207 protein-coding genes, 5 tRNA genes and 2 pseudogenes (1 of these 214 running past the window's edge) are annotated in these 230686 nt (G+C 63.1%); 95 read left to right on the forward strand and 119 right to left on the reverse strand.

Features of this window, described 5'->3' with window-relative positions:
* Positions 1-190 precede the first annotated feature (190 nt).
* From BMX61_RS04160 to BMX61_RS04170, 3 genes are all read left to right on the forward strand, one after another.
* Positions 191-793, forward strand: a complete 603-nt coding sequence (locus BMX61_RS04160; RefSeq protein WP_075628987.1) for a CvpA family protein — start codon at positions 191-193, stop codon at positions 791-793.
* Positions 794-1043: 250 nt separating this feature from the next.
* The gene (purF, locus tag BMX61_RS04165) at positions 1044-2534 is read left to right on the forward strand and encodes an amidophosphoribosyltransferase (RefSeq protein WP_075628988.1); all 1491 of its coding nucleotides are present in this window, start codon (positions 1044-1046) and stop codon (positions 2532-2534) included.
* 6 nt (positions 2535-2540) lie between these two features.
* Entirely contained in the window at positions 2541-3281 is a 741-nt protein-coding gene (locus BMX61_RS04170; protein WP_407703737.1) for an SDR family NAD(P)-dependent oxidoreductase, read from the forward strand.
* 37 nt (positions 3282-3318) lie between these two features.
* Here the strand turns inward: BMX61_RS04170 and BMX61_RS04175 are convergent, their stop codons facing one another.
* The 8 genes from BMX61_RS04175 to BMX61_RS04210 form a co-directional block, all read right to left on the reverse strand.
* Complete coding sequence (locus BMX61_RS04175; RefSeq protein ID WP_075628990.1) at positions 3319-3732, reverse strand: type II toxin-antitoxin system VapC family toxin; 414 nt, start codon at positions 3730-3732, stop codon at positions 3319-3321.
* Positions 3729-3977 (reverse strand): type II toxin-antitoxin system VapB family antitoxin, encoded by a 249-nt coding sequence (locus tag BMX61_RS04180; RefSeq protein WP_075629199.1) that lies wholly within the window; start codon positions 3975-3977, stop codon positions 3729-3731. Before BMX61_RS04180 ends, BMX61_RS04175 begins: the two co-directional genes overlap by 4 nt.
* Before the next feature lie 81 nt (positions 3978-4058).
* Positions 4059-4919: a CDP-diacylglycerol--serine O-phosphatidyltransferase gene (gene pssA, locus BMX61_RS04185; protein ID WP_075628991.1), complete on the reverse strand. Its 861-nt coding sequence runs from the start codon at positions 4917-4919 to the stop codon at positions 4059-4061.
* 82 nt (positions 4920-5001) lie between these two features.
* Positions 5002-5700, reverse strand: a complete 699-nt coding sequence (locus tag BMX61_RS04190) for a phosphatidylserine decarboxylase (protein ID WP_075628992.1) — start codon at positions 5698-5700, stop codon at positions 5002-5004.
* 215 nt (positions 5701-5915) lie between these two features.
* Positions 5916-7184: a beta-ketoacyl-ACP synthase II gene (gene fabF / locus BMX61_RS04195; protein WP_075628993.1), complete on the reverse strand. Its 1269-nt coding sequence runs from the start codon at positions 7182-7184 to the stop codon at positions 5916-5918.
* A 72-nt stretch (positions 7185-7256) separates the two neighbouring features.
* Entirely contained in the window at positions 7257-7736 is a 480-nt protein-coding gene (locus tag BMX61_RS04200; RefSeq protein WP_083639565.1) for a MarR family winged helix-turn-helix transcriptional regulator, read from the reverse strand.
* Positions 7733-9619 (reverse strand): ABCB family ABC transporter ATP-binding protein/permease, encoded by a 1887-nt coding sequence (locus tag BMX61_RS04205; RefSeq protein WP_075629201.1) that lies wholly within the window; start codon positions 9617-9619, stop codon positions 7733-7735. Before BMX61_RS04205 ends, BMX61_RS04200 begins: the two co-directional genes overlap by 4 nt.
* Before the next feature lie 353 nt (positions 9620-9972).
* Positions 9973-11895, reverse strand: a complete 1923-nt coding sequence (locus tag BMX61_RS04210) for a LysM peptidoglycan-binding domain-containing protein (protein WP_075628994.1) — start codon at positions 11893-11895, stop codon at positions 9973-9975.
* Between the two features lie 409 nt (positions 11896-12304).
* On the opposite strand from BMX61_RS04210, the gene BMX61_RS04215 reads away from it, so the two are divergent.
* Complete coding sequence (locus BMX61_RS04215) at positions 12305-12925, forward strand: LOG family protein (protein WP_075628995.1); 621 nt, start codon at positions 12305-12307, stop codon at positions 12923-12925.
* 239 nt (positions 12926-13164) lie between these two features.
* Here BMX61_RS04215 and rarD read toward each other — a convergent pair whose 3' ends face one another.
* Complete coding sequence (rarD, locus tag BMX61_RS04220) at positions 13165-14091, reverse strand: EamA family transporter RarD (RefSeq protein ID WP_075628996.1); 927 nt, start codon at positions 14089-14091, stop codon at positions 13165-13167.
* A 312-nt stretch (positions 14092-14403) separates the two neighbouring features.
* Between rarD and BMX61_RS04225 the strand changes: the two genes are divergently transcribed.
* Entirely contained in the window at positions 14404-16395 is a 1992-nt protein-coding gene (locus tag BMX61_RS04225; RefSeq protein ID WP_075629202.1) for a bifunctional 2',3'-cyclic-nucleotide 2'-phosphodiesterase/3'-nucleotidase, read from the forward strand.
* Between the two features lie 114 nt (positions 16396-16509).
* On the opposite strand, the gene cimA is transcribed toward BMX61_RS04225, so the two are convergent.
* The 7 genes from cimA to cysS all read right to left on the reverse strand — a co-directional run bounded on the left by cimA (position 16510) and on the right by cysS (position 22561).
* Positions 16510-18126, reverse strand: a complete 1617-nt coding sequence (gene cimA / locus BMX61_RS04230) for a citramalate synthase (RefSeq protein ID WP_075628997.1) — start codon at positions 18124-18126, stop codon at positions 16510-16512.
* 129 nt (positions 18127-18255) lie between these two features.
* Positions 18256-19212 (reverse strand): prolyl aminopeptidase, encoded by a 957-nt coding sequence (pip, locus tag BMX61_RS04235; protein WP_075628998.1) that lies wholly within the window; start codon positions 19210-19212, stop codon positions 18256-18258.
* Between the two features lie 46 nt (positions 19213-19258).
* Positions 19259-19744: a GFA family protein gene (locus BMX61_RS04240; RefSeq protein ID WP_234794593.1), complete on the reverse strand. Its 486-nt coding sequence runs from the start codon at positions 19742-19744 to the stop codon at positions 19259-19261.
* Positions 19741-20256 (reverse strand): GFA family protein, encoded by a 516-nt coding sequence (locus tag BMX61_RS04245; RefSeq protein WP_075628999.1) that lies wholly within the window; start codon positions 20254-20256, stop codon positions 19741-19743. The genes BMX61_RS04240 and BMX61_RS04245 overlap by 4 nt, the downstream gene beginning before the upstream one ends.
* Before the next feature lie 97 nt (positions 20257-20353).
* Entirely contained in the window at positions 20354-20626 is a 273-nt protein-coding gene (locus BMX61_RS04250; RefSeq protein WP_075629000.1) for a type II toxin-antitoxin system RelE/ParE family toxin, read from the reverse strand.
* Positions 20627-20656: 30 nt separating this feature from the next.
* The gene (locus tag BMX61_RS04255; RefSeq protein ID WP_075629001.1) at positions 20657-20935 is read right to left on the reverse strand and encodes a ribbon-helix-helix domain-containing protein; all 279 of its coding nucleotides are present in this window, start codon (positions 20933-20935) and stop codon (positions 20657-20659) included.
* A gap of 171 nt (positions 20936-21106) precedes the next feature.
* The gene (gene cysS, locus BMX61_RS04260; protein WP_075629002.1) at positions 21107-22561 is read right to left on the reverse strand and encodes a cysteine--tRNA ligase; all 1455 of its coding nucleotides are present in this window, start codon (positions 22559-22561) and stop codon (positions 21107-21109) included.
* Between the two features lie 365 nt (positions 22562-22926).
* Here cysS and BMX61_RS24595 point away from each other — a divergent pair, with 365 nt between their 5' ends.
* Complete coding sequence (locus BMX61_RS24595; protein WP_170854898.1) at positions 22927-23100, forward strand: hypothetical protein; 174 nt, start codon at positions 22927-22929, stop codon at positions 23098-23100.
* 99 nt (positions 23101-23199) lie between these two features.
* Here the strand turns inward: BMX61_RS24595 and BMX61_RS04265 are convergent, their stop codons facing one another.
* Positions 23200-23997: an SOS response-associated peptidase gene (locus tag BMX61_RS04265; protein ID WP_075629003.1), complete on the reverse strand. Its 798-nt coding sequence runs from the start codon at positions 23995-23997 to the stop codon at positions 23200-23202.
* 313 nt (positions 23998-24310) lie between these two features.
* Here BMX61_RS04265 and BMX61_RS04270 point away from each other — a divergent pair, with 313 nt between their 5' ends.
* From BMX61_RS04270 to BMX61_RS04310, 9 genes are all read left to right on the forward strand, one after another.
* The gene (locus BMX61_RS04270) at positions 24311-24733 is read left to right on the forward strand and encodes an NUDIX hydrolase (protein WP_075629205.1); all 423 of its coding nucleotides are present in this window, start codon (positions 24311-24313) and stop codon (positions 24731-24733) included.
* The gene (locus tag BMX61_RS04275; protein ID WP_083639567.1) at positions 24730-25245 is read left to right on the forward strand and encodes a TIGR02301 family protein; all 516 of its coding nucleotides are present in this window, start codon (positions 24730-24732) and stop codon (positions 25243-25245) included. Before BMX61_RS04270 ends, BMX61_RS04275 begins: the two co-directional genes overlap by 4 nt.
* Before the next feature lie 227 nt (positions 25246-25472).
* On the forward strand, positions 25473-25742 hold the full coding sequence (locus BMX61_RS04280) for a hypothetical protein (protein ID WP_092742305.1): 270 nt from the start codon (positions 25473-25475) through the stop codon (positions 25740-25742).
* 156 nt (positions 25743-25898) lie between these two features.
* The gene (locus BMX61_RS04285) at positions 25899-26681 is read left to right on the forward strand and encodes a hypothetical protein (RefSeq protein WP_075629207.1); all 783 of its coding nucleotides are present in this window, start codon (positions 25899-25901) and stop codon (positions 26679-26681) included.
* Positions 26682-26957: 276 nt separating this feature from the next.
* The gene (gene ygfZ, locus BMX61_RS04290) at positions 26958-27806 is read left to right on the forward strand and encodes a CAF17-like 4Fe-4S cluster assembly/insertion protein YgfZ (RefSeq protein ID WP_075629004.1); all 849 of its coding nucleotides are present in this window, start codon (positions 26958-26960) and stop codon (positions 27804-27806) included.
* 228 nt (positions 27807-28034) lie between these two features.
* Complete coding sequence (locus BMX61_RS04295; protein WP_075629005.1) at positions 28035-28682, forward strand: HD domain-containing protein; 648 nt, start codon at positions 28035-28037, stop codon at positions 28680-28682.
* The gene (locus tag BMX61_RS04300; RefSeq protein WP_075629006.1) at positions 28679-29221 is read left to right on the forward strand and encodes a tyrosine phosphatase family protein; all 543 of its coding nucleotides are present in this window, start codon (positions 28679-28681) and stop codon (positions 29219-29221) included. Before BMX61_RS04295 ends, BMX61_RS04300 begins: the two co-directional genes overlap by 4 nt.
* Positions 29218-30183: an NUDIX hydrolase gene (locus BMX61_RS04305; RefSeq protein WP_075629007.1), complete on the forward strand. Its 966-nt coding sequence runs from the start codon at positions 29218-29220 to the stop codon at positions 30181-30183. Before BMX61_RS04300 ends, BMX61_RS04305 begins: the two co-directional genes overlap by 4 nt.
* A gap of 73 nt (positions 30184-30256) precedes the next feature.
* Positions 30257-31063, forward strand: coding sequence for a mechanosensitive ion channel family protein (locus BMX61_RS04310; RefSeq protein ID WP_075629008.1), 807 nt, complete (start codon positions 30257-30259; stop codon positions 31061-31063).
* A gap of 101 nt (positions 31064-31164) precedes the next feature.
* Here the strand turns inward: BMX61_RS04310 and BMX61_RS04315 are convergent, their stop codons facing one another.
* From BMX61_RS04315 to rpoZ, 20 genes and pseudogenes are all read right to left on the reverse strand, one after another.
* Positions 31165-31641, reverse strand: a complete 477-nt coding sequence (locus tag BMX61_RS04315; RefSeq protein ID WP_075629208.1) for a superoxide dismutase family protein — start codon at positions 31639-31641, stop codon at positions 31165-31167.
* Positions 31642-31840: 199 nt separating this feature from the next.
* Positions 31841-32554, reverse strand: coding sequence for a sulfite exporter TauE/SafE family protein (locus BMX61_RS04320; RefSeq protein WP_075629209.1), 714 nt, complete (start codon positions 32552-32554; stop codon positions 31841-31843).
* Positions 32555-32767: 213 nt separating this feature from the next.
* A complete protein-coding gene (gene nadC / locus BMX61_RS04325; RefSeq protein WP_075629009.1) occupies positions 32768-33676 on the reverse strand; it encodes a carboxylating nicotinate-nucleotide diphosphorylase in 909 nt (302 codons plus the stop codon).
* Positions 33677-33759: 83 nt separating this feature from the next.
* Positions 33760-35358 carry an L-aspartate oxidase gene (locus BMX61_RS04330; protein ID WP_075629010.1) on the reverse strand — a complete coding sequence of 533 codons (1599 nt, stop codon included), beginning with the start codon at positions 35356-35358 and terminating at the stop codon, positions 33760-33762.
* A gap of 40 nt (positions 35359-35398) precedes the next feature.
* A complete protein-coding gene (nadA, locus tag BMX61_RS04335) occupies positions 35399-36478 on the reverse strand; it encodes a quinolinate synthase NadA (RefSeq protein ID WP_075629011.1) in 1080 nt (359 codons plus the stop codon).
* Positions 36479-36743: 265 nt separating this feature from the next.
* Positions 36744-37997: an MFS transporter gene (locus tag BMX61_RS04340; protein WP_075629012.1), complete on the reverse strand. Its 1254-nt coding sequence runs from the start codon at positions 37995-37997 to the stop codon at positions 36744-36746.
* Between the two features lie 75 nt (positions 37998-38072).
* Positions 38073-38951, reverse strand: coding sequence for an MOSC domain-containing protein (locus tag BMX61_RS04345; protein ID WP_075629013.1), 879 nt, complete (start codon positions 38949-38951; stop codon positions 38073-38075).
* A gap of 200 nt (positions 38952-39151) precedes the next feature.
* Entirely contained in the window at positions 39152-39904 is a 753-nt protein-coding gene (locus BMX61_RS04350; protein WP_075629014.1) for an HD domain-containing protein, read from the reverse strand.
* Positions 39870-42758, reverse strand: a complete 2889-nt coding sequence (locus BMX61_RS04355) for a DUF2339 domain-containing protein (RefSeq protein ID WP_075629015.1) — start codon at positions 42756-42758, stop codon at positions 39870-39872. The genes BMX61_RS04350 and BMX61_RS04355 overlap by 35 nt, the downstream gene beginning before the upstream one ends.
* 245 nt (positions 42759-43003) lie before the next feature.
* Positions 43004-43723: pseudogene (recO, locus tag BMX61_RS04360) on the reverse strand (DNA repair protein RecO); the annotation flags it as partial.
* A gap of 94 nt (positions 43724-43817) precedes the next feature.
* The gene (locus BMX61_RS04365; protein ID WP_075629016.1) at positions 43818-45074 is read right to left on the reverse strand and encodes an SAM-dependent methyltransferase; all 1257 of its coding nucleotides are present in this window, start codon (positions 45072-45074) and stop codon (positions 43818-43820) included.
* 266 nt (positions 45075-45340) lie between these two features.
* A complete protein-coding gene (locus BMX61_RS04370; RefSeq protein WP_075629017.1) occupies positions 45341-46306 on the reverse strand; it encodes a glutathione S-transferase family protein in 966 nt (321 codons plus the stop codon).
* Between the two features lie 128 nt (positions 46307-46434).
* The gene (gene era, locus BMX61_RS04375; protein ID WP_075629018.1) at positions 46435-47373 is read right to left on the reverse strand and encodes a GTPase Era; all 939 of its coding nucleotides are present in this window, start codon (positions 47371-47373) and stop codon (positions 46435-46437) included.
* Entirely contained in the window at positions 47370-48089 is a 720-nt protein-coding gene (gene rnc, locus BMX61_RS04380) for a ribonuclease III (protein ID WP_075629019.1), read from the reverse strand. Before rnc ends, era begins: the two co-directional genes overlap by 4 nt.
* A 4-nt stretch (positions 48090-48093) precedes the next feature.
* Positions 48094-48837, reverse strand: coding sequence for a signal peptidase I (gene lepB / locus BMX61_RS04385; protein ID WP_075629020.1), 744 nt, complete (start codon positions 48835-48837; stop codon positions 48094-48096).
* A 255-nt stretch (positions 48838-49092) separates the two neighbouring features.
* Complete coding sequence (gene acpS / locus BMX61_RS04390) at positions 49093-49512, reverse strand: holo-ACP synthase (protein ID WP_075629021.1); 420 nt, start codon at positions 49510-49512, stop codon at positions 49093-49095.
* 224 nt (positions 49513-49736) lie between these two features.
* Positions 49737-50285 (reverse strand): DUF2062 domain-containing protein, encoded by a 549-nt coding sequence (locus tag BMX61_RS04395; protein WP_075629022.1) that lies wholly within the window; start codon positions 50283-50285, stop codon positions 49737-49739.
* Positions 50286-50944: 659 nt separating this feature from the next.
* Entirely contained in the window at positions 50945-51097 is a 153-nt protein-coding gene (locus BMX61_RS04400; protein WP_075629023.1) for a DUF3563 domain-containing protein, read from the reverse strand.
* A gap of 268 nt (positions 51098-51365) precedes the next feature.
* Positions 51366-53582 (reverse strand): RelA/SpoT family protein, encoded by a 2217-nt coding sequence (locus BMX61_RS04405; RefSeq protein ID WP_075629024.1) that lies wholly within the window; start codon positions 53580-53582, stop codon positions 51366-51368.
* Positions 53583-53701: 119 nt separating this feature from the next.
* The gene (gene rpoZ / locus BMX61_RS04410) at positions 53702-54103 is read right to left on the reverse strand and encodes a DNA-directed RNA polymerase subunit omega (RefSeq protein WP_075629025.1); all 402 of its coding nucleotides are present in this window, start codon (positions 54101-54103) and stop codon (positions 53702-53704) included.
* A 593-nt stretch (positions 54104-54696) separates the two neighbouring features.
* Between rpoZ and BMX61_RS04420 the strand changes: the two genes are divergently transcribed.
* Positions 54697-55287: a LabA-like NYN domain-containing protein gene (locus tag BMX61_RS04420; protein ID WP_075629027.1), complete on the forward strand. Its 591-nt coding sequence runs from the start codon at positions 54697-54699 to the stop codon at positions 55285-55287.
* A 98-nt stretch (positions 55288-55385) separates the two neighbouring features.
* On the opposite strand, the gene smpB is transcribed toward BMX61_RS04420, so the two are convergent.
* Together smpB and dapA are read right to left on the reverse strand one after the other, a co-directional pair.
* On the reverse strand, positions 55386-55862 hold the full coding sequence (smpB, locus tag BMX61_RS04425) for an SsrA-binding protein SmpB (RefSeq protein ID WP_075629028.1): 477 nt from the start codon (positions 55860-55862) through the stop codon (positions 55386-55388).
* On the reverse strand, positions 55862-56746 hold the full coding sequence (dapA, locus tag BMX61_RS04430; protein ID WP_075629029.1) for a 4-hydroxy-tetrahydrodipicolinate synthase: 885 nt from the start codon (positions 56744-56746) through the stop codon (positions 55862-55864). Before dapA ends, smpB begins: the two co-directional genes overlap by 1 nt.
* A gap of 554 nt (positions 56747-57300) precedes the next feature.
* Between dapA and BMX61_RS04435 the strand changes: the two genes are divergently transcribed.
* Positions 57301-59394 carry a lytic transglycosylase domain-containing protein gene (locus BMX61_RS04435; protein WP_075629210.1) on the forward strand — a complete coding sequence of 698 codons (2094 nt, stop codon included), beginning with the start codon at positions 57301-57303 and terminating at the stop codon, positions 59392-59394.
* A 215-nt stretch (positions 59395-59609) separates the two neighbouring features.
* Positions 59610-60506: an alpha/beta fold hydrolase gene (locus BMX61_RS04440; RefSeq protein WP_234794594.1), complete on the forward strand. Its 897-nt coding sequence runs from the start codon at positions 59610-59612 to the stop codon at positions 60504-60506.
* A gap of 183 nt (positions 60507-60689) precedes the next feature.
* On the opposite strand, the gene BMX61_RS04445 is transcribed toward BMX61_RS04440, so the two are convergent.
* Complete coding sequence (locus BMX61_RS04445; RefSeq protein WP_075629030.1) at positions 60690-61736, reverse strand: porin; 1047 nt, start codon at positions 61734-61736, stop codon at positions 60690-60692.
* 633 nt (positions 61737-62369) lie between these two features.
* Here BMX61_RS04445 and BMX61_RS04450 point away from each other — a divergent pair.
* The gene (locus BMX61_RS04450; RefSeq protein ID WP_075629031.1) at positions 62370-63371 is read left to right on the forward strand and encodes a porin; all 1002 of its coding nucleotides are present in this window, start codon (positions 62370-62372) and stop codon (positions 63369-63371) included.
* 358 nt (positions 63372-63729) lie between these two features.
* A complete protein-coding gene (locus BMX61_RS04455) occupies positions 63730-64650 on the forward strand; it encodes a tyrosine-type recombinase/integrase (protein WP_083639573.1) in 921 nt (306 codons plus the stop codon).
* Positions 64651-65203: 553 nt separating this feature from the next.
* Here the strand turns inward: BMX61_RS04455 and BMX61_RS04460 are convergent.
* Positions 65204-65278 (reverse strand) — tRNA-Asn (locus BMX61_RS04460).
* Positions 65279-65672: 394 nt separating this feature from the next.
* On the opposite strand from BMX61_RS04460, the gene BMX61_RS04465 reads away from it, so the two are divergent.
* From BMX61_RS04465 to lexA, 3 genes are all read left to right on the forward strand, one after another.
* On the forward strand, positions 65673-65963 hold the full coding sequence (locus tag BMX61_RS04465) for a hypothetical protein (protein WP_075629032.1): 291 nt from the start codon (positions 65673-65675) through the stop codon (positions 65961-65963).
* 531 nt (positions 65964-66494) lie between these two features.
* Positions 66495-66713, forward strand: coding sequence for a hypothetical protein (locus tag BMX61_RS04470; protein WP_075629033.1), 219 nt, complete (start codon positions 66495-66497; stop codon positions 66711-66713).
* Positions 66714-66967: 254 nt separating this feature from the next.
* Positions 66968-67687 (forward strand): transcriptional repressor LexA, encoded by a 720-nt coding sequence (gene lexA / locus BMX61_RS04475; RefSeq protein WP_075629034.1) that lies wholly within the window; start codon positions 66968-66970, stop codon positions 67685-67687.
* A 238-nt stretch (positions 67688-67925) separates the two neighbouring features.
* Here lexA and BMX61_RS04480 read toward each other — a convergent pair whose 3' ends face one another.
* The 7 genes from BMX61_RS04480 to BMX61_RS04505 all read right to left on the reverse strand — a co-directional run bounded on the left by BMX61_RS04480 (position 67926) and on the right by BMX61_RS04505 (position 73252).
* On the reverse strand, positions 67926-69692 hold the full coding sequence (locus BMX61_RS04480) for a methyl-accepting chemotaxis protein (protein WP_170854899.1): 1767 nt from the start codon (positions 69690-69692) through the stop codon (positions 67926-67928).
* Between the two features lie 343 nt (positions 69693-70035).
* A complete protein-coding gene (locus BMX61_RS04485; RefSeq protein ID WP_075629213.1) occupies positions 70036-70443 on the reverse strand; it encodes a (R)-mandelonitrile lyase in 408 nt (135 codons plus the stop codon).
* A 195-nt stretch (positions 70444-70638) separates the two neighbouring features.
* A tRNA-Cys gene (locus BMX61_RS04490) sits at positions 70639-70712 on the reverse strand.
* Positions 70713-70855: 143 nt separating this feature from the next.
* Entirely contained in the window at positions 70856-70978 is a 123-nt protein-coding gene (locus BMX61_RS25300; protein WP_267890872.1) for a hypothetical protein, read from the reverse strand.
* A 434-nt stretch (positions 70979-71412) separates the two neighbouring features.
* The gene (locus BMX61_RS04495) at positions 71413-71655 is read right to left on the reverse strand and encodes a hypothetical protein (protein ID WP_075629036.1); all 243 of its coding nucleotides are present in this window, start codon (positions 71653-71655) and stop codon (positions 71413-71415) included.
* Between the two features lie 56 nt (positions 71656-71711).
* A complete protein-coding gene (locus BMX61_RS04500) occupies positions 71712-72128 on the reverse strand; it encodes a response regulator (protein ID WP_075629037.1) in 417 nt (138 codons plus the stop codon).
* Positions 72129-72133: 5 nt separating this feature from the next.
* Complete coding sequence (locus tag BMX61_RS04505) at positions 72134-73252, reverse strand: PAS domain-containing protein (RefSeq protein ID WP_075629038.1); 1119 nt, start codon at positions 73250-73252, stop codon at positions 72134-72136.
* A gap of 222 nt (positions 73253-73474) precedes the next feature.
* Between BMX61_RS04505 and BMX61_RS04510 the strand changes: the two genes are divergently transcribed.
* Positions 73475-75937: a PAS domain-containing hybrid sensor histidine kinase/response regulator gene (locus tag BMX61_RS04510; RefSeq protein WP_075629039.1), complete on the forward strand. Its 2463-nt coding sequence runs from the start codon at positions 73475-73477 to the stop codon at positions 75935-75937.
* Between the two features lie 122 nt (positions 75938-76059).
* Here the strand turns inward: BMX61_RS04510 and BMX61_RS04515 are convergent, their stop codons facing one another.
* The 3 genes from BMX61_RS04515 to BMX61_RS04525 all read right to left on the reverse strand — a co-directional run bounded on the left by BMX61_RS04515 (position 76060) and on the right by BMX61_RS04525 (position 78069).
* A complete protein-coding gene (locus BMX61_RS04515) occupies positions 76060-77016 on the reverse strand; it encodes an HD-GYP domain-containing protein (protein ID WP_075629040.1) in 957 nt (318 codons plus the stop codon).
* A gap of 174 nt (positions 77017-77190) precedes the next feature.
* Positions 77191-77568 carry a PH domain-containing protein gene (locus BMX61_RS04520; RefSeq protein ID WP_075629041.1) on the reverse strand — a complete coding sequence of 126 codons (378 nt, stop codon included), beginning with the start codon at positions 77566-77568 and terminating at the stop codon, positions 77191-77193.
* A 147-nt stretch (positions 77569-77715) separates the two neighbouring features.
* Positions 77716-78069, reverse strand: coding sequence for a hypothetical protein (locus BMX61_RS04525; protein ID WP_083639574.1), 354 nt, complete (start codon positions 78067-78069; stop codon positions 77716-77718).
* A gap of 413 nt (positions 78070-78482) precedes the next feature.
* Here BMX61_RS04525 and BMX61_RS04530 point away from each other — a divergent pair, with 413 nt between their 5' ends.
* Entirely contained in the window at positions 78483-78773 is a 291-nt protein-coding gene (locus tag BMX61_RS04530) for a hypothetical protein (protein ID WP_075629042.1), read from the forward strand.
* A 284-nt stretch (positions 78774-79057) separates the two neighbouring features.
* Positions 79058-79147: transfer RNA gene (locus tag BMX61_RS04535), tRNA-Ser, on the forward strand.
* Between the two features lie 172 nt (positions 79148-79319).
* Here BMX61_RS04535 and BMX61_RS04540 read toward each other — a convergent pair.
* Positions 79320-79394 (reverse strand) — tRNA-Gln (locus tag BMX61_RS04540).
* A gap of 295 nt (positions 79395-79689) precedes the next feature.
* Between BMX61_RS04540 and BMX61_RS04545 the strand changes: the two genes are divergently transcribed.
* Positions 79690-80625 carry an MBL fold metallo-hydrolase gene (locus tag BMX61_RS04545; protein ID WP_075629043.1) on the forward strand — a complete coding sequence of 312 codons (936 nt, stop codon included), beginning with the start codon at positions 79690-79692 and terminating at the stop codon, positions 80623-80625.
* 21 nt (positions 80626-80646) lie between these two features.
* Here the strand turns inward: BMX61_RS04545 and BMX61_RS04550 are convergent, their stop codons facing one another.
* The 6 genes from BMX61_RS04550 to BMX61_RS04575 form a co-directional block, all read right to left on the reverse strand.
* Positions 80647-81549, reverse strand: coding sequence for a DUF1499 domain-containing protein (locus tag BMX61_RS04550; RefSeq protein WP_075629044.1), 903 nt, complete (start codon positions 81547-81549; stop codon positions 80647-80649).
* A gap of 147 nt (positions 81550-81696) precedes the next feature.
* Complete coding sequence (gene ppdK / locus BMX61_RS04555) at positions 81697-84369, reverse strand: pyruvate, phosphate dikinase (RefSeq protein WP_075629215.1); 2673 nt, start codon at positions 84367-84369, stop codon at positions 81697-81699.
* A 277-nt stretch (positions 84370-84646) separates the two neighbouring features.
* Positions 84647-88111, reverse strand: a complete 3465-nt coding sequence (locus BMX61_RS04560; protein WP_075629045.1) for a chromosome segregation SMC family protein — start codon at positions 88109-88111, stop codon at positions 84647-84649.
* A gap of 99 nt (positions 88112-88210) precedes the next feature.
* Positions 88211-89089: a DsbA family protein gene (locus BMX61_RS04565; protein ID WP_075629046.1), complete on the reverse strand. Its 879-nt coding sequence runs from the start codon at positions 89087-89089 to the stop codon at positions 88211-88213.
* Between the two features lie 179 nt (positions 89090-89268).
* Complete coding sequence (locus tag BMX61_RS04570; RefSeq protein WP_075629047.1) at positions 89269-89622, reverse strand: NIPSNAP family protein; 354 nt, start codon at positions 89620-89622, stop codon at positions 89269-89271.
* 68 nt (positions 89623-89690) lie between these two features.
* Complete coding sequence (locus tag BMX61_RS04575; protein WP_075629048.1) at positions 89691-90209, reverse strand: DUF721 domain-containing protein; 519 nt, start codon at positions 90207-90209, stop codon at positions 89691-89693.
* 282 nt (positions 90210-90491) lie between these two features.
* Here BMX61_RS04575 and mutY point away from each other — a divergent pair, with 282 nt between their 5' ends.
* The 4 genes from mutY to BMX61_RS04595 all read left to right on the forward strand — a co-directional run bounded on the left by mutY (position 90492) and on the right by BMX61_RS04595 (position 93931).
* Positions 90492-91625 carry an A/G-specific adenine glycosylase gene (mutY, locus tag BMX61_RS04580; protein WP_075629216.1) on the forward strand — a complete coding sequence of 378 codons (1134 nt, stop codon included), beginning with the start codon at positions 90492-90494 and terminating at the stop codon, positions 91623-91625.
* Between the two features lie 132 nt (positions 91626-91757).
* Entirely contained in the window at positions 91758-92372 is a 615-nt protein-coding gene (locus BMX61_RS04585; RefSeq protein ID WP_075629049.1) for an HAD family hydrolase, read from the forward strand.
* 30 nt (positions 92373-92402) lie between these two features.
* Entirely contained in the window at positions 92403-92765 is a 363-nt protein-coding gene (locus BMX61_RS04590) for a nuclear transport factor 2 family protein (RefSeq protein ID WP_075629050.1), read from the forward strand.
* A gap of 131 nt (positions 92766-92896) precedes the next feature.
* Positions 92897-93931, forward strand: coding sequence for a calcium-binding protein (locus BMX61_RS04595; protein WP_075629051.1), 1035 nt, complete (start codon positions 92897-92899; stop codon positions 93929-93931).
* Between the two features lie 238 nt (positions 93932-94169).
* Here BMX61_RS04595 and BMX61_RS04600 read toward each other — a convergent pair whose 3' ends face one another.
* The gene (locus BMX61_RS04600) at positions 94170-95138 is read right to left on the reverse strand and encodes a flagellin N-terminal helical domain-containing protein (protein WP_075629052.1); all 969 of its coding nucleotides are present in this window, start codon (positions 95136-95138) and stop codon (positions 94170-94172) included.
* A 445-nt stretch (positions 95139-95583) separates the two neighbouring features.
* Between BMX61_RS04600 and BMX61_RS04605 the strand changes: the two genes are divergently transcribed.
* Positions 95584-96210, forward strand: coding sequence for a TerC family protein (locus tag BMX61_RS04605; protein WP_075629053.1), 627 nt, complete (start codon positions 95584-95586; stop codon positions 96208-96210).
* A 368-nt stretch (positions 96211-96578) separates the two neighbouring features.
* On the opposite strand, the gene BMX61_RS04610 is transcribed toward BMX61_RS04605, so the two are convergent.
* Positions 96579-97619 (reverse strand): glutamine synthetase beta-grasp domain-containing protein, encoded by a 1041-nt coding sequence (locus BMX61_RS04610; RefSeq protein ID WP_075629054.1) that lies wholly within the window; start codon positions 97617-97619, stop codon positions 96579-96581.
* A gap of 450 nt (positions 97620-98069) precedes the next feature.
* Here BMX61_RS04610 and BMX61_RS04615 point away from each other — a divergent pair, with 450 nt between their 5' ends.
* Entirely contained in the window at positions 98070-98261 is a 192-nt protein-coding gene (locus tag BMX61_RS04615; protein ID WP_075629055.1) for a DUF2735 domain-containing protein, read from the forward strand.
* Between the two features lie 124 nt (positions 98262-98385).
* On the opposite strand, the gene BMX61_RS04620 is transcribed toward BMX61_RS04615, so the two are convergent.
* Together BMX61_RS04620 and BMX61_RS04625 are read right to left on the reverse strand one after the other, a co-directional pair.
* The gene (locus tag BMX61_RS04620; RefSeq protein ID WP_075629217.1) at positions 98386-99348 is read right to left on the reverse strand and encodes a YihY/virulence factor BrkB family protein; all 963 of its coding nucleotides are present in this window, start codon (positions 99346-99348) and stop codon (positions 98386-98388) included.
* Positions 99349-99597: 249 nt separating this feature from the next.
* On the reverse strand, positions 99598-99936 hold the full coding sequence (locus tag BMX61_RS04625) for a hypothetical protein (protein WP_075629056.1): 339 nt from the start codon (positions 99934-99936) through the stop codon (positions 99598-99600).
* Between the two features lie 263 nt (positions 99937-100199).
* Between BMX61_RS04625 and BMX61_RS04630 the strand changes: the two genes are divergently transcribed.
* Complete coding sequence (locus tag BMX61_RS04630; RefSeq protein ID WP_075629057.1) at positions 100200-100841, forward strand: DUF47 domain-containing protein; 642 nt, start codon at positions 100200-100202, stop codon at positions 100839-100841.
* Positions 100841-101845 carry an inorganic phosphate transporter gene (locus BMX61_RS04635; RefSeq protein WP_075629058.1) on the forward strand — a complete coding sequence of 335 codons (1005 nt, stop codon included), beginning with the start codon at positions 100841-100843 and terminating at the stop codon, positions 101843-101845. Before BMX61_RS04630 ends, BMX61_RS04635 begins: the two co-directional genes overlap by 1 nt.
* Positions 101846-101932: 87 nt before the next feature.
* Here BMX61_RS04635 and BMX61_RS04640 read toward each other — a convergent pair whose 3' ends face one another.
* On the reverse strand, positions 101933-102169 hold the full coding sequence (locus tag BMX61_RS04640; protein ID WP_075629218.1) for a DUF378 domain-containing protein: 237 nt from the start codon (positions 102167-102169) through the stop codon (positions 101933-101935).
* Positions 102170-102424: 255 nt separating this feature from the next.
* On the opposite strand from BMX61_RS04640, the gene BMX61_RS04645 reads away from it, so the two are divergent.
* Together BMX61_RS04645 and BMX61_RS04650 are read left to right on the forward strand one after the other, a co-directional pair.
* Positions 102425-102628 carry a hypothetical protein gene (locus BMX61_RS04645; protein ID WP_075629059.1) on the forward strand — a complete coding sequence of 68 codons (204 nt, stop codon included), beginning with the start codon at positions 102425-102427 and terminating at the stop codon, positions 102626-102628.
* Between the two features lie 228 nt (positions 102629-102856).
* The gene (locus BMX61_RS04650) at positions 102857-103423 is read left to right on the forward strand and encodes a DNA-3-methyladenine glycosylase (RefSeq protein ID WP_075629060.1); all 567 of its coding nucleotides are present in this window, start codon (positions 102857-102859) and stop codon (positions 103421-103423) included.
* On the opposite strand, the gene BMX61_RS24250 is transcribed toward BMX61_RS04650, so the two are convergent.
* Entirely contained in the window at positions 103407-103634 is a 228-nt protein-coding gene (locus tag BMX61_RS24250) for a hypothetical protein (protein WP_139198875.1), read from the reverse strand. The genes BMX61_RS04650 and BMX61_RS24250 overlap by 17 nt on opposite strands.
* Before the next feature lie 67 nt (positions 103635-103701).
* On the opposite strand from BMX61_RS24250, the gene treZ reads away from it, so the two are divergent.
* Together treZ and BMX61_RS04660 are read left to right on the forward strand one after the other, a co-directional pair.
* On the forward strand, positions 103702-105612 hold the full coding sequence (gene treZ, locus BMX61_RS04655) for a malto-oligosyltrehalose trehalohydrolase (protein ID WP_075629219.1): 1911 nt from the start codon (positions 103702-103704) through the stop codon (positions 105610-105612).
* 170 nt (positions 105613-105782) lie between these two features.
* A complete protein-coding gene (locus tag BMX61_RS04660) occupies positions 105783-106382 on the forward strand; it encodes a DedA family protein (RefSeq protein WP_075629061.1) in 600 nt (199 codons plus the stop codon).
* Between the two features lie 149 nt (positions 106383-106531).
* On the opposite strand, the gene BMX61_RS04665 is transcribed toward BMX61_RS04660, so the two are convergent.
* The 3 genes from BMX61_RS04665 to BMX61_RS04675 form a co-directional block, all read right to left on the reverse strand.
* Entirely contained in the window at positions 106532-108571 is a 2040-nt protein-coding gene (locus BMX61_RS04665) for a methyl-accepting chemotaxis protein (RefSeq protein WP_075629062.1), read from the reverse strand.
* Between the two features lie 351 nt (positions 108572-108922).
* The gene (locus BMX61_RS04670; RefSeq protein ID WP_075629063.1) at positions 108923-110455 is read right to left on the reverse strand and encodes an acyl-CoA carboxylase subunit beta; all 1533 of its coding nucleotides are present in this window, start codon (positions 110453-110455) and stop codon (positions 108923-108925) included.
* A gap of 143 nt (positions 110456-110598) precedes the next feature.
* Positions 110599-111951, reverse strand: coding sequence for a dicarboxylate/amino acid:cation symporter (locus tag BMX61_RS04675; protein ID WP_075629064.1), 1353 nt, complete (start codon positions 111949-111951; stop codon positions 110599-110601).
* Positions 111952-112183: 232 nt separating this feature from the next.
* Here BMX61_RS04675 and BMX61_RS04680 point away from each other — a divergent pair, with 232 nt between their 5' ends.
* The 3 genes from BMX61_RS04680 (at position 112184) to BMX61_RS04690 (ending at position 115685) form a co-directional block, all read left to right on the forward strand.
* A complete protein-coding gene (locus tag BMX61_RS04680) occupies positions 112184-114040 on the forward strand; it encodes a sensor histidine kinase (protein WP_075629065.1) in 1857 nt (618 codons plus the stop codon).
* On the forward strand, positions 114037-115404 hold the full coding sequence (locus BMX61_RS04685) for a sigma-54-dependent transcriptional regulator (protein ID WP_075629066.1): 1368 nt from the start codon (positions 114037-114039) through the stop codon (positions 115402-115404). Before BMX61_RS04680 ends, BMX61_RS04685 begins: the two co-directional genes overlap by 4 nt.
* A gap of 65 nt (positions 115405-115469) precedes the next feature.
* On the forward strand, positions 115470-115685 hold the full coding sequence (locus BMX61_RS04690; RefSeq protein ID WP_075629067.1) for a DUF3072 domain-containing protein: 216 nt from the start codon (positions 115470-115472) through the stop codon (positions 115683-115685).
* Positions 115686-115768: 83 nt separating this feature from the next.
* Here BMX61_RS04690 and BMX61_RS04695 read toward each other — a convergent pair whose 3' ends face one another.
* Positions 115769-117298 carry an aldehyde dehydrogenase (NADP(+)) gene (locus BMX61_RS04695; RefSeq protein ID WP_075629068.1) on the reverse strand — a complete coding sequence of 510 codons (1530 nt, stop codon included), beginning with the start codon at positions 117296-117298 and terminating at the stop codon, positions 115769-115771.
* A 439-nt stretch (positions 117299-117737) separates the two neighbouring features.
* Here BMX61_RS04695 and BMX61_RS04700 point away from each other — a divergent pair, with 439 nt between their 5' ends.
* Both BMX61_RS04700 and BMX61_RS04705 read left to right on the forward strand, forming a co-directional pair.
* Positions 117738-118604: a hypothetical protein gene (locus BMX61_RS04700; protein ID WP_139198876.1), complete on the forward strand. Its 867-nt coding sequence runs from the start codon at positions 117738-117740 to the stop codon at positions 118602-118604.
* A 266-nt stretch (positions 118605-118870) separates the two neighbouring features.
* Entirely contained in the window at positions 118871-119413 is a 543-nt protein-coding gene (locus tag BMX61_RS04705) for a hypothetical protein (RefSeq protein WP_139198877.1), read from the forward strand.
* Positions 119414-119659: 246 nt separating this feature from the next.
* On the opposite strand, the gene BMX61_RS04710 is transcribed toward BMX61_RS04705, so the two are convergent.
* From BMX61_RS04710 to BMX61_RS04745, 7 genes are all read right to left on the reverse strand, one after another.
* Positions 119660-119735 (reverse strand) — tRNA-Lys (locus tag BMX61_RS04710).
* 163 nt (positions 119736-119898) lie between these two features.
* Complete coding sequence (locus BMX61_RS04715; RefSeq protein WP_075629071.1) at positions 119899-120813, reverse strand: PhzF family phenazine biosynthesis protein; 915 nt, start codon at positions 120811-120813, stop codon at positions 119899-119901.
* Between the two features lie 201 nt (positions 120814-121014).
* Positions 121015-121758: an NUDIX hydrolase gene (locus BMX61_RS04720; RefSeq protein ID WP_075629072.1), complete on the reverse strand. Its 744-nt coding sequence runs from the start codon at positions 121756-121758 to the stop codon at positions 121015-121017.
* Entirely contained in the window at positions 121755-122858 is a 1104-nt protein-coding gene (locus BMX61_RS04725; RefSeq protein ID WP_075629073.1) for an endonuclease/exonuclease/phosphatase family protein, read from the reverse strand. Before BMX61_RS04725 ends, BMX61_RS04720 begins: the two co-directional genes overlap by 4 nt.
* A 220-nt stretch (positions 122859-123078) precedes the next feature.
* Complete coding sequence (locus tag BMX61_RS04730; RefSeq protein ID WP_075629074.1) at positions 123079-123879, reverse strand: SHOCT domain-containing protein; 801 nt, start codon at positions 123877-123879, stop codon at positions 123079-123081.
* Positions 123880-124073: 194 nt separating this feature from the next.
* Positions 124074-125303 carry an aminotransferase-like domain-containing protein gene (locus BMX61_RS04735; protein WP_075629075.1) on the reverse strand — a complete coding sequence of 410 codons (1230 nt, stop codon included), beginning with the start codon at positions 125301-125303 and terminating at the stop codon, positions 124074-124076.
* 836 nt (positions 125304-126139) lie between these two features.
* Positions 126140-127315, reverse strand: a complete 1176-nt coding sequence (locus tag BMX61_RS04745; RefSeq protein ID WP_075629077.1) for a site-specific DNA-methyltransferase — start codon at positions 127313-127315, stop codon at positions 126140-126142.
* A gap of 253 nt (positions 127316-127568) precedes the next feature.
* Here BMX61_RS04745 and BMX61_RS04750 point away from each other — a divergent pair, with 253 nt between their 5' ends.
* The gene (locus BMX61_RS04750; protein WP_075629078.1) at positions 127569-128264 is read left to right on the forward strand and encodes an HAD family hydrolase; all 696 of its coding nucleotides are present in this window, start codon (positions 127569-127571) and stop codon (positions 128262-128264) included.
* Positions 128265-128336: 72 nt separating this feature from the next.
* Here BMX61_RS04750 and BMX61_RS04755 read toward each other — a convergent pair whose 3' ends face one another.
* Positions 128337-128912, reverse strand: a complete 576-nt coding sequence (locus tag BMX61_RS04755; protein WP_075629079.1) for a hypothetical protein — start codon at positions 128910-128912, stop codon at positions 128337-128339.
* Positions 128913-129282: 370 nt separating this feature from the next.
* Here BMX61_RS04755 and thrC point away from each other — a divergent pair, with 370 nt between their 5' ends.
* The 4 genes from thrC to BMX61_RS04775 all read left to right on the forward strand — a co-directional run bounded on the left by thrC (position 129283) and on the right by BMX61_RS04775 (position 135901).
* Positions 129283-130677, forward strand: coding sequence for a threonine synthase (thrC, locus tag BMX61_RS04760; protein ID WP_075629080.1), 1395 nt, complete (start codon positions 129283-129285; stop codon positions 130675-130677).
* 176 nt (positions 130678-130853) lie between these two features.
* Positions 130854-132149 (forward strand): M16 family metallopeptidase, encoded by a 1296-nt coding sequence (locus BMX61_RS04765; RefSeq protein ID WP_075629081.1) that lies wholly within the window; start codon positions 130854-130856, stop codon positions 132147-132149.
* Between the two features lie 223 nt (positions 132150-132372).
* The gene (locus BMX61_RS04770) at positions 132373-132975 is read left to right on the forward strand and encodes a GNAT family N-acetyltransferase (RefSeq protein ID WP_075629082.1); all 603 of its coding nucleotides are present in this window, start codon (positions 132373-132375) and stop codon (positions 132973-132975) included.
* Positions 132976-133054: 79 nt separating this feature from the next.
* Entirely contained in the window at positions 133055-135901 is a 2847-nt protein-coding gene (locus BMX61_RS04775) for an EAL domain-containing protein (RefSeq protein ID WP_083639592.1), read from the forward strand.
* A gap of 102 nt (positions 135902-136003) precedes the next feature.
* Here BMX61_RS04775 and BMX61_RS04780 read toward each other — a convergent pair whose 3' ends face one another.
* The 3 genes from BMX61_RS04780 to BMX61_RS04790 form a co-directional block, all read right to left on the reverse strand.
* Positions 136004-137140 carry a zinc-binding metallopeptidase family protein gene (locus BMX61_RS04780; protein WP_075629083.1) on the reverse strand — a complete coding sequence of 379 codons (1137 nt, stop codon included), beginning with the start codon at positions 137138-137140 and terminating at the stop codon, positions 136004-136006.
* Positions 137141-137667: 527 nt separating this feature from the next.
* Entirely contained in the window at positions 137668-137859 is a 192-nt protein-coding gene (locus BMX61_RS04785) for a CsbD family protein (protein ID WP_075629084.1), read from the reverse strand.
* Between the two features lie 292 nt (positions 137860-138151).
* Positions 138152-138751, reverse strand: coding sequence for a YqgE/AlgH family protein (locus BMX61_RS04790; RefSeq protein WP_075629221.1), 600 nt, complete (start codon positions 138749-138751; stop codon positions 138152-138154).
* Between the two features lie 247 nt (positions 138752-138998).
* Here BMX61_RS04790 and BMX61_RS04795 point away from each other — a divergent pair, with 247 nt between their 5' ends.
* Complete coding sequence (locus tag BMX61_RS04795) at positions 138999-139826, forward strand: protein-disulfide reductase DsbD domain-containing protein (RefSeq protein ID WP_075629222.1); 828 nt, start codon at positions 138999-139001, stop codon at positions 139824-139826.
* A gap of 77 nt (positions 139827-139903) precedes the next feature.
* A complete protein-coding gene (locus tag BMX61_RS04800) occupies positions 139904-140389 on the forward strand; it encodes a peroxiredoxin (protein WP_075629085.1) in 486 nt (161 codons plus the stop codon).
* Positions 140390-140475: 86 nt separating this feature from the next.
* On the opposite strand, the gene rnhA is transcribed toward BMX61_RS04800, so the two are convergent.
* From rnhA to BMX61_RS04825, 5 genes are all read right to left on the reverse strand, one after another.
* The gene (gene rnhA, locus BMX61_RS04805) at positions 140476-140946 is read right to left on the reverse strand and encodes a ribonuclease HI (protein WP_075629223.1); all 471 of its coding nucleotides are present in this window, start codon (positions 140944-140946) and stop codon (positions 140476-140478) included.
* A 161-nt stretch (positions 140947-141107) separates the two neighbouring features.
* On the reverse strand, positions 141108-142076 hold the full coding sequence (locus BMX61_RS04810; protein WP_075629086.1) for a homoserine kinase: 969 nt from the start codon (positions 142074-142076) through the stop codon (positions 141108-141110).
* A gap of 104 nt (positions 142077-142180) precedes the next feature.
* Positions 142181-143188, reverse strand: coding sequence for a 4-hydroxy-3-methylbut-2-enyl diphosphate reductase (ispH, locus tag BMX61_RS04815; RefSeq protein ID WP_075629087.1), 1008 nt, complete (start codon positions 143186-143188; stop codon positions 142181-142183).
* A gap of 87 nt (positions 143189-143275) precedes the next feature.
* Positions 143276-144013 carry an SURF1 family protein gene (locus BMX61_RS04820; RefSeq protein WP_075629224.1) on the reverse strand — a complete coding sequence of 246 codons (738 nt, stop codon included), beginning with the start codon at positions 144011-144013 and terminating at the stop codon, positions 143276-143278.
* A gap of 52 nt (positions 144014-144065) precedes the next feature.
* Positions 144066-144470 carry a DUF983 domain-containing protein gene (locus BMX61_RS04825; RefSeq protein ID WP_075629088.1) on the reverse strand — a complete coding sequence of 135 codons (405 nt, stop codon included), beginning with the start codon at positions 144468-144470 and terminating at the stop codon, positions 144066-144068.
* Positions 144471-144782: 312 nt separating this feature from the next.
* On the opposite strand from BMX61_RS04825, the pseudogene BMX61_RS04830 reads away from it, so the two are divergent.
* Positions 144783-145471: pseudogene (locus BMX61_RS04830) on the forward strand (chloramphenicol phosphotransferase CPT family protein).
* Here BMX61_RS04830 and BMX61_RS04835 read toward each other — a convergent pair.
* The 6 genes from BMX61_RS04835 to coxB form a co-directional block, all read right to left on the reverse strand.
* Complete coding sequence (locus tag BMX61_RS04835; protein ID WP_075629089.1) at positions 145432-146307, reverse strand: cytochrome c oxidase subunit 3; 876 nt, start codon at positions 146305-146307, stop codon at positions 145432-145434. The pseudogene BMX61_RS04830 and the gene BMX61_RS04835 overlap by 40 nt on opposite strands.
* 334 nt (positions 146308-146641) lie before the next feature.
* Entirely contained in the window at positions 146642-147247 is a 606-nt protein-coding gene (locus BMX61_RS04840; protein WP_075629090.1) for a cytochrome c oxidase assembly protein, read from the reverse strand.
* 83 nt (positions 147248-147330) lie between these two features.
* Positions 147331-147474, reverse strand: a complete 144-nt coding sequence (locus tag BMX61_RS24600; protein ID WP_092742320.1) for a hypothetical protein — start codon at positions 147472-147474, stop codon at positions 147331-147333.
* The gene (locus BMX61_RS04850) at positions 147471-148418 is read right to left on the reverse strand and encodes a heme o synthase (RefSeq protein WP_075629091.1); all 948 of its coding nucleotides are present in this window, start codon (positions 148416-148418) and stop codon (positions 147471-147473) included. The genes BMX61_RS24600 and BMX61_RS04850 overlap by 4 nt, the downstream gene beginning before the upstream one ends.
* A 339-nt stretch (positions 148419-148757) precedes the next feature.
* Complete coding sequence (gene ctaD / locus BMX61_RS04855; RefSeq protein ID WP_075629092.1) at positions 148758-150449, reverse strand: cytochrome c oxidase subunit I; 1692 nt, start codon at positions 150447-150449, stop codon at positions 148758-148760.
* 15 nt (positions 150450-150464) lie between these two features.
* On the reverse strand, positions 150465-151346 hold the full coding sequence (gene coxB / locus BMX61_RS04860; RefSeq protein ID WP_075629093.1) for a cytochrome c oxidase subunit II: 882 nt from the start codon (positions 151344-151346) through the stop codon (positions 150465-150467).
* A 450-nt stretch (positions 151347-151796) separates the two neighbouring features.
* Here coxB and BMX61_RS04865 point away from each other — a divergent pair, with 450 nt between their 5' ends.
* The 4 genes from BMX61_RS04865 (at position 151797) to BMX61_RS04880 (ending at position 155400) form a co-directional block, all read left to right on the forward strand.
* Positions 151797-152402 (forward strand): invasion associated locus B family protein, encoded by a 606-nt coding sequence (locus BMX61_RS04865; RefSeq protein WP_075629225.1) that lies wholly within the window; start codon positions 151797-151799, stop codon positions 152400-152402.
* A 178-nt stretch (positions 152403-152580) separates the two neighbouring features.
* Positions 152581-153996 (forward strand): metalloprotease TldD, encoded by a 1416-nt coding sequence (gene tldD / locus BMX61_RS04870; RefSeq protein WP_075629094.1) that lies wholly within the window; start codon positions 152581-152583, stop codon positions 153994-153996.
* 5 nt (positions 153997-154001) lie between these two features.
* Positions 154002-154490: a GNAT family N-acetyltransferase gene (locus tag BMX61_RS04875; protein WP_075629095.1), complete on the forward strand. Its 489-nt coding sequence runs from the start codon at positions 154002-154004 to the stop codon at positions 154488-154490.
* 118 nt (positions 154491-154608) lie between these two features.
* Entirely contained in the window at positions 154609-155400 is a 792-nt protein-coding gene (locus BMX61_RS04880) for a class I SAM-dependent methyltransferase (protein WP_075629096.1), read from the forward strand.
* Between the two features lie 83 nt (positions 155401-155483).
* Here the strand turns inward: BMX61_RS04880 and BMX61_RS04885 are convergent, their stop codons facing one another.
* Entirely contained in the window at positions 155484-156266 is a 783-nt protein-coding gene (locus BMX61_RS04885; RefSeq protein ID WP_075629097.1) for a calcium-binding protein, read from the reverse strand.
* A gap of 373 nt (positions 156267-156639) precedes the next feature.
* On the opposite strand from BMX61_RS04885, the gene BMX61_RS04890 reads away from it, so the two are divergent.
* Both BMX61_RS04890 and BMX61_RS04895 read left to right on the forward strand, forming a co-directional pair.
* Positions 156640-157545 (forward strand): hypothetical protein, encoded by a 906-nt coding sequence (locus BMX61_RS04890; protein ID WP_075629098.1) that lies wholly within the window; start codon positions 156640-156642, stop codon positions 157543-157545.
* Positions 157546-157800: 255 nt separating this feature from the next.
* The gene (locus BMX61_RS04895; RefSeq protein ID WP_083639593.1) at positions 157801-158754 is read left to right on the forward strand and encodes a polysaccharide deacetylase family protein; all 954 of its coding nucleotides are present in this window, start codon (positions 157801-157803) and stop codon (positions 158752-158754) included.
* 52 nt (positions 158755-158806) lie between these two features.
* On the opposite strand, the gene pdxH is transcribed toward BMX61_RS04895, so the two are convergent.
* Entirely contained in the window at positions 158807-159427 is a 621-nt protein-coding gene (gene pdxH, locus BMX61_RS04900) for a pyridoxamine 5'-phosphate oxidase (RefSeq protein ID WP_075629100.1), read from the reverse strand.
* A gap of 163 nt (positions 159428-159590) precedes the next feature.
* Here pdxH and BMX61_RS04905 point away from each other — a divergent pair, with 163 nt between their 5' ends.
* From BMX61_RS04905 to BMX61_RS04920, 4 genes are all read left to right on the forward strand, one after another.
* Positions 159591-160001, forward strand: coding sequence for an RT0821/Lpp0805 family surface protein (locus BMX61_RS04905; RefSeq protein ID WP_234794596.1), 411 nt, complete (start codon positions 159591-159593; stop codon positions 159999-160001).
* 243 nt (positions 160002-160244) lie between these two features.
* Positions 160245-161399, forward strand: a complete 1155-nt coding sequence (locus BMX61_RS04910; RefSeq protein ID WP_234794597.1) for a DnaJ C-terminal domain-containing protein — start codon at positions 160245-160247, stop codon at positions 161397-161399.
* Positions 161400-161613: 214 nt separating this feature from the next.
* Complete coding sequence (fabI, locus tag BMX61_RS04915; protein ID WP_075629102.1) at positions 161614-162432, forward strand: enoyl-ACP reductase FabI; 819 nt, start codon at positions 161614-161616, stop codon at positions 162430-162432.
* Between the two features lie 216 nt (positions 162433-162648).
* Complete coding sequence (locus BMX61_RS04920) at positions 162649-163260, forward strand: histidine phosphatase family protein (protein ID WP_075629227.1); 612 nt, start codon at positions 162649-162651, stop codon at positions 163258-163260.
* A 24-nt stretch (positions 163261-163284) separates the two neighbouring features.
* Here the strand turns inward: BMX61_RS04920 and BMX61_RS04925 are convergent, their stop codons facing one another.
* Positions 163285-163545, reverse strand: coding sequence for a DUF1344 domain-containing protein (locus tag BMX61_RS04925; protein WP_075629103.1), 261 nt, complete (start codon positions 163543-163545; stop codon positions 163285-163287).
* A 403-nt stretch (positions 163546-163948) separates the two neighbouring features.
* Between BMX61_RS04925 and BMX61_RS04930 the strand changes: the two genes are divergently transcribed.
* Positions 163949-166642, forward strand: a complete 2694-nt coding sequence (locus BMX61_RS04930) for a bifunctional diguanylate cyclase/phosphodiesterase (RefSeq protein WP_075629104.1) — start codon at positions 163949-163951, stop codon at positions 166640-166642.
* 115 nt (positions 166643-166757) lie between these two features.
* Complete coding sequence (aroC, locus tag BMX61_RS04935; protein ID WP_075629105.1) at positions 166758-167861, forward strand: chorismate synthase; 1104 nt, start codon at positions 166758-166760, stop codon at positions 167859-167861.
* Between the two features lie 8 nt (positions 167862-167869).
* Here the strand turns inward: aroC and BMX61_RS04940 are convergent, their stop codons facing one another.
* On the reverse strand, positions 167870-169063 hold the full coding sequence (locus tag BMX61_RS04940; RefSeq protein WP_075629106.1) for a winged helix-turn-helix domain-containing protein: 1194 nt from the start codon (positions 169061-169063) through the stop codon (positions 167870-167872).
* A 238-nt stretch (positions 169064-169301) separates the two neighbouring features.
* Between BMX61_RS04940 and BMX61_RS04945 the strand changes: the two genes are divergently transcribed.
* The 8 genes from BMX61_RS04945 (at position 169302) to dxs (ending at position 176500) form a co-directional block, all read left to right on the forward strand.
* Positions 169302-169979 carry an energy-coupling factor ABC transporter ATP-binding protein gene (locus BMX61_RS04945; protein WP_075629228.1) on the forward strand — a complete coding sequence of 226 codons (678 nt, stop codon included), beginning with the start codon at positions 169302-169304 and terminating at the stop codon, positions 169977-169979.
* Positions 169976-170596, forward strand: coding sequence for an energy-coupling factor transporter transmembrane component T family protein (locus BMX61_RS04950; protein WP_083639577.1), 621 nt, complete (start codon positions 169976-169978; stop codon positions 170594-170596). The genes BMX61_RS04945 and BMX61_RS04950 overlap by 4 nt, the downstream gene beginning before the upstream one ends.
* Before the next feature lie 191 nt (positions 170597-170787).
* Positions 170788-171351, forward strand: coding sequence for a biotin transporter BioY (locus tag BMX61_RS04955; protein WP_075629107.1), 564 nt, complete (start codon positions 170788-170790; stop codon positions 171349-171351).
* Positions 171352-171648: 297 nt separating this feature from the next.
* Positions 171649-171939: a hypothetical protein gene (locus tag BMX61_RS04960; RefSeq protein ID WP_139198878.1), complete on the forward strand. Its 291-nt coding sequence runs from the start codon at positions 171649-171651 to the stop codon at positions 171937-171939.
* 147 nt (positions 171940-172086) lie between these two features.
* Entirely contained in the window at positions 172087-173016 is a 930-nt protein-coding gene (locus BMX61_RS04965) for a histone deacetylase family protein (RefSeq protein ID WP_075629109.1), read from the forward strand.
* A gap of 4 nt (positions 173017-173020) precedes the next feature.
* Positions 173021-173272 carry an exodeoxyribonuclease VII small subunit gene (locus BMX61_RS04970; RefSeq protein ID WP_075629110.1) on the forward strand — a complete coding sequence of 84 codons (252 nt, stop codon included), beginning with the start codon at positions 173021-173023 and terminating at the stop codon, positions 173270-173272.
* Positions 173273-173427: 155 nt separating this feature from the next.
* Entirely contained in the window at positions 173428-174351 is a 924-nt protein-coding gene (locus BMX61_RS04975) for a pirin family protein (RefSeq protein ID WP_075629111.1), read from the forward strand.
* A 217-nt stretch (positions 174352-174568) separates the two neighbouring features.
* Positions 174569-176500, forward strand: a complete 1932-nt coding sequence (gene dxs, locus BMX61_RS04980; RefSeq protein ID WP_075629230.1) for a 1-deoxy-D-xylulose-5-phosphate synthase — start codon at positions 174569-174571, stop codon at positions 176498-176500.
* 69 nt (positions 176501-176569) lie between these two features.
* Here dxs and BMX61_RS04985 read toward each other — a convergent pair whose 3' ends face one another.
* Both BMX61_RS04985 and BMX61_RS04990 read right to left on the reverse strand, forming a co-directional pair.
* Positions 176570-177706: an OpgC family protein gene (locus tag BMX61_RS04985; RefSeq protein WP_075629112.1), complete on the reverse strand. Its 1137-nt coding sequence runs from the start codon at positions 177704-177706 to the stop codon at positions 176570-176572.
* A gap of 161 nt (positions 177707-177867) precedes the next feature.
* Positions 177868-178191: a YnfA family protein gene (locus tag BMX61_RS04990; protein ID WP_075629113.1), complete on the reverse strand. Its 324-nt coding sequence runs from the start codon at positions 178189-178191 to the stop codon at positions 177868-177870.
* Between the two features lie 123 nt (positions 178192-178314).
* On the opposite strand from BMX61_RS04990, the gene BMX61_RS04995 reads away from it, so the two are divergent.
* Positions 178315-178884 (forward strand): nucleoside/nucleotide kinase family protein, encoded by a 570-nt coding sequence (locus BMX61_RS04995; protein ID WP_234794603.1) that lies wholly within the window; start codon positions 178315-178317, stop codon positions 178882-178884.
* A gap of 142 nt (positions 178885-179026) precedes the next feature.
* Here BMX61_RS04995 and BMX61_RS05000 read toward each other — a convergent pair whose 3' ends face one another.
* The 4 genes from BMX61_RS05000 to BMX61_RS05010 all read right to left on the reverse strand — a co-directional run bounded on the left by BMX61_RS05000 (position 179027) and on the right by BMX61_RS05010 (position 181988).
* On the reverse strand, positions 179027-179926 hold the full coding sequence (locus BMX61_RS05000) for an MFS transporter (protein WP_210186264.1): 900 nt from the start codon (positions 179924-179926) through the stop codon (positions 179027-179029).
* The gene (locus BMX61_RS24880; RefSeq protein WP_210186265.1) at positions 179896-180204 is read right to left on the reverse strand and encodes an MFS transporter; all 309 of its coding nucleotides are present in this window, start codon (positions 180202-180204) and stop codon (positions 179896-179898) included. The genes BMX61_RS05000 and BMX61_RS24880 overlap by 31 nt, the downstream gene beginning before the upstream one ends.
* Before the next feature lie 179 nt (positions 180205-180383).
* Positions 180384-180764, reverse strand: a complete 381-nt coding sequence (locus BMX61_RS05005; RefSeq protein ID WP_075629114.1) for an ester cyclase — start codon at positions 180762-180764, stop codon at positions 180384-180386.
* Between the two features lie 255 nt (positions 180765-181019).
* On the reverse strand, positions 181020-181988 hold the full coding sequence (locus BMX61_RS05010; protein WP_075629115.1) for a quinone oxidoreductase family protein: 969 nt from the start codon (positions 181986-181988) through the stop codon (positions 181020-181022).
* A 130-nt stretch (positions 181989-182118) separates the two neighbouring features.
* Between BMX61_RS05010 and BMX61_RS05015 the strand changes: the two genes are divergently transcribed.
* From BMX61_RS05015 to BMX61_RS05025, 3 genes are all read left to right on the forward strand, one after another.
* On the forward strand, positions 182119-182991 hold the full coding sequence (locus tag BMX61_RS05015) for a LysR family transcriptional regulator (protein WP_075629116.1): 873 nt from the start codon (positions 182119-182121) through the stop codon (positions 182989-182991).
* 155 nt (positions 182992-183146) lie between these two features.
* Positions 183147-183917 (forward strand): TlyA family RNA methyltransferase, encoded by a 771-nt coding sequence (locus BMX61_RS05020; protein ID WP_075629117.1) that lies wholly within the window; start codon positions 183147-183149, stop codon positions 183915-183917.
* Positions 183914-185164: a class I SAM-dependent RNA methyltransferase gene (locus tag BMX61_RS05025; RefSeq protein ID WP_075629118.1), complete on the forward strand. Its 1251-nt coding sequence runs from the start codon at positions 183914-183916 to the stop codon at positions 185162-185164. Before BMX61_RS05020 ends, BMX61_RS05025 begins: the two co-directional genes overlap by 4 nt.
* Positions 185165-185223: 59 nt before the next feature.
* Here the strand turns inward: BMX61_RS05025 and BMX61_RS05030 are convergent, their stop codons facing one another.
* Both BMX61_RS05030 and BMX61_RS05035 read right to left on the reverse strand, forming a co-directional pair.
* Positions 185224-186150: an extracellular catalytic domain type 1 short-chain-length polyhydroxyalkanoate depolymerase gene (locus BMX61_RS05030; RefSeq protein ID WP_234794598.1), complete on the reverse strand. Its 927-nt coding sequence runs from the start codon at positions 186148-186150 to the stop codon at positions 185224-185226.
* Between the two features lie 220 nt (positions 186151-186370).
* Positions 186371-187153, reverse strand: a complete 783-nt coding sequence (locus BMX61_RS05035; RefSeq protein ID WP_075629120.1) for a crotonase/enoyl-CoA hydratase family protein — start codon at positions 187151-187153, stop codon at positions 186371-186373.
* A 479-nt stretch (positions 187154-187632) separates the two neighbouring features.
* Between BMX61_RS05035 and BMX61_RS05040 the strand changes: the two genes are divergently transcribed.
* The gene (locus BMX61_RS05040) at positions 187633-188631 is read left to right on the forward strand and encodes a transporter (RefSeq protein WP_075629232.1); all 999 of its coding nucleotides are present in this window, start codon (positions 187633-187635) and stop codon (positions 188629-188631) included.
* A 118-nt stretch (positions 188632-188749) separates the two neighbouring features.
* On the opposite strand, the gene BMX61_RS05045 is transcribed toward BMX61_RS05040, so the two are convergent.
* Together BMX61_RS05045 and BMX61_RS05050 are read right to left on the reverse strand one after the other, a co-directional pair.
* Entirely contained in the window at positions 188750-189133 is a 384-nt protein-coding gene (locus BMX61_RS05045; RefSeq protein WP_075629121.1) for a VOC family protein, read from the reverse strand.
* Between the two features lie 151 nt (positions 189134-189284).
* The gene (locus BMX61_RS05050; RefSeq protein WP_083639579.1) at positions 189285-189749 is read right to left on the reverse strand and encodes a BA14K family protein; all 465 of its coding nucleotides are present in this window, start codon (positions 189747-189749) and stop codon (positions 189285-189287) included.
* A gap of 262 nt (positions 189750-190011) precedes the next feature.
* Here BMX61_RS05050 and BMX61_RS05055 point away from each other — a divergent pair, with 262 nt between their 5' ends.
* Positions 190012-191013, forward strand: a complete 1002-nt coding sequence (locus tag BMX61_RS05055; protein ID WP_075629122.1) for a glycoside hydrolase family 25 protein — start codon at positions 190012-190014, stop codon at positions 191011-191013.
* Between the two features lie 216 nt (positions 191014-191229).
* Positions 191230-192897 (forward strand): calcium-binding protein, encoded by a 1668-nt coding sequence (locus BMX61_RS05060; RefSeq protein ID WP_075629123.1) that lies wholly within the window; start codon positions 191230-191232, stop codon positions 192895-192897.
* Between the two features lie 94 nt (positions 192898-192991).
* On the opposite strand, the gene BMX61_RS05065 is transcribed toward BMX61_RS05060, so the two are convergent.
* Together BMX61_RS05065 and BMX61_RS05070 are read right to left on the reverse strand one after the other, a co-directional pair.
* The gene (locus tag BMX61_RS05065) at positions 192992-194095 is read right to left on the reverse strand and encodes an FAD-binding oxidoreductase (RefSeq protein WP_075629124.1); all 1104 of its coding nucleotides are present in this window, start codon (positions 194093-194095) and stop codon (positions 192992-192994) included.
* Positions 194096-194101: 6 nt separating this feature from the next.
* Positions 194102-195346, reverse strand: coding sequence for an aromatic ring-hydroxylating oxygenase subunit alpha (locus tag BMX61_RS05070; RefSeq protein WP_075629125.1), 1245 nt, complete (start codon positions 195344-195346; stop codon positions 194102-194104).
* A 482-nt stretch (positions 195347-195828) separates the two neighbouring features.
* Between BMX61_RS05070 and BMX61_RS05075 the strand changes: the two genes are divergently transcribed.
* The 3 genes from BMX61_RS05075 to BMX61_RS05085 all read left to right on the forward strand — a co-directional run bounded on the left by BMX61_RS05075 (position 195829) and on the right by BMX61_RS05085 (position 199213).
* On the forward strand, positions 195829-196428 hold the full coding sequence (locus BMX61_RS05075) for a DUF6656 family protein (RefSeq protein WP_075629234.1): 600 nt from the start codon (positions 195829-195831) through the stop codon (positions 196426-196428).
* Between the two features lie 153 nt (positions 196429-196581).
* Complete coding sequence (locus BMX61_RS05080; RefSeq protein ID WP_075629126.1) at positions 196582-197568, forward strand: L-threonylcarbamoyladenylate synthase; 987 nt, start codon at positions 196582-196584, stop codon at positions 197566-197568.
* Between the two features lie 193 nt (positions 197569-197761).
* Entirely contained in the window at positions 197762-199213 is a 1452-nt protein-coding gene (locus tag BMX61_RS05085; RefSeq protein WP_075629127.1) for an FAD-binding oxidoreductase, read from the forward strand.
* 37 nt (positions 199214-199250) lie between these two features.
* Here the strand turns inward: BMX61_RS05085 and BMX61_RS05090 are convergent, their stop codons facing one another.
* Positions 199251-201734 carry a DUF1217 domain-containing protein gene (locus tag BMX61_RS05090; RefSeq protein WP_075629128.1) on the reverse strand — a complete coding sequence of 828 codons (2484 nt, stop codon included), beginning with the start codon at positions 201732-201734 and terminating at the stop codon, positions 199251-199253.
* Between the two features lie 437 nt (positions 201735-202171).
* Here BMX61_RS05090 and BMX61_RS05095 point away from each other — a divergent pair, with 437 nt between their 5' ends.
* Positions 202172-202738 carry a DUF6101 family protein gene (locus BMX61_RS05095; RefSeq protein WP_075629129.1) on the forward strand — a complete coding sequence of 189 codons (567 nt, stop codon included), beginning with the start codon at positions 202172-202174 and terminating at the stop codon, positions 202736-202738.
* A gap of 630 nt (positions 202739-203368) precedes the next feature.
* Here BMX61_RS05095 and ubiA read toward each other — a convergent pair.
* Positions 203369-204328 (reverse strand): 4-hydroxybenzoate octaprenyltransferase, encoded by a 960-nt coding sequence (ubiA, locus tag BMX61_RS05100; RefSeq protein ID WP_075629130.1) that lies wholly within the window; start codon positions 204326-204328, stop codon positions 203369-203371.
* Between the two features lie 288 nt (positions 204329-204616).
* Between ubiA and BMX61_RS05105 the strand changes: the two genes are divergently transcribed.
* From BMX61_RS05105 to BMX61_RS05120, 4 genes are all read left to right on the forward strand, one after another.
* On the forward strand, positions 204617-205657 hold the full coding sequence (locus tag BMX61_RS05105) for a polyamine ABC transporter substrate-binding protein (protein WP_075629131.1): 1041 nt from the start codon (positions 204617-204619) through the stop codon (positions 205655-205657).
* A complete protein-coding gene (locus BMX61_RS05110) occupies positions 205654-208014 on the forward strand; it encodes a putative bifunctional diguanylate cyclase/phosphodiesterase (RefSeq protein WP_075629132.1) in 2361 nt (786 codons plus the stop codon). The genes BMX61_RS05105 and BMX61_RS05110 overlap by 4 nt, the downstream gene beginning before the upstream one ends.
* Before the next feature lie 143 nt (positions 208015-208157).
* The gene (purD, locus tag BMX61_RS05115) at positions 208158-209429 is read left to right on the forward strand and encodes a phosphoribosylamine--glycine ligase (RefSeq protein WP_075629133.1); all 1272 of its coding nucleotides are present in this window, start codon (positions 208158-208160) and stop codon (positions 209427-209429) included.
* A 454-nt stretch (positions 209430-209883) separates the two neighbouring features.
* Entirely contained in the window at positions 209884-210417 is a 534-nt protein-coding gene (locus tag BMX61_RS05120; protein ID WP_075629134.1) for a plant virulence effector HPE1-like domain-containing protein, read from the forward strand.
* A gap of 291 nt (positions 210418-210708) precedes the next feature.
* Here BMX61_RS05120 and BMX61_RS05125 read toward each other — a convergent pair whose 3' ends face one another.
* The 5 genes from BMX61_RS05125 to BMX61_RS05145 form a co-directional block, all read right to left on the reverse strand.
* Positions 210709-211236 (reverse strand): 2-thiouracil desulfurase family protein, encoded by a 528-nt coding sequence (locus tag BMX61_RS05125; RefSeq protein WP_075629135.1) that lies wholly within the window; start codon positions 211234-211236, stop codon positions 210709-210711.
* Between the two features lie 5 nt (positions 211237-211241).
* Entirely contained in the window at positions 211242-213362 is a 2121-nt protein-coding gene (gene glyS / locus BMX61_RS05130) for a glycine--tRNA ligase subunit beta (RefSeq protein WP_075629136.1), read from the reverse strand.
* 186 nt (positions 213363-213548) lie between these two features.
* Positions 213549-215576 (reverse strand): DUF2207 domain-containing protein, encoded by a 2028-nt coding sequence (locus tag BMX61_RS05135; protein WP_075629137.1) that lies wholly within the window; start codon positions 215574-215576, stop codon positions 213549-213551.
* A 129-nt stretch (positions 215577-215705) separates the two neighbouring features.
* Positions 215706-216974, reverse strand: a complete 1269-nt coding sequence (locus BMX61_RS05140) for a 3-phosphoshikimate 1-carboxyvinyltransferase (RefSeq protein WP_075629138.1) — start codon at positions 216972-216974, stop codon at positions 215706-215708.
* 130 nt (positions 216975-217104) lie between these two features.
* The gene (locus tag BMX61_RS05145) at positions 217105-217665 is read right to left on the reverse strand and encodes a LemA family protein (RefSeq protein WP_075629139.1); all 561 of its coding nucleotides are present in this window, start codon (positions 217663-217665) and stop codon (positions 217105-217107) included.
* A 568-nt stretch (positions 217666-218233) separates the two neighbouring features.
* Between BMX61_RS05145 and BMX61_RS24610 the strand changes: the two genes are divergently transcribed.
* Positions 218234-218386, forward strand: a complete 153-nt coding sequence (locus BMX61_RS24610; RefSeq protein WP_170854900.1) for a hypothetical protein — start codon at positions 218234-218236, stop codon at positions 218384-218386.
* A 202-nt stretch (positions 218387-218588) separates the two neighbouring features.
* Here the strand turns inward: BMX61_RS24610 and BMX61_RS05150 are convergent, their stop codons facing one another.
* The 5 genes from BMX61_RS05150 to BMX61_RS05170 form a co-directional block, all read right to left on the reverse strand.
* The gene (locus tag BMX61_RS05150; protein WP_075629235.1) at positions 218589-219545 is read right to left on the reverse strand and encodes a glycine--tRNA ligase subunit alpha; all 957 of its coding nucleotides are present in this window, start codon (positions 219543-219545) and stop codon (positions 218589-218591) included.
* A 339-nt stretch (positions 219546-219884) separates the two neighbouring features.
* Complete coding sequence (locus BMX61_RS05155) at positions 219885-220070, reverse strand: hypothetical protein (RefSeq protein WP_075629140.1); 186 nt, start codon at positions 220068-220070, stop codon at positions 219885-219887.
* A gap of 136 nt (positions 220071-220206) precedes the next feature.
* Positions 220207-221064 (reverse strand): S49 family peptidase, encoded by an 858-nt coding sequence (locus tag BMX61_RS05160; RefSeq protein WP_075629236.1) that lies wholly within the window; start codon positions 221062-221064, stop codon positions 220207-220209.
* A gap of 114 nt (positions 221065-221178) precedes the next feature.
* Positions 221179-222018: a tRNA1(Val) (adenine(37)-N6)-methyltransferase gene (locus BMX61_RS05165; RefSeq protein ID WP_083639582.1), complete on the reverse strand. Its 840-nt coding sequence runs from the start codon at positions 222016-222018 to the stop codon at positions 221179-221181.
* On the reverse strand, positions 222015-222245 hold the full coding sequence (locus tag BMX61_RS05170; RefSeq protein ID WP_075629141.1) for a putative signal transducing protein: 231 nt from the start codon (positions 222243-222245) through the stop codon (positions 222015-222017). The genes BMX61_RS05165 and BMX61_RS05170 overlap by 4 nt, the downstream gene beginning before the upstream one ends.
* 205 nt (positions 222246-222450) lie before the next feature.
* On the opposite strand from BMX61_RS05170, the gene BMX61_RS05175 reads away from it, so the two are divergent.
* From BMX61_RS05175 to moaB, 4 genes are all read left to right on the forward strand, one after another.
* Positions 222451-223467, forward strand: coding sequence for a polyprenyl synthetase family protein (locus BMX61_RS05175; protein ID WP_075629142.1), 1017 nt, complete (start codon positions 222451-222453; stop codon positions 223465-223467).
* A gap of 375 nt (positions 223468-223842) precedes the next feature.
* On the forward strand, positions 223843-225681 hold the full coding sequence (locus tag BMX61_RS05180) for a tetratricopeptide repeat protein (protein WP_075629143.1): 1839 nt from the start codon (positions 223843-223845) through the stop codon (positions 225679-225681).
* 31 nt (positions 225682-225712) lie between these two features.
* A complete protein-coding gene (locus BMX61_RS05185) occupies positions 225713-226672 on the forward strand; it encodes a 4-(cytidine 5'-diphospho)-2-C-methyl-D-erythritol kinase (protein ID WP_083639583.1) in 960 nt (319 codons plus the stop codon).
* Positions 226659-227201, forward strand: a complete 543-nt coding sequence (moaB, locus tag BMX61_RS05190; protein WP_075629144.1) for a molybdenum cofactor biosynthesis protein B — start codon at positions 226659-226661, stop codon at positions 227199-227201. Before BMX61_RS05185 ends, moaB begins: the two co-directional genes overlap by 14 nt.
* A gap of 62 nt (positions 227202-227263) precedes the next feature.
* Here the strand turns inward: moaB and BMX61_RS05195 are convergent, their stop codons facing one another.
* Positions 227264-227776, reverse strand: coding sequence for a glycosyltransferase family protein (locus BMX61_RS05195; RefSeq protein WP_075629145.1), 513 nt, complete (start codon positions 227774-227776; stop codon positions 227264-227266).
* Positions 227777-228048: 272 nt separating this feature from the next.
* Between BMX61_RS05195 and BMX61_RS05200 the strand changes: the two genes are divergently transcribed.
* From BMX61_RS05200 to tal, 3 genes are all read left to right on the forward strand, one after another.
* Positions 228049-229206 (forward strand): PA0069 family radical SAM protein, encoded by a 1158-nt coding sequence (locus tag BMX61_RS05200; protein ID WP_075629146.1) that lies wholly within the window; start codon positions 228049-228051, stop codon positions 229204-229206.
* Positions 229207-229352: 146 nt separating this feature from the next.
* The gene (locus tag BMX61_RS05205; protein WP_075629147.1) at positions 229353-230045 is read left to right on the forward strand and encodes a ribonuclease HII; all 693 of its coding nucleotides are present in this window, start codon (positions 229353-229355) and stop codon (positions 230043-230045) included.
* A gap of 509 nt (positions 230046-230554) precedes the next feature.
* A protein-coding gene (gene tal, locus BMX61_RS05210; RefSeq protein WP_075629148.1) for a transaldolase crosses the window boundary here: on the forward strand, positions 230555-230686 show its start. It continues 834 nt past the right edge of the window; 132 of the gene's 966 nt are visible here — the first part of the coding sequence; its start codon is at positions 230555-230557; its stop codon lies beyond the right edge, outside the window.

Genomic DNA, 230686 nt, shown 5'->3' on the forward strand with positions numbered 1-230686 from the left:
TTTGAACGTGCATGATTAGGGCCGTGGCCGGAATTGTCCGCCGCGGCCTGTTGCGTCTGGCCATGGAGGTCCGCTTCGGACCCGGCCGGATGGGAAAGTGACCGGCGGCCAGGTGGTCTTTCAAAGGCAACCGGAGGCAATGCCGGAATTGCCGGCGCACAAGCCGGAACGGTTCGGAGTAAGGAGCAACATGGCCATCACCATTCTCGACGGCATCGTCCTCGGCGTCGCCCTGTTTTCCGCGGTGCTGGCCATGGTGCGCGGTTTCTCGCGGGAGGTGCTGTCGGTTGCCAGCTGGGTCGTGGCCGCCGCCGCCGCCTATTACCTCCACCCCTATCTCGTGCCCTACGCAAAGAATTACACCGAGAGCGCGACGATCGCGCTGGCAGGCGCAGCCGGCGTCATCTTCCTGGTGGCGCTGATCATCGTGTCGTTCATCACCATGCGCATTGCCGATTTCATCATCGACAGCCGCATCGGCGCACTCGATCGCACGCTGGGCTTCGTCTTCGGCGCGGCGCGCGGCGTGTTGTTGATCGTCGTGGCCATGCTGTTCTTCAACTGGCTGGTCAAGCCGGAACAGCAGCCCGCCTGGATTCTGCAGGCCAAGTCGAAGCCGGTGCTGGACAATCTCGGCGCCAAGCTTGTGGCGCTTCTGCCGGAAAATATTGCCGAAGATGTGCGCCAGCGCCTGACCGGCGCCGGACGTAGCGACGAGAACGATGCGCCGGCGGTGGAACAGCCGCCGCAGGACGATGCACCGACCGCCGAGCCGCGGCCGAACAACGGCTGAGCAAAGCCGATGGTTTGAGGCATGCTGATGCGAGACGGTGACCGTGCTCGCATCAGCATGATAGAATGGGCGGACAAGGCAAGGCCTTGCAAACAGCCCTTGCCGGTACGACATGCGCGCCCTTGGCGCCCTTGCGCGCGGATTTCCGCCGTGACGGGCGCCAACGGCATTTAAGCTCTCCGCCGAAGCCTTTCGCGCGACAAGGCCGGCCACCGCATCGCAGGTTCAGTTCGCGAGAAGGCCCGAAGACATGACCGATCACCACAGTGCATCTTTCAATGAAGATCTCGATGGCGACACTCTGCATGAAGAATGCGGCGTCTTCGGCATTCTCGGTCATAAGGACGCCGCCACGCTGACGGCGCTCGGCCTGCACGCGCTCCAGCATCGCGGCCAGGAGGCGGCCGGCATCGTCACCTTCGACGGGCGGCAATTCTATACCGAAAAGCGCATGGGCCTGGTCGGCGATCACTATACCGACCCCGCAACTCTGGCCAAGCTGCCGGGCTTCATCGGCATGGGCCATACCCGCTACTCGACCACGGGCGAAGTGGCCTTGCGCAATGTGCAGCCTCTCTTTGCCGAACTCGAAGTCGGCGGGATCGCCATTGCCCATAATGGCAACCTGACCAACGGCCTTACCCTGCGGCGACAGCTGATTGCCGATGGCGCCATCTGTCAGTCCACCTCGGATACGGAAGTGGTGCTGCATCTCATCGCCCGCTCCAAGCAAGTCGGTTCGGGCGAACGCTTCATCGACGCGATCGGCCAGATCGAGGGCGGCTATTCCATGCTCGCCATCACCCGCACCAAGCTGATGGCAGCGCGCGATCCGCATGGCATCCGGCCACTGGTGATGGGCGATCTCGATGGCAAGCCGATCTTCTGCTCGGAAACCTGCGCGCTCGACATCATCGGCGCCAAATTCGTGCGCGATGTGGAAAATGGTGAGGTCATCATCTGCGAGATCCAGCCGGATGGCTCGATCTCGATTGAATCGCGAAAAGCGGAAAAGCCCCGGCCGGAGCGGCTCTGCCTGTTCGAATATGTCTATTTCGCCCGCCCGGACTCGGTCGTCGGCGGTCGCAACGTCTATGTCGCGCGCAAGAACATGGGCATCAACCTGGCCCGCGAGAAGCCCGTGGAGGCTGATGTGGTGGTGCCTGTGCCCGACGGAGGCACGCCGGCGGCGATCGGCTATGCGCAGGAGAGCGGCATTCCCTTCGAGCTCGGCATTATCCGCAACCATTATGTCGGGCGCACCTTCATCGAGCCGACGCAGCAGATTCGCGCCTTTGGCGTCAAGCTCAAGCATTCGGCCAACCGGGCGATGATCGAGGGCAAGCGCGTGGTGCTGGTCGACGATTCGATCGTGCGCGGCACCACCTCGGTGAAGATCGTGCAGATGATCCGCGATGCAGGCGCCCGGGAGGTTCATATCCGCGTGGCGAGCCCGATGATCTATCATCCCGATTTCTACGGCATCGATACGCCCGAGGCCGACAAGCTGCTGGCCAATCAGCACGAGGACCTCGCCTCCATGTGCGCCTATATCGGTGCGGATAGCCTGGAATTCCTGTCGATCGACGGGCTCTACCGGGCCGTCGGCGGCGAAGCGCGCAATGCCGAGAGCCCCCAGTTCACCGACCACTATTTCACGGGCGACTACCCGACACGGCTTCTCGATAAAGAAGCCACCAGCAATGTGCGCAAGCTCGCCGTTCTCGCGAGCAATGGGTAAGGTCTGATGATCGATCTCAAAGGCCGTATTGCCCTCGTCACCGGCGCCTCGCGCGGCATCGGCTATTTCACGGCTTTGGCGCTCGGCAAGGCCGGCGCTCATGTCGTGGCCTGCGCCCGCACCATCGGCGGGCTGGAAGAGCTCGACGATGCCATCCGCCAGGCCGGCGGCTCGGGCGCGACGCTCGTGCCGTTCGACCTCTCGGATATGGCGGCGATCGACCGTCTGGGCGCGGCGATCAACGAGCGCTGGGGGCAGCTCGATATTCTTATCGCCAATGCCGGCATTCTCGGCACGATTTCACCGATCGGCCATGTCGAGGCCAAGGTCTTCGAACAGGTGATGACGGTCAACGTAACAGCCACTTGGCGGCTGATCCGCTCGGTCGAGCCTGTCCTCTTGAAATCGGACCAGGGCCGCGCGCTGATTCTCTCATCGGGCGCCGCGCATAAGTGTCGGCCCTTCTGGGGCCCCTACTCCGCTTCGAAGGCCGCCGTGGAAGCGCTCGCCCGCACCTGGGCGGGAGAAACCCAGCGCCTGCCGCTGCGCATTCTCTCGGTCGACCCCGGCGGCACGCGTACCGCCATGCGCGCCCAGGCCATGCCCGGCGAAGACCCGCAGACCGTCCCACACCCCTCCGAAATTGCCGCAGCCCTCCTGCCGCTGTGCGGGCCTGAGCAGATGGAAACAGGCAAGCTTTTTCAGGTGCGCGAGAATCGGATCGTGGACTACCGGATGCCGGAGTGACAGTCGTCCCACGGCATTTGCTGGCGCGCGTGGCGCGCTACCGCTCCCAAGGAGAAATGAGCGTCAGGCCGGTTGTTTTAAAATCGGCTAGATTTCTGGTCGCAAGCACACCACCATTGACGTGAGCGATGGCAGCAATCATGCCATCCGGCGCTGACATGACATGTCCCCGACGTGTAGCGTTTCCCATGATTTCGCCATACATGAGTGCCGCCTCTTCCGCGAAGCCAAAGATGCGCCCTCGTAATCGGCTTCGCCATTCATGCAAGCCTTTTTCGAAACGTACTGCGCGCTGATCGGGTCTGATCTTCTCTATCCCGAAAGCGATTTCGGCAATGGTTACGCTTGGAAGCGCAAGTTCGGAATCATATCGAACAAGCCAATCAATCACCGCTTGGTTCGGTTGCTTTTTCAGGCTCTCGGAAATGACATTTGTATCCAGGAATATCAAAGCTCGACACCGGGATGATGATTTCGACTACCTCGAATGACGGCTTCAAGGTCAATATCCGTACCGAGCTGCGTGGTAAGCCTGGAGTAAAATGCAGCCGCGGGCTCGCGCTCCGCTTCACGGCTCTCATAGGCCTCGAGCGCCCGCTCGACGATCTCCGTGATCGACCGGTTCTCAAGACGGGCAAGTTTACGGGCAAGATCCCTTGCTCTGGCGCTGCGGACAGAAAGTTGTGGTTCAGCCATCGATCCCTCCATGATTGGCAGAATAGGTTCCCCCGGCTGCATCATCAAGATGCCACGGCATCCCGGCATTCTCTGCCAGCGCTAATCGTGCGGCCGCTCGGCCCCCTCGCGGGGCAGCCCCTCTTCCTCCATCTTCGCGGGATGGGGCCACTTGCCGTATTTGCGCTGCCAGGCGCGCATGCCGAAGGGCAGCGTCATCAAATAGCCGACAGCCGTCAGCGCCATGGTTTCCCAGGTAAAGCTCATCAGCGTGGCGACATAGAGCACCACGGCGAGGATGACCGGCAGCACCAGATCGCGACGGACCCGGTTTTCCGACTTGCCGGACCAGACGGGGACGCGGCTCACCAGAAGAAAACCGATCAACACCGTATAGGCGGCAGCGGCCAGCGCGAAAGGCCGGCTGGGCTCCAGGCCCAAGAGGCCGAGATAAACCGGCAGCAGCACCAGCATCGCCCCGGCCGGCGCCGGCACGCCGACGAAATATTCCGACTGCCAGGGTGCCTTGATGTCGCGGTCGGCCATGACGTTGAAGCGGGCAAGCCGAAGGCCGGCGGCGATCACATAGATCAGGGCAGCGATCCAGCCGATCGACGGCGCCTGATCGAGCACGAAGGCGAACAGCACGAAAGCCGGCGCGACGCCGAAGTTGACGATGTCGGCCAGCGAATCCATCTGGACGCCGAATTTCGAGGTGGCCTTGAGAAGGCGCGCCACCCGGCCGTCGATGCCATCGAGAAAGGCAGCGATCAGCACCATGGCAACCGCGACCTCGAACCGGCCGTCGAAAGCCATGCGCACGCCGGTGAGCCCGGCGCAGATCGCCAGGACCGTGATCAGATTGGGCACCAGCATGCGGAAAGGGATCTCGCGCAGACGGGGTCCGCGCGCCTCGTCGTTCGGGCCGTTGGGCTCAAAGGGAGGAAACGGCGTGGTGTCCATCGGCATGTCGCCTTTTTTGAGGTTGCTAAGCTGACGTTGCGGGTGTCGTGCGGCGCGAAATGCGTCGCCGTTCAGGCATGAATCAGCCGCGACGGCTGATGACAGGACCTTTGACGGAGCCGAATTCGGCCAGCACGGTCTCGCCGGCAATGGCCGTCTGGCCAAGGCTGACGCAGGGCCGGGTACCGGCCGGCAGGAAGACATCAAGCCGGGATCCGAAGCGGATGAGGCCGAAGCGCTCGCCGGGCTGCAGCATATCGCCCGCCTGCGACCAGCAGATGATGCGGCGCGCGACCAGGCCGGCGATCTGCACCACGCCGATCTCGCCATGCGCGGTTTCGATCACCAGGCCGTTGCGCTCATTGTCATGGCTGGCCTTGTCGAGCTCGGCATTGACGAATTGCCCCTTGCGATAGGCGATCCGGGCAATGCGCCCGGGCATCGGCGCGCGGTTCACGTGGCAATTGAAAACGTTCATGAAAACGGAGATGCGCAGCATCGGCTCGCTGCCCAGCCCAAGCTCGGCCGGCGGGACGATCTGCGCAATCGAGGAGACGCGGCCATCCGCCGGGCTGATAACGAGATCGTCATCCAGCGGAGTCACGCGTACAGGGTCGCGGAAGAAATAGATGCACCAGAGGGTCAGCACGAAGCCGATCCACATCAGCGGCTGCCAGAGAAGCCCGAGCAGCAGCGAAACCACGAAGAAGATCGCGATGAAGGGATAGCCAGCCTTGTGAATCGGCACCAGCGTGTTGCGAATGGATGTGCTCAGGCTCATTCAGGCGTTTCTCCCAGCGTTTTCTTTCGTCTGACTTAGAGCGAAAGACCGCCGGGAGCAACAGAGGGGCGAAACCGGATCCGCTGATGCAGCCGTGGCTTCACAGACTGAATCCCCCCTAGAGGATTAGACCTGCTTCCGCCTTCATGACGTGAAACGGCATCACATGCGCCCGGCCGAGATCATCACGGTCCATCCAGCGGCTATCGCACCCTCTACCGGTATCGACTGAACACCAGGGCGGCATTGACGCCGCCAAAGCCGAAGGCGTTCGTCAGGGCGTGCTCGACATTGGCCCTGCGTGCGCCCTCTGACAGAAGATCGAACCCTTCCGCTTCCGACATCGGCTGATCGATGTTCAAGCTCGGCGGCAGGATCTGATCCTGGATCGCCAGCACACAGAAGGCCGCCTCCATGGCGCCGGCCGCGCCCAGCATATGGCCTGTGGCCGATTTGGTGGAACTCATGGGAATATGGCCCCGCGCGCCGGCGAAAACCGTTTTCAACGCCGCCAGTTCCGCAGCGTCGCCCACCGGCGTGGATGTGGCATGGGCGTTGATATAGCTGACCTCTTCCGGTCGAAGCGCGGCCATGGACAAGGCCACGTTCATGGCCCGCGCCGCTTCACGACCGTCGGGGCAGCCCGAGGTGACGTGATAGGCATCCGTTGTTGTCCCATAGCCCGAGATGATCGCGAGCGGCTGGGCACCCCGGCGTTCGGCATGCGACAGCCGTTCGATCACCAGCATCGCCGCGCCTTCCGAGAGAACGAAACCATCGTGATCCCGGTCGAAAGGCCGCGATGCCTGCTGCGGGCGATCGTTGAAATTGAAGCTGAGAGCCTTGGCGGCGGTGAAGCCGCCAATGGCCACGGGATCGACGCAGCCTTCCGTGCCTCCGCAAAGGGCGATATCGGCCTCGCCCGATCGGATCAGGCGCATCGCATCGCCAATGGCCTGGGCCGATGCCGCGCAGGCTGTCGTCGGCGCGCCTGCCGGGCCGATATAGCCGAAGCGGATGGCGACCTGGCCAGCGGCAAGATTCGGCAGGAAGGACGGCACCACGAAGGGGGATAGACGGCGCACACCGGACAGGCGGATGGTTTCGGTCGCCGCCGTGATGGCGGGAACGCCGCCCACGCCTGTGCCGATTAGCGTGGCGGTTCGCGCGCATTCTTCAGGGCGTTCCGGATACCAGCCTGCTTGGCTCACCGCCTCCTGGGCCGCCGCCATGGCATAGTGGATGAAGAGATCGGTGCGACGCAGTTCACGCGCATCCATCGCCGCTTCCGGATCGAAGCCATGCGCGTCTTCCTCGATCGAAGGGACGAGGCCGGCAATGCGGCACTTCCAATCCCGCGCATCAAAGCGCGTATTGGCCCGAATGCCGCTTTGGCCAGCCAGAAGCCGGCTCCAGGTCGCTTTCACACCAGACCCGAGCGGGGAGACGGCGCCAAGACCGGTGATGACGATTGGCTCTTGCATATAAGCACCTCCTTGAGACTGATGTGCATATACACATCAAGAGGCAATCGGGCTACGGATTTCTCAAGGATGTCACCTGTCTGCAAAATCCTTCGCGAGGCGGAGATAGGTGTCCGCCTCGTCCTCGGTGAAACCTTGCGAAATTTCGCTTTGGGCCTGCTGCCATACCCGGAGAAGCTGGTCGAGAAGGACACTGCCTTCCTTGGTCAATTCGCAAATGCGGGCATTTCCAACCGCATCTGCGGCTCTTTGGACGAGTCCCTTTCTTTCCAGAAGGTCGAGGTTGCGTGTGAGGCTTGTCCGATCCAGCTGGATTTTTTGCGCAAGGCTCATCACCGGCTCGCCCGGATTGAAGCGGATCGCCGCAAGCAGGGAAAACTGCTGGACCGTAACCCCAAACGGTTTGAACCGTGCATCGCCCTTGCGCACGAGCGTGCGGGCGGCCGCGACCGTGTTCAGCACAAGGCAGTTCGAGAGGGCATCGCGCATCGACATAAAGGAATCCTGCAAAGATTTGTCCGGCAGATCGACGGCATGCGCCGCTGCCTTCATACAGCCGGCTCCTTGCGCACGACGACGCCGAGATCGTCGCTCTCGCGCACCTGGCGCAGGTGCTCTTCCGCCTGGGTCGCTTCGCGCTGGCGGTTCCACATTGAGGCATAAAGGCCGTTTTGCGCAAGCAGCTGCGCATGCGTGCCGCGCTCGGCGATCTCACCGGCCCGCAGCACGATAATCTCATCCGCATTGATGACGGTGGAGAGCCGGTGGGCTATGACCAGGGTCGTGCGATTTTGAGAAACCACGTCCAGGGCCGCTTGAATATCCTGCTCCGTGGCCGTGTCCAGCGCCGACGTCGCCTCGTCCAGGATCAGGATCGGCGGGCTTTTCAGGATCGTGCGGGCAATCGCCACGCGCTGTTTTTCCCCGCCGGAGAGTTTCAGGCCGCGCTCGCCGACCATGGCGGAGAAGCCCTGCGGCAGCGCGCGGATGAAGCCGCCGATCTGGGCGATGTCGGCAGCCTTCTCCACCTCCGCCTCGCTGGCGCCGATACGGCCATAGCGGATGTTGTAGGCAATGGTGTCGTTGAAGAGCACGGTGTCCTGCGGCACCATGCCGATCACCGCGCGCAGGCTCTTCTGCGTGACGTTGCGGACATCCTGCCCGTCAATCGTGATCGAGCCGGACTGGACGTCGTAGAAGCGGTAAAGCAGCCGTGACAGCGTCGACTTACCTGCGCCAGAGGGGCCGACCACGGCGACCGTCTTGCCCGCCGGCACCTCGAAGGAGACGCCTTTGAGGATCTGTCGTTCCGAATCATAGGCGAAGTGGACATTGTCGAAGCGGATCGCGCCGCGCTCGATGACGAGCGCCGACGCGCCGGGACAGTCGACCACTTCCGGCTGGACCTCCAAGAGGTCGAACATCTGCTCGATATCGGTCAGGCCCTGACGGATTTCTCGGTAGACGAAGCCGATGAAGTTCAAGGGGATGGAGAGCTGCATCAGCATCGCATTGATGAAGACGAAATCACCCAGCGTCTGCTCGCCGCGCTGCACCGCGAGCGCTGACATCACCATCATGATCGCCGTGCCCAGGCCGAAGATCACCGCCTGGCCGAAGTTCAGCCAGCCGAGCGAGGTCCAGACCTGCGTTGCGGCCTTCTCGTAACGCGCCATGGATGCATCGAAGCGGCGCGCCTCCATCTCCTCATTGCCGAAATATTTGACCGTCTCGAAATTCAAGAGCGAGTCGATCGCCTTGGTGTTGGCGTCGGTGTCGCTGTCGTTCATCTGGCGGCGAATGCCGATGCGCCAATCGCTGGCCTTCACCGTGAACCAGATATAGAGCCAGACGGTAACGGCGGTGACGAAGAGATAGCTGAAGCCATATCCCCACCAGAAGACGACCGCAGTCAGCAGGAATTCGATCAGCGTCGGGATCGAGTTGAGGATCGTGAAGCGCACGATCGTCTCGATGCCTTTGGTGCCGCGCTCGATGATGCGTGACAGGCCGCCGGTGCGCCGCTCCAGATGGAAGCGCAGCGAGAGCTGGTGCATATGGATGAAGGTGCGCTCCGCCAGCCGGCGCACGGCATGCTGCCCGACGCTGGCAAACAGCGCGTCGCGCAGCTGGTTCAACCCCGCTTGCAGGAGCCGCGCCAGATTATAGGCAACCACCAGCGCCAGAGCGCCGGTGAGAATGCTCGGCACCGGGCCGGACAGATCCGCTCGACCGTTCAGCGCATCCGTCGCCCATTTGAAGAAGTAGGGCACGAGCAGCAGCACGATCTTGGCGATCAGCAGGATCGCGGTCGCCCAGACCACGCGCATTTTCAGATCCGGCCGCTCGCTCGGCCACATATAGGGCCAGAGATTGCGCAGCGTCCCGAGCGGATTGCCGGCATCGGCGGAAACGAGTTTGTCCTGTCGTGCCACGTCATGCGCCTTTCTGACGAAGTTCTGCGATGAGCGATCGCCGCAGGCGCGCGAAACGCCTGACGGTTTTCTGCTTGTGATGTGTTGATAGGGATCGGCAAGCCGGCCTGCCGCGCCGCTACAGCCCGAAGCATCCATAGCGTCATCTTGGCCCGATAAGGCTGATCACCCTGAAGCCACGATGGCGCGCGAACCTCATTTCAAGGGCCACGTGCAGACGACATACAGGCCTCACGCATGAGGGAAATGATGCGTGGCCTGAGGATCCCGACAGCTTCGAACCCGAATCTTCAGTCCATCGTCATGTCCCGCGGCCTCTTGCCCGCCCAAGCGCTCCCGAGTGCTACGTGATCTTATCGATCGCGCAGCTGCTTCATGTGGCGGCGGTGGATCTCCTGCGATTGCGCATCCGGCATCGCGCTGTCGGGCACACCGAAGATCTGGCCGGGCAGGATGCGGTCCGGATCGTTGATCTGGTCCTCATTGGCAACATAGATGGTCGTATAGCGAACCCCGGCGCCATAGACACGCCGCGAAATCTGCCAGAGGGTATCACCCCGGCGAATGATCACGGAATTGCGGCTCTGCTGGAGGGGCGCCTGCTCGACCGTCGGCGGCTCGGTCGCATCCGGTGCGGCTTGAGGCGCCGCGGCAGCCTGTTCGCTCGGTGCTGGCTGTGCTGCGGGCTGTTCGGCCGATGCTTGCGTCTGGGGTGAAGCTGCCGGTCCTTGGGATGCAGCCGACTGCGGCGCTGGCGTCTGAGCCGCCGGTGTCTCGGGTGCCTGGGCAAGAGCCGGTGCGGCGCCGTCGCGCAGCACAGGGCCGAGCGCCTCTTCAAGCTTGCCGAGCACAGCCTTTACGCCAGCCGTGTCGCGCGGCGCGGGCTTCAAGATGGCAAGCCCCTGGGCAGCGGCCGAAGCCGATTGCTGGATGCGCGCGCGGGTGTCTTGCGAGGCAGCCGGCTCAGGCCGCAGGCCGCTCAGTGTGCCGAGGCTGATCTCGGTGGCGGATCGGGCTGCCGCCAACGCATCCGCCTGGGGCACCTGGTCTCCGGCAAACAGGCCCTTCAGCAATGTGAAGGCCTTGCGCACCTGGCCGCGCGCCATGTCCAGAGCCTGGCTATCGGCATCGCCGGCCACACCGTCCGTGGGAGCCTGAGCCACGGCGGCGACCTGCGCGCCGGCCGGCCGCTCGAATGGCACCGAGGCGCGCATGACCACCTTGACCCCGTCCGGACCAATGAGGTCGGCCCGGATGATGTGCGAGCCGACGGACAGATCGATCTGGCCATCGACGACGAAATGCGCGTTCGACCCGGCCTTCGCCTCGCCGACGAAGTTGCTGTCGGCATAGACACGCACCAGCGCAGCGGCAGGCGCCGTGCCGGCGACGAAGAGGCGGCGACCCTCGATCTCCACGGCGGTCACGGCAATGCGCACCGCCGGCAGGGCGGTCGATGGGGCCGTGGGCGATGGCGTGGCGGGCGGCTGGGCTGTCGATGCCGCAGCGGTGGCGTCGGCAGGTTTGCCGTCAGCGGAATTTGCAGGCGGCGCGGAAACGGCCGGCGCGGGCGCGGAATCATCGCCCTGACCGGGCGCGGTGATGATCCGGCTGGCTTCACCGGGCTTGGAGACCATAGCGAGCAGTTCGCCATCCGCCGACTTGGGCACGGACACAGTGGCCACTTCGTCGGAGCGCTTGTCGGTCCCATCCTTGCCGGTGGCGCGTAGCGTGAGCTGATAGTCGCCGGGGGGCAACGGCTGGTCGAGGACCGCCGCGAACTCGCCACCGGGGCTGACCTTGGTCGTGGAAATCACCGTATCGCCGCTGACGATCGACAGATTGCTGTCCGGGGCGGCACGACCGGCAATAACCGTGGACCCGTCCCGCTCGACGCGCAAGACGTCGAAGCTGGGCGCGCCCGTGTCTGGCGCCGGCTGACTTTCCGGGGCAGCACTGTTGCCTGCCGTGCCGGCCTGCGCAGAGGCGGCGGGCGCATCTTGCGTAACGGGGGCTGCGGCCTGCGGCGACGGCTGCGGGGCCGGAGCCGCTGCGCCTGTCGACGGCGCCTTGGCATCGGTCGGCTGATCGTTCGGTTGCGGCAAGGGGCTGGACGGCGTAGACAAGGGCGCCGGCGTTGCTTCGACACCTTTGCCCGGCGCGGTCGCAGCGGTTTCAACGGCCTTGTTGCCGATATTCGGCAAGACCAGAAACACCATCAGCAATGTCGCTGCCGCCAGGACGATCAGCGCCACCAGCCCGGCCTTATTCTTCATCGCACTCAACTCCACACGCCAGCCCGGGACGATCCGCCCATCCGGCAAAAACATCGCTTCGCGCAGCCATCCGCGCAGGGGCCGTGACCGAAGACACGACGGCTTCCCGCAATAAGGGCTCCGTGCATCCCTGGACGCCTTGTCGGCGCATCTGCGCCATCGCGGTCCTTTTTACGCTGCATGCCGCTCGACGACCGTGGCAGGCAGGCTTTGCACGTCCATCGAACGACTTTTGCACAAGACTGCGACGGAAGCACGGCCCTGCGCCAGTTCCCGCTTTCCGAACGGCATTTTACATCAAAAACAGCTAACGATTTCCGCTCTGTTCGACAAGCGTTCCGCCATCACGCATTCACCGTCTCCGTCATTTTCCTTGACGCTCAGAAAGCCCGGATGTCTGCTGCGGGTCATGAGTGACATGACCCTTCCGATTCGATCCGTCTGCGTCTATTGCGGCTCCCAGCCCGGACGCGAAGCCGTTTTCATGGACGCCGCCCGCGCGCTGGGCAAATCCATCGCCGAAAATCACATGCGCCTCGTCTATGGCGGCGGCACGCGGGGGCTGATGGGCGGGGTGGCAAGCGGTGTGCTCGCCCATGGCGGCCGCGTGACAGGCATCATCCCGGAATTCCTGATGGACATGGAGGCCACCCGCCACTCGCTTGGCCAGCTCAGCGAGTTGATCGTGACGGCCGACATGCACGATCGCAAGCACAAGATGTTCGAGCGGGCAGATGCCTTCGTCGCCCTGCCCGGTGGCATCGGTACGCTGGAAGAAATCATCGAGATCATGACCTGGGCCCAGCTCGGCCGTCATCGCAAGCCGATGGTCTTTGCCAATGTCGATGGGTTCTGGGACCCGCTAATGGCCCTGATCCGCCACATGGCCGATGCCGGCTTCATCCACACGGCCCACCAGGTGCAGCCGATGATCGTCGACCGGATTGAGGACATCGTGCCGACGCTGATCCAGCATTGGGCCGGCAAGGTGGACCGCGAAGGCGAGAGCGACATCATCGACAAGCTCTGAGCGAGCTGTCGCAAGGCTTCTGCGAGACGAAGGCGCCGGCCCCAGCATGGGCGGCGCCTTTCTGTTTGGCTCGATCATGCATGCGGATCGCGCCCGCAACTCTTCCACCAAATCCCGCAGGATTGCTCGGCGCTATGGTCAGCTTGCCGGCAGCCTCTCCAAGGCTTCGTTGCGGCATAAACGATTGCGACCTCTGCCAGTCATGTCCAAGATCCGTCAGCGATCTTCGGCATGTGGTCTCAGGCAGCAACCCGCTTCGCCCGCCGCGCGGTCATATACATCGAGCCCGTATAGACGGCGAGCGCGCTCCAGATCAGGGCGAAGGCGATGAGCTTGACCATGCCGAAGGGCTCGCCGAAGGCAAAGACGGCGATGAAGAAGATCATGGTCGGCGCGATATATTGCATGATGCCGATGGTCGAGAGCTTCAGCAATTTGGCGCCATTGGCATAGATCAGCAGCGGCACGGCGGTCACCACACCGCAAGCAATTAACAGGCCCAGATCGACCAGGCCGGTGTCGCCGAAATGGCCACCGCCCGTTGTTTCCAGCCAGACGATATAGACGAGCGCCGGACCGGCGAGCAGCATGACCTCGAGGAAGAAGCCCTGATTGGGGCCGACCGGCAGCGTCTTGCGGAAAAAGGCGTAGAAGGCCCAGCTGAGCGCCAGGCCGATCGAGACCCAGGGCAGGCCGCCGGCCTGCAGGGTGAGGATGGCGACGGCCGCCGCCGCCAGGCCGATGGCCACCATCTGCGCCGGGCTCAGCTTTTCCTTCAGCAGAACCGCGCCGAGCAGAACGGAAATCAGCGGATTGATGTAATAGCCGAGCGCAGCTTCCAGCGCCCTGCCCGCGCCGATCGCCCAGACATAGATGCCCCAATTGACCGTGATCAGCGCCGCCGTCACGCAGGCCATGGCCAGCATGCGCGGGTTGCCAAGTGCGCGCTTGAGATCCGCCGTCCTGCCGAGAAAAATGATATAGCCGCCGACGATCGGCAGCGACCAGATGATGCGGTGGGCGATGACTTCGGGCGCGGGGATATGCGCGACCGCCTTCATGAAAAAAGGCAGAAGCCCCCAGAGAAGATAGGCGATCAAGGCGAGAACGACGCCGCGTGGGCTGTCGCCGCTTTCAGCCGGCCCTGGATATGCGCGCTCCGCCATGGTCTTCCTCCGCATCGACATGTTCTTGTTATATGCGCGCCTTACGCCAATCCCACCGCCCACGCCAATTCATTTGGATGAACGGTCGAGCAGAAATTTTGAGCAGTGCCGGTCTTCGCCGGGCGCGCAGGCGACGGCAGAACGGCCACATTTGACGGGTGCAATGGGCAGGCCGGCATCCTATCCTGCGGCATCCGATGCGGACAGGGCACAGATGCCTCCCTGCGGCCGCGCGATGTCTTCGCACCCAAGCCTCGCTTCGGCGTCACAAGGGCCGGCATCAATGCCGCGAACCGGCAGAAAGGGAAACCCATGACCGTCTCCACCCTCGCCTCTCCCGCTTTCCTGACGCGCCGCACGCTGCTGGCTGGAATGGGGGCCGCGTCCGGCCTGGTGCTTCTTCATCCTTTTGCCGCGCATGCGGCCGCCAATCAGGCGCATCTGCGGATCATGGAGACGACGGATATCCACGTCCACGTCTTCCCCTATGATTATTATGGCGACAAGCCGAACGAGACGCTCGGCCTTGCCCGCACCGCCTCGATCATCGATGCGATCCGCGCGGAGGCCGGCAATTCCTTTCTCGTCGACAATGGCGATATCCTGCAGGGCAATCCGATGGGCGATTACATGGCCTATCAGAAGGGTTTGAAGGACGGCGACGTCCATCCCGTGATCCGCGCGATGAACCTCTTGGGCTATGAGGCCGGCACACTGGGCAATCACGAGTTCAACTACGGCCTGGACTTCATGTTCAAGGCACTTTCCGGCGCCAACTTCCCCTATGTCTGCGCCAACCTGACCAAGGGCCAGCTCGCCAGCGATCCGACCAAGGACGCGCTGTTCTTCAAACCCTTCACCATCGTCGAGAAGACGGTGACGGACGGCTCGGGCGCAACCAGCCCCTTGAAGATCGGCCTGATCGGCTTCGTGCCGCCGCAGATCATGGTTTGGGACGTGAAGAACCTCGAAGGCAAGGCGATGACGCGCGACATCGTCGAGGCTGCCCGCGCCTGGGTTCCGGTGATGAAGGAACAGGGCGCCGACCTGATCGTCGCGCTCTCCCATTCCGGCATCGACGGCACCGGCCAGAGCGACCGCATGGAAAACGCCTCGCTCTATCTCGCCGGTGTCGAGGGTATCGATGCGGTGCTGACAGGCCATCAGCATCTGGTCTTTCCCGGCCCAAAGAGCTTCGACGGCATTGCCGGCGTCGATCCGGTGAAGGGCACGCTGCAGGGCAAGCCGGCTGTCATGGCCGGTTTCTGGGGCTCGCATCTCGGGCTGATCGACCTGCTTTTAGAGCGGGACGGCAAGAGCTGGAAGGTGGTGGATTTCACCACGCAAGCGCGCCCGATCTATCATCGCGAGGACAAGAAGGTGGTGGCCGACGTGGTCGACCGCGCCGATATCCTCACCGCCGCCAAGCCGGAGCATGAGGCAACGCTTGCCTATGTCCGCACGCCGGTCGGCAAGAGCTCCGCGCCGCTCTACTCCTATTTCGCGCTTGTTGCCGACGACCCCTCGGTGCAGATCGTCAGTCAGGCACAGCTTTGGTATATCGGGCAGATGCTGAAGGATACGGACTGGAAGGACCTGCCGGTGCTCTCCGCCGCGGCGCCCTTCAAGGCAGGCGGACGCGGCGGCGCCGATTATTATACCGACGTGCCAGCCGGCGATATCGCCATCAAGAATGTCGCCGACCTCTATCTCTATCCGAACACCGTCCAGGCGGTGAAGATCAACGGCGCTCAGGTGAAGGACTGGCTGGAAATGTCGGCGGGCCTGTTCAACCAGCTGAAGCCGGGCGAGAAGGACCAGCCGCTGATTGCCGCAGGCTTCCCATCCTATAATTTCGACGTGATCGATGGGGTGACCTACGAAATCGACCTGTCGCAGCCGGCCCGTTTCGACAATGACGGCAAGCTCGTCCATCCCGAGGCGCATCGCATCACGGACCTCAAATTCGAGGGCAAGCCGATCGATCCGGCACAGGATTTCGTCGTGGTCACCAACAATTATCGCGCAGGCGGTGGCGGCAAGTTCCCCGGCATCGCCGCCGACAAGGTGATCTTCGCCGCACCCGACACCAATCGCGACGTGATTGTGCGCTACATCCACGATCAGGGCACAATCAACCCGTCCGCCGACGACAACTGGCGCATCAAGGCCCTGCCCGGCACCAGCGCCTTCTTCGAAAGCGGGCCAAAGGCGCGCGGCCTGATCGCCTCGGTCAAGGGGGCGAAGATCGAGGACGCCGGTGAAGGCACCGAGGGCTTCGCCAAGTTCCGGCTGGTGCTGTGAGAAAGAGGGCGGGTCATATAGTGGCGAGCAATCGCTGCGGGAGGTCTCGCCCTGCTTACGATCCGGTCTCGCTGGTCGAAAACCCATTGGCCTTTCAGCGAGACCGGGTAAAGCTCACTCCGCCGCAGCCCGGCCTGCCTCGCCGCGATTCTTCAGAAGCTTGTAAATCACGGAATCCATCAGCGCCTGGAAGGAGGCGTCGATGATGTTGTCGGAGACGCCGACCGTCCACCAGCGCGCGCCGGTGCTATCGGCCGACTCGATCAGCACGCGGGTGATGGCCTCGGTGCCGCCATTGAGGATACGCACCTTATAGTCCACCAATTCGAGATCGGCGATTTCGGACTGATAGCGGCCGAGATCCTTGCGCAGCGCAAGGTCGAGCGCGTTGACGGGGCCATGGCCTTCCGCGACCGACATCATCATCTCGCCCTCGATCGAGAGGCGCACGACGGCTTCCGATACGGTCTTCATCTGGCCGTTGGCGTCATAACGCCGCTCGACCATCACGCGAAAACCCTCGACGCGAAAGAAATCCGGCACGCTCCCGAGGATACGCTGGGCGAGGATCGAGAAGCTCGCGTCGGCGCCTTCATAGGCATAGCCCTGCGCCTCGCGCTCCTTGACCAGCGCGATCAGCCGGTCGAGCTTGGGATCGTCCTTGTCGACGACGATGCCGCGCCGCTTCAAGGCATTGATGAAATTGGCCTTGCCGCCCTGATCCGAGACCATCACCTTGCGCAGATTGCCCACCGTTTCCGGCGGCACATGCTCATAGGTGCGCGGGTCCTTCAACAGCGCGGAGGCGTGGATGCCGGCCTTGGTGGCGAAGGCGGAGGCGCCGACATAGGGCATTTGATGATCGGGCGAACGATTCAACCGCTCGTCGAAGGCGTGCGACAGCGCAGTAAGCCCCTGCAGCCGCTCGCGGTCGATGCCAAGCGTGAAGCGCTCGGCATAAGGCGCCTTCAAGACGAGCGTCGGGATCAGCGTCACCAGATTGGCATTGCCGCAGCGCTCGCCGATGCCGTTCAGCGTGCCCTGGATCTGGCGTACACCGGCTTCGACCGCGGCCAGCGAATTGGCGACCGCCTGCCCTGTATCATTATGGGCATGGATGCCGAGCCGGTCGCCGGGAATGCCGGCCGCAATCACGGCGGCAACGATGTCGCGGATCTCGCTAGGCTGGGTGCCACCATTGGTGTCGCAGAGCACCACCCAGCGGGCGCCGGACTCATAAGCGGCGCAGGCGCAGGCCAGCGCATAGGCGGAATTGGCTTTATAGCCATCGAAGAAATGCTCGCAGTCGATCATCGCCTCGCGGCCGCTCGCCACCACGGCGGCGACGGAGGCCCTGATATTGTCGAGGTTTTCCTCGTTGGAACAGCCAAGCGCGACGGTGACATGATAGTCCCAGCTCTTGGCGACAAGACAGATGGCGTCGCTGTTGGACTGCAGGAGGCTCGCAAGCCCCGGATCGTTGGCGGCGGAAACGCCGGCCCGCTTTGTCATGCCAAAGGCGACGAAGCGGGCATGGCGGGTGCGGCGCTTGGCGAAGAAGGCCGTATCCGTTGGGTTGGCGCCGGGATAGCCGCCCTCGACATAATCGAGACCGAAGGCGTCCAGCATCTCCGCAATCGCAATCTTGTCCTCGACCGAGAAATCGATGCCGGGCGTCTGCTGCCCGTCCCGAAGCGTGGTGTCGAAGATATAGAGGCGATCGCGGGTCATGATGTTCCCTCCCTGGGAACGGTTGGCGCCCCTTCCCAAGAGGAAGAGGCGGCGTTGCCGCCTCTTGTCACCAAGCCTTCACGATCTGTCAATCTTTGCGACAGGCATTGCGACGGTCGGTCGCCCGCTTCAAAGGCCTGCGAATTTGTCCGTGGCATAGATCAGCCGGTCGAGGATGCCGGGTTCCGACGAGGCATGGCCAGCGCCTTCGACCAGGCAGAACTCGGCGCTCGGCCAGGCCTTGTGCAGCGCCCAGGCATAGCGCATCGGGCACGGCATATCGTAGCGGCCGTGAACGATCACGCCGGGGATCTCAGCCAGCTTATGGGCATCGCGCAGCAGCTGTCCTTCCTCCATCCAACCACCATTGACGAAGAAATGGTTCTCGATGCGGGCGAAGGCCAGTGCATAGTGGTCCTCGGCGAAGCTGGTTGAGAACTCGGGATTGGGCAGCAGCGTGATGGTTTCACCTTCCCACAGGCTCCAGGCCTTGGCTGCGGCAATCTGCGCCGCCTTGTCCGCGCCCGTCAGGATCTTGTGATAGGCCTGCATCATCTGCCCGCGCTCGGCCGGCGGAATCGGCGCGACGAAGCGCTCCCATTTGTCGGGGAACATTTCGGAGACGCCGAACTGATAGTACCAGTCAAGCTCTCCTTTGGTCAGCGTGTAGATGCCGCGTACCACCAGTTCCGAGACCCGCTCGGGATGGGTTTCGGCATAGGCGAGCGCCAGCGTCGAGCCCCACGAACCGCCGAAGACGAGCCATTTGTCGACACCCATCAGTTGGCGAAGACGCTCGATATCGGCGACCAGATGCCAGGTGGTGTTGGCCTCCAGCCCGGCATGCGGCGTGGAGCGGCCGCAGCCGCGCTGGTCGAATAGAAGCACGTCATAGGCTTCAGGGTTGAAGAAGCGGCGATAGGTCGGCGTGCAGCCGCCGCCGGGGCCGCCATGCAGGAAAACGGCCGGCTTGGCGCCGGGGGTGCCGACCTTCTCCCAATAGATCACATGGCCATCGCCGACATCGAGATGGCCGGTCTCATAGGGTTCGATCTCGGGATAGAAGCTGCGCAGGGTCTCGCTCATGGGGCTCACATTGATCTTGGAAATGGGACGACGAAGGCTGAGGGCTTTAGAGGCCATCGTCAGGCGGCCAGACTTCGGTGTCGTGGTCGGGATGCTGATAGGGCTCGATGCTGGCGAAGAAAGCGTCGGCTTCGGCGCTGACCAGCACCGGCTTTTCGAACAGCCGGTCGATCCAGGGCAGGCGTTTGTCGTGATTGACCTGGATTTCCGGCTCCAGCTTCTCCGGATGGTCGAAAGCGCCGATCGCCAGTTCGACGCCGCCGGGATGATGATAGGTCAAAGGCGTGCCGCAGCGCTGGCAAAAACCGCGCCGGACCTTGTTGGAAGAACGATAGAGCGAGGGCGCTCCGCGCGTCCATTCCAGATGGGCCGGATCGGCGGTGACGAAGGCCCCGAAGAAACTGCCGAAGTGCTTCTGGCACATGCGGCAATGGCAGATGGAGGGGCGGCCGAGATGGCTGGCGCGGAAGCGCACGGCGCCACACTGGCACCCGCCCGACAGAACCTCGTTTTGATCGCGCTCCACCGTCAAACCCCCTGCTCCTTCGGCCGCCAGTGATCTTCCGCCTCCAGCCGCGGTGTCCAGCCGGGCACCTCATGGTCGGGATGCTGATAGGAAACGATATCGGAAATGAAGGAGGCGGCCGTCGTATCCTCCAGCGTCTCATGTCCCGGCAGATCATGGACCCCATCGACATAAGGCAGCTTGTTCTCCGTGCCCCATTGCACCGTTGGGCGGATATCGCGGGGATCGTCGAAGGCGGCAATCGTCACCGCCATGCCGTCAGGCGCTTCATAGGTCAGCGGCGTGCCGCAATGGGGGCAGAAGGCGCGGCGCACGTGATTGGACGACTGAAAGCGCTTGGGCGTCTCACGCGTCCAGGTGAGCTTCGCCTGACGCACGGAGACCAGCGGCAGATAGAAATTGCCCGACGCCTTCTGGCACATGCGGCAATGGCAGACCGAGGCATCGCCGAGCGGCCCCTCGACCTTGAAGCGCACCGCGCCGCACTGGCAGCCGCCGGTTCTCAACGGTTCGGTCATGGGAGTGTCTCCTTTTGATGCCGTGTTGTGACCTGCCTTGTTGCGCTTCGTCAATGCGAGGCATTGACTTAACAGCGCGACGAGGACGGCCATGCCATCATGGAAAGAGGTCTTGCAGATCGCGTCGTCCATCGACGACACGAACGATTTCGACACGCTCGACATCGTCATCGTCTCGGGAGAAAACAGTCTCGTACAGAATAAGATAGGGCGCCTCGACAAGCATCCGGGCCGTCGGGAAGATGTCCGGCCGGCTTCGTCCGAGCAGCGGATGATCGCGCAGACGTTCTGCCTTGTCGCGAAATCGGCGAAAATAACGCTCGGCGGCTTCCGGCTGGACGCGGCCGATATCCAGATAGATGCGCTTGATATCCGCCCGGGCCTGTGGAGTCCAAAAAGCTTAGCGACCATTGCCGCTACTGGATAAAGCACCCCGCGCTTCATCGAGAAGCGCGTCAAAATCCGCTGGATATGCGTCGCCGCTGGCTTTGCCTTCCGCCCATAGACGTCGTAGCTTCTGAGGGTCAAGGCTTTCAAAGCGCCGTTTTTCGGCCCAGTCTTCCAAAGCCTCACCTATGATCTCGCTGGAATTGGCATAGGCGCCGGTCTCGATTGCATCTTTAATAACCGATGCCTGCTCGACGGTGACAGCAATATTCAAAGTCTTCGTCTTGGCCATGTCGCACCTGAAGGTTCAGTCGAAAGAAAGCGAGAACCTGCTCAATATCGGCTCGTTCAGGCCGATCTTAGCATCGCGAAACCGCCAAGCAAGCAAACAAGCGCCCACAAAAGAACGTCAACCGCGCGAGATTGGACCCGCACGGTTGACCTCCCATTCGGCGGCCTGCCTCTACCGCTTCACCTCCCACGTCGTCACCCGCTCGCCGGTCTGCGGATCCTTGCCGTCCTTCAGCTGGATGCCGCGCGCAGAGAGTTCGTCGCGGATCCGGTCGGCCTCGGCGAAGTTCTTCGCGATCAGCAATTGCCGGCGCGTCTCGATCTTCTCCGCCACATCGGCCCATTCGCCTTCGCCTGACAGAGCGAGGTCGAGATCGGCCGCCGCCTGGGCGTTGCGCTCGATCGTCTCGAAGCCGAGAAGATCGAGCAGGCCGAGAAAGGTGGATGCGGCTTCGCCGTCGCCCTTCAGCGCCTGCCCCGATAGCGTGTTGAGACCCATCAGCGCCGGGTAGAGGTTGAGGTCGTCGAGAACCGGACTGTCCTCGGGCAACGTGAATGCCGCACCGGCCACCTCTGGATGCGCCGCGAGAATGGCGAGCTTGGCATCCGCCCAACGCCGCACCAGCCCTTGCGCCTCCTCCAGCCGCTTGACCGTGAAGTCGATCGGCTGGCGGTAATGCGTCATCAGCATGGCCAGCCGCAGCACGTCGCCGGCCCAGTGCTTGGCCCCGAAGGTCTCGGTGTCGAGGAGATCGGCAATCGTTATGAAATTGCCTTCCGACTTCGACATCTTCCGGCCTTCGACCTGGACGAAGCCATTGTGCATCCAGACATTGGCCATCACCTGGGTGCCGAAGGCGCAGCAGGACTGGGCGATCTCGTTCTCGTGATGCGGGAAGATCAGGTCCAGCCCGCCGCCGTGAATATCGAAAACCTCGCCGAGATAGCGGCTGCTCATGGCCGAGCATTCGATATGCCAGCCCGGCCGGCCGCGGCCCCAGGGGCTTTCCCAGCCCGGCTCGTTGTGGCTCGACAGTTTCCACAGCACGAAGTCCGCCGGATTTTTCTTATGCGCATCGACAGCCACACGTGCACCCGCCTGCTGCTCATCCAGCGGGCGGCGGGAGAGCTGGCCATACGTCGGCATGGAGGCGGTATCGAACAGCACTTCGCCGCCGGCTGAATAGGCATGGCCACGCGCGATCAGCGCCTGGATGATGGCGATCATCTCGGCAATATTGTCGGTGGCCCGCGGCTCATGCGTCGGCGCAAGCGCGCCCAGTGCCGCCGTATCGGCGGCAAAGCGCATTGCCGTCTTCTCGGTCACCGCCCGGATCGCCTCGTTGAGCGGCAGATCGGGATGGTCGCGCAGGGCGCGGGCGTTGATCTTGTCGTCCACGTCGGTGATGTTGCGGGCATAGGTCACGTGATCGGCGCCATAGAGGTGGCGCAGAAGCCGGAAGAGCACGTCGAAGACGATCACGGGACGCGCATTGCCGATATGGGCGAAGTCATAGACCGTCGGACCACAGACGTACATGCGCACATCGCAAGCGTCGATCGGCGCGAAGGGCGCCTTCTCGCGGGTGAGCGTGTTGTACAGCCTCAAGGTCGGCGTGCCGGCCATGGCGGGTCTCCCTGTTCTTTTCCTGTTCTGCGGCTGTCAAGCAACAGCTGACCCGCCACGTCGCCGTCCATAGGACAAAACGGCTGGCGGCGCCATTCTTTCGTCATGATCGCATCGCTTTGAACATGGTTCCGCGAAATGGCCACGAGAGTTCCGAACAAGCGACATCGTTCAGCCTGTTTCGTGCGGAACATTCGGCATGTTCGGTTCGTGCGATGATCTCATCGTCGGGCCGTGCCGGTCTCGGGGAGGAGGCAATGTTTCAACACAGTGACCTTGCGCTCTCCTGCGCGCCGCCTTTCGGCGCGCGTGTCGAAGAATGACGCGTGGACGCAACAGACAGACAGATTAAGGAGTGACCATCAATGTCGGCAGATCACACCAAGACGCAGCAGGCTGAACAGGTCCAGCGTCCCAACCTTCTCGAACGCTATCGCCCGCTCGGCCTGAAGGCCGTTGTCGCGGCCACCACGCCGAAGCGCCCGGAGGCGCCCAAGGCCCGGCGCCCACTGGAAGAAGACCTGCTGCGCTCGGCATAAGCCGACGATATCAGGCGTTTTGTCCGCCGCTTGCGGGAGTGGGCGGACAATTCAGCCCAAGACGGATACGAACGGCTCCGCCTTGCCGGGCCGCTCGGATCAAAAGAGCGAGAGCTGGGCCCTGCCTTTGCCGGCATGGTCCTCGCCGGTTGGGTCAGGTTTTGCAGGCTTGGCGCGCGGCACCTTTTGCGTCAGCGGCTCGACCTCGGCCCGCATCTGCAGCTCAGGCCCATCCTGGCCGGCGGCGTTGACGCGGTCGGAAACGGGAATGGCCTCAAGCGCCTGCTCGTCCAGTGATGCCAGAAGGTCGGCCACGGCACGGGGCTCCTGCGTGCGGCAATCCAGCCAGCGGGCATGATCCTGCGGCTTGATGATCACGGGCATGCGGGCATGGATCGACGACAGCGTATCATTCGCCGCCGTCGTGATGATCGCCGCCGTGTCCACCTCGCTGCCATCGGGCGAGGCCCAGCACTCCATCAGCCCGGCGAAGGCGATCAGGCCGCCATCGCGCGGGCGGATCCAGAAGGGTTGTGCGCGCTCGCTCTTGCCTGCCTTGCGCCATTCGTAGAAGCCATTGGCGGGGATCAGCACCCGGCGGTGCCGAAGGGCAGCGCGAAACGAGGCTTTTTCAAACACGGTTTCGCTGCGGGCATTGATGACGAGCGGAAATTCGCGCGGATCCTTGATGAAGCTCGGAACGAATCCCCATCGCACCAGCATCGCGCGGCGATCAGGGCGGTTGGAGCCGGGCAGGCTTTGCGGCGCCGCGATCACGACAAGGATCGGCTGCGTGGGCGCGATATTGTAGCGCGGCGCGAGGACATCGAGATCGATCGCACCGAAGGCGGCAGCCATCTCCTGGAGATCAGCGGTCAGCGCATAGCGTCCGCACATGGAAGTGTCCTTTCAGCATCAGCGCAAAGCATGCGTTCGGTCGGATCAGGCGGCGCAACGTCGATCGCGGCCCATCGCTGCGCTCCCGTCAGATCAATCCATCCTTCGCGCCGTGCTTGGCGCAATGTCATGCATGCCGCGCCATAACCAGATGCGACAGGCTCTCGGCAGCAAAACCCGATGCTGCCATATCCGATCAAACTTTGCCCGCCTTCCGCGCGCAAGCTCTTTCGACAAGATAAGCAAGGCGCGAGACGATACAATGCGGCCGAATCGTCTTTCCTTCCCGCCGCACGCGGCCGATCCGGATCTCATGGCATCACCTTCTCCTTTCCTGGCCTCCTCGGCCATTCTGGCGCGCGGCGGGCGCTATCTGCTGGTGCGCCGGGCCAAGCCGCCCTCGGCCGCCATGTATGCCTTTCCCGGCGGGCGAGCCGAAGCGGGCGAAACGCCGGCTGAAACGGCTCTGCGCGAATTTTTCGAGGAGACGGCGATTGCCGCCCGTAACCCTCGTCTTTTCGCCACCTATGACCTGCCGCCACTCGAAGCCGATGGGCCGGGGGCACGCCATTTCTTCCTCTCGGTGTTTCTGGTGGAGGCCGATGCGGACGCCGAGGCCATTGCCGGCGACGATGCGGAAAGTCTTGGTTGGTTCACGGCGGCGGAGATCGTCGATCTGCCGGCACCCGACAGCGTGCGTGACTGCATCGCACGCCTTGAGGCCCAGCGCACATGACACTGGGAGGTCTTCGTCTCAATCCGGGGCAGAACGCTCAGGCCATCCTGCTGTGTGCCATTCTGGCAGTCTTGGCGGCGCTGCCGGCACAGGCGCAGTTCACCGAGATCCAGAGCAGGGCCGGTGAAAGCCAGGCGACGGGACCCGGAAAAGGGCCGCCATCGCAAGCCGGCGCGCCTGCGGTCAATAATGCGCCTGAGAGCCAGGACGCCGCCTATGACCCACGCCTTTTGCGCCTGTCGGAGATTCTGGGCTCGGTCGATTATCTGCGGATGCTATGCAAAAGCCCTGATGCGGCCGAGTGGCGCCAGAGCATGGAGGCGCTGATCGCTCAGGAGGCGCGGGGTGAAGAAGCGCGCAGAACGCGCATGACCGCAGCCTTCAACCGCGGCTATCGGGCCTTCGCCTCCGTTTATACGCAGTGCACACCATCGGCCGTGACTGCCGAGCGCCAGTACCGTGCCGAAGGTGCAACACTGGCTGCGGAAATCGTTGCGCGCTTCGGGAATTAACCGGTAATTAACCTCTTTTGCGGGTGCAGCATGCCGTTTCGGGAAAAGGCTGCTAAACTCGTTAAGATCATGGTAAGGAAATGACGGTGTGCGGCTTGCATCGCCTCCTTGTCCGGCGGCTGGGTCTGCTTGCAGGAGCCGCGCAAAGAGACAGGACCTTTGACGGACCCCGGCGGCGGGGCCCCGATGGGCGACAGGCGGCACCAGGCGTGAAGGCGTAAGACAGCATGGAACGGATGATGGAACCCACTCTCAGCGACATCGACGACATGATTGTCCATGAGAAGATGCAGGCCGCCCTCGAACATCAGAACGAAGCCTGGGCCGATGGCATGGCCGATGGAATCGAGCCGGAGATCATTGCCGATGCGGCGATCGCGCTGGCCATGCGCGAGACCATTCGCCTGCGCGGCGAAGACGGCGCGGAAGCCATGCTCGTGGCCGTGCGCGAGCGCATGCTGGCCGGCGAGTTCTCGCCGCCGCGTTCCCTGCAATAGAATTGACGGGGCTGACGCGTCACCTCGTTCGGTGCATGATGGGCTCCCGCAAGAACTGAGAGCGAGCAAAGAGTCGCAAGGTCACGTCACGCTCCCAACCGCTCCCGAAATTTAAGAAGATATGCGATGACCCGCTTCAAGACGCTCCCTCCTCTCATGGGCCGTCTTTTTCCAGACGGCACGCGGCGCCCTTTGCGCGCTGCGGCTCTGCTCATGGGATTGCTTGCCGCAGCCGGCGATGCCGCTTCGCCGGCCTTTGCACTGAGCGATCTTCAGACCATTCCCGGTGATGCGCAGCAGCAGACACCGGCAGGCACGCCCGAAGGCCAGGCACCAGCCGCAGGGCCGACACCCCAGGCACCGGCGGCCCAGGCGCCAGCCAATCCCGGTGGGAGCATTCCCCGGCCGGACCCGCTGGTGGCCAAGCCACCGGCAGCAGCCTCCGGCGCAAAGCCCGCCGAAGCGCAGCCAAAGCCGGTGGAGGTCCTCACCGACATCTCCAAGATCCCCGCGCCGGTCGCCCGCATGCGTCAGCTGATCGTGGAAGCCGCTGCCTCTGGCGATGTCGAGCGCTTGCGCGCCCTGCTCGGCAAAGGTCCGACCCAGACCGTCATCGGCGACAATGAGGAAGAAGATCCGATCGAAGCCATAAAGGGCCTCTCGGGCGATTCCGATGGGCTGGAAATCCTGGCCATCATGCTGGATCTCCTGTCGACCGGCTTTGTGAAGATGGATGCCGGCACCCCTGATGAGGTCTATGTCTGGCCCTATTTCGTCGCCAAGCCGCTTGCCTCGCTCACGCCGCCGGAAAAGGTCGATCTCATGCGCCTCGTCACGGCAGGCGACGTGATGGCAATGCAGGAATTCGGCAGCTATAATTTCTACCGGATCGGCATCAGCCCGGATGGCCAGTGGAAATTCCTGTCCGGCGGCGACTGAGCCCTACTTTTCGGGGCGCGCAGGATTGATCGTGCCGGATAGCTGCGGCAGGCTTCTTCTTATTCTTCGGATCGTGACCTGACGCTTGCAGCCGGCGGCCGGTCGTCCTACCTGTCAGAGACGAGGGACGTTGCCTGTGCTCCAAACAGGGATTGGGTTCATCTCGTGCAGCATCTACAGCGGCTTTGCCATCAAGAGCTGCGTCGGAACAAGGATCCTCAGCGTCCGGGCTGATCGGAAAGATCGCGGCGCGCGCGAGGCTGAAGGAGTGTCGCCATGCCATGGATGCGTCTTGCCGATCGTGCACTGATCCACGCAACCGGAGCGGATGCGGAAAGCCTGCTGCAAGGTCTCGTCACCACCGACCTAGGCCAACTGGTGGTTGGTGAACTGCGGGCCGGCGCGCTCTTGACGCCACAGGGCAAGGTCCTCTTCGATTTCCTGATCAGCCGCTCGGATGGCGGCTTTTGCATCGACATCGCCACCTCTCAGGCGGACGCTTTTTTGAAGCGGCTGACCATGTACAAGCTGCGTGCGGCGGTGAATCTGACGCTGCAACCCGATGCCGCTGCCGCGATCGGCCTTGAGCGCGAGGATGGCGCGTTGAGCGATGTGCGCTTTGAAAAGGCGGGGATGCCGCTCCTCAGGCGCTATGATGCAAGCACGATCGAAGCCGATGGGGCCGAAATCTATCTCTCGGCTCGGCTTGCAGCCGGGATTGCCGAATGCGGGCCGGACTATCCGCCGCAGGACGTCTTCCCTCATGATATTCTTCTCGATCTCAATGGCGGCCTTTCCTTCAAGAAGGGCTGCTATGTGGGGCAGGAGGTGGTTTCCCGCATGCAGCATCGTGGCACCGCGCGGCGGCGTGTCGTGCTGGTGGCGGGTGAAGACGCTCTGCCCGAATCCGGCGCCACGGTGACAGCAGGCGGCAAGCCGATTGGCACGCTTGGAAGCGTAGCCGGCGCGCAAGGGCTTGCCATCGTTCGAATCGACAAGGTGGGCGACGCGCTGGCGCATGGACAGCCGCTGGCGGCTGGGTCCGTTCCGGTTCTGCTCGGCTTGCCTGCCTGGACAGGTCTGTCCTTTCCCGAGGAGCCGGCCGAAGAGGCGCATCAGCTGTAAAGCGTTTCGACTGCCCTATGGGGTTGAGGCCGCTGCCTTGGAGGCAGACGGCCATTGCACGCCGCATGGCGCGATCGTCTTGCGGAGCATCATCCATCTCCCTCAACTCCGCGTGGATTTCTTTCAGCCATGAATCGGCTTAAGGGAAAGGCGCGTCGCGCAGCAAAGCCCATCCCGAAGAGGCCGGGCGCTGTCGCGTGACGATCCAACAGGAGTTTTCCAAGGCCTATGTCCGCCCCTCGCGCCTGGCAGCGCATGCTTTCCGGCCGCAGGCTCGACCTGCTCGACCCCTCGCCGCTCGATATCGAACTGAGCGATATCGCGCATGGCTTGGCGCGCGTTGCCCGCTGGAACGGGCAGACGGCAGGGCCGCATGCCTTTTCGGTGGCGCAGCATTGCGTGGTGGTGGAAGAGATCTTTCAGCGGCTGAACAGGGTCACACCAGCCGAGCGCCAAGTGGCGCTTCTGCACGATGCGCCAGAATATGTGATCGGCGACATGATCTCGCCGTTCAAGGCCGTGGTCGGCGGCGGCTACAAGACCGTGGAAAAGCGCATCGAGGCGGCCATCCATCTGCGTTTTGGCCTGCCGGCGACACCGGCGGCAACGCTGAGTGACAAAATCAAGAAAGCCGACCGCGTTGCCGCCTTTTTCGAAGCGACGCTGCTCGCCGGCTTTTCCTCCGCCGAAGCCGCCACCTTCTTCGGCCGCCCCAGGGCCATTACCGCGGACATGCTGCCGATGACGCCGCTTCCCGCGCCGGAGGCCCAGGCTCTCTTCGCCGAACGTTTCGAGCGGATCGAGGCGGAGCGGAACGAAGGCGCGGATCCCAATCCAGGCAATACCAAGACTGCGCGCGGAGTGCCGCAGCCATGAGCTTCATCGTCGTCTCTCCCTTGGCGCGCATCGCGGAAATGGCGGTGCGCCATCGCTGTGGCGGCATGCTAAGCCTGCTTGGCGCGCAGCAATATTTCCATCGCCCGGCCTGCATTCCCCCGGAGCGGCATCTGACGCTGGCGATGAACGATATCGTCAAGCCCACCGGGCCGCTGATTGCCCCGGATGAGGAGCATATCAAGGCGATCCTCGCCTTTGCGCAAAACTGGGAGAGGACGGCGCCACTGCTCGTGCATTGCTGGATGGGCGTCTCCCGCTCACCGGCCGCCGCGCTTCTGATCGCTCTGGCGCTGGAACCGGACCAGGACGACGATACCCTGGTCGACCGCCTTCGGGCCGCCTCGCGCTTTGCCACGCCGAATATGCGGCTGATCGAGATCGGCGACGCGCTCTTGGATCGCGGCGGCAAGCTTCAATCAGCGGTCGCGCGCATCGGACGCGGCGCCGAGGCGGACGGGAATCACCCGTTCCTGCTGACGCTCAGCGCGGCTGGCAACGAGAACCTGGCGCCGGCATGAGCGTCGAAATCGGGCTCAATGCGGTGGTGGTGGCGCGTGGTGCCCAGGCGCCGATGATCCTGGCGCTGGCCGATGCGGCAGGTGGTGCGCGCGACGCCTTGCCCTTCGGCCCGTTCGATCCGCACCGCCATCGGACTTTCGAGACCAGCCTGCGCGCCCATGTCGAGGCGCAGACGGCGCTGTCGCTCGGCTACATCGAGCAGCTCTACACTTTCGGTGATCGTGGCCGCCATCGGGAGGCGGGCGAGGAAGGCAAGCATCTGGTCTCGGTCGGCTACCTCGCCCTCGCCCGGCCGGACGAAGAAGCCGCCTCGCGGCTGGAAGAAGCCGGCGCGCGCTGGCGCGACTGGTATGCCTATCTGCCGTGGGAAGACTGGCGAGGCGGAAGGCCGGGCCTAATCGACCAAGCCATTCTGCCCGGGCTTTCTGCCTGGGCCGAGACGCCCGAGGCAGACCGCGCTGCCGCCACCCAACGCCGTGCCCGCGTGCGTCTTGCCTTCGGGCTCGATGATGTTCCCTGGGACGAAGAGCGCGTGCTGGAGCGCTACGAGCTGCTGTACGAGGCCGGGCTTGTCTCGGAAGCGTTGGCAGACAGACATGCCGACGGCGCTGGACGACCCGATGCCGCCGCACCGCTCGGCCGAGCCATGCAGCATGATCACCGCCGGATCGTCGCGACGGCGATCGCCCGTCTGAGGGCCAAGATCAAATACCGCCCCGTGGTTTTTGAACTCATGCCCCCGGATTTCACCCTGACGGCGCTTCAGGCCACCGTTGAGGCGATTTCTGGCCGTCATTTGCACAAGCAGAACTTCCGTCGTCTGGTCGAGGGCGCCGAGCTGGTGGAGCCGACCGGCGCCATGACGGCTGGAACAGGCGGACGCCCGGCCGCTCTCTTCCGCTTCCGCCGGCAAATTCTGGAGGAGCGGCCAGCTCCGGGGCTGAAGCTCGGCACGCGCTGAGGCCAACGGCTCCGCTTGACGCCTGCCTGCCTCGCTCCATCTCCGTTGCAACGCAATAGATTTGGAGCTGCCGATGGATAATCAGGTTTCCGGCGTCCTCGTCGCCACGCGCACTGCCTTCACCCAGATCACCGCGCTTGCGATCCAATATTCCTTCTCGATCATCGGCGCCATCATCCTGCTGGTCATTGGCTGGACGCTGGCACGGCTGATCCATAATTGGGCCTACAGCGGGCTGAAGAAGGTTCACGGCATCGATGAGACGCTGGCGCGGTTCTTCGCCAACATCATTCGCTATGCGCTTCTGCTGCTGGTCTTCATCACCGTGCTCGGCCAGTTCGGGGTCCAGACGGCGTCCATCATCGCGGCGCTTGGCGCCGCCGGCCTGGCCATCGGCCTGGCACTACAGGGCACGCTGCAGAATATCGCCGCCGGCATCATGCTTCTCGTGCTGCGTCCTTTTCGCGTCGGCGAAACCATTCAGACACCGCAGGTCTCCGGGACCGTGCGCGAGATCGGGCTGTTCGCCACGGAACTCGTCAATGCGGACGGGGTCTATCTTTTGGCGCCGAATTCCACGCTCTGGAACGTGCCGGTCACGAATTTCAGCCGCGAAGCCACACGTAAGTTCGATCTCAGCGTGACTGTCAGTCGGGCAGACATCGACCGGGCGCTCAAGGTTCTCGACGGACTGGCGGAGGAAAATCAGGACGTGCTGGAAAATCCCGAACCACGGGTCTTCGTCGACAGCTTCTCCGGCGACAATGCCACGCTGATCCTGCGCGCCTGGATCGCCACCCACGACTGGTGGAAGACCTCGCGCGAGCTGACACAGGCCGCACAGCTCCGTCTGGCGCAAAGCGAGATCCCGGTAAAATAGCCAGGCTGCGCCCCTCTTATCGCAAGCCTTGGCAAGGAAAAGGCCCGCTTCGTATCGTCGAAGCGGGCCTTCTGGCTTTTGCGATCGCGACGTTCCAGGCGCTACTGGATGACCGCGCAAGCCAGACGTTCACCGGCATCGCCGGAGGGCTGGCTGCGATTGTCATCCGAGCGCGCATGGATCATCAGGGCACGGCCGCGAATGCCGGTCGTGCTGTCGTCAAGCCGCACCATGCTGTTGAAGACCTGGGCACGCAGCACGCCATCCTGGCCGACATATTGATTGGGCATGTCGCCGGCATGCGGGCCGTTGGCGGCGAGAAAACCGTGCTCGGCCTTGGTCGGATTGAAATGGCCGCCTGCCGATTCATGACCGCCTGCCGGATCGCAGCGACCCGTTTCATGCACATGGAAGGCGACCCATTTGCCGGCGGGCAGGCCGCTGATCTCCATTTCGATCAAGACCCCGTTCTTTCCGGCCGTCAGCATGGCGCGGCCGTTCGACTTTCCATCCTTACCGACGAATTCGGCCATCGCGGTCTGCGACGCCGTCTGCGCCAGAACGGGCGCGCTGGTCATAAGGGCAAGGGCGCCAGCGGCCGTCGCTGTGAGGATCAGCCTGTTCATCGAGATCTCCTTCCTGGTCACGGCCGCCCGGACGCGCGGCCTTAAAAAGCGTTCCCGGAAAAACCTGCCGCGCGGAGCCTTGTTCCGCGACCTCACGCGAACGTCAGACCTCGCCGAAGCCCTGGCTTAAGATCTCGATCAACATATGCGGTCAGAACAGACGGATCGCGGAGGTGGCGATGATGAGAAGCGCCACGGCGATCATCAACGGCCGCACCGGCAGCTTCTTGACCACCAGCGCCCCGATGGGCGCGGCGATGACCCCGCCGATGATGACCCCGAATGCAGAGCCGAGTTCGGACACGCCGAGGGTGACGAGGAAAGTGGCCGAGATGACCAGGGTGACGGCAAACTCGGTCAGGCTGGTGGACCCGATCACCCGTTTGGGATCATGCCCGCGGCCGATCAGCGAGGTGGTGACGATCGGACCCCAGCCGCCGCCACCAGCCGCATCCAGACCGCCTCCGGCAAGCCCGATAAACGGTACCAGCCAATCGCGAACCTCGCGCAGGGCCAAGGGGCGGAATGCCTTGAACAGGATGTAAAGCCCGACAAGAACGAGATAGGCCGAGACATAAGGCTCGATCACTTTGCCATCGATATTGGACAGGACATAGGCCCCGATCGCCCCGCCGATCATGCCGGCCGGTGCAAGGCGGGCGACAAGCCGCCAGTCGATGTTGCGCTGGTAGGTGTGCGAGAGACCGGACGCCGCCGTGGTGAACACCTCGGTCACATGCGTCATGGCGCTTGCGGTGGCGATGGGAACGCCGAGGGTCAGAAGACTGGTGGTGGTGAGCAAGCCAAACGCCATACCAAGCGCCCCATCCACCAGCTGCGCGAAGAAGCCGATAGCGATGAACATCCAGAGATCGCCGTCCAAACCGCATCCTTTCCCCAAGGCCGAAAAAGCCTAGCGCAATCGCTGAACAGCCTTAAAGTTCCCCGGAGCAACGAGCGCTGTTAACCGCTCGTTAAAGTGTTACATGAAGTTGCTGCAAGCTCTCGCGCCGCGCGAATTGCGCGCCTCATCACGTTGAAACAGATTCACTTTTTCAAGGCGCGCAGGTCTGACGGCTCACGCGATTGCCATGTCCAGGCCGATATCGAGCGTTGGCGCAGCCATGGTGATTTTCGAGGTCGAGATGAAGTCGACACCCGCTTCGGCGATGGCCCGAACGGTTGAGAGGGAGACATTGCCAGAGGCTTCGAGCACGGTGCGGCGTTTGGCATGGGCGTAATCGCCGTCGGCGACGAGACCATGATGGGCCGCATTCATCGCCACGGCTTCCGCCAGCCTGTCGGGTGTCATGTTGTCCAGCAGCACCACGTCCGCGCCGGCATCCAGCGCCTCGCTGAACTGGTCGAGGGTATCGACTTCGATCTCGATGCGCATGAGATGTCCGGCATAGGCACGGGCAGCGGCAAGGGCGGGCGCAATGCCGCCGGCCACCGCGATGTGATTGTCCTTGATCAGGATCGCATCATCCAGACCGAAGCGATGGTTGGACCCGCCGCCGAGTTTCACGGCATACTTTTCCAGCGCCCGCAGCCCAGGCAGCGTCTTGCGCGTGCAGGTGATGCGCGCATGAGTATGGGCGATCTCATGGGCATAGCGGGCAGTCAGGCTGGCGACGCCGCTCAGGTGCATGAGATAGTTGAGCGCCACGCGCTCGGCCGATAGAAGGCCTCGTGCCCGGCCGGACACGGTGGCGATGGTGGTGCCGGGAACGAGCGGCGCGCCATCGACAAGCGCCGTCTCGAAGCGGATCGCGGGATCGACCAGGCCGAAGGCCGCGCGTGCGAGGGTCAGCCCGGCAAGCACGCCCGGATCACGCGCGGAGAGCACGGCACTGGCCTGCGCCTCGGGCCCGATGGTGGCAAGCGTCGTGACGTCGCCGGCGCGGCCGAGATCCTCGACCAGCGCGGCGCGTACCTGGGCTTCCACGAGGAGATCGGGCAATTCTGGCGGGTACGAATGTGTCATCAGCTTTCATGCTCCTTGCGGATTGCGCCCAAAGGTGCAGCGCGATGGAAGAGAAATGGCGCGGCCGCCTTGCGTCTTATGGATCAGGCGGCGCGCATGCCGGCAAGCTCCGCCGCCACGCGGTCGGCATCGGCCAGCGTCAGGAAGGTGCGGTGGTGCCAGGAAGCGTCTGTTTCCGGGAAATCAGACCGGAAATGACCGCCCCGGCTCTCCATGCGCTGGAGCGCCGCCACGGTGATCAGCTTGGCGGTGGTGAGAATATTGCCGAAGCGCAAACGACCATTCGCACGTTCGAAAGCGGTAATCTCGGCCAGCGCCTCGCAGAGGCCACCCCGGGTGCGGATCACACCGACTTTGGCGCTCATCAGCTTGCGCAAGGCAGACAGCTGCGGGCTGTCTTCCAGCGTCACCGGGTCGTCGCTCTCCCCGGCATTGTCTTCCCAGGCGGTAATGCGCGCCACCGGCAGCACGCCCTTGATATCCTCGGCAATGCGCGCGGCGAAGACAACGGCTTCCAGCAGCGAATTGGACGCCAGCCGATTGGCGCCGTGAACGCCCGTCGAGGCCACCTCGCCCGCAGCCCAGAGTCCATCGACGGAGGTGCGGCCCTCCGCATCGGTCAGCACGCCGCCCATATGGTAGTGAACGGCCGGCACCACCGGGATCGGGTCGCGGACTGGATCGATGCCGGCCGACATGCAGGAGGTGTAGACCGTAGGGAAAGCCTCGGGGAAGTGCGCGCCGACGGCCTTACGGCAGTCGAGAAAGGCGCCGCGCCCGGCCGTCACCTCTGCAAAGACCCCGCGCGCCACGATATCGCGCGGGGCAAGCTCGGCGTCGGGGTGAAGGTCGGCCATGAACCGATGCCCCTGCTTGTTGATGAGCAAGGCGCCCTCGCCGCGCAGGGCTTCGGTTGCCAGCGGCGCGGGATCGCGACCGAGATCGATCGCCGTCGGGTGATATTGCACGAATTCCGGATCGGCGATGATGGCCCCGACGCGGGCGGCCATGCCGATACCCTGGCCGCAAGCCTCGTGCGGATTGGTGGTGACCGAAAAGAGATGGCCGACGCCGCCGGAGCACAGCACCACGGCACGGGCAGGAAAGGCCACGCGCCGGCGTGATTGGCCGGCATCCGGCCTTGCGATAACGCCGGAGACGAAGCGCCCCTCGCGCACCAGCTCTTCCACCACATAGCCTTCGAGCACGCGGATCGACGGCGTGGCGCGCACGCGGGCGATCAGCGCCTCCATGATCGCCATGCCGGCCATGTCGCCGCGCACCCGCACGATGCGCCGCTCGGAATGCGCGGCCTCGCGCGACAGCAAGAGCCGGCCCTCCAGATCCTTGTCGAAGGGCACACCATAAGAGATGAGATCATGGATGCGTTCTGCGGCTTCGGACGCCATCAGTCGCGCCATCTTCTCATCGACGATGCCGGCACCGGCAACCAGCGTGTCGGCGACGTGCTTATCGACCGTATCGCCCGGGCTCATGGCCGCCGCCACGCCACCCTGCGCCCAGGCGGAGGACGCGCCATGGCCGATCGGGGCAGCGGCGAGAAGGGTCACGGGACGCGGGCTGAGCTTCAGCGCACAGAACAGACCAGCCAGCCCGCCGCCGACGATGACGATATCGTCAATGCCGCTTGGGCCCTGCGGCCGGAAATTGTTGCTCATCATGCCTTACCCCTCCCAGAGCCGGACGCCGCCGGCCCGTTGCTCACGCCTTGAGCGCGATCATCCGCTCTACCGCCAGCCGGGCGCGGTCAGCCACGGCGGGATCGATCGTCACCTCGTCGGTCATGGTCAGCAGGCTGTCGAGGATCTTTGGCAGCGTGATCCGCTTCATGTGCGGGCAGAGATTGCAAGGCTTGACGAAATCCACCTCCGGAACCTCGGCCGCGACATTCGAGGCCATCGAACATTCGGTGACGAGCAGCACCTTGGGCGGACGCTTGTCCTTGACATAATCGATCATGCCGGCCGTAGAGCCTGCGAAATCGCAAACCGCGATCACGTCGGGATGACATTCGGGATGGCCGATAATCTCAAGGCCTGGATAGGCGGCCTTATAGGCGAGCAGTTCTTCGGCGCCGAAGCGCTCATGCACCTCACAATGGCCCTTCCAGGTCAGGATTTTCTTGTTTGTCTGGCGCGCCACGTTCATCGCGAGATATTCGTCGGGAATGCAGAGCACCGTGTCGCTCTGCAGGCTTTCGACAACTTGCAGCACATTGGACGAGGTGCAGCAGATGTCCGTCTCCGCCTTCACATCCGCCGAGGTGTTGACATAGGTGACCACCGGCACACCCGGGTAGCGCTGCTTCAACAGGCGCACATCCGCACCGGTGATCGAATCCGACAGCGAGCAGCCCGCCTTGGAATCGGGGATCAGCACCGTCTTTTCGGGGTTCAGGAGCTTGGAGGTCTCGGCCATGAAATGCACGCCGCACTGGACGATGATCTCGGCATCGACCTTGGTCGCGTCACGGGCGAGCTTCAGCGAATCGCCGACGATATCGGCGACGCAGTGGAAGATATCGGGCGTCTGATAATTATGCGCCAGGATCACGGCATTGCGTTCGCGCTTCAGCCGGTTGATCGCCGCGACGTAGGGTGCATAGACGGGCCATTCGAAGGCGGGGATGAAATCCTTGACCTTCTGGTAGAGCGGCTCGGTCTCGCGCGCGATCTCCGGCGTGAAGGCCAGGTCCGGCTTCGGCAGGACGCCGAAACGCGCGGCGGCAGTCGTCGGATCCGGCACGCGCGCTGCCATCGGCTTAAATTCGCTCTTTTGCATTGCCTGTTCCTTCCCGCCCTGCCGGCGCCCAAGCCCGTCCGGCTACCACGTCGACCCCGTCGCCCCTCTGAACCCTTACCCGGATATGCTCAAAGTGAGCATAAGTCAGGCAGGAAATTCGCCATGAGCAAGATTGCAATTAGAAAGTTTTATGACGCTTTTCAAGCGGCCCACAAAAGAACGGGCCGGATTTTCGCCAGAGGCGCATGCCGCGATGGACCGATGTCCGGTATACGAATGAGTGCGGCCTCTTGCTGAGCGACTCTCAGGCAGACGCGGCAACCGGCCGCTGCACCTGCCGCTCCCGGATGGGCAGATGGACGGCGGCAGCAAACAGGCCCAGCAGCACGCCGATCCACCAGACGGGATCATAGGAGCCGAACCGATCATACAGCACCCCGCCCATCCACACGCCAAGAAACGAACCGATCTGGTGCGACAGGAACACCATGCCGCCCAACAGGCCGAGATGGCGCGTGCCGAACATGATGGCAACAAGTGCATTGGTCGGCGGCACGGTGGACAGCCAGAGCAGCCCCATGACCACGGAAAAGACGATCACCGAGGTCGATGTCTGCGGCAAAAGGAGAAAGGCGGCGACCGCAATCGAACGGCCCAGATAGATCAGCGCCAGAAAATAAGGCTTTGACGCATTCTGGCTAATGATGCCGGCGGCGAGTGAGCCGATGATGTTGAAGAAGCCGATCAGAGCGATCGCGATCACGCCGTAGCGGGCATCGATGCCGATATCGCCGAGATAGGCGGGAAAATGCGCGGTGATGAAGGCCACCTGATAGCCGCAGACGAAGAAGCCGCTGACCAAAAGCAGATAGCTGCGATGGCCGAAGGCCTCCTTCAACGCCTGGCTTGCCGTCTGGGGGAAGAGCTCGCCCCCCTGGCGGCCGGATGCGGCGTTGCCAGCCAAGGGAATGGCGGCAAAGGGAACGATCAGCATCAGCAAGGCGAGAATGACGAGGCTGTCGGACCAGCCATAGGCCTGGATCAAGCCTTGGGACAGCGGCGCGAACAGAAACATGCCGGCCGAGCCCGCCGCCGTGCCGATGCCATAGGCCATGGAGCGCTGGGCTGGCGTCACATGCCGGGCGAAAGCCGACAGCACCGTGCCGAAGGAGCCGGCACCGACGCCAAGGCCGACAAGGACGCCGCCGCCGACATGAAGCCAGAGCGGTGCGCCAGCATGCGCCATGATGAAAAGTCCCGTGGCATAGACGAGCCCTGCCAGCGCGAGAATGCGCCACGTGCCGAAGCGATCGGCGAGACCGCCGAAAATCGGCTGGCTCAGGCCCCAGCTCAAATTCTGCAGCGCCATGGCCAGTGCGAAGGTCGATCGGTCCCAGCCGCGGTCGTTCAGGATCGGCAGCTGAAAAAATCCCATGGCGGAGCGCGGGCCAAAGGTCAGCATGGCGACGATCGACCCCGCCAGGATGATCAGCCAGGGAAACGGCCGGCCCGCCTGCATAGCGGAAGAGGATGGCGATGCGGTCGAGGCAGAGGTCATGGCCGAAGCTCCAGAAGAAGACAGGCTCTTCTTAGGAGTCCTTCGCCAAGAGGAAAAGACAATTGATTTGAGCGATCATTGAGTGGAATTGATCGTGGAACGTTCGCCCCTGTCGCGCTGCTTCATCGGCCAAGTCTCGCCGCGGCGGGAAATGACCGTCACGGCATCGCCCATCGAGACGATCCCAGTGCCGCGCGGCACCAGATTCCAGCCGAACAGAACGCCGCGCACACGCGGATCGCCCGACATCCGTTTGACCGCCAAGCCCTGGATCGGGTTTCCGCCGGTTCGTTCGCCCGTCGTCTGGTCCTGCGTCGTCATGATGCAGCGCTCGCAGGGCTTGACCAGGTCGAACCGAATGCCGCCGATCTCGATCGCCTCCCAGGCATCCTCGTCCCATGGCACATCGCATTCCACCACCAGATTGGGCCGGAAACGGTCCATTCCCACAGCTTCCTGGCGCTGGAACGCCATGGTGGTGTTGAGATCGTCGAGCGAAGCGGTTGTGGTCAGCAGCAGGGGATAGCCATCCGCGAAGCTGACCGGAACAGGCTCGCCGGCCCAGGCAGCACCGACCCGACGCTCCGCCTGCGCGTCCTGAAATGCCAGGCGCAGCGTCTGGCCGAACCAGCGCGACAGTGCCGCATTGGTTTCGGCATCGGCCAGTGCTGCATCGATCAGGCTGGTCCAGATCTTGACCTGTGCGCGCTGGGCTGGATCGAGGCGAACATGAATATGCTCACCGCCTTTTTCCAGATGCAGCCCGTCCTCGGTCATCGTGGCGTTGACCTGCGCCAAGGCTTGAAGATCACGCTGGCTTACCAGATGTCCGGCGCTGTCGATCACCATGAAGCGACGATCATGCAACAACCCGGCCGGCTCGACATGAGCTTGGCTGGTTGCAAACGCCCGCGCGCTTTTCAGCGGATAGACGAACAAGCCGGAGACATGCATGCGCGACCCCTTCAAGAACGAGAACAAGCCCAGAGCGACAACCTTGAATTAAGTGGGCCTTAATAAGCCGATCGTTACCATTGTCAATCAGGGACGATTCGCCTGCGCCTGGCGATCCCCAAAATCAGGGATCTGCGATATCCGCCTCGGCTCTGTTGACCTTTTCCGCCAAGCAACATCGTCACGGAAACCTGCCGGCTTCACGCGATCTCCACCGGCTCTGGGAACCCGCGATCGATGAAGGTGGTTCCCTGAATTTCGGCAAGCAGCCCGTCCCGAAAGCGTCGCAGCGCCTCCGTCCGCGCCGTTGCGATCATGCGCCCTGAAGCCGTCTGAAACGTGTCCGCCAGGCGCAGGAGCTTGGTTTCGAAATGATCGAGCGCGAAGGCTTTGTCATCGAGCGGCCGGTGCTCAGCCAGGGGATCGAGCGTGTCGAACAGGGCGCTGCCCATGCGGCCGGCGATGGAGAAGCAACGGGCGACGCCGACCAGGCCGATTGCATCGAGACGGTCGGCATCCTGCAGAATGGCCGCCTCCAGGCTTTCCACCGGCACGCGCGCCGAATAGCTGTGCGCATGCACGGCATGGGCGACGGCCTGCGCATCCTCCGCCGACCAGCCATCCGCCGTAAGAAGCTCGTGCGCCTTGTCGGCGGCAAGCTTCGAGGCTTGGCCGCGCAGGGGCGAGTTCTTTTCCACCGCCACGCAATCGTGCAGCAGCACGGCGGCGGCGAGGATCGGCAGGCGCCCGCCCTCTTGCGCCTGGATTGTCAAGGCATTGCGCCAGACCCGGAGAATATGCCCGGTATCATGCGCCCCGTCATTGCCCGACGGGACCGAGAACGGCAGAAGCCGTGCCGCCAGATTCTCGAAAGGCGCGAAGTGTCCAGCCAGGCCATCCCGGTCGGACGGCTTCGGCTCAAGGCTGTGAAGGGCGCTCTGGATCAGTGTCATCGGCGGACTCAGGTTCCGGTCGGTTTTCGGATGGCGCGGAGGTGGCAGAGCGCAAGGCCTCCGGCAAGGCCGGCAGCGCCACGCCGCTCAGGATTTTCTGGTAGAAGAGTCCGATGCCGATCAGCACCGCACCAAGGCCGATGAAGGACAGGGCCCGCAGCACGCCTTCCAGATTGGACATATCGACCAGAAAGACCTTGAGCACGGCGATCAGCACCAGCGCCGCCGAGGCAAGGCGGAGGGCGGCAGCGTGGCGCCGCGCGCCGGCAATCAGCAGGATGACGCCCAACGCCAGCCAGACGGCGGAATAGGCATAGGTTTCCGCCGGCATGAAGCCTTTCCAGTCGGCAATCCCCTCACCATGCCAGGCGCGGCGCACGCATAGAGTCGCCCACGCAAAGATCATGACGCCTGAGGCAATGCCGATCAGCGTCACATAGGCCTTCGGACGGCGCTTGGCCGACAGCACGGCCAGCCCAGCAAAGGCAAGACCTGGGAGGAGATAGCCAAGACCCAGGAGATCGAGGATCGGCAGGGGGCCGAGCGGCTCTCCCGTCCAGTAGGGATTAAGCGCCAGAAGATGGACGGCCAGCACCAATCCGACAGACATGACCGAGAGCGCCATGCTGCCATAGCGGAAGAAGCGGCTCGGGCTTCGCCCGTCGAGTCCCGTCAAAATTCCGGCCGCGCCGATCATCAACAGCGTGTAGATCGCCTGCTCGCCGAGCGAGGGGGCAGAGGCGTCGATAACGCCGCCATGCAGGCCATGGCGCACCAACATGCCCAGCGTCAGCAGCGCAAACAGGCAGCCAAGCGCCTGCAGCAGCTCACGCGGGCGCGCGGATGGCCAGGCGCGCAGGTGCCACGCCGCCAAAATCATCGCAAGCGCCGGCAGGCCATAGCCCGGCAGCAGCGCGTTGAACACCGGCATGCGACCGAGTGCCTCCGGCGGAACGACCGTCGGCTCATAGGCAAAGCGCAGCAGCAGGATGGCAGCAGCCAGCACGCTGATCCACGGCAGCGCCGGGAAGGCACGCCAACGTGTCGCTAAACTGAAGCCGAGGCCAGCCGCCGCGATGACGACCACGGCGGCAAGTCCGCTACCGGTCGCCTGCCCGGCCACGGCCACAAGACCCATGGCGCCCGCCATCAGCCAGCCGCGCGCGACGTCTGCCCGAGGAGATTGAGGCCCCGGCCAACGCGCGCTCGCTTCGGTGAGAACAAGCAGCAGCAAGGCCAGACCAAGCGACAAGGCCAGATGGCCGAAATCATGCCCGAACGTGCCGACCATCAGGAAGGAGACCAGAACGAGCCCGACCGGAGACAGGCCTGCGACGGCGGCTGACAGAGCACCTGTCGGATGCAGGCCCTGGGCCTGGTCGGCAGCAAGCCTGCGCTTCAGGCCCGGCCATCCGAGCAGAATCAGCAGGACCGAAAGACCGCCGGCAAAGGCGGTGACGGACCAGTTGGGTGGCAGGGCACCCAGCGTCGCCGTGGAGGGCGTGAGCAGATCGGCAAAGAGATAGACCGTGCCGATGGCGCCAAAGCCCGTGGCGAGAGCCGGGTAGACCATGCCGCGTCGCAATGCCGCCAGCAAGGCAAGCCCTGTCAGCACGGCGCTCGCCTGCAGGATGCCATCGAGAGGGCGATCGAGCGACAGCGTCGCCAACGCCAGAACCGACAGGAAGACCGCGAGCGACAGCGTCAGCGTGATGCCGAAGAACGGCACGGCGACCCGAGACCAGACACGACGCAGGAAGCCAAGGCGCCTCGGCGGAGCGGTAACGGGCGTAGCGTCGGCCTCGTCAGCCGCCTCGTCTCTTATGACAGGCACCGTCTCGCGGCCAAGCGCGCCGGCCGGCCAGATCAAGCCGGTGCCGGCGATCATCACCAGAAGCACGGTGACGATGGGCAGCTCGTCGGTCATTTCCGAGCCCAGCAGCGCCAGCAGGATCCAGGCGAGCACGCCGAGATTGGCAAGCGCGGGAACGGTGCGCCAAGCCTTCAGCCGCGCTGCAAGCGCTGTGCCGGCCCAGGCGATCGCGAGGAAGATAAACAGCGCCCAGAAATTCGGATCGTCAGACGAGATCAGCGCCGGCGTGATCAGCGAGCCGGCAAGCCCGAGGCCGGCCAACGCCTGGCCATAACGCAGCGACAGCGCAACGACACCAAGCGAAACCACCGAGAGCAGGATGTAGGCCAGAGCAGGGCCGATGAAGCCGTACAGCGCATGGGCGGCATAAAGCGCGCCAAACAGGGTGGCGGCGCCAGCTGCCGTCAACACACCGGGAATCAGGGCGTTGGAAAAACGAGCCGATAGCGCCGGCATGGCCCGGCGGCGGATGATTTCGCCCGCGCCGATCAGGCCGAGACCGAAGACGAGCGCCAGCGCGATGCGGATGCCCGGCCCGACCAGCCCGGCCTCGATGGAGTAGCGAACGAGGAAAACACCGCCGAGCGCGAGCGCCAGGCCGCCGGTCCACACGGCCCAGCGTGCGCCGAGCCGGCTTTCCAGGCTTTCCAGTCGCGGTGGCGGGGCGGCATCGACAGGCCTGGTGTTTGGAGAGGCGGGTTCCTCCCGAGCCACCATCACAGGTTCTCCGCGCGCCGCCCGCTCCACCGCCTCGCCGGTTTCGGCCGGTGCGCGCGGCCAGATCTCCGCCACCGGCGTTTCCGCCTGCGCCAGTGCCGGCTGAGAGACTTCGCTTTCCGCTGCTGCGGGGCCCGCTGCGCGCAAGGCGGCGATCTCGGCCCGCAGCGCTTTCACGTCGCTATCAAGGCGCGCCTCGGTGCGCCGCGCGCGCGCGAAAGCCAGCACGGCCAGAAGGAAGGCGCCGAGCATCAAAAGGTCCATCAGCGGGGCTCCGGGTCGTTGATATCAAGGCCAGCGCCGTCAGACGCGGCAGGAGAGTGAGACATACGCGGGTCTGGCGGGCAAGAAGCGGCGGTTGCCGCATCTGCCGGCTCCGACGAGCGGCTAGTGGCCGTCTCGCGCAGAAGAGGAGGCTGACGCAGCCGTGCGTCGGCCAGACCATCCTTCTGCGCCGATGACGACAATGCGGATGCGGGACGCTCCGGCAAGGCCGTCTCCCCCGTTTTCAGACGCTTCAGAGCCGCCTGCACGAAGCCGTCGCGCGCAGCTGAGGCTTCCAGGCCGCGTGGTTCGTAGACGTGGCGGTGAAGGAAATAGCCGGTCATGCGGAATGCTTCGGCCAGTGCAGAAAAATCGGCACCGCCCCCGGTCCTGGTTAGGAAGGGTGGCAAGGCGAAAAGCTTGTCGGCATAAGGTTCACCGGCGCTGCGCGACACCGCGCGACCGGTCTTGGGCGAGACATAGGCAAGATCGTCATTGCCGCCCGTCGCGGCGCACTGGCTCAGGTCCAAGCCGAAGCCGAGATCATTGAGCACGGCGATCTCGAAGCGGATGAAAAGCTCGCCTGCCTCGGCCGGGTCTTCCATATGGTCGAGAATCACATCCAGCGCCTCGAAGAGATGCGGATGCGGATCCCGCTCCGGCAGAAGCCTGAGCAGCACGGCTAGCGCCTGCACCCCATAGACCGAGGTGGCGGCCTCCATCAGCTTCGCGGCGCGCAGTCTGATCGGCTCGATGCGAAACTCGCCCAGATGCTCGTCAAGGCGCGCACGCCAGGTAAGCTCGACCAGATTGCCGGGCTGCAGCACCGGCTGCATCGCACGTGAGCGCCCGCCCCTGACGATGCCGAGATGGCGGCCATGGGCCCGGCTCATGACCTCGGCGACGACGGAGGCTTCGCCCAGGCGCTTGATGCCGAGCACCACGGCTTGATCGGTCCATTGCATGACAGGGTTCTACAAGGCGCGCGCCTTGCGGACAAGCGTGCGGGCGGCCAACGCGCACCCTCCCCCATCTCATCGCCCTCTCTACTTTCGTTCGTCAGAAGACGATCGGCTCGAGCGGCGGCCGGTTGGCGTCGAACACCTTCAGTACAGCCTCGCGTTCGGCAAGATAGTCGCGATGGAACGGCACGGAGGCGAGCTGGCGCGAAAGCTGGAGCTGGAAGATGAAATGTCCGTCATGGGTGAAGGCCGTCTCCGATCCCGCCAGATAAAATTCCCACATGCGGAAGAAGCGCTCATCATAGAGCCGAACAACCTCGTCGCGCCGCGCGAGGAAGCGCTGGCGCCAGGCCCGCAGCGTATGGGCGTAGTGCATCGGCAGGATCTCGATGTCGCGCACGAAGAAACCGGCACGCTCCACAGCCGGCAGCACCTCCGACAGCGCCGGAATATAGCCGCCGGGGAAGATATATTTCTCGATCCAGGGATTGGTGGCCCAAGGCTTGACCACCTGCCCGATCGAATGCAGCACCATGACGCCATCCGGGCGCAGCAGGTCATGCATCTTTCTGAAGAACCCCGGATAGTTGCCGATCCCGACATGCTCGAACATGCCGACGGAGACGATCCGGTCGAATGGCCGCGCCGTCATCGTGCGATAATCCTGCAGCTCGAAACGCACGTGGTCCACCAGGCCACGCGCCTGCACCCGCGCGCGCGAGACCTTCAGCTGTTCCTCGCTCAGCGTGATTCCGGTGACGTCAACGCCGGAGCTTTCAGCCAGCGTCATCGCCATGCCACCCCAGCCGGAGCCAACCTCCAGCACACGTTGGCCGGGCTCCAGAAGCAGCTTGGCGGCGATATGGCGCTTCTTGGCGCGCTGCGCTTCGTCGAGGTCGAGACCATCGGGATGGAAATAGGCGCAGGAATATTGCCAGTCCTCGTCGAGAAACAGGCTGAACAGCTGGCCGCTCAGATCATAGTGGTGGGCCACATTGTGCCTGTTACGATTGACCGGCATGCGCGAGCGCAGCTGTTGGCGGGCGACATGGTAGAGCGCCATGCCGATATTCTGCCAGTTGGCGCCGCGTTCCAGGCCGTTGTCCTTGGCAAGCGCCAGAAAGTCATAGAGGTCGCCCTGTTCCAGGATCACGCGGCCATCCATGTACATTTCGCCAAAGGCGAGCCCGGGATCGCGGCCGATGGCGGCTTCTGCCGCGCTGTCCATAATGCGCAGGATTATGGGTGGACCGGCGCCATCGCCTAGGGTTTCCGTTTCGCCCGACGGATAGGTGACGGTCAGATTGCCTTTGTGAACGAGCCTGCGAAGCGAGGCACGGAGCGCGGAAACCATGCAGAACCTCCACCGATTCGGCTTTCGCCGCCGACGAGAGGCCGCGGCGAGAGCACGAGGCATGATGACAGGGTCACGCTCGGAGGGAGGGCGGCGTGTCTGCCAGCGAATCCTGTCTTGGCAGGATCCGCGGTCACGGGGACAACCGGCGAGCGCGTTTGCGCGTCACGCAGCCGTGAGCGCCCCGGGACTGTAGCGCCATCGATGGCAATCGCAAGCGCCCTTTGTGAGAGGGCCAGATTTCGCCACCGCCCGTAAACTATTGCTTACGTTGATCTTTGCCAGATTCCCTGTCCCCGGAGATGGTCACGTGCGTGCGCTGCCGCGAGATCCTGGATCGGCCCTGCCGGCACGATGCGTGTCGGATTCAAATGGGCGATGGAGTAATAGCCGCGCTTGATGTGATCGACGCGCACTGTCTCGGCGATGCCGGGCCATTGATAGATCTCACGCAGATAGGCCTGGAGATTGGCGTAGTCCGAGAGACGGCGCAGGTTACACTTGAAGGCACCGTGATAAGCGGCATCGAACCGGATCAGCGTGACGAAAAGACGGATATCGGCCTCGGTAAAATAAACGCCGGCGAGATAGCGATGATCCGCCAGATGCGCTTCCAGCCGGTCGAGCGTCGCGAAGACCGCCGCAACCGCCTCTTCATAAGCGGCTTGGCTCTTGGCGAAGCCGGCGCGGTAGACGCCGTTGTTGAGGCTGTCATAGATCAGCGCGTTCCAGCGGTCGATCTCGCCGCGCATGGGTTCGGGATAGAAATCCTGCCGGTCCCCGGTCAGACCGTCGAATGCCTGATTGAGGATGCGCAGAATGTCGGCCGACTCGTTGTTGACGATCCGCCCGAGCTGACGGTCCCAGAGAACGGGGACGGAGACCTTGCCGGTATAATGCGGATCGGATCCGGTGTAGAGTTCGTGCTGGAAGCGAACGGGCGCAATCCGGTCCCCGGCGTCTATGGGCGGCGAAAAGCGCCAGCCATCTTCGCCCAGTTCCGGCTCGGCGATCGCCACGGGCAAAAGCAGGTCCAGACCTTTAAGCTTGCGCATCATCAGCGTGCGCGAGGCCCAGGGGCAGATATAGGCGACGAAGAGCTGATAGCGGCCCGGCTCGGCCGCGATGGTCTGATCGCGAAATCGCGTTGGCTCCCGATGAAAGGCGCCGTTCTTCATCTCGCTGGCGGCGACATCGTCCTTGACCCATTGGCCGTCGACAAGCTGCGGCATGCGCCCTCTCCTTCCATCCTGTTGCCGGCAACAGGTGGCAGGCGCGTGCAAGGACGGCAAGATGGCGATGCGGCAACGCACTGTGCACCGGATCGGCGACGATGCATTGCCTTGCCCCGCGTCCTTCTTCAGCCCTTGGGGAAGTCCAGCCCCATTTCACGGAAGCGAGCGGGATCGTCGCCCCAGTTCTCGCGCACCTTGACGAACAGGAAGAGATGCACCGGCTGTTCGAGGATTTCGGAAATTTCCTTGCGCGCGGCCGTGGAGATCGCCTTGATCGCCTCACCCTGCTTGCCAAGCGCGATCTTCTTCTGGCTCTCGCGCTCGACATAGATCACCTGCTCGATGCGCACCGAACCGTCCTTGCGCTCTTCCCATTTCTCGGTTTCGACATGGGAGGCATAGGGCAGTTCCTGGTGCAGGCGCAGGAACAGCTTCTCGCGGGTGATTTCGGCGGCGAGCTGGCGCATCGGCAGATCGGAGATCTGGTCCTCGGGGTAATACCAGGGACCTTCCGGCAGGGTCGCAGCCAGATAGTCGAGAAAATCATCGCAGCCCGAACCGGTCGTGGCCGACAGCATGAAAGTCCGCTCGAAGGCAACGACCTCATTGGCACTGGCTGCCAGCTTCAGCAGGTCTTCCGGGCGAACGCGGTCGATCTTGTTGAGCACGAGGATCTTTGGCTGATGAACATCCTTCAGACCCTGCAGGATCGCGTCGGTATCGCCGCGCAGTCCGCGCTCGCTGTCCACCAGCAGCACGACCAGATCGGCATCCTTGGCGCCGCCCCAGGCCGTCGTCACCATGGCGCGGTCCAGCCGGCGGCGCGGCTTGAAGATGCCGGGCGTGTCCATAAAGACGATCTGGGCGCGGTCGTGAATGGCGATGCCGCGCACGATCGCGCGCGTCGTCTGTACCTTGTGGCTGACGATCGTCACCTTGGCGCCGACCAGGCGGTTGACCAGCGTCGACTTGCCGGCATTGGTCGCGCCGATCAAGGCCACGAAACCGGAATGCGTCGGCCTGTCGTCCGCAGCGTCGGTGGAAGGGGAGATCTCGTCCGTCATTCTGTGTCCTTGCCCGCGCCCGTCTTCTTCCAGACGCCTTCGCGCTCGAGAATTTTCGTGGCGGCCACCTGTTCGGCCGCGCGTTTGGATCGATCGACACCGGTTTCAGGCGCAACCCCGGCGATTTCCACCGTCACCGTGAAGCGGGGATCGTGGTCCGGTCCGGAGCGGTCGTCAACGCGGTAATGCGGCGTGACCGCAAAGCGGGCATGGGCCCATTCCTGCAGCTCGGTCTTGGCGTCGCGCCGGGCGCCCTCGGCCTTCACCGCGCGATCCTCCCAATGGGCGAGCACGAAGCCGCGCGCGGCTTCCAGCCCGCCATCGAGATAGATCGCGGCGATCAGCGCCTCGACCACATCCGCCCGGATATTGAGCACGTGCTTGCCGGTGAGCTTGCGCACATCGGCACCGGTGCGGATAAACCGTTCGAGCTTCAGCCCATCGGCGATCGCCGCGCAGCTCTCGGCGCTGACCAGTTGGTTGAGCCGCACGGAGAGTTCGCCCTCATTGGCGTCGCGAAAGGTCTTGAAAAGAAGCTCGGCCACGCACAGACCCAGCACCCGGTCGCCCAGGAATTCCAGCCGCTCGTAATCGGACCCTTTGACACGCCGTGCGCTCGAATGGGTCAAGGCGCGGTCGAGCCGCGCCTTGTCTTGAAAACGATAGCCGAGCGCGGTTTCCAGCGCCGCGCGATCATCAGGCGTCAGCTGGCGCATCGGCTCAGTGCACCGCCTTGAAGATGCGGTCGTAGCGCAGATTGGCCGGCCATTTCCAGATCTCGCGGAAGGACGTGTCGTGACCGAGGGAGAAGAAGATCAGGCTCGCGCGTCCGACGAGGTTTTCTGCCGGCACATAACCGACGTCGAAGCGGCTGTCGGCCGAATTGTCCCGATTGTCGCCCATCATGAAATAATGGCCCGGCGGCACCACGAATTCCTGCGTGTTATCGCCGCGTGAATTGGGGAACTGGTCCAGCGTGTCGAAATTCACGCCATTGTCCAGCGTCTCGCGATAAACGGGCACATCGGCGCCGGTGTCATATTGATCATCGGCGCGGAAGGTGCCGTCGGCCACGCGCGGAACCGGCTGATCATTGACGTAGAGGACACTGTCGCGCACCTGCACCTTATCGCCCGGCAGACCAATCACGCGCTTGATATAGTCGATGTCGGGATTGGGCGGAAAGCGGAAAACCACGACATCGCCGCGCTTCGGCTCGGAGGCCAGGATGCGGCCGGAAAAGATATCGGGCGACAGCGGCAGCGAATATTTGGAATAGCCGTAGGCGAACTTGTTGACGAAAATGTAGTCGCCGACCAGCAGCGTCGGCATCATCGAGCCCGAAGGGATGGTGAAGGGCTGAAAAAGGACCGTGCGGATCACCAGGGCGAGCAGAAGCGCCTGAATGATGATCTTGACGTTCTCCCAGAGCCCGCCTTCCTTTTTCTCGATCTTCTCAACCACGTTGCGTGTTCCTTCAAGATTGGCCGCCGCCAGCGCTCAAACAGCGCGCGCATTGCGGGATAGGCTTAAGGCCTCTCCGGCAGATCCAGCTATCAGCGCCGATGCGCTAAGCCGTCCGCGGATCTTGGCCTTCAAGAGCTTTCGGAGCAGTCCCGCGGCAGCCGCCGAGGCGTCGCTGAGGCTGAAACTCCGGTGAAATCATTGTGCGAGCGCTTGAATAAGCCGGCCCCGCAGCCGCGCACCCGTCAGCATGCTCTACCTGCTTCCGACAATCTCGGCAACGGGCAGCGCTTCGATTATGACGAAAGCCTGAGCAAGCGGAAAATCGTCGGTAATGGTCAGATGCACGAACGCCTCATGGCCTGCGGGCGTGATGGCGGACAGACGCTCCGCTGCCCCGTTGGTCAGCACCATGGTCGGCTTGCCGCCCGGCAGGTTGACCACACCCATATCCTTCCAGAAGACGCCCTGCGCCAGGCCGGTGCCCAGCGCCTTGGAACAGGCCTCCTTGGCGGCAAAGCGCTTGGCATAAGAGGCGGCACGGTTGGCGCGCCGTTCGGATTTGGCGATCTCGACATCGGTGAAGCAGCGCGCGACGAAGCGTTCGCCAAACCGGTCAAGCGACTTTTCGATGCGACGAATATCGATGAGATCGCTGCCGATGCCGATGATCATGAGCTGTCCTTCCTGCTTGCATGCGGCCTGGACGGCGCTGACCCCAGCCTACGCAATCCGGTTTGTCCGCGCATATATGCCTTGGCAGCGGGCGCGCCAAGACAAGCTCCGCGCACACGTCCCTCTTTGCCATCTGCGGCGCAGAGACTATGGCCATTTGCCTGCTCGCAAGGCGCGCCATCCGACTGCCTTCAAGCGCCGTCCATGGTCGTCTCGGAAACGTTTTAACCGAACCTGGCCTGGCGCCGCGCCGTACGCCGCGCATTGAACAGGCGCACCGCGTTGAAGGTCACGCCATAGGCGAGCACGCCCATGCCGGCGGCGAGCGGCACCATGCCGACCAGCAGCGGCTTGAGCACGGGCCCCCAGAGTTCGTCGAGATTGAGATGGCTCAGGCCGGCGAGAATATCGGCGCCCGACGCCGGAGGAGCATCGTCGAGACCGAGAAGGGCGGCGCCAATCTCATAGGTCACGAACAGGATCAGCGGAATGGTCAGCGGATTGGCAAGGGCCGTTGCGATGGCCGCGGAGACGAGGCTGGCCGAACAGAGATAGGCCACGGCGAGCGCGATCAGCACATGCAGGCCGACGAAAGGCGTCATGGCCGACGCCGTGCCGGCCGCGGCGCCGAGCGCGATCTTGTGCGGCGAGGAAGACAGGCGCAGCACGCGCAAGGACAGGTAGCGCCAGCCCCGCAATGCACCCTTGCGCGGCCATAGGACCTGGCGAAGCCTCTCGCGCCGGGGAGCCGGCTGTCTGCGTCTGAACACCATAAGCCTTCATAGACGATCAGGCCGCGCTGTCCAATGCCCCGACCTCGCCCTGTTGTCCGGCTCCATCACATCAGGTCGGACAACAAGATCGAACGCGACCATCCGCTTCGGATCGAAAGGCGGCACGCTGGAAAGGGACGGTCAGCATGAGCACCAAACCCGCGAGAGCCGCGGGCGACAAACCCCGTCCATGCCGGCCAGCGGCACAATCGCGAATGGATGCTCATGGATAAGCGGGTCATGCCTCATGCAACACCCGCACATCGGTCACGCGTCATGCATGACCCCGACGCCTCCGCGCCCAATGTCCCGGCGCGGAAACAAAGAGCCGATCGGGAAAGGCATGGAACACCTTCCGCCTGGAACGGCCATATAGACTGTGATGCACAAGCCCTTGAAGGCTTTGCGAGATAGGCCTGCTTACGGCAAAGGATGGCAAGCGCGATCGCGTCGCGAGGGGCTGGCAACAAGCCTTAGCCCCATAAGCAACGTGCCTTGTCCTCTCAGGCCCACGCCCGAAAGATCATAGCAAGCAAACGCGGCCAGTCTGCGCTCGATACCTGCGGCATGCCAAAACAGCTGCGCGGTCTTGTGGACTTACGACACGCGCCGATTGACCGGCGCGCCATGTCGAAGCGGATCCGGAGGATCGCGACGGCTTAGAAGGTCCGGCGGAAGAGACCGCGATCGATCTGGCGCTGGCGATGCTCGAGGTCGATACGGTCGACGGCACCGTTGAGATAGTGCGATTCACGATCCTCGATCGAGGGAACGCGCAGAGCACGGCTGATCTTCTTCAGGTGGTTAAACATGGTAAACTCCTTTCGTTTACCTCCCGAGACAGTAGATAGCCGCGTTGGTCTTTCGAAACCAGCGCTGGCCACGCGCGGCAGCCATGCAGATTCGCAGGATCGACCGCCAATAGACTTCAACGCATGCGAAAGCTGCATGGCCTTGCGCGACAATGCTTATGGACACGCGGCGGATAGAGCCGGAAGTGATAAGGGTCACGCCAAACCAGCCCGTTGCCGTGCGCCTGTCTGGGCGCATGGCATCCGAGCATTGGCCTGATCGAACTCCTCAGGAGAACAGCCGCGTCACCGTCGAGACCACCGGAAGCTCACGCAGCTGGACCAGCATGTGATTGAGCTGGCGCAGGTCCCACACCTCGATCTCCAGCTGGATCTCGCTGAAGTCGGCGGCCATCGGTCCCATGGTGATGGTGCGGATATTGATGTCACCGCCGGCAATGAGCTGGGCAATGGAGGCCAGCGTGCCCGGCTCGTTGATCGCCGTAATCTGGATGCGCGCCTTGAAGCGGGTGTTGTTGGCTTGATCGAGATCCCAGCGCACATCGATCCAACGCTCGGACTGGTCGTCGAACTTCTGCAGGCTCGGCGACTGGATCGGATAGATGGTGATGGTCTTGTCTTTTTCGAGGATCCCGACGATGCGGTCTCCCGGCACAGCGCCCGCATCGCTGAAGCTTACGCGCACCTCGCTCGACAGGCCACGGATCGGCAGAGCGGCCGTCCCGATTGCATTGACGGTTTCGCGGCCCTGCTCCGGCAGACGGAAGAGCATGCCATCGGCACTGCGCACATTGAACCAGCCTTCGTCGGCCTGCGGCTTGACGGTGACGCGCTCGTCCTGATGATCGGGATGCACGGCACGCAGCACGTCCAGCGACGAGAGTTCTCCACGCCCGACTGAGGCGATCGTGTCCTCCACATCCTTCTGGCCGAGGCGTGCCAGAGCCGGCTTCAGCGCCTCGCGGGAAAAGCTCTTGCCGGCGCGCTCGAAGGTGCGCTCCAGAATGCGGAAGCCGAGGCCGGAATATTGCTTGCGGATCGCCGCCCGCGTGGCCCGGCGGATGGCCGCGCGCGCCTTGCCGGTGACGACGATCTCTTCCCAGGCTGGCGGCGGCACCTGGATGCCCGAGCGGATGATCTCCACCTCGTCGCCGTTCGCCAGCCGTGTGACGAGCGGCATCATCCGGCCGTTGATCTTGGCGCCCACACAGGTGTCGCCGATGTTGGTATGAACCGCATAGGCGAAATCGATCGGCGTCGCGCCCCGCGGCAGCGCGATCAGCTGACCCTTCGGCGTAAAGCAGAAAACCTGGTCCTGGAACAGTTCGAGCTTGGTGTGCTCCAGGAATTCTTCGGGATTGTCGCCTTCCGCCAGGCTCTCGATCGTCCGGCGCAGCCAGGAATAAGCGTTCGAGGTCGGCGAGAGCCTGACATCGCCTGGCGTCTCCGCGCCATCCTTGTAGAGCGTATGGGCGGCGATGCCGTATTCGGCGATTTCATGCATGCGCCGGGTGCGGATCTGCAGCTCGATGCGCTGGCGTGACGGACCGACGATGGTGGTGTGGATCGACTGATAGTCGTTCTGCTTCGGCGTGGAGATATAGTCCTTGAACCGCCCGGGCACCACGCGCCAGCGGGTGTGGACGATGCCGAGCGCGCGGTAGCAGTCCGGCACATCCTCGACGAGAATGCGAAAGCCCCAGACGTCGGACAGCTGCTCGAAGGAGAGGGATTTGGACTGCATCTTGCGAAAGACGGAATAGGGCTTCTTCTGCCGTCCCTTGACGTTGGCGCCGACAAGGCCCTTGGCAGACAGCAGCTCGCGCAACTCGTCCTCGATCTTCTTGATCAGCCCCTGGTTTTGCGCGGAGAGCTCGTCGAGCCGCTTTGTCACGGTCTCGAAGGCATCCGGATTCATGTGGCGGAACGAAAGATTCTCCAGTTCCTCGCGCATGTCGTGCATGCCCATGCGCCCGGCCAGCGGCGCATAGATCTCCATGGTTTCCTCGGAGATGCGGGCGCGCTTTTCCGCCGACATATGATCGAGCGTGCGCATATTGTGCAGCCGGTCGGCCAGCTTGACCAAGAGCACCCGCACATCGTCGGAAATCGCCAGCAGCAGCTTGCGCAGATTTTCCGCCTGCTTGGCCTTCTTGGTCACGAGATCGAGCTTCTTGATCTTGGTCAGGCCCTCGACCAAGGCGCCAATATCCTCGCCGAAGAGATTGTCGATCTCGGCGCGCGTTGCGGTCGTATCCTCGATCGTGTCGTGCAGCAGCGCCACCGCGATGGTCGATTCGTCGAGATGCATTTCGGTGAGAATCGCCGCCACTTCGAGCGGATGGGAAATATAGGGATCGCCGCTGGCCCGCTTCTGCTGCCCATGCTTCTGCATCGCATAGACATAGGCCTTGTTCAAAAGGGCCTCGTTGACGTCAGGCTTGTATTTCTGAACCCGCTCAACGAGTTCGTATTGACGCATCATGCTGCGGGGATCCGTGCAAAAAAGAGAGCGCCGAGAATAGGCCCGGCGCTCTGTTTTTAAAAGCATCAATGAAGGCTGAAACGCGGCGCCGGCTGGAAAAATCCGGCACAGGGCAAAGCTTAGTAATCTTCGCTCTTTTCCGGCGGAACGAGGCCTTCGATGCCGGCGAGAAGTTCCTCTTCCGACATGCGGTCGAAGGTCACCACGTCAGCCTGGTCGTCGTCGTCAGCCGTCTCGGAGAAGACCGCATCGCCGGAGAGCAGCGTGGCGGGATCGGCTTCCGGCTCATCCACCTCGACGTGCTTCTGCAGCGAATGGATCAGATCTTCCTTGAGGTCGTCGGGCGACAGCGTCTCGTCAGCGATCTCCCGCAGAGCCACGACCGGATTCTTATCGTTGTCCCGGTCGATGGTGATGGCGGCGCCCTGCGAAATCAGGCGGGCGCGATGGCTGGCGAGAAGAACCAGCTCGAAACGGTTGTCCACCTTGTCGATGCAGTCTTCTACGGTCACGCGGGCCATATCTTATCCTTCCGGTTCCAAAGAGATGTTCTGGCGCTCGGCTGCATTTGCCGTCGCCTGGGCGGTCGGCCACGCTTCTAAACGGCGGCCTGCGACCAAGAGCGCCATGATGACACATCACGTGCGGATTTTGTTGATCACGCGCCCGATACTACCATTGGGGAAGAAATTCAAGCTTTTCCTGAAAGCGCCCCGGCGTGCCTCATAACCGTTACAATTCGCTATATTTATTGGTTAAGACGTGCGATATTTATTTCAACACCAGAAACTTGCCTTGATTTGCACAACCACCGATCGGTCTATCCGAGACATTCTTGAAGTTCACCAGAACCGCGCTTGATTAAATAGTTTCAACGAGACCTGTTTTGCATTGCAGCAAGAGCTAAGCAGGCAAGAAAAACTTGGATCATTTGGAAAACGAGAAAAGCCAGGGGAAGATTTTTGAGACTGCACTGATCAGCGACAGCATAATCCACAAGTCAAACATCCGGGGTCAGCGGTAAAAAAAGCAATCTTATGCACCGCTCCCTTTGCGCGAAGCCCGAAAAGCCTATTTCCGCCATCGGGCCAGCGAATAAAGAAAGATTACCTACATGTTCGATCCGCGTGAAAAAATTGCCCTTTTCATTGACGGGGCCAATCTCTATGCCGCCTCGAAAAGTCTCGGTTTCGATATCGATTATCGCAAGCTTCTGAAGGCCTTCCAGAAGCGCGGCTATCTGTTACGCGCCTATTATTACACCGCGCTGATCGAGGACCAGGAATATTCATCCATTCGGCCGTTGATCGACTGGCTGGACTATAACGGCTATAAGGTGGTGACCAAGCCGGCCAAGGAGTTCACCGACTCGCTGGGCCGCCGGAAGATCAAAGGCAACATGGATCTCGAACTGGCCATCGATGCGATGGAGCAGGCGGAGACGGTGGATCATCTGGTGCTGTTTTCAGGCGATGGCGACTTCACGACCCTCGTGGAGGCGATCCAGCGCAAGGGCCGCAAGATCTCCGTGGTCTCGACCATGTCGACCCAGCCGCCGATGATCGCCGACGATCTTCGCCGCCAGGCCGATCATTTCATCGACCTGCAGACGTTGAAGGCGGAAATCGGCCGCGATCCGAGTGAACGGCCCGTGCGCAGCGTCGACACCATGCCCGCCGACCGCTCGGGGAACGTGCAGGCCTGAAGCTCAAGCTTGCCGTCACATCGCGTTCAATTGAAAGAAAAAGGCCCGGCGCCAGATGGCGGCCGGGCCTTTTGTTCGACGGGCTATTGGGTCAGTGATCAGTGATCTTTCAAGAGCCGGCTCTTCTGCCGGTTCCAGTCGCGTTCCTTTTCGCTTTCCCGCTTGTCGTGCAGCTTCTTGCCCTTGCCAAGCGCCAGCTCGAGCTTGGCGCGGCCGCGTTCGTTGAAGTAGATCTTCAACGGGATCAGCGACATGCCCTCACGGTTTACGGCGCCCTGCAGCTTGTTGATCTCCCGCTTGGAGAGCAGAAGCTTGCGGCGGCGGCGCGGCGTGTGGTTGAAGCGGTTGGCCTGCAGATATTCCGGCAGATAGGCGTTGATCAGCCAGAGCTCGCCGTCCTCGTCTGTGGCATAGGATTCGGCGATGTTCGCCTTGCCCTCGCGCAGCGACTTGACCTCCGTGCCGGTCAGAACCAGGCCGGCCTCGTAGGTATCGATGATTTCATAATTGAACCGGGCCTTGCGGTTTTCCGCCACCACCTTGGAGACGACCCGGCTGCTTCCCTTGGGTGCCATCAGTTGATCAGTCCGGCATGAATGAGCGCGGCGTCGAGCGCCGCTTCGGTTGCGGGTTCGAGGCCCGAGATCAGCGGCGAGCGCACGGTGCGGCTCATACCCCGCACGCGTGAAAGCGCATATTTTGCGCCGCAGACGCCGGGTTCCATGAAGATCGCCTTGTGCAGCGGCATCAACTTGTCCTGCAAGGCCAGGGCCGTCTTGAAATCGCCAGCAAGCGTTGCCTCTTGGAACTGCGCACAGAGGCGCGGCGCCACATTGGCCGTCACAGAGATACAGCCCACGCCGCCATGGGCATTGAAGCCGAGCGCAGTCGCATCCTCGCCTGAAAGCTGGACGAAATCGGCGCCGCAGGCCATGCGCTGCTCGGAGACACGCTCGATCTTGCCGGTGGCATCCTTGACGCCGATGATCGTCGCAAACGCCTTGTGCAGCGCGGCCATGGTGTCCACGCTCATATCGACCACCGACCGGCCGGGAATATTGTAGATGACGATCGGCAGCGAAACGGCTTCGGCGATTGCCGCATAATGCGCATGCAGACCCTTCTGGGTCGGCTTGTTATAATAAGGTGTCACGACGAGCACGGCGTCTGCGCCCGCCTTTTCAGCATGCTGGGCAAGCTCGATCGCTTCCAGCGTGTTGTTGGAGCCGGCACCGGCGATGACGGGCACTCTACCCTTGGCCTGTTCGATACAGACCTCGACCACGCGTTTGTGTTCGGCATGCGTCAATGTTGGCGATTCACCTGTCGTGCCCACGGGCACGAGCCCATGGCTGCCTTCGGCGATCTGCCAATCGACATGGGCGCTGAAGGCCTCGAAGTCGACCGCGCCCGATGCCGTGAAGGGGGTGACGAGAGCGGGAATGGACCCCTTGAACATGCAGAACTCCTGAAACGCGTGCGGCCGTCCGCTGACGCGTAGAATGACTATGACATTTGCGCTCAAGGGTGCGGCACATGAGGACATCCGGCTACCCGCACGCCACCTGGATCGTCTGGTGGGCTGTCATGAAACCGCCGCACCATAATCACCCTGCTTGCCAGCGGCAAGCGTTGCCGGTGCAACGAAGCTGGCTGCGGACGGTTCCAACCGCAGTTTTTTGGCGTTCCAGCTCTATGGCCTTAATAAGGACGAGAAAATGGCCGAAAGCACACCTGGGGCGCATCGGTAGGGTAGCAAGCTCGATGCCGTGCCGAGATCCTGGCAGAATGTCGGACGCGACGGCCTTTTGCCGGCCGGGGAAAGACGTTAAGCTTTCATTTAAATTTGGACCGCCAAATGGGGTTCGATGTAATCTGGGTCGAGCCGGGCCGGATGCGCCGTCATGTCCTGCGCAAACAGGTTTGAGCAGGTGGCGCGGCGATGGATGGGCCCTGCGGCGGACGACGCCGTTCTTGCTGAGCGACCGACGGGGAGACTGCATGGGAGAGACGATTCGCCGGTCCTGGGCGGTCTGTGTGACCGCCGCGATGGGTGCCGTGATCGTGATGACCGAGCTGGCCTCTGCGGCTGGCGGCGGCAGCCTGCCGGTGCCAGCGCGCCGGCCCTCCTCCGTATCGGATGCTGTCACCGCCCAGGTGGATTTTCCCGCGTCGACCTCGTCTGAAACCACCGGCGCCATTCCCGCACGCACTGTCATTGCGCAATCCATGCTGAAGGATGGGCTGGACGCCATCAGCGCCCGCAATCCCACCCGGGCCCTGGCCGTGCGCGATTCTTTGCCGAAAGGCAGCCTTGATCGTCATATCCTGACCTGGGCCCTGGCGCGCTCCGGGCTTGACGGCATCCCATCCTACGAGATTGCCGGTGCCCAGCGTGAGCTTGCGGGCTGGCCGGGGCTGGCGAGCCTGCGGTCCCTGTCCGAGCGCGCGCTTTATCGGGAGAATCCGCCGGCCGCCGATGTGCTCGCCGCCTTTGGCCGCTCCGTGCCGGAAACGCCGGAAGGGACCCTCATCCTGGCGCGGGCGCTGGTCGCCAGCGGCCAGAAGGCCGCCGCGCAGGCCCAGCTGAAACGGATCTGGACCCGAGAAACGCTGGACGCGGCGACTGAAAATAAGGTCCTCTCCGAATTTTCGCCGCTCCTGACGGTGCTTGACCACAAGCGGCGGATGGAACTGCTGATGTATCGCGGCAAGCAGACGCAGGCGGCCCGGTTTGCCGATCTCGGCAAGGCGCAGTCGCTCTATCGCGCGTGGGTGGCGATGGCGCGCAATGCCGCCAATGCCGACCAGCTGATCGCCGCCGTCGATCGCTCCTGGGCAAAGGACCCGGCGTACCTCTTCGTGCGCATCGAACGCGCGCGCCGCAAGGACGATTATGACACCGCCGCAGCGCTGCTCGCAGACCTGCCGCGCGAGCCCGACGCGCTGGTCGATGCCGGCGAATGGTGGGTGGAGCAGCGCATTATCAGTCGCGGCCTTCTTGATGCGGGCAAACCCCGCGCAGCCTACCGCGTCGCGGCCCAGCACGTGGCCAGCGAGCCGACCGATGTGGTCGATGCCGAATTTCATGCTGGCTGGTACGCCTTGCGCGGCCTGAAGGACGGCGCCACCGCCGCGCGCCATTTCGAGCGGATTCTCAAGGCATCCAACCGGCCCGTATCCGTGTCACGTGCCTATTACTGGCTCGGCCGTGCCGCCGAGGCGGGCGGACCGGGAACGGCGTCCGCCTATTATCAAAAGGCCGCAGCCCTGCCCGGCACCTTCTATGGCCAGCTGGCCGCGCAAAAGCTCGGTCGCGGGCGGATCGATGTCGCCTATCCCTCGCCATCGGCCGACGACCGCATGCGCTTCGAAACGCGCGAAGCGGTGCGCGCCATCGATCGGCTGGAAAGCGCCGGCCATGGCTGGCGCGCCGATTCGCTTTACCGCGCGCTCGGCGAGAGCCTCGACAGCGCCGGCGAGCTGGCGATCCTGTGCGCACGGGCCGAGAAGACCCGCAGCCATGCGCTTTCGCTTCAAATCGGCAAGAGCGCCTTCACGCGCGGGATCGATGTGGCAGCCCTGGCCTTTCCGCTGGGCGCCATTCCCGCCAGTGCCAATATCGATGCATCCGGCAAGGCTCTCGCCTATGCGATTGCCCGCCAGGAAAGCGGTTTCAATCCGGCCGCGGTGTCGCCCGCCGATGCGCGCGGGCTGCTGCAGATCATGCCCGGCACGGCGCGCGGTGTCGCGGGCCGGCATGGCCTGGCCTACAATGCCGCACGGCTGACCACCGATCCCGCTTATAATGCCACGCTTGGTGCCCATTATCTCGGCGAGCAAATCGCGGATTTCGGCGGGTCCTATATCCTCACCTTCGTCGCCTATAATGCCGGCCCGCGCCGTGTGCCTGAATGGATCGGCCGATATGGCGACCCGCGCGGCGCGCCGCTCGACGAGGTTGTCGACTGGATCGAGCGTATCCCTTTCGCCGAAACGCGCAATTACGTGCAGCGCGTGATGGAAAACTACCAGGTCTACAAAGCGCGTCTCGGCCAGCCCGTCGATATCGCACGCGACCTGCGCGTCGGGCGCACTGGTTCCTGAGTTTGACACAGCAGCCGGCCTGGGTGACTTGAGGATCGGCAGGCTTGAAAGCCCGGAAAGCGCTGAAGAGCGCGCACGCTCAAGAGAATGAAGCGACCGCGCCTGTGGACCCGCCGCGTCGCCCGGAGCTGAAGAGATTGCCGAGGAGGCTTTCTCGCCGCTTGCTCCCGCTCGCCGGCTGCTGCATGCTGAAGCGCATAGGCAGGAGGGCGGTCGTGACGATCGAGGATTTTTCCGAAGGCAATCGATCGCTGTGGATCGACCGCCCCAGGGGCATTCGCCTTCATCTGCGCGACTATGCAGGGCCAGACACACAGGCACCCGTGCTCTTTTGTCTGGCAGGCCTGACCCGCAACAGCCGAGATTTCCATCGCCTTGCGTTGAAGGCCAGAAGCTCGGCCCGCATTGTCGCACTCGACAGCCGCGGCCGGGGTCTGTCTACCGACGATTCCGATCCCAGCCACTATAATGTCGAGGTGGAAACCGGCGACGTCATCGCCGTGATGGAAGCGCTGGGGCTTGAGCGGGCTGTCTTCATCGGCACATCCCGCGGCGGATTGATCCTCCACCGCCTCATTGCATTGAGACCTGACCTGATCGCCGCCGTCGTGCTCAACGATATCGGTCCTGTCATTCCGACGTCGGCGCTGGTGTCCCTGGTGAATGGGCTGAAGGCGCGCAACAGCGAAAGCACGTTCGAGGCGGCAGCGGCGGCTTTACGCGGAGCGCAGGCAGCCGCTTTTCCGGCACTGAATGAGGACGATTGGGCTTTGATGGCGCAGGCGCTTTATCGTCCGTCCGGCCAAGGCGTCGAGCCCGCCTATGATCGCGCCCTGCTGCAAGCCTTCGAAGGCTTGACGGAGGCGATCGTGCTGCCGGATCTCTGGCAGGCCTTCGCGCTGTTTGCCCCCCTCCCCTTGATGGTGATCCGAGGCGAACACAGCGACATCCTTCCCGTCGAGGTGTTCGACGAGATGCAGCGCCGGCATCCCGGTCTCGCTGCACTGACCGCGCCGGGGCAAGGTCATGCCCCGCTTTTGGACAAGGAGCCGGTCTTTTCCCGCCTGATGGCGTGGCTCGACGCCAGCCGGGCGCGCGACGTGGACAGATAGGCCGCAATCTTCGTGTACCGACGCCCGGCATAAAGCCAAGCCAGGCGAACCATCCCGCTTAGGATCAATCATCCAGGCGCGTAGAACTATTGTGCGTATTGATGCTCTGAGCGCACATGCAAACGGGGCCCGACCTTTCGGTCGAGCCCCGCCATTAAGATCAGGCTTGGCCTGACGCGACGATTAGAAGTCGCGCTGCAGACGCAGGAAGCCGGTCCACTTGCTGTCGTCGATGTTCGACGGAGCGTTGTCGAACTTGACGTAGTTGACGGTTGCGAGCGTCTTCAGACCTTCGGTGATCTGGTAGCCAGCCGTCAGACCAACCTTCCAGGCATCGCTCGAAGAGAACGCGCCGCGAGCGGACGGGTTCGTGTCGATGAAGCCGAGGGTGCCAGCGCGGTAACGGGTGTTGACGTTGCCGAAGTACTGAGCAGCCGGGGTGATGGTGATCTTGTCGGTTGCCTTGATGGCGTATTCAGCAGCAACGGTCCACTCGGCAGCCGAGTAGTAGGCGTTCGGGTCGGTGGCGTAGATGCCAGCGAGGCCGAAGGTGCCCGGGCCGATGTCAGCGAACATCATGCCGCGGAAGGCAGCTTCTTCAGCGTCGAAGTCGTAGGAAGCGATAACGTCAGCCTTAACGCCACCAACGGTGAAGCCGAGCTTGCCGGATACGCCGATGTTGTCGTTCCACTTGGCGTTCACACCGTTGTCGAGTTCTTCGACAGCGACGCCGGCCAGGAAGGTGCCGCCGTCATAGGTGTAACGGATGGCGTTGAACAGGTTGGAACCCAGTTCGTCGGTTTCGCCAGAGAGACCATCGTCCCACCAGTTGTAGAAGTAACCGACGTCGAAGCCAGCAACGTTGATCCAGGCGCCGTCAACGAAGGCAGAACCTTCGGTGTCAGCCTGAATGTTGATGTAGGACGAGACAACGCCGAGTTCGGTGTCGTTCTTTGCAGCGAAGGTCAGGTAACCACGGCTGTAGGCGTCGATGTCGCCGCCGTTGGTGTACTCGTTTTCGCGATAACGGAACTCGGTACGGACGTAGCCGTAAACGCGCAGGCAGGTTTCGGTGCCGGGGATGTAGAAGTAGCCCTTACCGAAGGCGTCGCAAACGCGGACGTATTCCATGGGTTCCGGCTCGGCAGCGACGATTGCGTCAGCAGCCTGGGCGCCGGAAACGACTGCCATGGCAGCCGCGGAGCCGAGAAGAAGGCTCTTGATGTTCATTTCTGACCTCCAGTCAAAAGTTTCAACGGGTCTGGGTTTTTGCTGAAGGACAGCGTTCCCTGCCCCATCCCCAACATTTAAGAAGTCGGACGATCAACCGCCCTTGCTTCCGAGGTTGAAAATACCCGACCCGCCCCACGGTGCAATCACCAACTTCCTCCCACAGCCCTTCGGCCACCCCCTTCCGGCAATCCTGTTGCTCAAACGACACAAAATCGCCCCACCCAAGGCACGGCTTTAAGAAAGCCTTAAGAAAATCCTTTGTCTTTCAGCACTTAATGAGGGTCGCGAAGCTGGATCGAGGCTGGATAATGTGGCAGCCGACACCGATTCTCGCATCATTTCGAGAAAAAGCGATTCCGTTTTGGATCGCGCACGCCCGGCCGAACCCTGCTCTTTGACGGAATCAGACCGGTGCGCGGAGTTTTACCCGGGGATGATTCCCTCGGCCGATTCCGGCTCGGCGCCGATCCAGCTTTAGACCTGGAGCGGAGCGACAAGCGGGCTAACCGTCACTACGCTTAAGCAGGAGGTAGCCAGACCTTGAAGACCGGTTTGCACCAGATCGCTTGATTTCACTGGAAAATCGGCAAATTCGCCATTCGTGACCTCATTTCTGACTGGAGGTCAGAAATGAACATCAAGAGCCTTCTTCTCGGCTCCGCGGCTGCCATGGCAGTCGTTTCCGGCGCTCAGGCTGCTGACGCAATCGTCGCTGCCGAGCCGGAAGCCCTGGAATATGTCCGCGTTTGCGATGCTTTCGGTAAGGGCTACTTCTACATTCCGGGCACCGAAACCTGCCTGAAGATCGGCGGCTACGTCCGTACGCAGCTGACCGTGAAGGAAAATGCATTCGGCCGTGACGGTAAGGGCGACTATGATGCCCAGTCGAAGGGCTATCTGACCTTCGCTGCCAAGAACGACACCGAACTCGGCGTTGTCTCGGGCTACATCAACCTTGAAGCCGATGATAACGGCGTCAAGAACGACGGTTCGTGGATCAACGTCGCTGGTTTCGATGTCGGTTATTTCTACGACTGGTTCGACGACGGCATCAACGGCGAAACAGACGAACTCGGCTCGCCAAAGACGCTGCAGAACTCTGTCCGCTATACCTATGATGGCGGTGCATTCACGGCTGGCGTCTCGGTTGACGAGCTGACGGGTGGTTACACGCTGAAGTCCAATGACGATATCGGCGTTGGTGGCAAGCTTGGCTTCACGGCTGGCTCGGTCAGCGGCTGGGTGATCGGCAACTACGACTTCGACGCTGATGAGGCTGCTTTCAAGGCTCTTCTGGCAGCAGGTTTCGGTCCTGGTACGCTTCAGGTCGCTGGCGTTTACGCCACCAACCCGAGCTACTACTGGAACGCATCCAAGTGGACGGTCGCTGCCTCCTACGAGCTGAAGGCCACGGAAAAGTTCACCATCACGCCTGCTGCCCAGTACTGGGGTGACTACGGCATCAGCGAATTCGGCAACTTCAAGGGTCCGGATGCTTGGAAGGTCGGCGTAACCGCCGGTTACCAGATCACCGATGGCCTTCGTTCGCTCGCAACTGTCAACTACAAGAAGGTTGACGATAACGGCGGCGACCAGTGGACCGGCTTCCTGCGTCTGCAGCGCGACTTCTAAGTCACGCTCAAGCTGACTTCGGCCCTCGCCTCAATGGCGAGGGCATCTCTTGATGGCGGCCGCCTGTGGTTCGTAGAACTTCAGGTTGGGTCGCCATCATCTGTTTTGGAACAAATCATGAACTTTCTAATTTAGTCACGGAATCTTCACAGAGCCGTGATCATGGTCGCGCTCGCTGGTGGCGGGGCTTCGGTTTCACAGCCAGTCTCCGCCGACGCCCTCTCGACAGACGGGCATCGGCTTCATGATCATTTCAGCCGGTCTACCCGCCGTCGATCGACGTTTTGCGGGATGGAAAGGCACGTCCTCGCCGCAGGCTGCCGGAATGGCACCTGTTGAGTCGTGAAGGGAGCATTCGATGCAGGTCAACTCCGCAGAGGCGTCGTCCTTTGGTCATCTGGGCTTTTCCGGCCTGTCCTATCGCCTGACGGCGGATCGGCGGTCATCCTCAACTCATACGCTGATCACCCTGCTCGATCGCTATGGCGACACGCTTTGGGAGGCCGGGAAACATCGCAACAATGTCACCGGCTTCATCCACGATCTCTACGCCATGATGCCACAAAAGGAATTTGCGAGCTTCGGCCAGGAGATGCTGGACGAGCTGGTCAACAATCTCCGCCGGCGCGGCAACAGCAATGCAACGATCAACCGCAAGATCTCGGCGCTGTCGAAACTGCTGCGCAAGGCGAGCAAGATGGGCGATATCGGTCCGCTTCCTGATTTCAGCCGCCAGAAGGAAAAGGCCGGACGCATTCGCTTCCTGGAAAGCAATGAGGAAGAGCGCCTGTTCGGGGCGCTGCGCGAGACATCCGATCTCTATTATCGCTTGTGCATCTTCCTCGTGGATACCGGCGCGCGTCTCGGCGAGGCGCTCGGCCTGCGCTGGAACGATCTGCAAGGACAGATGGCGACGTTCTGGATCACCAAGTCCGGCCGCAGCCGATCCGTGCCGATGACGCGGCGCGCGCAGGAGGCCATCGCCGCATCGCGCGGTCGGGGTCTTGGGCCCTTCTACGGGATCGACCAGCAGCAGTTCCGCGCTGCTTGGAAAAAGGCCAAGCGACAGGTGGGTCTCGCCCATGATGAAGAGCTGGTGCCGCACGTGCTGCGCCACACCTGCGCGTCACGCTTGGTGCGCGGCGGCATCGACATCCGCCGTGTCCAGATGTGGCTGGGCCATCAGACGCTGCAGATGACCATGCGCTATGCGCATCTCGCTTCGCAGGATCTGGCCGTCTGCCTCCCGGTTCTGGAGCGCCAGGGCGCACCCGCCTGATCGAAACGCCGAGCCCGACCATCGGGCCGAAAGCGGAAAACCAGCTTTCGGGTCACCCGATGCCACATTGAAAGCCAAAAACATCCGGCTGCTTTGGATTATGAGCAGGATGGCTCACCAGAAAGCCTGATCAGCAGGGCTCTGGCGCATCACGCTGCACCAACCAATCCACGATCATGCTGCCATTCGGCAAGGCGGCACGTCTCGCTCCTGCAAGACCTCTTGCGCCGTAAGAGAAGGTGCGAGCTGTAAAAAGGAAAGCATTCCTGCAGGCGTCACATGGGAGCGCCCAGCCGATCTGCACCAGGCCTTGATTCCACCTGCCAATACGGACCATCGCTCAGTCGATACGACGGCCTTTGGCACCTGATCAGCCAAAACGCTCGTACGTCAATGCGTCCTTCGAGAAGACGACGATGATAAACATAAGAGAGGATGGAAAAGATCAGAGCGCCATGAAAACGATGGCAAATCGCCGTTCAAGGAGGCGACGGCATCCATCTTCAGCGAATGCACGCCGATTTCCAACATCGGCTTTGCAACAAAAAGAAGATGGCTCCCCGGGCCGGATTCGAACCGGCGACCTGTCGATTAACAGTCGAATGCTCTACCGCTGAGCTACCAGGGAATGTCTGCGGCGCGGCGTTTGCCGCTGCAGAAGTGATGCTGCTATTACAAAGGCGTGCCCGCTTTGCCAAGAGGGTTTTTGAAAAAAAGTGCATTCTCTTGAGAAACACGCCCCGGAGCGCCATCTGCCTGGGGATAAGTCTCTGCGGGCCATGCGAAAGCCTAGCCGGCAGAGTGCATCAGGCGGCCTGGCGCTGGGTCTTTCAAGCGATGCCAGCGGGTGAATTGCAGCCTGTACAAGAGCGAAAACAATAGTGTGGCAAGCATTTAGCCTGATCGCTCGATGACAGCGCTGTTTAAAGGCCGCGCTTTGGCACAGATCAGAACAAGCGGCTTTTGCCGAAGTTCCGCGCAGGCCTGCCGCATGGACGAGTGAAGGAAGGAACACCCACGGAATGGCACAGCGCGCCACCAGACGCTTCGGCATCGACCCCGCCACCAACCGCCTGATCATGGGCCGCCTGTCCATGCCTCTGCCGCGCACGCGCGCCCCGAGGATTGCGCTGGGAACGGGGCTGGTCTTTGGCGGCTGCCTGGGCTTTCTGCCCATTCTGGGCTTTTGGATGGTGCCGGTCGGCCTTGTCGTGTTGTCCCAGGATATTGCCTATGTCCGCCGCCGCCGCCGCCGCGTGACGGTCTGGTGGGCGCGGCGCCAACGCGCAAAACAGATGGGCAAGACGAACTGACCTCTGAAACCGCGCGGACTGCGCCGCGCTTGGCCACGCGCTCGCCTGCCCTAGCGCTCGCTCCTACATCGATGACTTCCTCGACTCCTCACGGATAATCACGAGAGGATGATCGCATCCAACCGCATTTGGTGATAGAATCACGTCACCAGCATCTATGTGACCGCAACGCTCAGGCGGAGCGGAGGGCAAGCCCTTGGCCTGCCCCGTGACGTTCGACAAACCGCTCGCTGCAGCATGTCTACGCAACGAGCACCGCGTGCTGCGTTTTAGGGACGGAGCTGTGGCCTTGCGCCCCGCTGTTTCATCAGACTGCCGAATGCATGAGGACGCATTCGGGTACTTGCGGAGCACCGACAAGGGCTGCGCATAGCCGTTTCAGGGGATAAGCGGCAGGACCCCGCTAAGCGCAGGCATGGGAGCGCCTGCGCAACATCGCGGATCTGTGACAAAACCGTGTGCCATTATCAAGCATCACCGAGGCTTCGGCTGGAGGAGCTGGCCTGCCTCACCTAAAGGGAGGATCTTCGTATGCAATACCGTGTTCAGCTGTTTTCATGGACGCCGCGCCAGGGCGTCCAGCAGGTCGGCCGCGTGATCGATACCAACGCGCCCTCGGCAAAGCTCGCCGTTCTGGCGCTTCTCAATCTGCCGCTGGACGAAGCCGGCGCACCGAAGAACCTTGCGGCGCGCGTCTGGCAGCCCGATGGCGACGAGAAGGCCGATTGCGCCTGCTTCTATTACCACTGACAGCCCATGGCGGCCGGCTTGAGGCGCACGTCCTGATCTGGATGGAGGCCACGCCTCAAGCAGTGCCGTTGGCATGCGTCGCAAGCGCCACCGTCCCCATTGCCTTGCAGCAGATCCTGATGCCGTGGACGAAGGGGCGGCCCGATGTCTTATTGCAACGGGCGGCTTGTTGATGATGCGAATTCTCTTGCAGAACACATAACGAACAGATAGTTTTTGTTCGTGATTTGTTTTCCCCATTCGGAGCGAGAGAGATGCTGACGCGCAAGCAACAGGAACTGCTGCTGTTCATCCATGAGCGGATGAAAGAGTCCGGCGTTCCGCCCTCTTTCGATGAAATGAAGGACGCCCTGTCGCTTGCCTCGAAATCTGGCATTCACCGGCTGATCACCGCGCTGGAGGAGCGTGGCTTCATTCGCAGATTGCCCAATCGCGCCAGAGCGCTGGAGGTGATCAAGCTTCCAGAGGTCTATGCTGCGCCTGCCGCTGCCAAGCGCGGCTTTACGCCCAGCGTCATCCAGGGCAGCCGAGACCAGGCCCAGGCGCGCGAAACGGCCCGTCCTGCCGCTGCGCGTCCAGTGGATAGCGCGTCTCTCTCCGTGCCGGTCATGGGCCGGATCGCCGCTGGCGTGCCGATATCCGCGATCCAGAACAACACGCATGACATTGCCGTTCCGGCCGACATGGTGGGCAGCGGCATGCATTATGCGCTTGAAGTGCGTGGCGACTCGATGATCGAGGCCGGCATTCTCGATGGCGATCTCGTGATCATCCGCGATGGCAGCACGGCAACGCCCGGCGATATCGTCGTGGCACTGGTGGATGAGGAAGAGGCAACGCTGAAGCGTTTTCGCCGAAAGGGCGACTCCATCGCGCTGGAAGCGGCCAATCCCGCCTATGAAACCCGCATCTTCGGGCCGGATCGCGTGAAGATTCAGGGCAAGCTCGTCGGTCTGATCCGGCAATATCACTGATCGATATCGTTAGCGCGTGCGCGTCTCTCTGCCCAATCGCCTTGCGGGCAGAAGGCGCTGCTCGCGAGGCACAAACGAACATCAAGACCTGAAGCGTGTCGCGATCTTTAGATTAGGCTCCCGACGCTTTGAACCCTTGTTTTGCCGCATGTCGTTATCACGAAGCCGCTGCACAGTTTTCCGCGACATGCCTTAAAGTCGACTCCGGTTGCGCGCCTTCAGTGCGCAAAGGCACTTTTCAGCCGGCTGCGCGCATCATGGGCGCCGGACGGCGCTGACCCGGCGCCGCCATGGTGCCAGACATGCCATCGGTCTTGAACTGTGAAAGCAGAGCACCGAGCGCATCGATCTCCTGCATCAGGCTATGGCTGGCTGCCGTGGTTTGTTCGACCATCGCCGCGTTCTGCTGCGTGTTCTGATCGATCTCGTTCACAGCCGTGTTGATTTCCTGAAGACCGGTGGCCTGTTCGCGGGCCGACTCGACGATTGCGCGGACGTTCTGGTCGATCTGTTCAACATCGGACACGATCTGCTGAAGCGAATCGCCGGTTCGGCCCACAAGGTTCACACCGCTTTGCACCTGGGCGCCCGAAGTCGAGATCAGCGCCTTGATCTCTTTGGCCGCCTGCGCGGAGCGCTGGGCAAGCTCCCGCACCTCCTGAGCCACGACGGCAAAGCCCTTGCCGGCCTCGCCTGCCCTCGCCGCCTCGACGCCGGCATTGAGCGCCAGGAGATTGGTCTGGAAGGCAATTTCGTCGATCACGCCGATGATGTTGGAAATTTCGGTCGAGGATTTCTCGATCTGGACCATGGCGGCCACGGCTTGCCCCATCACCTCGCCAGAGCGCTGGGCGCCGTTGCGTGCGCGCGAAACGAGCTTGCCAGCCTCCTCGGCGCGCAAGGCTGCGTCCCTCACCGTGGTGGTGATCTGTTCGAGCGCCGCCGCGGTTTCCTCGACGGACGCCGCCTGCTGCTCGGTCCGCTTGGACAGGTCGTTGGCGGCCGAGCGGATTTCCTGCGCACCGGCGCCAATCCCACGCGTGCTGCTGGCCACGCCATCCATCGTCTCTCGCAGCGTCGTCATCGCCCTGTTGAAATCCTGACGCAAGCGATCGAGCTCCCCCGCGAATTGCTGATCGAGGCGATAGTGGAGTTCGCCGGTCGACAAGGCGGCCAAGCCCGACGCCAGACCCTCGACGGCAAAGCGGATCTCCTCGGCCTCCCGTGCTTTCAGCGCCTCACCTTGCGCGCGCTCCTGTTCGGCCCGCTGCCGGCCGCTTTCCGTGTCCTGCTCCAGCCGCCGCTTCGCCAAAGCCGCATCCCGGAATGTGGCCACGGCCCCCGCCATGGCGCCCAGCTCGTCTTTTCGGTCCATGCCCGGGATCGGGCTTTCGACATCGCCCTCTGCAAGACGGATCATGCGTGCGCGCAAAGCCTGAACCGGCGCGCTGATGCCAAATTTCGACACCAGGATCGAGACGACCAAGCCAAGCAGGAAGACGGCAAAGAGGCTGCCGAGCGTGGCCATGATCGTGAACCAGGTGGCATCGGATATCGCGTTGGACTGCGCCATGACGGCACTGATATGATTATCGTTCCAGGTGCGCATATCGGTCGTGAACGAGGCGATCTGCGGGTCGGCCTGGCTGAGCAGCACCTTTGCCTGCTCATCATTGTTGCGCGCGCCCTCGATAATTGCCGCGTCCATGAGAGCGACGATGCCATCGAACCGCTTGGCGAAAGCCGCGAACGTGTCGGCTTCCGCCGGCAGAAGCGTCGGCAATTTGGCCATCAGCTCCTTCACCGCCTGTCTATGCAACTGGTAGGCTTTGGCTACCGTTTGAGCCTCAGCGGAGCTGCCATCATAGACCAGTTCCTGATAGGCATTATAGCTCATCGCGAAGATGCGCTGACCCACGCGCGCCGCAAGCACCGAAGCTGTTGCATCCTGCGCAAGGAAGTCCGAGTAACGCTCGTCGGTTTCATAGAAACGCGTCGCAATCATCACCGACCCAAGACAACCGACAATGCACAAGACGGCGATAACCGAGGTGATTTTCGTTTGTATGCGCAGATTCGCCAGCAGGTTCATGGCTTCGCTTCCGATAGGACGATGAGACGCCAATCCGGCAGGATTGACTGTTGATCATGTCGTTCAGAAGAAAGCAGCCGGGCAAATCTCCGGTTAACAGCGCAGCTTTCGCCGCTCATGAATTCTAGCGATAGTTTAGACAAAGCCGGTTTTTACTGAAAATTCAAACCCGCCAGAGGAGATGATTGACTTTTATATTAGTCAAAATCCATAAATAAGTTGAATAGGCAGATCTATTGGCTCTTGGCGTCGCCGGTCATCGCTCAACCGCAGCGCCATAGTCTTCGTCGCGCACGGGCTCCAGCCATTCGACTGCTTTGCCGTCAAGCGCCTCTTGAACGGCAATGTGGGTCATGGCCGTCGTCGGCGCGGCGCCGTGCCAATGTTTTTCGCCGGGCTCGAACCAGACGACATCGCCTGGGCAGATTTCCTCGATCGGCCCTCCCGCGCGCTGAACGCGGCCGCAGCCGGCTGTGACGATCAGAACCTGCCCAAGCGGATGGGTGTGCCAAGCGGTGCGCGCCCCGGGCTCGAACGTGACCGCGTTGCCGGCCGCCCTTGCCGGCGAGATAGCCGCAAAGAGAGGATCGATGCGCACCGTTCCAGTGAACCAATCAGAGGGCCCGACACCGGAAGCCTGCGTACCTGCGCGCTTGATCTGCATGCTCTGCTCCCAGCTTTGAAAGAGTCCACGGCCGTTACGGCCGATCAGCAGAAAAACATAGCGCGCCACTGCCGCGCGTCACACGAAAAAAAGTGCTGGATGTTCAGGGAGGCTTCGCGTTGGGAGAAAACGCCCTGTGGATCATCCGGCAGAGGCCGAACGTGGTGGATCGTCACAGGAAATGGATAGAATTTTTGGAGGCCTCGCCCGGAATTGAACCGGGGTACAAGGATTTGCAGTCCTCTGCGTCACCACTCCGCCACGAGGCCTCACGAGCCTGATTTCTCAAGCAGTGGCGGTCGTTTAGAATCGTTCGAGGGAAAGCGCAAGGCCCTTCCGCTTCGTTTCGTTCATTTTCCCGCCTGAAACACTGCGGCCTATGTCCGCAGCCGCATCGGCCCAAAATCCTGTCTTACATGCTGGCCGCCGTGGCCGGCGTCGCCAGGGGAACGCCCTGCCCCAGATCGTTATTGGCAAACTTGACGGCGAGGATGCTGAGCACCGAGGCCAGCATGACGGCAAAAATAATACGCATGATCTTTTCCTTCTCTGCGTGCCGCAGCGCCCTGCCTTACAGGTTCGCATGCGGCGGCGCCTGATCTTCGAGGTCAGCCTTGACATGCCGACGCCGGCAAAGAATTCACAGAATGTTAACAAGTTCCGTCGCAGGCGCCGGATGGTCGCGCTTGGCGCAACAACGGGCTTTTGCGGCACGCCGACGGTTTCTCCAGCCTGGCCAGTCTCATGTGGGATGTCGGCGCGGAAATGTCATCCCCTGATGGCGGAAGAATGGCCGTCATCAAAAGCCGTCTGCGCCCAAGGCAAACGAACCCTTATCGCTCCCGCGCAAAAGCCACGACGGCTTCAACGAGGCGGAACGGGCTCGATCTCCGACCGTGATCCAGCCCGTCTATCTCGTCATCTTAAAGAGGCTTGAAGGACGCATGGCAGTCAAGCGTCTGGAAGCAATCAGGCGAAGTCGCCGAGGCGCCCGGCCTGGAACAGGATCTCGATCGGGCCGGTCTCCCCGATCGCGGCGCGCACGGGACGTCTGATCGCCGCGACACCGGCATGATCGGCTTTGAGCCTTGTGGCAAGCGCAAGGGCCGCGTCCTCACTATCCACCTGCAGCGGCGCGCCCGTTGCCACGGGATGACCCCGGTGATCCAGCGCAAAGGTCAGAACTTCATAGACGGCATTGAGGCCGGGCATGTCTTGATCTCCTTCAGATCCCGTCCCGCGCAACGCATATTGCGAAACGCGAGGGATCAGCAGGCAAAGGCAGGCGCAACGACGAGGCTTGGCGGCGCGCTCGATATCGGCACGTTCTCCGCCGTCACCAGCGTTTCGAGGAAGGTCACGGCGTTTTGCAGGCCGCTCATCGTATAGGGCTTCTCGATCGCGCCGATCGCCCCGGCGAAATCCTCTGGGATGCGCTTCAGATTGCCGGTGACGAAGACATAGGGGATTGCGAGCTCGTGGAGATGCCGGCCGACGTCGATGCCGCTGGGACCATCCAGAAGGTGAATATCGACGAAGGCGAAATCGGGCATGGTTTGCGCCGCCAGGTTCATGGCGTCCTTGCTTGCCATGGCATGGCCCACCACCTGATGGCCGGCGCTTTGAAGCTCGCTTTCCAGCTCCAGCGCCAGAAGTGCCTCGTCCTCGACAATCATGATCCTCAAAATGCCTATTCCTCTTCGCCGGCAACCATCAGGGTCACCTCGACCCTGTTGATATCGCCTTCCATACTCCGCTCGATGCGCGCCCGCAGCTGCTTGGCGCAGGTCTCCAGCACGAGACGCCCGAATTCCTGCTGTTCGCGATCGAAATCCACCGTCTCCACAGTGTCGTCCACGCGGATCAGGAAATGGCCGTTCAAACGCTTGACGGTCACATCTATTCGCCCGCCGCCATCTTTCAAGCCACGCCGAACGGCATCGCCCACCAACTCGTTGACGATCAGCGACAGCGGCGAGGCTTTAACGGCCGGCACCAGCACCGGCGACAGATCGAGCGTCACGACGATATCATCGCGCTTGAGCGCGCCGACCACGTTCACCACGAGTTCCCTGGTGAACTCCGCGACATCGAACCGGGCGACATCCTCGCTCGTGAACAGCTTGCGCTGGACGATGCTGAGCGCCTCCACGCGGTCGAGGACCGAATGCAGGGTTCCGGCAACGGTCATGTCGGTCGTCAGCCGCGCCTGCAGTTTCAAAAGCGAGGCGATCGTCAGCAGGTTGTTCTTGACGCGGTGGTCGACCTCGTGGACCAGCAGCGTCTTGGCATCGAGCGCGGCCTTGAGATCGCGTGTGCGCTCGTCCACCAGCTTTTCCGCCATGCGCCGGGCTTCGGCCAGCTCTTTTTCCTTGTTCTTGACGTTGGTGACATCGAGCTGCGAGGCGAAGAAGTAGATCACCTCGTTCTGAATGTTGCGCACCGGACTGATATACAAGGCATTCCAGAAGGTGCTGCCGTCCTTGCGGTAGTTCAAAATGTCGATGGAAATATTTTCCTGCGCCGCGATGGCCGAGCGGATGCGGTTGATTTTCTCGGGATCGCTGCCCGGCCCCTGCAGGAGCCGGCAGTTGCGGCCGATCAGTTCATCGATCGAATAGCCCGTGAGATCGGCAAAGGCGCGATTGGTGAAGATGATCGGATTGTCGGGCTGGCGCGGGTCGGTGATGATCATCGGCATGCGCGTGGCCTTGAAGGCAGCGGCGAACGGGTCTTCCGACACCCGGGACTCGACCAGCCGCTGGCCTGCATCGCGGGCGTCCTGCTTGGATTGACTGTCTTGGCTCATGACACCGCGGGTGCTCGAATGGTTGTTCGTGATCGCACCCTACAGCCATTGACCCTTTCCCGCCCGCAAGGCAGGCCTCGCGTGGCGAAGTCTTCGAGGATCTTCAGAAATCCTTGAGGAGAAAGCGGTCGTATCCGTGAAAATAGGGCCCTTGGAGAAAGCTTCTATCGTCTTTGGCAAGCGGCTGCTATGCGTCTTGCGAATAAATAGGCGCCGCGTTGGATGTTCAAGAACACAGACTTAGCTGATATCGATCTGGCGCACCTGTTCGAGGCTGCGCCGAACCCATATGTGATCGTCGACCGCAACCTCGACATCGTTGGCCTGAACGCAGCCTATTGCGCGGTGACCATGCGCCGGCGCGAAGAGCTGATCGGCCAAAACATCTTCGATGCTTTTCCCAGCGATCCCACGTCCGTTCCCGGGCGGCTGCTGCGCAACTCCTTCGACACGGTGCTGCGCACCGGCGAGATCGACCATCTGCCGCTGATCCCCTATCCGATCGCGCGGCCGGATGGCTCGCTGGAAGAGCGGTACTGGAGCGCAACGCATACACCGATCCCCGATCGTGAGGGCAAGGTCGGCCTGATCCTTCAGCATACGGTCGACGTGACGGAACTACACAGGCTGCGCCGCTCCGCCGCAACGCTCGGCGTGGAAAGCGACATTCTGGCGCGGGCGGACGCGGTTGCGGACGCCAATCTCTCTCTGGGCGAAGAGCGCAGCTATCTGCGCGGCTTGTTCGAGCAGGCGCCTGGCTTCACCGCCGTGCTCTCCGGGCCGGATCACGTCTTCGACCTGGCAAATGCCGCCTATATAGCGCTCGTCGGCGGGCGCGACATTTTGGGCAAGCCGGTTCTGGAGGCTCTGCCCGAGATCCGCAATCAAGGCTTTTCCGAGCTGCTCGACAATGTCCGTGACAGCGGCCGTCCCTTTATCGCCCACGGGGCGGAAGTGCAGCTCGATCGCGGCGCCGGCATTGAGCGGCGCTATCTGGATTTCGTCTACCAGCCGATTCGCAATGCCGAAGGTGCGGTTTCCGGCATCTTCGTGCAGGGCTATGACGTCACCGAGATCAAGCTGGCGCAGCAGGTCGCGCGCGAAAGCGAAGTGCGGTTTCGCCAGTTGGCCCAGTCCATCCCCAACCATGCCTGGGCAGCAAGCCCGGACGGGGAGCTGGAATGGTGCAACAGCCGGGTTTACGAATATTCCGGCCTCAACGAGGGAGCGCTCATCGGCCGTTCGCTGGGCGGCACCGTTCATGCCGAGGATCGCGCGCCTGTGATGGCGGCCTGGGAAAAGGCACGCTATGACGGCGCGCCCTTTCATGCCGAGGTTCGCCTCCGCCGGATCGATGGCCAATATCGCTGGCACCTGTCACGCGCCCTGCCCTTGCGCGACGCGGCAGGCGCCATCGAGCGTTGGATCGGCACCAATACCGATATCCACGACCAGAAGGCGACGGAGGCACAGCTGGAAGAGCTGGCCGCCACGCTCGAAAGCCGGATCGAGGAACGCTCACGCGAGCTGGAAGCGACGCAAAGGGCGCTGCGTCAGAGCCAGAAGATGGAGGCGATTGGCAATCTGGCCGGCGGCATCGCCCATGACTTCAACAATCTTCTCCAGGTCGTCACCGGCAGCCTGGAGCTTCTGTCCAAGCAATATGGCCAGGATGAGCGTGCCAAGCGGCGCATCGACAACGCGCTGGCCGCCACGCAGCGGGGCGCGCGGCTGGCATCGCAGCTCCTGGCCTTCGGCCGCCGACAGCCTCTGGCGCCGCGTGTCGTCAATCTGGCCCGGCTGGTGCGCGATACGGATCAGTTGATCCGCCGCGCGATTGGCGAAGCAATCGACATCGAAACCATCGTCGGCGGCGGCCTCTGGAACACGATGGCCGATCCGACCAATGTGGAGACAGCGCTGCTCAACCTGGCGATCAATGCCCGCGATGCCATGGGCGGCAGCGGCAAGCTGACGATCGAACTCGCCAATGCCGAGCTGACATCCCATTATGCCCGCAGCGACAGCGAGATCGTGCCGGGTCAATATGTGTTGCTGGCCGTGACGGATACGGGCACCGGCATTCCGGCCGAGATCATCGACAAGGTGTTCGACCCCTTTTTCTCCACCAAGCCCGAAGGTAAGGGAACAGGGCTTGGCCTGTCCATGGTCTATGGCTTCGTCAAGCAATCCGGCGGCCATATCCGGATCTACAGCGAAGTCGATGCCGGGACATCGGTGAAGATCTACCTGCCGCGCGCAGCCGCCGAGGAGGAAGACCTCAACGAGCCCGAAATCGAGCCAGCCGGGGGACATGAGACCATTCTGGTCGTGGAAGATGATGACGGCGTGCGCGACACCACGGTCGCCCTTCTGCAGACGCTTGGCTATCGGGTCCTGAAAGCGCGTGACGCCGCATCCGCCGCGGCCCTGATCGAAAGCGGCATCACCGTCGACCTGCTTTTTACCGATGTCGTGATGCCTGGCCCAATGAAGAGCACGGAACTGGCGGAGCGCGCCAAGCAGCAGATGCCCGGGGTCAAAGTCCTGTTCACGTCGGGCTATACCGAGAATTCGATCGTTCACGGTGGCCGGCTGAAACCGGATGTCGAATTCCTGGGCAAGCCCTATAGCGAGGAGCAGCTTGCCCGAAAGCTGCGTCAGGTGCTTTCACAGAAGGGCTGAGCGGGTCTGCCACGTCGCGTCAGACATGGCGCGCACATAGTCGTGCTTGCGGAAACCGGACTGATGCTGGAAGCACGGCAAGAGGCGGCCCTGCTCAGGCCTTCTAAAGGACGACGCCTGATTCAGAGCGACATGCCCTGGGTCAGCGCCGGGTCGAGGCTGAGGACAAAGCGCATCAGCAGCTGCCGGTCGAAATGCCCAGTTTGCTCCGACATCCAGGTCAAGGCACGCTGGGAGGACCAGGGCGTTCGATAGGGCCGCAGCGAGGTGATCGCCTCGTAGACATCGACAATGGCGGCCATGCGCACGGGCACGCTCAATTTCTCCGCAGTCAATCGATCCGGATAGCCGCGCCCGTCCATGCGCTCATGGTGGTATCGACAGATATCCAGCACCACAGCAGGCATGTCGCTGGCCTTCAGCAGGTCAAAGCCGAAAACGGGATGCTGCATGATCACCTGGCGCTCCTCGCTGGTGAGCGAGCCCGGCTTTTGCAGCACCTCTTTAGGAATGATCAGCTTACCGATATCGTGCAGAAGACCGGCAACGCCCAGCACGCGCACCATCTCGCTGTCAAACGACATGGAGCGGGCGAAGTGCATCAACAGGGCAGACACCGCCAGCGAATGCAGGAATGTGGCCTTATCCTTGCTTTTCAGCCTGGTCATATCCAGGAGAATAGTCGGGCTCTGCTCGATCGAGGCGGCGAGATTGTCCGCCAGTCGATTGACATGGTCAATGGCAATGGCATTCCCCAAGGTCACATCATCGAAAAGCGCTTCGAGCCGCTGGCTGGTCTCGGAGATGACCTTGGCGGAGGCTTGCCGCGCCTTGTCGTTTGCAGGCGATGGCGGCGCCTGAACCTTCATCCTGGCTGGAGCCGGCCGTCCGGAAACATCCAGGCCCAAGGCCGTATTGATGAAGACACCGGTGATACGGCTCCCCTTCAAGATCTCCACGGACTCATCGTCTTCCAACAGGAAGCGGCGATAGGGAAAGGGATTGTCTTGCCATGCGCCTTCAAGCGCTTCGACGAACATGCCTCTTCGGACCTGCTCCTTGTCGATCCGCTTGACCATAATCCACGACACCCATGACGAAATTTACCGGTTCGTTTTTTAAGTTAGCATCGCAAAACTTAAAATAGCGAGAAGGAAGGAGAAGATCGAACAGACGACAATTATACAAGGTTGTTCAAAGTATAAAATTGCTACATAAGGTTGAAGAAAGACTATCGGCAGGGCGCCTGGGCTTTATCGCAAAATGCCAGATGCCAATGCGCGCTGGATACCTCTGATATCCGAGCCCTTGTTCAAGGTTTTCTCGATCGGGTTCATGTGCCCCGAAATCCAGATCTTCAGCTCGGAGTCGAGATCGAACGTGCCGGCTGTTTCCACGGAAAACCGCGTGATGGATCGATAGGGGATCGAATCATAATCGACCCGGCTTCCGGTCATGCCCTGGATATTGACCAGGATCAGGCGCCATTGCGTGAAGACGAAAAAGTCGCGGATCAGCTTGAACGCCAGACGCGGCTCCTCCCCATCGATCAGCACGCCATCCAGACGCCGCTCCAGTTCAGCCGGATCGACCGATGCGCCATGCCCTAGAAATCCGCTCAATAAACCCATCGCTCTCTCCCTTCTGAGGCAGGAGCAGCACCGCGCGTCTTGCTCCGTCCTTATTTAGAAAGGGAATAGAGAGCGGCTGCGCAGCATTTCAAGGCAAGACGACCCAACCACCGTTCCCAAACTCGACCTAGGCGGAAGCCTGCTTTGTCATGTGCCGCGGAAATCAACGCGGATAAGGCGGCTGAGAAAGGCCTGAGGCAACAGCGTGTTGAAGCGCACCCCCAGATTGACGCCGGTGCGCAGAATGGCATTGCAGCCAAGCTCCTCCTCGAAGCCATCAATCTGCAGGAAGAACTGTGTCGGCAGCGGAATGGCAGGCGACATGTCGAGCATGGCGCCGCACAGCGAAATGTGGCGCAGAACCGCGCGGTAGAAGGTGCGCGCACTCAAGTGATCGGTGATGATGAGAATTCGGCACGGGCGCTCTATGAAATAATGCTTGTAGACCACCGCGGCTTCGCCGCTATGCGTCTGGGCGCGGTGCATGATGAAGCTTTTCATGGCTGCTTTATCTCGCGAAAATCCAGGTGCACAAAGGGCCGAGTGCAGGCATTTTCTTACCAAACCGATCGTCCATCCTTTGCAAATCTTGCGTTGTTAGGCAATGACGCGGAGCCTCAGGCAAAGCGCGGCGAAGGCACCGATCGAGAAGTAAGCAAACACTTTCTGAATGCGGCGTGTGCTGGAAATGGCCTGCCTGCAGATAACATAGCCCTGATGACGCATGGGAACCTGCATCGCGATGAAAGGTTTAGAGAGCGCATGTGTTGGTCTCTCGGCGTGCGGGAGATGCGGTTCAACGCGCACGGCGTGCGCGCCGTCCGGCCATGACACATCATTGATTCCTATAGCAGCGCCCTTCAGGCTTGCCTGTCTGTCACACCTGTTCCTGTTTTTCTCGATGAGGTTCCGCCATGCGCTCCACCCTCTCCCTTTGCCTTGCAGCCGTCATCGCCTTGCCGATGCTTTCTGCCTGCACAACGGGCGGCGATCCCGGTGTAAGGCCGATTCCCGGGAGCATCACCTATGGTGGACAGCCACGCAGCCGACTGACCAAGGCGCCCGCCGGCAGCACCTTCACCCATCTCCTGACCGATGAATATGGCCGGCAGGCCGAGGAAACCTACCGGATCGAGCCTGATCGCTCGCTGACCCTGCTGTCCCGTCGCCGCATCGAAATCGACGACGGGACCGGGATCTTCTGAACGTCACATCCAGATGCCTCGGCGTCTTTTTGAGATGCGCGTCAGTGCCCCTCGCCTCTGCTTCCGGCAGAGAGCGTTGGGGCCGACACACCACTCACGCTCTGAACAAGCAGCTGCCGGCCTCAATTCCCCAAGCCAGCACCTGCTTGGCGGAGCTAGGCGTGTTCCGAGTCCGCCGCGCTTGTTCGAGACTGACCAGCAACCGACGCAAACACCAGTTGACGGCAGAAAAGCCGAAAAACCGCTTGATCCTCAAAACGAATGGCCCTATCAGGGCCTTGACCGGAGAGGTGGCCGAGTGGTCGAAGGCGCTCCCCTGCTAAGGGAGTATACCCGGAAGGGTATCGTGGGTTCGAATCCCATCTTCTCCGCCATTTTCCCTTGAGAAACAAGATATTACACTTGCGGCTCGATCGTCCTTGACGGTCGATTGTCCGGAGTATGGCCGATAGCCGGCGCGACGACGCACCATTCCGCAATCGCTTTATGCATCATAGGACGCTGCACCTGGCAGGTGCACATCATCGATCATCACATCGGGAAATATGGCTGGGGCGCCTGGATTCGAACCAGGGGATGGCGGTACCAAAAACCGCTGCCTTACCGCTTGGCTACGCCCCATCAAGGCCGCGCGAGGCACGTGGCGTGCTGTCTCGCGCGAGGTGGCTTGCTCTAGCAAAGCTTGCCCGGCGCCTCAACGGATAAGTTGTCTCACGGCGAAAATTTCCTTGGTGACGCCCGCCTGGCCTGTTTGCGGATCGGTCCTGCGGGCTCGTGCGACCGTTGGAGCTATCGCCTCGGCCCTGAACCGCGAGTTATCGCTAGGATGCTTTTCGCTGCCTCTTACGATAGACAGGGCTGCATCAGCGGGTGGCGCCTTCGTTGCGCGGCACGCCTGGACATCAAGGGAGCCGGCATGACCTTATCCGAAGCGGCCGAAACTGGCCCGATCTTCGACCTGACTTTCGAGCCTGCGCATGGGCAGGCGGTGGAGGTAGCACCCGGCGTCCAGCGGATTACAGCGAACAATGCCTCTCCCTTCACCTTTCACGGCACCAACAGCTATATTGTCGGCAGGCAGAACGTCGCCGTCATCGATCCCGGCCCAGAGGATGAGGCGCATTTTGCCGCGTTGATGCGTGCGCTTGAAGGGCGGCGGGTCAGCCATATCCTTGTCAGCCACACCCACCGCGATCATTCGCCGCTTGCCCGTCGTCTCCAGGCTGCCACCGGCGCGCCGGTTCTGGCCGAAGGGCCGCACCGGCCGTCGCGCCCGCTTTTTGCCGGAGAGGAAAATCCCTTTGCGGAAAGCAGCGACAGCGACTTCGTGCCCGATATGGCGCTTGGCGACGGCGCGGTGATCGAAGGGGCGGACTGGCGGATCACCGCCATTCATACGCCCGGCCATACCGCCAACCATCTGGCCTTTGCGCTGGATGAAGCCGGCATTCTCTTTTCCGGCGATCATGTCATGGCATGGGCCACGACCATCGTCGCGCCGCCGGATGGCGCCATGCGCGATTACATGGCCTCGCTCGACAAGCTGCTGGCACGCGAGGGGGACCGGATCTATTTTCCCGGCCATGGAGGGCCAGTGGCCGCGCCCAAGCCTTTCCTGCGCGCCCTGAAGACTCATCGCCGGCTGCGCGAGCGCGCGATCATCGACAGGCTGAAGGCCGGAGACACGACCATCGACGCGATGGTCCGCGTCATCTATGCCACCACCGATCCCCGGCTACATGGCGCTGCAGCGCTGTCCGTACTCGCGCAGCTGGAGGATCTGGTCGATCGAGGTCTTGTTTCGAGCGAAGGCGGGCCGCCCGCGCTGGGGCGGCTCTATACCCTCGCATAAGCCTTTTGCATCAGGCTGGCATCACCCGCCGGCAATGCCCAAAAGCTCTGCATCGAGCGCGCGCAGGAAATGCTCGGCAAAGGCTGCGGCAAAGCCGAGATCGTGCGGGCCGTATCGAACCGACACACGAATATCGACAAAGGTGGTTTCGGCCTCCTCACGCAGCCGTATGGCCACGTCGAAGGGGATCGCGGCCATGAAACTGCGCCATTCTCCCTGAAGAAGAATGTCGCTCGCTCTCTGCCCCGGCATCAGGGTTTGGGCCAGAGGTTCCGGCCGCGCGGAGGGAATGGGCACATTGCCGATGTCGGCATCGGCGGGAGGTCCGGCTTGCGGCTGTGCCGGTGCATCCTCTAGATCGGATTCGGCATTTTCCGTGCCGCGCTCGGCGGTGATTGCCAGCCCTGAGGCCGCCGCCACCGTCTTCACGCCGGCGAAGACACGGTCGAGCGCGCCATCATAACGTCGGCCGGTCAGCGCGGGATAGGCCTCGGCCTGGCGCGCGGCCTGATCGGGCACAGGCGCATGAGGCAGCCAGCCCTGGCGGGCGGCCGGCGGCGCGATCCAGGGCGGCGGCTCGGTCGCATCGGTCGTCACCTCGATCAAGGCCGGCCGATCCATGAAGCGAAACAGGCCGTAGCCGACAACCGACAGCGGGATCAGCGCATAGACAAGGCCAACAAATGCTGCCACGCCACCGACCGCGGCCACCTGCCAGAGCCGCACGAAGCCGGTGAGCGCGAGAATGGCTGCCAGCGCGGCAAGGCCGGCTGAGAGCAGTGCCAGCGCGATCATCTCAGGCGTTTCGACCGCATGCGCCCAATGGGCAAGGCCGGTGACGAGCAACAGGCCGGCGGAAAAGCGCCCGATCCGCCGCGCCCAAAGGGCGGCAAGCGAGACAGGACGCTCATAGACGATTTTCATGGGCGGGCGAATCCGTGGCGGGCTACCGATCCCTTAGAGCATAATCCAGCCGGGGTGAAACGAGGATCGAGCAGATCATGGATCAAACAGAAGGGTATCCTGCAGCCCTCATTCACATCAAGGGTTCGTCGATGAGGGTCCGAAACGTCACGCCACCTTCGGCACCGTGATGGCGGCCTGCGCGGCGGCGAGCCTGGCAATGGGCACGCGGAAGGGCGAACAGGAGACGTAATCCAGGCCACGCTCCTCACAGAAACGGATCGAGGTCGGATCGCCGCCATGCTCGCCGCAAATGCCGAGCTTCAGCGCATTCTTGGTCCGCCGGCCACGCTCGGCGGCGATCTGGATCAGTTCGCCGACCCCGTCATAGTCGATCTGAACGAAGGGATCCTTCTCGATGATGCCCTTGCGTAGATAGGTTTCCAGAAACTGGGCCGCATCGTCGCGGGAAATGCCGAAGGTCGTCTGCGTCAGGTCGTTGGTGCCGAAGGAAAAGAAATCCGCCGACTCGGCGATGACATGCGCCCGCAAGGCCGCGCGCGGCAGTTCGATCATCGTGCCCACGAGATAGTCAATCGACAGGCCCGCCGCGCCGATGATCTCGCGCGCCACGGCATCGATGCAGGCTTTGACATAATCGAGTTCGGCCTTGAGGCCGACCAGCGGCACCATGATCTCGGGCACCACGGCGGCGCCCGTCTGGCGCGCCGCCTCCACCGCCGCCTCGAAAATGGCGCGGGCCTGCATTTCACAGATTTCGGGATAGGAGATCGCCAACCGGCAGCCGCGATGGCCGAGCATGGGATTGAACTCGTGCAGCGCGTCGATCCGCTCGGAAAGCTCGCGCGGGGACAGACCCATGGCCGCAGCCACCTCCGCGATCTCGTCCTCGGCCTTGGGCAGGAATTCGTGCAGCGGCGGGTCGAGCAGGCGGATCGTCACCGGCAGGCCGTGCATGATCGAGAACAGTTCGACGAAATCCGAACGCTGCATCGGCAGGAGCTTGCCGAGAGCGGCCCGTCTACCCGCTTCGTCGGACGCGAGAATCATCTCGCGCATGACATTGATGCGCTCGCCCTCGAAGAACATGTGCTCGGTGCGGCAGAGGCCGATCCCCTCCGCACCGAAGGCGCGGGCGGTGCGGGCATCAGCCGGCGTATCGGCATTGGTGCGCACGCGCATGCGCCGCGCCGCATCAGCCCATTCCATGATCTGGGCGAAATCGCCGGAGAGTTCGGGCTTCAGCATCGGCACTGCGCCCTTGATCGCCTGGCCGGAGGATCCATCGATGGTGATGATCTCGCCAGCCTTCAGCGAGAGACCGCCGCCGATCAGCAGGCCGTTGCGCAGGTCGACGCGGAGGTTTCCCGCGCCCGTGACGCAGGGAAGGCCCATGCCACGGGCGACAACGGCGGCATGGCTGGTCATGCCGCCGCGCGTCGTCAGAATGCCGACGGCCGCCGACATGCCATGAATATCCTCCGGGCTGGTCTCCACCCGCACGAGGATGACGTCACGGCCTTCCTTCTGGGCGCGTACGGCATCTTCGGAGGAAAAGACGATCTCGCCGGTCGCAGCTCCCGGCGAGGCCGGCAGGCCGGAGCCGATCACCGTTCGGCGGGCCTGGGGATCGATGGTCGTGTGCAGAACCTGGTCGAGCGAGGCGGGATCGATGCGGGCCACGGCATCGTCGCGCGAAATCAGCCGCTCCTGCGCCATGTCCACCGCGATCTTCAGCGCTGCCTTGGCCGTGCGCTTGCCAGTGCGGGTCTGCAGCATCCAGAGCCGGCCGCGCTCGATGGTGAACTCGATGTCCTGCATGTCGCGATAATGCGCTTCCAGCCGGTGGCAGATGGCGGAAAGCTCGGCAAAGGCCTCCGGCATCAGCTTTTCCAGCGAGGGCTTTTCCGAACCGGAGGCAATGCGCTGGGCCTCGGTGATGTTCTGCGGCGTGCGGATGCCGGCGACCACGTCCTCGCCCTGCGCATTGACGAGGAATTCGCCGAAAAGGCGGTTCTCGCCGGTGGAGGGATTGCGGGTAAAGGCCACGCCTGTCGCCGAGCTATTGCCGAGATTGCCGAAGACCATGGCCTGAACGTTCACAGCCGTTCCCCAGGCTTCCGAAATCGTGTGGAGCATGCGGTAAGTGGCCGCGCGCGGATTGAGCCAGCTGGAAAAGACGGCGCCGATCGCACCCCAAAGCTGGATATCCGGCGCCTGCGGAAAGGGCGCGCCGGTCTCTTCCTCGATAACATCCTTGTAGCGGGCCACGACGGAGCGCCATTCGGCAGCCGTCATCTCCGGCTCCTGCTCGCGGCCGAAGCGGGCCTTCTCATCCTCGAGAATCTCTTCGAACAAATCATGACCAAGGCCCATGACCACATCACCGTACATCTGGATGAAGCGACGGTAACTGTCCCAGGCAAAGCGCTCGTCGCCGGCATCTTGCGCGAGGCCCATGACCGTCTCGTCATTGAGGCCAAGGTTCAAGACCGTATCCATCATGCCCGGCATGGAGGCGCGCGCGCCGGAGCGGATCGACAGAAGCAACGGCCGGTCGTTGGAGCCGAAGCGGCGCTCGGTCAGCGCCTCGATGCGGGCAATGCCGGCCATCACCTCGGCCTTGAGCGCATCGTTCAGGCATCGCCCGGCCTTGAGAAATTCGCCACAGGCCTGGGCAACGATGGTGAGACCCGGCGGCACCGGCAGGCCCAGCGTGCACATCTCGGCGAGGTTGGCGCCCTTGCCGCCAAGAATCTCAATGTCCAATGCGCGGCCCTCGGCAGCACCGCCGCCGAAACCATAGACCCACTTCGTCATGCCCGTCTCCACCCTGGAAGGCCTCTGGCGCCTGCGTTCGGCGCCGTGGGCCCCCTGCCCGCCGCTCATGATGCGGCTGGCAACCCTGCCTGCAGCCGACCCTGACGAGCCGGCGGCCTGCCTCTCTCCCGAACGGGACGCTAACCCATTCCGTCCTGAATGAAAATCGCAGCGCCGAAGGAATTATGTTGCAACGCAGCAGAAAGGGCAAGACTGGCGCGAGGGGCGATGCGTATCGGTCGCAGACATGAGGCAGAAGCGGGCGGCAGCGAAGCGCTCAGCCGGCATCCCGCAGCGCCTCGGCGGTCTGCAGATCCACGGAGACGAGCTGTGAGACGCCTTGCTCGGCCATGGTCACGCCGAACAGCCGGTTCATGCGCGCCATGGTGATGGGATTGTGGGTGATGATGACGAAGCGCGTTTCGGTCAGGCCCGCCATCTCCTCCATCAAGTTGCAGTAGCGCTCGACATTATGGTCGTCGAGCGGCGCATCCACCTCGTCCAGCACGCAGATCGGCGCGGGATTGGTGAGGAACACGGCAAAGATCAGGGCAAGCGCCGTCAGCGCCTGCTCACCGCCCGACAGCAGCGTCATCGTCTGCGGCTTCTTTCCCGGCGGCCGAGCGAGGATTTCGAGGCCTGCATCCAGCGGATCGTCGCTCTCGATCAGTTGCAGCTCGGCCGTGCCGCCGCCGAAGAGATGGGTAAACAGCCGCTGAAACTGGGTGTTGACGACCTCGAAGGCCGTCATCAGCCGTTCGCGCCCCTCTCGGTTGAGGCTCTGGATTGCCGAACGCAATTTGCGCACGGCATCGATGACGTCCTCGCGCTCCTTGAGCAGCGTTGCCAATCGCTCCGAAAGCTCTGCCTGCTCCTCTTCCGCGCGCAGATTGACACCACCCAACCGCTCGCGCTCGCTTTTCAGACGATCCAGCTCGCGCTCCACCTGCCGCATCTCCGGCAAGGGCCGGCCTTCGACATGGCCGGCAAAGCGCGCGATCTCGTGGGCGGGGCAGTCGAAGGCCGTGCTGATTGCATCCTCGATCTCGGCCCGGCGCGTGCGGGCAGAGAGCAGACGCTCTTCGCCACGGCCGCGCTTCTCGCGCGCCTCGGCCAGCGCGGCCAGCGCGTCGGTCGCTGCCCGATCGGCCTGGCGCTGGCGTTCCTCGGCCAGGGCCAAACGCTCGGCGGCCTCCCGGCACGCCGTTTCCAGCCCTGCGATCTCGGCAATTGCCGCGCGCCGACGCATCTCGAAAGCGTCCGGCGCCTCGGCCAGGCCGGCCAGCTCCTCTTCAGTCTCACGTCGCCGGCGGGCAAGCTCATCGCCATGCCGGCCGGCGCTTTCTACCCGTGCACGCCAGGTAGCACGCTCCTGCGACAGCGCAGAGAGCCGCTGGTGGCTTCCGGCGGTCTTGCGTGCCTGGTCGTCATAGGCGGCGCGGGCCAGCAAGGCGCGTTGACGCGCCTCTCCAACATTGGCGGACTGGCGCTCGAGCGCGGCCAGCAGTTCGGTAAGATCCGGCTGGTCGGCACGGGCGGCCAAGATCGCAGCCTCCTGTGCGGCCGCATCGCCATCCTGGGCGGCAAGCTGGGCGCGGCTCTCGGCCAGAACGGCGCGGCGGCGTAATGCCTCCCCCGCCTCGCGTTCGGCCTTGCCAAGCAGATCCTGCATGGATGAAAGCGTGCGAACAGCCTCCCGCTCAGCCTCGCGCGCCGCGCGGGCCTCGGCAGTTGCAGCGGCGCGGGCCGTGCTCGCAGCGCTCAGCGCCTCTTCCGCCGTCTGGCGCGCGGTCTTGATGTCCGCCAATTGCGCCTCGACCTCCGCCAGCCGACCCTTCTGCGCCAGGCGCAACGCGGCCGGCCCGGCAACATCGGCGCCCGTCACATGGCCATCCCAGCGCCAGACGGCGCCTTCGCGCGTGACGAGAACCTGGCCGGAGCGCAGCAAGGGCTGCAGCCGTTCAGCGGTCTGGGCATCCGCCACCACGCCAATTTGCCGAAGCCGTCGGCTGAGCGCTTCCGGTGCGTCGACATGATCCGACAGCGGCGCGGCGGGCGGCGGCAAGGCCGGATCGTCCGCCGGGTCGCCCGGCAGACGCCAATGGGCGGGCGCTGCGCGGTCCAGCGGCGATTCCAGGTCCTCACCAAGTGCGGCGCCAAGGGCCGTTTCAAAACCGCGCGCGGCCACGATGGAATCGAGAACCGGGGCGATGCCTTCCGGCGGGGCGCCAGCAGCCAGCATGGCGCGGATGGTGCGCGCCTCGGCATCCAGCGCGCCCAGGGTCTGGCGCAGCCCGTCGAGCGGCAGCTTGCAGGCGCTTTCCGCCTGCTCCGCCTCGGCCAATGCCGCCTCGGCAGCGCCTGTCAGCGCAGAGGCAGCCTCCAGCCCCTCGGTTGCTTCGGCCACACGCTCGCGGAACCGTTCAGGGTCCGGCCGGGCCGCCAGCGTGCGGTCCAGCCGCTCGATGTCGCCTTCGACGCGGGCCATTTGGTCAGCGAGCTTCTGGCGGCGATGGTCAAGATCGCGGGCGCTGCGGTCGAGTTCGGCGCGCGCCGCATCCGCCGCCGCGCGTGTGGCCATCAGCCGGCTGAGCTCCGCCTCTGCTGTTGCAAGCTCTGTTGCAGCCTCATCCCGCAGCTCTCGGGCCGTGTCATCTCGAAGATCGGCATCTGCGAGACTCTCGTGGAGCAGACGTTCCTCATCTTCCAGTCTGGCAAGAGCGGCATCATTGTCGGCGATCAGTCGCGCTTCATGCGCAAGATCGCCCTCGATCTGGGCCAGCCGGTGCTGCAACTCGTCACGCCGGCGCATGAGCCGGGCAAAATCCTCTTCCATCTGCGTGCGGGCCATCTGCGCGCGCTGGAGACGGGCTGCGATCTCGGCTTCCTCCTCGCGCAGCGCCGGCAGCTTGAGCCCGGCGACCGCCTGCTCCTTTGCCGCATCCATCTGCGCCTGGGCGCGTTCGGCCACTACCACCGTCTCGGTCTTGACGAGGTCGTCGGCCTCCCGCTCGGCAGCACGCACCTCACTCCAGCGAATGAGGAGCAGCATGGCCTCGGCGCGGCGGATGTCGGAGGAGAGCGTCTTGAAGCGGCCGGCCTGACGAGCCTGTCGCTTCAGCGCCTCGATGCGCGCTTCCAGCTCGCCCAGCACATCGTCCATCCGCTCGAGATTGCCTTCGGCGGCGCGCAGCCGGATCTCCGCCTCGTGGCGGCGCGAATGCAGCCCGGAAATGCCGGCCGCTTCTTCGAGAAGCTGACGGCGCGCCTGCGGCTTGGCATTGATCAGTTCGCCGACACGCCCCTGGCCGACCATGGAGGGAGAGCGCGCGCCGGTGGAGGCATCGGCAAACAGCAGTTGCACGTCCCGCGCCCGCGCCTCGCGGCCATTGATGCGGTAGACGGAGCCGTTCTGCCGCTCGATCCGCCTGGTCACCTGGATTTCGTCGGAATCGTTGAAGCCGGCCGGTGCGGTGCGGTCGCTATTGTCGAGGAAGAGGCCGACCTCGGCCATGTTGCGCGCGGGGCGGCTACCCGAGCCGGAGAAGATGACGTCGTCCATGCCGGAGGCGCGCATGTTCTTGTAGGAGCTCTCGCCCATGACCCAGCGCAGAGCCTCGACCAGATTGGATTTGCCGCAGCCATTCGGCCCGACGACGCCGGTCAGGCCACGCTCGATGACGAATTCGGAGGGCTCCACGAAGGACTTGAAGCCGACGAGCCGCAATTTGGTGAACCTCATGCGACCTCGCTTCCGCTTGGGCACGCCGTCCGGCTAAGGGCAAGAACGAAAACGGGCGCGAAAACGCGCCCGTCGCATGCCTCTTTCGGATCGGACAGGTCAGAGCAGCGGATCGACGAGAGCCGAGATGGTCTCAAGCGACATGTCTCCGGAGTAGCGCTTGCCGTTGATGAAGAAGGTGGGCGTGGCGTTGACGCCGAATTCCTTGGCACCCTTCTGCATGACGGCGTTCACATCGTCCAGAAGCTTCTGGTCCGTCAAGCACTTCTCGAAGCTTTCCTGTGTAAAGCCGGCAAGCTTGGACATCTGCAGCAGGGCCTCGCGGCCGTTTTCGGCGGCAGCCCATTGCGTCTGCTGGCGAAACAGCATGGAGACCATCGGGAAATACTGGCCCTCAGGCGCGCAGCGCGCGAGCATGAAGGCAGCTGCCGCACGCGGATCGAAGGGGAATTCGCGCAGAATGAAGCGAACCTTGCCGGTTTCGACATATTTCTGCTTCACCGCGTCAAAGGTGGTGTTGTGGAAATGGGCGCAGTGCGGGCAGGTCATCGACATATATTCGACGATCGTCACGGGTGCATCCGCCTTGCCGACAGCCATTTCCGGCAGAGGACCCGGCGCCATCAGCTTGGCGATATCGACCTCGCCATCGGGCTTGGGCACATCGACCGCGGCGGCAGGGGTCGAAGGCGCCTGCGCCGTTGCTGCCGGAGCGGGGGCCGGCGTGGAGGCGGCGGGGGCCGCGGTGGATGCATTGCTCGAGGCAGTGGGTGCGGCCGGGGTCGCAGGCGCTGCGCCCGGGGTCGCAGGCGTTGCGGCCGGCGTGGCGTCGCTGGTGGCGGCAGCCGGGCTGGCCGGGGCCGGGCTCGCCTGCTCTTCCTTCTTCTCGTCGCTGCAGGAGGCCAGCACGAGCATCGCCGCGCAGAGCGCGACGCCGGCGCTCAGGCGCTTGGAAGAACGGACGGCGGAAAGAAACATCGGGTTCACCTGTTTCGGAACAAAAGGGGCTGGCCTTGCGATATAGCGCCTTTCAAGACCTCACAAGAGGCCCGCGCAGCGCAAGGCTCAAAGATTCGTGACTCATGGCTGCGGCGAAAGGAAGGCTTCCGCACTGCTTTGCGGCGGCCTTTTGCGCATCGCAGGCGCTAAGCGTTCGATCAGCCAATGGCGGCAGAGGCGCCCTGGCAGCGCAAGGCCTCGATCGCGGCATGGCTGACCGACAGGACGAGCTTCGCGCTTGTGTCAATCCGCGCGATGATCGCCTCACGCGGACCAGCCCGCCATGCCTCGCTGGCATAGAAGACCGCTTGCTGTGCTTCCAGCGTGTCCAGATCGGCAAAGGCACGGATCAGTCCATAGCCGTCCTCGTGGTCGAGAGACCGGCCATGCCAAACAACGTCGATACCCTGCCCCTGATGCAGCGGAACGCTCACCGTGCTCATGATCTCAAAGAAATCCTGGCCTGTGCCGGGCTTCAGCCGATAGGAAAGGATCTCGATAACTCTGCTCATATGCGCCTCCGCTGATGCGCGTCTGTGCGGCAATCTGCCGGGCTTGGCAAGTGTAGACGATATTGCCTTTAGCGCTTTGCCAGCACACCGCGCCCGAGCCGTCGGAGGGCATCCCTGAGCTTGCCCTCCTCGACGCCGGAGACCATGTCTTCGAGCTCCGCCTTGGAGGCGGGGTCGAGCACGCGCAGTCGCCGGGTCGGCCGCGTGTTGAGCGCAACGGGCTTTTGCACGATGCGCACCTGGGCGATGGCAGGAAAGCCGAAGAAGCTGTTGATCCGCTCGATCATCTCGCCCTTGGCATGGCCGAGAAACAAAGCCTGCGCACCTTCGCAGGCAACCACCAGCGTGCCCGGCCGCTGCCTCTCCCGGCCTGATGCGTCACGCTCGCGCGGGGGCCAGGCGATCTTCTCCGGCCGGCTGGACCGGGCGAATTCATCGCCGACGATCTCGTCCCATGCACCGAGAAGAAAGGTATTGATGCCGGCGCGCCGCGCCAGAACCGGATCGATGATCCCGTTGGCGATCTCGCTGATCTGCGCGACCCCGCGCTGTGGGCTCTTTGTCGTCACATCGTCTCCAAGGCCCATTCTCAACCGAGCCGTTTCGCAAACCGGGCTGTTTGCACACGCCTGCCTTCTCGGACCGCCAGCCCCTTCAAGCGGGCGCCTTGTCCGGTCCGCCTTGCACTTCCAGAGACGGGTCCACCACCTGTCGAGAGAATGCTTCGGCCTGCCGACGGTTTCCCGGCAGGGCCATGCTTTTGTCAGAACCTACTTGCCTGCCGATGGCGCATTCCGCTCTTTGCGATCGATTCCGCGCGCCATGGCTTGAACCGTCGCGCGCTCTCCGCCAAGTATAGGCGCGAAACCATGCGCACGCCACCCGACCTCTCCCCGCCCCCGTCTGCCTCTTGTCCGAATCCGACCATTCCGGAAACGGCGGCGGTCGCGCCGCTGTTGCTCGCCTGGTATGACCGCCATCATCGAAGCTTTCCCTGGCGCATTTCGCCGGCTGAGGGGCAGCAAGGCCGCCGTGCCGATCCCTATCACGTATGGCTGTCGGAGGTCATGCTGCAGCAGACCACGGTGCAGGCCGTCATCCCCTATTTCCAGCGTTTCCTGGCGCTGTGGCCGCGCGTCGAGGATCTGGCCGAGGCAGAGACGGATGCGGTGATGAAGGCCTGGGCGGGGCTCGGCTACTATGCCCGCGCCCGCAATCTCAAGAAATGCGCCGAAGCTGTCGCACGCGATCACGCCGGCCGCTTTCCCGATACGGAAGATGGCCTGCGTGCCCTGCCCGGGGTCGGAGATTATACGGCCGCAGCCGTAGCGGCGATCGCCTTCGATCGGCCGAGTGCCGTGGTCGACGGCAATGTCGAGCGGGTCGTCTCCCGTCTCTTTCTGGTGGAGGACAGCCTGCCGGCAGCCAAACGCCTTTTTCGCGCGCTGACCGCCAGCATCACGCCTCAACAGCGGCCGGGCGATTTCGCCCAGGCGATGATGGATCTCGGCAGCACCATCTGCACGCCTCGCCGCCCTGTCTGCGCGCTCTGTCCGCTGAACGACCACTGTCTTGCCTTCCGCTCGGGCGCAGCCGTAGAAAGCTATCCACGCAAGGCGGCCAAGAAGGACAAGCCGGTGCGCAAGGGGGCGGCCTTCGTAGCGCGCGATCAAGCCGGCGCGATCTTCCTGCGCAAGCGCGCCGAGAGCGGGCTGCTCGGCGGCATGAGCGAAGTGCCGAACAGTGCCTGGACCTCGCGGGTCGATGGCGAAACCGGCCTCAGTGCCGCACCCTTTTCCGCCGATTGGCAGGCCTGCGGCACCGTCACCCATGTCTTCACCCATTTCGAGCTGCAGCTAAGCGTCTACAGCGCGCGCGATCTCGCCGCGCTCAGGCGCAATGATGGCTGGTGGGAGCCCGCCGCGAGCCTTTCCGGCGCCGCCTTGCCGACGGTGATGAAAAAGGCGATCGCACTGGCCTTTCCCGACGCGCTGAGCCCCTGATTTCCGATCATCGGATCCGCGAGCGACAGGAGGCCTCAGGCAAAGTCGCCGCCCTTGCACCTGCGCTCTTTCGCCCGCGGCAGAAGTCGGTAAAACCGCGCTTGATCGTCTTCTCGACTCGCAGGAAGGACCATGATGACCGAGATCCGCCACATCGTTTTCGATATCGGCAAGGTGCTGATCCATTACGATCCAAACCTACCGTTCCAGCGGATCATTCCGGATGCGCAGGAGCGCGCCTGGTTCTTCGCCAATATCTGCACCCACGACTGGAACCTGGAGCAGGACCGCGGCCGCAGCTGGCGCGAGGCGGAAGACCTACTTGTGGCGCGCCATCCGGAGCGCGAAGCCGAGATCCGTGCCTTTCGCGCCCATTGGCCGGAGATGGTGCCGCATGCCTATGATGGCAGCGTCGCCATTCTCAAGGCCCTGATCGACCAGGGCCATGACGTGACCCTGCTGACCAATTTCGCCGCCGACACGTTTCAGGAAGCACTTGCGCTGTTTCCCTTTCTGAGGCTGGCGCGTGGGGTGACTGTATCTGGCGAAATCCGCCTGATTAAGCCGGATGCCGCGATTTACGAAACACATGCCAAGGCTTTCGATCTCGACCCTGCCGCCACCTTGTTCATTGACGATGCCCTCGCCAATGTCGAAGGCGCGCGTGCCGCCGGCTGGCAGGCGGTGCATTTCATCGATGCGCCGACGCTGCGCGCCGATCTCGCACGATACGGTTTTGCCGTCTGATCCATCGATCTAAAGCCTGGAGACCTCTTGATGCTTGACCCCGTGCAACGCCTGATCGACTTTCACGCCGCGATCAACGCGCTCGACTTTGCGGCCATAGAAGCCGCCTTTGCCGAAGAGGCCGTCTATTCCTCCGGCAAGGTCGGCGGTCTACAGGGCAAGGCGGCGATCATGGCGGCCTTTCGCCGCTATTTCGCGCAATATCCGGATCAGGTGGCTGAGGACAGTCTGGTGGAGGCGGTCTCGCCCTTCGCGGCCCGCTCCGTCTGGCGCCTGCGGGCGACCGACGCCGTCACCGGCGCTCCCCTAGAGCGGGAGGGCGAGGAAACCATCACCTTCGACGCAGAAGGCCGGATCGTCGGCGTGGCGGTGACGGACTACCTCGCCTTGTAAGCCAAAGTTAACGTGGCAGCCTGTTTGCGTTAACGAACTATCACTGAAAAGCCATATTTAATTCAGTTTCAGTTCAGGAGATGCGACGCATTCTGGCGCCATCGAAACAAACTGCTCAAGGAGGATCAACCATGGCGACGATCGAAGGAACCGACTTCGACGACACAATCTATCAGAGCGATGCAAATCTCGCCGCCGTGACGATCTACGGCTATGGCGGCCGCGACACGATCACGCTGGATATCACCGACCGCGACGGCGGGTTCAACACTGTCTTCGCCGGCACCGGCAATGACAAGGTGATCAACAATTTCGAAGGCGGCAACTATATCGAGCTCGGCTCCGGCGATGACTACTATCTCGCCGACATCAAGGCCTATGCCTCCAAGAGCTTTGACAAGGTCTATGGCGGCGCTGGCGACGACGTCTTCGAAGTCAACGGCCAAGTTAGCGACTATTTCGGCGGCGACGGCAACGACACCTTCTATTCCGTCGGCTTCAAGAACTACTTCGACGGCGGCAATGGCAACGATACGATCAGCTACGAGATCCAGGACGAATACAGCTCCGCCGGCCTCGGCGTGACCGTCGATCTCGCCAAGGGCAAGGCGACGATCACCAAGGGTCGCGTCGAAATCCTCAAGAACATCGAAAACGCGACCGGCACGGCCTCGGCAGATGATCTCTTCGGCAACAACAAGGCCAATGTCCTGAAGGGTCTCGGCGGCGACGACATTCTCAAGGGCTTCGGTGGCGACGACGACCTGTTCGGCGGATCGGGCGATGACGATCTGTTCGGCGGCGCGGGACGGGACATTCTCGTTGGCGGGCGCGGCAGCGACTATCTCAAGGGCGAAGCCGGCGCCGATACCTTCGAGTTCGACTCGATCGACGATTCCGTTGTCGGCAAGAACCGCGACGTGATCCTCGACTTCAAGGCCAAGCAGGGCGACCTGATCGACCTGAAGTCGATCGATGCCGACATCTATTCGAGTGGCGACCAGTCCTTCAGCTTCATCGGCGCCAAGAGCTTCTCGGGCGAAGCAGGCGAACTGCGCTTCTCCAAGGGCATCTTGTCTGGCGACGTCGATGGCGATGGCCGCGCCGATTTCGAAATCGCGGTCAAAGGCGTGACCAAGATGTATGTGGACGACTTCGTTCTCTGAAGACGAGGTCTGATCGGGGTGAACTGCGCTCTTTGAATATCCCGGCCCAGTTGGCCCGTCATCCCGCCCTATCGCCCGCTGCCGGCAGAGCCTTCGCGCTGTGCAGGCAGCGGGCTTTATTGTGCGGCCATGAGGCCAACGGCCTGTGTGAGGCAGGCCTGTCTTGCGAAGCGCACAAAAAAATCGGGCCGCGCCCCTTGCGGAGCGCGGCCTGGCCTCAGGATCTATCCGCTGGAGATTAGCGGAAGAGAGAAAGTACGCTGTCGGAGCTCGAATTCGCGATCGAAAGCGCCTGGATACCCAGCTGCTGCTGAGTCTGCAGCGCCTTCAGCTTCGTCGATTCCTCGTTCATGTCTGCATCGACCAGTCGACCGACGCCCTTGGTGATCGTGTCACGCAGGTCGTTGATGAAGGTGTTCTGCAGATCGATACGCGCATTGGCCGCACCGAGGTTGGCCGCCGCATTGGTGAGGCTCCCCAGCATCGTGTCTACGGCACTCAGCATCTGCTCGATCTGGGCATCGGTCGTCAGCGAAGAGATCGAGACGAGCGAGCCTGCGGCCGAGGTCGTGCTGTTGGCATTGACCAGGAAGTATGTGCCAGTGGTGGTTGCGGCACCGTTGACATAGGTGCCGGTACCGGTCACTGCCTTGGTCAGCTGACCATTGGCAGCGCTGACCGTATCGATCAGCGTCGACGTCGAGGTGTCGAAGCCGATCGTCCCGACGGAAACGTTGCCCGACGCGCTTCGCGTGAACGACGCAACCATGGTCTTCGTGGTCGGAGCCGTGCTCGAGGTGTTATAGAGCCAGTTCTCTCCCGAGAAAGATGCCGATTGCGCCGTCGAAAGCAGCTGATTGCGCAGTTCGGTCAGTTCCTTTTCGATCTTGGCCTTGTCGACGCCGGGCTCGCGCGCGGCGACCAACTTTGCCTTGATCTGCGTAACCACATCGACCGCGGTGTTGAGGCCGGTATAGGCGGTATCGGTCTTGGCGGCAGCCAGACCGAGAGCGTCTGCAACAGCGCTGAGCGCTTTGTTGTCCGACTTCATCGTTGTCGCGATCGACCAGTAGGCGGCGTTATCCGACGCCGACTGAACCCGCAAGCCGGAAGAAATATGACCCTGTGTCGTTTCCATATTGGAGCTGATCGTACGCAGGGTCGAAAGAGCGGCAATTGCGGCTGAGTTGGTGATGATGCTTGTCATAACATTGTCCCTCAAAGATACCAGAAACACGGGGGGACATACCGGACTACATTACTTACCGGTCACGACGATATGGCTTCATGCCCCTTCGATGCTCAGCAGATCTCCGCTTTAGCTGGCCCGAACCCGTCCTGTGAGATGGAATATCGCAGCGATTTCTTGAAAGATGGTTAAGGCGATCTTTCTGATGTCGATTTCCGGTAATATTTAGTTTAGCATGTTCTGAATTATACACATATCTAAATGAAACTATACTTGTTTTAGGCATATCGAATTTACGCTCTCAGAAGCGTGTGCGGCCTTGCCCTGAGGGTGTTTATCAGCCATGGCATGTTCCTGCGGTTGCTCTCGCGTGGCGATACATATCGACGCGCGCCGATCGATCCTTCCGATAGATTCCCGGATGCGGCCCTCCACGGCCACTGGATGCGCAAGGCTCTTTTCCATGGATTTCCTGACCCCTGAAGGGATCACCGCCCTTCTCCAAGTCATCGCCATCGATCTCGTTCTGGCCGGCGACAATGCCATCGTCATCGGCCTGGCCGCGGCCGGCCTTCCGACGGAGCAGCGCAAGAAGGCGATCCTCGTCGGTATCGGCGCGGCCACCGTGCTGCGGATTGCCTTTGCGGCCGTCACGGTCGAGCTTCTGAGCCTTGTCGGCCTTCAGCTTCTCGGCGGCGTTCTTCTGCTCTGGGTCTGCTGGAAGATGTGGAGCGAACTGCGCTCAGCCGACGACCACGCGTCGATGTCGGACCTGGAGCAGCAAGGCACCCATGTGAAGAAGACCTTTCTTCAGGCGGCGACCCAGATCGTCATTGCCGACGTGTCGATGTCGCTCGACAATGTGCTTGCGGTCGCCGGTGCCGCCAAGGAACATCCGACCGTACTCGTGATCGGGCTTGTGATCTCGATCGCGCTGATGGGCCTTGCCGCCAACCTCGTGGCATCCCTGCTGCATCGCCACCGCTGGATCGCCTATGTCGGCCTCGCCGTCATTCTCTATGTCGCGGTGACCATGTGCTATCACGGTGCGGTGGAAGTGCTGCCCTATCTGAAAGGGCTGACTGCCTGATCATCCTACCGGGCTGGCAAAGGCCGTCTGTGCGTCTGCGCTTTCGGCCTTGTTTCCATGCGGCGCATTCTTTGCGGCCGCATGCTGCGATCCTCACGCGATAACATGATCTTGCGCGGCATCTTCAAGATGGCGGAGGCGGCGTGAAAATCGCGCTTGGAAAATCCGTCCTCAGCCACGGCCGACACAGCCCGTCAAAAGCGGCAGCGTCATCGCATGTGGCGATATCGACGAGGAAACGGTGCACGAGGAGTAGGAGGTCGAGATCGTCGATAAGCCCCGGGCGCGCGGCATGAGGCGCAATCAAAGCGCAGACGATCGACAGAAAGACAGATGGCGCCGGCAAAACCGGCGCCATCTCGGGAGGATCAGGCTGCGGCCGAAGCGTAATCGGCGGTCGGAACTTCCGAAATCGTCTTCAGAACGACCGAAGCGATCTGGTAGGGGTCGCCCTGGGAGTTCGGACGGCGGTCTTCCAGATAGCCCTTATAGCCATTGTTGACGAAGGAATGCGGCACGCGGATCGAGGCGCCACGGTCAGCCACGCCGTAGGAGAACTTGTTCCACGGAGCGGTCTCGTGCTTGCCGGTCAGGCGGAGATGGTTGTCCGGACCGTAGACATCGATGTGCTCTTTCCAGTTCTTTGCGAAAGCAGCCATCAGAGCTTCGAAATACTCCTTGCCGCCGGTTTCGCGCATGAACTTGGTCGAGAAGTTGCAATGCATGCCCGAGCCGTTCCAGTCGGTATCGCCGAGCGGCTTGCAGTGGAATTCGACGTCGATGCCGTAGGTCTCGCAAAGACGGAGCAGCAGGTAGCGTGCGATCCAGATCTGGTCGGCAGCGCGCTTGGAGCCCTTGCCGAACACCTGGAATTCCCACTGGCCCTTGGCCACTTCGGCATTGATGCCTTCGTGGTTGATGCCGGCAGCGAGGCAAAGGTCGAGGTGCTCTTCAACGATCTCGCGGGCGACGGAGCCGACATTCTTGAAGCCGACGCCGGTGTAGTACGGGCCCTGCGGAGCCGGATAGCCCTGCTCGGGGAAGCCGAGCGGGCGGCCGTCCTGATAGAAGAAATATTCCTGTTCAAAGCCGAACCAGGCGTCTTCGTCATCCAGGATGGTGGCGCGGCTGTTGGAGCTGTGCGGCGTGACGCCATCGGGCATCATGACTTCGCACATGACCAGCGCGCCATTGGCACGGGCCGGATCGGGATAGATGGCGACGGGCTTCAGCACGCAATCGGAGCTGTGGCCTTCGGCCTGCTGCGTGGACGAGCCGTCAAAGCCCCAGAGCGGCAGCTGCTCGAGCGTCGGAAACGCATCGAATTCCTTGATCTGCGTTTTCCCGCGGAGGTTCGGGACCGGCTTGTAGCCGTCGAGCCAGATGTACTCGAGCTTATACTTTGTCATGGTCTATCTCTCATCACGTGTGGTGCTGCAAACTGCACATTCAGAAAGGGCGTGCCGCGCGAACGGCCGCCACCGCTTCCACAAACAAGAGAATGCATTTTGCGTGCCAGACCGCGTTGCCGACACGATTTTTCCAGCCGCCGATCCGTCATTCCTTCTTTACCGAAGAATCCGCGCCAAGGGCTGTCGGCCGTGTTTCACAAGAGATGGCGCCCCATCTCCTTGATCGAATAAAGAAATCCTTAAACCCGACGGCCGAGCCGAATGGCTGTGCACTTGAGCACGGTTTTGGCAGGAACTCTGGCGCCGCTTTGGGCGTTTTGTCTTCCTAGACTCTTCTGGCCCCACCCACTGTCAAAAAACCTTCAAATAGGACAGGGATGCTGATTGATTTTTAGTCAATCGGCGCAAATATTGGGCACATGAGGAGTGGGAAGTGTGAGGAGCCCCATGAAAACAGTTGAGCACATGCCCGGCATATCGGCCGGCGCTACCGTTATCCCATTTCCGGTCAAAGGCATTCGCCGCGAACGCGGCGTACAGCCTCCTGCGTCCCGCATGACGGTGGCCAAGGAGATTGCGCCGTTCATCGACCATTGCTGGTATCACGAAGACGCTATGCGCGAGACCGACAAGCATTGACGGCAAGATCAATCATGCTTCTGCGGCAGCTTTGCGTTTGAATGGATTTGCAAGATGCCTGGGAGGAGACCGAAAACCCGGTGTCGGCTTGAATGCCGTCGCCGGGTTTTCGGTTTTTTAGCCGTTACTCGCTCGCTTTCCCCACCGTGTCGGCAACATAAGCGCCACGCTGACCCAGCGGGCGGGCCTGGCCCGTCGTGGTGTCGCGCGCCGTCTGATGCTCCAGCTCCGCATTGATCTCTGCTCCGACGATCAGGATGATGACCGAAATCCAGGTCCAGATCATAAAGCCGATCAGGGCGCCAAGCGTGCCATAGGTGGCATTATAGTCGGCGAAATTGTCGATGTAATAGGAATAGCCGAGCGAGGCGATCAGCCAGGACAGGGTGGTAAAGGCGGCACCCCAGCTGATCCAGGGCAGCTTTGCCTGCTCCCGGCTTGGGCCATAGCGATAGACCATGACGACAGCGGCGGAGACCATGACCAGGAGGAACGGCCAGCGCAGCATGCGCGCCAGGAGTTCTGTCCAGCGGTCGAGCCAAAGATAGGAAAGTACGGCCGGCATGACGCCAATCAGCGCCACTACGGCCATGGCGATCACCAGAAAGCCGAGCGTGAAGGCGAAAGACATCAGCGTCAGCTTCACGAAGCCGCGCTTCTCCTTTTCGTTATAGGCGACATTCATCGCATCGAAGAGCGCGAGCGTACCATTATGCGCGCTCCACAGGGCGACGGCGAGACCGACCAGGAAGCCGACGCTGAGCGCAGACGTCTTCTGCGCGGTCAGGGCGCTGAGCTGGTTGAGGATGATATCGAGGGTTCCGGCAGGCAGAACGCTGGAGAGGAAGCCGATCGAAGAGCCGATCGACTGCGGATCTGCCACGATCCCATAAAGAGAGACCAAAGCGCCCAGTGCTGGAAACAGGGCCAGCAGCATATAGAAGGTGACACCTGCAGCAATCAGCGTGACACGGTCGTCCGAAACCTCATGAAAGACGCGCCAGAACACATCCTTCAGGCCACGCATCGGAATGTCGTGGGGACGGTCGGCCTGCCGCCCGCGTCCCACATCCTGTGCCAAGGTCATTTCATGAGCGACATCGATGTGAACGTCCTTGTCGCTGGGCACTAAGCCGGTTTTTGCCATGTCCTCACCCTCTCGCCAGATGCCGATACATCCTTTGGCACGCCCGCTTTCGCCTCTTCGGCCGCGCCACACATACTCGTGGTCAAATCCTGGACCTGTCACGCCCGAGGTCAGAACCAGGCTGACACGGACAACCCTTGTTTCGCGCATTGCGCTTTCGCGCAGGGGCAGCGCCGACAGAAGACGTGCCTAGCCCGGGCTGGCGCCTGATGGCGTGTTCGAAGGAAGTTGTCCCGGCTTGATGACAGGCGTTTCGCCCGCATTCGGCGCGGGCGCCACAAGGCCGCCATCACCCGTGGCGGGTGGAGCCAGGACACCGTTACAATTGTCCAACCGTTCGGTCAGAGACGCGCTGCCATGGTTTGGATTGGCGCCGGTTCCGGTCGAAGACGGCGCGCCTGTGCAATTGTCGCCACCCGCCGGCGCTGTTGTCGCCTGTGCTATCGCCTCGGTTGCCGCAAGCGCCATGACCACGAAGGCGACGGCCGCGAGAACGCGGCGGGATCGGACATGTGAATGGCTGGTCATGACGGCGCTCCCTGCTGTGGCAAGTGCAACGCGAAAACCGACCAACCAGTTCCGTGAATGCGTCATATCTGGGGCAGCGATCAGCAGGATGGCCAAGCTGGTCTCGCGCAATAGAGCGGAAGAAGACCGATCTGTGGACAACCCAGCCAAGGCGTCCCTGTCGATCTTTGCGGCTTGCGCCTCGACCTGACCTGTTTATGACATAATTATGACAATTCGCGGCCCTGGCCATCATGCGGGGATGCCCGACAAAGGAGAGCCCGATGCTTGGCTGGTTCCGAAAACTGCTTCCTCGCGAAGATCGCTTCTTCGATCTTTTTGCGGCTCATATCGAGCGCGTGGTCGGCGCAGCCGATGCGCTGAACGATCTTCTGCAAGGCCATGAGATCGAAATCAACTGCGCCCGGATCGTCAAGCTCGAACATGAGGCCGACGATCTGACGCGGGACGTGCTGCAGGCCGTGCGCCGATCCTTCATCACGCCGTTCGACCGCAGCGATATCAAGGATCTCATCCAGTCGATGGATGATGCCATCGACATGATGCACAAGACGGTCAAGACCATCCGCCTGTTCGAGCAGACGGAGTTCGAGCCGGGCATGCAGGAAATGGGGCGCGTGGTCGTGGAGGCAGCCCGGCTGGTGGCCGAGGCCGTGCCCCTCCTCAAGGACGTCAACCGCAACGCTGCCAAGCTGACACAGCTCGCCGAAGAGGTGACGCGCGTCGAGGGCCGGTCCGACGAGCTGCATGACGAGGGGCTGAAACAGCTCTTCCGCCGCTATGGCAAGGACAATGCGATGGCCTTCCTGATCGGCAGCGAGATCTATGGCGAACTTGAGAAAGTCGTCGACCGCTTTGAGGATGTCGCCGACGAGATCAGCGGCATCGTGATCGAGAATGTCTGATGGATGCCACCCTCGCCCTTCCGCTTCTCATCTGCCTCATCGCCGTCGCGCTGTTCTTCGATTTTCTGAACGGCCTGCATGATGCGGCCAATTCCATCGCTACTATCGTGTCTACCCGGGTGCTGCGTCCGCAATATGCGGTGGGCTGGGCGGCCTTCTTCAATTTCATTGCCTTTCTCTTTTTCGGGCTGCATGTGGCCGAAACGCTTGGCACCGGCATTATCGATCCGGCAATCGTCACACCCAGGCTGATCTTTTCCGCTCTCACCGGGGCCATCGCCTGGAATATCGTCACCTGGGTCTTCGGCATTCCGTCCAGCTCGTCCCATGCGCTGGTCGGCGGCCTTGTGGGCGCCGGGGTCGCGAGTGCGGGAACGAACGCCGTGGTCTGGGCCGGGCTGACGAAGACCGCTTCCGCCATCGTGCTGTCGCCGGCTGTCGGTTTCTTCCTGGCCTTGCTCCTGGTGCTGATCGTGTCCTGGCTCTGCGTTCGCCAGACGCCCTTTGCCGTCGACCGCACCTTTCGCATCCTGCAATTCATTTCGGCCTCGCTCTATTCGCTCGGCCATGGCGGCAACGACGCGCAGAAAACCATGGGCATCATCGCCGTCCTGCTTTATTCGCAGGGCCTCCTAGGAGAGAGCTTTTATGTACCGCTCTGGGTCGTGCTCTCCTGCCAGTCGGCCATGGCGCTGGGCACGCTGTGCGGCGGCTGGCGGATCGTTCACACCATGGGCTCCAAGCTAACGCGGCTTAACCCGATGCAGGGCTTCTGTGCTGAAACAGGCGGCGCGCTCACTTTGTTCGGTGCAACCTTCCTCGGCATCCCCGTCTCGACCACGCACACGATCACCGGCGCGATCGTCGGTGTCGGCGCAGCCCGCAGGGTCACGGCCGTCCGCTGGGGCCTTGCCGGCAATATCGTCGTGGCCTGGGTGGTGACGATGCCGGCCGCCGGCCTGATCTCGGCCGCCAGCTACTGGATTGCCGGCCTCTTCGCCTGACATCCTTCGACGCGAAAAACGCCGCCCCGTCTTTTTGACGGAGCGGCGTTTGCATGTCGCTTTGCCCCTGGCAGGGCTCAGCCATTTTTAGCGATGGGTCAGATTGGCCTCGGCGCGGGTTTCGCCGACCGAAAGGGACTTGGCGAAGGGGACAAGCTGCCAGATCGCCGACAGACCGACCAGCGTGTAGACGATCGTCGCCAGAACGCTGTCCTGACCGCCGAACAGGGTGGCGACTAGGTCGAAATCAGCCAGGCCGACCAGCAGCCAGTTCAGGCCGCCGACAATGATCAGAAGAAGCGTGATAATGTTGAGCGCTCGCATGATGAACTCCATGTTCAGTTTTGGCATTGATCGATGTTTGGCAATCACGCAAGAAGAACATTTGTTAGGTTTTTTTGTTCCTTCCTCTGCATATCACGAAAACATGCACGTGATAGTCCATACGAAATCGGGAACTTTTGCAAATTTCGTCGCTTATGATTCAAGTCGACAGGATCTTCATCTTCTTGTCGACGAAATCAATACAGAAGAAGAAACATATCTTACTTAAAATAATCTGATAGACAGGATGAGGGTATGACGAAAATCAGCCAGGAGCAGAACGCCATTCGGCCGGACCCGCTCGAAACCCGCGCCGACCCGGACAAAGCCGGCCCCGAAGCCACGATGAAGCCAAAGACGGCGTCCGACCCGCATCCGGGTTCGATCTCTGATGGTACGGAGCCGCAGGCCCGGGAAGGCTCGACACCGATCGCAGACCGCAAGGGCGCAAGCCGCTAAGCGGTGGTCTGCTAACAGGCCGCTTGTGCCCTCCCTTCTCTGTCGACCATCGCAAAGCCCCTTCGGCTCGGCGTCTTGCCAGGACGCATCGGGTCGAAAGGGGTCGCTTGCGCGATGGACGACAGAGCGCCGTGAACGATAGAATGAGACGCGCGGGAGCACGCAAGGCGTTAGGGATCGCATCCATGGCAGGCGCACTCCGGAAGCAGGAACGATGAGATGTGACAGATGATCTTGGATGCCAGCACCGAGCCGGGTGTTGACTTTTTCGACCGCGACGTTCTGCTGGTCGCGCCCTCGCTGATCGGCGCCGTCTTCAGCCTGGACGGAACGGGCGGCATCATCGTGGAGACGGAGGCCTACCGCGCCGATGATCCGGCATCGCATAGCTATAGCGGGCCAACAGAGCGAAACCGCGCTATGTTCGGCTTGCCTGGCACGGCCTATGTCTACCGCTCCTACGGCATTCACTGGTGCTTCAACATCGTGTGCCAGCCCGGCAGCGCTGTGCTTGTGCGCGCCCTGTCGCCGAGCCTCGGTCTGGAGCGCATGGCCGAACGGCGGGGGCGTGGCGAAAAAAAGCTTTTGTGCGCCGGTCCCGGACGCCTCTGTCAGGCCTTGGGCATCGACATCAGCCACAATGGTCTGGCGGTGGATCAGCCACCGTTCATGCTGACCTTGCCCGCCGAGCCTCAGAATGTCGATGTCGGCACCCGCATCGGCATCACCAAGGCGGCCGAACAGCCCTGGCGCTTCGGCTTGAGAGGGTCGCCCTTCGTCAGCCGGCGATTTTAAAATGCTCATCTACCCGCGCTTCAAGCCAGCCAGACTGCGTTGTGGGCTCCTCAGACACATCAAAGGTTGATCGACGCTCGCCGATGAAACCTTCTGCAAGCTTTGTCGTTTTGCTGCGCTGGCAGGTGGCGTTTGAAGGCAAATGCGGCCGGCTGGTCGCGCCGTGATCGAGACGGCTTGTTTCCTTCCGCCGAAAGGACCCGATCCCCATGAGCGCTCCGCCGCCTTACCCTGCCGACGATGCCGGCAGAGTCTTATCTCACCCCTCCGATCGCACGATGCCTTTAGGCGCCCGACCCGTCGAGGGCGGCGTTGCCTTTCGCCTCTGGGCCCCGGCGCGGCGCATGGTGCATATCGTCAGCGATGGACAGAGGCATGCGCTTACCACTGACGGTCACGGATATTTCGAGGGTGTCGTCGCAGGCATGCAGCCCGGCAGCCTCTACCAGCTGCAGCTGGACGAGGAGGCGCGGCTCTATGCCGATCCGGCCTCCCGCTTTCAGCCTGAAGGGCCGGAAGGGCCATCGGAAGTCATGGATGCCTCGGCCTATCGATGGACCGACGATGACTGGCGCGGGATCGAGCCGGCAGGACAGGTGATCTATGAGATGCACATCGGCACCTTCACACCGGAGGGAACCTATCGGGCTGCTGCTGAAAAGCTGGCCTTCCTGAAGGAGATCGGCGTGACGCTGATCGAGATGATGCCGGTGAACGAGTTTTTCGGTGCATTCGGCTGGGGCTATGATGGCGTCCTGCCGTTTGCGCCGACCCGACTCTATGGCCGTCCCGATGATCTGCGCGCCTTCATCGACCAGGCGCATGGTCTCGGCATCGGCGTGATCCTCGATGTCGTCTACAATCACTTCGGACTCGGCGAATGTTTCGAGGCCTTCAGCCCAGATTATTTCACCGACGCCTATGCCAATGAATGGGGACGGTCGATCAATTTCGATGGCCGCAATGCCGAGGGAACACGCGCCTTTTTCGCCGCCAATGCCGCCGCTTGGGTCGAAGACTATCACTTCGACGGGTTGAGGCTCGATGCCACGCAGGCCTTGTTCGACAAGAGCGACGATCACATCATCGCTGAGATCGCCCGCGCCGCCAGGGCTGCGGCGGGTCAGCGGCGTATCTATATCGTCGGGGAAAACGAGCCGCAGGCCGCGCGGCTGATCCGCCCGGCACGCGAAGGTGGCTATGGCCTCGAAGCGCTGTGGAACGATGATTTTCATCATTCGGCGACGGCGGTGCTGACGGGGCGCAACGAGGCCTATTATCACGATCACCGAGGGATGCCGCAGGAGTTCATATCCGCGGCCAAGTTCGGCTTCCTGTTCCAAGGCCAGCGCTATGACTGGCAAAATCACGGCCGGGGAGAGCCGGCGCGCGATCGGGCGCCCTGCAGCTTCGTCCATTTTCTCCAGAACCACGATCAGGTCGCCAATTCCGGGCGAGGCCTGCGCGCCTCGGCGCTGACCTCCATGGCGCGCCTGCGCGCCGCCACTGCCTTGCTTCTGCTGGGGCCGCAAACGCCGATGCTGTTCCAAGGGCAGGAGTTTTTCGCGGCGACCCCCTTCTTCTATTTCGCCGATCACGCCGATCCGAAAAATGCGGATATGGTGCGCAACGGCCGGATCGCGTTTCTTCAGCAATTTCCAAGCCTGCGCGATCCCGAAATTGTCGCTCAGATGGCAGATCCATGTGATGCCGCCACATTCCAACGCTCCAAGCTCGACTGGCAGGAGGCCGCAAGCAAGCCGGAAGCGCTCGCCCTTCATCGCGACCTCCTGCGGCTGCGCCGTGAAGAACCGGCCTTCCGCCAGGCCGAGCGGCGCCGGTGCGTCGATGGCAGCGTCATCGGCCCCTCCGCCTTTCTTCTGCGCTTCGAGGCCGAAGATCCTTGGGACGACAGGCTGCTCCTCGTCAATTTCGGCGCCGATCTCACGCTGATCAGCCTTCCCGATCCGCTTTTCGCGCCGCCAGCCGGCTGCCAATGGTCGGTTCGGTGGTCCAGCGAGGCGGTTGCCTATGGCGGCACGGGGCAGAAGGCCATCGACACGCGCAAGCGGTTCCGTCTTCCCGGCGAAAGCGCCCTGCTCTTCCATCCGCAAGCGATGGAGGATCATCCGATGATGGACAAGGCAGCCTTGGACGAGTGGCAGGCCGGCGTTAGCGAAGGCGGATGAGGCGGTTCATCCCAGCCGCGCTCGCGCGCTATTGACGTGCGGTTAAGGGATAGACCTCATCGGAACACGATCAAACACGTTCGCGTCATCCGCTCTCTGACCGATGGAACGGCCCTTTCGCCGCCTATATTGGCGACAGGCGGCATGTCCGCTCCATCGAAAGGAGACCCATGGAAGATTTCGTCCACATGATGATGCAGCGCTTCGGCGCCTTCGGTATCGCCTTGCTGATGTTCCTCGAAAACGTCTTTCCGCCCATTCCCTCGGAACTGATCATGCCGCTGGCGGGCTATCGTGCGACGCAGGGCGATATGTCGATCGTCACGGTGATCCTGGCAGGCAGCATCGGCTCATTGGCCGGCATCCTTCCCTGGTATTTCGCAGGTCGCGTGCTGGGCGAAAAGCGCGTAAAGGCCTTTGCCGCGCGCCATGGACGCTGGCTGACGCTGACCCCCGACGATGTGAGCGCCGCCGAGCGCTGGTTTCGCGAGAAGGGCATGACGGCTGTTCTCTTTGGCCGCCTGGTGCCAACGGTGCGCACGCTGATTTCAGTTCCGGCCGGCATTGCGCGGATGAGCTTTCTGCCCTTCCTGCTGTTTTCCGCCCTGGGCACGGTGGCCTGGACGAGCCTGCTGGCGCTCTCGGGCTTCGCCCTTGGCCAGGCCTATGAGGCCGTGGAGGCCTATGTCGATCCGGTGTCGACGGGCATTTTGGTCGCCATGGTCCTTGTCTATCTTTATCGCGTGGTCCGCTATCAGCCACAGAGCTGAGCGTTTCCCCGCGCATCCGAACCAAAAGTGGAAACCGGTCTTCGGGCAAATCCCAGGATCAAAAGTACGGACGCTAACACGCAAAAAGGCCTCCGCATCGGTTTCGATGCGGAGGCCTTTCTTGTTACTGCGTCAACGACAGAGCCGGCTCAGAACTCTTCCCAGGCGTCAGCTGCCGGCTTGCTCTTGGCGCTTGGCGCCGGGCTAGAGAAGGCGGCGGCAAGCTTATTGGTCAAAGCCCGTGCCGGAGATGGCTTGGCAATATGGTGAGCCGCGACGGCAACGGGCGCGGCCGTGCGCGGCTTCAGCACCGGCATCGGCCGGGGGGCGACCGAGCTATTGGCCGGGCGTCGCACGCTCTCGCCGGAAAAGCCCGAGGCCATCGGCATTGCAGCCCCTTCGCCCACGCGGAACCGGCCGATGACCTCGCGCAGACGCGTGGCATCGCTGGCGAGCGAAGCGCCGGCCGCATTGGTTTCCTCGACCATGGCAGCGTTCTGCTGGGTCACCTGATCCATCTGGTTGACCGCGGTATTGACCTCGGCCAAGCCGACAGACTGCTCGCGCGCGGAGGTGGCGATCGCGTCCATATGCTGGTTGATATCGACGATATAGGTCTCGATGGTCTTCAGCACCTCACCTGTCTGGGACACGAGCAGCACGCCGCTCTCCACCTCGCCGGAGGAGTTGCGGATCAGTTCCTTGATCTCCTTGGCGGCCTTGGCCGAACGCTGGGCAAGCTCGCGCACCTCCTGGGCGACGACGGCGAAACCCTTACCGGCTTCCCCGGCCCGTGCAGCCTCGACGCCGGCATTGAGCGCCAGAAGATTGGTCTGGAAGGCGATCTCGTCGATCACGCCGATGATGTTGGCGATCTGACCGGAGGACTGTTCGATGCGTTGCATGGCATTGACCGCATCGGCCACGACGGAGCCGGAGCGGGTCGCGCTTTCATTGGCGCTTTGGGCCACACGGCGGGCCTCGTCGGCGCGCTTGGAGGAGTTGGCGACATTGGCCGTGATCTGGTCGAGCGCGGCAGCGGTTTCCTCCAGGCTCGCCGCCTGCTGCTCCGTGCGCTTGGAGAGGTCGTCGGCGCCGCGGCTGACTTCGCTGGCACCGCTGTCTATCGAGGACGCGGCAACCGCGACGGCCGACAGGCTCTCGCGAAGCTGAGCGACCGCACCGTTGAAATCCATGCGCAACGTTTCGAAGTCCGCCGCAAAGGCTTCTGTCAGCTCATAGGTGAGGTCGCCGGATGCAAGATGGCGCAGGCCTTCGCCCAGACCGGTCGTTGCCTTGGCCATATCGGCAGCGCGGCGGGCTTCGGCCTCGGCGTTTCGCTGCCGCTCGACATCGCTGCGGCTGCGCTGCGCCTCGGCATCCGCTTCCAGCTGACGCGTCTTCAGGCCATTTTCCTTGAAGACGGCCACGGTGCGGGCCATTTTGCCGATCTCATCGCCCCGGTCGGCTTCCGGAACATCGGTACCGAGATCGCCATTCGCCAGTTTGGCCATGGCGCCCACCATCCGGTCGATCGGCCGAACCACCCAGGCGCGGATAGAGACAAAGGCGGCAATCAGAACGATGACGAGGCCGAGAAGAACGCCGATGATCGTCGTGCGGGCGACCGTTATCGACAGGTTCGTGAGATTGTCGGACGCCGTGGCCGTATCGCTGACGAGATCGTTGGACAGGGCAACGATCTTCTTGGTGAGGTCGCGCAGTGCAGGCTGACAATCCTGGCCGAACAGGAGCTGACTGCTCTTCACGTCCTCTTCGGCAAGGCTGGTGGCACCGGCCTTGATCACCGCGCCGCAGGCTTTTTCGATCGTCTGAGCGCCTTCCGTCTTCAGCGCGCTGATGCGACCGTCGTTGGGGATCAGCACCTGCGCGGCTTCCAGACGGTTGGCGAACGTGTCGCGGGCATCCTGCAGCTCGGAAAGCGCCTGCTTGTCATCCTCCTCCGTCCGGGCAATCAGCAGTTCACCGATGCTGGAGCGCACGGCCTGAAGCTGGCGCGAGGCGCGCGAGACCAGCGTCGCTGCACTGGCCTGGCCGGATATGAGATTGCTGTAGGACGTATCGATCCGCATGAGCTGGGTGCCGGAATAGAGCGCAGCCGCAACGGTAAAGAGACCGAAGGCCGCCAGCAGCGTCAAAAACTTTGCCAGGATCGAAATGTTCTTCATTGCTATGCCCTGATGTCCTTTTCGCACAAGACATCAATCACCGGCCTCAAGACCGACGCTGCCGAAGGTTCAAGACCAGAGGGCTGCGTGGCGAGGCACGAGGATCGACTCTCCATGAGCCGACAATGGGCAAAAATGACTTTCTGGCCGGTTAATCCTAAGCGGCAAGCTCTTCTGGTTGTAACGATATTCAGCGTTGGCGCATGCATCAGCAGAAAGCCGCGCGGCAACCCTGTGCAGTGTTGCCGCGCACACGATCACACCCCGCATGCGGACCAGCCCCTACAGGGGTTGGGAAAAAGGAGCTTGGAAAGGCACATGACCAAGCTCTTTCCATCGGTGCGGTGGGCCTTAAAGAGGGATATTGTCGTGCTTGCGCCAGACCTGTTCCTTGCGCTTTCCACGGAGGGCCGCAAAAGCGCGCAGGATTCGCCGCCGCGAGGAATGCGGCATGATCACCTCGTCGATGAAGCCGCGCTCCGCCGCGACGAAGGGATTGGCGAAACGCGCTTCGTAATCACGGGTGCGGGCAGCGATCTTCTCGGCGTCGCCAAGCTCCGAACGGTAGAGGATCTCGGCCGCGCCCTTGGCGCCCATCACCGCAACCTCGGCACTCGGCCAGGCATAGTTGATGTCGGCGCCTATATGTTTCGAGGCCATGACATCATAGGCGCCGCCATAGGCCTTGCGGGTAATCAGCGTCACCATCGGCACCGTGGCCTGCGAATAGGCGAACAAAAGCTTTGCGCCATGCTTGATCACGCCGCCGGTCTCCTGCGTCACGCCCGGCAGAAAGCCCGGCACATCCACCAGGGTGAGAATTGGAATGGAGAAGGCATCGCAGAACCGCACGAAGCGGGCGGCCTTGCGGGATGAGTCGATATCCAGGCAGCCGGCCAGCACCATCGGCTGGTTGGCGACGACGCCGACCGTATGCCCGTCGAGCCGCAGGAAGCCGATGATGATGTTGCGCGCGAACTCAGCCTGCAGCTCGAAGAAATCGCCCTCGTCGGCAAGCGCCAGGATCAGCTCCTTCATATCATAGGGCTTGGTGGAGAGTTCAGGCACCAGCGTATCGAGCCGCAGGTCGATCCGCTCGGGATCGTCATAGACGGGCCGAAGCGGCAACTCCGCGCGGTTGTTGAGCGGCAGGAAATCGAAGAAGGTACGGACCTGCTCGAGCGTCTCCACATCGTTTTCGAACGCCGCATCGGCTACGGAGGATTTCTTCGTATGGGTGCCGGCGCCACCGAGCTCCTCTGCCGTCACGCTTTCATTAGTCACGGTGCGCACGACATCCGGCCCGGTGACGAACATGTAGGACGTGTCACGTACCATGAAGATGAAGTCGGTCATAGCGGGCGAATAGACGGCGCCCCCGGCGCAGGGGCCCATGATCACCGAGATCTGGGGAATGACGCCGGATGCCTCTGCATTGCGGCGAAACACCTCGGCATAGCCGGCGAGCGAGGCGACCCCTTCTTGGATGCGGGCGCCGCCGGAATCGTTGAGACCGATCACCGGCGCGCCGTTGCGCATCGCCATGTCCATGATCTTGCAGATCTTCTCGGCATGGGTTTCCGACAGCGAACCACCGAGAACGGTAAAATCCTGGGAGAAGACATAGGTCTGGCGACCATTGATCGTTCCCCAGCCCGTGACCACGCCATCGCCCGCCACCTTCTGGCCGGCCATGCCGAAATCGACGGCGCGGTGGGTGACATACATGTCGAACTCTTCAAAGGAACCGGGATCGAGCAGCACCTCGATGCGTTCGCGCGCGGTCAGCTTGCCCTTGGCATGCTGGGCCGCCACGCGTGCCGCGCCGCCGCCGGCCCGTGCTTCGTCGCGCCGCGCCTCAAGCTCCGATAGAATCGCCCGCATACCATCCCCCCTGCCTGTCTCGCGCCCGGTGCGTGGCACCTGCGCCTCCCCTTCTCAGATAGCGCGTCACGCGGCCAAAGAAAACGGCCCCCGCCGAGGTCGACGAGGGCCGTTTTTGTCAGTCTTAAAGGCGTCTTGTGCCTTTATTCGGCAGGCTGCAGAGCGCGATGACCGACGGGCTGATCGACGATCGCCACCGGATCCGTCTCCAGCTTGCCGGCCATGGCGGCAGCGAACTGCTCCTTGTCCAGTTCGTTCTCCCAGCGGGCGACGACGACAGTGGCCACCGCATTGCCGACGAAGTTCGTCAGCGCGCGGCATTCGGACATGAAGCGGTCGATGCCGAGGATCAGCGCCATACCGGCGACCGGAACGGAGGGAACGACGGAGAGCGTGGCCGCCAGCGTGATGAAGCCGGCGCCGGTGATGCCCGCAGCACCCTTGGACGACAGCATCGCCACGAGAAGCAGAAGGATCTGATCACCGAAAGACAGCGGTGTATCCGTGGCCTGGGCGATGAACAGCGCCGCCAGCGTCATGTAGATATTCGTGCCGTCGAGATTGAAGGAATAGCCGGTGGGAATGACGAGACCGACGACCGAGCGCTTGCAGCCCGCCCGCTCCATCTTCGACATCAGGCCCGGCAGAGCGGCTTCGGAAGACGAGGTGCCGAGAACGAGCAGCAGCTCTTCCTTGATGTAGCGGATCAGCGCCAGGATCGAGAAGCCGTTATAGCGGGCAACCGCGCCAAGGATGACGAAGACGAAGAGCAGCGAGGTGACGTAGAAGGTGGCGATCAGCATGGCGAGGTTGGCAATGGAGCCAATGCCGTATTTGCCGATGGTGAACGCCATGGCGCCGAAGGCACCGATCGGGGCGGCCTTCATCAGGATGGCCACCAGGCGGAACATCGGCGTGATCACGGCATGCAGGAAGTCGACAACCGGTTCAGCCGGCTTGCCGACCAGCGCCAGCGAAATGCCGAACAGCACCGAGAAGAACAGGACCTGGAGAATATCGCCTTCCGCGAAGGCGCCGACGATGGTCGTCGGGATGATGTTCATCAGGAAGCCGGTGATGGTCGAGTCATGGGCCTTGGCGGCATAGGAGGCGACGGCCTTGGCATCGAGCGTGGCAGGATCGATATGCATGCCCGATCCCGGCTGGACGATGTTGGACACCAGCATACCCACGGCAAGCGCGAGCGTGGAGAAGCAGAGGAAGTAAAGCATCGCCTTGCCGGCGACGCGGCCCACCTTCTTCATGTCGCTCATGCCGGCGATGCCGGTGGTCACGGTCAGGAAGATGACCGGCGCGATGATCATCTTGACGAGCTTGATGAAGGCATCGCCGAGCGGCTTCAGCGAGGCGCCGAGATCGGGATAAAAATGGCCGAGCAGGATGCCGAGCGTGATGGCGAAGATCACCTGCACATAGAGATGACCGTAGAAGGGGACCTTTTTCTGTGGCCCGGCCTGCGTGATTTCAGCTTTCATTCGACCCTCCGACACGCTCTTACCGTTGCCGGCCTCCCGAGCGTTTTGTTGACATTCGCCAGCCGCACGGCTGATGCTCCTGTTTTGCAAAGCTTGTGCCAAATGACAGTCGTCGGCAGAGCCGCCTGATTCTATTCATAAAATTTTCATAGTTCGGCCATTGCCGGGACAGTCGGTGCGAAAATCCGCACAGTCCCCTTGTCTTGCGTGCGAAAAGGCGCACAGTTTCGCGATGAGTTTGGTCTACGACAATCCGGCGACGCGGCTTGCGCCTCTGAGATCCACGCGCAAGCGATGGCTTATATTTGCCACGGTATCCGTCGCGCTTGCGATAGCCGCGATCCTGGCGGCGGACCGCTACAGCCGGGCAAGCGCGCTGGCGGATTTGGAGGCCGATGCCCGCAGCGAGGCCGATCTGAAGGTGGCGCTGCTGCGCGCCGTTCTGGAGCGGCCGCGTGCTCTTCCCCTGCTGCTCTCGCGGGATCCCGATGTAGCCGCAGGCCTGCGCGGCGGTCCGTCCGCCATTGCGCTCGATCGCAAGCTCGAAGGTCTGGTCGATGCCACGGGCGCCAGCGTTCTCTATGTCATCGGCGCCGATGGCCGCACGGTTTCGGCCAGCAACTGGCGTGAGCCCACGAGCTTCGTCGGCAGCGATTACAGCTTCCGCGACTACTTCCGCGAGGCGATGCGGGCCGGCGAGGCCGAGCAGTTCGCGCTCGGCAATGTCAGCAAACGGCCGGGGCTTTACATTTCTCGAAGAGTGGAAACGGAGGATGCGCCGCGTGGCGTCGTGGTCGTCAAGATGGAGTTCACCGGGCTGGAAGCGAGCTGGGCGGGCTCCGGCCGGCCGACCTTCGTGGCCAATGAGGATGGGGTGATCCTGATCACCAGCCGGCCGGACCTGCGTTTTCTCACTACCGCGCCGATCCCTGAAACGAGGCTGGCGCCGATCCGCGAAAGCCTGCAATTCGGCGATGCGCCGCTGGCGCCGATCCCTCTGGTAGAAGGCGACCGCCTGGGGCCGGGAGCGGGGCTTGTAGTGGCTGAGCTGGCGAAAGGCCACCGCGCCGCCTATCTGCGCCTGATCGTGCCGGTGCCCACTACACATTGGCAGCTTTCCTATTTTACGCCTGTCGATGCCGTGCTGTCCGCCGCTGAGCGGGAAATGCGGCTGATGACAGTCGGCACGCTTCTGCCGCTGCTTTTCCTCGCGGGCCTTATCCTGCGGCGGCGCGAAGTGGCTGAGGTCAGGCGCGAGCGCGAACAGATGGCCCGCGACAATCTGGAGCGCCGGGTGATGGAGCGCACGCGCGACCTGACGCAGGCGCGCGACCGGCTTCAAGCAGAAATTGCCGACCACCGCGCCACCGAGGCGCGGCTGCAGGGCGTTCAGCAAAGCCTCGTGCAGGCCAACCGGCTGGCCATTCTCGGCCAGGTGGCGGCCGGTGTGGCGCATGAGATCAACCAGCCCCTTGCCACCATTCGCGCCTATGCGGAAAACGCCCGCATCTACCTCGCCCGCGCCCGCGAAAAGGACGTGGAAGACAATCTCGGCGCGATCGCGGCGCTGACCGAACGGATCGGCACGATCACCGAGGATCTGAAGGCGCTCGCACGCAAGGGGCGCGGCGACGCTGAGCCCGTATCGCTGAAGGCCGTGATCGACGGCGGCATCGTGCTTCTGCGCAGCCGTTTTGCCGGGCGGCTGGAGGCGCTGGAGATCCACCATCCGCCCGATGCATTGATGGTCATGGGCAATCGCGTGCGTCTGGAGCAGATCGTCATCAACCTGCTGCAAAATGCGCTGGAAGCCTTGGGCGAGCGACTGGATGGCAAGGTGCGCGTTTCGGTCCGCGATGAAGGCGACATGGCAGCGCTGTTGATCGCCGACAATGGAGCAGGCATCGCGCCTGATATTCTCGACGCCTTGTTCACGCCCTTCAACACCTCCAAGGAAAAAGGCCTTGGCCTCGGCCTCGTCATTACCAAGGATATTGCCGCCGATTATGGCGGAACGATCGAGGTCGACAGCAGCGCCGCCGGCACCTGTTTTACCGTGCGCCTGAGAAAGGCCGGAGCCCATCCATGACATCGGACGCCGCTTTGCCCGTCATCCTGGTCGATGACGATGCCGATCTCCTCAGAGCGACCCTGCAGACGCTCGACCTCGCCGGCTTTTCCGTCACGGCCTGTGCCTGCGCGGAAGACGCCTTGGCCGCCCTGCCCGCTGACTTTCCCGGCGTCGTGGTCAGCGACATCCGCATGCCGAGGATCGACGGGCTGGACCTGTTTCGCCGGATCCAGGCGCGCGACGCGGAATTGCCGGTGATCCTGATGACCGGGCATGGCGACGTGCCCATGGCGGTCGCGGCCCTGAAGGAGGGCGTCTATGATTTCATCGCCAAGCCGTTTTCGACAGAGCGGCTGGTGCACAGTGTGCGCAAGGCGGGCGCGGCGCGGCGTCTTCAGCTTGAAAACCGGCATTTGCGGGCGGCAGCCGATGCCGCGCAGGATGGGTTGCCGCTGATCGGCCAGACACTGGCCATGGAGCGGCTGCGCCATACGCTGCGCCAGATCGCGGACACCGATGTCGACGTGCTGGTGCTCGGCGAGACCGGCAGCGGCAAGGAGGTGGTGGCCAGCCTGCTGCATCGCTGGAGCCGGCGCGCAACTGGCCAGTTCGTCGCGCTCAACTGCGGCGCCCTGCCTGAAACCGTCATCGAAAGCGAGCTCTTCGGCCACGAAGCCGGCGCCTTTACCGGCGCGCAAAAGCGGCGGATCGGCCGTATCGAACATTCCGGCGGCGGCACGCTGTTTCTCGACGAGATCGAGAGCATGCCGCTTGCCACCCAGGTAAAGATGCTGCGCGTTCTGGAAATGCGCGAGGTCACACCGCTCGGCACCAATGAGGTACGTCCGGTCAATCTGCGCGTGGTGGCCGCCACCAAGGTGGATCTCGGCAATCCCTCGGCGCGCGGGGACTTCCGCGACGATCTCTATTACCGTCTGAATGTGGTGACGCTGGCTATCCCGCCGCTGCGCGAGCGGCGCGACGACGTGCCCCTGCTTTTCGGCTTCTTTGCCGAGCGCGCGGCCCAGCGCTTCGGGCGCCCGGTGCCGACCTTGAGCGACAGCGTCAGCCGCCACCTGAAAACGCATGACTGGCCCGGCAATGTCCGGGAACTCTCGCATTTTGCCGAGCGCTTCGTGCTTGGCCTGTTCGATCAACCCCCGGGCACTCCAAGGCTTGATAAGACGGATGCGGCACTCAGCCTGCCGGAGCGGATGGAGCGCTTCGAAGCCGAGGTGATCCGCGAGACGCTGGCACAGCATCAGGGCGATGTCCGGCGCACGATCGAGGCGCTCGGCATCCCCCGCAAGACCTTTTACGACAAGCTCCAGCGCCACGGCATCGTGCGCGGTGACTTCGAAGGCGGCGCTAAGGAGCTTTGACGGAAATCGGGGAACCTTGGCAAGACTAGAACGTTACCGGAACAAATTAGCCAAGGAGCCAAGATATGGTCGATGAACGAACCGCCGCCGAACCTTCGTCCAATACGGAAAAAGACCCGGATGACTGGGTGAGTGGCGACGAGCCGATGACGGGCGCCCAGCGCTCCTATCTCAAGACCCTGTCGGAACAGGCCAAGGATGACGCGGCCTTTGCCGATGACCTGACCAAGGCCGAAGCCTCCAAGCGAATCGACCACCTGCGCGAGACACTGAAGCTGTAAGCGCAGGTCGTCCCACATGAAAAAGGGCTCGCTCCGTCTATGGCGGAGCGAGCCCTTTTCACTTCAAAATAGGATCTTCGCGATCAGCCCTTGCGCAGCGGCTGCGGCAACAGGGCGTCGGGGAAGTCCTGGTAGCAGACGGGGCGCAGGAAGCGCTCGATCGCCAGCGTGCCGACGGAGGTGGAGCGACCATCCGACGTTGCCGGATAGGGGCCGCCATGCACCATGGCCGGAGATACTTCGACACCCGTGCCAAAGCCGTTGACCAGCAGGCGGCCGGCCAGAAGCTCCAATTCGGGCAGCAGCTTGGCGGCTTCGGCATGATCGTCGGCATCGATGTGCAGGGCGACGGTGAGCTGGCCTTCCAGCGCGCCGATGACCTTGTGCAGCTCTGCCAGATCCTGGCAGGCGACGATCAGGCCGGAGGCACCGAAGACTTCTTCCTGCAGCTCGTGATGAGCGATGAAATCGGCCGCCTTGACCTCGAACAGCGCGGCGCTGCCCTGATGATCCGTGCCTTCCTGACCGGCGGCAATCTGCTTGACCGTGTCATGCCCCATCAGCTTGGCCACGCCTTCGCGATAGGCCTTGCAGATGCCGGGAGTCAGCATGGTCTGGGCTGGAACGGCCTTCAGCGCCTCGGCCGCTGCCTGCTTGAAGGCCTCAAGACCTTCGCCTGCAATCGCCAGGATCAGGCCCGGATTGGTGCAGAACTGGCCGGCGCCGAGCGTCAGCGAGCCGGCAAAGGCACGGCCGATGTCAGCGCCACGCTTGGCCAGAGCGCCGGGGAACAGGATCACCGGATTGATCGCGCTCATTTCGGCATAGACCGGAATCGGCTGCTTGCGCTTGGCGGCAATATCCATCAGCGCCAAGCCACCCCGGCGCGAGCCGGTGAAGCCGACAGCACGAATGCGCGCATCCGCCACAAGCGCCTGGCCGATTTCATAGCCCGCGTCGAACAGCAGCGAGAACGTGCCTTCCGGCAGGCCCGAGGACATAACAGCCTTCTGCACGGCGATGCCGACCAGTTCGGACGTGCCGGGATGGGCGGAATGTGCCTTGACGACGACGGGGCAGCCAGCCGCCAAGGCGGACGCGGTGTCGCCACCGGCGACCGAGAAGGCGAGCGGGAAATTGGAGGCGCCGAAGACGGCGACCGGACCGAGCGCCAGGTTGCGCAGCTTCAGGTCCGGCTTCGGCACAGGCTTGCGCTCGGGATCGCCCGCGTCGAAACGCAGCTCCTGGAAGCGGCCTTCGCGCACCTCTTTGGCGAAGAGGCGCAGCTGGTTGACCGTGCGCATGCGCTCGCCTTCCAGCCGGCCGCGCGGCAGGCCGGTTTCGGCCATGGCGCGCTCGATCAGGCTGTCGCCGATGGCAAGAATGTTTTCAGCGATTGCCTCGAGAAAGGCGGCACGCGCTTCCAGCGCGGTTTCGCGATAGGCGGGAAAAGCCGCCCAGGCAAGCGCTGCGGCGCGATCGACATCGGCCTTGGTGGCTCCGGCAAAACGGCCCGGCAGCGCGGCACCGGTTGCTGCGTCAATGCCGAAAATCTCACCGCCGCTGCCCGGGACGGCGGAATTGCCGATCAGAAGATTACCCGTGAGGTCCATTCGCTTCATCCCTTCGATACGTCATCTCGCGCGGCACGGCCTCCCCGGCCCGCCCGGCCCTTCGCGATGTAGGAATGGCCGAAGCCTTCTAACAGGTCCGGCCGCCCTTTCACGCGGCGGCTCTGACATAGCCCGCCGCCCGGCCGAGGTACAGTGAAAAGTCATACTTTATCCCCTCGCCACCGTTTCGATGCCACGCCATCGTCCAAAGTTCTTGCTGACAGAGGCACATGAAGGCCTGCCGGACATTCCGTCAGCACTTTTGTGCCGAAACCGGACGGCGGCAGCGGCTGGATACGTTTTGGTAACCCTGGCAGGGGCAAGGTGGCGGCAATGGGGCACGGACCGCAGCAGCGCCCCCGCGCCTCGATGCCTGCCAGATGGCGGCATGGTCCGCAGGGACATGAAAGGCGCGCCGCAAGAATTTCAGGAGGCCGACATGGCGAAAGCCCGCCGCACCCCCCGCAAGGCCGCGTCTCCGCGCGGCAAGGCCACGAAAAGCCGCGCCGCAGCGCCGTCGTCCATGGCACGCTGGATCGGCCTCGGCTTGGCCGCGCTCGGCGGGATCATCGCCTATGACCATCGCGATCTGCTGCCCGCGCAGCTTCTGAACGATGCAAGCCGTCAGGTGGCAACCCTGGCTGCGCCACTCTCCCGGCTGAAACCGGAGACAGGCAGCGCGGGCACCGACCGGACCACACCCACGGCCAGCATCCCCAAGCCCGCCACGCGGCCCATGGCGCAAGCCGGCGCCGGCGTGCAGGCCGCAGCCGCCCACGGCGCCTTCACCCTTGCGCCGCGGCCCCTGCCTAATGTGCCGCCCGGCCCGCGTCCGCCGCTGCCGGTTGGCGCGGGCCCGACGATGCCCTCGGCACAGACCGCCTCGACCGGGCCTCTCGCTCCCCCAGTCGCCGCGCCAAAGGCCACTGCGGCGACCATGACACCAGTCCTGACACCGCAAGCCGCGCAGGCGGCAGCCATGCCCAAGAGCTTCTATTTCTGCGGCATCCGCACGGATAATTGCGTGATCAGCGGCGATACCTTCGTCTATCGCGGCGCGAAGATCCATCTGGCCGATATCGCGGCGCCCAATGCCGCCGCGCCGAAATGCGAGGAAGAGCGCAAGCGCGGTTTCTTTGCCAAGGAACGCTTGATGGCTCTGCTCAATGCCGGCCCGATCGATATTGGCGGCGCCTCCAGCGGCCCGATCGTGACCCGGGACGGCCGCTCCATCGGCCAACAGCTGGTTGCCGAAGGCTTTGCCCGCCCCGCCAGCGTCAAAGCCTCCTGGTGTGGCGGCGCCTGAAACGGCGCGCCAAATCATCAGGCCGCACTGTGGCTCTCAGGTCGTTCCTGTCTCAAAGCCGCTGTGTGAGTTCACACTGACCATCTTCGTAGCCTCACCATCCAACAAGGGCTCAGGAAGCGCATGCTGCTCGACGCCTGCTTCGTCCGCAGCTTGCGCCGCGAACTACGCGCGAAAGCGGGAACCGAAGGGCCCTCAGATGCATTCCCTCGCCGATCCGTGAGCCTGTGCGCATGGATGCGGATGCCGACGATTGGGAGGGACGCATGATCGAGACTTTTATCAAGGATCTGGCGGCGATGCTGGTGAAGGTCGCGCTCGCGGTGCTCTTCGTTCTCTCGGGCATCCAGGCCGCCTCTGCCTTGATAACGATGCGCCCGCCGATGCCCCTTCCCGGCGGGTTGACGGAAGGCGGCGCGGCACTCTGGACCGCAAAGCCCACGCGCATCGACGTCAGCCAGCAGCGTTACGAGCGGCTGCCGGCACGCCTGCCCGCTGCACCGCCGCAGGACGACTATCCGATCCGCATGGTCGGCAATGGCGAACTGCTGGTTCTGGACAATGCCCAATTCCGCTGGCGCGGCACGACCTATCGCCTCGATGGCATCGCGCCGCTTCCCCGCAAGGCCGTGTGCCAGAGCAGCAGCGGCAAACGCACGGCCTGTGGCCTGCATGCCTTCAAGGCGCTCGACAATGCCATGCGCGGCAAAGCGATCGCCTGCAAGCCCACCGGGAGCGCCCCCGGCCTCGTGACCTGCCGCACCGGCAACCGCGATCTCGCCTCGCTGCTGCGTCCCCTCAACGGATAAGGGCAGGACAAACAAGCCGTTCGTTGTCGCATGGGATACGAAAAGGCGACGACGCTGAAAGCGAAAAGCTTCGGAGGCGGCCAGAATCAGCGTCGAGGTATCGGCGATAGGGAACGAGCGTCACGGAGCAAAAATGCAAAACGCCGCGTCATCAGCGCGGCGTTCTTTGTGTCTGGCCTGAACAAATCAGCGATAGGCGCTCGTGTCAGCGCCCCAATCTATTCCGACCTAAGTCTCTGAAAACTTTGGTGGGTGATCACGGGCTCGAACCGTGGACCCGCTGATTAAGAGTCAGCTGCTCTACCAACTGAGCTAATCACCCATCCGTCCGCCGCCGTTTCTGGTGGCGTGACCGGGCATATAAAGGGGTTCGGCGGGACTGTCTAGCGGTGCGGCGCGAAATTTCAGAATTTTTTGTCGTCTTGTCATTCCGCTTTCATCCAAGCTGCCTGCCCTGTGGATAAAGTTTGGCTCGGGCTGCTGCGTCAGATGAACAGCGTGCCCTCGGCCAGCTTCACAGCCTCACCGCCGATGCGCGCCGCCGCGACCGCGCCGCCTTCGACCTGAAGGTGGAGATGCAGGAAGGATGTGCGGCCCATTTCGACGCCTTGCTCGATGAGGATGGCGTGATTGCCGTCAATGAACTGATCGAAATGCTGGATCGTGCCGGAAAAGGCCGCCAGCGCCGCGCCGGTGGCCGGATCCTCGGAAATGCCCATATCGGGCGCGAACATGCGCACATGAAAGCGCGCATTGTGATGCTGTCCACCCCGGCAATAAATATAGGCCGCCGCCAGGCGCCCCTCCACGAGCGGCGCGATCTTTTCCCAGCGGCCCGGATCGAAATCCACCGCCGCCGCGGCGGCGAGATCGTGCACCGGAATGGTGACGAAGGGCACGCCAGCGCTCCACAGACCCGCGACATGATTCTCAAAGCCGATCTGCGTCAGCCGCAGGCCGAGTGCATCGGCGAGAGCCTGACGGTCGATGCTGGCCGAAAGCTTTGCCGACTGGCGCGGCAGGTCGAATTCGGCAAAGCTTGCCCCATCGGAGCGAAGCCGCACGGCGCAACGGATCGGCCCGACCTGTTCTTCCAGCACCTTAACCAGGTCGATCGAGGTCTCCCGGCCGAATTTTCGTTCAGCCAGGGCAATCGCCGTGCCGACGGTGGGATGGCCGGCAAAGGGCAGTTCGCGCGCCGGCGTGAAGATGCGCAGCTTGGCAGCATGGGTGCCGACCTCAGGCGCCAGGACAAAGACGGTTTCAGACAGCGCGAATTCGGCGGCGATCGCCTGCATGCGCTCCGTATCCAGCCCTTCGCCGTCAAACACCACCGCAAGCGGATTTCCCTTGAGCGGCGTATCGGTGAAAACGTCGTAGATGGCATAGGAACGCGTCATCGGCGAAGACTCCTTGGCTGGCATGCGTGCATATTGGGCCGGTAGCGTCGCGCGCCGCTGAAGGGTGAGGTCAGCGCAAGGCTGAACACGGACCGAGGCTGCTGACGACCACGGCCAAATTTGGCATAGCCTCGCTTGGCGCGACAAGAGGCTTTGGCGGATCTCGGCGCCATGCCGCTCGCCCAGCCTTCCACAGACAGTCTAGCGCTGGCCGAGAGCCCAGCCGATCACCTGGGGCATGAAGCTCGCATAATCATGGCGCGCGGGATCCGCATCGCGAATTGCCACGGCGCCATCGATTTCCGACTGCGCCTCCGCTGCGATATGCGCGCCCACACGATCGAGGATCGTCTGCGCATCCTCGGCAAAGCGATAGCAGCGCGCCACCAGCACGGCGCCCTGTTCATGACGTCCGAAAAATCCTGCTTCGGCCTCGCTCGCGTCAAGGTCGAGCCCGGTTTCCTCCAGCACCTCCCGGCGCATGTTGCCCATGATGTCGCAGCGTCCATCGACGATATCATGCCGATCGAGCGAGCCGGAGGCGCAATAGACCTTTCCAGGATTGGCCGTGTGCTGCGCCATGCGCACCGCGATCACGGCGCCATCGGCCGAGAGGATGACCGGCAACACGGCGAGATGCAACGCCTTGTCCAGCGGCCTTGTCTTTCGCCAGTACAGGAAGCTGGAGAAGGGCGCGAGATAGGCCGCCGTTCGTATTACACCGTCTTCGATATGAATCGCACGGTTCAGCACCATTTCGCCGTTGAAGAGATGCGGATTGGCCGCAACCTCCCGCTCCCAATTTTCGGCGATGGCGTCCGCCGCATCGACCAGAAACGGATGCGGTCCGTCGAGCACATTCACCTTCACGGCGGACAGAGGAAATATGGTCTGCGCCGGCGGCCAATGCGCGGCGTTGCTCTCGGCAGGGATCATCGGGCTCATATCTCCAGGGCCATGACGACGGGACAATGGTCTGACGCCTTGGGTCGGTCCCAGCCGATGCGCGGATAGCGCTCCGCATCCTGACCCGGCGGAAACGGCGTTCGGAAGGGCTGGCCGGCGCGGATGATCTCCGGCAGCGCCTCGGGATTGGCGGCGGCAAGGGCCGGCGACAGCCATAGATAGTCAAGCTGGCAAAGATGGCGCTCGGCCGGCCCACGCGCGTGAAACAAGGTCCAGCGTGCCATGGGATCCAGCCGGGCGACCACGTTTTCGGCAAAACCATCCTGGCTGAACACGTTCAGGGCGCTATCGGCCTCAGCAACGGGGTGGAAGCGGTAGCCTTCGCGGCGACTGCCTTCGATCAGGATCTTTTCCTGGTAATCGTTCATGTCGCCGCAGATCGCGAATCGCGCCTCGGGCAAGGCATCGCCGAAGCGGCGCTCGATGATCCTGCGCACACCGAGCGCCTCCGCCCGGCGCAGCGGCATGGTGGCGGCGCGGCCATCGACCCCGCCGCGCGCCGGCCCCATGGACTTGAAATGCACGAGAAACAGGGTCAGCGGGCGGCTGCCGATGGTCAGATCAACCTCCAGGCAGTCCCTGCGGAAGAGGCGTGCCTCGGGATGGGCGCTCTGCGCCAGCTCCGGCGTGAGAACGCCCAGCGAACCGAAGGTCGCGTCGGCATGCGAGCGGATCTTGACGATGTCGATCGGCGCGCCTTCCGCCGTTTCCTCCCGCAGCATCAGCGCCACATCGATGCCCCGCCCATCATTGCCGGGCATGAGGATCTTGCGGCGATAGCCACGACCCATCATCCGGTAGAGATAACCGTTCTCGAAGGCTTCGAGCGCCGGCAAATCATCCACCTCCTGCAGGCAAACGATGTCGGCGTCGCAATCCGCGATCGCCAATGCCGAATGCTGACGCGTGTCGTCGGCAAGCGCGATCATGCGCGCCTCTTCCAGCCGCCGATAGCCGGCCTCATCGCCGATTTCGAACAGCTTCAGCACCCGGTCCTGCTGGTCGGGCTTGCGATAGCCGGCAAAATCGAACCGGCGCATGAGGTTTTCGACGTTGAACGTGGCGAGGCGAAGCTGCATGAACAATCCAGGAAATGGCCTCTGTCAGGCAAGGCGGATCAGACCGTCTGCGCGGCGGGTGGCAGAGCGTGTAAGCGTTCCACGCCTGCGGCCTGACAAGGCTGCGTATCGCTTGTGGCACGACGGCTCGGATCGAAACGATCTCTGATCATGTTATCGTGGCATCCTAGACGATAGACGATCCTGATGCAGGTCCTGCCTCTCGCGAAGACATCCGCCCTCACAGCCGCGCCAGCAGTTCCGTTTTCTTGGTGGCAAATTCCTCGTCGCTCAAAATGCCGGCGTCGCGCAGCGAAGCGAGCTTCTCGATCAGGCCGAGGATTTCCTGCGCATCGACGCGCGCAGCCGATGGCGGAGATGCAGCCGCCGGAGACGATGCAGCGCGCTGCGGCGAGGCGGACGCGGCCTGAGGAGCTGGCGCGGGCTCGGCGTGATGGACATCGACAGCCGCCTGTTCGGCCGGCGCGGCAGCCGATGGCGCATCGACGCGGCGAAGGCTCGAAACCGGGAAGGTGCCGAGCTGGCTGGAGAAGCTCAAGGACTGGCCGCTGCCCTGTTGTTGGCTGACGCCGCCAATCAGATGTGCGCCGGTATCATAAAGCGTCACCACGTCGCCTTCGCGGATCGCCAGGCGCTGTCGCATGGGAAAGACCGCATAGGCACTGTCGTTCTGGCCGCCGCTGCTCGAAGGCTGGCCAAGCTCGGCGGGCCACCATGCGCCGGATTGCCCCTGCCCGCCCCATGGTGTGGCGATCTGGCCATTGGCCAGCGCCATCGACAGCGCATTGCAGAGACCGTCGACATTGGCCTTCAGCGTGTGATTGAACATATCGCCGACCATGGTCATGCCGCCGAGCATCCACTGGCCGTTGCCGCCCAGCTCGGAAATATCGAACTGCGCCATGCTGCCCTGCCCGCGGCGCACGGCGTCGAGCATGGCGCGCACGGCCTGATCGCTGACATGAAACTGGCGGGCGAGGTCCGAAAGGAAGGCTTCGGTCTCCGGGGGAAAACCCTGCATGCGCGGCGCTCCTTTTGCCATGGCCCGATCCGCCGGGCGCCCTGCTCTTAGCATGGCCGCGCAGCGAAGGCGACAGCCGGCCACGGTCTGCGCGGTCCCCCGCATGCAAAACGGCCGCCTGCCATCGCTGCCTGATCCCCAAGGGATCGAGAAGCGATGAAAGACGGCCGCTTGAACCAGTCAGAGATTTGGGATCAGGCGACCTTGGCGAGCTGCTCGCTGCGGATCAGCTGACCGAGGCGGGAGATGCCCTCCTCGATCATCCGGTCATCGGCGCAGGAGAAGCTGACGCGCAGCGTATTGGCGCCCGAGCCATCGGCGAAGAAGGCCTTGCCGGGCACGAAGGCCACCTTGGCCGAAACCAGCGACTTGGCGAGAAGCTCCGCCCCGTCGAAACCGGCCGGCAGCGTGATCCAGATGAACATGCCGCCCTCCGGCCGCGTCCAGCTTACACCTTCGGGCATATGGGCCGACAGCGCCGCCAACATACAGTCTCGACGGCGGCTATAGACGCTGCGCACCTTGGCGACCTGCGCATCGAAGCCGCGCTCGGCCACATGGCAAATGGCCATCTGGTTGATGGTGGAGGAATGCAGATCGGCGGCCTGCTTCATCAACACGAGCTTGCGGATAACAGGTTCTGCCGCGACGACGTAACCAACGCGCAGGCCGGGCGCCAGCGTCTTGGAGAAGCTGCCGCTATAGATGGTGCGCGTTTCGTTGATCGAGCCCTTGCGCGCGATCTCCAGGGCGAGCATCGGCGGGATCGCTTCGCCGTCGAAGCGCAGCGACTGATAAGCGGCATCCTCGATGATCGCGATATCCAGCTCGTCGCCGAGGTCGAGTACCTTTTCGCGTGCGGCGCGGTCCATGGTCTCGCCGGTCGGATTGGAAAAATCCGCCGACATATAGGCAAATTTCACACGGCCACCGGCCGCCGTCGCCGCAGCCTTGTAGGCTTCGGGCGTGCGATTGCCGGTGATGTTGAGCTGATCATAGGTCGGCTCATAGGCGTTGAAGGCCTGCAGCGCGCCAAGATAGGTCGGCCAGGTGACCAGCGCGGTGTCGTTGGGCGAGAGAAACAGCTTGCCGAGATAATCCAGCGCTTGCTGCGAACCCGAGGTGATCAAGATATTGTCAGCGGTGCAGGGAATGCCGATCTTAGCCATTTCGCCGACCAGCCATTTGCGCAGCGGCAGATAGCCCTCGCTGACCGAATATTGCAGCGCCGCACCGACGGTCGGGCCGCTGAAGATGTCGGCATAGGCCTCCTTGAATTCCGCATCGGGAAACAAGGCGGGATCGGGAATGCCGCCGGCAAAGGAGATGATATCCGGACGGTCCAGAAGCTTCAAAAGCTCACGGATCTCCGAGGCGCGCATACGGGTCGAGCGCGTCGCGAAAATGGCTTCCCAGTCCAACATAGGCGGTTTCCTCACTCGTTCTTTGTCCCAGCACCCACCATATCGGCGTAAATATGTCAACATCGCTGACCTATTTTGGGTGTGAAGGCAGCATTTTGCGCCCAGTTTGGGGGAAGATCGAGAGGCAGGGGCCAGGATTTCGGTCCGCTCCTGCGAAAATTGACGAAGACATGATGTGCAGACGGCATGACCGCAGTCAGCGATCACGGATCACCCGGCCGCGGCGAGACATACGTGCGACAAGCCAGAGCGAGGCGGCAGCCCGGCCGCCGCCAGCCTTGGAACAGACCATGCACCACAGAGCCAGCAGGCGCAACAAGAACGGCCGCTCCACATCCACAGGATGCAGAACGATCTAGACGGAAATTGCTCTATCGCGGTCGGGCTGGCATGTCACACAGCCCGATACATCGTCTCTAAGCGCCACCTGCGTGATAGCTGCACAGCATCAATGCTGCAATGCCACACAAAATCGCCAGGTCGAACCAGGCAAAATACTCCAGAACCGTCGTCATCACTCTCTCCTCCCGATCGTGCAACGCGACCAGGGGAGTGTGCGCCTCTTGCGCGGACAATGCAACGAAAAGACGTAGAAACATGACCGAGAGCCCGGAGGCCTTTCGGCTTCCGAGCTCTCCCGGCTTGCCCCCGGGACTGAAGGTTACAAAAACCGGGGGAAGGCCCGACCCCTCTTCGCGCTCGCTGCTGCGACGGTGGCCCGACGCGCTAGGCGTGGTTGATCACGCCCAGCGCACCCTGCCATCTTGAATAGGGGCCGGATCATTAACGAAAGATGAAGGCAGGGACCCCGTCCATCGTCAATGAGAAACAGATTCTTAAGAAAGCTTCTCCAGCCCGGCGCGCACTTGAGCACGAAGGGTGTCGATCGGCTTCAGCACGCCGGCCTCCTCGAAGTGCCAGAACGTCCAGCCATTGCAGGCGTCCAGACCCTGGACGCGCGCGCCCAGGCGATGGATCGAACCGGCTTCGCCACCCGACGCCAGTGTGCCATCCGCACGCACGATAGCGCTGTGGCGTCGGCGGGCGTCTGTCAGCACCGTGCCGGGCTTGATCATGTCGGACTCCACCAGCACGTTGAAGGCAACGCGCGGTTCGGCCTTCTTGCCGGTCAACACCGAGAGCGTCGCCTTGCCAAGCGGCTCGACGGCGGCAATGCGGCGGCTGGCGGCATCGATATAGGCCTGCTCGCGTTCGATGCCGACGAAGTGCCGGCCGAGACGCTTGGCCACAGCGCCCGTCGTGCCCGAGCCGAAGAAGGGATCGAGCACAACGTCGCCCGGCTTGGTCGACGCCATGAGAATGCGTGCCAGCAGGGCTTCCGGCTTCTGCGTCGGATGCGCCTTCTGCCCCTTGTCGTCCTTCAGGCGTTCGGAGCCCGAGCAGATCGGGAACAGCCAGTCCGAGCGCATCTGCACATCGTCATTGGCCGCCTTCATCGCGTCGTAGTTGAAGGTATAGCCCTTGTGCTTGGCGCTGGGGCTCGCCCAGATTAGCGTCTCATGGGCGTTCTGGAAGCGGCGGCCCTTGAAATTGGGCATGGGATTGGTCTTGCGCCAGACGATGTCGTTGAGGATCCAGAAATGCAGGTCCTGCAGGGTGGCGCCGACACGGAAGATGTTGTGATAGGAGCCGATGACCCAGAGCGTACCCGTGGGCTTCAAGACGCGCCGGCAGGCGAGCAGCCAGGCACGGGTGAAGGCGTCATAGGCCTCGAAGGAGGCGAACTGGTCCCATTCGTCATCCACGGCATCGACGAGCGACTGATCCGGTCGGTGAAGAGCGCCGCCGAGCTGCAGATTGTAGGGCGGATCGGCAAAGATCACGTCCACGGAGTGATCGGGCAGCGCTTCGAGCGCCGCCACACAATCCCCCTTGATGATCGTGTCCAGCCAGGGCTTGGCGCCGAGGCCACGTGCAGGAAGCCCTGCGGGGGCAAAAGCCTGGGAGGCGAGGTTGCGGGAAGGCTTGGTCTTGGTCAGGACGCTGGACATGGGCTTTGGCTACTCGTCGTTACGCGGACTGGGAACAGGCTCGAATTTCTGCGATCATGGTTACCGATCTTGGTTACCAAAAGCTGAAGACGCCTTCGATTGCGTGTCGAAATCCTGCAGATCGCCGTGCCGGCCGCGGCACTACCGCGCGCTTTACCCTTTTCGTTGAGATCGGCGGCCCCCTGGTGTAGAGAGCGGCGCTATCGCGGTCGCATTGCGCCCGACCTCCCGTTCCCTCCAAGAGATGTGCCTTATGAGTGAGATCGACCTCGTCATTTTCGATTGCGACGGCGTGCTCGTCGATTCCGAGATCATCGCGGCCCGGGTAGAAGCCGAGCTTCTGACAACGGCCGGCTATCCGATCAGCGCCGAGGAAATGGCCGAACGCTTCGCCGGAATGACCTGGCAAAACACGCTGCTGGCCATAGAACGCGATGCCGCCATTCCCTTTTCCGCCCAGCTTCTGACCAAGCTCGAAGGGATACTGGACGTTCGCCTCCGCGACGAGGTCGAGATGATCGCCGGCGTCGACGCCGCGCTTGCGCAGATCACCCTGCCCAAATGCGTCTGCTCGAATTCCACAGGCGCGCGGCTGCAGATGATGCTCGGCAAGGTCGGCATTCTCGATGCCTTCAAGGGGAAGATCTTCTCAGCGCGTGATCTGGGTCCCGACCGGGTGAAGCCGAAGCCGGATATCTTCCTGCACGGCGCCGCCGAGATGGGCGTCGATCCCGCGCGCGCCATCGTGGTGGAAGATTCGGTGCATGGCGTTCATGCCGCGCGCACGGCCGGTTGCCGCGTCATCGGCTTTACCGGCGGCGCACACAGCTATCCCTCCCATGCGGATCAGCTGACGGAAGCGGGCGCAGAAACGGTGATCTCGCGCATGAGCGCCCTGCCCCGCACGATTTCGGCGCTGGCGGAATGGTCGGGCGCCGTCAGCGCCTGATCGACAAGGAGAGTCAGCCGGCGCAGCTTTTCTGCCTGCGCCGGTGTCTTCGCATCCGCAAAGAGGCTCGTCTTACTTCCGGCGCTTGCTCTTGGCCGCGACGGCTTTCGGCGCCGTGTCGAAGCCGATGGTCACCTTGGTGAAGGAACCGGCGCCGCCGGGAAGCGGAATGGACGCCTTGGTAAAGATGAATTGCGTCGCGGCGGAATTTGGCGCGAGCTGGACCGGGAAATTGACGGTCTCGCTGTAGAGCGACTTGTCGCCGTCGGTGGCCTGCACGCGGATCGGCAGGGTGATGGTGCCGCCTGCCCCGCCCGCCGGCCCTTCGACCGCACGCCCCTGGGCCACGACGGTGACAAGGAGCTGGTTTTCGGTCTGTACGCACTGGCGTGTGATGTCGACCAGCGACGCCTGACGCACGAGGTCGTTCGGATCGCTGCTGCCCGGCTTCGAATAAGTGGTGTAAACGGCCGCCGTGTCGTTGATATAGGCCTGTGGGCACGCGCCTTGAATGACTGCCGGGGTCGGCGCGGGCGCGCCGCCAGCGGCAAGCGTGCCGGCCGTATCTGTCTTGTTGCAGCCGGCCATTGCCAGCAGGACGGGAAGAACGAGAACGCTGCGGTTCAGCTTGGCCGGCACGGTAGACATATCCCTCTATGCTTGTCACCGTCCCCTGCACGCAGCGCGCAACGCGCCGCGCGCCGCTGGCCGGCGCTCTTTGCCCTGGGAGCCTGCATCCGTCTTCGGCAACAAGCGGGCCTTGCACCCGGCGCGCCTGAAGCGGTCCGCATTCCCCTTCGCGGATCTTTCAAGAGCCGCGGCGATGGTCTATAGCAGCCGCGCGCGGGAAAATCGATTGTCCGGCTGCGCGATTTTCGGCAGGCCGCATGCACGGCCACGCCGCCCTGCCGGACGGATGGATGCGCGGCCTGGCCCGACGGCCTCAGCCTTTCGCAGAGGCGCCCGGCCCGGGTGCGATGGGCGGCCAGGCCGGCTTTGAGACGAAGGACGAAGAAGCGTGAAATATGTCTCCACACGGGGCGAGGCCCCTTCTCTCGGCTTCTCCGATGCCTTGCTGGCAGGCCTTGCGCGTGACGGCGGCCTCTATGTGCCAGAAACCTGGCCAGCCCTGTCGAAAAAAGAGATCCGCGCCCTGCGCGGCAAATCCTATCAGGAGATCGCCTTCGAGATCGTGTCCCGCTTCACCGGCGACGAGATCGGTGCGGACGCGCTGAGGGGCATGATCGATGCCGCCTATGCTACTTTCCGCCATCCGGCCGTGGTGCCGCTCGTACAAAGCGGGCCGAATGATTTCGTGCTCGAACTTTTCCATGGCTCGACACTCGCCTTCAAGGACGTGGCGATGCAGCTGCTCGGGCGGCTGATGGATCACGTGCTGGAAGCGCGCGGCCGCCATGCGACGATCGTCGGCGCCACCTCGGGCGATACGGGCGGTGCGGCCATCGATGCCTTTGCCGGCCGGGCGCGCACGGATATCTTCATCCTCTTTCCCGAAGGCAAGGTCTCGCCGGTGCAGCAGCGCCAGATGACCACGAGCACCGACGCGAATGTCCATGCGCTGGCCGTCAAGGGCAATTTCGACGATTGCCAGAACCTCGTCAAAGCCATGTTCAACGACGCCGCCTTCCGCGACCGCGTGGCGCTTTCCGGCGTCAATTCGATAAACTGGGCGCGCATCATGGCCCAGATCGTCTATTATTTCACGGCCGCCATCAGCCTGGGCAGCCCGGACCGCAAGGTTTCCTTCACAGTGCCCACAGGCAATTTCGGCGATATTTTCGCTGGCTTCGTTGCCGTCAAGATGGGCCTGCCCGTCGGCCGTCTGATCATCGCAACCAATGAGAATGACATTCTCTCGCGTACCCTGAAAACCGGGCGCTATGAGATGAAGCCGGTGAAGGCGACGACCTCGCCCTCGATGGATATCCAGATCTCCTCGAATTTCGAGCGGCTCCTGTTCGAAGCCTACGAGCGCGACGCGGCCCGTGTGCGAGGCGCCATGTCGAGCCTCTCGCAATCGGGCGCCTTCGAGATCGAAGCCAGCGGCCTCAAAGCCATCCGTCGCGTCTTTCGGGCCGGACGGGCAAGCGAAAAGGACGTTGCCAAGACGATCCGTCACGTCCATGCCGAAAGCGGCATGCTGCTTGACCCGCATTCGGCCATCGGCGTCTTCGTGGCGGCAAAATATCGGCGTCCGAGCGAACCGATGGTGACGCTGGCCACCGCCCATCCCGCGAAATTTCCGGCAGCGGTAAAATCGGCCAGTGGTATTGACCCGACGCTTCCGACGTGGCTTGCTGACCTGATGGACAGGGAGGAGCGTTTCGACGTCCTGGAACCGGACCTGAAGACAATCGAGGCCTATATCAGCGCGCATATCCGCCAGGGCTGAGACAGGCCGTCTTAAGATTGTGTCAGGCATCGCGCGAAGCGATGTGGGTTTTTGCCCGGATCTTTTCAGGATGTACGTCTCCTTATGATGCAATCGCACCGCCGGCGTCGCGACTGACCCTCATGGAGGGCGCGGCACCGCCGGATGGTTGCGATGAGCGCCCAGAAAGGCGAGAGATGAAAGTTGAGTGCACGCGGCTGGCTTCCGGCCTCACGGTCGTCACGGAAACCATGCCGCATCTGGAGAGCGCCGCGCTCGGCGTCTGGATCAAGTCCGGCTCGCGCGACGAAACCGCCGATGAACACGGTATTGCCCATCTTCTCGAACATATGGCCTTCAAGGGCACGGCCAAGCGCAGTGCCCGTGATATCGCCGAGCAGATCGAAAATGTCGGTGGCGAGGTCAATGCCGCGACCTCGACAGAGACGACTTCCTATTATGCCCGTGTCCTCAAGGACGATACGCCGCTCGCCATCGACATTCTCGCTGATATCCTGACGAATTCGGCGTTCGACGAGGACGAGTTGGAGCGCGAGAAGCAGGTTATCCTGCAGGAAATCGGCGCGGCTAACGACACGCCCGACGACCTCGTCTTCGACCGTTTCGCCGAGGCGGCCTTTGCCGACCAGACGCTCGGCCGGCCGATCCTGGGCACGCCCGAGACCGTCACCTCCTTCTCCTCCGACCAGATTCGCGCCTATCTCGCGCGCAATTACACGACTGACCGCATGTTCGTCGTCGGCGCAGGCGCGGTCGATCACGACGAGTTCGTGCGCCAGGTCGAAGAGCGCTTCGCCAGCCTGCCGCAGATGCCGACCGGCACGCCGGCGGCGCAGCCCGCCCGCTATACGGGCGGCGAGGTGCGTGAAGGCCGCGACCTGATGGATGCGCAGGTTCTGCTGGGGTTCGAGGGCAAGGCCTATCATGCCCGCGACTTCTACTGTTCGCAGATTCTCGCCAACATCCTGGGCGGCGGCATGTCCTCTCGGCTCTTCCAGGAGGTCCGCGAGCGACATGGCCTGTGCTATTCGGTCTATGCTTTCCACTGGGGCTTTTCCGACACCGGCATTTTCGGCGTTCACGCGGCCACCAGCGGCGAGAACCTGCCGGACCTGATGCCGGTGATCCTGGAAGAGCTGCGCAAGAGCGCTCTGCAGATCGACCAGCAGGAAATCGACCGCGCACGCGCGCAGATCCGCGCGCAGCTCTTGATGGGCCAGGAAAGCCCAGCCGCCCGCGCTGGCCAGATCGCCCGGCAGATGATGCTCTATGGCCGTCCGATCCCCAACGAGGAGCTGATGGAGCGCCTGTCCGGCATCACCGTCGCAAGGCTGACCGACCTTGCCGGCCGGCTGTTCTTCGATACGGTTCCGACCCTTTCGGCCATTGGCCCGGTGGAGAGCTTGATGTCGATGAGCGACATTCTCGGCGGCTTGACGGGCCACAGCGTGCCGCGCGCCGCCAGCGCCTGATCCTTCTCGAAAAGGCGTACCTGTCCGCGACAGACATCTGAAGATCTTGCCGCAAGGTTTTGACAAGAGACGGCTTTGGCGGCACGATGAGGAACCGCCGCATCATCCGGTCTCAGGGGCTTGAACCCTGGAGCGCTGATGCGCGGAGAGCAAAACTCGCGACGGGGCCTGCCAGCACATGCCCCGCGCCATGGGCGCCGCAGCGCCCCTTGTGAGGTGTGTGATGGCCAGATCGGTCTTTCGGTTTCTGTCGCGGCAGTCCGAACCGGTCGAGATCGGCGATGCGCACTATCTTCTGCGTCTTCCCCGCCGCACCGATTACAAGGCCTGGTACCGTCTGCGCAGCGAAAGCCGTGCCTTTCTCGAGCCCTGGGAGCCAAAATGGCGGGCCGACGAGATGACGGAGGCAGCCTTCCGCACCCGGGTGATCCGCAACGAGCAGGAATTCAACTGCGGCCAGGCCGTGCCGCTGTTTCTCTTCTCCCGGCAGGACGACGAGTTGCTCGGCGGACTGACTGTCGGCTATATCAGGCGCGGCGCCGCTCAATGCTGCATGATCGGCTACTGGATGGGCACGCGCCATGCCGGCAAGGGGCATATGAGCGCCGCGGTGCGGCTGACCATCCCCTACATCTTTTCGGTCCTTCAGTTGCACCGTATTGAAGCAGCCTGTATCCCGGAGAATGAAAGGAGCGTTCGTCTCCTTGAAAAGGCCGGTTTTCGACGGGAAGGCTACCTGCGGGATTATCTGAAGATCAACGGCCAATGGCGTGATCATCTGATGTTTTCCCTTCTTCCGCAGGATATTGCCCCAACAGGAATATGAGCGTTTGACCCAAGTGATCCGCCCGCGTGCGTCGTCGCATGCCGCTGTCCGTCGCCTGCTTGCCCTGGTCCTCTGCTGGATGACCCTGGCCGTCGGACTGTGCGGACCGGCACACGCCGTCGAACCCGTGAAGATCTCGCGCGAGGACACCGCGCTCGACCTGACCGCGACGACCGAGATCTATACGGGCCGGGGCGATGCCTTTCAGGTGTCCACCGCGCCGGGCACGGACGGCATCGTCAGACGCATCGAGGTCCGCTCTTCAGGGGGCAACCACCAGGGTGACTGGGCGGTTTTCGCGCTCGCCAACGTATCCGAGGAGCAGCTGGAGCGGGTTATCGTCGCTCCGCATTTCCGCCTGGTCAATTCCAAGCTGTTCTGGCCCGATCTCGGCGCGCAACGCATTCTTTCGATCACCCCTTCGGAAGGCTTCGCGCTCGACCGGGTGGCCAGCGAGGAGGCCGACGTCTTCTCGATCACGCTCAATCCGGGCTCGGTCGTGACCTTCGTCGCCGAGCTCGCGACCCCCGATCTGCCGCAGATCTATCTGTGGGAGCCGGACGCGTACAAAGACACGGTCAACGCCTTCACCCTCTATCGCGGCATCGTGCTTGGCATCGCCGGCCTGCTCGCGGTGTTTCTCACCATTCTCTTCGTGGTCAAGGGCACCTCGATGCTGCCGGCGACGGCGGCGCTGGCCTGGGCGGTGCTCGCCTATATCTGCGTCGATTTCGGCTTCCTGTCGAAACTCATCTCGATCACGGCCGCCGACGAGCGCATATGGCGCGCGGGAACCGAAGTGTTCCTGTCGGCGGGGCTGGTGATCTTCCTCTTCACTTATCTGAACCTCAACCGCTGGCACCAGCATCTGGCCTATGCCACGCTGGCCTGGGTTCTGGGTCTGGCGCTGCTCTTCGGCGTGGCGATCTACGATCCCTCGATCGCCGCCGGCATCGCCCGCATTTCCTTCGCGCTAACAGGCACGGCGGGCACACTGCTGATCGCCTATCTCGGCTTCAAGCACTATGACCGCGCCATTCTGCTCGTGCCCGCCTGGATGCTGATCCTGGTCTGGCTGTTCGGCGCCTGGCTCACGGTCACCGGTCGGCTGGCCAACGACATCGTGCAGCCGGCGCTGGGCGGTGGCCTCGTGCTGATCGTCCTGCTCATCGGCTTCACCGTGATGCAGCACGCCTTTGCCGGCGGCGCCTATGGACAGGGGCTATTTTCCGATCTGGAACGCCAGTCGCTCGCACTCACCGGCTCTGGCGATACGGTGTGGGACTGGGACGTGGCCCGCGACCGTGTCGTGACCATGCCCGACATTTCCGCCCATCTCGGCTTGGCGCCCGGCACCATGCATGGCGCGGCGCGCAATTGGCTGCCACGCCTGCATCCGGACGACCGGGACCGGTTCCGGGCGACCCTCGACGTGCTGCTGGAGCACCGGCGCGGGCGGCTGAACCATGAATTTCGCATTCGTGCAGAAGACGGGCATTATCACTGGATGGCAATCCGCGCGCGGCCCGTGCTCGGCTCGACGGGCGAGATCATTCGCTGCGTCGGCACAATCGTCGACGTCACCGAGCAGCGCAATTCGATCGACCGGCTGCTGCATGACGCGCTGCATGACAATTTGACCGGCCTGCCGAACCGCCACCTCTTCCTCGACCGGCTGCAGACCTATCTGATGCTGGCGCCGGCGACAGGCGTCGTGCGCCCCACAGTGATCACCATCGACATCGACCGTTACAGGCAGGTCAACGAGCTCCTCGGCATTGCGGCAGGCGATAACATTCTGATCGCGCTCACACGCCGCCTTCGCCGGCTGCTGAAACCGCAGGATACGCTGGCCCGGCTTGGCGGCGACTCCTTCGGCGTTCTGCTTCTGTCGGAACGTGACCCAGCTAAGGTCGCGGAATTTGCCGCCGCCGTCAGCCAGGCAATCATGGTACCGATCAGCTTTGCCGGACGCGAAGTCCATCTGACCGCCTCGATCGGTCTTGTCTCCTGGGTCGATCAGCAGGAAAGCGCGGCAAGCCTGCTCGATGATGCAGAGCTGGCCATGTTCCGGGCCAAGAAGGCCGGCGGCAACCGTGTCGAGCCCTATCGGCCTGCCTTCCGCACCTCCGGCACCGAGCGCATGCAGATCGAGACCGACCTGCGCAAGGCGATCGACCGCAAGGAGATCAGCCTCGTCTATCAGCCGATCGTCCGGCTTGCCGACGGCGAAATTGCCGGCTTCGAAGCGCTGATGCGCTGGGAGCACCCCAAGCGCGGCAATATTCCGCCGAGCGAGTTCATTCCGATTGCGGAGAGCTGCGACATCATCAACCAGCTCGGCCTGTTCGCCTTCGAGCGCGCGACCATCGATCTCAGCGAGTGGCAGATGGCGGTTGGCGATCTGCCAATTTTCATCGCCATCAACCTGTCGAGCGCGCAGCTGCTGAACAACGATCTCTATGACGATGTGCGTGCCATTCTCAGCAAGAACCGCTGCGAGCCGGAAAAGATCAAGGTGGAGCTGACGGAATCCTTGGTCATGGAAAATCCGGAGCAAGCACGGCTGGTGCTGGGCAAGCTGCGCGATGCTGGTCTTGGCCTGGCGCTTGACGATTTCGGCACCGGGCATTCCTCCCTCGCCTACCTGACCCGCTTTCCGTTCGACACGCTAAAAATCGACAAGGCGCTGGTGACCGATCCGAGCGACAAGCGCGCCGTGCTGCTGCGATCCGTCATCGGCATGGCGCGTGAGCTGGACATGCAGGTAGTGGCCGAAGGTATCGAGTCGGAAGCCGACGCGATGCAGCTGGGCCAGATGGGCTGTGATTTCGGCCAGAGCTTCCTTTTTGGCCCACCGATTGCGACCGATGCGGTCGCCCGTCTCCTGCGCGAACGGTTTCCCATCGTCCGCCGTGCATCCTGAGCATTCGCATCCTTCGCCGATACGCAAAGACCGCGCCTCCTCTCGGACGCGCGGTCTTTTTTTTGTCCTCGCTGCCTGATCAAAGGCCGCTGGTGTCACGCCTCAGGCCGCAGCAGGAGTGCTGGCACCCATGGACTGGCCGTTATTGCTCGCCTGCGACTCTCCCGCCTTTCGAATCAGCTCGTTGATAAAGTCGAGCTTCTCGATGACAGGCTGGGACAGGATGAAGGGATAGCTGTCATGCTGGCCCATCGAGCGCTGAATGCTGTTCATTGCCACGCTGAGCGGCACCCAGGAATCGACCAAGCGCTGCGCGCTTGATGCATGATAGGGGTCGAAATCCACCTCGGCGGCCAAGTCTTCATGCCGGCGCGGTTCGATGGACATGCCGAAGGACCGGGCAGTTTCCAGCGTGTCGACGATATGAAAGAAATGGGCCCAGCACTCGGCAAAGTCTTCCGATGGATGGCAGCTGGCATAGGTGGAGATGAAGCGGTTCTGCCAGTCGGCCGGCGGACCTTCCTCGTAATTGCGCTTGAGCGCCGCGGCATAATCCTCGCGCTCGTCGCCAAACAGCACGCGTGCCCGTTCCAGCATTTGCGGATCCTGCGCAACGAGAACCGCAAAGTACCAGTGGCCGATTTCATGGCGGAAATGGCCGAGCAGAGTGCGGTAAGGCTCGCCCATGGCCAGGCGCACGCTTTCGCGGGTCGCATCATTGGCTTCGGCGGCACGCAGGCTGATCAGGCCATCCTCATGACCCGTCATGGCAGGAATGACATTGCCATTGGCATCGACCTCGTCGGCCAGAAAGTCGAAAACCAGACCGCCCTGCGGATCGACATCGCGGCCAGGCCGGGGCAGCCTGAAGCGGAGCAGCGAGTAAAACAGATGGCGCTGCGCCTGGGAAATGCGCTGCCAGTTGGACTGCCCCTCGGGATTGTCAGCAACCGGCACAATGCGATTGTAGCGGCAGGCAATGCAGAAAGGCTGGTTCTCGGAGACCGGCACCAACCAGTTGCACACATCATGTGCGGCGTTTTCGCAGAAGTGAACGGCGGTTTCGGTGTCGCCGATGATCGTCCATTTGTCATGGCCAGCGTCGTCCTGACCGGCGGGCGCCAGCGCATACATCTTCAGCGTCTGCGGCAGGAAGCCGAGACGCGAATTGCAATTGACGCAGACGGTATTGTCGAAGTGCACCGGATTGTTGCAATGGGTGCAGCTAAAGAGCTTCATTCTTGACCCCAACCTCTTGAATTCTGGAACTGTGGCCTTGGCACGCCAATGCAGGCAAATCTTCGCCATGTCACAGACGACATAGATATGTCCTGGATGAACGAAGGCCGTGTGGCTGAAGCGTGTTAAGCGATCCCTCTCCAGGTATCGCTTCCTGCATCACGTAGAGCGTCGGCCGGGTCGATGCTCCTTGCCTTCAGTAGGGCGCTGTAGATCAGGACATCTGCCATCCTAGGAAAAGCAGCGTGTTTTCGTTGGTCAAAATCGACTGCGCAAAAACAGTTGCCGCTTTTCAAAGACGTTCGTGCTGCTGCCCAGCATCCATGCGCTAGACTTTGGCAGAACCATCACGGATGTGGCGCTGCCCATTTCGGCGCGTGGCGGCGCGCTGGCATGGACCCTTGCAAGGAAATGCCCGCTGGCACGAAGGCACAGCGGGCATCGGCGCAGATCACCATCCAGTTGAACCCGTCAGGACGATGACGCGCACGCATGAGCTACGGACTTATCGTCCGCAGCGAAGTCAATTACATGCGATCAACAACGTCCTTGGCAGCATCCTTGGCCTTGCCGCTCGCGGACTGGACCTTGCCCTTGATTTCCTGGCCCTTGCCATCAGCCTTCAGGCGATCATTGCCGGTGACTTCGCCGGCGGCCTGCTTGATCTTGCCAGCGGCCTGGTTGGCGGCGCCGGAAACGCGGTCAGAGGTGCTACCCATTGTCGTTCTCCTTGGTAAGAGAGCGGTCCCATCCGCTCTTCTGACTGGAAAACGAAGACTTCAGAAAAATGTTCCGGTCGCTTTCGCGAGGTTTTTTGACTTTGTTTCGGCAGGTTTCAACTGACCATACCTCTTGAAATTCTGTCAGGCCACACCATCGGCACATCATGCCAATATTATGAGCAGCGCCCAAAAAAATGCCTCGCCGAAACCAGCGAGGCAACTGTAAAGCGGTGTCGGCGGCAGCCAAATCACTTAATGCTTACTGACAGCTGCCGGCGTTCGATAAGATCTAGGCATGGCCGGCAATTGGGGAGAGCATGGCGGGTGCGACGCCCATGAGCGCCAGCGCGCGATCGTATTTCTCCAGCAACGCGCGATCGAAGATCAGATCCTCGTCGGCCGGGCATGTCAGCCAGCCGTTGGCGGCAATCTCGCTTTCCAGCTGTCCAGGTCCCCAGCCCACGTAGCCCAGCATCATCATCGCCTTGGATGGCCCCTGCCCGCGTGAGATCGCCCTGACAATGTCAAGCGTGGCCGTGAGGCAGATGTCCTCATTGATCGGAATGCTGGATTCACTCAGGTAGTCGTCCGAATGCAGCACGAAACCACGGCCGGTCTCCACCGGACCGCCCGTCTGGATCTGGAAGTCACGCGCGGCAGCCGGCAGGCGAATTGCTTGATCGGAATCGATCATCTCCAAATGCATCAGCACATCGGAAAAGGTCAGCTGCTGTGGCCGGTTCAGCACGAAGCCCATCGCCCCGTCTTTTGAATGGGCGCAGATGAAAATCACCGTACGGACAAAATTGCTGTCGAACATGCCGGGCATGGCGATGAGGAACTGGCCATCCAGCATGCCTCTCTCACGTGTCTTCTGCAACGTTGCCATCATGGTTCGTCCGCCTTCGTTCTGTTACGGTTCAGGTCGAATGTCGTCCTTGTCCAGTCCATTCTGTCCAGCGCGCCAGCGCAACCTTCACGGATGTCGATCAACGGAAAATGATCGCTCCCTTTGCGCCGGTGTCCGCGCATGCCTGAAAGACTTCGAAATCTGCACCCAGTGTTGTCGCAAGCGTGTACAAACGTCAAAATCGAATGGCTAGGCCATGTCAGGCAAAGCGCGTATGACGCCCTTCATGACCAAGCATCTCGAACAGAATGTGACTCAACTGGCGGCTCTGGCAAGCCTTGCGGCAGCTTTTTTTATGCCCGCTTCGACAAACGCCGCGCAGAGCAATTCGGTCCAGGTGGAGGGTGCGGAAATCCGGCTGGTGGTTTCGCCGCCGGAAGAGGACGGCCGGATTCCCGCCATACTGGCTATTCGATTGGCGCCGGGCTGGAAGACCTATTGGGTCGATCCGGGCGCAAGCGGCCTGCCGCCGGAGCTTGTGATCACCGATCCGGGCCTGCACTTCGAAGGTCTGCGTTTTCCGGCGCCCCGCGCCTTCGTGGAGGGCACCGCCCGCAGCTTTGGTTACGATACCGACGTCGCCCTGCCCCTGCGCCTGTCTGCCTCGGCAGGCGCCGCTGTCCCCCGTGTTACCGCCCAGGTGATGCTGGGAGTTTGCAAGGAGATCTGCATCCCCGTGCAGGCAACGCTGCAGGCTGATCTTACCAGCGCTGCCGCCGCCAGCCCGCTCGACCGGGCCCGCATCAGCCTTGCGGAAGACAAGCTTCCGGCCCGACCGCGCGACGGCTTCCGGATGGAGCGCGCGCAGGAGACGAAGGAAGGCTTGACGCTGATGCTGCAGGTGCCAGAAGGGCCCGCGCCGCAGTTGTTCCTGTCGAGCAGCGTCGGAGTCACGTTTGGCCCGATCCGGATCGTCCCGCTGGGTGCCGGACATTACAGGGCGGATGTCGCGTTGCGCCTGCCAAAGGGCATGGCGCAGGCGCGGCAGGCTGGCATCGATGCGGTGCTGGTTTCGGGCGGCGAAGCGGTGGAGGCCCCGCTTGTCTTCGACTAGCAGCGGCCTATAGTAAGGAGGATGGCCGCCGGTTCGCGCGGGTCATCCCCTCCCATCGATTTGAAGGACCTTCGCCTGTGACCATTGCCGTCGGTGACAAGCTTCCCTCCGCCACGTTCAAGGAAAAGACGCCCGATGGGCCGATCGAAGTGACAACCGACAGCTTTCTGTCCGGCAAGCGCGTCGTGATCTTCGGCGTTCCCGGTGCCTTTACACCGACCTGCTCGCTCAACCACCTGCCCGGCTATCTGGAAAACCGCGACGCCATTCTGGCACGCGAGGTGGACGACATCGCCGTGATCGCCGTCAACGACGTCCATGTCATGGGCGCCTGGGCAACCGCCTCCGGCGGCGTCGGCAAGATCCACTTCCTCTCGGACTGGGATGCTGCCTTCACCAAGGCGATCGGTCTCGATGTCGATCTTTCGGCGGGCACGCTTGGTGTTCGTTCCAAGCGCTATTCCATGCTGGTGGAAGACGGCGTGGTGAAGGCGATCAATGTGGAGGAGAGCCCGGGCCAGGCGACCGTCTCCTCCGCCGCGCACATGCTCGAGCAGCTCTGACCGCGCTATCGATCAAGCCCCGCCGGGTCCTATGACAGGGCGGGGCTTTTCATAACGATCGACAGCATCTCCGGCGCAAACGGATCTTAGCCGGCGGCCTTGGAAAGCAAGGCCGCGCCACCCTTCTTGAACGGCGCCATGCCCTGCCGGGCCAGTTCGTCGGCCCTCTCGTTCTCCGGGTGGCCGGCATGCCCCTTGACCCAGTGCCAGGTGATCTTGTGCACCTTGGTCGCCTCGTCGAGCGCCTGCCAGAGTTCGCCATTTTTCACCGGCTTCTTGTCGGCCGTCTTCCAGCCGTTCTTCTTCCAGCCGTGGATCCATTTCGAGATCCCATCCATGACATATTTGCTGTCCGTGTAGAGATCGATCTGGCACGGCGCCTTCAGCGCATTGAGGGCGGTGATTGCCGCCAGCAGTTCCATGCGATTGTTGGTGGTCAAGGCCTCGCCACCGCAGAGATCCTTGTCGACATCGCCATAGCGCAGTACGGCACCCCAGCCGCCGGGTCCCGGATTGCCCGAACAGGCGCCATCGGTATAAATCTCGACAGTCTTCATGATCTTCCAAACTCCTTCGCGGTGACCTTCGAACACGCCGCGCATTCCAGTTGCCACGTCCATAGCCGTGGATGGAGAGACATGGCCGCCTCCCGATGTCACCTAGCTCAAGCCAGCGGCCAAAGGCGTCCGGCCGAAGACAGGTGACGATGTTCGATCTTCTAGATCTCCAGACCGTAGCCGCGCGCGTCCTCGATGGTCTGATGGAAGCGCAGCTTTCGCCAATATTCGAGCGGATCCTTCTTGACCACCAAGGCGCCGGCCGGCGTCGTCAGCCAATCATAGGCGCGGGTCAGGAAGAAGCGCAGAGCCGAGCCCCGCGCCAGCAAGGGCAGTGCCGCCCTTTCCCGCTCGTCCAGTGGCCGCTCGGCCTGGTAGGCGGCCAGGAAGGCGCGGCCCTTGTCACCATTGTAGATGCCGGTCTTATCATCGAAACACCAGGCATTCAGGCAGATCGCCACGTCGTAGGCGAGGAAATCGTTGCAGGCGAAATAGAAATCGATCAAGCCGGTGAGAGCATCGCCAATGAAGAAGACATTGTCTGGAAAAAGGTCGGCATGAATGATGCCGGCGGGTAGCCCATCCGGCCAGCACTGCTCTAGAAAGGCAAGCTCACGGTCGATGCCGTCGCGCAGGCCCGGGGCGATCTCATCGGCACGGTCGCGTGCGCGCGCCCAAAGCGGCCGCCAGCCGCCCACTGAAAGCGCATTGGGCCGCGTGAGGCTGAACCCCTCGCCAGCGCGATGCAGCGCGGCCAGCGTGCGGCCGAGTTCGGCGCAATGGATGGTCTCCGGCTGGCGCAGCCAGATGCCCTCCAGAAAGGTGATGATCGCCGCCGGTCGGCCCGCCAGCTCGCCGAGCAATGCGCCATCCCGCCGCTTCAACGGCAAGGGGCAGGACAGGCCGCGCGCCGCCAGATGCTCCATCAGCCCGAGAAAGAAAGGCAGGTCCGCAGCATTCACCCGCTTCTCGTACAGGGTCAGGATGAAGGGCCCTTCGGTGGTATGCAGCAGGAAATTGCTGTTCTCCACGCCCTCGGCAATGCCCTTATAGGCAGTCAGCCGGCCTATGTCATAGGCCTCCAGAAAGCCACGCAAGGCGCCTTCCGTGATATCGGTGTAAACAGCCACGAACAGCCCCTCGCCCGCTTGCCCGAAAGGCTCGTCGATTTTTCACACGGCCTTCCGCTGCGCTGTATGGCGCGACAGGCTGCGCGCGGCAAGAGGGCGGACGCTCATTCCCCGTTGACGAACGCCATATCGGCCGTGGTCAAAGGCACATGCCGAAGTTCGCGGTTGACCAGGAAGTTCTCGTTCTCTTCCACTGTATCGGCCAGTTCGACGCGGGCGTCGAACCGCGCGCGGAAAGCCTCGATGATCTCATTGACGATCACCTCGGGCGCAGAGGCGCCTGCCGAAAGCCCGACGGTGCGCACATCCGCCATCTGGCTCCAGTCGATCTCGGCTGCACGCTGAACCAGAAGCGAGGTCTTGGCGCCGGCGCGCGAGGCGACCTCGACAAGCCGTTTGGAGTTGGATGAATTTGGCGCGCCGACGATCAGGAAAAGGTCGCAGCCCGCTGCCGCCTGCTTCACCGCCTCCTGACGGTTGGTCGTGGCATAGCAGATCGAATCGGCTGCTGGCGCCGTGAGATTGGGAAAGCGCTCGTGAAGCCTCTTGATCACACCGGCCGTATCATCCACCGACAGCGTCGTCTGGGTCACGAAACCGAGATTATCCGGATCGGCCGGCTCATAGGCCTCCACATCGGCCACCGTCTCGATCAACGACACCGCCCCATCCGGCAATTGCCCCATTGTGCCGATCACCTCGGGATGACCGGCATGACCGATCAGTACCACATGCCGTCCCAACCGGTTGTGTCGCATGGCCTGCTTGTGGACCTTCGACACGAGTGGACAGGTGGCGTCGAGATAGAACAGATTGCGCCCGGCGGCATCGGCTGGCACGCTCTTGGGCACGCCATGGGCGGAGAAAACCACCGGTTGCTTGCGATGCTCGGCCGGGATCTCGTCCAGCTCCTCGACGAAGATCGCGCCCTTGGCCTCCAGCCCCTCGACCACGTAGCGATTGTGGACGATCTCATGGCGGACATAGACGGGAGCGCCGAATTCCTTGAGCGCGAGCACGACGATCTGGATCGCCCGATCCACGCCGGCGCAAAAGCCGCGCGGCCCGCACAGGCGGATGGTCAAAGGCGGTTTGACGGATGTCAGGCTCATCGGCTCTCCCTCGGTCGCTCGATCAACAGAGCTGGGCGCGCCCGATATAGGACGTCCGGCGCGACGATGCCACGGGAAAGTGCGTCTTCAATCCTGCCCACGCGCGCCTTGCTTGCGGGCGCGCAGGATAAAAGCGCTGGTGACGACCAAGAGCGCGGCCGCTAGGCCGTACCATGTCAGCGCGTATTGAAGGTGGTTGTTGGGAAAGTCGATCAGCGTGATGCCGCCTACCGGCAGGCCGCCGGGATTGGCCGTGGCATCCGCATCGATGAAAAACGGCACGAAGCGCTCCGGCGCAAGGCCGGTATCGCGCGCCATCCCCTCGAGATCCTTCCAGTAATAGATATTTTTGGCTGGGTCGTTGTCAGGCAGGATGAAGGACGGCTTGCCGTCGAGCCGCGCACGGGCAAGGCCAGAGACAGTGATCTCGCCCACAGGCTGGCCTTGCGCGCGAGTCTCCGCCGCCTTGCGCTCATAGGGCACGAAGCCGCGATTGACGAAGATCAGACGGCCATCCGGCAACTCCAAAGGTGTGTAGACGGCGAAACCGGGCTGGCCTTCCCAGGTCGTGAAGAAATGCCGCTCGTGCTCATTGAGAAAGCGGCCAGTGACCCGGACGGTCCGATAATCGACATCGCCCTGCGCGTCCGCAAGGGCCTCGATCCCCGCCAGATCCTGCGCGGGCGCCGTCCGGCGCTCGGCGATCGAGGCGATCAGCTTCTCCTTCCACGCCAGGCGCTGCACCTGCCAGGTGCCAAGCCCGACGAGCACGACGAAAAGGGAAAGGAGCAGAAGCGCGCCCACGCCCCGGCCAAACCATGACATACGGCGCGCAGACGGCGGATGCCCTGGCGCGCGATCCGGCCGCAAGCCCTGATCAGCCATGCCGTGGCCCCTGAGTGCCCTGATCGATCTTGCCGGAACCGGCATTGTGGTGGAATTGCAGGTTGATCAGCACGCCCTTCATCAGCCTCGTCGTCAGAAGGCTGAGAAGAATGGCGAGCGGCGCCCAGAGCAGGATCTGCAGCCATATCGGGGGCGCGAAATTCACTTCCATCCACAGCGCAAGGCCGACCACAATGAAGCCAACGATGAGGATGACGAAGACCACGGGACCATCGCCCGAATCGGCGAAGCTATAATCAAGCCCGCAGGCGGAGCAGGACGGGCGCACCTTAAGCAGCCCCTGAAAGAGCCGCCCATGACCGCACCGCGGGCAATGGCCTGTCAGCCCCGATTTGACAGGGTCCACCGGCGGATACAAAGCCTTGTCATCGGTCATATCTGTCTGAACCTCAATTGAGAGCGTGGCCGATGATAGCGACCGACCCTGCGCGCTGCCACCCTGCCCAAAATATGCAAACAATCTGCGCTCTGGACGGCGCTCCATGCAACCGGCCAGATCGTCGCGTCATTTTGCCCGTTTCCAGGCGTTTGTGGAGCCGTCCGGAAGACGAGGGACCGACATAAGTCTGCCGATAACCGGGCATTTAAGACAGTTCGACTGCAGAATTCGTTAAACCGAGATCGATCCACGGCCTTCAACGACGATGCGCGGTGCAACCCTGCCGACACCATCAGGAGCGACAGAAAGATGCCAAGCCCGATCGTCATCCTCAATGCCGCTCCTCGGAGCGGCAAGTCGTCTATCGCCCGCGCTCTCCAAGCGCAGACATCAGACGTCTGGATCAATCTGGGCGTCGATTGCTCTATGCGCGCGATGCCTGAGCACTTGTTGCCGGGTATCGGTCTTCGACCCGGCGGCGAGCGGCCTGATCTGGAAGATGTCCTGTCGCGCCTTTATCGCGCGCTCTGGGACTCGATTGCGGCACATGCGCGCTGCGCCTGTCCGTCGTTGCCGATCTTGGCCTGCACGAGGCCTATTCCCGCCCACTTCGCATCCTGGAAGACAGCGTGACCAGGCTTGATGGCCTGCCGGTCCTGTTCGTCGGCATCTATTGTCCACTGCCCGAAATCCTGACCCGACGGGCGGGCGCCCCGCAGGCCAATGGCATCTCCTACGAGATTCAACAGCATAATCGGCCGGTACCGCCACCTATCCTGGCTTGGCAGGAAGCGGTTCACAGGCCGGGTGTCTATGATCTGACGCTCGACACCAGCACTCTCTCAGCGCAGGCCTGCGCTGACCGGATCCAAGCCATGCTAGAGGCAGGGCCGCCCCGCCCGACTGCTTTCGAACGCCTGGCCAAAAAGCGACGCGAAGAGGCGGAGAAGTTGGCTCGTCACCCTGCCAGCGGTGCGCCCCAGCCGCCCCAGACATAGATGGCGAAGAACAGGAACAGCCAGACCACGTCGACGAAATGCCAGTACCAGGCCGCCGCCTCGAAGCCGAAATGGCGCTCGGACGTGAAATCGCCCCTGACCGCGCGGATCAGACAGACGAGCAGGAAGATGGTACCGACCAGAACGTGGAAGCCGTGGAAGCCCGTGGCCATGAAGAAGGTGGCACCGTAAATCGAATTCTTGAACGCGAAAGGCGCATGCATGTATTCATAGGCCTGCACGCAGGAGAAGAGCACGCCGAGGGCAACCGTCAGCGACAGGCCGGTGACCAGACCCTTACGATCATTGTGCAACAGGGCATGATGCGCCCAGGTGACCGTCGTGCCAGACAGAAGCAGGATCACCGTGTTGTAGATCGGCAGATGCCAGGGGTCGAGAACTTCGATGCCCTTGGGCGGCCACTGGCCGCCCGTAAAGGCGGCGCGCGTGGCCTGGATGGCCTCGCCGGGAAACAGGCTGGCGTCGAAATAGGCCCAGAACCAGGCCACGAAGAACATCACCTCCGAGGCGATGAACATGATCATGCCGTAGCGCAGGTGCAAGGAAACCACGCGCGTGTGGTGGCCTTCGTGCCCTTCCTTCACCGTATCGGACCACCAGCCGAACATGGTGTAGAGCACCACCGCCAGGCCGATATAGAAGATCCAGGGATTGGCGAGATTCAGGCCGAAGAGATGGAAGGTGCCGCCCGCGAGGTAGCGCATATAGCCAACGCCACCGAAGGCCATCACAAAGGCGCCCACGGACGCCAGAAAGGGCCAGGGGCTTGGGTCGATGATGTGATAATCGTGATTTTTCTGATGTGCCTCGGCCATGAATGCTCCCCCGTCTCCGCTGCCCTGTCCACCGCCGGCCCGGCGGCATCAGCCTGGTGTCGTCCTCCGCCACCCGGCCGCGCCATCAAGGCCTCACTCCATCTCCGGCCTGCGCCGGCCGATCGAGCCTTTCACTGCTCAACTTACCCGGATTTCGCCTGTAATCCAGAGGCATTGCGGCCGCGCCGCGCTTTCTTCCCAGCCTCAGGCATGACACCGCCATAGATCCTAGGCTTCTTTTATCGAAAGGCAGGTGACCTTGGACGATCAGCGTCTCGCTAGCCGAGCATCTCCGTCGCGATCTCGCGCCAGGAACTGCCGACCAGACACAGCCTCATCCGCCCTGCGCAGGCGTGGATGCACCGGTCACGCTTGCCACGGGCTTTGAAGGCGTATGGGGATAAAAGGTGTAGGACAAAGTCAGCGTGCGAATGCCGCGCGTCTCGATCGGCTCAACGATTGCCGGATCGACGAAGAAGACGACCGGCATCTCCATTTCCTGTCCGGGCTGGAGCGTCGTTTCGGTGAAGCAGAAACATTGCACCTTGTTGAAATAGGCCCCGGCGGCCATGGGCGTGACGTTGAACACGGCCTGTCCGGTCGTCGGTACAGAGGCCAGGTTCTTCACCTTGAAAGCCACCCGCACCGTTTCGCCGATGCGCGGCTCGACCACACGATCGATCGGCGTGAAGCGCCAGGGAAGGCCGCCGCCGATATTGGCGTCGAAGGTCACGCGGATGCGCTGGTCGAGAATGGTGTCAGATGCCTGCTCCACCCGCTTCGTCGTGCCGTTATAGCCGGTGACGCGGCAGAACATGTCGTAAAGCGGAACGGCGGCATATGACATGCCGATCATGCCGACCACGAAGGCCAGGCAGGCGGCAACCACGAGCCCGTCCCTGCGCCGCGCGGGCTTTGCCTGCTCGTCCTGTGCCGCCATGCCCGGTTCCTCCTCCCGTGCGCGCCTTCAAGGTCCGGGTTCGGCTCTCGAGGCGAAGCTCCTAATTCCGATCGGTCAGTCACTCACCGCGCGACGCCGGCACCGAACTTGATCAAGGTGATCGCGTAAAACAGCGCCACCAGTGCAAAAAGCACCAAGCCTAGTGCCAGATTGCGGCTGCGACGCGATTTCTTCTGCGCTTCCGTCAAGGTAACCCGTTCGATCATGCCCAGCCTCCTGCCATGATCGCGCGCACAGCGCCGTCGACCATCAGCCCGGCAAAGATGGCGAAGAGATAGAGGATCGAATAGCCGAAGAGCTTCTTGGCCGGGACCATCGCGCGGTCGCCATCCGGCATGCGGCGGACCTTTTCCGAAAGCCAGACGAAGACCAAGCCGAGCACGGCAGCAAAGGCGCCATAGAAGGCGCTCGACAGGCCGATGAGAGCGGGAGCGACGCCGATCAGCGCCGTCAGCACCGCATAGATCAGGATCTGCGTCTTGGTGACGGCTTCGCCACAGACATTCGGCATCATCGGCACGCCGACCGATTCGTAATCCTTCATCTTGAACAGCGCCAGGGCCCAGAAATGCGCAGGCGTCCACAGGAAGATGATCAGGAAGAGAACGATGCTTTCCAAGGACACGCCGCCGGTCACGCAGGCCCAGCCGATCATCGGCGGAAAGGCGCCAGCCGCACCGCCGATCACGATGTTTTGCGGCGTCGATCGCTTCAGCCACATGGTGTAGACGACAGCGTAAAAAAAGATCGTGAAGGCAAGCAGGCCGGCGGACAGCCAATTGACCGCCAAGCCGAGAATGGCGACCGAAAAGGCCGAGAGCGTCAGCCCGAAGCCAAGAGCCTCACCTGGACGAATGCGCCCGGCGGGAATGGGACGACGCGCCGTGCGCGTCATGATCCGGTCGATATCCGCGTCGTACCACATGTTGAGCGCCCCGGAAGCCCCGGCGCCCACGGTGATACAGAGAATTGCGACGATGGCCAGAACGGGGTGCAGATGACCCGGCGCCAGCATGAGGCCGGCAAAGGCGGTGAACACCACGAGCGACATGACGCGCGGCTTCAGCAGCGACAGGTAATCGCGCGCGGTGGCCTCCGAAAGAAGGCCCGCTTCAAGGCCCACCGGCTCGCGGGTGTCGATGACGGTCATGTCGGTATCCGTTCTGTTGTGTTCGCCCGCATCAAATAGGAGAGCACTTGATCTTTCGTTTCCAGCGGTCCTGACAACATAGGGCCTGTCGCGACACGGCGGATGCGTGGCTCTTTACACGCGCATCCTGACGTTTTCCATGCGGCGCAAGGCCGCTGCCCCGCCTCGGCCGTCATGATGACCAGCCGCGCTTTGGATTGATGTGGCGCCCTATGTCACGGGCAAGGCTTCAAGGAAAGCCCCTCGATAAGTGGGGAGCAAAGCCGGAGCAAGGTGCATGCTCCGGCTTCCGATCGTGTTTCGACCTGAGGATGATGGCGGATTGTACGATGCCGATCCTCAATTGATCCGCGGCAACTGCTCCCACTGGTGGAAGGGCGGCGGCGACGACAGCTGCCATTCGAGCGTATTGGCACCCTCACCCCAGGGATTGTCTCCGGCCACGCGCTTCTTCGCGAAAGCTTCGAACACGCCGTAGAGGAAGATCAGCACGCCGACAGCCGCGATATAGGAGCCGTAGGACGAAACCCGGTTCCAGCCGGCAAAGGCATCGGGATAATCGATATAGCGGCGCGGCATGCCGGCGAGACCCAGGAAGTGCTGCGGGAAGAAGATCAGGTTCACCCCGACGAACATGACCCAGAAATGCAGCTTGCCGATGAACTCGTTATACATATAGCCGCTCATTTTCGGGAACCAGTAATACCAGCCCGCGAAGATGGCGAAGACGGCGCCGAGCGACAGCACGTAGTGGAAGTGCGCGACCACGTAATAGGTGTCGTGCAGGGCCCGGTCGAGACCGGCATTGGCCAGCTGAACGCCGGTGACGCCGCCGACCGTGAACAGGAAGATGAAGCCGATCGCCCAGACCATCGGCGTGGCGAAGCGGATCGAACCGCCCCACATCGTCGCGATCCAGGAGAAGATCTTCACGCCCGTCGGCACGGCGATGACCATCGTCGCGAAGACGAAATAGCGCTGCGTGTCCAGCGACAGACCGACCGTATACATATGGTGGGCCCAGACGATGAAGCCGACGGCGCCAATCGCCGCCATGGCATAGGCCATGCCGAGATAGCCGAAGACCGGCTTGCGCGAGAAGGTCGAGATGATGTGGCTGATAATGCCGAAGCCCGGCAGGATCAGGATGTAGACTTCCGGATGTCCGAAGAACCAGAACAGATGCTGGAACAGGATCGGATCGCCGCCGCCATCAGGCGCGAAGAAGGCCGTGCCGAAATTCCGGTCGGTGAGCAGCATGGTGATGCCGCCGGCCAGAACGGGCAGAGACAGAAGCAGCAGGAAGGCGGTGATCAGAACCGACCAGGCAAAGAGCGGCATCTTGTGCAGCGTCATGCCGGGCGCGCGCATGTTCAGGATCGTGGTGATGAAGTTGATGGCGCCGAGGATCGACGAGGCACCGGCGATGTGCAGGCCGAGGATCACCATGTCCACCGCCGGCCCGGGCTGGCCTGAGGTCGAAAGCGGTGGATAGATCGTCCAGCCGCCGCCCGCGCCGTAAGCCCCTGCCGGTCCCTCCACGAACATGGAGAGGACAACCAGCAGGAAGGCCGGCACGATCAGCCAGAAGGAGATGTTGTTCATGCGCGGGAAGGCCATGTCGGGCGCGCCGATCATGATCGGCACCATCCAGTTGGCAAAACCGCCGATCAGCGCCGGCATGACCATGAAGAAGATCATGATCAGCGCATGGGCTGTCGTGAACACATTATACATGTGCTTGCCGCCGTCGATGGCGGCATCGCCTTCGAAGCCATAGACCATGGCGGCCAGCCCATGGAAAATCTGGATGCCCGGCTCCTGCAGCTCGGCCCGCATGAAGATCGACAGCGTACCCCCGACAAGCCCGGCCATGATCGCGAAGATCAGGTAGAGCGTGCCAATGTCCTTGTGGTTGGTGGACAGGAACCAGCGCTGGAAGAAGCTCAGTTGCGGATGATGGGCATGGCCCGGCTCATGCGCCGAAACGGGAGGCGCGCCGGCATAGTCGTGATGGGTGGATGAAGCCATTGTCGTCCCGTCCTCTTACTGAGCCGCATTCGCGGCGACATCGACGGTCTTCTTTCCGTCGATTGACGCCATCAGCGCCCGGTTGGCATCGCGCAGGTTGCTGCCTGCGGCAGCCAGCCAGCTGTCGTAGCGCGCCTGGTCGACGACGCGCACGGCGATCGGCATGAACGCATGGTCCTTGCCGCAGAGCTCGGAACACTGGCCGTAATAGAGCCCTTCGCGCTCGGCCCTGAACCAGGTCTCGTTGAGTCGGCCGGGCACTGCGTCGATCTTGATGCCGAAAGCGGGGACCGCGAAGGCATGGATCACGTCGGCCGCCGTGACCAGCATGCGGACAGTCTTGCCTACGGGCACGACGATCTCGTTGTCGACAGCGAGCAGGCGCGGATAGGCCTCATGGTCTTCCTTGCCGAGGCCGGCGCGGTCCGAGTCCTTCATCATCAGACTGTCGAAGGACAGAGGGGTTTCGCCGGTTTCGTATTCATAGGACCAGTACCATTGATTGCCGGTGGCCTTGAGGGTCAGGTCAGGCTTCTCCGGCGGCGTCAGCTGCGCGGTCAGAAGCTGCAGCGACGGAATCGCGAGAAACAGCAAAATCAGCACCGGACCGACCGTCCAGATGATCTCGATCACCGTGTTGTGGCTGGTGCGCGAGGGCACGGGGTTGGCGCTTTCGCGAAAACGCAGCACGACGACGACGAGAAGCGCCAGAACCAGCAGGGTGATGGGCACGATGAACCAGAGCGAATACTGCTCGAACCAGCGCACCTCGTCCATGATGCCGGTTGCCGCGGCCTGCATGCCGGTCTGCCATGGCACGGGCTTGTCCGCCCAGGCCTGTGACGCAAAAAGCAGACAGCCGGCCGCCACCGGCGCTGCAACAGCCTTATTCCTCACAACGATCTCTCCCCTCAGGCCATTTCCACAGCCCCTCGCCCACAGGCGCGCAACATGCGGAAATTCTGCCAACCTCCATCGTTTCAAATCATAGATTGACCAATGTCGCAATATTTGTCCATCCGGCGGAATGTCGCATTTTCATCAAGTCTTGCCCGAGTTTGCACCTGTCTCTTCACAAGCCTGCGCCTTGCCTGCGCATGCGGCTGCGGCAAGGCCTGATTTCCGCCACAAGCGAGCCGTTTAACGCGATGGATGAGCACACGGCAGTCGCTGGCCGGCAGCTCGCCGCGAGATGAAAAGCCGGTGCAAAGCTTTGCCATGTCGGTGGAAAACCTAGCTCAGGCATGGCATGGCGCTTTGTGCGCCGGCCTTTCTCCGCCGCCGGGCTTTTCATTTGTGTGCACGCGCTTCAAGAATAGCGCCAACGATTCGGAGTTCGAGGTCTACATGGGCTTGCCCCTTCTCTCCCGGCTGTCGGTCGCCGCAGCTTTGTCCCTTGCCGTCGCCTCCGGCGCGCAGGCGCAGGCACAGCAGCCGCCGGCCCCCCAGCCTTCGGCCCAGCCGTCCACGCCGACACCGGGGCAGACCACCGCACCGGCCCCCAACGCGCCAGGCCCCAACGCGCCAGGCACGGTCAAGTCCAATCACGGCGCATGGTCCATCGTTTGCGATCAGCCGGCCGGCGCCTCCGGCGAGCAATGCGCGCTGATGCAGAATGTCATTGCCGAGGATCGACCGGAGGTCGGCTTGTCGGTGGTGGTGCTGAAGACGGCCGACCGCAAGGCAAAGATTCTGCGCGTGCTGGCACCGCTTGGCGTGCTCCTGCCGAACGGGCTGGGTCTGAATGTCGATGGCAAGGATATCGGCCGCGCTTATTTCGTTCGCTGCTTCAACGATGGCTGCTATGCCGAGGTGGTGCTGGAGGACGAATTGCTGAAGACCTTCCGCTCCGGCCAGACCGCCACCTTCATCGTCTTCCAGTCCCCTGAGGAAGGCATCGGCATCCCCGTCGATCTCAAGGGCTTCGGCGAAGGCTATGACGCCCTGCCGTAACATTGGCTAGCGCAATACCACCGTTTGGCGATGGTGCGCGCGGCCGGAGCATGCGCTTCGTCTTCCGTTTGCAAGCCCCTCCGGTTCGCTGGCCTTGGGTGGGCCGCCTTGCGAAGGCCGGTGGCTGCCTCTACATGGATATCACATCTCCGCCCGCTATCCTCAGGAGCCTCCCGCCATGACGAACGATCTGATCGCGCTGTTTGACGCGGATGAAGCGGCCATCCAGGCCGTGCTGAAGGAAAGCCTAGCGCGGGCCGATGACGGCGAGCTCTATCTGGAGCATGGCCAGTCGGAGGTCCTTTCCTTCGACAATGGCCGGCTGAAGGGCGGCAGCTTCAACACCGATCAGGGCTTCGGCCTGCGCGCCGTTGCCGGCGAAGCCGTTGGCTACGCCCATTCCGGGGAACTGTCTCTATCTGCGCTGAAGCGCGCAGCCGAAGCCGTCGGTGCCGTTACCCGCGGCTATGGCGGTTCCTATGCTGCTGCGCCGCAGAAGACCAATGCCCGGCTTTACGGCGAGGACAATCCGATTGGCGCGCCGAGCTTCGAGGCCAAGGTCGCGCTTCTGTCAGAGATCGACGCCTATCTGCGGGCCAAGGATCCCAAGGTCCGCCAGGTGACCGCGACCGTGGCCGCCAGCTGGCAGGTCGTCGAAATCCTGCGTGCCGATGGCGAGCGGATGCGCGACATCCGCCCGATGACGCGTCTGAACATTTCCGTCGTGACAGGCGATGGTGACCGTCAGGAATCCGGCAGCTACGGCGTTGGCGGCCGGCGCGGTTTCGCTGATTTCGTGACGGAGGAGAGCTGGAAGGCCGGGGCCGATGAGGCGCTGCGCCAGGCGCTGGTCAATCTCGACGCGGTCGATGCGCCCGCCGGCAGCATGGACGTCGTGCTCGGCTCCGGCTGGCCGGGCGTGATGCTGCACGAAGCCGTCGGCCATGGGCTCGAAGGCGATTTCAACCGCAAGAAGACCTCGGCCTTTGCCGGCCTGCTGGGCGAACAGGTTGCCGCCAAGGGCGTGACCGTGGTCGATGACGGCACGATCGAGGAGCGGCGCGGCTCGCTGACCATCGACGACGAGGGGACGCCTTCGGCTTATAATGTGCTTATCGAGGACGGCAAGCTGGTCGGCTATATGCAGGACCGGCAGAATGCCCGGCTGATGGGCATGCGCCCCACGGGCAATGGCCGCCGCCAGTCCTATGCGCATGTGCCGATGCCGCGCATGACCAATACCTATATGCTCTCGGGCGACAAGCCGCCGCAAGAGATCATCGCCTCTGTGAAGAAAGGGCTTTACGCGGTCTCTTTCGGCGGTGGTCAGGTGGACATCACCTCCGGCAAGTTCGTGTTCGGCTGCACGGAAGCCTATCTGATCGAGAATGGAAAGATCGGCGCGCCGGTCAAGGGCGCCATGCTGATCGGCAACGGACCCGACGCGATGAAGCGCATCACCATGATCGGCAATGACATGAAGCTCGACACCGGCATGGGCAATTGCGGCAAGGGCGGCCAGTGGGTTCCCGTCGGCGTCGGCCAGCCGCATCTCAGGATGAATGACATGACGGTCGGCGGCACCCAGGCCTGACGCGGATGCCGCTGACCATTCGTCCTTATGCGTCGGGGGATGAAGCCGGCATTGTCGATGTGATCCTGCCGATCCAGCGTGAAGAATTCTCAATCGCGATCACGGCTGACGACCAGCCAGATCTTGCCGACATCCCCGGCTTCTATGGCGCAGATGCCGGCGGCTTCTGGGTGGCGGAGCTGGATGAGCAGATCGTCGGCACCATTGCACTGAAGGATCTGGGGAATAGACAGACGGCTCTGCGCAAGATGTTCGTGGCGAAGACGGCGCGGGGCCGGGAGATCGGCGCCGGCCAGCGACTGCTCGACACGCTGCTGGCCCATGCGCGCACCAAAGGGATGGCCGACATCTTCCTTGGCACGACGGAGCAATTCCTGGCCGCGCACCGCTTCTATGAAAAGAACGGCTTTGCCGCGATCGCCCCCTCGGCACTGCCTGAACGTTTTCCGCGCATGGGCGTGGATACGCGCTTTTATCATCGCGCGCTTGGTTGAACGTCCGTTGCGGATACTCCAGACGGACTGGCCGGGCGCGTGACAGGCAAATCATGCTTCTGTCGCAAAGCCTGTGTTATCTCCGCTGCCTGTCATGTCAGCCAGCGGAGATGAACCGATGAAACGTGAAGAGGTCGCGGCCTTCTGGGAGGCCAATGCCGAAGCGTGGACGCAGCTCTCGCGCGAAGGTTATGACATCTATCGCGATGCGCTGAATACGCCGGCCTTTCTCGCCATGCTGCCGCCAGTTGAGGGGCTGGCGGGCCTGGATGTTGGCTGTGGCGAAGGCTCCAACACGCGCAAGGTGGCCGAGTACGGTGCCCTGATGCAAGCCGTCGACATCTCGCCGACCTTCATCCGGCATGCACAGGAGGTCGAGGCGCGGGAGCCTCTCGGCATCGTCTACCAGATGGCGGATGCGCATGAGCTGCCGTTCGAGGATGCCCGATTCGATTTCGTTACCGCCTTCATGTCCCTGATGGACATGCCGCACCAGGACAGCGTGTTGCGCGAGATCGCCCGGGTGCTCAAGCCCGGCGGGTTTCTGCAATTTTCAATCCTGCATCCCTGCTTCGTGCCCCCTTATCGCAAAACCCTGCGCGACGCCGAGGGACGCGTGACCGGTGCGACCATTGCGGGCTATTTCGACGACAGCCAAGGCCAGGTCGAGCGCTGGATCTTCTCGGCCGCACCCAAAGAGAGGCAGGAGGCCTTTGCGCCTTTCGTCATTCCGCGGTTCCACCGCACGCTGTCCTGGTGGGTCGATGCGATCGTCGGCGCCGGGCTGACGATCACCAAATTCGGAGAGCCCAGCGCATCGGAAGAGTTGGCCCAGGCTTTTCCCACGGTCGCGGATACCCGGGTGGTCGGCATCTTCCTGCATGTTCAGGCGGTCAACGCGCGGGTCTGACGCGTGCGGCGGTCACGGCTATATCGACAACGGCTCGATGAGCCCGGCCGCGTCTTTTCATCGCGCGGCCGGACCAACGACGTTCAGCCGACGAAGAAAAAATTGTCGGCGCTGAGATCGGCGATCTTGACGTTCTGCAGCGTCAGCGTGTCGCCGAGGCCGTCTTGGATGACGACATGGGCGCCAGCCTGCTTCATATAGCTGGCCTGAAGGGTCGCAAAATCCGTGATCTTCGTGGCGAAGCTCAGATCGACCGTGTCGAAAGCGCTTCCTTTGGCCTTGAAGTCCGTCGCCTTGTCCTTGCCTGCGGAGAACACGAAACGGTCGCTGCCTGCGCCGCCGGTCAGCGTGTCGTTACCTGCGCCGCCATCGAGCGTATCAGCACCCAAGCCGCCGAGAAGCACATCATTGCCATTGTCGCCGCGCAGTATGTCGTTGCCGGCGCTGCCGTCGATCCGGTCATTGCCTGCCCCGCCCCACAGATGATCGTTCGCCGCCGATCCCTTGATCATGTCATTGCCGGAAAGAAGCGTTCTGACAAAAGCCTCGGTATTTCCGCTGTCGATGGCCTTTGCCAAATCCGTGCCTTTGATCGTCAGGCTCTTGGCATCGAGAAATTTGACGCCGTCCTTGACGACGCTCACACCGGTGATCGCACCACTTTTAATGCCGACCACTTCGCCACCGGACTTGATGTAGACCAGCTTGCTGCCCGTAAAACGCATGCTGTCGCCGTTGCGATCGGACAGCACAATGCCTGACGCTGTAAACTGCTCCTTGTCGTAATCCAGGATATCATCGAGGCTTTCTCGGACCAGATCGTCAAGATCGACTGCATTTTTTGCTGAAAACGTGAAGTTACCCATTTCCTCTCCTCAAGCTGTTCTCCTGAGGCCAAGCGAAAACCTGGCCGTTCGGACGACCAAACCTATCGCGCCGGGTGAAAAACTTCGAAACCAGACAGCCGGTGAACAGCGTCAACACGCGGCAAGGTTAAACATCGCTTAAACTCTAAAAAGCCAGTCTTATCAGGCAGAAAAAAGCAAGGAAGAGAGCCGCGAGGGAACAAAGGGCGACCTGTGCCGTTAAGGGCGCGAACGACAAAACGGCTGCACACCCGTCGGCAGGCGTAGACGAAGGAGAGAAACATCATGGGACGCTCGATTCTGCTGTGGCTTTTAGGGGTGCCGATCCCCGTCATCATCCTTCTTGCCCTGTTCTTGCGTTAAGGAGCCGTCCATGGTCTCGCATTCCTCCGGCAACCTCATTGCCTCAACGGCTGAATCTTCGACCTCGGCTGTTAGCTGGGGCGCCATTTTTGCCGGTGCGGTCACCGGCGCAGCGGTCACGTTGGTGCTGACGCTTGCAGGCTCGGGCCTCGGCCTGACGATGATTTCGCCCTTCCCGAACGAGTCGGCATCGGCGTCGACCTTCGCGATTTCGGCGGCTGTCGGCCTCATCATCATTCAGCTGCTCGCTTCGGCATTCGGCGGCTACGTCGCTGGCCGGCTGCGCACGAAGTGGAGTGGCTTGCACAATGACGAAGTCTTCTTCCGCGATACGGCACACGGCATTCTCTCCTGGGCCATTGCGACACTGGTTGCAGCAGGCTTCCTCGGCTCCGTGATTTCCTCGACGGTCGGCACGGGCGTTCAGGCGGTTTCCTCGGCTGCCGGTGCTGTCACCTCCACCGCCGCAACGGCCGCTACGGCGACCGCTGCTTCCTCCGACCGGACGGACGAAGCCGCCAATTATCTGGTGGATCGTCTGATGCGTCCGGCCAATCCCGCCGATCCGGCCCAGAATGCCAATCAGGACGCCACGGCGCAGGTTTCGCGGATCCTGTGGAATGGCGCGACCACCGGCTCGATCCCGGAAGGCGATCGGACCTATCTCGCCCAGCTGATCGCGGCCCGCACCGGTCTTTCGGAAGCCGACGCCAACCGCCGGATCGACGAAGTGCTGAAGAGCGCTGAAGACGCCAAGAACAAGGCCCAGCAGGCAGCTGAAACCGCCCGTAAGAGCAGCGCCATGGCCGCTCTCTTCGGAACGATCTCCCTGCTGATCAGCGCCATTGCTGCCGGTGTTGCCGCTGTCATCGGCGGCCGCCAGCGGGACGACGAGACCATGTATATCCGCATGTAAGATCGGCTCGATAGCGATCGACACTGAATCGGCGACTGAGAAAGGCGGGCTTCACGGTCCGCCTTTCGTCGTTTTACTTCAGAAACATCTAAGGTACGCTTTAGCGTCAGTTAAGATCCGGTGGCTAGAGTTGTCCCGTTCGTTTCAGGATCTTCTCGCAAAGGCCATGGTTTGACAGGAGCTGTACGCCTCATCCGTCAGGCTGTGATTCAAGGCGGCCTCGCCCTCTCATGGGGCGTCGCGGCCTTGGGCCTGATGAAGGGGGCGCGCGGCCTCGGCGCCGTTCTCACCCTCCATCGTGTTCAGCCGAGGCCTGCCAGCCGCTTTGCGCCAAATGCGCATCTCGAAGTCACGCCCGCCCGTTTGGAGGCCAGCCTTCTCCAGCTGAAACGCGATGGTGCCCGCTTCGTCAGCCTCGATACGCTGCGCGAGCATCTGCTGGGCGATGGCGATCCATCCGAATCTCCCCTGATCGCGATCACCCTGGACGACGGCTATCGTGATAATCTCGACCATGCGGCGCCGATCTTCGCGCGGCATAACATCCCCTTCACGGTCTTCGTCGTCGAAGGCTTCGTCCAGCGTCGGCACGGGCTCTGGTGGGAAACCCTGGCAGAGCTTCTTCAACAGGCCGATCGCATCAATGACCCCTTGGTCAACGATGCGAAGCTGGAACTGAAGACGATTGCGTCCAGGCAGGCAGCCTTCGACCGGTGGGCGTGGACGATCCGCAATACGGATGAAAAGGCAGCGATCGCCAGGCTTGATGCGGCCGCCATGGCCGCCGGCCTCGATCCCCTGGCCCTCACCGAGCGCCTGATCCTCGATGAGCCGGGCCTCAGGCAGTTACTCGACGTGCCCGGCGCGGCACTTGGCGCGCATACGGTCAGTCACCGCGCGCTCAAAGCCCTCGACGCCGCCGAGGCCGAGCAAGAGATTTTTGCGTCCAAAGCCTTCGTCGCCGGTATCGCCGGCCATGCGCCCACGAGCTTTGCTTTTCCCTATGGCGACGACGAGGCCTGGAGCCCGCGCGACTGCGCGCTGGTGCGCCGGGCGGGCATGATTGGCGTTACCACCCGCCCTGCGGTGGTGACAGCCAATGCTGACGAGGCCGCGCTGCCGCGCATATCCCTGAACGGCCATTATCAGGCGCCCTGGCAGGTCTCGGCGCTGATATCGGGTATTCCTTTCACCCTTCGCCGCCGCTAAGGGCCCTTCGCGGCGGCGCGCGACATCTGCCAATGCCGCCGCATCCGCAAGTCTAGGGATACATCCGCACCTTGCTCCAGGCGCCGTCCGGCTCAGTGCGGCGGAATTCGATCCGGTCATGCAACCGGAAGGCACCGTCTTTCCAGAACTCGATCGACAGCGGCCGAATGCGAAAGCCGGACCAATAAGAAGGCCGCGGAATTTCGCCGATCGCATGGCGTGCGGTAAATTCCGCCACGGCCTTCTCCAGCGCGAAGCGGCTTTCGAGCGGGCGCGACTGCTTCGACGCCCAGGCGCCGATGCGGCTGCCGCGCGGGCGCGACCGGAAATAGGCGTCCGCTTCGGTGTCGCTCACCACCTCCACGGGCCCGCGAAGCCGCACCTGCCGGCGCAGCGACTTCCAGTGGAAGCACATGGCGGCCTTGCGCGTCGCCAGGATTTCCCGGCCTTTCTGGCTCTCGAAATTGGTGTAGAAGACGAAACCGCGCGAATCGACCTCCTTCAGGAGAACCATGCGAACATTGGGAAGCCCATCTTCGTCCACCGTGGCCAGAGCGGTGGCACTGGGGTCGTTCAGCTCGCTCGCCGTTGCCTCCTTCAACCAGAGATCGAAGAGGGAGAACGGCTCATCCGTTTCGGTAAAGTCACCGGTTGTTAACCCAGTCTCCGTCATATTTCCTTTCCGTGCCGCTGTGGCGGGACCGACACAGTTTATCGACCCGATGCCGAAAGCGGCGCTGTGCTCACGCGGTGGTTTTCCCGCCCCCGACACATTGACGCCGTGCCAAGCTGACAGGAATGCCGTGCAAGACATAGCAAAAGGGAACGTTGGGACAATGGGTTTCTTGCTCCTGCGGCTTTCGGTCATGCTCGGCATGAGCTTGGCCTTGACGGGATGTTTCGGCACGGGCGCGGATCTGGCCCGCAGTGTCGACACCAGCCTGTCCACAGGCGCCATTCCGCCCAAGGTCGCGAGCGCCGACATGGCGGATGCTGTCACCGTGAAGGACGTGGTGACGCAGGCCAATCCGAGCGTCAATCCGGAAACGCCGATCCCCTGGGCCAACAGCGCGTCCGGCAGTGCCGGCGTCATCGAGCGTGTCGAAGAACGCCGCGAAGGCACGCGCGTCTGCCGCAGCTTCACCACCACCCGCCATTCCTATCAGGGGATTGCCAAGTTCGATGGCGATACCTGTCTCGACGGCAATGGCATCTGGATCGTGCGCAGCTTTGCCGCCCGCAGCTAGCGCCGGAGCCTCAACTCCGCGCGTTTACGATAAATCTTGAACAGACATTAACCACGGGCTCCGATAGTCGCCGCTTTATCAAGCTTTGCGCGCATCTGACCGCCCGATGGCAAGATTGCCTTAAATACCTGCTTCCCATGCTTTGCTCCTGACGCGTTTGCCGGACCGCCTTCACGCTGCGTGATGTTCCTCGCAGGCACCGTGGGAGTAGCGATCCGCAATCAGCAAGCGGAGCATGAACAGATGATGCGCGACCTCTATGCCATATTGGGCGTGCGCCGAAGTGCCGGCGCCGACGAGATCAAGACTGCGTTTCGCAGTCTGGCCAAGACCGTGCATCCCGATCACAATCCCGACGATCCCAACGCAACCACCCGCTTTGCCGAAATCAGCCGCGCCTATGAGATCCTGCGCGACCCGACGCTGCGTGCCCGTTATGACGAGGCGCGCCGCGCCGCGGACTTGCGACGCATGGAGGAAATGAAGCGGCGGATGGGCCAGAAGGACCAGACAGTGGACGCGGAAACGGCCGAGGAAGCCGTGACCCGGATCTTCGCCTCGGAAGGCCGCGTCCGTGCTCGTCCCGCCGGAGGCCCGGGTGCCGGCGCGTCTGCCCAGGCGCGCCCGTCGGCCGCGTCGCCGGAAGCAGATCGCGCAGCTGGACGCACACAGGCTCCGCCCTCTGCCGGGCCAGCCGCCGGCCCTGCATCGGCCCAACCCCAAGGCGCCGCATCGAGCGCATCGACCAAGCGTCCAGAGCCCGAGGCGCGCGGCGAACCTGCGCCCTCTGGCAGCGAAGCGGACGCACCGTCTGATGCCCTGGCCGGGGTCAGCAGCCTGATGCGCCGGCTGCGCGATGGATTGCAGCGGCCGAAGCCAGCGGGCCAGCCGAAAGCGCCTGATATTTTCGCCGATGTCGAGGTCACGCTGGCGGAGATCTTCCGTCGGGAGAAGGTCGATATCCAGCTGCCGGAAGACCGTGCGATGCGCGTGACGCTTGCGCCGGGAACAACGGATGGCAGCGTCATCCAGCTGAAGGAACAGGGGTACCGCCTGCCCGGCTATCTCCATGGCGATGTCATCGTTCGTGTAAGGGTCACGCCCGATCCACGCTTCCAGGTCGACGGATACGACCTGCGCAGCGACGTGACCATTCCCCTGATCGACGCCGTTCTCGGCTGCACGCTGACGGTACCGACGCTTTCGGGCGAGACCAAGCTCGTGGTGCCGGCCTGGTCGGGCCCGGACAAGCCCTTCCTTCTCGAAGGCCAAGGGCTGGACGATGGCCAAGGCCGTCGCGGCGACCTCATCGTCACGCTACGCCTGGCCCTGTCGGACAAGCCTGACGAAAAGCTGACCGATCTCATGCGCAGCCAGCGCAACGGCCTGGTTTTGTGACGCTATCGTGACAGGCTGAAGGCCCTGACCCAATATTACGGGGACTAACAGTTCCTGATCCGGCCCGCGCTTGAACCGCTGCGGGGCCTATGCCATAGGCAAACCGTTGATAAACGGGCCTGAACCTGCCTCTCGCAGCGCATGTCCTTTTGATCGCAAGAATTCCTGACGTCCCGGCTCATTGCTGGCGGACGAGAGCATCGAGGGCTAGAGCATGACCGAGACGAGTGGTCTGATGAAGGGCAAACGCGGCATCATCATGGGCGTCGCCAACAATCGGTCCATCGCCTGGGGGATTGCCAAGGCCATTCATGCCCAAGGCGGCGAGATCGCCTTTACGCATCAGGGCGATGCGCTGAAGAAGCGGGTCGAGCCTCTGGCCGCCGAGATCGGCGCGGTGATGGCCGGCCATTGCGACGTCTCCGACGAAGCCTCGATCGACGCCGTCTTCGACAATATCGAGAAGCTCTGGGGCAAGATCGACTTTCTAGTCCATGCCATCGGCTTTTCCGACAAGGACGAGCTGACCGGCCGCTATGTCGATACCTCGCCCGACAATTTCACCAAGACGATGCAGATCTCGGTCTATTCCTTCACCTCGGTGGCACGCCGGGCGGAGAAGCTGATGACCGAGGGCGGCTCGCTGCTGACCATGACCTATTATGGCGCTGAGAAGGTCATGCCGAACTATAATGTCATGGGCGTGGCCAAGGCGGCGCTCGAGGCCAGCGTCAAATATCTGGCGGTCGATCTCGGCCCGAAAAATATCCGCGTCAATGCGATCTCGGCCGGCCCGATCAAGACGCTTGCGGCATCCGGCATCGGCGATTTCCGCTATATTCTCAAGTGGAACGAATACAACGCCCCGCTGCGCCGAACTGTGACCATCGAAGAGGTGGGCGATGTCGGCCTCTATTTCCTCTGCGATCTCTCTCGCTCGGTGACCGGTGAAGTGCATCACGCCGATAGCGGCTATCATGTCGTGGGCATGAAAGCCGTGGATGCGCCCGACATCAGCGTCGTCAAGGACTGAGCGCGCAGCAATCCGAAAGCAGATCGGACGAGGCGGCCTTGTGCCCCAGCGCTCGATCCTGCCACGACATGTCCGCTTCTCGGCGTATTTCGAATTGCCGTGGCCAACTCGGGGGCCCTTCCCTTTCGGCCCGGCTTGGCAGCGGCGGGTGGAGATCTCGACGCGATCAGGCCAAAGTTGCGCCTGACGCCAGCAATCGATCCGGGAGACCATTCCGTGCTCATCTACATGATCCGCCATGGTCAGACCGATTGGAACGCCGAATTGCGGCTCCAGGGGCAATGCGACATTCCCCTGAATGCGATTGGCCGCCAGCAGGCCACGGGCAACGGTCTCGCCCTTGCGCGCCTGGTCGGCCCCGATATCGCTCGCTTTGACTTCGTGGCAAGCCCGTTATCGCGCACGCGCGAGACCATGGAACGGTTGCGCACCGCCATGGGCCTGGCCCCGACGGAATATCGGGTCGATGCCAGGCTGAAGGAAGTTTCCTTCGGCGATTGGGAAGGGTTGACCCTGCCGGAGGTCGAAATGCGCGATCCGCAGAGACTTGCGGCACGCGAGGCATCGAAATGGGATTTTCTGCCGCCGGGCGAAGCGGCCGAGAGCTACGAGATCCTGTCCTGGCGCATCGCATCCTGGCTGTCGGACGTCGACAAGCCGACAGTCTGCGTCAGCCATGGCGGCGTCATCCGCGCATTGTTCAAGCTGCTTGGCGCCATGACGCCGGATGAAGCGGCGATGGGCGCCATTCCCCAGGACCGGATCCTGATGATCCACGACGGCGCCATCGGCTGGATCACACCGGATCTCGCCGACGGAAACCCTTGAGTATCCCCTTGGCGAGACGCAATCTTACTTGACGACTTCCAGATCGTTGATGACGCGCTTACCGTCGATTTCGGTGTAGAAGACCACGACTTTGACGCCGGCCTTGAGCCCGTCAAAATCGAATTCTTCAGGCGCCTGATAGCTCTTGCCGTCATCGAGCGACAGGCTGAGCTTTTCCGTATCGACGCTGGTAATGGTCGCCTCGACATCAGCGCTGTCGGCAAAGGCCGCAAGCGGGGAGAAAACGGCGGCCGCAGCCATCAGGGTCACCACTACGAATCGCATCCCGCTCTCCCTCCTTGGCCAAACAGGGCTGATCGCGTCCAGCCCGTAACATCCTTGATTCGACGATCACTACGCAAGCCGGCTGTCGGCGGCGGGCTGGACGAAACGCCAAGGCGCCCCTCCCTGTCCCGCATTGTGCCGAAACGGATCATGTGCAAGCCGGATGATGTGTGGCGTGCCATTGTGGCAAAAATCGCCCAAAGCCATGACAAATCGATGATCCCGGTGAAGTTTTTCGTAAGGTATACAATTGGTTAAAATTTCTTGCCACAATCCGGACATGGTTGCAAAGACCTCTACGGCACACGCGGTAAGGAATTGTTCATCTCTGCCGCACTATCGTTAGGCTCGAATTGCGGAGATCGTTCGGACAGTGGCAGCGGCACAGGATGTCAAAGACCCTATGGCGCGGCTGGCGCACATCATCAGGCCGTCCCTGGTCTGCGCGGTGCTGACGGCGGTTGCCGTCTTTGCCGGCGCCATGTTCTACCGGGTTCAAAACGAGCACGTGTTTCGCAGCGAGCTTCGAATCAAGGTCGAAAACGAGCTGAACATCGTGGCGACGCGGCTGGAAGCGCAGGTCGGTGCCAGCATGTCGGTGCTGACGGGCTTTGCCGATTTGATCGCCGCCGATCCCGACAGCCTTAACCGCACCTTCCCCCAGCTCGGCCGATCGGCGCTTTTGCGCAACCCGAATATCCTGCGCATTGCCTTGGCGCCCAATGCCAGGATCAGCGCCGTGTCCGCCCGCAGTGGACATGGGTCCGGCTTGGTCCCGAACACGAACCTGACGCGCTTTGCTGTCATGCGCCGGGCAGTGGAACAGGCGCATGCCAGTGCACGGCCATCGATTTTCGGACCGATGCGCCTGCCGGACGGAAAGACGGCCTTCGAGGTGTTCGCACCCGTCTATGAGCGCGAACCGGTGCCAGGCCGCTTCTGGGGCGTTGTCGAAGCCGCCATCGATGCGGATGCACTGCTTGCCGCCGTGCATATGAATGCTTTGCAGGAGGATCGCGACAACCCGGCGCGCACTGCATCTATTCAACTGGCGATCCGCGATATTGCGTTGGACAACACCGCGCAACACGCCTTTTTCGGCCAGGACAAGATATTCGAGGCCTTGCCCGTGCGCCGCATTCTGGCGCTGTCGGGCGCACGCTGGGAACTTGCCGCCGTTCCCGCCAAGGGCTGGAACCAGGCGCCGCCCAGCACCGGCGCTGCCGACAGGCTGATTGCCGGGGCAATGGCCCTTTCCGCCCTCATCGCCTTTTTCGTGGCGCTGCTCGTCAACGACCGCCGCAATACGCTGGACACGCTGCGCCGGCGGGAACGCCAGGTGATGAGCCTGTCGCAGCGCCTCGATTTCGCGCTCAGCGCATCGGGAATCGGCGTGTGGGAATTCGATCCGGTCAGCGCGGTCCAGACCTGGGACGACCGGATGTATGATCTGCATGGCCGCAGCCCGAAAGAAGGCCAGATCGGCCCGGAAAAATGGCGCAAGACCCTGCATGAGCATGATGTCGAGGCCTGTCTGGCGGCGCTGCGGCGCGCGGCCTGCGCACCCTACACGGATTATCGCGTGCAATATCGCGTTTGTCTGCCCTTTGGCGCCGTGCGCCATGTGCGCAGCTTCGGCGCGCCGCATCTGGATGCCGATGGCCGGATGAAGCTGATCGGCATCAGCGTCGATATCACCGACGACGTGACCATGACTGAGGAGCTGCGCAAGGCCAAGGCGACCGCCGAGGCGCAGAACCGGGATCTTGCCGAGGCCAACAGCCAGATCGCCTTCAATGCCCTGCACGATCCATTGACCGGCCTTGGCAACCGCCGCCAGTTGGACCGGCGTTTGGCGGAAATTGCGGCGGGCCGTCCCCAGGGACTGGCTGGCGCGGCCCTTCTGCATCTCGACCTCGATCAGTTCAAGCAGATCAACGATACGCTTGGACATGCGGCCGGAGATGCCGTGCTGGTACAGACCGCCAAGGTCTTGCGCGCCCATGTGGGGCCGGGCGACATGGTGGCGCGCATCGGTGGCGATGAATTCGTGATCATCGTTGCGCGCGCGATCGGCGCGGACGGGCTTTCGGCGATGGCCGAGCGCATCGTGTCCGTCATGCGCCAGCCTTTCGACTACCAGGGCCTGTCCTGCCGGACCGGCGTCAGCATCGGCATCGCGATTGGCGGCGCCATGGCTGCCGATGCGGCCAAGCTGATGATCAATGCCGATATCGCGCTTTATCGAGCCAAGGAGAATGGCCGCAACCGCGTCGAATTCTACACCGAGAGCCTGCAGGCAGAGATCATCATGCGCAAACGCGTCGCCGATGAGCTGCTGGAAGGGCTGGAGCGCGATGAGTTCGTGGCTTGGTACCAGCCGCAGATCGACGCGGTGAGCGGCGCGCTGGTCGGGGCCGAGGCGCTGATCCGCTGGAATCATCCGCGCGAGGGCGTGCTGACGCCCGACCGCTTCCTGCCGGTCGCCGAAGAGCTCGGCGTCGTTCCCCTGATCGACCAGGCGGTGCTGCGCCGGGCACTGACCGATTCGCTGCGCTGGGCAGCGGCGGATGTGCGCGTGCCCAAGCTTTCGGTCAATGTGTCGGCGCGTCGGCTGGCCGATCCCGACCTCATTCCAGGGCTGAAAGCGGCCGGCGTTCCGGCCGGCCGGCTCCGCTTCGAACTGGTGGAATCGATTTTCCTCGACGAGAGCAGCGAGACCGTCAATGCCAACCTCCAAGGCCTGAAGGAGCTGGGCATCGATGTCGAGATCGACGATTTCGGCACAGGGCACACCTCGATCCTCGGCCTTTTGCGCACGCGGCCGAGCGGGCTGAAGATCGACCGCAGGCTGGTCGCCCCGGTTCTCACCGATCCGAGCGCGCGCCATGTGCTGCGCTCGATCGTCGATATCGGTCTTTCTCTGGATCTGAGCATCACCGCCGAGGGCGTGGAAACGCCGGAACAGGCGGCACTCCTGACCGATCTCGGCTGCACCACGCTGCAGGGCTATGCCTTCGCCCGCCCCCTGCCGCCGGATGCCTTCCTGCGCTACATGCTCTCTGATGCGAACGTGCCGGCCCGAACCGTGGCATGACGCACCGGCATCGGCGATGAAAAACCGGCTGCCACTTTTCCGCGACATGCAGTAAGACGGGCGCCGAGCACAACAGGCCGGCGCCATCGCGCGGGCCGCATTCCGGTTTCAGTCCATGTCGCACAACACCTTCGGCCATCTTTTCCGCGTCACCACCTGGGGCGAGAGCCATGGCCCGGCGCTCGGCTGCGTGGTCGATGGCTGCCCGCCCGGGCTCTCCTTCACGCTTGGCGAACTCCAGGCCTATCTCGACAAGCGCAAGCCTGGGCAATCCCGCTTCGTTACCCAGCGGCGCGAGGAGGATCTGGTGCGCGTGCTCTCGGGAGTGATGCCCGGCGAGGACGGCGAGACGCTGACGACGACGGGCACGCCGATCTCGATGATGATCGAAAACACCGACCAGCGCTCCAAGGATTATGGTGAAATCGCCCGGCGCTACCGTCCCGGCCATGCCGACTATGCCTATGACGTCAAATATGGCATCCGCGACTATCGCGGCGGTGGCCGCTCCTCCGCACGCGAGACGGCGGCGCGCGTGGCGGCGGGCGCGATTGCCCGCAAGGTCGTGCCTGGGCTCACCGTTCGTGCCGCTCTGGTTCAGATCGGCAAGCACCGGATCGACCGCGCGCGCTGGGACTGGGCCGAGGTCGACAACAACCCCTTCTTCTGCCCGGACCCCGCAAGCGTGCCCGTCTGGGAAGACTATCTCGACGGCATCCGCAAGGCCGGCTCCTCCGTCGGCGCGGTGGTGGAAGTCGTGGCCGAAGGTGTGCCGGCGGGCCTCGGCGCGCCGATCTATGCCAAGCTCGACCAGGATATTGCCGGCCTGCTGATGTCGATCAACGCCGTCAAGGGCGTGGAGATCGGCGATGGCTTCGGCGCGGCAGAATTGACCGGCGAGGAGAATGCCGACGAGATGCGCATGGGCAATGACGGGCAGCCGCTGTTTCTCTCCAATCATGCCGGCGGCATTCTTGGTGGCATTTCCACCGGGCAGCCTGTTATCGCCCGCTTCGCCATCAAGCCAACCTCCTCGATTCTCACCGAGCGCCGCTCCATCGATGCCGATGGCCATAATGTCGATGTGCGCACAAAGGGCCGCCACGACCCCTGTGTCGGCATCCGCGCCGTGCCGATCGGCGAGGCCATGGTCGCCTGCGCCATTGCCGACCATTATCTGCGCGATCGGGGACAGACCGGACGGTTGGGCAAGGCTTAACGATCAGCTCAGGGCTCTGCGCGCGCACCGTCCAGCCAGCTTGTCCGCTCCAGGCCGGAAAAGCGTACGAGCCGCTGAAGCTCGGCCTCCAGCCGCTCCATCCGACCGGCGGAGGCGCGTAAGGCCGGCTCCCACCAGAGCCGCTTGACCTCCAGCGTGCCCTGCTTGCGGTTGGCCTTCATGTCGATGCGGCCAACCAGGCGATCGCCCTCCATCAGCGGGAAGACGTAATAGCCATATTGGCGTTTGGCTTCGGGCACGAAGACCTCGATGCGATAGAAGAAGCCGAACAGCCGCTCGGCCCGCGCCCGGTCGCGCAAGACGGGATCGAACGGGCTGAGCACGCGCAGCCGAGGCGGCATGGGCGCCAGGCTTTCGAGCGAGGTTTCGAGATCCGTCAGGGCAAAGGCCGCGCGCGCAGTGCCATCGACGCACTCCGCTTGAACGGGCACAAGCTCGCTGCGATGCGCCTCCACCCAGGCCTTGGCCTCCTGCGGCGAGACCAGATCCCAAAAGGCGGCGATCTCGCCCGAAGTGGCGAAGCCGAGCCGGGAAAGCGCCTCGCGGCAGCACCAGTCGATGAAGTCGGTCTCGCTGATCTCCGCTTCGAAATGTGCCTGCGGAATCACGCGCTCCGAGAGATCGTAGACCTTCTGGAAATTGTCGCGCCGGCTGATGGCGATCCGGCCTGTCTGCCAGAGAAATTCGAGCGCGGTCTTGGATGGATGCCAGTTCCACCAGCCGCCGCCCTGATGGCCCGGCGCCTCGAAATCGCGCGAGAGCAACGCCCCCTCCTCGACGATCCGGCGATAGGTACCCTCGACCGCCTCCTCGAATCCCTCCGGCCGCCAGCGCCGCCAGCGCTCCAGCAAAATCGGTGCGCGGCGGCGGAAGCGGTGTTTCCAGACAGGGTAGAAGCGCATGGGGATCAGCGCGGCATCATGGGTCCAATGCTCGAACAGGCCGCGCTCGCGCTCCAGGAGATGCACGAGATCTTCGCGGCGATAGGTCTGCGCGCGCGAAAACAGGATCTGGTGATGTGCCCGCTCCACGGTCTGGATGCTGTCGACCTGAACGAAGCCCAGCCGGTCGACGAGCGACAGCAGATCGAGCCGGCCGAGCCTGCGGCCCGGCGGATCGGCAAGACCCTGACGGCTGAGGAAAACCAGGCGGGCGGTTGGGTTCGAAAGACATAGGCTCATGCAAGGAGGCTAGCAAATGTTCCTCCTTTGTTCAAACAGATCCCATGCGCTGGCAGCTTTTCGATGTGATTGATCAGGAGCCTTGCGGCGGCATTGGAGTGACCTTTAAAACTGGGCCGACAACCCCTTTCTGCGGGACGATGCCTTGACGGCCAATCCTGTTCCTCGCAAAGCCACGGCTGGCGGCGGGCTCATGGGCCAAGGTCTTCGCAAGCCGCTTCTTGAAGAGGACGACGTCGTGGATATTCGCTTTTCCGCCTGCTCGCTCAGCTACGGCGAACGCCGCGTGCTCGAACCGCTGACGCTCGACCTCAAGGAGGAGCGAATCGGCATTATCGGCCTGAACGGATCCGGCAAGTCCTCCTTCGCGCGGCTGATCAACGGGCTTCAGGTTCCCTCCTCAGGCATGGTCACGGTCAATGGCATCGACACGGCGGCTGATCCGGCGGCGGCGGCGCGTGAGGCCGGCTTCATCTTTCAGTCGCCGCAGAACCAAGTCATCCTGCCTGTCGTGGCCGACGACATCGCGCTTGGCCTGACGAGCCGGGGCATCGGCAAGGCCCAGGCGGCCGAGCAGGTCGGCGCCATTCTCCGACGCTTCGGCATCGAGGCGCTCGCCCGCCGCCGGGTTCATGAACTGTCCGGCGGGGAATTGCAGCTCGTGGCGCTCGCCAGCGTGCTGGTGACCGAGCCGTCCCTGGTGATTTTCGACGAGCCGACCAACCAGCTAGATCTGAGGAACCGTCGCAAGGTGGCCGATGCCATTCACGGGTTGGATCGGCCGGCCATCGTCGTCAGCCATGATCTGGCGCTGATCGCGGATTTTCCGCGCGTGCTGCTGTTTCACGAAGGCAGGCTGATTGCCGATGGTGCGGCGGCCGGCGTGATCCGCGCCTATGAGCAGGTGGCCGCATGATCGCGAGCCTCTATGTCGAGGGCAGGACGCCCTTTCATCGGCTGCCTGCCGGCGCCAAGCTTCTGCTGCTTGTCCTCGTCGGCATTGGCCTGGCCTTTCTCCACTCGCCTTGGGTTCTGGGTGGGGCCCTCGTGATCTGCGCCATGCCCTATGTCCTGTTGCGGCTTCCCTTTTCCGAAACGCGCCGGCGGCTGGGGCTCATGGTCCTCACCGTTCTGCTTCTGGGGCTGGCCACCGCCTGGTTCGAATCGCCCCTGGCAGGGTTGGTTGCCTGCCTGCGCATCCTGGCCCTGGTCCTTCTGGCAGCGGCGGTGACCGCGACCTCCGAGATCGCCGACATGATGGCCGCGGTCACGCGGGCGATGATGCCGCTGGAGCGATTGGGTCTTATAAAGGCGCAGGATGTCGGCCTGGCGCTCGGCCTGGCCTTGCGTTTCGCGCCGGAGATCGCCGGCCGCCATCAGGCGCTCGTGGCCGCCCATCGCGCGCGCGGCCTCAAGCCCCGCTGGTGCCATATCCTTCCGGCGCTGATCGTGCTCACGCTGAAAGAGGCTGACGAGGTGGCCCGCGCCATTGACGCGCGCGGCCTGCGCGGCCACAAAGCAAGCGACAGATGATGCATCGATAGCTCATAGACGCGCCTGCATGTCCCTTCTGCCGGCAAGCCCGCGCCCTGCAGCTTGCAGTCTTCTCGTGTCATTTCCGGTCGGCCCGCCGATCGGAAATGCTCGTGCCAACGCCATCGAATGGCTTGAGATCCCGGCGTCCACAAGCTGGGTTTGAGCCTGACCAAGGAGTTTTCACTGCCATGTCGAGCCGAGATCTCGTTCTCATCGCCCTTTTTGCCGCCCTTGTCGCCGTTCTCGGCATGATCCCGCCCGTCACCATCGGCTTTCTGCCGGTGCCGATCACCGCGCAATCCATGGGCGTCATGCTGGCCGGCTGCATTCTCGGCGCTCGGCGCGGCGCGCTTGCCTTCCTGCTGCTGATCCTGATGGTAGCCATCGGCCTGCCAGTCCTTTCGGGCGGGCGCGGCGGCCTGGCGATCCTGGCGGGACCGACGGCGGGCTATATTTTCGGCTGGGTGGCCGGCGCCTTCGTCACTGGCCTGCTGGCCGAGCGCATGGTGCGCGAAAGCCAGAACGGCCCGCGCCAGATCCTTGGCTTCGCGCTGGCCGCGCTGGTGGGCGGCATTGGCGTGGTCTATCTCTTCGGCACGCTTTGGCTAGCCTATGCCAAGGGCATCGCGCTTCCGGCCGTCCTGATCGGCCAGCTTCCCTTCCTTGCAGGCGATCTGCTCAAGGTGGCCATCGCCGCGCTCGCCGCACGCTCGGTCATGGTCGGCTATCCGCTGTTGCCGCAGCGCGGCTAAAGCATTTCCAGCCTGAGCAGGCTGGCAAAACCATCACCGGGTCTCGCCTGAGATCCTGCTTGCTCCCATCCTTCTGACACCAAAGCGCCCAAGGCCATCGCGGCCTTGGGCCTTGGGTCCTTGGGGCCTCCTAGAGGCGAGCCAATCCTGCCGGCCTGCCAGAGTTCAACCCCAGAGCTCTCGGTATTGCGCCGCCCGCCCTATAAATTCACGGTCTCTAAATTTCCCTGAGGCACATTGTCCGCATCCTGATAAGAATCGGCCTGGGGCGTGGACATGATGAAACCGGAGGGCGTTTTGAGCGCGAAGAATGGGCTGGCGCTCGTCTTCATCCTGCTTTCGGCGGCCATCGGCGGACTTGCCTCCGCCGGACAGGTGCGCGCGCCGCTGCGCAGCCAGCTCGATGGCGGCAACGGCACGGCTTATGGCGACGGCGGTCCTGCCCTGCCCGCCCGCGCTGAAGACGGCTTTCCCGGCATGCCCGGCTGCGACGGCGGCACCAACCCGTCCAAGGACGGGAAATTCTACATTCCCGAGACCGGACAGGAATGTAACCCTTCGGATCAGGACCGGCGCAAGCTGAAATAGGTCCGGGCGTGATCGGACATGTGCCATCCGATCACGCCGTGAATTGGCTTGCGGAGTCATGCGAACCGTGCCTTTTCCTTGGGACAAGCGCACGCCCTTCTTGGCGAAGAGTGGACCTGGCCGTCATCGCGCCCTAGGTTTGCCGCCATGACAACCCTGCTTCTGGAACATCCGATCTTCCTTCAGCATCTGGTGCCCGAGGGCCATCCCGAGCGCCCGGAGCGGCTGAAAGCCCTGGCGCTCGCCTTGGAGCATGAGCGTTTTTCGCCGCTCAAGCGCGAGGAAGCGCCGCAGGCGAATGAGGATTTCGTCCTTCTCGCCCATCCCGAAAGCCATCTGCGCCAGGTGATGTCGGTGATCCCCGAAGAGGGCATCAATTCCTTCGAGGCAGATACCCATGCGAGCCCCGCTTCGCTTCAGGCGGCGCTGACGGGCATTGGCGGCGCGGTGGCGGCCGTCGATGCCGTGTTTTCCGGCAAGGCCGACAATGCCTTCGTCGCCGCCCGGCCGCCCGGCCACCATGCGGAGAAGGAGAAGGCCATGGGCTTCTGCTTCTTCAACAATGCCGCGATCGCCGCCCGCCATGCCCAGCAGGCGCATGGCGCCGAGCGCGTGGCGATCGTCGACTGGGACGTGCATCACGGCAATGGCACGCAGGACATCTTCTGGGACGACCCTTCCGTGCTCTTCTGCTCCACCCACCAGATGCCGCTTTATCCCGGCACCGGCGCGAGGGACGAAGAGGGCAAGCACGGCACGATCGTCAACGCGCCGCTGTCGCCGCACACCGCCGGCGAGCAGTTTCGCGAGGCCTTCAAGGCGCGCATTCTCCCGGCACTGGAGAATTTCCGGCCGGACCTGATCCTGATTTCCGCCGGCTTCGATGCCCATCATCGCGATCCGCTGGCCCAGCTCAACTGGGTGGCCGAGGATTACGATTGGGCGACCGGACGGCTTCTCGACCTTGCCGGAAAATATGCCGGCAACCGTCTGGTCAGCCTGCTGGAAGGCGGCTACGACCTCGAAGGCTTGGCGGAATCCGCCGGCCTGCATATTTTCCGCATGATGAGAGGGTGACCCGATGGCCGTGATCTCGCAGAGCGACATTTCCGCTTTGTCCTTTGAAAAGGCCGTGGAAGAGCTGGAGGCCATCGTCTCCGCGCTCGAGCGCGGCGATGTGCCGCTCGACACCTCGATCGCCTATTACGAGCGCGGCGAAGCCCTGAAGAAGCATTGCGAGGCGCTGCTGTCGGCGGCCGAAGACCGGATCGAGAAGATCCGACTGGACCGCGCCGGAAAGCCCACGGGCACGGAGCCGCTGGACGGCGCGTGACCGGTCACCGGCTCTGCTCAGCTTCAAACTTCCGCCGATGCCGCAGTGAGGGCAAAGCGCCGCAGGGTGAAAGCGCATCTTGAAATTCTCATCCGCAGCCATGACCTTGCAGACGCGCGCGACCTCGAAAAGACGGATGGCGCTGAGGAGGACCGATGAGCTTTTTTCCCGGTGAGGACCCGGCTGCCGGCGATGCCGCCGCCAGCGCGGCGATCGAGCAGATCGTGGTGCCCCGCTCCAGCGACATTGGCGGCTTTTCCGTGCGCCGGGCCTTGCCGACGGCCAAGCGCCGTCTCGTCGGCCCCTTCATCTTCTTCGATCGCATGGGCCCGGCGCTTCTCAAGGCCGGGGCGGCGCTGGACGTGCGGCCGCATCCCCATATCGGCCTGTCCACCGTTACCTATCTCTTCGACGGCGAAATCACCCATCGCGATAGCCTAGGCACGGAGATGGTCATCCGCCCGGGCGACGTGAACCTGATGACGGCGGGGCGCGGCATCGTCCACTCCGAGCGCTCGCCGGAAAAGACGCGCGGATTTACGCGCGGCCTGTCCGGCCTGCAGACCTGGCTGGCGCTGCCCGATGGGCTGGAAGAGATCGACCCGAGCTTCCGCCACGAAGCGGCCTCCACCCTACCGCTCTTCGATGCCGATGGCGCGTCCGGCCGGGTGGTGATCGGCCATTATGAAGGGCTAACCGCGCCGGTCTCGGGCTTTTCGGAAACCGTCTATGTCGATCTGACGCTGGCGCCCGGCGCCAAAGCCCCCTTTTCTTCCCTGTTCGAGGAGCGGGCGTTGTATGTGCTGGATGGCACGGTGATGATCGACGGTGCGGAGCATGGCCCCGATCAGCTCATCGTTTTGAAGCCCGGCGCAGCCATGACGCTGATGGGCGGGACGATGGGCGCGCATCTGATGCTGTTTGGCGGCGCGGCCATGAATTCGCCGCGCTACATCTGGTGGAATTTCGTCTCGTCGTCCAAGGAGCGCCTGGAACAGGCCAAGCAGGAATGGGCAACCGGACGTTTTGACATCGTTCCCGGAGATGAAGACGAGTTTATCCCTTTGCCGCAGGCGTAAAAGCTCTGTAAGCTTGTCATTCACCCGTCTGCCGCGCCGCCGAACATGCCGGGTTTTTCCAAAGCGTGCGCAATATGCCCGTCTGCTCAAGCATTTTGACTTGAAAGGCGCGGCGCCGGACGATTTAAGAGCCGGCAATGCAGATCAACGGACAGGCGCCCAGCGCTTCTTCTCAACCGGGAAGAGGCATGAAGGGCGCGGCAGTGAGGCCTTCAGCGTGACACAGGTGCCAGTCTCTTCCCCGCCGGTAACGCCGCTTCTCGACAAAGTGGCGCTTCCGCAGGATCTGAAGCGGATCGAGGACAAGGACCTGCCGCAGCTGGCGGCCGAACTGCGCGCGGAAATGATCGATGCCGTCTCGCGCACCGGCGGCCATCTCGGCGCGGGCCTGGGTGTGGTCGAATTGACGGTGGCGATCCACAAGGTGTTCGACACGCCGAACGATCGGCTGATCTTCGATGTCGGCCATCAATGCTACCCGCACAAAATCCTCACCGGCCGGCGTGACCGCATCCGCACGCTGCGCCAGGAAAACGGGCTCTCCGGCTTCACCCGCCGGGCCGAAAGCCCTTACGACCCCTTCGGCGCGGCCCACTCCTCCACCTCGATTTCCGCCGGGCTCGGCATGGCGGTGGCCTCCGAGCTGAAGGAAGAGAAGCGCAATGTGATCGCCGTGATCGGCGACGGCGCGATGTCGGCCGGCATGGCCTTCGAGGCGCTCAACAATGCCGGCGCGCTCGATGCACGGCTGATCGTCATTCTCAACGACAATGACATGTCGATCGCCCCCCCGACGGGTGCGATGAGCGCCTATCTCGCCCGCCTTGCCTCGGGCCGCACATACATGGGCATCCGCGATTTCGGCAAGAAACTGACCGCCTATCTCGGCAAGTCGGTCGACCGGGCGATCACCCGGGCGGTGGAGCATGCGCGCGGCTATATGACCGGCGGCACGCTGTTCGAGGAAATGGGTTTCTACCATATCGGCCCGATCGACGGGCATTCCTTCGAGCACCTCTTGCCGGTTCTGCGCAATGTGCGCGACCATGCCCATGGCCCTGTGCTGATCCATGTGGTGACGCAGAAGGGCAAGGGCTATCCGCCGGCGGAAGCCGCCGCCGACAAGTATCATGGGGTCAACAGCTTCGACGTCATCACCGGCGCCCAGGCCAAGGTGAAGCCGAACGCACCCTCCTATACCGCCGTCTTTGCCGATGCGCTGGTGGAAGAGGCGCGGCACGATCCTGATATCGTCGCGGTAACCGCCGCCATGCCATCGGGCACCGGGCTCGACCGTTTCGCCGAAATCCATCCCAAGCGCTGTTTCGATGTCGGCATTGCCGAGCAGCATGCCGTCACCTTCGCCGCAGGCCTGGCAACCGAAGGGCTGAAGCCTTTCGTGGCGATCTATTCGACCTTCCTGCAGCGCGGCTATGACCAAGTCGTGCACGACGTGGCGCTCCAGGGCTTACCGGTGCGCTTCCCCATCGACCGCGCCGGCTTCGTCGGCGCCGATGGCCCAACCCATGCCGGCGCCTTCGACACCGCCTATCTCGCGACACTTCCCGGCTTCGTGGTGATGGCCGCGGCGGACGAGGCGGAGCTGAAACATATGGTGCGCACGGCAGCGGCTTATGATGACGGTCCGATCTCCTTTCGCTATCCGCGTGGCGAGGGTGTGGGCGTCGACCTGCCGGAGCGTGGCGAGATTCTTGCCATTGGCAAGGGCCGCGTGCTGCGCCAGGGCTCTAAAGTAGCGCTGCTCTCCTTCGGAACCCGATTGGCAGACTGTCTGCTGGCGGCGGAAGATCTCGACGCTTCGGGGCTTTCGACCACGGTGGCCGATGCGCGTTTCGCCAAGCCGCTGGATATGGATCTGATCCGTCAGCTGGCCCGTCATCATGAGGTTCTCGTCACCATCGAGGAAGGCGCTGTTGGCGGCTTCGGCGCGCATGTTCTGCATGCCATGGCGGTGGAGGGCCTGCTCGACGGCGGCATCAAGGTGCGCCCCATGGTGCTGCCGGACACGTGGATGGAACAGGCCAAGCAGGATGTGATGTATCGCCAGGCCGGGCTCGACCGGGCCGGCATCGTCGCCACCGTCTTCGCCGCGCTGGGCCAGACGATGCCGCTCGGCGTGGCTGGCTGAGGCGTTCGTTCGGAGCTCTGCTGCTGATCGCCGGTTTGGCGGAAGAAGCGGCCTTCCCCCGCGCGTGCTTTATCGCCAGACGGTCACGCGGGCCTGAGCGCCCTGGTCGATGCCCATGCTGATGGGACTTCTTGCAGGCGTCATGCCGGCACTGGTCCGCAGCAGCCGACGCCGCTCCAAAAACACGGCCACCGCGAGCTGGACCAGGACGCCGCCGATCAGCAGCGCGAGCTGCACCGGCAGGGGTGGCTGGCCGACCATAACCGCTTCGGTGGCAGCGGACATGAGGATGCCGAGGGAGAAGATGGGCAGGCTGTGCCGCCCGGCAGCCACCAGCGATGCGCAGGCGGGATGTTCGGCCAGCCGCCTAACCGCGCCGATGTTCCAGGCGAGATAGACCAGTGCCAGCAGATTGACGACGCGCAGCGGCGCGCAATTGGTCTTGGCCACCATCAGATGATAGAGCCCGCCGAAGGGCGGCGCCATCCAGCCGCAATAGACCGACAGGCTGACCGGCACCGCCATCAGGCAGAAAAGCGCGGCGGCGGCGAAAAGACGCGGGTCGACAGGCAGCAGAGGCAAGCCGGCTTTCAGCCGATCGCCGAGGAAAATGCCGATGACAAAGAGGAACTGCCAGGACAGCGGATCGAAATACCAGCCGCTCTCCCCTGAAGCGAGGTTTGGCAGGTTTACATGGGCGATGCCGGAGACGAGCCAGAGCATGGCCGAGGCAGCCAACACGCCGGCAGGACTTTTCCGGCGCAGCCAGAACAGACCAGGCGCCGCCAAAAGAAAAAGGATGTAGATCGGCAGGATATCCAGGTTGCCCGGGAGGAAGATCAGCAGCGCACCTTCGACCGCCCGCAGCAGCGGCTGAGCCCAGAAATCGGACAGCTCCAGCGCCGTCTGATAGCGTGGATCGAACGGCGCCGTCAGCAGGGATGCGAGCAGGAGCAGGGCAAAGAGCAGCAGATGGGTTTCATAGAGCGTTTTCGCCCTTTGCCCGCACGCGCCGAGCGCTGCCCGGACATCGAGACGGCCATAGGCCAAAGCGGCCGACATGCCGGCCAGCGTGACGAACAGATCGGCCGCATCGGCAAATCCGCGCGCATGTTGAAGCGCATCGGAAAAGCTGAACCGGGCATGAGCGGCGAAAATCAAAATCAGGGAAAGTCCCCTGAGAAGATCGATCCGATAGTCTCGCAAAGCCTTTTCCCCGCCCCGGCCAAGACGGCGCGCCGTCTGAAGCGGCGTCGTCCGAGATGGGATTGTGAAAGCGGGAGCTTATTTTTACCTCGCGAAGATCGGGACAATTTGACCGATTTGTCGATTTCGATGTCGGCTGGCTGAAAGCGCTCGATGCGCGATCAACCACCACGCGGGCCGAAGAGGATGACGGCGGTTCCTGCTAAGCACAGCGCGGCACCGCCGAGATCCCAGAGATCGGGCCGTTGGCCTTCCACCGTCCAGAGCCAAAGAAGCGATGCGGCGATATAGATCCCGCCATAGGCGGCAAAGGCCCGGCCAGCCGCCTCGCTCTCCACCAGCGTCAGCAGATAGGCAAAGACCGCAAGCGAAGCGAGGCTCGGCAGCAGCCACCACACGGAGCGGCCCAAGCGGGCAAAGGCCCAGAAGCCGAAGCATCCGGCAATCTCGGCCATGGCTGCGCCTACATAGAGAAGAAAGCTCATCCGCGCATCCTCATGCGTCCGTCTGCCGATTGGCCGCGGGCCAGAAAAGGCCCATGTACCGTCTTGTCACGATCTGCCTGTAAAGCGGGCCCTGGCGCGTGCGGTATCGCGGCTCCCTTGGCTCTGCGTCTGTACATCGCTTTATTCTGTGACTATCGCGGGAAAAAGGTCGGAGCTAAGGGCATCCGAAACTATCTGATCGACGGCGTATCGGGCACGGGCAAAACCTCGGTCGCAACCGAGCTGGAACGGCGCGGCCATCACGTCCTGCATGGCGACCGGATGCTTGCTTATCGCGGTGACCCGCTCAGCGGCGAACGCCTGATTGTGCCGGATGATGCGCCCTTGGACGCGGCCTTCCGGCATCGGCACCATATCTGGGATGTGGCCAAGGTCCGGGCGCTGACGGCCGATCGCAGCCATCCGCTCTCCTTCTTCTGCGGTGGGGCGCGCAACTTCCCCGCTTTCCTCCCTCTGTTCGACGGCGTCTTCGTGCTCGACGTCGATAGGGAAACGCTGATCCACCGGCTCGCGAGCAGGGCAGACGATGAATTCGGCGGCAAGCCGGAAGAGCGTGATCTCATTCTGCGGCTGCATACAACTCGGGAGGATGTGCCGCAGAATGCCACGGTGATCGACGCCACTGCGCCGATCGAGGCGGTGGTGGATGCGCTTCTCGAACATATCGGGTGACGAAGCCGTCAAGGCTCGGCCCGGTTTCCCCCGCCAAGTCGGATGCCGCACTGCGCCGCTTTTGCTCGCCCGACGCCTTTGCTGCCGCATTGACACGCGCCTTTGCCGGGCATGGCCGATCTTTCGGCTCGAATGGCCGTCCTCAGGCGGGATGACCGTCCGCGCGCGCCTTCCGGCCCTCGGCAGCCAGCATCGCGAGGAGAAGGAAACTGATGCTGCTGCACATGAGCAGAAGCGTCAGCGTCGCTTCCGCTCCCATGCCGGTCAGCACGCCCGAGAGCACGGGCGCAGCGGCGGCGATCGTTAGGTTCATCGGCAAAGCGATGGCCGACATGGCGGCGGCGTAGGCGGCCTTTTCGTAGAAGACCAGCGGCATGGTCGCCCGGGCCACCGCGAAGGCACCGCTGCCGATGCCATAGAGAAGCAGGCAGGTCACCACCGCCGCGGGCGCCGAGCCGAAGATAACGAGCACCAGCAGGCCCATGGCAACCATGCCTGAGGCGGTGATGCCGGTCGACAGCGCGTTCCAGCGCCGGCCGCCGACGAGATCGATCAACCGACCACAGACCTTGATGACGCCCAGAAACGAGGCCATGCCGATGGCAACAACCGGGTCGGCGCCGAGCGCGCGGTAAAGCGATATGCCGACCGCCTCGATTCCGCTGGTGACGAAACTGCTGAGCGCGACGGCCAGTACCAGAAGCCAGAAGATTCGCCCCTGCCGCGCGGTCGCCGACGGGGTGAGACCGGCGGTGTCGGCATGGTCGACATCGGGAAGCGCCAGCAGGGTCAGAGGCGCGATCAACAGGATCATCGCGGCGGCATAGATGCCGGTCGTCATGCGCCAGCCGACGAGATGATCGAGAAAGGCGGTCAGCGGCCAGAAAAGGCTGCCCGACAGGCCCGTCACCAGCATCAGCGTCGCGATCAGGCCGCGTGCTTGCGCCCCCGCAAGATCGGAGAGATAGACATAGGCCGATGTCGTAAGGAACAGCGCCCCGGCAAAGCCGATCACCGCCAGGCGGCCAGATAAAGCGGCCATGAGGATGCGGCGGCCACAGCGGCCAGTCCGATCCCGATCAGGCAGGCCCCGGCGGTCGCCGCCCGTTTTGCGCCGAAGCGCTGGAAGGCCCTTCCCGCAAGGGGTGCAGCCAACCCCATGCAGACATACATCACGCCCGTTCCAGCAAAGACGGCGGGCAGACTTACCCGCAAGGTCGCGCTGATCTCGGGCGCGAGCACAGCCAGCACATTGATCATGCCCCATCCCGCAGTCTGGGTCACGGCGAGGATCAGCAGGACGCGGAGATGAAGGGTCATATCGGGACGCTAGGACGTCCGGATGACAGTCCGATGACGGAGCAGGATGGCCGCCCCGGAGCGCCAAGCTGCCCGAGGGACGCACAAAGGGCACCCCAATATCGTCAATCGACCCATCGCCGGACGCGACGCGGATGCCATCGCCCCCGCCCTTCCGCCCGGCAGGCGCGCGACGACCGTCACGGGCTCAGTTGCGCCTCGATGGCCAGCTTGTCGATCACCGAGAACACATCGGCAATCCTGCCGTCGCGCACCTCGTAGAACACGTTTTCGCAGAAGACGATTCGCCGTCCGTCAACATTGAGACCGAGAAAGCGTCCGCGTGGCGTGCAATCGAAGGATAGCCGCGCGGCAATCAGCGGCGCGTCGCAGGCGAGCCGGTCGATGGTGAAGCGCAGGTCGGGAATATCCTCGAAATCCTTGATGAGCATGGCGCGATAGCCCGACAGGCCGAAAGGCCGCCCATTATGCCTGGCATCGTCGGCGACATAGTCGCCGAGATGTGTCCAGTCCTGCCGGTTCAGGCAATCGATATAGGCGTTGTAGAAGCTGCGCAGCATGATGCCTGTCCTCCAGAAGCGGTTCCGCATGGGATGAAGAAAAGGACATGACCTTCTCGATCCTTGCAAGCCGCGAGAAACGGCAGGGCGCAATCGTCTGGCTTTTTTAAGCGCGATGCCGGCGATCGGACCTACAGGATGGGATGCGTCGGGTGGATCGGCGTAACGGAACGTGATCTTACCACCAAAAATGACGTCCATTTCCCAGGCCACGCGGCGCGCAAGGCCGATGCGCTGTTTCGCTTCGATCGGGTGTCAAAACTGCAGCATCACGCTGCCGGCCGTGCGTCCCGCTTCGAGATCTGCCTGAGCCTGTCCGGCCTCGGCAAGCCGATAGCGGTGGGCAGGCGCCGGCAGAAGGCCTTGGCGCAGGGCGTTGATCACGGCCTCAGCGGCGCGCGGATAGGTCTCGCGCTCGGCCGCATAGGCCATGACGCTGGGCCGCATCAGACTGAGCGAGCGCAGAGGGCCGATCTCCTCCACAGGGATCGGCGGAATCGGCCCGGCAGCCTGGCCGACCGAGGCGACGGTGCCGAAGCGGCGAACACAAGCCAGGGTCTGGCGCAGCATGGTGCCGCCGAGACCGTCAATGGCGAAATCGACGCCGCGCCCCTCCGTCAGCCTAGCAACCTCGCCGGCAAGATCGGCATTGCGTCCGAGAATGAGATGGTCCACGCCGTTTTCCCGGGCGATCCCGGCCTTCTCCTCGTTGCTCACAGTGCCGATCACCCGCGCGCCCAGATGCTTGGCCCAGCGGCTCAGCGCCGTGCCCAGGCCGCCCGCGGCCGCGTGGATCAGCAGCGTCGCCCCCTGTTCCACGGGAAAGCAGCGGGTCAGCAGCATATGGGCGGTCATGCCGCGCAGAAAGGCCGCTGCGGCTGCTTCGGTCTCGATGTCCTCCGGCAGCGCAATGGCGCGCCAGGCGGGCAGAAGCCGCGTGGCGGCATAGGCGCCGGGCGTTCCGGCATAGGCAATGCGGTCACCGACCTGAAGACCGGTGACGCCAGGGCCGAGCGCTTCGACCACACCGGCCCCCTCAACGCCGAGCACCGCGGGCAGCGGCAAGGGATAAAGGCCGGTGCGGTGATAGATATCGATGAAATTGATGCCGGCCGCCTGGTGGCGCAGGCGGATCTCGCCTTCGCCCGGCGCCTGTGGCGGGCAATCGGCCAGCCGCAGGCCGTCGATGCCTCCGGCAGCGATGAGTTCGATCTTCTGGTCCATGTCTCGTTTCCTGTCGATGAAAGCAGGCCTCCGGCTGCCGATCCGGCGCCTGGCCAATGCCGAGAATGACGGCTGGATCGTGGGGAGAAAATTCCCTATGATTTCACAGCGACCGTGAAAAAATGAACCGATGAACTGGGACGATTTGCGCCATTTCGGCACCTTGGCCAAGGCAGGCTCGCTGTCTGCCGCCGCACGCCTGCTCGGCGTCGAACATGCGACGGTGGCACGGCGCATTGCCGCGCTGGAGGCGGATCTCGGCCTGACACTGGTGGACCGGCGGGGGCGCCGATGGAGCCTGACCGATGACGGCCGGCACATGGCCGCCATTGCCGAGCGGATGGAGAAGGAGGCCGCCTCGGTGCGGCGGGCGGCCGAGGGCGCGCGGCTGACCTTGACGGGAACGGTGACGATCAGCGCACCGCCGGCACTGGCGGCCATCCGGCTGGCAGGCCCGCTCACAGCGCTTCAGGCCCGCCATCCCGGCCTGATGATCCGGCTGATCGGCGAGGCCCGCAGCGCCTCGTTGACGCATTCGGAAGCCGATCTCGCCATTCGCCTCAGCCGCCCGGACGATCCAGACCTGACCCGCGTCAAGCTCGGGATGATGGCGTTCCATCTCTATGCGAGCCCGGCCTATCTCGCCGCCCATCCCGAGCCGACCTGGCGCTTCATCGGCAATGAAGGGCCGATGGCCGGCGCGCCGCAGCAGGAGGCGCTGCAGGCCTATGCCGCAGGCCGGCCCCTGGCGCTGACGGCGAGCAGCGTCGAGATCCAGCATCGGGCGGCATTGGCCGGCGCGGGCATCGCCGCGCTTCCCGATTTTATCGCGGCAGACGATCCCGGCCTCGTCAGGCTCATGCCGGACAAGCCCCTCGTGCTGCGCGACATCTATCTGGTGGTGCATTCCGATCTGAAGCGGGCCGCACCCGTAAAGGCGGTGATGGCGCAGCTCAAAACCGCCTTTCCATCCCGGGCCACCCTGCAAGCGAACGGGCTCTGAAGCGCTTGCTTGGGCCGTGTGCATCGGTCGCCCGTTACGCCGCTTGGTCGGATGAAGCGCCTGATATCGCGGCAAAAGGGCCGCGCGGGATGCCTTGACGGCTTTCGCATCGGCTTCGGGCTTGCCTTGGCCGGCGCGGCGCGGCATGAAGCGGCATGAACGAAGACACCAAGATGAACCAGAGGCTCGACCAGCTTCTCCTGTCGCGCGGGCTCGTGGCGAGCCGCGCGCGTGCACGCGACGCCGTCGAGCGCGGCACCGTGCGCGTCGATGGACGCGTCGTCACCAAGCCGAGCGCGCAGGTGCCCGGCCATGCCGCAATCGAAATCGACGATCCCGCGCAGGCCTATGTCTCGCGCGCGGCGCTGAAGCTGAAGGCCGCACTCGCACATTTCGGCCTGTCGCCTGAAGGGCTCTGTTGCCTCGACATTGGCGCCTCCACCGGCGGCTTCACCGAAGTGCTGCTCGAAGGCGGTGCCGAGCATGTGATCTCCGTCGATGTCGGCCACGGGCAGATCCATCCGCGCATCGAGAGCGATCCACGCGTCACGAGCTATGAGGGCCTGAATGCTCGCGTGCTGGAGGAAGAGCATCTGGACGGCATGCCGATCGGCGCCGTGGTCTCGGATGTCTCCTTCATCTCGCTGAAGCTCGCTTTGCCGCCGGCGCTCGACATGGCCGAGCCGGGCGCTTTCTGCGTCCTTCTGGTCAAGCCGCAATTCGAGGCCGGCCGCGAGGCAATCAGCAAGGCGGGCCTGCTCAAGGATCCGGAGAGCGCGCCGGCAGTCGCCGCCGAGCTCGAGCGCTGGCTGGTGGAGGACATGGGCTGGCAGAGCCTCGGCCTGATCCCTTCTCCGATTGCCGGCGGCGACGGCAATGTCGAATTTCTGCTCGGCGGGCGCAAGCCGGCGGAGACGGAGGAATGAGCGTCAGGACCGTCGCCATCGACAGCCTGGGCGCCAAGGGCGACGGCATTGCCACCAGCCCGGACGGGCCGCTTTTCGTGCCCTTCTCCCTGCCGGGCGAAACGGTTGGCGTAGCAGTCAATGGCGCGGTCGGCACGCTGATGTCGATCGCCAAGGCCTCGCCGGAGCGTCAGGAGCCGCCCTGTCGGCATTTCGGCCCCGATGGCGTCAACGGCACCTGTGGCGGCTGCACGCTGCAGCATGCGGCCGATCCACTCTATCACATGTTCAAACGCCAGCTGGTGATCGACGCGCTGGCGTCGAAAGGGATCCAGACCGAGGTGGCGCCCTTGATCCCGGCGGCACCGGGCGAACGCCGTCGCGTGGTGCTGACCGCACGGCGCACCGAAAAGGCGCTGCTTCTCGGCTATAATCAGATGAGCAGCCACCATCTCGTCCATATCGAGGAATGTCCCATCGCCAGCCCCGGCATTGTCGGACGGCTGGACGCCATCCGCCGGATCGCGCTGGCGCTGGCGAGCAATGCGGAGCCCTTCCGCATCACGGTGCTGGAGGTGGAAAGCGGGCTGGATCTGTCGGTCGACGGCGTGGCCAAGCTCGACAACCCGCGCCGCCGCCGCGCGGTCGAGGCCGTGCTTGCGCTGCGTGGCATTTCCAGGCTTTCGGTCGGAGGCGAGGTGATCGTCGAGCCCATCAAGCCGATCGTCCGCTTCGGCACCGTGCCGGTGACGCCGCCGCCCGGCAGCTTCACCCAGGCGACGCGCAAGGCCGAAGCGGCCATGGCCGAGCTTGTCCTCGATGCGCTGGGCAAGGCTAAGCGCGTGGCCGATCTCTTCTCCGGCTCTGGCACTTTCGCGCTGCGCATCGCCGCCCGCGCCCGCGTCCATGCGGTCGAAAGCGATGAGAAGGCGCTAAAGGCGCTCGATGCCGCTGCCCGCTCGACACAAGGGTTGAAGCCCGTGACGGTCGAGCGACGCGATCTCTTCCGCCGGCCGCTGATGACCTCGGAGCTCAAGCCCTTCGACGCACTCGTCTTCGACCCGCCGCGTGCCGGCGCCGAAGCGCAGATGGCCGAACTTGCCCGATCCAGCGTCAAGACCGTCGTCGCCGTCTCCTGCAACCCGCTCACGCTCGCACGCGACCTCGCCCTTCTTATCGCCGGCGGCTACCGGCTGAAGAGCGTGACGCCGATCGACCAGTTTTTATGGTCGGCGCATGTGGAAGCGGTGGCGGTGTTGGAGAAGTGATACGAAGGGGGCTTTAGCCATTCCGGCAAAGGCTCGCCGGCATACCGACGAGCGAAGCCTCACATCAGCCCCCACTCCCGCGCCAGACGACGCGTGGAGGAGAGTCCTGCATCCAGCATGAAGGGTCCGGTCCGTTCGCCGCCGCGTGTCGGTTTCAGCGGGACACCGTGGTCGAAGTCGGCAAGAAGGATCATTTCGACAGCGGTTTGGCCATCCTTGTCGGCATAGGCCAGCCGGCGGTGGCCCTCGATCTGGCTTTCGCGTGGGTTCGTGCCGATCAGGCCGTGGACGTCGAGCCACTGGGCGGCGAGCGCGTCGGCATTGCTCTTGTGCACGGTGCGGTCGGCCATGCCCTGCCAGATGGAGATGCGCGGATAGGCGGCAGGCTTCGGCGCGGCCTCGCGCACCAGATCGCCCCATTCCTGCGGGCTGCGGGCCGGCGCCTGCTCCATGGCGGCAAAGGCTCGGTGCGCGTCGCGGGCAGCGCCGTGGGCCAGACCGGCGATGATGCCGCCTGCCTGGAACAGCTCGGGATAGGCAGCAAGCATCGAGGCCGTCATCGCGCCGCCGGCCGAAAGCCCGGTGATGAAGATCCGCTTGGGATCGATGGCCAGCGTCTGCTCCATATGGGCGATCATCTGGCGGATCGACATGACCTCGCCGCGGTCGCGGGCGACATTGGAGGGGCGAAACCAGTTAAAGCAGAGATTGGGATTGTTCGAGCCCTGCTGCTCGGCATAGAGCACGGCAAAGCCATGATCGCGCGCCAGATGCGACCAGCCGGAACAGAGATCGTAAAGTGCTGCGTCCTGCTGGCAACCATGCAGAACGACGACCAGGGCCGCGCCGGGCTTGAGATCATCCGGGATGAAGGCCAGCATTTTCAGACGGCCGGGATTGCTGCCGAAATCGGGTATCTCCTGCAGGCGGCTGGCTTTCGGTGCCGTCACCTCGGGCGGAAGATCGGGCTTTAAACTATCAAGCATACGCGATGAAATTCTCACATTGCGCGCGATGCCATCCTGCCAGCGTCGGCGCTGGCGGGACAGGTCGGCAAAGGTCTTTCGAAAGAAGGAGGGAGATCGCATGGAAACGGCAAGCCTTTCATCATGAAGTCTCGGGCATGCACGTGCCTGCGCCTGGATATGGTGCGCAATGATGGCAGCGGCAAGACAAGCGGCGGAATGGTACGCGCGCCCGAGGCGACTAGCGCTGCAGGAAGGCGGCGATGGCGCCTTGCGTTTCCGGGCTTCTCAGGCGTTCGGCGAAGATCCGCGCCTCTTCATCGATGCAGGCCAGCAGAGCGGCTGGATCCCCACGCAGCAGGCGACGCGCGGCGGCAAGGGCTGCCGGCGGCTTGGCGGCAATCGCACTTGCGGCCGCCAGCGTCTCCTCTTCCAGCATCTCCGGCTCGACGATGCGCGCCACGAGGCCGGCGGCATGCGCGGCGGCGGCCGTGAAGGGCTCGCCCAGAGCCAGCAGCGAAAACGCGCGCTGGGGACCCAGGAGCCGAGGGCCAAGCAGGCTTGAACCACCCTCCGGCACCAGGCCGAGATCGACGAACGGCGTGCGAAACAGCGCGCGCGGCGTGGCGATCGTCTGGTCGCAATGCAGATGCAGCGTGGTGCCGATACCGATCGCCAACCCATCGACGCCGGATATCAGCGGCTTGCGGCTGGATGCCAGCGCCTTGAGAAAGGCGATGACCTCCTGGCCAAAGTCGCCCCCAGCAGACGCGACAGCGAAATCGCCCATGTCGTTGCCGGCGGAAAAGCACCCGGGCTGGCCGAGAAAAACCGTGACACGTAGGCTGTCATCGGCGTCCGCTTCGACCAGGGCCTCGGTCATCCGGCGATACATGGCGCGCGTCAGGGCGTTCTTCTTTTCCGGCCGCTCGATCCGCAGGATCTGCACGCCACGCCGGTCCTGCGGGCGCTCCACCCGCACCGGCACCGGCTCTGCCGAAAGCGTCGTCTCCCGCTCGTCCATCTGCGCCCTCCCGCTCGGAGCGCCGCACATCGTCCAAGACGCACGAAGGACGCTCGTCCCTGTCGAATCCATGCATCGTGCTTTGCGAACATCCTGTCCGAATTTCGCGCCGATACGCTGGCGGCCGCGTGCCACAGCAAGGGGCCGGTCATTGCGCCTGAGGATATTGATTTTTACGTAAACGTCAATTGAGCAGCTGCGCCTGCCGCCGTTGCAAAACCATCATAAAGCCCTCCTATACCAAGGCGCGGCGCAGGCCACCGCCGGCACAAATGCCAGGGGAAGACAGCCCCGAAGCCTGCGGCGGGCCAATCCCTGGAGCTTTGCCTACAAGGTTGGGCCGGGTCCGGATGGCGGACGGTGGAGGACTGCGTGGATCACAGCCCGCAAGGCCAAGCGATCCATAACCGCAAGCAGGGTTTCTATCGGGGAAAGTTGGGCTTATGGAAGCAGAAGCGCATGATCGGAAGCCTTGCCTGATGAACCTCGTCTCCTCCGAAATTCCGGGCCTTGTCTGGGCCTATCATTTCTTGCCCGGCCAGAACCGCTGCCGGCGCATTCCAGCCGACAGCCCCGTTGCGGCGCTGAAGCCGGAGGAAGGCTGGGTCTGGATTCATCTGGCGCTGAGCGATGCCCGCACGCCGGCCCTGTTGGAGCAGGTCTGCGACCTGCCGCCAAGCGCGCTGTCCACGCTCGCCAGCCATGACACCCAGGCCGCAATCGCGATCGAGGACGATGTCGTTCATGGCACGCTGGTGGATTTCGAACGCACCTTCGACGCGGAAACCAAAACCATCGCCTGGCTGCATTTCGCCGTCGCCGACAGGGTGATCGTCACCACGCGCCTGCACCCCTTGCGCTCGATCGACCGGGTCAAGGCCGCGATCGAGAAAAATCCGCGCTGCGCCAAGCCAATCCATCTCTTCGAAATGATGGTGGTGGAGTTCCAGCGCACGCTGATCGCGCTGGTGCTGGAACTGACGGAAGACCTGAATGTCATCGAGGACGAGGTCTATGGCGAGGCCGGGCACAACGAGCAGCCGCGCCTGGCGCCCTTGCGGCGCACGGCGGTACGCCTGCACCGGCATCTGCGCACGCTGCTGGCCCTGTTACGCCGGGCCGCGACCTCCGAAGAAGACGAGGTGCCCGAAGGCTTCATCGATGTGGCCGAGCGGCTTTCCGACCGGCTGGAAACGGTCGACCGTGATGTTTTCGCCCTGCAGGAGCGCGCCCGGCTGCTGCATGAGGAGATTGACAGCAAGCTCTCCTCGGAGACCAACCGCCATCTCTACATCCTCTCGCTTTTGACCGCCTTCCTGCTGCCGCCGACGTTGGTGACGGGCTTTTTCGGCATGAACACCAGCGACATGCCGTTGGCTGGCGCCACGCTCCATCACGGAACGCTGGCTGCCGGCTTCTTCATTCTTCTGTCGATGGGTGTCGCCTGGGGAATTTTGAAGCGCGTCGGCATTCTCTGACACAAGGCGCTCAGAACCTGCAGCCTTTCTCCGCCGCCAAAGAGCTCTGACGAAGAAGCTAACACCTTCCCGGTCATGATGGCCGGTCCAGCCCGGCCATCACGACGCCGTCCCAAGATCAGCCGTTGAAAACGACCGAGAGCTTGTTGCCCGTGGGATCGCGAACATAGGCGGAATACCAATTGGGCCCATAATGCGGCCGCGCGCCGGGCGCGCCTTCGCTGCTTCCGCCATGGGCCAGGGCGGCCGCATGGAAGGCATCGACCTGCGCCTTGGAGGTTGCGCCGAGGCCCAGCATCGTCCCATTGCCGGGTGCAGCCGGCGCGCCGTCGAACGGTTTGCAGACCCACAGGATCAAGCCTTCCCCGCTTGCACCTTTGGAATAGGCCCGCCAGCCTGGAAAAGCTTCATGCGAGCCCCAGCCGACCGTTTCCATCACTGCATCATAAAAGGCATTCGATGCGGCCTCGTCATTGGCACCAAGTGTCACGTAATCCTGCATGGGTCCCTCCCGTCAGATAAACAGGCCAGATACTGCTGCAAGAAACAGAACAAATCAAGAACATGTGCGGTCATAAGACGCAAAACGCCACGCATGCTTCCATGCGTGGCGCTCCATTTATCAAACCTGATGTTGGACCGTCAGTTGTTAATTACGGCGAGACGCACTGGCGACGCGGACCGCTATTGGGCTGATAGGTGTTGTCGGAGGCGCGGTAGGAGCGGTAACGGCTCGCGCACCACTGAACATGGCTGCTGCCATAGGAACGCGGTGCGGCGGTTGCGGCACCGCCGATAATGGCTCCGGTCGCAAACGCTGCGAGCGGGAACCAGAGGCCGTTGTGATAGCGATAGCCGGGGCGGCGTTCGCGATAGCCGCGATGGCCGTTCCAGTAATCGCTACGGCGCGAGAAGTCGCGACGCTCGTCGCGGCGACCATAGCGATGATGGCGGCGCCAATCGTCGTCCCGGCGATACTGAACCAGATCCACCGGCTCATTGACCGCGCGCGGCGCGGGCTGCGGCACCGGCGTAAAGGCCTGGGACGGCTGAAATGAGGTGGCGACGAACAGGACCGACAGGGCCAGCGGCGCGATCTTCATCTTGAAAACACCCATGGTGCTCCTCCTTCTGTCTTTTTGTTGATGACATGATGTCCGCGGGGTCGAGCGGCGTTGTCGGCAGTTGAACGTCCGGAAACGGCTGTTGTTCCCCTTTTTGATCAAGAGCTTCGGTCTTGCCCAGGAGAGGCGGCCTTGGGAGAGCTTTCAAAAGAAGGAATGCAAGCGTGCAGCGCCGCGCGTCTCTACGCACAGCACACCTCTTCCCGCGTCATGTTGTTAAGCCTCGGTTAACCATGCGGGCGCACGCTCTCATGCAATGACCACACGCTGCACCTCTCTCTCCCAGCAGTTGATCGCGCTTTTCGCAGCGCTGGTGGTCATCGCGCTTGCACCTCATTTGGCGCGCGGGGCCGAGGGCAAGCGGGACATGGCGCCCTGGCGCAAGGCCGAGCGCGCGCTTGTCATCGATGCCTATGAACTCAACATGATCGATTGGGAGGCGATGACGGCCGACAAGCGCATCGCCGGCTTTATCTCGAAGGCATCAGATGGACTGCCGGAAGTGTTCGATTGCTCAGGCGAACATAAGGGCGATACGGTCAATCACTGCCGCACCATGTGGCGCAAATATGCCGTCAGCCGTGAGCTCTTCCAGACACGGCGCATGGTGGCACGCGCCAAGGGCCTGCTTTGGGGTGCTTATCATCTCGGCCGGCCCGGCAATCCCGTCGACCAGGCCAATCACTTCCTCGACTATGCCCAGCCGCGCGCCGACGAGGCGATGGTGCTCGATATAGAGGGGCTGGATTCGACGCAGTTCATGTCGCTGGAGGATGCTGGGATCTTCGCCGGCCATATCAAGACGCGCACCGGGCGTTACCCGGTGCTCTATACCAATCATGTGACCGCCCGCTTCATCGCTGAAAACCGCGCCCGCTATCCCATCCTGTCGCGCCTGCCGCTCTGGTATGCCCGCTACAGACCGTCGATTGCCGAGGCCTTTCCAATGGGTAATTGGGATCGCACCTGGCTTTGGCAATTCTCATCGGACGCCAATTGCGGGCGGCAGCGCTGCCCCTACCGCGTTGCCGGAACCCTGAGCGACATCGACGTGAATGTCGCTCCCGGCACGCTGGATGCGCTAAAGGCGGACTGGGCCAAGGGCGACTTGCTGCCGGAAAAACCGCTGCCGCCGCCGGTGCTTCTGGTCAGCGCGCGGGGCATGGCCGGCAGTGGTGCGGGAGTCGCACTCGATCTGACGACCACCGCCTCGATCGCAAGGCTGCCGATGACACTGCCCCTTCTGGCCGAACGCTAGCGGCGCATCAGCACTGTTTGCTGCAATCTTGCGACCACCTCATTCGCTCAAGTTTTATGTAATTTTAAGTCAAATCCTTTGCTTGGTTAAGCATATGCCAAGCGAAATTTTTCACTTACTTGCTTTGATTTTCTCAGTATGCGAGGCATGACCATCAAGAACGGCCCAGTATAAACCCTTCGTCAATCATGATGGGCGGCGTTCGCAGGAGCGATCATGACCATGCGCGAAACCGTCATCTCCACGACCACGACGACGACGATCGAGCTCACGGATGCCGATACGCTTCTGACGCTGGCGCGCACGGCGCTGCTGACGACGTCTGCCGAAGGCATCGTCGTTTCGGGCGATGCGCCCAACCGGTCCGTTGCGGTGGAAGGCGAGATTTCATCGGGCGCTGCGGCAATCGTCTTCGGCTCTTCCTCCACCGATCTCAGCGGCACGATCCGCATCGGTTCGGCTGGCTTCATTCATGCCGGGCGCGGCGGTATCCTGTCCTTTGCGGATGGCACCGAGATCAACCAGGGCGGCACCATCGAAGCGCGGCTGGTTGGCGTCGTCGCCAGCGGCGTGGCGACTGCCTTCACCAACAATGGCACCATCACCTCGCAACTCGATGTCGCGGCCGAACTCACCGGCGTCTCCGCCATGATCGTCAACAATGGGCGCCTGGCTGGCTATTCAGACGGCCTGCGCGCCAGCGGCGACCGCGCCAACATTACCAATAACGGCTCGATCGGATCGACCAAGGCCGCGGGCATCGTTACCTCGGGTAACAATTCGACCGTGACCAACAATGGCTCGATCGGCGTTCAGGGCCACGGCATCGTCGTCAATGGCGCCGGTGAGATCATCACCAACAACGGCAAGGTGGGCGCCGGCGGAATCGCGCTGCTCGTTCGGGGCACCGATTCCATCGTCACCAACAGCGGCAGCCTGAATGCTGGCGCCGATGGCATCAACCTGCAGGGTGCACGCGGCATCGTCACCAACAACAAGAGCATCGAGGTCGGCGGCGACGCCATCACGGTCTCCGCCCGCGATGCGATCGTCAACAATACCGGCACGATCAAGGGTGCCAGCGGCCTCGACGTCACAGGCGCCAACATCAAGGCGGTCAATAGCGGCACCATCACCGGCTGGAAGGCCGGCGTCGGCGCCGTCGATTTTACGCTCGCCGCCAATGGCAATTTCACCAATGACGGCACGGTCACGGCCCTGGCCAAACTTGCCTTCAAGGGCGGCAACGGCGTGCAGACGCTGATCAATCGCGGCGTGATCAATGGCGACGTCGAGCTTGGCGGCGGCAACGACTACATCGACAACACCGGCGGCACCGTAAAAGGCCATATCGCCGGCGGCACCGGCAACGACACCTATGTCATCAGCAATGCCAAGACGCTGCTGATCGAGGCCAAGAATGGTGGCATCGACACCGTGCGCTCCAGCGTCAGCTACGTGCTGAGCGACAATTTCGAAAACCTGACGCTGACAGGCAGCAAGGCGCTGAACGCCACCGGCAATTCCGCCGCCAACCAGCTGCACGGCAATGATGCGAACAATGTCATCAAGGGCATGGCTGGCAACGACCTGATCTGGGGCCATGGCGGCAATGACACGCTGAGCGGCGGAGCGGGCACCGACACCTTCTTCTTCGCCAATGGCGATGGGCGCGACACGATCACGGATTTCAAGGCCACCGGCAGCGACCACGACATTCTCGACCTCGCCGGCCTGTCGAGCATCACCAGCTTCGCCGACCTGAAAGCCAACCATATGACGCAGGTCGGCAAGGACGTGCTGATCGACAGTCTCGAAGGCGACACGATCCTGTTGAAGAACGTCAAGCTCGCTCAGCTCGACAAGATGGACTTCCACTTCTGAGACCCGCTTCCCCTGGTCCATCGCCAAGACGGGCCAGGGGTATATCTTGCCGTGACGAAGCCGCTGCGTGATTTCACGCGGCATGGCTTGCGCATCAGGCCTCGATCGCCACGTCACCGACCGGGCGTGAGCAGCAGGCGAGGATATAGCCCTCGTCGATCTCGTCATCGAGAATGCCGCCTTGATGGTTCATCTCCACCTGGCCGGAGACCTTCATCACCCGGCAGGTACCGCAAATGCCGCCTTCGCAGGCGGCACCGATGCGCACGCCGGCCTTGCGCGCGGTCTGCAGAATGGTCTGGCCCGGCGGGCAGAGCGCCTGCTTTCCAGCCATGGTGAAGGAGACGGTGGCGCTGGCCGGCGCCTGTTCCCCCTCGGGCGCACCGCCGGCGCGGATCGCCAGCTCTTCCGGCGCGGGCGCCGCAGCCGGCTGAAAACTTTCCTCATGATATTGGCTCATCGGAAAGCCGGCGGCTTCCAGAAGGCCGCGCACACCGCGCATGAAGGGCTCAGGCCCGCAGCAGAACACGGTGCGCTCGCGGAAATCGGGTGCCAGAAGCGGCAGCATGGCGGAATCGATCCGCCCACGCAGACCATGCCAGGCATTATGCGGCCCATGCCCCTCGACGATGAAGCCGAGGGACAGATTCGGCATCTGGGCGGACAGCGCCTGCAGCTCAGGGCGGAAGAGAATGTCCTCCGGCTTGCGCGCGCAATGGAGAAAGGCGACATCCGTCGATGGTGCGCAATCGGCGAACCAGCGGGTCATCGACATCATCGGCGTGACGCCGGAACCAGCCGAGATAAACAGATATTTCTCGCCCGGGTGGCGCGCGAAGGAAAAATCCCCCAGCGGGCCGAAGGCCTTGAGCGTCATGCCCGGCCGCAGATTCTCGAACATCCAGCGCGTGCCGATGCTGTTGGCCTGCGCCTTCACCGTCACGGCCACCGCAAAGGGCCGCGAGGGCGAGGAGGAGAGCGTATAGGTGCGCATGACCGGATCGTCGGGCGCAACCGGCAGTTCGAGCGTGACGAACTGGCCCGGCAGATAGCGGAACCAGCCGTCACGGTCGGACTTGAACGTAAACGTCATCACATCGGGCGTTTCGACCGTGGCCGCGATACATTCGAGAAGATGCTGGCGGTCGTTCCAGGGCTGGAGTTCGTCGAAATGCCGGAAGGATGATGCTGTCGTCATGGAAGATTACGCGACCTTGAACAGAGGAGAGGTTTCGCCGCGCAGACGGTCCTGCATGAAGTTGCAATACCATTCGACGAACTGCATCACGCCGCCTTCATGCTCGGGCGAATAGGGGCCGGGCTCGTAGGCCGGCGAGCGGATGCCGAAGGCATTTTCCTCGACGATGCGGCGATCCTGGTCGTTGGTCTCGTTCCAGACATGGGTGAGTTCGTCGAGCTTGTAATCGACACCCTCTACCGCATCCTTGTGCACCAGCCATTTCGTCGTCACCTGCGTCAGTTCCGGGCCGAGCGGCAGCACGCGGAAGGAGATCGCATGGTCGGCCAGCACATGGTTCCAAGTGGTGGGATAGTGGAAGAGCAGAAGCGTGCCGATATGGCTCTGCGTCACCTCGTCCGACAGACGGCGCTTGACCGCCCGCTCGCCGCTCATCGTATAGCTTTCCGCGCCTTCGATCAGCGGCATGCGCGCCACGCGGAACTGGCCGGTAGGCGACATCTTGAACTCGCTCGGCAGGCCGGATGCCTCACAGCGTGACCAGTGCTCGGAGATGACCGGATCATCGGCAGCACCCTGAACGCCGGTTGCCGACGGGGCTTCCGGATAGGTGCGGCAGAGCTCGGGGTGGTTGCTGGCGCAATGGTAGCATTCGCGGTTGTTTTCCCAGACGAGCTTCCAGTTGCCCTTCTCCACGATGGTGCTTTCGAACGCGACCTTCGTGTCCTTGAGATGGTGTGGCGCCAGATAGGCGCTGACCGTATCGCGCACCGGCGCGAAGTCCATCGGCGTTTCGGAGAGACAGATGAAGATATAGCCGCCGAAGCTCTCGCAGGCGATCGGCTTCAAGCTGTGGGCCGCCTTGTCGAAATCCTCGCCCATCTGCCGGGCGAAGAGCAGCGAACCATCCAGCTCGTAGGTCCACTGGTGATAGGGGCAGACAAGCTTGGCCGAGGCGCCCTTATGGCTGGTGCAGACGCGCGAGCCGCGATGACGACAGGAATTGTGCAAAGCGCGGATCGTACCCTGCCGGTCACGCACGATGACGACGGGGTAATCGCCGATCTGGACGGTGAAATAATTGCCGGCCTTGGGGATCTCGCAATCATGGCCGACGAACAGCCAGTCCTTGTACCAGATCTCTTCCAGATCGAGCTTGTAGATGTCCGCATCGGTGTAGAAGGCCTGCTCCAGACTATAGCCTTCGCGCCGGTTCTTCAGTTTGCGGAGTACGTCGCCGCGCAGATCCATCTCGTTCGTCCTTTGCGTCAGAGGGTGCACGCCCGTCCAGCGTTTTCCCGTCAGGCCGCAAAAGCGACGTGAGAGGCCGGGACGGGATCTTGCAGCCCTCCCGGACCGTCACCATCGCCTGCCGTCGAACGCCGCGCCGTCAAGCTTCTTCCATCTAACCCGAGCCGAGGGAAAAACGGCAGCCGATTAACGACATGCAATTCCAAGAAGACGACAAGGCCCCACCATCGGGCGAAAAGCAGCTGCGCCGCGCAATACACAAGAGAAACAAGATGATGGCGGATTTTTAAGCAGAAGTGCCAAATTTATGCCGCGCACCGCCTCCTGCTTTTGGCACATGCCTCTTTGCGACATGTGCTGAATGGCGGCGGCAGCATGCGCCGAAGCAACGATATCGCGGATGTTTTAGCCTTTCTTAAGGATAAATGCAGAGAATTGCCTGGCGCGTCCGAACCATGTCGGACGGCCATGTGGAAAGCGCGATGTCGAAGATCCGTTATTATGTGTCCGGTGGCCGTGCGGGCTATCTCAAGGCGCCGCGCTCGGCCCATAGCGAATTCCTGCGCACGGGGCGCATTGAGCGCGTTCAGCGGCGCAAGCCGACCGAACGCCGCTATATCTCGCATGACGAGGCCGGCGCGCGCACGGCGCGCAAGCTGCTTGCCGCAGCTGACCTGACCCATGAGCGCCTGAACCGGTTTCACCCCTCGATCCGCCTTCCCAAGCTGGTCTTTCACCAGATCATCGAAGGGCGCCCGCATCTCGGCTATTGCCACGTGACCGCCTGGCGCACGGCCTTCGAGAAGTTCGGCCCGGTCTCCTGGTCCTTCTATCTTGCCAATTTCTTTGCCGATATCGGCGACGAGACGCATTTTTTCGATCATATCGCGCCCGGCCGCAGCCGCATGTATTTCGCCGTGGCGACCAAGGCCGACCAGACCGGCTCGCGCCTGCTGATCGACACCAGCGTGCATGATGACGGCATTCTCTTCCGCACCAGCGATCCCCGGGTGGCCATGAAGAACGTGCTGCAGATGGGCACGCCAAGCGCCGCGCTGCGGGCGATCATCCGCGCGCTCTGAGCTGTCGATCCTGCGGGTCCAAAGGCGAAAAGCCGTTTGGTCTTTCGCACCCGCACGGGTAAAGAAAGCGGGATTGAGCATGAAACCGCCCGCCATCGCGCATGGGCGGGCCGGCGCTTGCGTTCAGGCCGGCACAGCAGCGGATGACCCAGCATGGCCGAGATCATCGACACAGCCGCAGAGCCCGACCGTGCGCTTTCCCGAGGCGTCGAAGTGCTGTCGAGCGGGCGGCCGGTCGCCATCCCCACCGAGACCGTTTATGGCCTGGCCGCCGATGCGACGCGAGCCGAGGCGGTGCTGTCGATCTATGAGACGAAAGGGCGCCCACGCTTCAACCCGCTGATCGCCCATGTCGGCGATATGGCGATGGCAGAGCGCCATGCGGTCTTCGACCCCATCTCGCGCAGGCTGGCCGAGCGCTTCTGGCCCGGTCCTCTTACCTTGGTTCTGCCGCTGCGGCGCGACCCGGGCGATGGCGTCGCCATCGATCCGCTCGCCAGTGCCGGGCTCGACACGATCGGACTGAGAATGCCCGACGGTTTTGCCCGCCGGCTGATCTCCGCCTTCGGCCGGCCGCTGGCCGCGCCGAGCGCCAACACCTCCGGCCGCATCAGCCCGACCATGGCAACCCATGTCGCCGAGGACCTGGGCGAAAAGATCGCGCTGATCCTGGATGGCGGCCCCTGCCCCGTCGGGGTCGAGTCGACCATCGTCAAGGTCGACGGCAAGACGCTGACGCTCCTGCGCCCCGGCGGGCTTGACGCGGCCGAGATCGAACGTGTCAGCGGGCATGCGCTGACGCGGCTCGAAACGCCGGGCGCAACCATCCTGGCGCCGGGCATGCTGGCGTCGCACTACGCGCCGGATGCGTTGGTCCGGCTCGATGTGACGCAGGTGCGACCGGGTGAAGCGCTGATCCGCTTCGGCTCCGCCCCTGTACCAGGCGAGGAACAGGCCGCGATCGTCATCGAGCTTAGCCGGACAGGCGATCTGCGCACAGCCGCGGCCCGGCTGTTTTCCGCGCTGAAGGAGGCGGACCGCCAGGCGCACGCCGGCATAGCCGTGACCCCGATCCCCGGCGACGGCCTGGGCGAAGCGATCCGCGACAGACTGATGCGCGCCGCCGCACCGCGTGGTTGACGCCGCCACCAGTGGAAGGAATTTGACATTCGATGCCCATCTGCGGCGATCTTGAGGATCAAATGTCAAACTCTAAAATTCCGCTGTAAAACAAAGAATTGCTAGTAATCTCGGACGGTTTTGACATTGCCTTTCAAAGGCGCGGCAAGCGGCTGCAAACGTCAAAATCAGACCACGAGAGAGGAGACCGCCGATGACATCCCCTTCCCCCAACGTGCCGGATGCCGGTCTGCTGTCGCGATTTGCCGCCCTTGTCGGTCCATCTTATGCTGTGACGGATGCTGAGGCGCTGACGCCCTATCTGAAGGAGAGCCGGGGGCTCTACCATGGCACGACGCCGATGCTGCTCAAGCCAGGCACGGTCGATGAGGTTGCCGCAATCCTGAAACTTGCCAGCGAGACCGGGACGCCGATCGTGCCGCAGGGCGGCAATACCGGCCATGTGGCCGGCGGCATGCCGCGCGAGGCCGGCGGCGACCTGATGCTGTCGCTGGAGCGCCTCACCCGCATTCACGCAATCGACCCGACCGGCAACACCTTGACCTGCGAGGCCGGCTGCGTGCTCGCCGACATCCAGCGCGCCGCCGACGGGGTGGGCCGGCTTTTCCCGCTTTCGCTCGGCTCGGAAGGCTCGGCGCGCATCGGCGGCCTGCTCTCCACCAATGCCGGCGGCACGGCAGTGCTCGCCTATGGCAATATGCGCCAGCTCTGCCTGGGTCTGCAGGTGGTGCTGCCGACCGGCGAGATCTGGAACGGGCTGAGGCGGCTGAAGAAGGACAATACGGGCTACGACCTGCGCGACCTCTTCATTGGCGCTGAAGGCACCTTGGGCGTGATCACGGCGGCGGTTTTAAAACTTTTTCCCCGTCCCCGCGGCCATCAGGTGGCGTTCACAGGGCTTTCCTCGGTCGAGGACGCTCTGGCCTTGTTCGAAAGAGCGGCGGATCGCGCCGGCCCTGCCTTGACGGGGTTCGAGCTGATGCCGCGCATCGGCGTGGACTTCACCAGCCGCCATATTCCTGGCGTGCGCGATCCCCTTCCCAGCGCTCACCCCTGGTATGCACTGATCGATATCTCCACCGCCGATTCGGCTGAGGGCGCGCAGGCACTGATGCTGGCCATTCTGGAAGAGGGGCACGAAGCCGAGCTGGTGCGCGACGCCGTGGTGGCTGCGAGCGACGCGCAGGCGCAGGCGCTTTGGCACATGCGCGAAAGCATGTCGCCCGCGCAAAAGCCGGAGGGCGGCTCGATCAAGCATGACCTCTCCGTGCCTGTCGCCGCCATTCCCGCCTTCATGGCCGCCGCCGATGCGGCCGTGCTCAAGGCCATTCCCGGCGCACGCATCTGTGCCTTCGGCCATATGGGCGACGGCAATATCCATTATAATATTTCCCAGCCTGTCGGCGCCGATACGCAGGCTTTCCTCGCCCGGTGGCGCGAAATCAACGCCATCGTCCATGCGATCGCCCTTGATCTCGGCGGATCGATCTCGGCCGAACATGGGATTGGCCAGCTGAAGCGCGACGAATTGGCCGAGGTGCGCGGCGGCATCGAGATCGCGCTGATGCAGCGCATCAAGGCCGCATTCGATCCCGCCGGGATCATGAATCCCGGCAAGCTCCTGGCCATGTCGTCGCAGGCATGAGGCGGCGGTTGCCGAAGGACCGACGCTGCCTGATTCGTCAGAACCCGCCCGTGCGAAGCTGCGTCAGCGTCATCAGCGTGTCCGCGCTGATGCCGGTCGAGCCGCCGCTGGAGCCGAGAAGCGTGACGGCTGGAGAGACGTCGGTATTGTTGGTGGAATCGTAGAGCGCGGCGAAGCGGGTCAGGAACTTCTCCAGCTTTGCCGGATCGTGCAGATCCTGCACCTTCAGCACCTTGTCGATATAGGCCTTCTGCACGTCGACATCGGCCTGCTGCATCTCCTCAGGGATGCTGAAGGCGGTGCGGACCACTTCGAGAAGCGCTGTATCGGCCAGGATGTCGTAGGCGCTGCCGATATTGTTGGCCGTGCGGCGGAAATAGAGCGCAAGGCGAACGCCGGCATTGTCCTCACCTTGGGTCTCTTCCAGCGACTGGTTGTAATACATGTCCTGCGTCTGCATCAGCCCATGGCGGGTCTGGATCTGGCCGGCGACCGGCCGTACGACCTGGCCTGCAGCATTGAAGTTGAAGGAGGAGACGATGTCGCGGAATTTCGTTTCCTCAAGCGTATTGATGTAGCTCTTGGGATCCGAGAGATCGGAGGTGAAGATCTTCTTCAGCTCGGCCTTGTCATATTTGGTCGGATCCAGACCATAAGCTTCGAGCACGAAATTCGTCAGGCGGCTGTTCTTCAGGAGATCGTCCAGGCTTTGGACCTTGGCGACGTTGTCGCTGTAGTAAGTCGCTTCAGCTTCGGCCTTGGTCTTGTCCTCCTTCGTCCCGAACTGGGCCTTGCGCAGAACGTAATTCTTGGAAATGACCAGAAGTTCGCTTTCCGACTGCGCCATCATGGGCGCGCCCAATGCGCCATCCGGCTTGAAGTTATAGGCCTTGGCGAGCTGGATGAAGCGGTCGTCCTTCTGCGTGTTGGCATAGCTTTTGGGATCGTTGAGATCCGAGGTCAGGATCTGCTTGAGCTGGCGTGTGGTCAGATCCGCCTTGTCGAGGCCAAAGGCAGTCAGGGCCACCTTGAGAACGGTCGTGTTGGCGAGGAACTTGTCGACATTGGTGATCTGATCAGTGGCGCTGGCGGTCGCGAGAGCCTTTTTATAGGCAGCGATCAGGGCCTCGTCGGCGGCGTCATCCTTGTCGTTGTAATAGACGAGATAGCCATTGGATGTGTTGGCCATCTGCGTCGCCGTCTGGGCGGTCATGCCGCTCTTGACCGTGCCGTCGGTCGCGAAGTTGAAGTCCTTGTTGATCTGGGTATAGAGATCCTTCATCTTCCCGGACTTGGCGATATAGCTGTCGGGAGCGGTTGGATCGTCGGTCAGCACATTCTCCATCTCCGTGGTCAGCGTGCTGGCCGGCAGGCCATAGGCCGTGACCATATAATTGAACAGCTTCGAATTGGTGATCAGGTCCTTGACCGTCTTCACAGTCTGAATGTCGGTCTCGTAGTGCTGCTTGTTGATCATCGCCGCGCCCGGCGTCACGCGCTTGGAATTGGCGAAATAGGCCTCGCGCATGTTCGCCTTGTTTTCGTCGCTGATGAACGAGGCATTGTTGGCCGGCGCGCTGCCATCGGCATTGAAGTGGAAGAAGGTGGCAAGGTCCTTATAGGCATAGGCCTGGTTGGAGTAGCTTTTCATCGTCGCCAGGCGATTCTGGATGTCCGCGACAGTCTGCGCTTCCGTGGCATCGTCCGTATAGGCCGGCAAGGACTGGTTGAGCGAATCCACGGTGGTCTGCGCGTCGTCAATCTTTGCCTGAATTGCGGCGGTGTCGGCGCCTGCCGCAGTCTTGTCGATGTTCCACTGGTTGATCTGCTTGACGAGACTGAGACGGGTCGAACGCTGGTTGGCCTCCGTCGTCAGGCCGGGGCCTAGCGTTTCATAAGCCGTGATGTAAGGCTGCCAATTCTGATTGAAGTAGCTGTTGGAATCGCTGAGATCGCTGGTCATGGCGCCGCGCACGTCGTTGTAGACGTAACTCTTCTCGTTGATCCCGAAGACGGTGAAGGTGTAGTTGCGCAGCCGATCATTGTGCAGGAACTGATCGACGTTCTGGCCGCTGGTCGTCATCGCGTCGAAATAGTTCGCGTCTGACTTCATCACGCTGTCGAGATTGGCGACGCTCTCATTATAGAGGCCGATCACCGCATCTTCCTGCGCATTGCTCTGCAGGACGGCGGTGCTCTTGGAAAAGCCGAAGGCCATGGCGAAGTTGCGATAGCGCTCGTCGGTCAGCTTGTTGGCATAGCTGTTGTCGTCGTTGAGATCGCTTTCCAGAACCTTCTTCATGAAGGCCTTGGCATAGGTCATGTCCTCAAGGCCATAGGCCTTCATCGCATAGGAGAACAGGCGGTAGTCGTTGACGAATTCGTCGACCGTTTTGACCTTGCCGATGTTCTCCTTGTAGTAGGCGGTGTCGCGCGCCACCAGCGTATCGCCGGCAATGCGGTTAATGCTCGCCTTCATATCCCGGGTCACGAGATTGTACTGGAGATAGGTCGAAACCATTGCGTGCCCTTCCGGCTTTGAGGCGGGCACGGCGCCGCAGGCGGCGTCCCACTTTGCCGCAAGCAGGCCACCAGCACCGACCCCAGGCATGTCGCTTCGGCCCCGCCGCGCTCGCAGGGTGCCGAAAAGACGGATTTTCGTTGCCCGTGAGCCTAGAAGGAGCGACTTGCGCGAGCCTGATCGGCGCTGCACGCTGCCCTGGCTTTGACTGCCGCCAATCGCCTTGTCGATCCGCCGGCTTGAAGGCCGGGGTTCACCTTTTGGCAACCTTCATGGGTTGACTTTTACTAACCATTGGAAAGCGCAGAGTTTTTTAACCCAGATTTTTAAGCGGTCCCATACGGGCCGCGCCTATCCTCGGGGTCATAGAGGACGAAAACGTCCCTGGTGAGAAAAGACCGGAAACCGGCTCTCAAGGAAACAAGGGTGAAAAGACGATGCTGAACACGCTTTCCCAACCGGCCTGGCTCGAAACCACGCTGAGGGTCGATCCGCGGCGAATTCCCCAGCAGGTTACCTATTCCATCAATTCCGAGGCGGGTGACGTGACCATCCATCTCGACGAACGCGGCGCGGTGATGCGCAAGCTGCTGCCCAATAGCGGCCTGCCGCTCTCCATCGCCCTGCCGGCCCGCGCCTTCAAGGGCGTGGCCGCCCGCGCGATCGATCACGGCAATGGCGAAGTCACCGTCACGCTCGAACTGCATCATTCCGATCCGGATCTCTGCGTTCCGCTTCTGGTGGCGCATGATCTCTGCGACATCGCCGCCGACTGGCGCGCATGGGCGCAGGCCTATCGCATTCCCATGCTGATGGTGGAAGCCGATGGCGTGGCCCGCCCGCTGGAGGACCATCTGGGCGAGATGCGCACTCAGGATCTGCGCCAGCGGCGCCGGCACAGCCTGATCGCCAACCGCCGCCCTCGCTTCCTGATGCGCCGCACGCCGGGCAGTCTGGGCGTCAGCCTGCGCCTTGAAGGTCGGGAGATCATCGCGCGCGACTGATCGGCGTGCCTGTACTATTCACGTCTGGGCGCCTTAGAACGAGGCAGCACCTGTGCGGTGCAAGCCCCGGGCAAGCCAGAAAGACAAGGGTCGCATCGTGTTCTTTAGCAGGACGAAAAAAAGCGATTCCTTTCCGCATCTGTTTCAAAACACATCATCTCCAGTGCGGAAAGCCGGTCGTGTTCCCTGCGGCCGGTTTTTCGTTTCTGGCGTTCGCTTGTCACGGAAAATGCGCAGCGCCTTATGACAATCGCTGCGCTAAAGCAGAAAACATGCTGCTGGCGTCCGGCAGAATAGGGCAGGCTTTTGTGCTGCTCGGCGGATTGCGCTTTCCCAAGATGGGGCACGCTGGATGCTCCGCTCCTGTTCCGCAGGAAACAGCATTGCCTGCCTTCAATGTGCCACAACAGCCTCGCACACATGCTCTGGCGGCCGACAATGGCCGCAGGCGACGATGTCAAGGGAGGCTTCCATGCGCAAGATCCTGGCTCTGCTGGCCATGCTTCGGTCCGCTCTCAGCCGTCCGAAGGCCCGTATCGCACAGCGCCGTGGCGACGAGCTGAGCTGGGGTTGAGCACGCTTTGATTCGGCTGCGCGCAGCGCGCGGGCAACCCTTAGCGAATCCGGCAATCAGAGCAGCCGGACCAGCCAGGCTGCCACGAGGCCGAGAAAGAGAATAAGCCCGACCAGATTGTTGGTCCTGAACAGGATCAAGCATTGCCCGGCATCATGGATGCGCAAGGCGAGGATCTGATAGGCCAGCACGACCGCCGCCACGAACAGGCCGAGATAGGCAAGAAAGCCGACGCCGGTTGTGGTGAAAGCCAGGATCATCAACACAAGTGCGGCGCCGTAAAGCCCGGTGAGCCAAGGCTTTGGCCGATCGCCGAAGCGCCGCGCGGTCGAGCCGATCCCTACGAGAGCATCGTCTTCCCGATCCTGATAGGCATAGATCGTGTCATAACCGACCGTCCAAAGAACGGCGGACAGATAAAGCGCCACCGCCGGCAAGCCGACCGAGCCGAAGGCGGCCGACCAGCCCATCAGCGCACCCCAGGAAAAGGCAAGGCCGAGAACGAGCTGCGGCCAGTTGGTGATCCGCTTGGCGAAGGGATAAGCGGCGACCACGACCAGCGAAGCCATGCCGAGCAGCACGGACGCGCCGTTGAACTGCAGAAGAACCACAAGCCCGACCAGCGCCTGCGCCAGGATGAAGAGCTTGGCGCTGCGCCGGGTGATGCGCCCTGACGGCAACGGGCGGGACCGCGTGCGCGCCACCGAGGCGTCGATCTCGTGATCGACAAGGTCATTATAGGTGCAGCCCGCGCCGCGCATGGCTACGGAGCCGATGAAGAACAGCAGCAGATGCCAGGCGAACCGTCCGGGTTCGGCGACGCCCGCTCCCGCCGCGACATTGGCCGCGAGCGCCGCCGACCAGAAACAGGGCCACATCAGAAGCTGCCAGCCGATCGGCCGGTCCCAGCGCGCAAGCTGCGCATGCGGCCAGAGGCCACGCGGCAGCACGCGGTAAACCCAGTTATCGGAGGGCGCATCGGCCACGCGGCCGGTCTCGGAAGAGAGGAGGCTCATGACGTCTCCATGCAGCGGCAAGCTTCATGCGTCAAGCAGACAAACGGAGTCAGTGCGCGAACCAGGCGGCGCCACACGGATCTGCAGGCTGAAACAGAGGGATAATGCGCGCGGTGGTTGCTCATGCCGGCATCGGCCCTGACGACAGTCCAGGAAGCGTAACCCTTGGATTTATGATTTGAAACACTTTTTTAAGGTCATCGACACGGACCTCATCCAGCGCCCTCTCGATAAGCATTCGTCAAACTTTGCCGTGCACCCTTCGACTGTTGTCGATGGAAGCTGAGAATGCCAAACGTCCTACGCGCCGCGCTGCTCTTGATATGCATGGTCCTTTCGGGCCAGGCATCGGCTGAGACGTTGAATCTGTTGATCTGGGAAGCCTATGTCGATCCGGCGCTGCTGCGGGAATGGAGCGCGAAAACCGGCGTCGACGTCAAGCAGACCTATTATGACAGCGGCGATCTGCGCGACGAGATGCTGGCCGATGCGGCCAACCATGTCGATCTCGTGGTGATTGGCGAAAGCAGTGGTCCGCTCTTCGGCAAGCGCGGCATTCTCGAGCCGTTGACCGGCAGCACGGTGCCGGCGCTCGCAAACTATGTTCCGGCCTGGCGGGACCGGTGCGGCGGCTACGGCGTGCCTTATCTCTGGGGCACGATGGGTATTCTCTACCGCTCGGACGTGGTGACCGAGAAGCCGACATCGTGGGAAGATCTGCTACTGCCGTCCTCGGGCCTGCGCAAGCATGTCGCCATGTATGACGATCACAACGAAGCCTTCGTGCCTGCGCTCGTCTATCTCGGCCAGTCGATCAACACCAACGAGAAGTCCGTCCTGAAGGCCGCCTTCGACCTGATGAAGCGGCAGGCGCCCTATGTGCTGACCTATGAATACATCATGTCGTCGATCCAGAACCCGGAGATCGGCGACCGCCTCTATCTGGCGCTCGGTTATAGCGGCGACCAGAAGGCGCTGAACGAGAAGCTCGGCCGGCCGGGGCTGTGGCGCTATGCCGTGCCGCGGGAGGGAACGCTTTCCTGGCTGGACTGCCTGGCGGTGATGGCGGCCTCGCCCCGCAAGGCGCTGGCCATCGATCTCGTCAATTTCCTCAGCCAGCCGAAACAGGCCGCGCAAAATGCCGTGGCGCTACGCATGCCGGTGCTCAGCACGGCCGCACTCGCCTTGGTGCCACCCGAACAGCGCGGCGATCCGGAAATCTATCCGCCCCAGGAGGCTCTTGCAAAAAGCCAGTTCCCGACACCGCTTTCCATGCAATCGATCCAGGTACGCAGACGGATCATCACCGCCATGGCGAGCTTCCAGTGACGCTCGGCAAACGCACCTTCCTCCTCCTCTTCCCGGCTGTCCTCTTCAGCTACATCCTGGCTGCCTCGCTGGTTTACACCGCGCAGAGCCAGGCGATGCTCGCGCTCGAACAGGCGCGGCTTTCGCAGAAGCTCGATCATGCCGCAGCCCTGTTCACCACAGCGATCGGCCAGGCCCGCAACTTCTATTATGCGATTGCCGAAGGGGACGCGGTTCGCAAATTCGTCTCCGAACCGGACGAGACCTATCGCGGCCGCTCGCTCGGCATGCGGCTACAGCAATCGATCCGCCAGCTTCTGGACGATCCCAAGACCTTCATCTCCTTCACGATCCTCAAGCCAGGCCTTGAGCCGACCTATTATTTCGAGAACAGCGACGATCCCTTCGCCGAACTGAGCACGGCACAGAAGGCACTCGGCGAGCGGTTGCTGACATCAGGCGAAGGCCGCCGCTGGGACTATCTACCCGATGTGGGAGGCCGCCCGATCATCGTCTATTCCGAGTTTCTCGATCCGGTCACCTTCATGCGCGCCGTTCCGAGCGCGCGCGGCCAGGCGCTGCTGATCCAGGTGGGCACGGAGCCGAAGGATTTCCTGCGTTTGCTCCAGCGGATCGAAACCGAATACGAAGGTGTCACCACGCTGTCCGATCGGCCGCCGAACTCCGCGCCCAATGTGGCGATGGTGCGGCTGCCGACGCAGCAATATCTCTCCTTCACCATCCCCAGCCATCATATCAGCGCGACGATGGGCGGCCTCAAGGGCCTCCTTGTTGTCGGAGTCCTGGTGATGAGCCTCCTGTCGGTCGGGCTGATCCTGGCGCTGATGCGGCGCTTCGTGCTGCAGCCGATCGCCGCGCTCGACCGCGAGGTGACGGCGGTGATGACCGGCGAAAGCGACAGCATCAAGGATATGGGCGCCGCTCTCGAAGTCGGGCGGCTGACACGCAACATCCGCGCCCTGCACAATCAGTCGCAGCAATCCCTCAACCTGATCCAGCAGGCCTCCTGGACCGATTCGCTCACGGGCATCAGCAACCGCAGCCACTTCCAGATCGTCGCGGCCAATGCCATCGAGCGTGCGCTGACCTATGGCGGCCACTGCAGCCTGCTGTTCATCGACATCGACAACTTCAAATTCGTCAACGACAAATATGGTCACGGCGTCGGTGATGAATTGCTGCGCCATCTGGCGCGCCGGCTGGGCGAGGCCGTGCGCACGATCACCACCCTGCGCGCCCTGCCGATGCCCATCCTCGCGCGGCTCTCGGGCGACGAATTTGCCGTGCTGATTCAAACGCCGCCTGGCCAGGGCACGACGCGCGCCGTATGCGAGGCGATCCTCGGCCTGTTTAGCGGCGGCTTCATCATGCGCGACAAGAGCTATCCGGTGACGGCCAGCATCGGCGTAGCGCTCTGCCCCTACGATGCGCAGACCTTGAGCGAACTGGTGGCCAATGCCGATGCGGCCATGTACCAGGCCAAGACCAGCGGCAAGAACAGGTCCTCGCGCTTTTCCCGCGTGTTGCAGGACAAGCGCGACCGCACGCGTCTGATCCGCGAGGAACTGCAGCAGATCGATCCGGACGAGGAATTCCACCTGGTCTACATGCCGGTAATCGAACGAACGGGCAAGGTGATCGGCTGCGAAGCGCTCCTGCGTTGGACCTCGCCGATCCTCGGCCGCGTCGGGCCGGACGAATTCGTGCCGATCGCCGAGGCCTCGGGCCTGTTCAGCAAGATCGATTGCTGGGTGACCGACCGGGCGATCCGCGATCACGCAGCGCTGGCCGCGCTGTTCGGTGCCAGCACCATTCTCGCCATCAACATCTCCTCGGCCGAACTGCACCATGACGAGATTGCCGACCGCTTCATCGCGGCCACGACCGCGCATGGCGTCGATCCCCGGCTGATCGAGATCGAGCTGACGGAGACCTATTCGGTCTCCCTGTCGGCGCGCGCCGAGCGCATGCTCTCGCGGCTGTCGGAAGCGGGTTTCCGCATTTCCATCGATGATTTTGGCGCAGGCTATAACAGCCTGCAACAGCTGATCGACTACCGCGCGGACACGATCAAGCTCGATCGCGGCATCGTGCAGAAGCTTGCCTGCGCGGAAAATCTCCAGGCGCTGACCGCCATGATCGCGCTCTGCCACGCGCGCGGCATGACCGTGGTGGCGGAGGGTGTCGACACCCATTCGAAATTCGCCGAGCTGGCGCGCGCCGGCTGCAATCTGTACCAGGGCTACCTGATCAGCAAGCCGCTGGTGCTGGCCGAACTCGGCTTCTGGGCCCTTTCGCGCGAGACCGATTATGGGCGCGAGATCCCCGAGGCAGAGCCGCCCTTGCGGATCGCCTGATCGCTTGCCCTCCGTTGTTAGATGAGCGAAATGCGGGACATGGCCGCGCGCGGCAAGAACCCCGCAGCGCTTTTTGTCTTGACCCATCCGGACGCGCACCGTAACGCCACCGACATCATCGGACAGGCCAGACGGAGGCGGGAATGAAGGTGTTGCTGATCGGGGCTGGCGGGCGGGAACATGCGCTGGCCTGGAAGCTCGCCCAATCGCCGCGCCTCACGCATCTCTTCTGCGCCCCCGGCAATCCAGGCATTGCAGAAGTCGCGACCTGTGTTGCGCTTCATGTGGATGATCATGCCGCCGTCAGCGCCTTCTGCGCGGAGCAGCGCATCGATCTCATTGTCATCGGGCCCGAGGCACCACTCGTCGCGGGGCTTTCGGATGTGCTGCGCGAGGCAGGCTTGGCCGTTTTTGGACCATCGCAGGCGGCAGCCGCACTGGAGGGCTCAAAGGGCTTCACCAAGGATCTTTGCGCCCGCTTCGACATTCCGACCGGCGCCTATCGCCGCTTTCGCGCGGCCGAGCCTGCCAGGCACTATATTCGCGAGCAAGGCGCGCCCATCGTCATCAAGGCAGATGGGCTGGCCGCAGGAAAGGGCGTGACCGTGGCCATGACGCTGGAGGACGCGCTGGCCGCCGTCGACGATTGCTTTTCCGGCACCTTCGGCGCCGCCGGGGCCGAGGTGGTGGTTGAAGCCTTTCTCGATGGCGAAGAAGCGAGTTTCTTCTGCCTGTGTGATGGCAAGACCGCCCTGCCCTTGACCTCCGCCCAGGACCACAAGCGGGTCGGCGATGGCGATACGGGCCCGAATACCGGCGGCATGGGCGCTTATTCCCCTGCCCCCGTGATGAGCGAGGCCATGACGCAGGCGACCATGGAGCGCATCATCCTGCCGACCATACGCGGCATGGCCGAACAGGGCACGCCCTTCACCGGTGTGCTTTTTGCCGGGCTGATGATCACGGACAAAGGGCCGGAACTGATCGAATACAATGTCCGTTTCGGCGATCCGGAAACCCAGGTGCTGATGATGCGGATGGAGAGCGACCTCCTGCCGCTGCTCCATGCTGCCGCGACTGGCACGCTGGAGGGCATGAACGCCGAGTGGCGACCGGAACCGGCCTTGACCGTCGTCATGGCATCGAAGGGCTATCCAGGCAGCTTCACGCGCGACACGCCGATCGACCGGCTGGCGCCGGAGACCGCGCAGACCAAGATCTTCCATGCCGGCACGGCCCTGAAGAACGGCCAGCTGGTGGCAACAGGCGGACGCGTGCTGAATGTCACCGCCACCGGTACGAGCGTGCGCGAAGCGCGCGAGACTGCCTATGCGGTCGTCGATCAGATAGGCTGGGACAATGGCTTCTGCCGTCGCGATATTGGCTGGCGGGCCATTGAGCGCGAAGAGGCGTGAGCGCGTAGCGCTTCCTGACCAGTCTCTGCCGTCCTCATAGCGACGGACGCAGTGCTATGGATCGCGTTGCGGTCGACATCCTCCGGCCTCTGCCCCATTCTGCATCGAAAGAGGGCAGGTGGGTACAGGCACTTCAGGGAATTTTTACCAGTCTTCCTGACAGACCCGTAAGAACAAGCGCACATAATAGATCCGACCAAGCGCGGGAGATCGCGGCATGTCGCTTCTGTCGTTCTCGACAGATCTCTGCCGCATATCAGGGGATATCGGCAGTTGGAAACGCCGCAGACTTCCTCCTCGCGCACTGAACCTGTCGGGCTGCCAACTGCCTACAAGGCGCGCGAGGCCGGACAAGAACGGGAGACGACTGTCGATGCGATGCCCGCCTGTAAAGCATGCAACTGCGCCAAGAGCGTCGAGCCGCTTCCGCTTTTTGGCAGGATGCGCTGGGCTTTTGCTGATCGGCCTCCTGTCGCCGGGGCCTGCCGCGGCCGGGTCGATCGACGTGATCGGCGCCGACGGCCTTTTCGGCAACCATGCAGTCGTCCAGATCCGTTGCGATACCTGCCGGCCCGAGGCGCCGCGCGCGGAAAAGCGGCTGAGCTATATCGTGCCTGATATGGGCGGCGACGAGGAGAGGCTGGAGATGCGCCGCATCCATGGCGAGATCCGGCTGGTGCGCACGGAAGCCTGGCTTGGTGGCTCGCCCATCCTCTTCGTGTCGCGACCAACGCCGGAGGCTGTAACCGCTTTTCTCAAGGCGCGTAATCGCCTGCCTGGCAATGAATTCGCGGGCGCGGAAGGGATTGCGCCCTCCGTCGATCTGGCCGAGGGGGACGCCGTCGATCGGCTTTCGACCACTGCCGCGCTCTCGCCCGTTGCCGCCGATCTCGTGGCGGCTGCAGCCGTGCCAGATAGCAGCACAGGGGCGCAGGCTGCCGCTTCACAGGATTTTGATGGGACAGGTTTTCAACTTAGGCTAAACTAACCCTTAAGAGTTCCCTGCCCTGAAACGGCATTTTGATGCCGTGTTGGGCCCGATCGTCTCTCCGGAGATGAGGAATTGCGCCCCTGAGAGAAGCGGGGGCGCAATTTTTTTGTGCCGCTCATTCCGTCTGAGCCAACGCTCTGGCCTGAGATGCGTGCGTTGCCGCTGTAGCAAGCCTGCCGCAGGCCTTGCTCTGGCTATCGCACGGTTGCAAAGCACAACCTGCGTGCACACCCCATGCTCAGTCCAGCCTAAGCTTTACGGGAAGATCGCGTTGCAACCAGGCCACCCTTAGCCTTGCGTCTCGCGCTCCAGCGCGCGTGCCAGATCTTCGATCTGCGAATGGGCATAGACGGCGATGCCGGCCTGGCGCAAGCGGGCAGCGACGACGCCCTCGCCCGGCTGTTTATGCCCTTCGAAGCGACCATCGTAAATGGCGATCGATCCGCAGGATGGGCTGCCATCGATCAGAAGCGCGTATCGGCAGCCGGTTCTGACCACGAGCGCAAGCGCATTGTCAGCCGCCTGGAGAAAGGCGGCGGTCGCATCGCCGCCGGTCTTCTCCAGAACCCGGGCCGTGCCGGCGATGACATCGACGCCGCTGGCACCGGGTTCGATTTCGGCCGGCGGACGCGGCACCGGCAGGCCGGCGGAGACCTCCGGACAGAGCGTTACCAGGCGCCCCTCCGCCTGCCAGCGCGCCAAGAGCGGGTGAAGCAGCGGCTTGGCCGTGCCGTCATAGCGCACGGCATGGCCGAGAAGGCAGGCGCTGACAAGGATCTTCGCCTTACCGGTCTCGTCGTGCGCCTGCGCAGTCATCCCGCTCAGCCGACGATCTTGGAAAAATCGGCTACCGTGCCCGTGGCCGCGCGGATCTGGCCGAGCAGACCGAGGCGATTGGCGCGGATGGCGGGGTTCTCGTCATTGACCAGCACGTCGTCGAAGAAGCGGTCGACGGGCACCCGCAGCATTGACAGCGCCTCCATGGCCGAGCGGAAATCCTCCATGGCCACGGCCTTCGCGGCATCCGCCGATGCGGCGACCACGGCTGCATGCAGCGCCTTCTCGGCCTCCAGTGTGAAGAGCGCCGGATCGACCGTGCCGGACAAGACGGCGCCCTTCTTCTCCTCGGCCGCCAAAAGCTGGGTAGCGCGCTTTGTGCCGGCGAGCAGGTTCTTGCCGTCTTCGGAGGTGATGAAGGCCGTCAGCGCCTCGGCCCGTCGGGCGACCAGCAGCAAATCATCCGCGTCGGAGGTCAGCACCGCATCGATAATATCGTGGCGGGCGCCGAGATCGCGCAGATAGACTTTCAGGCGGTCGTGGAAGAAGGAGAGGAGATCGGGATCCTCCGCCACTGAAAGCAGCGGCAGGCGAACCTTACGCTCCAGGATCATGCGGATGACGCCGAGCGCGGCGCGGCGTAGCGCATAAGGGTCTTTCGAGCCGGTCGGCTTCTCGTCGATCGCCCAGAAGCCGGTCAGCGTGTCGAGCTTGTCGGCTAGCGCAATGGTCAAGCCGACTGCGTCTTCCGGCAGGCGGTCGGACGGGCCGTTCGGCTTCCAATGGTCCTCGATGGCGGCGGCGACCGGGCCCGGCTCGCCCTGAAGCAGGGCATATTTGCGGCCCATCACGCCCTGCAGCTCGGGAAATTCGTTGACGGCCTCAGTGCGCAGATCGGCCTTGGCCAGCACGGCAGCGCGGTCGACCAGCTGGAGATCGGCACCCGTCACCGGCGCAAGCTTCGCCGCCAGCGCCCGGATGCGCGCAACGCGCTCGCCCTGAGTGCCGAGCTTGGCATGGAAGGTGACGTTGAGCGCATCGAGCTTGGCCATGCGCTGGTCGAGCGGCTTTTTCAGGTCCAGCGCGAATTTCTCAGCGGACGGCTTCAGTGTGTCCAGATCGGGCAGATTGCCTTGGTCGCGGGTCCAGAAATGCTGGGCGTCGGAGAGGCGCGCGCGCACCACCTTGCCATTGCCATGAACGATCTCGGCCCCGCCATCCTTGGCGGCAATATTGGCTACCAGGATGAAGCGGTTCGACAGCGTGCCGGCATCGGCCCCTTGCGGCCGGGTGACGAAACACTTCTGATTGGTCTTGATCGTCAGCCGGATGATCTCGGCGGGGATTGCCAGATAGCTTTCCTCGAAAGAGCCCATCAGCACCTGCGGCCATTCGACGAGGCCGGAGACTTCCTCCAGGAGACCTTCATCCTCGACCAGATCGAGCCCGCTGGCGAAAGCGAGATCGCGGGCGTCATGCAGGATCATGTCCTTGCGCCTGTCGGCATCGAGCACGACGAAGGCACGCTCCAGCTTCTCGGCGTAATCGGCGAAACGGCGCACGGTGAAGGGCTCCGGCGCATGGAAACGATGGCCGGCCGTGACGTTGGAGGCGACGATGCCGTCGACCTCGAAGGGGATGACCTGCGTCTCCTCGTTTTCCGGCCCGAAGGTGCAGAGGATCGTCTGCAGCGGCCGCACCCAGCGCAGCGCGCCGGGCCGGGCGGAGGCCGCGCCCGAGCGCATCGATTTCGGCCAAGGGAAATTGCGGATGATGCCGGGCATCACCTCGGCGATGATCTCTTCCGCCGCCCGGCCGGGCTTGACGATGTGGGCAACGTAGAAATCGCCCTTTTTCTGATCGCTATGGACATGGGCTTCAGCGATGGAGGCAAGGCCGGCGCCGCGCAGGAAGCCCTCGATTGCCTTTTCGTTGGCATCGACGCGCGGCCCCTTGCGCTCCTCGCGTTGATCGGCCGAACGCGCGTTGAGGCCGCGAATGTCGAGCGTCAGGCGGCGCGGCGTCCAATATTCGCGCGCGCCCTCATAGGTCAGGCCCGCTTCGACCAGCGCGTCGGTGACCAGTTTGCGCAGGTCTCCCGCCGCCTTGCGCTGCATCTGGGCGGGAATTTCCTCGGAGCGGAGTTCGAGCAGGAGATCGGGCATCGGTGTTTCCATCGCATCCGGCCAAGCCGGAAAAAGGCGGCCCGGACAGGCGCCGCGCCACAAGGGTTTTCGCCGGCGTTGCTAGCAAAATTTGCGATAGGGGCACAATGGAAAAACGGCCAGGACGTGCCAGCCGGAGCGCAATCAGCCGATGAGCGACCTCGCCGGCACGGCTGACACCGGCGCTTACCAGCCGCCCCCGCCCCCTCCGCCACCCCCGCCGCCGGAAAAGCCGCCACCGGAGGAGAAGCCCGACGAGGAGGATTTCGGTGGCGGCGGCAGGGAGGCGGCGATGGTCGAGGCCATCTCGCCGGGAAAGCGGCTCATCCGATCGGAGAAACCGCCCGGCCCCTGACTGCCATGATACCAGGCGGGCTGATAGGCCGCGGCCGCCACCGCTGCACCGGCCGAAGCGAGCCAGGTTTCAAACGCCTGTGACCAGGGCTTTTCGACGCCCAGCGCCACGGCATAGGGCAGAAGCGTTTCGTAATGGGCAGGCGACATTTGCGGCGCGCCGACAAGGTTCAAACGCTCCTGCTCGGCCAATATCAAATATTGGCGCAGCCCTTCGATCCCTGCCGTCATCGTCGCGCCCAGCGGCGTCGGCGCACCCATCAGGAAGAAAAACAGCGCATTGACGAGGACGATCGCGCCGATGGCGAACAGCATCGGCAGCTCGTGATGCTCCAACGCCTGGGTGACCACAGTGGCGAACAGCGAGAGGAGAATCGACACCGCGACGAAGCCGATGAAGGCGAGCACGAGAATGCGGGCAATCCGGCTCGCCAGGCTTCTCTCCCGCCGGCGCGACTTCACGAAAGCGGTGGCAAGCCCCGGCAGGAAGATCCCCGCGACAACCGGAATGATCACCAGCGGCACGATGTCCTCTCCCAGACCGCCGAAGACCATAATGGCGAGAAGCACGAGCAGCGACAGGCCAACGCCGCCGACGATGAAGCCGGTATTGGCGCGATAATATTTGCCGCGATGCTCTCGCTCCATGGCGGTGCGGAAAGCGCTGCCAGCGAGCTGGACCGCTGGTCCATGGGCGCGATCGACCACCAGCGCACCGCCGGCCTGATCCACCGAGCCGAGCAAGGCCGCCTCCCCCGCGCCAAGCGGCGGCGCGTCGCGACGCCCTGATGTCTTCGACGTCCCGGACCGTTTCCCCCAGGGGTCAGCGACCGCTGGTTCGGCTGATTTCCCTTCCGCATCATTTTCAACCCTTGTGCCAATCCGGCGGATCACCAGCCGTTCCTTCAGGTCTTCCAGAACGACTTGGCCACGCACCGCCAGATGCAGCGCAGCGGCGGAAAAGGCGGTCCAGCCGCCATCGGCAAAGCCGCGTCCGTCGATATAGTTGACCAGGGCTGGCGAGGCGCCTTCAGGCGCATCCCAGCGCGGCACCACGACGCCGGCGGGCGGATCGCGCCCTACACGGGCCCACATCCACAGATAATAGACCGTGACGATCGCCAGTCCCAGGCCGGCAACGATCAGCCCGGCGTGGTCGCGCAGCCACCAGCGTGCCCGTGTGGCGTCATCCGGCGCCGCCACCACGCCCTTATCGAAGGCGACAACGAGGGTAAGTCCTTCGCGAGGCCCAAGCGGCCTTGTCGTGCTGACGCTGACCGTATCGCCCGCGCGCGTGATGCGCGCATCGCTGCCGGCGGCGCCATAGGAACCGGTGAAGGCCTTGGCATCGCGCGCTATGGCGCCATTCGGCAGCGTGACGGTTGCCGAGGCCTTGAGAATCGGAAAGATCCAGCCATTGCCGGTGACGTTCCAGTAAATCTCGTCGTGATCCTCGAAAAAGCGGATCTGCCGTCCGGTCTCATAGGTGAATTCGAAGACATGCGGACCGGATGGCAGCAAGACGTCCTTGTCGCCGCTATAGATGCGGATGCCGCCGTCGCCCCGCTCCGTGTGGTAGGGCTCGTCCTTGCCATCGCGGCGCACAGAGATCAGGTTGAAATCGACCTGAACGCGACGATCGTCCTTGTCGAGCATGGTCAGCGGAAAGTCGCGATAGATGCCCCGGCGGATCTGATCGCCTTCGCTGACCGCGCGGATCACTTCGCGCACCCGCAAGGTGCCATCCGGCTGCAGCATGATATCCGCGCGATAATCTTCGATCCGCTCCGCCGCCGCTGCCGGCAGGATCGCTAAGAGCAGGCTGAGGACAAGTGCCAGCCAACCGATCATCCGCCTCATGCCGCTCTCCTCGTGCGAAACCACGTCTACCTTGAGCCTGCCGCGCGGCATCGTATGGTGGCGTTATGTAACAGAGACTGGAACATGACTTAACGCGCGGACATAAACGCAAAAGGCTTGACGCCAACCTCAGCGCGTCTCGCCCTCAAAGGCAACGCCAAGCGAGGCAAGCGCATCCCAGTAGCCGGGATAGGTCTTGCCGACGCAGGCGGGATCCTCGATGGCGATGCCGCCGACCATCAGCCCGGCCAGCGCGAAGCTCATGGCGATCCGGTGATCCGCGAAGGTGTCGATCGAGGCCGCAACCGTCTGCCCGGCAAGCGCGGGATCGGACGCCACGAGAAGATCGTCGCCTTCTTCCACCCCAAGCCCCGGGCGGATGTCCGTCAGCCCCTTGGCGAGCGCGTGGACGCGGTCGCATTCCTTGACGCGCAGATTGGCAAGGCCAGTGAAGCGCACGGGCGTTTGGTTGAAGGCGGCGAGCACCGCAAGCGTCGGCACCGCATCCTGCATCTGCGATCCGTCGATGACGGCGGGCAGATTCGGGAAGGCGGACATCACGGCATAGGCCCGCGCATCCGGCTGGGAAAAGGCTTCGGCCGGCACGCCGAGATCGATGCGCCCACCGGTGAGCTTTTCGGCCGCCCAGAGATAGGTGGCGGCGGACGCATCGGGCTCCACCGTGAAATCGGCGGCCCGATAGCCGGTCGGCGCCACGCGCCAGGCGCCCTCGCCTGTTTCTTTCACTTCGGCGCCAAAGGCCCGCATGGCAGCGAGGGTCAGATCGACATAGCCACGCGCGCCGATCTCCGTGCCGGCGAGAACGATATCCACCGGATGGCTGGCGCCGGCCGCCGCCATCAGCAGCGCCGAAACATATTGGCTGGACAGGCCTGCATCGATTTCGACGCGGCTGCCCGCAATGTCGCCCGTGCCATGGATGGTGACGGGCGGGCAGCCGGTCGCAGCTTCGGCCTTCACGCCCAGCGCCGACAAAGCCTCGATCAGCGGGCGGATCGGTCGCTTGCGCATATGCGCATCGCCATCGACAATGACCACGCCATCGACCAGCACGGCGGCAGCGGTGAGGAAGCGCGTGGCCGTGCCGGCATTGCCGAGGAAAAGCGGCGCCTGCGGCGGGTTCAGCCGTCCGGAACCGGTGACGACGAAGGTCGTCGCATCCGGCTCTTCGACGGTCACGCCCATCTGGCGCAGCGCCTCGGCCATATAGAGGGTATCGTCGCTCTTCAGCGCGCCGGAAAGCCGGCTGGTGCCCTTGGCAAGTCCCGCCAAAAGCAGGGCCCGATTGGTGATCGACTTGGAGCCCGGCGGGCTCACGCGGCCGATCAGCGGCTTTCCAGGAGGAAGGATCGTAAGGGTCGGTTTCGCGTCAGCCATGCTCGTCTTGCCTGTTTCGTCTTCTGTGCGGGGGCGGCGTTCAAACGCCTCCCGCCGTCATCGTCTTGCTTGCGTCCGGCCGGCGGTGGCGCCTGTCAGGCTCTTCCCGAGAGGCAACGCCGCCGACGCGTTAAAACTTCACCGAGGGAACGGCCCGATCCGCCGGATTGGCGACCTCGAAATAGGCGGCCTTGGCAAAGCCGAAGGAGCCCGCTACCAGATTCGACGGAAAGCTTTCGACCCGCACATTGAGGTCGCGCGCCGCCCCATTGTAATAGCGCCGCGCCATTTGCAGATCGTCTTCCACCGCCTGGAGCGAGTCCTGAAGCGCGGCGAAATTCTGGCTGGCTTTCAAGTCGGGATAGGCCTCCGCAAGCGCGACGATACGGCCGAGCGCCTGGGAAAGCAGACCTTCGGCAGCAGCGCGGCCAGCCACATCGCCGGGCGCCACGGCCTGGACGCGGTTGCGCAGTTCCACCAGCTCTGCCAGCGTCTCCTTCTCATGGGCGGCATAGCCCTTCACCGTTTCCACCAGGTTGGGGATCAGATCGGCGCGGCGCTTCAGCTGCACGTCGATGCCCGACCACGCCTCCTCCTTGACCTGCCGAGCCTTGACCAGGCCGTTATAGATCAGCACCAGCCAGAGGCCGACGACCAGGACGACCGCGCCAAGCACAATGATCACCGACATGATGGGCTTCCCTTCCGCGGCCGCGCATGCGGCCGGTCCTTGCTCTCGGCGCCTCTCATAGAGCATTTCCAGGAGGAGCGAAATCACGCAAAGGCAATCTGTTTCGCTGCGCGAACCAGGGCCGACCAACTCCTCTTGCGCCTCCATACCGCAGGCAGGTCAGCATCCACAGACGCGTCAGGTCCGGGCAAGGCCAGCACGGCAGGATTGTCCCATCGCCAGTTTACAGGCAGAGCACGCGGACATTGGGGAGCGGTCCGGTGCGATAATCTGCCTGGCAGGGGTCCGCAAGGATCCGACAGGCCGGGACGCATGCGAAGCGGGGGCACCGCCGCATCGGTTCACGGCAGCTGGCGTCTTGTAAGCGCTGATGTGTTTCGCGTCTCACGGCGGCGAGAGGATCGATGGCTTTCGCTTCATCTCGGCGGTTTGCCGAGACCAGCCGGCACCATGGTCTGTAAGGCCTCGGGCTATAGGGCGTTCGCCCTGCCGACGCTCTCATGCCGCCTGTCGACAACCCATATGGATAAGGCCGGATCGGGCCCATCCCAAAGAAAGGCTCTCCCGCATGACCATTCTCGCCAGCATTGCACTCGGTGCCGTTGCCCTGATGGGCGCCAGCCATCTGGCTGCCTTGCGCGTCGAACGCCACCGTCCGGAAAAGCGCGATTTCATCATCGGCCTGCGCAAGCCGACAGAAAACACCAATCGTTGGTCCTGATCACGGTCTTCCGCTTGGAGCAGGTCGCGCAAAGGTGCGCAGCGGTTTTGCGATAACGATCTGCGGCAAAACAAAGACTTAAAGCGTGGTAGCGAATCGGAAAGATCGCGGCACGCTTTAGATGATCAGCCAATTGCGCGCATAGAAAAGCCGGCCGTCCGAAAAGACAGCCGGCGGGGCAGATGCAACGCGCAAGGTCGGCTCAGGCCGCCGGCCGCTCCAGATTGACGCCACCGGCATCAGTCAGCAGGAAGGCTTCGCCGCAGGCCTTGGACAGCGTGCGCACCCTGAGGATATAGCTCTGGCGCTCGGTCACCGAGATGACCCCGCGCGCGTCCAAGAGATTGAAGACGTGGCTTGCCTTGATGCACTGGTCATAGGCCGGGAAGACGCATTTGTGCAGGCGCTGATTGGCGCTGTCCCCGGGCGCGCCGGCATCCAGCAGCGCCTGGCACTCCTTCTCCGCGTCGATGAAGTGCCGAAGCAGCATCTCGGTATTGGCATATTCGAAATTATGGCGGGAATATTCCTGTTCGGCCTGCAGGAAGACATCGCCATAGCTGATCTTCTCGTCGCCCTCGCGACCGTTGAAGTTCAGGTCGTAGACATTGTCCACGCCCTGGACATACATGGCCAGCCGCTCCAGCCCATAAGTCAGCTCGCCTGATACGGGCGAGCATTCGATGCCGCAAACCTGCTGGAAGTAGGTAAACTGCGAGACTTCCATCCCGTCGCACCAGCACTCCCAGCCAAGGCCCCAGGCGCCGAGCGTCGGGCTTTCCCAGTCATCCTCGACAAATCGGATATCGTGCAGCAGCGGATCCAGACCGATCGCCTTGAGCGAGCCGAGATAGAGCTCCTGCAAGTTCGACGGATTCGGCTTCAGGATCACCTGATACTGATAATAATGCTGCAGCCGGTTCGGGTTCTCGCCATAGCGCCCGTCCGTTGGCCGGCGCGAGGGCTGAACATAGGCCGCCCGCCAGGGTTTGGGGCCGAGCGCGCGCAGCGTGGTGGCCGGATGAAACGTGCCCGCGCCCACTTCCATGTCATAGGGCTGCAGCACGGCGCAGCCCTTGTCGGCCCAGTAATTGTGAAGGGTGAGAATCAGCGCCTGGAACGAGCGCTTCGGGTTCATATGGGCGGGGATGTCGGTCATGGCGTCCGTCACGGGTCTCATCATTGACCCGGACGAGTGCCATGGGCGGCGGCGGGGGTCAATGGATCAGCGGGGGCAAGAGCGGATTTGTCGGATAGGCTGGTACTTTATTAAGTGTGAGATCTTTGCAATCTGGCATCGTAGCAAACTAGGATTTACCTACGCGGGCACAGCGCATTCATGACCGCCGATGAGCCAGATTGCGCCGCATTCGACGTCTCCGTGATTGCCGATGAGCTGCGAAGGCGCGCGGGATTTCCCCCCGGAACAAGCGATTGCTTGGAACAAGGAGGCTATCCTCTCGGATCATTGCCGATAACCGAAAACCGCCTGACCAGCTCAATCCTGCTTCAGCCGATACTCCCCCGTCGCCTCATCCTTGACCAGCGTGCCCTGCGCGCCGGCCTCACGTTCGCGACGAACCCGCTCGCGCTGGCGGGCGAGCTTTTCGGCATCGGCCACGAATTTGCGGTAGCCCAACCAGGCGATCAGGGCGATGAGCAGGAGGAAAAGCAGGTTCGGCATGGATGGTCCTTCAGCGCCGGACCCTTCGATGCCGGCAATGCCCTGTCCCGGACGAGGCGATTCGCGGGGTCGCGCGCCGAATGCCTTGTTTCGGAAGATCTTTCCGGCGATCTCAGGCGCGCGCCGTGAAGGCGCCTCACAGCCCGTAGCGTGACCATAATGCCTTTTCTTCGGCCAGCTCCGCAAGCCCCGCCACCGCACCTGAGGCAAGAGCCGGCAAGCTGGCTTCGGCGCCGGGCTGGCGACGGCCGAAGAGGCCGCGCGCCGACGAAATCAGCTTCAGCTCCGCATTGTCGCCGTAGCGGCGCCGAACTTCGCCGCGCATATCGCCCAGCCCGTCGACCAGCCCCAGCTCGCGTCCGCGCGTGCCGGTCCAGAACAGGCCGGAGAACAGCTCCGGCTCATCCTTCAGCAGGTTTCCACGGCGGGCCTTGACCATGGCGATGAAGGTCTCGTGAATATCGCGTTGCAGGCCATGCAAATAGGCGATGTCCCCCTCCTTTTCCGGCTGGAACGGATCGAGGATCACCTTGTTTTCTCCCGAGGTGTAGACCCGGCGCTCGACGCCGATCTTCTTCAGCATCTCGGGAAAGCCGAAGCCGCCGGAGACGACGCCGATGGAGCCGACGATCGAGGTGGGATCGGCGATGATCTCGTCGCCGGCCAGCGCGATCATATAGCCGCCCGAAGCCGCGACATCCTCGACGAACACAAGCACGCGCTTCTTCTTTTCCTCCGCAAGGTCGCGGATGCGCTTGTAGATCAGCCGCGATTGCACCGGCGAGCCGCCGGGCGAATTGATCGAGATGGCCACGGCCGGCGCGCTCTTGATCGAAAAGGCCCGCTCCAGCGCAGGCGCGACGGCGGCGAGATTGAGCATCGGCCTGAAGGCGCTGCCGCCGCTCATGATCGCGCCCTGGAGGCGCACGACAGGGATGATCACGCTCTCCCGGCGAAAGCGCTTGGGCAGAAGGGATTTGAAGAAGCCGGGCATGATGTCTCCTGAACGGGAAAGAATGTCGGCCACCATGTAAGTCTTCGCGACTCCTATGCAAGACATTGCTTGCTCGCCCGCTTCACGCTTTCCCGGCCGGTTTTCACAGATACGTCAGCAGGTGCGTCGATAGGCGGCGCGGCCATTGTTGAGATCGTCGACTTGCTCGGTAAACTGGTTGGAGCCTTCCCGATGCATGATTAGGGGGGCGCGCAGCCTGAGCCGGGCGCGGCTCTGCTTGATGGCGGTGACGAGAATGCGCACGGCATCGGCGCCTTCTCGCGGGTGCAGCGCCGTCACCTCCAGCCCGCCGAAGCGGCGGCCGCAGGCGGCGATGATCTCGGCGATCGACTCCGGCCGGGCGATCAGCGACATCTGCCCGCCGGGCTTGAGGATCGCCCCGGCCGTGCGGATCCAATCCTCGAACAGGCCCGCATGCATGGCATGGGCCTCGGCTTTGAGCGCATCCGGCGTGCGTCGGTCGGCCCCATGGTTGAAGGGTGGATTGAGGATCACCTGGTCGAAATGATCGTCGGCCAGCCCTGCCGCGACGCGGGCACGGCCCGTCAGCGTCACATCCGCCTCGATCACCTGCGTGCGCCGTTTCAAATCATCATTTCCCGGAAGGTCCAGGCTGCGCCTTGCGTAAGCGACCATGACAGGCGAGCGCTCGACCAGGGAGACCTCGGCACGATCAAGCCGCGCTGCCACGGCCAGACCGGCGGCACCGGCCCCGGCCCCCAGATCGGCCAGGCGAAACGGGCCTTCGGCATGAACAAGCGCGGCCAGCAGCATCGCATCCATGCCGGAGCGGTGTCCCTGGCGGGCAGGCTGGACAATATGAAACGCGCCCCGGTGAAAAGCGTCGACCGTATCCTCTTCGTGGGCCGCCGTGCCTGGCTCCGTCCGAGGACCATCGGCAATCGCACTGTCCTTGTCGTCAGAGGCGCTCATGCATCGATCTCGCGCAGTTCGTCACCCAGCCCGGCATCGACAAGCAGGCGTCGGGCGGCGGCGATCCGCCCACCATCGACCATCAGCCTGCGTGGCAGAAGACCGAGCGACCCTTCCAGGATGCTCATGCCCTGATCCGCGACGAAGCAGGCAATGCCGGCATCCTTCAGCAGGCTCTCGGCAAAGGACAGGGCGACGGCGTCGTTGGTGCGGATCAGTTCTTCCATGCCGGCCTCTCGCCTCCCCATGCTTCGGCCCGGCGATGGCTGTCTGCCTAAGCCCTTCTCATTTCGCGTAGTGATCAAGCTATGATCCCAAGCCATCCTGCGACCTTTTGCGCAAGCAAACAGGTGAACGGCTGCATTTCGCCCTTGCCGCGACAGGCCCCTGTTTCTATTCTTGCGCCCGAAATGTGAACAGGAGTGCCGCAAGTTGGGCGTCGTCATACCGCTGGAAGATGGGAAGAGCAAACCGGCGTCGGTCAAGCCGCTGGTCGATCTGACCAAGGCCGATATGGAGCGGGTCAACCAGCTGATCCTGTCCAAGGCCGGCTCCGACGTGGAAATGATCCCGGAGGTGGCCAATCATCTGATTTCCTCCGGGGGCAAGCGGCTGCGGCCGATGCTCACGCTCTCCTCCGCCGCGATGTTCGGCTATGAGGGGGATTCGCACATCAAGCTCGCCACATCGGTCGAGTTCATGCATACGGCAACGCTGCTGCATGACGACGTGGTGGACGAAAGCGACATGCGGCGCGGCAAGTCGACGGCGCGGATGATCTGGGGCAACCAGGCAAGCGTGCTGGTCGGCGATTTCCTGCTCGGCCAAGCCTTCCGCATGATGGTCGATGTCGGCTCGCTCGAAGCGCTCGACGTCCTCTCCACCGCCGCTTCGGTGATCGCCGAGGGCGAGGTGCTGCAGCTTTCCGTCGCCAAGAATATGGAAACGACGGAGGACGATTATCTGGCCGTGATCCGCGCGAAGACGGCGGCGCTGTTTGCCGCTGCCGCCGAAGTCGGCCCGATCGTCGCCAAGACCGACCGCGCCCAGCGCAATGCCCTGAAGTCCTATGGCATGAATCTCGGCCTCGCCTTCCAGCTGATCGACGACGTACTCGATTATGGCGGTTCCTCTGCCGATCTCGGCAAGAATGTCGGGGACGATTTCCGCGAGGGCAAGATCACCCTACCGGTCATCCTGTCCTATCGCCGCGGCACGGCGGAAGAGCGCGATTTCTGGCGCCGCGCCATCGAGGGCGGCGAGGCCGACGATGCCAATCTGGAAAAGGCGCTGGGGATTATCGGCCGCTATGGCGCGCTGAAGGAAACCACGGCCCGCGCCGAGCATTACGGCAGCATTGCCCGCGACGCTCTCGCCCCGCTGCCCGCCTCGGCTCATAAGGACGCCCTGCTCGACGTTATCGATTTCTGCATCCAGCGGGTGAATTGAGGCAGAAGACACAGTCCGCTGGAAACAATGATGGTGGAGCTGACTGAGCTGCCGCGCGCCGGGTCATAGCGATAAGCCCGTCGTCTGACGAGGAACGGACGTTATTCGCTTTCTCGCCATCATCTTTGGAACGCCTGCGCAAAAAAGCCATTCTGTTGCCGTTCACTTCACCGCGAAGCATGTGGCAGGGCCGTATCGACGTATGAACCGGATGGACGACCGGGATATGGCGGCTCTGCCTGCCATTCTGCCCGCGAGAAAGATCGCGCGGCATCTTCCCGGCTTGCGCGTTCCTGCGCTAAGAATCGGGTGAATCACGGGGACTTGAGCCGGCGCCCTCGAAGCACGAGCGCGCGCCGCAATGAAAGGCTTGATATGCGCCAGAACCATCTTCTTCGCCTCATGGCCGGTGCCGCCATCCTGGCGCTCGCCACCGTCACAGGTGCGCCCGCATCCTATGCGGACCAGAAGGCCGAGGTGAAGCGCAACGAAGCCTTCGACGTCAATTCCGTCAACAGCTTTTCGGGTGCTTTCCTCGCTGCCCGCACGGCCGATGTCGACCAGGATCTCGACAATGCCACCAAGCTCTATCGCACCGCGCTGGAGTTCGAGCCGGACAACCGCGAGGTCAAGCAGCGGCTGATGATCACGCTTTTGATGAACGGCAATCTGACGGATGGCGTGGCGCTGGCCGAGCAGCTGAAGTCGGATGGCGCGGTGGAGCGCATCACCACCATTGCGCGCGGCGTCGAAGCGATCCGCAAGAAGGAATATCGCAACGCCCAGAAGATCCTGCAATATAAGGGTCCGAACGATCTCGACCGCCTGATGAACGGCCTGCTTGTCGCCTGGGCCAAGGCCGGACAGGGCCGCCCGAAGGAAGCCATCGCCGCGATCAATGCGATGGACGGGCCGGACTGGTTCGCCATCTTCAAGAACTATCACGCCGGCGCCATCGCGCTGGCCGCCGGCGACAAGGCGACCGCGCGCACGCGGCTGAACGAGGCGGTGACCGACCGCACCGGCGGCGGGGCAGCGCCCGACACCTTCCTGCGCGCCGTCATGGCGCTGGCCCGGTTGGAAGCGCAGGATGGCAACAAGCAGAAGGCGCTCGACGCCGTGGCCGTCGGCGAGAATTTCCTCAACAATTACGCGCCGCTCTCCGCGCTGCGGACCAGCATCGAAGAGGGCAAGCCGCAGGAACAGCAGGTGCGCGACGCCACGCAGGGCGCGGCTTCGGTCCTCTTCTCCATCGGCGCGGCGCTCAACCGAGAAGGTGCGGAGGATGTCGTCTCGCTCTATCTGCAGACGGCGCGCGCGCTCGATCCCGATAGCGCCGATATTCTGGTGATGCTCGGCAGCATTGCCGAAAACCTGAAGCAGCCTGACCGCGCCATCTCCTTCTACAAGATGGTGCCGGACAATTCGCCTATGCGCCGCCTGTCGGAAATGCAGCTCGGCCTGAGCCTCGCCTCCATCGGCCAGGTGGACGAGGCGAAGAAGCATCTGCGTGCCCTGATCGATCTCGATCCCAAGGATATGCGCAGCTACATGGCCTATGGCAGCGTGCTGTCCGAGGCCAAGGACTACAAGGAGATGGGCGAGGTCTATGACCGGGCGGTAGAAGCGCTGGGCGCAACCCCACACAAGAGCGACTGGAGCATCTTCTTCCAGCGCGGCATTGCTTACGAACGCCAGAAGATCTGGGACAAGGCCGAGCCGAGCTTCAAGAAGGCGCTGGAGCTCAATCCCGACCAGCCGCAGGTGTTGAACTATCTCGGCTATTCCTGGGTCGACATGAACATCAATCTCGACCAGGGCCTGGACATGATCCGCAAAGCCGTCGAACTGAAGCCGGATGACGGCTATATCGTCGACAGCCTGGGCTGGGCCTATTATCGCTTGAACCGCTTCGATGAAGCGGTGACCGAGCTGGAGCGAGCTGCCGAACTGATGGCCGGCGACCCGACGATCAACGACCATCTGGGCGATGTCTACTGGCGTGTCGGCCGGCGGCTGGAAGCCGTGTTCCAGTGGAATCAGGCGCTCGCGCTGAAGCCGGAAGAGGCCGAGATCCCGAAGATCAAGGACAAGATCGCCAACGGCCTGCCGCCGCTGCCGGAAAAGGTACCAGCTGCGGCCAATGCCAATCCGGCGACACCGCCCGCGCCTGTGCCGGACCTGCCGCCGGCCACGCCCGAGAAGAAGTCCTGATCGTCCCGGCACGAGCGCAATGAGCCTGGCGATGGGCAATAGCCCTCAGGGAAACGAGCTGGAACGTGAGGCGGCGGGCTTTGCCGCCGATCTCTGGATGGACGCGCCGGCCAAGGTCAATCTGGCCCTGCATGTCGTCGGCCAGCGCGCCGACGGCCATCATCTGCTCGAAAGCCTGGTCACCTTTGCCGACAAGGGAGACCGGATCGGCCTCGCCCATGCCGAAGCCGATGGCTTTTCCGTTTCTGGCCGCTTCGGCGCATCCGTGCCGGCGGACGAAGCCGGCCAGGCGGACAATCTGGTGGTAAGGGCGCGCGACAGGCTGCGCGCGGCGCTGATCGAGGCCGGCCAGGAGGCCCCGCCCGTCGCCCTGCACCTGGAAAAATCCCTGCCAGTCGCCTCCGGCATTGGCGGCGGCTCAGCCGATGCAGCCGCGACGTTGAAAGGGCTTCTGCGCCTGTGGCAAGCCACTCTGCCTGCTGACGTGCTCGGCCGTCTCGCCCTCTCCCTTGGCGCGGATGTGCCGATGTGCCTGATCAGCCGGCCGCTGATCGCGCGCGGCATAGGGGAGGCGATCACGCTGCTTGAAGACGTTCCCGTTCTGCCGATGCTGCTGGTCAATCCGCTGAAGCCGGTTTCCACGCCGGAGATCTTTCGCCGCCTGACTGAGAAGGCCAATCCACCGCTCGTGCTTCCCGCAGGCCTTCAGGGGCTTGAGGCCTGGTTTGCCGCGCTGCAGCCTCTGCGCAATGATCTGGAGCCGCCTGCGCGCGCGCTGGAGCGCTCCATTGCTGCCGTCGATGTCGCGCTTCGCGCAAATGGGCCGAGGCTTGCGCGCATGTCGGGCTCTGGCGCCACCTGTTTCGCGCTGTTTGGCGATCTTGGCGCGCGCGACCGCGCAGCCGAGCGGGTCGTCAATGCGCATCCGGACTGGTTCGTCCTGTCCTGCCTGACCGCCTCCAGCCGGGAGAACGCCGATGCCGCAGCCTGAAACCGAACGCGCCTTCATTCCGCTGGGTATTGCGGTCCTCACCGTTTCCGACACCCGTTCGCTGGCCGACGACCGCTCGGGCGATACGCTGGCGGAGCGGCTGACCAAGGCGGGCCATCATCTGGCGGCCCGCGCGATCGTGCCCGACGACCGTGCGGCCATCTCAGCGCAGGTAACAGGCTGGTCGCAGGATCCGACAGTGGATGTGGTTATCACGACCGGGGGCACCGGCTTTACCGGACGCGACGTGACGCCCGAGGCGCTGGAGCCGCTGTTTGAAAAGCGGATGGACGGCTTTTCCGTCCTCTTGCATCACTTGTCCTATGAAAAGATCGGCACCTCGACCGTCCAGTCTCGCGCCACTGCCGGGATGCTCAATGCCACCTTCGTCTTCGTGCTGCCCGGCTCGCCCGGCGCCTGCCGCGATGCCTGGGACGGCATTCTGGCCCAGCAGCTCGACTATCGCCACCGCCCCTGCAACTTCGTCGAGATCATGCCACGGCTGGACGAGCACCTGCAACGCGGCTGAAGCCTGGCTTGGCGACGCCGTGTCGTGACGCGGAGAGGCATTGGCGCTGTAGCGATGATCGCTCAATCGCCCAAGGCCGAGGCGGGCAGCAATTCGCTGGCGAGGCGATGACGGGGTTTGGCCCGTGCCACGAGGGATTGCGGGGTCTGTCCCGGCGCACAGGCGCGTGCGAGCGCCATCGGCAGAAGAAGTCCGAGTTCCAGCGCAGAGCCGCGATGCATGAGGCGCTGCCACAGGCCGCGCCGGTGCAGCCGCGAGCGCGTGAATCGGGCTGGTCCTCCGCGCAGGGCCATGTGATCGGCGAGGTCCTCGATCCAGCGTCCGGTCGGCCGCGCACCTGCTTCCAGAAACAGCACCCAGTTGCCGCGCGCCTGCGCCAGCACGCCCGGCAGATCCCACTCGGTAAAGAAACGCGCGCCGGCCGCATCCGCGACCTCCCGGGCCCGGTCGCGTGATGCGTGATCGAGGATCAGCACGTCGCTCACCAACCCCTCGACGGCACCGGGCACCAGCCCCGCCAGCGAATGAGCGAGCCCGGCCTCAGCATTCCGCGTTTCTAGAATGATCGTGAGCATAAGCTGTCATATCGCATCGCAAAACATCAAACCATTAAAACCATGCACTGCGATACGATGAAACCTTCCTTCTGAGTGCAACCTGTCAGGTCAAATTTGTTCTTGCAATGTTCTGCGTGCGACGTTACATTTTTCACGACGCCGTATTCTGGATGGTTTGGTTTTACGTCGCCAGGGCGGGAAAACGGCGCAACAGCGACATCGAGGTTCAAGGATCACGCACGCCCGGGCAACGGGCATGTGGCGATCGTCTTTGCCCTCCGGAGCCTTTCATGAACGACCTGTCCGACATCCGGCGGGGCGCATTTGCGCCCGGCAACAGCGCAGACATGGCCGAAGCGCTGGTTCTGGAAACCGGCCTGCGGGTGGACGAGACACGCCGGCGCGGACGCGGAACCGCGATGAACGTTTCCGGCCGCTACGAAACGCTCGCGCGCGAAGCCGAAGATGACGGCTGGAACACGCTTGAGGATCTTGAACCATTCAAGACAGAGGTGCAGGTCGAAAAACCGCGCTCTATCATCAGCCGCAACGACTCGCCCGACATTCCCTTCGACCGCTCGGTCAATCCCTATCGCGGCTGCGAGCATGGCTGCGTCTACTGCTTCGCCCGGCCGACCCATGCCTTCATGGGCCTTTCACCCGGGCTCGATTTCGAGGCGAAGCTGTTTGCCAAGCCGGATGCGGCCAAGTTGCTGGAGCGAGAGCTCGCCAAGCCCGGCTATAAGGTGAAGCCGATTGCCATTGGCACCAACACCGACCCCTATCAGCCGATCGACAAGGACTGGCGGTTGATGCGCCAGGTGATCGAGGTTTTGAAGGCCGCCGATCACCCGGTGATGATCGTGACGAAATCGGCATTGGTCACCCGCGACATCGATCTGCTCGCGCCCATGGCGGAGAAAGGGCTGGTCAAGGTCGGTCTTTCGGTGACGACACTCGACCGCAAGCTGGCGCGCCTGATGGAGCCGCGCGCCTCCACACCCTCCAAGCGGCTGGAAGCCGTGCGCGCCCTTGCGGAAGCGGGCATTCCAACATCTGTTCTGGTCGCACCGATCATCCCGGCGCTCAACGATCACGAGATCGAGCGGATCCTCGAATCGGCGAAGACGGCAGGCGCCAGCGAGGCGAGCTATGTGTTGCTTCGCCTGCCACTGGAGGTCAGTCCGCTGTTTCGCGACTGGCTGCTGCGCAACTATCCCGACCGCTACCGCCATGTCATGTCGCTTGTGCGGTCGATGCGCGGCGGCAAGGATTATGATGCGGAGTTCGGCAAGCGGATGAAGGGCGCCGGCCCCTATGCCTGGCAGATCGGCCGGCGCTTCGACATGGCAGCCAGGCGGCTGGAGCTCAACACCACCCGCCGCGCGCTGAATTGCGATCTCTTCGTGCCGCCGCTCGGCATGGGGGTGCAGTTGTCCCTGCTGTAAGCATCTCTTGGACCTTACGGCAACCTCGCGGCTGCGGCAGCGCATGCCTATGTCCAGGTCGCATGCGTGGGCCGGAAATCGCCGCTACCGTTGCGCGTTTGCCCGCCCTCTTGCAGGCAATCGGACCTTCATGAGACTGATAGCGCATGAAACGCGCTCGAAAACTTGATTCCCCTGATCTCTTCGACAGCCGCATCGAACCCGACTATGCGCTGGAGCGCGCCGCGATCGAAAGCGGCCTGTTTCCCGTTGCCGGCACGGATGAGGCTGGGCGTGGACCCCTGGCAGGACCAGTGGTCGCCGCTGCCGTCATTCTGGAAGAAGGACATGGGCTGGAAGGGCTGAACGACAGCAAGCTTTTGACGCCGGTCCGGCGCGAAGCCTTGTTCGATCAGATCCTGTCGCGCGCGGTCGTCTCGATCGCCTCCTCCGGCGCTGGCCGCATCGATCTGACCGACATTCGAAAGGCAAGCCTGGATGCGATGCGGCGGGCGGTGCTCGGCCTGCCGCTGCGCCCGGCCCTCGTGCTGGCCGATGGGCGCGATGTGCCGCCCGGTCTACCCTGCCAGGGACAGGCGGTGATCAAAGGCGATCAACGTTCTTTATCCATTGCCGCGGCATCGATCGTTGCCAAGGTGGCGCGCGACCGGATGATGGCGCGTGCCGACCATGTCTATCCGGGCTATGGTTTCGCAGCCCATGCGGGCTATGCGACCGTGATCCATCGCGACGCGATCCGTCTTCATGGCCCTTGCCGCCTGCACCGCATGAGCTTCCGCCCCTTACGGGCCGATCCGGGTGAGCCAGGCATACCGGACGACGACATGATCGCTCTTTAGGGCGAATTTGATCCTCCTCATGTTTCAACGACGTCGCGGCATGCCCAGGGCCGACACGATATCATCTTCGCCCCTTCAGCACGCCGCGTGATCCCCGTGACAAGCGGACATTTGAATTTAGCATTTGACATGTGTGTCACCGCTTCGCATAAATCTTCTGCACGGCGGCGGGATCGATGCGTCCTTGCCAGTGGTGTGGGAATGAAGGGTCATAGCCCGTCCGCAGCATGCAACCGGACCCTTCCAGGCCGGTCGCGCTGTGCCGGGCTTTCTCTTTTGGAAAGGACCCTGGCTGCGCTTGCCCACCTATTGGGGTGCGTTGTCTCGGCGGACCACAGGCTTTGCGGCGCTCCGGAAAATGCCGGAGTCGATATTGCAATTGAGCCTGCGGCATCACATCTTTCCGATGAGGACTGACCTCTGACGTTCTCGGTGACCGACCATCCTTGCCGGCCGCGTTGCCCGCCGGCCTTGCGAAGGCCATTGCACCATCCGATCGGAGAAGACCCGTGACATCCAAACTCGAACAATTGCGCAGCATGACCACCGTGGTTGCCGACACCGGCGACATCGAGGCCGTTGCGCGCCTGAAGCCGGTGGATTGCACCACCAACCCGACCATCGTGCTGAAGGCGCTTGGA

This window comes from Xaviernesmea oryzae (assembly GCF_900109605.1).
GTDB lineage: Bacteria > Pseudomonadota > Alphaproteobacteria > Rhizobiales > Rhizobiaceae > Xaviernesmea > Xaviernesmea oryzae.

Coding starts and splice junctions, on each gene's coding strand:
- BMX61_RS04160 (WP_075628987.1), top strand. CDS start 191: ATGGCCATCACCATTCTCGACGGCATCGTCCTCGGCGTCGCCCTGTTT.
- purF (WP_075628988.1), top strand. CDS start 1,044: ATGACCGATCACCACAGTGCATCTTTCAATGAAGATCTCGATGGCGAC.
- BMX61_RS04170 (WP_407703737.1), top strand. CDS start 2,541: ATGATCGATCTCAAAGGCCGTATTGCCCTCGTCACCGGCGCCTCGCGC.
- BMX61_RS04180 (WP_075629199.1), bottom strand. CDS start 3,977: ATGGCTGAACCACAACTTTCTGTCCGCAGCGCCAGAGCAAGGGATCTT.
- pssA (WP_075628991.1), bottom strand. CDS start 4,919: ATGGACACCACGCCGTTTCCTCCCTTTGAGCCCAACGGCCCGAACGAC.
- BMX61_RS04190 (WP_075628992.1), bottom strand. CDS start 5,700: ATGAGCCTGAGCACATCCATTCGCAACACGCTGGTGCCGATTCACAAG.
- fabF (WP_075628993.1), bottom strand. CDS start 7,184: ATGCAAGAGCCAATCGTCATCACCGGTCTTGGCGCCGTCTCCCCGCTC.
- BMX61_RS04200 (WP_083639565.1), bottom strand. CDS start 7,736: ATGAAGGCAGCGGCGCATGCCGTCGATCTGCCGGACAAATCTTTGCAG.
- BMX61_RS04210 (WP_075628994.1), bottom strand. CDS start 11,895: ATGAAGAATAAGGCCGGGCTGGTGGCGCTGATCGTCCTGGCGGCAGCG.
- BMX61_RS04215 (WP_075628995.1), top strand. CDS start 12,305: ATGAGTGACATGACCCTTCCGATTCGATCCGTCTGCGTCTATTGCGGC.
- rarD (WP_075628996.1), bottom strand. CDS start 14,091: ATGGCGGAGCGCGCATATCCAGGGCCGGCTGAAAGCGGCGACAGCCCA.
- BMX61_RS04225 (WP_075629202.1), top strand. CDS start 14,404: ATGACCGTCTCCACCCTCGCCTCTCCCGCTTTCCTGACGCGCCGCACG.
- cimA (WP_075628997.1), bottom strand. CDS start 18,126: ATGACCCGCGATCGCCTCTATATCTTCGACACCACGCTTCGGGACGGG.
- pip (WP_075628998.1), bottom strand. CDS start 19,212: ATGAGCGAGACCCTGCGCAGCTTCTATCCCGAGATCGAACCCTATGAG.
- BMX61_RS04245 (WP_075628999.1), bottom strand. CDS start 20,256: ATGACCGAACCGTTGAGAACCGGCGGCTGCCAGTGCGGCGCGGTGCGC.
- BMX61_RS04255 (WP_075629001.1), bottom strand. CDS start 20,935: ATGGCCAAGACGAAGACTTTGAATATTGCTGTCACCGTCGAGCAGGCA.
- cysS (WP_075629002.1), bottom strand. CDS start 22,561: ATGGCCGGCACGCCGACCTTGAGGCTGTACAACACGCTCACCCGCGAG.
- BMX61_RS24595 (WP_170854898.1), top strand. CDS start 22,927: ATGTCGGCAGATCACACCAAGACGCAGCAGGCTGAACAGGTCCAGCGT.
- BMX61_RS04265 (WP_075629003.1), bottom strand. CDS start 23,997: ATGTGCGGACGCTATGCGCTGACCGCTGATCTCCAGGAGATGGCTGCC.
- BMX61_RS04270 (WP_075629205.1), top strand. CDS start 24,311: ATGGCATCACCTTCTCCTTTCCTGGCCTCCTCGGCCATTCTGGCGCGC.
- BMX61_RS04275 (WP_083639567.1), top strand. CDS start 24,730: ATGACACTGGGAGGTCTTCGTCTCAATCCGGGGCAGAACGCTCAGGCC.
- BMX61_RS04280 (WP_092742305.1), top strand. CDS start 25,473: ATGGAACGGATGATGGAACCCACTCTCAGCGACATCGACGACATGATT.
- BMX61_RS04285 (WP_075629207.1), top strand. CDS start 25,899: ATGGGCCGTCTTTTTCCAGACGGCACGCGGCGCCCTTTGCGCGCTGCG.
- ygfZ (WP_075629004.1), top strand. CDS start 26,958: ATGCCATGGATGCGTCTTGCCGATCGTGCACTGATCCACGCAACCGGA.
- BMX61_RS04295 (WP_075629005.1), top strand. CDS start 28,035: ATGTCCGCCCCTCGCGCCTGGCAGCGCATGCTTTCCGGCCGCAGGCTC.
- BMX61_RS04300 (WP_075629006.1), top strand. CDS start 28,679: ATGAGCTTCATCGTCGTCTCTCCCTTGGCGCGCATCGCGGAAATGGCG.
- BMX61_RS04305 (WP_075629007.1), top strand. CDS start 29,218: ATGAGCGTCGAAATCGGGCTCAATGCGGTGGTGGTGGCGCGTGGTGCC.
- BMX61_RS04310 (WP_075629008.1), top strand. CDS start 30,257: ATGGATAATCAGGTTTCCGGCGTCCTCGTCGCCACGCGCACTGCCTTC.
- BMX61_RS04315 (WP_075629208.1), bottom strand. CDS start 31,641: ATGACCAGCGCGCCCGTTCTGGCGCAGACGGCGTCGCAGACCGCGATG.
- BMX61_RS04320 (WP_075629209.1), bottom strand. CDS start 32,554: ATGTTCATCGCTATCGGCTTCTTCGCGCAGCTGGTGGATGGGGCGCTT.
- nadC (WP_075629009.1), bottom strand. CDS start 33,676: ATGACACATTCGTACCCGCCAGAATTGCCCGATCTCCTCGTGGAAGCC.
- BMX61_RS04330 (WP_075629010.1), bottom strand. CDS start 35,358: ATGATGAGCAACAATTTCCGGCCGCAGGGCCCAAGCGGCATTGACGAT.
- nadA (WP_075629011.1), bottom strand. CDS start 36,478: ATGCAAAAGAGCGAATTTAAGCCGATGGCAGCGCGCGTGCCGGATCCG.
- BMX61_RS04340 (WP_075629012.1), bottom strand. CDS start 37,997: ATGACCTCTGCCTCGACCGCATCGCCATCCTCTTCCGCTATGCAGGCG.
- BMX61_RS04345 (WP_075629013.1), bottom strand. CDS start 38,951: ATGCATGTCTCCGGCTTGTTCGTCTATCCGCTGAAAAGCGCGCGGGCG.
- BMX61_RS04350 (WP_075629014.1), bottom strand. CDS start 39,904: ATGACACTGATCCAGAGCGCCCTTCACAGCCTTGAGCCGAAGCCGTCC.
- BMX61_RS04355 (WP_075629015.1), bottom strand. CDS start 42,758: ATGGACCTTTTGATGCTCGGCGCCTTCCTTCTGGCCGTGCTGGCTTTC.
- BMX61_RS04365 (WP_075629016.1), bottom strand. CDS start 45,074: ATGGTTTCCGCGCTCCGTGCCTCGCTTCGCAGGCTCGTTCACAAAGGC.
- BMX61_RS04370 (WP_075629017.1), bottom strand. CDS start 46,306: ATGCCGCAGCTTGTCGACGGCCAATGGGTCAAGGACGATGTCGCCGCC.
- era (WP_075629018.1), bottom strand. CDS start 47,373: ATGACGGACGAGATCTCCCCTTCCACCGACGCTGCGGACGACAGGCCG.
- rnc (WP_075629019.1), bottom strand. CDS start 48,089: ATGCGCCAGCTGACGCCTGATGATCGCGCGGCGCTGGAAACCGCGCTC.
- acpS (WP_075629021.1), bottom strand. CDS start 49,512: ATGATCATCGGCATCGGCAGCGATCTCATCGATATTCGTCGCATCGAA.
- BMX61_RS04395 (WP_075629022.1), bottom strand. CDS start 50,285: ATGGTGTTCAGACGCAGACAGCCGGCTCCCCGGCGCGAGAGGCTTCGC.
- BMX61_RS04400 (WP_075629023.1), bottom strand. CDS start 51,097: ATGTTTAACCACCTGAAGAAGATCAGCCGTGCTCTGCGCGTTCCCTCG.
- BMX61_RS04405 (WP_075629024.1), bottom strand. CDS start 53,582: ATGATGCGTCAATACGAACTCGTTGAGCGGGTTCAGAAATACAAGCCT.
- rpoZ (WP_075629025.1), bottom strand. CDS start 54,103: ATGGCCCGCGTGACCGTAGAAGACTGCATCGACAAGGTGGACAACCGT.
- BMX61_RS04420 (WP_075629027.1), top strand. CDS start 54,697: ATGTTCGATCCGCGTGAAAAAATTGCCCTTTTCATTGACGGGGCCAAT.
- smpB (WP_075629028.1), bottom strand. CDS start 55,862: ATGGCACCCAAGGGAAGCAGCCGGGTCGTCTCCAAGGTGGTGGCGGAA.
- dapA (WP_075629029.1), bottom strand. CDS start 56,746: ATGTTCAAGGGGTCCATTCCCGCTCTCGTCACCCCCTTCACGGCATCG.
- BMX61_RS04445 (WP_075629030.1), bottom strand. CDS start 61,736: ATGAACATCAAGAGCCTTCTTCTCGGCTCCGCGGCTGCCATGGCAGTC.
- BMX61_RS04450 (WP_075629031.1), top strand. CDS start 62,370: ATGAACATCAAGAGCCTTCTTCTCGGCTCCGCGGCTGCCATGGCAGTC.
- BMX61_RS04455 (WP_083639573.1), top strand. CDS start 63,730: ATGCAGGTCAACTCCGCAGAGGCGTCGTCCTTTGGTCATCTGGGCTTT.
- BMX61_RS04465 (WP_075629032.1), top strand. CDS start 65,673: ATGGCACAGCGCGCCACCAGACGCTTCGGCATCGACCCCGCCACCAAC.
- BMX61_RS04470 (WP_075629033.1), top strand. CDS start 66,495: ATGCAATACCGTGTTCAGCTGTTTTCATGGACGCCGCGCCAGGGCGTC.
- lexA (WP_075629034.1), top strand. CDS start 66,968: ATGCTGACGCGCAAGCAACAGGAACTGCTGCTGTTCATCCATGAGCGG.
- BMX61_RS04480 (WP_170854899.1), bottom strand. CDS start 69,692: ATGATTGCGACGCGTTTCTATGAAACCGACGAGCGTTACTCGGACTTC.
- BMX61_RS04485 (WP_075629213.1), bottom strand. CDS start 70,443: ATGCAGATCAAGCGCGCAGGTACGCAGGCTTCCGGTGTCGGGCCCTCT.
- BMX61_RS25300 (WP_267890872.1), bottom strand. CDS start 70,978: ATGCGTATTATTTTTGCCGTCATGCTGGCCTCGGTGCTCAGCATCCTC.
- BMX61_RS04495 (WP_075629036.1), bottom strand. CDS start 71,655: ATGCCCGGCCTCAATGCCGTCTATGAAGTTCTGACCTTTGCGCTGGAT.
- BMX61_RS04505 (WP_075629038.1), bottom strand. CDS start 73,252: ATGAGCCAAGACAGTCAATCCAAGCAGGACGCCCGCGATGCAGGCCAG.
- BMX61_RS04510 (WP_075629039.1), top strand. CDS start 73,475: ATGTTCAAGAACACAGACTTAGCTGATATCGATCTGGCGCACCTGTTC.
- BMX61_RS04515 (WP_075629040.1), bottom strand. CDS start 77,016: ATGGTCAAGCGGATCGACAAGGAGCAGGTCCGAAGAGGCATGTTCGTC.
- BMX61_RS04520 (WP_075629041.1), bottom strand. CDS start 77,568: ATGGGTTTATTGAGCGGATTTCTAGGGCATGGCGCATCGGTCGATCCG.
- BMX61_RS04525 (WP_083639574.1), bottom strand. CDS start 78,069: ATGAAAAGCTTCATCATGCACCGCGCCCAGACGCATAGCGGCGAAGCC.
- BMX61_RS04530 (WP_075629042.1), top strand. CDS start 78,483: ATGCGCTCCACCCTCTCCCTTTGCCTTGCAGCCGTCATCGCCTTGCCG.
- BMX61_RS04545 (WP_075629043.1), top strand. CDS start 79,690: ATGACCTTATCCGAAGCGGCCGAAACTGGCCCGATCTTCGACCTGACT.
- BMX61_RS04550 (WP_075629044.1), bottom strand. CDS start 81,549: ATGAAAATCGTCTATGAGCGTCCTGTCTCGCTTGCCGCCCTTTGGGCG.
- ppdK (WP_075629215.1), bottom strand. CDS start 84,369: ATGACGAAGTGGGTCTATGGTTTCGGCGGCGGTGCTGCCGAGGGCCGC.
- BMX61_RS04560 (WP_075629045.1), bottom strand. CDS start 88,111: ATGAGGTTCACCAAATTGCGGCTCGTCGGCTTCAAGTCCTTCGTGGAG.
- BMX61_RS04565 (WP_075629046.1), bottom strand. CDS start 89,089: ATGTTTCTTTCCGCCGTCCGTTCTTCCAAGCGCCTGAGCGCCGGCGTC.
- BMX61_RS04570 (WP_075629047.1), bottom strand. CDS start 89,622: ATGAGCAGAGTTATCGAGATCCTTTCCTATCGGCTGAAGCCCGGCACA.
- BMX61_RS04575 (WP_075629048.1), bottom strand. CDS start 90,209: ATGGGCCTTGGAGACGATGTGACGACAAAGAGCCCACAGCGCGGGGTC.
- mutY (WP_075629216.1), top strand. CDS start 90,492: ATGCGCACGCCACCCGACCTCTCCCCGCCCCCGTCTGCCTCTTGTCCG.
- BMX61_RS04585 (WP_075629049.1), top strand. CDS start 91,758: ATGATGACCGAGATCCGCCACATCGTTTTCGATATCGGCAAGGTGCTG.
- BMX61_RS04590 (WP_075629050.1), top strand. CDS start 92,403: ATGCTTGACCCCGTGCAACGCCTGATCGACTTTCACGCCGCGATCAAC.
- BMX61_RS04595 (WP_075629051.1), top strand. CDS start 92,897: ATGGCGACGATCGAAGGAACCGACTTCGACGACACAATCTATCAGAGC.
- BMX61_RS04600 (WP_075629052.1), bottom strand. CDS start 95,138: ATGACAAGCATCATCACCAACTCAGCCGCAATTGCCGCTCTTTCGACC.
- BMX61_RS04605 (WP_075629053.1), top strand. CDS start 95,584: ATGGATTTCCTGACCCCTGAAGGGATCACCGCCCTTCTCCAAGTCATC.
- BMX61_RS04610 (WP_075629054.1), bottom strand. CDS start 97,619: ATGACAAAGTATAAGCTCGAGTACATCTGGCTCGACGGCTACAAGCCG.
- BMX61_RS04615 (WP_075629055.1), top strand. CDS start 98,070: ATGAAAACAGTTGAGCACATGCCCGGCATATCGGCCGGCGCTACCGTT.
- BMX61_RS04620 (WP_075629217.1), bottom strand. CDS start 99,348: ATGACCTTGGCACAGGATGTGGGACGCGGGCGGCAGGCCGACCGTCCC.
- BMX61_RS04625 (WP_075629056.1), bottom strand. CDS start 99,936: ATGACCAGCCATTCACATGTCCGATCCCGCCGCGTTCTCGCGGCCGTC.
- BMX61_RS04630 (WP_075629057.1), top strand. CDS start 100,200: ATGCTTGGCTGGTTCCGAAAACTGCTTCCTCGCGAAGATCGCTTCTTC.
- BMX61_RS04635 (WP_075629058.1), top strand. CDS start 100,841: ATGGATGCCACCCTCGCCCTTCCGCTTCTCATCTGCCTCATCGCCGTC.
- BMX61_RS04640 (WP_075629218.1), bottom strand. CDS start 102,169: ATGCGAGCGCTCAACATTATCACGCTTCTTCTGATCATTGTCGGCGGC.
- BMX61_RS04645 (WP_075629059.1), top strand. CDS start 102,425: ATGACGAAAATCAGCCAGGAGCAGAACGCCATTCGGCCGGACCCGCTC.
- BMX61_RS04650 (WP_075629060.1), top strand. CDS start 102,857: ATGATCTTGGATGCCAGCACCGAGCCGGGTGTTGACTTTTTCGACCGC.
- BMX61_RS24250 (WP_139198875.1), bottom strand. CDS start 103,634: ATGGGGATCGGGTCCTTTCGGCGGAAGGAAACAAGCCGTCTCGATCAC.
- treZ (WP_075629219.1), top strand. CDS start 103,702: ATGCCTTTAGGCGCCCGACCCGTCGAGGGCGGCGTTGCCTTTCGCCTC.
- BMX61_RS04660 (WP_075629061.1), top strand. CDS start 105,783: ATGGAAGATTTCGTCCACATGATGATGCAGCGCTTCGGCGCCTTCGGT.
- BMX61_RS04665 (WP_075629062.1), bottom strand. CDS start 108,571: ATGAAGAACATTTCGATCCTGGCAAAGTTTTTGACGCTGCTGGCGGCC.
- BMX61_RS04670 (WP_075629063.1), bottom strand. CDS start 110,455: ATGCGGGCGATTCTATCGGAGCTTGAGGCGCGGCGCGACGAAGCACGG.
- BMX61_RS04675 (WP_075629064.1), bottom strand. CDS start 111,951: ATGAAAGCTGAAATCACGCAGGCCGGGCCACAGAAAAAGGTCCCCTTC.
- BMX61_RS04680 (WP_075629065.1), top strand. CDS start 112,184: ATGAGTTTGGTCTACGACAATCCGGCGACGCGGCTTGCGCCTCTGAGA.
- BMX61_RS04685 (WP_075629066.1), top strand. CDS start 114,037: ATGACATCGGACGCCGCTTTGCCCGTCATCCTGGTCGATGACGATGCC.
- BMX61_RS04690 (WP_075629067.1), top strand. CDS start 115,470: ATGGTCGATGAACGAACCGCCGCCGAACCTTCGTCCAATACGGAAAAA.
- BMX61_RS04695 (WP_075629068.1), bottom strand. CDS start 117,298: ATGGACCTCACGGGTAATCTTCTGATCGGCAATTCCGCCGTCCCGGGC.
- BMX61_RS04700 (WP_139198876.1), top strand. CDS start 117,738: ATGGCGAAAGCCCGCCGCACCCCCCGCAAGGCCGCGTCTCCGCGCGGC.
- BMX61_RS04705 (WP_139198877.1), top strand. CDS start 118,871: ATGATCGAGACTTTTATCAAGGATCTGGCGGCGATGCTGGTGAAGGTC.
- BMX61_RS04715 (WP_075629071.1), bottom strand. CDS start 120,813: ATGACGCGTTCCTATGCCATCTACGACGTTTTCACCGATACGCCGCTC.
- BMX61_RS04720 (WP_075629072.1), bottom strand. CDS start 121,758: ATGAGCCCGATGATCCCTGCCGAGAGCAACGCCGCGCATTGGCCGCCG.
- BMX61_RS04725 (WP_075629073.1), bottom strand. CDS start 122,858: ATGCAGCTTCGCCTCGCCACGTTCAACGTCGAAAACCTCATGCGCCGG.
- BMX61_RS04730 (WP_075629074.1), bottom strand. CDS start 123,879: ATGCAGGGTTTTCCCCCGGAGACCGAAGCCTTCCTTTCGGACCTCGCC.
- BMX61_RS04735 (WP_075629075.1), bottom strand. CDS start 125,303: ATGTTGGACTGGGAAGCCATTTTCGCGACGCGCTCGACCCGTATGCGC.
- BMX61_RS04745 (WP_075629077.1), bottom strand. CDS start 127,315: ATGTCCAGCGTCCTGACCAAGACCAAGCCTTCCCGCAACCTCGCCTCC.
- BMX61_RS04750 (WP_075629078.1), top strand. CDS start 127,569: ATGAGTGAGATCGACCTCGTCATTTTCGATTGCGACGGCGTGCTCGTC.
- BMX61_RS04755 (WP_075629079.1), bottom strand. CDS start 128,912: ATGTCTACCGTGCCGGCCAAGCTGAACCGCAGCGTTCTCGTTCTTCCC.
- BMX61_RS04765 (WP_075629081.1), top strand. CDS start 130,854: ATGAAAGTTGAGTGCACGCGGCTGGCTTCCGGCCTCACGGTCGTCACG.
- BMX61_RS04770 (WP_075629082.1), top strand. CDS start 132,373: ATGGCCAGATCGGTCTTTCGGTTTCTGTCGCGGCAGTCCGAACCGGTC.
- BMX61_RS04775 (WP_083639592.1), top strand. CDS start 133,055: ATGACCCTGGCCGTCGGACTGTGCGGACCGGCACACGCCGTCGAACCC.
- BMX61_RS04780 (WP_075629083.1), bottom strand. CDS start 137,140: ATGAAGCTCTTTAGCTGCACCCATTGCAACAATCCGGTGCACTTCGAC.
- BMX61_RS04785 (WP_075629084.1), bottom strand. CDS start 137,859: ATGGGTAGCACCTCTGACCGCGTTTCCGGCGCCGCCAACCAGGCCGCT.
- BMX61_RS04790 (WP_075629221.1), bottom strand. CDS start 138,751: ATGGCAACGTTGCAGAAGACACGTGAGAGAGGCATGCTGGATGGCCAG.
- BMX61_RS04795 (WP_075629222.1), top strand. CDS start 138,999: ATGACCAAGCATCTCGAACAGAATGTGACTCAACTGGCGGCTCTGGCA.
- rnhA (WP_075629223.1), bottom strand. CDS start 140,946: ATGAAGACTGTCGAGATTTATACCGATGGCGCCTGTTCGGGCAATCCG.
- ispH (WP_075629087.1), bottom strand. CDS start 143,188: ATGAGCCTGACATCCGTCAAACCGCCTTTGACCATCCGCCTGTGCGGG.
- BMX61_RS04820 (WP_075629224.1), bottom strand. CDS start 144,013: ATGTCATGGTTTGGCCGGGGCGTGGGCGCGCTTCTGCTCCTTTCCCTT.
- BMX61_RS04825 (WP_075629088.1), bottom strand. CDS start 144,470: ATGACCGATGACAAGGCTTTGTATCCGCCGGTGGACCCTGTCAAATCG.
- BMX61_RS04835 (WP_075629089.1), bottom strand. CDS start 146,307: ATGGCCGAGGCACATCAGAAAAATCACGATTATCACATCATCGACCCA.
- BMX61_RS04840 (WP_075629090.1), bottom strand. CDS start 147,247: ATGGCGGCACAGGACGAGCAGGCAAAGCCCGCGCGGCGCAGGGACGGG.
- BMX61_RS24600 (WP_092742320.1), bottom strand. CDS start 147,474: ATGATCGAACGGGTTACCTTGACGGAAGCGCAGAAGAAATCGCGTCGC.
- BMX61_RS04850 (WP_075629091.1), bottom strand. CDS start 148,418: ATGACCGTCATCGACACCCGCGAGCCGGTGGGCCTTGAAGCGGGCCTT.
- ctaD (WP_075629092.1), bottom strand. CDS start 150,449: ATGGCTTCATCCACCCATCACGACTATGCCGGCGCGCCTCCCGTTTCG.
- BMX61_RS04865 (WP_075629225.1), top strand. CDS start 151,797: ATGGGCTTGCCCCTTCTCTCCCGGCTGTCGGTCGCCGCAGCTTTGTCC.
- tldD (WP_075629094.1), top strand. CDS start 152,581: ATGACGAACGATCTGATCGCGCTGTTTGACGCGGATGAAGCGGCCATC.
- BMX61_RS04875 (WP_075629095.1), top strand. CDS start 154,002: ATGCCGCTGACCATTCGTCCTTATGCGTCGGGGGATGAAGCCGGCATT.
- BMX61_RS04880 (WP_075629096.1), top strand. CDS start 154,609: ATGAAACGTGAAGAGGTCGCGGCCTTCTGGGAGGCCAATGCCGAAGCG.
- BMX61_RS04885 (WP_075629097.1), bottom strand. CDS start 156,266: ATGGGTAACTTCACGTTTTCAGCAAAAAATGCAGTCGATCTTGACGAT.
- BMX61_RS04890 (WP_075629098.1), top strand. CDS start 156,640: ATGGTCTCGCATTCCTCCGGCAACCTCATTGCCTCAACGGCTGAATCT.
- BMX61_RS04895 (WP_083639593.1), top strand. CDS start 157,801: ATGAAGGGGGCGCGCGGCCTCGGCGCCGTTCTCACCCTCCATCGTGTT.
- pdxH (WP_075629100.1), bottom strand. CDS start 159,427: ATGACGGAGACTGGGTTAACAACCGGTGACTTTACCGAAACGGATGAG.
- BMX61_RS04905 (WP_234794596.1), top strand. CDS start 159,591: ATGGGTTTCTTGCTCCTGCGGCTTTCGGTCATGCTCGGCATGAGCTTG.
- BMX61_RS04910 (WP_234794597.1), top strand. CDS start 160,245: ATGATGCGCGACCTCTATGCCATATTGGGCGTGCGCCGAAGTGCCGGC.
- fabI (WP_075629102.1), top strand. CDS start 161,614: ATGACCGAGACGAGTGGTCTGATGAAGGGCAAACGCGGCATCATCATG.
- BMX61_RS04925 (WP_075629103.1), bottom strand. CDS start 163,545: ATGCGATTCGTAGTGGTGACCCTGATGGCTGCGGCCGCCGTTTTCTCC.
- BMX61_RS04930 (WP_075629104.1), top strand. CDS start 163,949: ATGGCGCGGCTGGCGCACATCATCAGGCCGTCCCTGGTCTGCGCGGTG.
- aroC (WP_075629105.1), top strand. CDS start 166,758: ATGTCGCACAACACCTTCGGCCATCTTTTCCGCGTCACCACCTGGGGC.
- BMX61_RS04940 (WP_075629106.1), bottom strand. CDS start 169,063: ATGAGCCTATGTCTTTCGAACCCAACCGCCCGCCTGGTTTTCCTCAGC.
- BMX61_RS04950 (WP_083639577.1), top strand. CDS start 169,976: ATGATCGCGAGCCTCTATGTCGAGGGCAGGACGCCCTTTCATCGGCTG.
- BMX61_RS04955 (WP_075629107.1), top strand. CDS start 170,788: ATGTCGAGCCGAGATCTCGTTCTCATCGCCCTTTTTGCCGCCCTTGTC.
- BMX61_RS04965 (WP_075629109.1), top strand. CDS start 172,087: ATGACAACCCTGCTTCTGGAACATCCGATCTTCCTTCAGCATCTGGTG.
- BMX61_RS04970 (WP_075629110.1), top strand. CDS start 173,021: ATGGCCGTGATCTCGCAGAGCGACATTTCCGCTTTGTCCTTTGAAAAG.
- BMX61_RS04975 (WP_075629111.1), top strand. CDS start 173,428: ATGAGCTTTTTTCCCGGTGAGGACCCGGCTGCCGGCGATGCCGCCGCC.
- BMX61_RS04990 (WP_075629113.1), bottom strand. CDS start 178,191: ATGAGCTTTCTTCTCTATGTAGGCGCAGCCATGGCCGAGATTGCCGGA.
- BMX61_RS05000 (WP_210186264.1), bottom strand. CDS start 179,926: ATGGCCGCTTTATCTGGCCGCCTGGCGGTGATCGGCTTTGCCGGGGCG.
- BMX61_RS24880 (WP_210186265.1), bottom strand. CDS start 180,204: ATGACCCTTCATCTCCGCGTCCTGCTGATCCTCGCCGTGACCCAGACT.
- BMX61_RS05005 (WP_075629114.1), bottom strand. CDS start 180,764: ATGCTGCGCAGCTTCTACAACGCCTATATCGATTGCCTGAACCGGCAG.
- BMX61_RS05010 (WP_075629115.1), bottom strand. CDS start 181,988: ATGGACCAGAAGATCGAACTCATCGCTGCCGGAGGCATCGACGGCCTG.
- BMX61_RS05015 (WP_075629116.1), top strand. CDS start 182,119: ATGAACTGGGACGATTTGCGCCATTTCGGCACCTTGGCCAAGGCAGGC.
- BMX61_RS05020 (WP_075629117.1), top strand. CDS start 183,147: ATGAACGAAGACACCAAGATGAACCAGAGGCTCGACCAGCTTCTCCTG.
- BMX61_RS05025 (WP_075629118.1), top strand. CDS start 183,914: ATGAGCGTCAGGACCGTCGCCATCGACAGCCTGGGCGCCAAGGGCGAC.
- BMX61_RS05030 (WP_234794598.1), bottom strand. CDS start 186,150: ATGCTTGATAGTTTAAAGCCCGATCTTCCGCCCGAGGTGACGGCACCG.
- BMX61_RS05035 (WP_075629120.1), bottom strand. CDS start 187,153: ATGGACGAGCGGGAGACGACGCTTTCGGCAGAGCCGGTGCCGGTGCGG.
- BMX61_RS05040 (WP_075629232.1), top strand. CDS start 187,633: ATGAACCTCGTCTCCTCCGAAATTCCGGGCCTTGTCTGGGCCTATCAT.
- BMX61_RS05045 (WP_075629121.1), bottom strand. CDS start 189,133: ATGCAGGATTACGTGACACTTGGTGCCAATGACGAGGCCGCATCGAAT.
- BMX61_RS05050 (WP_083639579.1), bottom strand. CDS start 189,749: ATGGGTGTTTTCAAGATGAAGATCGCGCCGCTGGCCCTGTCGGTCCTG.
- BMX61_RS05055 (WP_075629122.1), top strand. CDS start 190,012: ATGACCACACGCTGCACCTCTCTCTCCCAGCAGTTGATCGCGCTTTTC.
- BMX61_RS05060 (WP_075629123.1), top strand. CDS start 191,230: ATGACCATGCGCGAAACCGTCATCTCCACGACCACGACGACGACGATC.
- BMX61_RS05065 (WP_075629124.1), bottom strand. CDS start 194,095: ATGACGACAGCATCATCCTTCCGGCATTTCGACGAACTCCAGCCCTGG.
- BMX61_RS05070 (WP_075629125.1), bottom strand. CDS start 195,346: ATGGATCTGCGCGGCGACGTACTCCGCAAACTGAAGAACCGGCGCGAA.
- BMX61_RS05075 (WP_075629234.1), top strand. CDS start 195,829: ATGTCGAAGATCCGTTATTATGTGTCCGGTGGCCGTGCGGGCTATCTC.
- BMX61_RS05080 (WP_075629126.1), top strand. CDS start 196,582: ATGGCCGAGATCATCGACACAGCCGCAGAGCCCGACCGTGCGCTTTCC.
- BMX61_RS05085 (WP_075629127.1), top strand. CDS start 197,762: ATGACATCCCCTTCCCCCAACGTGCCGGATGCCGGTCTGCTGTCGCGA.
- BMX61_RS05090 (WP_075629128.1), bottom strand. CDS start 201,734: ATGGTTTCGACCTATCTCCAGTACAATCTCGTGACCCGGGATATGAAG.
- BMX61_RS05095 (WP_075629129.1), top strand. CDS start 202,172: ATGCTGAACACGCTTTCCCAACCGGCCTGGCTCGAAACCACGCTGAGG.
- ubiA (WP_075629130.1), bottom strand. CDS start 204,328: ATGAGCCTCCTCTCTTCCGAGACCGGCCGCGTGGCCGATGCGCCCTCC.
- BMX61_RS05105 (WP_075629131.1), top strand. CDS start 204,617: ATGCCAAACGTCCTACGCGCCGCGCTGCTCTTGATATGCATGGTCCTT.
- purD (WP_075629133.1), top strand. CDS start 208,158: ATGAAGGTGTTGCTGATCGGGGCTGGCGGGCGGGAACATGCGCTGGCC.
- BMX61_RS05125 (WP_075629135.1), bottom strand. CDS start 211,236: ATGACTGCGCAGGCGCACGACGAGACCGGTAAGGCGAAGATCCTTGTC.
- glyS (WP_075629136.1), bottom strand. CDS start 213,362: ATGCCCGATCTCCTGCTCGAACTCCGCTCCGAGGAAATTCCCGCCCAG.
- BMX61_RS05135 (WP_075629137.1), bottom strand. CDS start 215,576: ATGAGGCGGATGATCGGTTGGCTGGCACTTGTCCTCAGCCTGCTCTTA.
- BMX61_RS05140 (WP_075629138.1), bottom strand. CDS start 216,974: ATGGCTGACGCGAAACCGACCCTTACGATCCTTCCTCCTGGAAAGCCG.
- BMX61_RS05145 (WP_075629139.1), bottom strand. CDS start 217,665: ATGTCGGTGATCATTGTGCTTGGCGCGGTCGTCCTGGTCGTCGGCCTC.
- BMX61_RS24610 (WP_170854900.1), top strand. CDS start 218,234: ATGACCATTCTCGCCAGCATTGCACTCGGTGCCGTTGCCCTGATGGGC.
- BMX61_RS05150 (WP_075629235.1), bottom strand. CDS start 219,545: ATGACCGACATCCCCGCCCATATGAACCCGAAGCGCTCGTTCCAGGCG.
- BMX61_RS05155 (WP_075629140.1), bottom strand. CDS start 220,070: ATGCCGAACCTGCTTTTCCTCCTGCTCATCGCCCTGATCGCCTGGTTG.
- BMX61_RS05160 (WP_075629236.1), bottom strand. CDS start 221,064: ATGCCCGGCTTCTTCAAATCCCTTCTGCCCAAGCGCTTTCGCCGGGAG.
- BMX61_RS05165 (WP_083639582.1), bottom strand. CDS start 222,018: ATGAGCGCCTCTGACGACAAGGACAGTGCGATTGCCGATGGTCCTCGG.
- BMX61_RS05170 (WP_075629141.1), bottom strand. CDS start 222,245: ATGGAAGAACTGATCCGCACCAACGACGCCGTCGCCCTGTCCTTTGCC.
- BMX61_RS05180 (WP_075629143.1), top strand. CDS start 223,843: ATGCGCCAGAACCATCTTCTTCGCCTCATGGCCGGTGCCGCCATCCTG.
- BMX61_RS05185 (WP_083639583.1), top strand. CDS start 225,713: ATGGGCAATAGCCCTCAGGGAAACGAGCTGGAACGTGAGGCGGCGGGC.
- moaB (WP_075629144.1), top strand. CDS start 226,659: ATGCCGCAGCCTGAAACCGAACGCGCCTTCATTCCGCTGGGTATTGCG.
- BMX61_RS05195 (WP_075629145.1), bottom strand. CDS start 227,776: ATGCTCACGATCATTCTAGAAACGCGGAATGCTGAGGCCGGGCTCGCT.
- BMX61_RS05200 (WP_075629146.1), top strand. CDS start 228,049: ATGAACGACCTGTCCGACATCCGGCGGGGCGCATTTGCGCCCGGCAAC.
- BMX61_RS05205 (WP_075629147.1), top strand. CDS start 229,353: ATGAAACGCGCTCGAAAACTTGATTCCCCTGATCTCTTCGACAGCCGC.